The sequence below is a fragment of the Christiangramia lutea genome (assembly GCF_022489035.1).
GTDB classification, from domain to species: Bacteria; Bacteroidota; Bacteroidia; order Flavobacteriales; family Flavobacteriaceae; genus Christiangramia; species Christiangramia lutea.
In genome coordinates, this window is the sequence record NZ_JAKVTV010000001.1 from 288358 (window position 1) to 519043 (window position 230686).

Sequence of the window (230686 nt, forward strand, 5' to 3'; positions counted from 1 at the left end):
CGTATAAATAATCAAGGACTTTATGCCGATTTATTAGCAAGTTGTCCACATGCAGCATCTATATCCTTACCTCTTGAACGCCTTACCGTTACGGTGATCCCGTTGCGCTCCAGCATATTTTGATACATATCTGTAGCCTGTGAAGTTGCCTGTTGAAAATTCCCGTCATCAATAGGATTATACTCAATAAGATTCACCTTGCAAGGAACATATTTACAGAATTTAACAAGAGCCTGGGCATCCTCGCGAGTATCATTAATATCTTTCCAGACGATGTACTCATAGGTAATCCTGCTCTTAGTTTTAGAATACCAGTATTCCAGGGACTCTCTAAGATCTTCTAGTGGAAAGGTCTCATTAAAAGGCATGATAGTAGTCCTAACCTCATTCCTAGCCGAATGCAAGGAAACTGCAAGTTTGATCTTCGCTTCGTCATCTGCCAGCTTTTTGATCATTTTCGGAACACCAGAAGTAGAAATGGTAATTCGTTTCGGAGACATGCCGAGGCCCTCAGGTGAAGTGATCTTATCTACCGCTTTCATTACGTTATTGTAATTCATCAATGGCTCACCCATTCCCATAAAAACGATATTAGAAAGTGGACGATCAAAATAAAGCCGGCTTTCATTATCGATTGCTACAACCTGATCGTAGATCTCGTCTGGATTAAGATTTCTCATCCTTTTTAGCTTCGCAGTGGCGCAGAACTGACAATCAAGACTACATCCAACCTGGGAGGAAACACAGGCCGTAGTTCTCGTTTTCGTAGGTATCAAAACAGATTCAACGGTGAGGGTATCATGGAGTTTTACGGCATTTTTAATCGTTCCGTCACTACTTCGCTGCATTCGATCTACCCTAATATGATTGATCACGAAATTATCTTTCAGCATTTGCCTGGTCTCCTTAGATATATTGGTCATATCGTCAAAAGAATGGGCCGCTTTATTCCATAACCACTCATAGACCTGGGTTCCACGAAAGGATTTATCTCCTTCAGAAACAAAAAAGTCCTGAAGTTGCTGTTTGGTCAATGCCCGTATGTCTTTCTTTTTATCCTTCACGCTGCTAAATTACAAAGTTAAAACCGAATGCTTCAGTCCTTTAAATATGGATAACTTACAAAAAAGGCCATAAACCGAAAATTCAGCTTATGGCCTTTATATATTAAAAATGCTGACTACAAGATCAACATTGCATCTCCATAAGTATAGAATCTGTATTTTTCCTTAACCGCTTCCTCATAGGCCTTCTTCATGAAGTCATGACCCGCGAATGCAGAAACCATCATTAACAAGGTAGATTTTGGTGTATGGAAGTTAGTGATCATACAGTTGGCGATATTGAAATCGTAAGGAGGGAATATGAACTTGTTGGTCCATCCTCCGAATTCATTCAGGGTCTGGTCTGAAGACACCGCACTTTCCAGAACTCTCATAACCGTTGTACCCACAGCACAAACTTTACGTTTTTCCTGCTTTGCCTTATTGATCACATTGGTTGCATTTTTTTCAATAAATGCTTCTTCACTATCCATTTTATGCTTGCTAAGATCCTCAACCTCAACCGGGCTAAAGGTACCTAAGCCAACGTGAAGGGTAACCTCAGCAAAATCTACACCTTTGATCTCAAGTCTCTTCAATAAGTGCTTTGAGAAGTGAAGACCGGCTGTTGGAGCTGCTACAGCACCTTCATTCTTAGCATAAATGGTTTGATATCTATCTTCATCTTCCGGCTCTACATCTCTTTTGATGTATTTTGGAAGTGGAGTCTGACCTAATTCCTTAAGCTTTTTTCTGAAATCGGTATAAGATCCGTCATACAGGAACCTCAAAGTTCTACCTCTGGAAGTTGTATTATCGATCACCTCGGCTACAAGACTTTCATCTTCACCAAAATAAAGCTTATTCCCGATTCTAATTTTTCTAGCAGGATCTACAAGTACATCCCATAATTTGGTTTCAGGGTTCAATTCTCTTAGTAGGAAAACTTCAATCCTCGCACCAGTCTTTTCTTTGTTACCGTATAACCTGGCAGGAAAAACTTTGGTGTTATTAAGAACCATTACATCTTCTGGTTCAAAATAGTCGATTAGATCTTTGAATTTTTTATGTTCAATCGTCTGCTCTTTTCGGTTTAGAACCATTAACCTTGCTTCATCCCTGTTCTCAGACGGATATTCGGCTAAAAGTTCTTTAGGCAGTTCAAAATTGAAGTTTGAAAGTTTCATTCCCATAGTTCCTGTTTTAAAGGCTGCAAATATACAATCTCAACATAGGCGTTGTCAAGTAAATGCCTACTTATTTAAAAATTAAATAATTTCTTTTGATTCGAACCCCAGTTTATTAAGATCTTTCCAAAAATCTGGGTAAGATTTTGATACTACCTCTGCTTCTAAAATCGATAGACTTGTTTTTAGACCCAATGGTGCGAAAGCCATAGCCATTCGGTGATCATTATAGGTTTTTACAGACACTTCAGATTTTAGAGATCCTACCGGCAAAAGCAATAAGCAATCTTCTGTGATCTTTACCTTAGCACCGAATTTCTCCATTTCGTTCTTTAATGCCTGCAGCCTGTCGGTTTCCTTGATCTTTAGAGTATGTAAGCCATCGAGTTTACATTCCATTCCCAAAGCGAGACAAGTAACGGCAATCGTTTGAGCGATATCAGGGGAATTTCTAAGATCTTCATAGATCCTAAAAGAACGTTGCTTTTTTTCCTTCGTTAAAATGATAGTATTATCACCATACTGTGTCTTCACCCCAAAACTTTTATAGATCTCGGCAAGACATGAATCCCCCTGGCGGCTTTCCTTACGGTAATTTGATAATTTTATTTCAGCTTTTTCGGCAATGGCAGCTATACTGTAAAAATAGGAAGCCGAACTCCAGTCTGACTCTACCGCGATCTTAACTGGTTTAACTTCCTTGGTTGGTTCAATAAAGATACGGTCATCTTTAAAGCTACCTTTTATTCCAGCCTGCTTAAGAATTTCCAGGGTCATTAAAATATAGGGCGTTGAAGTGATTTGCCCTTCAAGAATGATCTCAAGACCCTTCGGCAGGGAAGCTCCAATCAACATTAATGCAGAAATATACTGACTGCTGATATTGGCCTTCAGCCTAACTGAGTCTACATGAAGTTTTTTTCCTTTAATGATCAAAGGCGGATAACCTACTTCATTTTTATACTGAATATCGGCTCCCATTCTTTGCAATGCATCTACCAATAGTCTAATTGGCCTTTCCTTCATTCTTTTACTACCTGTAATCTCTACTTCGCAACCTTCTTTAGATGCAAAATATGCCGTTAGAAATCTCATAGCAGTACCGGCGTGATGTATATCAATTAGCCCATTCCCTTTATCAAGAGCCTTTTTCAATACAACCGTATCATCACTATTGGAAAGGTTTTCAATTTCGATATTCTGGTATAAAGCCTGTAGAATAAGCAACCTGTTCGATTCACTTTTAGAACCGGTGATCTTAAGGTTGGCTTTACTTTCTTTCTGAGTGTTTAATAAGGATAGGGTCATCTCGAAAATTAAAGGAATGAACTGCTAAATTAATCTTTCTTTTCCTTTCCCCGAAACTGTCCGAATGCTAAAATAAATCCATATAAAAATGAAGCGAGTAATTGACCAATAATGAATCTTAACAATTTACCATCTCTGGTTCTTTCTGCTATAAACCTGGTGAAGGCAAATTCTCCGTATTCAAAGAAAATAGTGATCACATTGTAAAGAATAAGAAAAGATAGGCCCAGCCAGAATACCGATTTCCAGAAAGACCGTTGTGAGATAATGGCTTTGAATTTCATTATTTCAGCTTTTCGTTATTCTTATGTCTGTCTTTATCTCTCCGGGTCTTGATATCAAGTTTACGATTAAAGGCCTCTTCAAGGTCAACCCCGGTTTGGTTCGCAAGGCAGAGAACCACAAAAATCACATCTGCAAGTTCTTCGCCCAGATCCTTGTTCTTATCGCTTTCTTTTTCACTTTGCTCTCCGTACCTGCGAGCAATGATTCGGGCAACCTCACCAACTTCTTCAGTAAGCTGAGCCATGTTGGTTAACTCATTAAAGTAACGAACCCCATGTTCCTTTATCCAGTTATCTACCGCTTTCTGCGCGTTCGCTATATCCATTGTCGATTGTTTTCTCCAAAACTATAGCTTCGCTGTGTTTTTTTATAATATTAGCATAAAACTTTTTCAGGAAATCATATTCTTCCGCAAGAAAGAAAGGCTTTTTTAAACTGATGGTAGAGGAAACCCTAATAACATTCCCAGCCCCGTTCACGATAAATTTAAACTCACCTGCATCTCCACCAAGCTTAACATGAGTGCTTTCTGGTATAGAAACAATCTGGTATCCTTCAGGTAATAATATATTGATAGAATAATTGTGCAATTCTGGATAATCCAGATATACTGGATAACTTCTTTCGTTCTGTTTGAAAGGGTTTTCGTCCAATCCTTCGAATAGCATAGGTTTAAGGTATACTTTATCACCAATTACCTCTGCCGCAGAATTTATTTCAAAATCAAATTTCTCTGTTATTTCTTCTCCTAGTTCATTCTCATTCTCAATGATATGCTCGCTAATACTGAAATCTGTAAATCTTTTCAACCTGTCTTCCACCTTATAATCTGTTTCAGAATTAGATCTTTTTGCTCTGAAATCTTTCGCAAAAAGCCCTTTATAAGATTTTAAGTTCCAGCCCTGGGCATTGGTTCCATCGAACTTTACGTTCATCCTTGTAAAATTCTCAGACTGGTAATTTGGCATAAGATTAACCCATCCAGATCTTCCCTGCTCCTTGATAATTCTACCCTGCCAGTTCCTGGCTCTTTTCGGAAGCTCCCCTATTCCTGCTTTAGGATCGGAGGCATCCATCAATATTACCTGCCCGTCTAGTTCAAGCCCGGCAATCACATAATTAAACCCGTCCCTGGTAGGGAAAAGTGGAACTCCATTAGACGGAGTACTTAAAAGCACAGGATGTGCTTCCAGATTTGCATACTTAAGCATTGATACCAATAGCAGGTTAATATCACCAATATTTCCTGAACCTTCTTTATAGGCTTCTTTGGTGCCATTATCTGGATAAAATCCAAAATAATCGTTCCACTTTACTTTGCTTTTCACGAAGGCATAAATTTTCCTTGCCTTCATCATTGGATCTGAAAGGCCATGAATTATTTGGTCCAGATCATCATCATAGAAATTATCCCGGTCTATTTCTTTCTCGATTCCAAGGTCATTGTATATAGATTTAGCCACACCTTCCCAGGTTTCAGAATAGTTTTCTACCGTAGAATTAGGAAATTTGGTAAACATCAATTCCCAATCGATAAAGGCAGCATAATTATGAAGATTATCTACATGAGGTTCAATTTTTAAAGCTGGGATATCATCTCTTTCAATTTTATACGTATTCAACATATATTTTATGTCGTTATGAGTGGTTTTACTGGTCACTACATTGCTCCCACTGCGAGTGGTAGTGATGTAATTATAGGTAAAACTATCCTGGCTTTCCTCAAGGTTGAAATCCAGAAGAGATTTTATATTAAAGTATTTACTATAAGTGAAAAACTCAGGAATCTGCACTTCCAGCTCAAGCCTGTCTATCGGTATGTCATATTGAAGTGGAGTTCTTCCTATCGTAGCTGTAAAAGGCGATTTAACTGTATATGAATACTCAATAACGCTCCCCTCTTTCACCGCAGGCATGGTAAATTTGGTTATATTTCGTCGTTTGGTCTTTTCTTCCTCAAATATTTCATCGTTCCTCAATTTTTCTTCTTCCAGTTTCCCATCAACAATATTATAGGTATATCCTTTTATTCTTGACGCCTCTTCTTCATCTGAGCTCCCAACATATAAGCTGATCTCTTTGGTGGCTCGATCGAAACCTTCCTTACTATAAATTTTCACTCGTTCATGGATTTCTGTAACCACGGTAAACCCATTCTGTTTATCAAAATCGTAATAAACTTTCTGGTCCCTGTATAACAAAGCTGCGTTAGCATCTTTCTTTATGGGATGTTCCTTTTGCAGAACTTCATCTTCGGAAACTTTACCGAATTTATAATTCTGCCCGCGAGCTTGGAACAGGCAAAAAATTAGGACCGAAAAAAATAAAATTGATCTATGCATATTAAGCTTTATTTTCAGGAACAATCACAGCTTTTTGATTGCTTAGGTTATGAATTTGGGTTATAAAATTTCTGTAATTTTCAAATTTGTCCGGGCTCCAGTTTCCTTCCTCAATTTTTAGAAACCTCTCTACAACTATCACTTTTCCTTCTTCACCTTCCTCTACATTAACATTGAAAAGCATGTGTCCGAATTCTGTAGTTATCTCATTTCCTTTAGGTAAAGCTTCCACCATAAATCCTTCCGGTAGTTCATACTTAAACGTGTCCCTGAAAGATTTTCCACGGTATATTTTAATGTTATTAACTCTCTTCTTATCTTCTTCAAGGCTGAAATCGAGCGCATCTATAAAATTCAATGGAATCAATAGTCTCTCTCCGGCCTTACTACATAACCTGTCTGCCTTAAAGACAACTTTCTCTGTAAATTCGATCTTTTCTTTATCGTTCTTAAGCTGAATAGAATCGATTTCGACATTGTGAAAGCGTGGCCAATTTTCCCTGTAAAAGTTCTTTTTCACATTTTCGGTTTGTAATTCCAAAGGGTAAATATCGCCATAAGGAACACCGTAACTTTTTCTTTCGAGATCAGCCTGGAATCCGCCAGTTTCAGTAATTGTTATATTGGCGGCAGTAGTTCTTAAATTATCTTCTGCAGAATATTTTTTCGTTCTTACAATTTCTCCGCCTTCAGGTTTTATTTTCAAAGCAAACCTGTCATCTGTAAAATCACCCAGGTAATTGAATGGTGCGTCCTGACTGGTACACTCTAACCAGATATCTTCCTCACCATCCCTGGGAACGCTTAGAATTACATGATTTCCCTGCATTTTCGTAAAGTCAGGATCTATATCTCTTTTGTTTCCGCCATAGATCACGGTATAATCTGAATCGATTCCCTGGCTGGCCAGCAAAGCCCTGGTATAATTGGTAAGACCTTTACAATCACCGTAACCTAACCTATCAACTTCCTGAGCCGTATAGGGTTTCCAGCCTCCTATACCCAACATCACAGCGATATACCTTGTATTTTCCTGTACGTATCTATAAATTATCCTGGCCTTGTCTTCCACTGATGCGGCATCTTTGGTCAATTCTGAAACCCGGCTAACCACCTCTTCCGTCAATTCACCCTGGCCATTTACGAGATTCTCATACTGCCATTTCCCGAAGTCCTGCCAATTATTAGATTCTCCCGATATGCCTTCCAGATGGTATCTATCCAGGGCAACAAGGACACGGGGGGCAGATTCCCGGAAATGAGGACTAAACTGCTCATGGCTTCTTGCCATTATATTCTTCGCAGAGTAGTTCAAATCAAATTCTGAATTTTCTGAGACAACTTCAAGACCATCTAGATTTCTTTCACTGAACCTTATAGGTACTTCTGTTTCATTTAAGATCCTATATGATGAATTTTCCACGCTTACCTTATAACCCTCAACAGGCCACCAGTCCGGTAAAAAAATGGAATTAATGGTTCGAACTCTGGAAGTATATTTAACCGTATATGGATAGTCCCTGGGTGTGTAATTCATATGACTCACCCGGTTATCTGAAAAGAGAACAAAGTTCTGAAAATTACTTTTTGAGGTAAAATCCCGCTTCTTAAACTTCTTTATTTCCTCACCCTTAGAATTAAAAATTATAGCTTCCTGGTCTAGAATTGGATGACCATCATCATAATTTTCATAGGCATTTATAAAGGTTTCCCCTGCTTCATTAAGCACGGTAATCACCCTGGTAGTGGAGATTTCGACATCATCGATGTCCTTTATTTCTATTTCGATATGATGCTCACGCACAACGGCATTAGCGTTGAGAAGCATTTTTAGGTTTATATCTGAAACCTTATAAGTTTCCTGGCTGTGTAGGGTAGAAAAAATGCCAAGGAAACAAACAATAAAAAAATTGCGCATTCCGGGAGGCTGACTTAAATATTTAGCGCAATATATAAAAAATTAACGTTTTTTAACGTTTGTTTTTAGAATCTAGTAAAATTGTAACCGGACCATCATTTAATAGGCTAACTTTCATGTCGGCACCAAATTTTCCAGCACCAACGTCCTTACCTAATTCTTTTTGAAATTTAGCAATGAATTTCAAATACATTGGTTCAGCAATTTCAGGTTTGGCGGCTTTAATATAGCTGGGACGATTTCCTTTTTTGGTACTGGCATGCAAGGTAAACTGACTTACAATAATCGCATCTCCATCAACATCTTTTAAGGAGTTGTTCATTACCTCGTCTTCATCGTTAAAGATCCTCATATTGATGATCTTCCGGCACAGCCAATCCATATCCTCCTCATTGTCCTCTTCCTCGATCCCTAAGAAAATCAACAATCCATGCTGCATAACTGCGCATACCCTGTGGTCTACCATTACTGATGCTTCTGAAACCCTTTGAATAACTGCTCGCATTATTTCTGATATTGATCTATTCTATAATTATCGTCTTCTCCTTCCATCATCTGCAAATAACTCTTATACCTGGACCAGGCGATCTCACCTTCTTCCAGAGCATCTTTTACCGCACACTTTGGTTCATTCAAATGAAGGCAATTATGAAATTTACAATCCTGCTTTCTTTCAAAAAATTCAGGGAAATAATCACCAATTTCTTCTCGATCCATATCTACTACGCCAAAACCTTTGATCCCGGGTGTATCAATTATTCTGCCATCGAAACTAAGATCGAACATTTCAGCAAATGTGGTGGTATGCTGCCCCTGACTGTGTTGCCTTGAAATTTCCGAAGTTTTTAGATCCAGGCTGGGCTCAATCGCATTGATGAGTGTAGATTTCCCGGTACCGCTATGCCCGGAGATCATACTGGTCTTTCCAATCATTTTAGCCTCCACCTTCTCTACATTCTTTCCCTTTTTAGCAGAGATGCCAACACATTCATAACCGGCACTACGATACATTTCGGCCAAATATTTAACTTCTGCCAACTCCTCTGGAGTATAGGTGTCAACCTTATTAAAAAGCAAAACGGCAGTTATATCATAGGCTTCGGCCGTAACCAAAAAACGGTCAATAAAAGTTGTAAGTGTTGGAGGATTATTAAGCGTTATAAGAAGAAATACCTGGTCGATATTTGCCGCAATGATATGTGTCTGCTTAGAGAGGTTTACAGATCTTCGAATGATATAATTATCACGTTCCTGTATCTTTTTGATCACCCCGGTCTTTCCTTCAACACCCTCTTCGAGATCAAAGACAACCCTGTCGCCAACGGCAACAGGGTTCGTACTTTTAATTCCCTGTATCCTGAATTTACCTTTTATTCTGCATTCGTAGAATTCACCGGTTTCTGTCTTTACCTGATACCAGCTCCCTGTGGATTTATAAACCGTCCCCTGCATTTATGATAAATTGTTCATAGTGGCTATTCTGAATTTCATTGCATTGCAAATTTATAGGAATAATTTTATAAGACCACGGTAGAATGAATTTGCTTTTAACTAGCTAATTCCATCCAGGATTTTCTGCTGATGATTAATCGATTCCTGGTGAATAGCCTTAAACATTCTTAAAACGAATTCTTCACTCAGGCCTTTAGATTCACCTTCCAGAACCATTTTTCCAAGGATTTCATTCCAGCGCTTTGTCTGCAAAATCGCCACGTTCTGATCTTTTTTCACTTTTCCAATTTCTTCTGCGATCTTCATTCTCTTTGAAAGGATCTCCAAGATCTGGCTATCGGTGATATCGATCTTTGATCTTAAGGTGCCTAATTTATTCTGAAATTCTTCACTTGCTGAAATTTCCTTTCTCACTTTTAAATCCTGCATGATCTGTATAAGTGTTTCAGGGGTTATTTGTTGCGCAGCATCGCTCCAGGCCTTATCTGGGGTATGGTGAGTTTCTACCATCAATCCGTCGTAATTAAGATCGAGCGCAGTTTGACAAAGGTCGAAAATGATATCCCTTCTTCCCGCAATATGAGAAGGATCAAGTATTAGTGGAAGATCTGGAAATTTGTTCTGAAGCTCGATTGGTATCTGCCATTCCGGGTTGTTCCTGTAACCGGTCTTTTCATAAGCTGAAAATCCACGGTGGATCACTCCTAATTTATTGATATCAGCAGTATAAAGTCTTTCCACAGCACCTAACCATAAAGAAAGATCTGGATTTACAGGATTCTTCACCAAAACGATCTTATTTGTTCCTTTTAAAGCTTCCGCGATCTCCTGAACGATAAATGGAGAAACTGTAGTCCTTGCTCCTATCCAGAGAATATCAACATCATGTTTCAGAGCCAGGTCCACGTGATTTGGATTGGCAACCTCGGTAGTGGTTAGCATTCCGGTTTCCTCTTTCGCTTTCTGAAGCCATTTCAGTCCAAGGGCTCCAACACCTTCAAAATTACCCGGCCTGGTTCTGGGTTTCCAGATCCCGGCTCTTAGAACCGTAGCGTCACTATCTTTTAACTGGTGAGCGATTGTTAATACCTGTTCTTCTGTTTCGGCACTGCAGGGTCCTGCAATTACCAGGGGATGTGACAATCCGAAATCATCCAACCATGTTCTGAGTTCTTTTTTATTTTCCATTTTCCACTATTTTAAATTCGTCGTTTTGATTTATTCCGTTTAGTACTTCTCTAATATGGTTTGTTCTTTCCATTTCACTGAACACTTCTTCAAAATTGTCTTCTTCCATCAGTTTTCTGAAATGCTTCAAATTTGAAATATATTCATCCAGGGTTTCCATCACGTTCTTTTTATTAAGGCTGAAAATTGGAGTCCACATGGCCGGGGAACTTTTTGCCAGTCTTACGGTCGACTCAAATCCACTGCCGGCCAGGTCGAAAATATCCCTTTCGTTCTTCTCCTTTTCCAATACCGTTTTCCCAAGCATGAATGAACTGATATGAGACAAATGAGAAACATATGCGATATGCCGGTCATGGGATACAGGATCCATATACCTAATTCTCATCCCAATTGCCTGAAAAATCTCCAATGCCCTTTCCTGAAGCTTAAATGCTGTTTTTTCTACCTCGCAGATGATATTGGTCTTATTTCTGAATAAGCCATGAATCGCCGCAGTAGGTCCTGAAAACTCTGTTCCCGAAATTGGGTGACCTGCCAGGAAATTTCTTCTTTTCGGATGATCTGCGATCCCTCTACATAAATGCTCTTTAGTAGAACCGGCATCTGTCACCACACAATTATCGTTCACCTGGTCCAGTACCTTTGGTAAAACTTCCAGGGATGAATCCACGGGAATTGCCAGGTAGACCAGGTCTGCTTTATCAAGATCTTCAAAATTCGCTTTATGATCTATCAATCCCAATTCCAGGGCTTTATCAAGATGATCCTCGCTTCTATCGATCCCGAAGACCTCGACCTTTTTCAAAACCGATTTCAGGTCCAGGGCGAAGGAGCCACCTATCAATCCTATACCAATTACAAATACTTTCATTTCTTAATTCTTTTTAAAGCTTCATCTATCACCTCTTCATTTGCGCAAAGAGAAAAGCGAACATAGCCCTCTCCCTGTGATCCAAAAATGAAACCTGGCGCAATAAATACATCTTTATTATAAAGCAAGTCATCCACTATATCTTCTGAAGTTTTCCCTGCAGGGGTCCTGGCCCAAACAAATAGCCCCACCTGATCTTCACTAACCTCACAGTTCAATGCTGAAACCAGTTCCAGAATTTTCTTTTTTCTTTCAGCATATATCTTGTTCTGCTCATTAAACCAGGAACCAGATAATTTAAGTGCTTCCACTGCTCCTGCCTGTACCGGGTAGAACATCCCGGAGTCCATATTCGATTTTACCTTTAAAACAGAATTGATATTCTTCTGACTTCCGGTAAGCATTCCTACTCTCCAGCCGGCCATATTGAAACTCTTGCTAAGGGAATTCAATTCCATAACATAATCACTCAAGCCGTCTTTTTGAAGTATACTTTTTGGATTTTCATTCTGAATAAAACTGTAAGGATTATCATTTACCACCAGGATATTATGCTTTTCAGCAAACTCTGTCAATTCGGCGAAAAAGCTTTCGGGGGCAACCGTTCCGGTAGGCATATGCGGATAATTTACCCACATTAATTTCACTTTGCTAAGGTCTTCAGACGCAAGTTTTTCAAGATCTGGAAGCCAGTTATTTTCTGGCTTGAGTGCATAACTGCGTTCGGTAGCATCCAGCAGTTTACTTACCGAGCTATAAGTAGGATAACCCGGATTTGGTAATAAAACCTGATCTCCCGGGTTTAAAAAGGTCATGGAAATGTGCATGATCCCTTCTTTACTTCCCATTAACGGAAGAATTTCAGATTCCGGGTCCAGTCGCAGCTTATAGAATTTTTTGTAAAACCCGGCAATGGCATGTCTTAATTCAGGAATTCCTTTATAAGGCTGATATTGATGTGCTCCATTAGAAGAAAGAGCTGAATTCAAGGCTTCCACCACTTCTTTTGGCGGAGCAAGATCTGGACTGCCAATTCCCAGATTTATTATAGGTCTTCCTTTTTTTCTCAGCTCAGCAACTTCCCTTAGCTTCTGCGAAAAGTAGTATTCCTGAACGGTATCAAGTCTTTTTGCCGTTATCATACCAGATTATTTTTATAGACACCCAGGACTTTTAATTCCTCGGTCATTAATTTTAAAACGTCAATTGCCTTTTCAAAATCTTCATGCCTTTCGAAGACCACATCAACAAAAAATGAATATTTCCAGGGTTCGTCGATAATAGGAAGCGACTGTATCTTGGTCATATCAAGGTAACAGTCCCTTAAAATATTCAATACTGAAACCAGGCTTCCCCGCTCACTTTTTAGATCGAACTTAAGAGATGCCTTATCCAGTTTTTCTCCGTTCGGTTTCTGCCTTTCAGTTCCCAGGATCAAAAACCTGGTAGCATTACTTTTTATAGTATGAATCTCTTTAGCAAGAATTTCCAGGCCATATAATTCTGCCGCTGCCGGACTCGCCACCGCGGCGACTTTCATCTTTCCTTCTCTGGCTATCCTTTTGGCAGCCTCGGCCGTATCAGCATCTTCAATTAGTTTGATATGAGGATGTTTTTTAAAGAATTCCTTGCACTGCAGCAAGGCCATGGGATGGGAAAAGACCTTCTTAATATCCTCTATCTTCTGCCCTTTCAAAGCCATCAGGTTCATATTCACCGGGGTATAATACTCCCCAACAATGCTCAACCCATATTCATTGATTAACGCATAATTAGGCAGGATGGAACCGGCGATACTATTTTCGATAGCCATAACCGCTACATCGGTTTCTTTCGCGGCAAGCTTCTGGGCCAGTTCATGGAAAGACATATGTTCCATCACATCTATGCCTCTATGGTAGTAATCCATCGCTACCAGATGATGGAAAGAACCTTTAATACCCTGAATTCCGACTTTTTTATTCATATAGCTATCAATAAAAAAAGTCCCGATCTTAGATCGAGACTTTTATATAATTTTATGTTTAGTTAATCATATAGCATTCCCGATCCTATCTCTGGTATAGAAATAAAAATAATAGAATGCGTTCCAGTTGATTAAGCTTGTCATTTCGATAATTAATGAATGACTAAAGTAGTGTTTAAATTTTATTTTCAAAATATTTTATCTTCAAAATTTATATTTTTTTGAAATTCAGAAAATACCAGAGGTTTTAATATTGAATACAATTTATCCTACATCTAATCCGTTGAAATTTTGAATTATTTTCAGTGACCTGCCTGATTAATTATTCCTAATTTTGAAATTGAGCTTATGTCTATATCAGTTAATAACATATCTAAGCACTTCGGAAGCCAGAAAGCACTGGATGAAGTTAGTTTTAAAATTTCTCCGGGTGAGATCGTTGGGTTCCTGGGACCAAACGGTGCAGGTAAATCTACCTTGATGAAAATACTCACCGGTTATCTTCAGCCCGATGAAGGAACTGCTGAAGTTAGTGGGTTTAACCTGACCAATCAGATTGCTGAAATTCAGGCACAGATAGGCTACCTGCCCGAGCATAACCCTCTATATACTGAAATGTTCGTTAGAGAATATCTAAGATTCAATGCTTCGGTATATAAAATGAATAAGTCCAGAGTAGAAGAAGTCATCAAACTTACCGGTCTTAGCCCTGAAGCAAATAAAAAGATAGACCAGCTTTCCAAAGGTTATCGCCAACGCGTTGGACTAGCTGCAGCACTTTTGCATGATCCGGCGGTATTGATCCTTGATGAACCCACCACGGGGCTTGATCCGAATCAACTGGTGGAAATAAGGTCCCTAATCAGGAATATTGGAAAAGATCAACCTGATGGACGACCCGGTAAGACGGTATTTCTTTCTACCCATATTATGCAGGAAGTAGAGGCGATCTGTGACCGTGTTATCATCATAAATAAAGGTAAAATTGTTGCCGATAGAAAGCTTAAAGACCTTCGCGAGGAGAATGAACAGGTGATTTTCGTAGAATTCGATTACCGCATCGAGGAGATCGCCCTTCAGGAAATTCCAAATCTGGTTTCGGCAAAAAATACCGGCGGATTCTCCTATGAACTGGTTTTCGATTCAAAAAAAGATATGCGCCCTGCTGTTTTTGATTTCGCCCACGATAATGGATTGAAAACACTTCAGCTCAATCAGAAAACCAAAAACCTGGAAAGCCTTTTTGCTGAATTGACCTCCACTAGATAAACCTAGGTAAAAAAAGAAAGTCATGCTGAATTTACTTCAGCATCTTTGTAATTAGAAGCTGAACCAAGTTCAGCTTGACGTTGAAGTAAATTTCCAAAACCTAGACTCATTCAAAAATAAGTTTTCCTTTAAAATGTTCCTCGATATCCACCTCAGGCGGCCGGTTCACCGATATGATATCTCCATAACTAAAAATATCTCCCTTTAAACTTTGTTGAGGATTCACGATCAATTTATTGGTTCCTCTGTGAAAAAGATCATAATGTTGAACGATCAAATCTCGTGCTTCCAAACGACTATCCCCTGCGGCAAAAAATCCATTGAAATTCTCAACTTTTCCCGAAAGAAAGAAATGTGAATAATTATCACTGGTAATACGAAGGTTTTGCACATTTAAATCCAACCTAAAATCTCCGTTGGTATGAATCTCGGGATCCCTGGCCTGGTTTTCAGACACCAGCCATAGTTCTTCAAAATTTAAAGTCCCGATACTTTCCAATGGAATATTCCCGGCATGACGCAAATAGGTAAGATCTGGAACAGTTACATATACTTTGGTGATTCCGTATTCCCTGAAAAAATTACAGCGGTTCTCGTTCTGAAGGATTAGCTGCCCATCATTAACTGCAATACTAATTTCATTCAGGAGATTTTCGCCACTTTCTACTAGTATTTTTTGTTCCGGTCCCTGTTCAATAAAAAGCTTAATCTTGTCATTAAGAACGATCCCGGAAAACTCCTCTACTTCTATTTCTTTCTGAATAATGGTTCCGGCAGTCTGAATACAATTACCAGCATCTTCAGAATCACATCCAAAAAACCCTAAAATCGTCACTATAATAATTAGCTTCCTCATAATCTATATCCTAATGAAAATTCAACTGCTTCCGCATTCGCTCCGTGTGACCTTACTGTTACCGAGCCCCACCAGTTTTCACTAATCTTCCTCTGAAGCCCAACCCGGTTATATACCTGCTCTACATATTCGGAGTATGGATAATAAACATAATATCCCAGTTGGGTAATAAGCGACATTTTATTAAATGTAAGCTGATGTCCCACAAAAATACCTACACGTTTGGCATCTTCCTCCCCGGTACCCCCCTGTTGCGGAAATGCTGCCGCTTTATAATCTATAAATTCCTCCAGTGATCTGGAAAAGAATAGCTCTGCACCTCCTTGCAAGGTACTTTTCCTATTCAAAACCTTATCTGCATAGGCAGAGATTGTGAGAAATGGTAGCCTTGGTGAACCTACGACTCCTGAGGTATTGAATCCGCTTCTTACAGAAAAGTTATAATGAAATGGCTCGGTATATTTCTCTTTTTCACCCCGAGGGATATAATCTGGTTGATTATTATGATCCAAAATATAATTTAAACCAAAGTTTAAGGTGAACGTATTGGTGCTATGATTTGGCGAACCCGTATCTGCGTTCGAATAATGAATGATGGTAACCCCAGCATTTACCCCCAGGCCTCCGATTATGTTCTCTTTTTTAATATTGCCCATTAAGTAAGTTGAACTTAAAAGCCGGGTTCCATAGGCATTATTGATAAAATTGGTATCGGGGTCATAAGGATTGGTGGTATAGGCAATTCCCTGCCCTATCCTGAACATCAGTAACCTTTTCAGGGCATAAAAACTGAAATGCCCATAAACAGAATAATTCTCACCCAGATAGGTATTCTTCATATTTTGGTAAATGAAAGAATATCCAAAATCTGGATAATTATACCTGCTTTCCCATTTTTCCAGTCCATACGTCTTCCGGTTGAAGCTTAAAAGGAATCCGTTGGGATGGTCTGTGATCAGGTGAGCTATATCAGGATTGTGTTCCATGATAGTACCATAAAAATAATTCGCATCAAATGAATAATATTTTTCTGGTTTCTCATCCTGACCAAAGGAAATAAAACTGCAAAGAAGCAGCAGGAATGGGGCAATTCTCGTCATAGGCTAGCAAATCTAACATATTTACGAAAATAATGGCTGGAAGTTTTCAGTCTTGAATAAAATTAAAATACCTTCCTGGCGATCTTCTCGATATTGCTGCTTTTCCCCATGGAGTAATAATGAAGTACCGGAGCCCCTCCCTCCATTAATTCTTTAGATTGCTGAATACACCATTCTATTCCTACCTGTCTTACTTCTTTATTGTTTTTACATTTTTCAACTTCGGAAATTAAAGATTCAGGTAGGTCAATCTTAAAAACCTGAGGTAACATTTGTAGGTGTCTGGAAATGGCAATAGGTTTAATTCCCGGTATTATGGGTACATTGATACCAGCCTGGCGAGCTGCTTCAACAAAGGCAAAGTATTTGGAATTATCAAAGAACATTTGTGTAACCACATAGTTTGCCCCGGCCTCTACTTTCTCCTTTAGTCTTTTGAGATCAGACTTTAAAGATGGGGCTTCAATATGTTTTTCTGGATATCCAGCCACACCTACACAAAAATCTGCTTTATCATCGGCTTCGATCACATCATGTAAATATTTACCCTTGTTTAGGTCCTGAATTTGCTTTACCAGGTCACAGGCGTAATGGTGACCACCATTGGAAGGTTCAAAATATTTTTGATGACTCATGGCGTCACCACGCAGAGCCATGACATTTTCAATTCCTAAATAATGACAGTCTACCAGCAGATATTCCGTCTCCTCTTTAGAGAAGCCTCCACAGAGCACGTGCGGAACCGTATCTACATTGTATTTATGCTTAATGGCAGCGCAAATACCTACGGTGCCGGGCCTCATCCTGGTGATCTTTCTATCCAGGAGTCCGTCCCGGTCTACATACACATATTCCTCACGTGAGGTGGTCACATCTATAAACGGAGGATTGAATTCCATCAAAGGATCTATATTATCATAAAGTTCCTGGATATTCTTTCCTTTTTTGGGCGGGATGATCTCGAAGGAAAACAGTGTTCTCCCATTTGCTTTTTCGATGTGCTCTGTAACTTTCATTTTTTAAATTCTATCTTTTTATCTGGGCGTTGCCCTGCGGGCCGGGCTTTCCGCTGTATCCCCGATTTAGATCGGGGGATGCCGCTGCAATCCCTAACGCGGTATTAACAGACCTCACAGGTTTTGAAAACCTGTGAGGTCTCAATTTTTCGATTCTAATCTGCAATATTCGGATTCAGCCATTTCTCAGCCTTCTCCAAACTGATATCCTTTCGTTCCGCATAATCCTTTACCTGGTCTTCCTTTATTTTTCCAAGTCCGAAATACCTGGCTTCCGGATTCGCAAAATAATAACCACTTACACTGGCGGCTGGCCACATGGCCAGGCTTTCGGTAAGCTCTACTCCTATTCTTTCTTTTACTTTAAGAATATCCCAAATGGTCAATTTTTCCAGATGATCTGGACAGGCCGGATAACCTGGAGCCGGACGAATTCCTTTGTAGGCTTCCTTAATCAACTCTTCATTACTCAAACTTTCATCTGAAGCATAACCCCAATGTTGCGTTCTCACCTCCTTATGAAGAAATTCAGCAAAAGCTTCTGCCAGACGATCGGCAAGCGCTTTGATCATAATTGAATTATAATCGTCATGATTTTTCTCAAATTTCGCTGCCAATTCCTGGGTTCCAAATCCGGTAGTCACGCAAAAACAACCTATATGATCCTGGATGCCGGTTTCTTTTGGTGCAATAAAATCTGAAAGGGCAAAATTGGGCTGATCGTCGTGTTTCTTTAGTTGCTGCCTAAGTGTCCTGAAAATCGCTGTTTTCTCCGTAGATTCTACCTGATATTTTACTTCGATATCATCATGATTGATCGTATTTGCTTCGAACAATCCAAAGATCGCTTTCGCCTTCAGTAACTTTTCATCCAGAATTCGCTGAAGTAAAACCTGTGCATCGTCAAATAAGATCTGTGCCTGCTCGCCTACGTTCTCGTCCTTCAGAATATCCGGATATCTGCCATGCAGATCCCAGCTTCTAAAAAACGGACTCCAGTCTATATAATCAACCAGTTTATTCAGGTCAAAATCCTCGATCACCTGGATTCCTAATTCAGCAGGCCTAGTGATCTGTGTATTTTTCCAATCGATCTGAAATTTATTTTTCCGGGCTTCCTCGATACTCAGGAAAGACTTGATCTTACTTCTTTTTCCAAAATTCTTTCGGAATTCGTCATACTGAACCTTTAGCTCGTTCTTATATTTCTCCCTGGTGCTTTCCTTTAAAAGATCACCAACTACGGTTACCGCCCGGGATGCATCATTTACATGCGCCACCGCATGTTTATATTGCGGATCGATCTTCACCGCCGTATGTGCTTTGGAAGTGGTTGCGCCACCAATTAAAAGGGGAACAGAAAAATCCTGACGCTGCATTTCCTTGGCCAGGAAAACCATCTCATCCAATGACGGAGTAATTAGTCCGCTAAGGCCTATCACATCCACATTCTCTTTTTTGGCAGTTTCAATGATCTTTTCCGGCGGCACCATCACCCCAAGGTCAATGATCTCATAATTATTACATCCAAGTACTACGCTCACGATATTTTTACCAATATCATGCACATCACCTTTTACTGTGGCCATCAATACTTTCCCTGCCGATTGTCTTTTATTCGATTTATCAGCTTCGATATATGGTAACAAATGTGCCACGGCCTTTTTCATTACCCTTGCCGACTTCACCACCTGTGGCAGGAACATTTTCCCGCTTCCAAAGAGATCACCAACCACGTTCATTCCTATCATAAGCGGACCTTCGATCACATCCAGCGGTTTTTCAGATTCTATACGGGCCTGCTCGATATCTTCCAGAATATAGGCGTCGATTCCTTTTACAAGTGCATGGGTGATCCTTTCCTGCAACTGATTTTCCCTCCAGGATAGATCAACTTTATTTTCTTTTTTAGTCCCTACAACATTTTCTGCAAAAGCCAGTAAACGCTCGGTAGCGTCATCACGACGATCCAGGATCACATCTTCCACATGCTCCAGCAGATCTTTCGGGATCTCATCATAAACTTCCAGCATGGAAGGATTCACGATCCCAATGTTCATCCCTGCTTTGATGGCATGAAAGAGGAATACGGAATGCATAGCTTCCCGTACCGGATTATTTCCTCTGAAAGAAAAGGAAACATTGCTTACACCACCGCTAATACTACAATGCGGTAGATTCTCTTTTACCCAACGTGTTCCTTCAATAAAATCTATCGCATTTCTCCTATGCTCGTCCATTCCTGTACCAACCGGAAAAATATTAAGGTCAAAAATGATATCCTCAGGAGGGAATTTCACTTGATTGACCAAAATATCATAAGACCTTTTTGCGATCTCAATTCGTCTCTCATAATTATCTGCCTGGCCAACCTCATCAAATGCCATTACGATCACAGCCGCTCCATAACGCCTGATCTTTTTCGCATGACTTATAAATTCTTCTTCCCCTTCCTTTAAACTGATAGAATTCACTACACATTTTCCCTGCACCACTTGCAGACCAGCTTCAATAATTTCCCATTTGGAACTATCTATCATGATAGGAACCCTGGCAATATCAGGTTCTGCCACTACGAGATTCAGGAATTTAACCATGGCTTCCTTGCCTTCAATAAGGCCGTCATCCATATTCACATCAATGATCTGCGCTCCATTTTCTACCTGTTCCCTGGCAACTTCAAGAGCCTCATCATATTTCTCCTCCTTGATCAATCGCAAAAATTTGCGGGAGCCGGCCACGTTGGTTCGTTCCCCAACATTTATGAAATTGCTTTCAGGAGTGATCACCAGAGGTTCCAGTCCAGATAATTTTAAGGGTCTGATCTCCTTTTGCTTATCAACTATATCTGTACTTGCTGTACTCATATTCTATATTTTTCGTCACCTTGTCCCGAAAATTCGGGAGATTCAGAGTCTCCTTTTTATAATTCTTAATTATTGGTTGTTTGAGATGCTGAAACGAGTTCAGCATGACGTTGAAATTTAATTTCACGCGGTTTATACTCTTTGGCAATTTCCGCGATCGCTTGTATGTGAGATGGAGTGGTTCCGCAGCAACCGCCCAGGATATTTACCAGGCCTTTTTCCAGATATTCCTTGATTTGATTGGACATCTCCTGAGCATCCTGATCGTATTCACCAAAGGCATTCGGGAGTCCGGCGTTGGGATAGGCTGAAACACCAAATTCGGTATTTCTGGCTACTGCTTCCAGGTGGGGAGTCAATTGTTTGGCTCCCAAAGCGCAGTTAAAACCAATGCTTAAAAGAGGAATATGAGAAATCGAGATCAAAAAAGCTTCGGCGGTCTGGCCGGAAAGCGTTCTTCCGGAAGCATCGGTAATCGTTCCGCTTACCATTACCGGAATATCAACATTCAATTCTTCCTTCAATTCGTCAATTGCAAAAAGTGCTGCCTTGGCATTCAGGGTATCAAATACCGTTTCTACTAAAAGTACATCTACTCCACCATCTATCAATGCTTTTGCCTGCTGCTTGTAAGCCACTTTCAATTCTTCAAATGAAATGGCACGAAAACCGGGATCATTCACGTCAGGGCTCATACTGGCCGTTTTGTTGGTAGGTCCCATTGCCCCGGCAACGAATCTTGGCTTTTCAGGATCTTCAGCTGTAACTTCTTCAGCAACTTTTTTGGCGATCCTGGCCGACTCATAATTCAACTCATAAACGAGCTCTTCCATTTGATAATCGGCCATAGCAATGGTAGTTCCGGAGAAAGTATTGGTTTCCACAATATCGGCTCCGGCTTCGAAATATTTACGATGAATAGTGGCAATGGCTTCGGGCTGCGTAATAGACAGCAGGTCGTTATTCCCTTTTAGAGAAACCGGCCAGTCGGCAAAACGTTTTCCGCGGAAATCCTCTTCAGAAAATTTATATTCCTGAAGCATGGTCCCCATGGCACCATCTAATATTAATATTTTTTGTGAGAGTAACTCTTCAATTTTTGACATGATCTTGTAAATAAATCGCTATCAAAAAAGGAAGACAAAAATGAAGTCTAATGTTATCTATCCACGCCAGGGCGCAGTAGAATGTAGCACCTTCTCCAAAGGAGGGTTGCTAAGGTTTCACAGGGTCTAATCCCTCAACCTTTCTTGATAACGAAAGTTGTAAACAATGAACTTATTGCGCAAATATAGCTATGCTGCTCCTAAATGCAAGGATTTAAGAAAAATTTCTATAAAACCTTCTCCCCGTTGAGGGTGATAGAATAGCTTATCTCAGCTGCTTTTTCGAGCATTTTAGAAACCGAGCAATACTTATCCATCGATAATTTTACCGCTCTTTCCACTTTGGCTGGCGGAATATCTCCTTTCAGAATAAAGTCTAGGTGAATTTTCTTAAATACATTCGGAATATTGCCATCTTCACGATAACCGTCTACCTCTACCCGAAGATCTTCCAGCTCATGATTCTGTTTTCTAAGAATCATCACGATATCGATGCTACTGCAACCGGCGATCCCCCGAAGCAACATATCCATAGGACTGGCCCCTTTTGGTTCCTCATCGGTTTTATTGTCTAAAAGAACAATATTCCCGCGTTCGTTTATAGTTTCAAAAAGGTAATTATCGTTGATTCTTTTAAGGCTGATCTTCATTTTTTCAAATTTTCATCAAAGATAGAAATTCTCGCATTTCTGGCGGGTAACAAAGGTTACCCATCCGTAAATCTTTTTAAATGGTCATCCTGAACTTGTTTAACTTCGTTGAATCTTCGATTTCAGCTTCTCTACTTGAGATCCTGAACCAAGTTCAGGATGACCTTCTAAACACTGATACTCTGAACGACTTCTCTTTTAGCTTCTTTCTTCGTGCCGTCAAATCCTTCCACTCCGCCAACTGTAGTGTATTTCAATACATATTTCTTATCCGGATAAATTCGTTGATAAGCACTCTGACACATGATCGCCGCCTCATGAAAACCGGAAAGGATCAATTTCAGTTTTCCTTTGTAAGTATTTACGTCGCCAATCGCGTAAACCCCGGGAATGTTAGTTTGATAATCATAAGAATTATCAACTTTAATGGCATTCTTTTCAATTTCAAGCCCCCAGCTTCCAATAGGTCCTAATTTTGGTGATAATCCAAATAGCGGAATAAAATCATCTACCTTCCTGAACTCTTCTCCGCGGGCCTTGTCTTTATGACGGATTACCAAATGCTCAAGCTCATCTTCTCCTCTTAAGCCAACTACTTCGGCATTCGTGATCATTTCAATTTTTCCAAGTTTCGCCAGTTCTGAAACTCTTTCTACGGAATCCAGCGCTCCTCGGAATTCTTCTCTTCTGTGCACCAGGGCAACTTCTGAAGCCACATCAGATAAATAAATAGCCCAGTCTAAAGCGGAATCTCCACCACCGGCAATAACTACTTTTCGACCGCGATACACTTCAGGATCTTTAATAAAATATGAAACCCCTTTATCCTCAAAGTCTGAAATATTGGCAATAGGTGGTTTTCTAGGTTCAAAAGATCCAAGTCCACCGGCAATTGCTACTACAGGTGCATGATGCTGAATTCCTTTGTTGGTGGTCACAATAAAGGTCCCGTCATCAAGTTTTTCCAGAGTTTCCGCACGTTCCCCAAGAGTGAATCCGGGTTCGAAAGGCTTGATCTGTTCCATGAGATTTTTCACCAGATCTCCCGCCAGGATCTCCGGAAAAGCCGGAATATCATAAATGGGTTTTTTTGGATAAATTTCTGAACATTGTCCACCAGGTTGTGGAAGCGCATCTATCAAATGCGTTTTCAGCTTTAATAATCCCGCTTCAAAAACGGTAAACAATCCGGTTGGTCCGGCCCCGATTATCAGGATATCTGTTTTAATCATCACTCTCTTTTTTTACGATTAAGGATTCTGTTATTGTATTCATCTGTTCCACTTTGGCTTCAAAATCACCTTTAATGGACTTTCTATATTCATTTAAATTTTCGATCATCTGGCTCACATTCTCAGGGATCACCTCCTCGAAAAACTGCCGTAACCGCTTTGCCGTGGTTGGCGACTTCCCGTTGGTTGAAATCGCGATTTTTACATGGCCTTTATTCACAATTCCGCCCATGTAGAAATCACAGAGTTCAGGCGTATCAGCGATATTTGCCAGTAAAAAACTCTTTTTGGCGTGGCGGTGAACCCGTTTATTAAGCTTCGCATCGTTGGTTGCGGCGATCACGAAATGTTTTTTTCGCAGATATTTTCTTTTATACCTGCCTTTGATCAATTTCGCGCCGTGTTTCTTTGCCAGTTCCTCCGTTTCCGGTAAAAACCATTTTGCTACGATCTCAACCTGTGCATTCGGGCTCGATTTGAACAGAAAATGAAGTTTTTCGTGTCCCACATTTCCTCCCCCAACCACCAGAATGTTCAGTTTATTGACCTTTAGAAAAACCGGGTATAGTTCGTTTCTTTCTTCCATTTTTTTCTTGTTTCAAACCTGTGAGGTTTTGAAAACCTCACAGGTTTTTTTTAAGCCGCTCCTGCATTAATAAATTTTGATTGCTTAGGAATACTTTTCACATTCTGAAAAACTTTCTGCAAAGCATTCGCTTCTTTTACCACTTCACCAATTACTATAATTGCCGGAGCTCCCAGTTGTTTTTCTGAAACGACCTTTTCAATAGATTTGATCGTTCCAAAACCTGATCTTTCATTTACGGTGGTTCCATTCTGAATAATTCCCACCGGAATATCCTGTTTCCCGAAGCCTTTAAAAACCTCAACAATTTCAGGGAGTTTTCCCATTCCCATTAATATCACAACCGTTGCTGTAGATTGAGCCGCCAGACGAACGTCATTTGATAAATTTTTCTGAGACGTGGTTCCTGTAATTACCCAGAAACTCTCCGAAGTTCCTCTTTGCGTAAGTGGGATGCCAACATTTGCGGGTACCGCGATCGAAGAGGTAATTCCTGAAACTACTGCTGTCTCCAGTCCGTTCTTTCTGGCAAAGTTGATCTCTTCTGATCCTCTCCCGAAAATAAATGGATCACCACCCTTGAGTCTTACTACGTGGCCTCTTTCCAGAGCATATTTTACAATAAGCTCATTGATCTCGTCCTGCGAAAAACGATGCTTGTCCTTTCGTTTTCCGACAAAAATATGTTCCGCTTGTGGCGCATATTCCAGCAGATCCCGATTTATAAGCGCGTCATATAATACCACTTTGGCAGACTTCAAAGTATTCAAAGCCTTTACGGTGATCAATTCCGGATCGCCCGGTCCTGCTCCAACTACGCTTAATTTTGGTGAATTATACATTTTGTACCTCCTTTGTTCTAAATGCATCCACCCTCTTCAGGAACAAATGCGCGTCCTCTAAATATTTATTTGAGAAAGCCTCCGTAGGCTCATTTTCGTTCAGTTGATAAGCGAATTCCTTGAAAGTAGTCGATAACTCGATCTTTCCGGTTTCTACAAAAAGCTCATCAAATTGTGCAATGATACCAGCCTGTGTATTTGTTTTCACATCTTCTGAAAGCAGCAAAGCTTTGGCTGAGTTCACAATTGAAGTATAGGAATGATAAATACTGTCGGCCCAATCCTTTCTCTCCAGTGCAGATCTTGCATTATCGATTTTTTCTTCACTTTCGAATAAGAGCGTCGCAATCAAATCGATCACCACTCCTGCACATTCGCCTACACCAACTGCCTTGATATATGGCGATTCATGGCCCCAGTCCACAAAATCATTCTCTCTAAGATTGGAAGTATCTGCCAGGTCTTTCAGCAAATCATAGAAATAAGTTTTTTCCTTGCGGTCGTAATATTCCGCGAATTTTTCATCTGCTTCTGAATTCGATTCAAAATCGTTCAGTAAGACTCTCAGTGCCTCAGGTCCTCTTTTACTAGGTACTTTCACTACTTTGTCTGCGAATCTTCCCTGTCCGTTTCCTATTGTTCCACCGCCAAGCAATACCTGAAGTGCCGGAGCCACAGTTTTTCCAACTTTGATAGACATTCCCTGGAATCCAATTTCAGCCATATTATGCTGACCGCAGGCATTCATACATCCGCTGATCTTTATAGTAATATCCTTTCCGTTCGTGAATTGCGGGTATTCTTCTTTTAAAACATCTTCCAGAACATCTGCAATTCCGGTGCTGCTGGCGATTCCAAGATTACAGGTATCGGTTCCCGGGCATGCGGTGATATCCACTGTTTTGTTATAACCGGTTTCAGCATAGCCCAGTTTTTTTAATTCCGAATAAAAGAATGGCAGAAAATCTTCCCTTACATGTCGTATCAAAATATCCTGTCTTAGGGTTAACCTTAGTTCATTACCAGCATATTTTTTCACCAGATCTGCCAGCTTCCGGGCGCCACCGGTATAAAAATCACCTAACGGAACCCGGATTCCAATAGCATATAAACCTTCCTGCTTCTGTTCAAATACATTGGTTTGCTTCCAGGTTTCGAAATCTTTCTGATCATCGATTTCTACAGAAGGAACTTCAACGTCCTGTAATGGAGGAGCGGCTTCAAATTTCTCAATTTCGAATTTTGGCTGTTTCTGAGACAAAGCCGTTTTCTGTGCTTCCACCAGTTCCATAAAGGCATCTTTCCCGATATCCTTGATCAGGAACTTCATTCTTGCTTTTAATCGTTTTGCACGTTCGCCATGACGATCAAAAACGCGAAGTACACCTTCAATTAGCGGAATGATCTCTTCGGCTGGAAGAAAATCATAAAGCTCGTCAGCATGTCTTGGCTGGGAACCAAGTCCACCACCAAGCATCACTTTAAAACCGCGTTTGCCATCCTTCAGTTTTGCGATAAAACCAAGATCATGGATATAGCTTAAAGCTGTATCCTCATCTGAAGAGGAAAAAGACATTTTGAATTTCCTTCCCATTTCCTGGCAAATAGGGTTCCGTAGAAAGAATTGAAATGCAGCATGCGCATAAGGCGAAACATCAAACGGTTCGTTTGGATCTATACCCGCGGTTGGAGAAGCGGTAATATTTCTTACCGTATTTCCGCAGGCCTCCCTAAGGGTAACATCATCTTTTTCGAGCTGTGCCCAGAGTTCAGGAGTACGGTCCAGACTCACGTAATGGATCTGTATATCCTGCCTCGTAGTGATATGCAATCGCCCTTTGGAATATTCATCAGATACATCGGCAATTCGATGTAGCTGTTCTGAGGTTACTTTTCCAAACGGCAGTTTTATTCGAACCATTTGAACACCCGATTGTCTTTGTCCGTAAACTCCACGTGCAAGACGCAGGCTCCGGAATTTCTCTTCATCAGCCTTTCCTTCCCGGAACAACCTTATCTTCTTTTCTAAATCCAGAATGTCCTGTTCGACAATGGGATTTTCAATTTCGGTTCTAAAACTTTGCATGATCTTGTTTTTTAAATTCTTCTCCTTTAATATTTAATCTGCTTCTTATGAGATGCTGAAACAAGTTCAGCATGACGGCTTTTCTGGGATTTGTCACCCTGAACTTGTTTCAGGGTCTTTTCAATATTTAAAACATCTTAAATGAAAAAAGTCCTTTTAGGTTTACACTTAAAAGGACTTTTTATAATTCAGTTTATAAAATAGGCTTCTAAGTGTGAGGCGAATAGCACATACACATATAACAAATCGTATTCATCGAAATTCGTAACATCAGTTAATTCCGTTTAAGCGTGTAAACCACATTCCCTGTTGGACAAAACCTTGGTAGGGTCGAAATACTTGAATTCATTGGGCAGATCATATTTCTTCAAATAATCATCTAGTTTCTCATCTGTCCAGTGATAAAATGGACTTACTTTTAGCAATCCATCTTTGCTATAACTCAGGATATCGATACTGTCCCGGAATGCAGTCTGGCCCTTTCTTAAATTAGTAAACCATACATCAGGCTGTTGTTGAGCCATGGCTCTTTGAAAAGGTTCTAATTTCACCTGCCGGGTGAATTCCTCATGTTGAGGACTGTTCACATCCGGAATACCTCCATTGAGCGCATCGCGATAAGCCGCGGTTTGTTTAGGGGTATACAATTTTACGTTTAGACCCAATTGCCTGATAACCGCATCGGCATGTTTGTAAGTTTGAGGAGTATTATATCCCGTATCGCACCATACCACAGTAGTATCTGGTTTCTCACTTACCACCGCATGTAATATCGCCGCTTCATAAGGGCGGAAATTCGTGGTAATCACCGGTTTTTTGCTATTTACCAACACCCATCTTATTACTTCTGAAGGGTCTATCCCCTTTAGCTGGCTGTTTAGAGCTTTTAACTCCTTTGCTGAATACTTTCTCATAATACCTCTATTTTCCAAAGTCGCTTCCATAAAACTATAATCCTATCGGTTTACTAGGTTTTAAGCAAAACTAGACTTCGTGCGTTTAAACACCAATTATTTCTATAATAAAAATCCTATTTTAACACAATTGACTACTGCGTAAAGGCAATATCTTCTAAAGTGTTTTCACCAAGTACATCTAGTGAAGCGTCCCTAACCTGTATCATTAGCTTATGAACTGAACAGGTCTTCTCATCTGGGCAATCATCACATTTTTCATAGTAATTAAGGCTCACACAAGGCACCATCGCAATGGGACCTTCCAGGACCCGAATCACCGCGGTCATCCTTATTTCACCAGGTTCTTTAATAAGATAATAGCCTCCGCCCTTACCTTTTTTTGAACCGAGGAAACCCGATTTTCTCAATTCCAGCATAATGCTTTCAAGAAACTTCTGAGAAATATTCTCACTTTCAGATATTTCTGAAGCCTGGACCGGTTTCCTGTCCTTTTTCCTGGCGATATAGGCCAGTGCCTTAATTCCGTACTTGGTCTTTTTGGAAAGCATGAGACGAATATAAAAATATTTTGCCTTTACCTTCCCTAATTATTCAATGCGTTTTTTAAATCCTTAATTATATCATCAACATATTCCAGTCCTACTGAGATCCTTACCAGTCCGTCACTAATCCCCGCTTCAAGACGCTCGTTCTCGCTCAGCTTACTATGAGTAGTAGAAGCAGGATGCGTCACAATTGTTCGGGTATCTCCCAGGTTGGCCGATCTGGAGCAAAGCTTCAGATTATCGATGAACCTGCGACCCGCTTCTATTCCACCTTTGATCTCAAAAGCAACCACATTACCCCCCAATCTCATTTGTTTTTTCGCCACTTCATATTGTGGATGCGATTTTAGGAAAGGATATTTCACATTCTGGGCCTGTTCAATTCCTTCCAGGTAATCAGCCACTTTCAGCGCATTTACGCAATGTTTTTCCAGGCGAACTGATAAAGTTTCCAGACTTTTCGAAAGTACCCAGGCGTTAAATGGGGAAAGCGCCGGCCCCGTATTTCTACTGAACAAATAAATTTCCCTTACCAGGTCTTCTCTCCCAACCGTAACACCACCAAGCACTCTTCCCTGACCGTCGATCAATTTGGTAGCCGAATGGATTACCAGGTCAGCTCCGAATTTAATTGGATTCTGGATATAGGGTGTGGCAAAACAGTTGTCAATAATCAAAATGAGATTATGCTTTTTTGTAATTTCACCGAGATGTTCAAGGTCAAGGATATCAACTCCCGGGTTTGTTGGAGACTCCGCAAAAAGCACCTTGGTTTCAGGTTTTATATAACTTTCAATGGTTTCCGGTTCATTTACATCAAAATAGGAATGTGAAATATTCCACTTCGGAAAATATTTGGTAAACAAGCCATGCGTAGAACCAAAGACAGATCTTGCCGCGACAATATGATCTCCACTATTTAGCAATGCTGCCAGCGTGGAAAATACCGCTGCCATTCCTGTGGCAAAGGCATACCCGGCTTCAGCACCTTCCATTTTAACGATCTTATCAACGAATTCTGAAGTATTAGGATTGGTGAAACGGCTGTAAATATTACGCTCTTTCTCTTCGGCAAAACTCGCCCTCATATCTTCTGAATCTTCAAATAAATAACTTGAAGTTAGATACAAAGGCACCGAATGCTCCTGAAATTGCGTTCTTTCACTTTGAGTTCTCACTGCTATCGTTTCAAAATTCTCCTGATAATGACCATTACAGTCACTTTTCTCGGTTGCTATGGCTTGTAGGTTTTCCATTTTATTCTAGTTTAATCGTTCCGATATTTTTAAAATATCGCCAAATACTCCTCTGGCGGTTACCTCTGCTCCCGCTCCTGCACCGCGAATCACTAATGGCTGATCTTTATAGGATTCGGTATAGATTTCAAAAATATTATCGGCTCCCTCGATCTGGCCCAGTGCAGAAGCCTTCGGTTCCCTGATCAGTTTTGCCTCCAGGCTGCCCTTTTCCACATCCAGTTCTCCAATATATCTAAGCACTTCATCTTTTAACTGTTTTGATTTATATTTTTCAAAGTGTCCATTTAATTCGGAAATCCTTGAATTGAATTCTTCCAGCGTGGTATCGCCGTTCAACTGATGGGGAATCAGCGATTCGATTTTCACTTCCTCGAATTCCTTTTTCAACTGTATTTCCCTGGCCAGGATGAGCAATTTTCTTCCCACGTCCTTTCCGCTAAGGTCGATACGTGCATCAGGTTCAGTATAGCCAAGAACTCCGGCTTCTTCCAGGACTTTGGAAAATTCCTTTTGTTCGCTTGAAAACGTATTGAAAATATAACTTAGCGAACCAGAGAACACCCCTCTTATCCTGGTGACCTTCTCTCCAGAAAGATGAAGATTCCTTAAGGTTTCTACTATGGGAAGACCCGCCCCCACATTGGTTTCATAAACAAAATTCTTATTGTTCTTCTTCAACACTTTTCTCAACCTCTCATAAAACTCTAAAGACAGTGTATTTGCCACTTTATTTGCCGCGATAATATGGCTCCCGGCATTCACCAGGTCGAAATATTTATGCGGAAAATCGATGCTTGCCGTAGTGTCTATGGAAACGAGGTTTTTAAACTGATGCTTATTGAAATAATCCTCGACTTCGGAAAAAGAATATTTCTTTGAACTGCTTTTAAAATCGCTATCCCAATCAGACTTTATCCCTTTAGGATTCAAAAGCGCATGCGAAGAATCTGCCACCAGGACCAATTTCAGGATGAGGCCGGAAGATTCTTTTAAATGTTCTTCTGAAGAGGCTAGTTGTTCCAGTAATTTGCTGCCTACCTTACCCGGCCCAAACAGTGCGAGATGTATTGTTTTCATTTGCTTGTATAGTTGATTGAAATATTGGTTTTAAAAATCTATTTAACTGGTCTGTCTCGATTAAAAAGGCATCATGCCCGTGAATAGACCTGATCTCATGGATGCTGATATTATTCTTTAATAAGGAAAGTTCCACGTAAGAGTTCCAGTTCTCCTCTGCCAGGAAAAACAGGTCTGAATTAACCGTGACTATATGAATATCTCCTTTGATCCTGCTGGCTGCTTCCAGGTGATTTCCTGTACCATCGCTAATATCAATAGTGGTAAGCAGGTGGTTCATCAGTTTATAAGAAGGAAGTGTGAACCTGTTCTTAAGCTTTTCCCCATGATGTAACAACCAGTTTTCCACTTCAAATGCCTGGTTTTCCCTGTTCCTTTTACCCTCGAATTTCTGTGCAAGCGATTGTGGGGTTCGGTAAAAGGTCATGGCATGCATTCTCGCATCGTGCACCGGGTTGGAGGAATTATTCAGAATATGATCCTGGATCCTGCAATTCGCCACCAGCCAGTCTGTAGATTTATAATCACAGGCGATGGGAATGATATTCTCACCCAGCTCGGGCTTCAAAACTGCCAGTTCCCAGGCCAATGCACCACCAATACTTCCGCCTATGATGGCGAAAAGTTTAGTGATATTCAGCTTTTCCAGGGCCTGTGCCTGAATCTCCGCAATATCTCTCAGTCTGAATTCCTTATAATTTTCAAAGAACTGGTCTTCGTGACCTTTAAATCCGTTACCAGGAATATTAAAAGCCAGCACACAAAAATGGTTGATATCTATACATTTATTTTGACCAATCAGTTCCTTCCACCAGCCTTTGCTGCCAGTTACCAGGGAGTTCCCGGTTAGGGCGTGATTTACCAGGATGATGGGAGCCTCTGTAGGTTCTTTTCCGAAAAACTGGTAGCTCAGGTGAATATCCTGCACCGTTCCCGCGGAATTTTTAAAGTTCTCTATTGTAATCTCTTGAAGCATTTCTTTTTGTTTAATCCGGGAAAAGCATTTTTCAACTTTCCCCGGATCGATTAAAAACCAACATTAAACCAATGATCTCTTTTTAATTTGCGCGAAGGCCTCTTTCAGATCCGACTTCAGATCCTCTACATCTTCCAATCCAACCGATAACCTGATAAGATCTGGAGTAACTCCTGTTGAAGCCTGCTCCTCCTCTGTCAATTGCTGATGGGTCGTACTTGCCGGATGAATAATTAGTGACTTGGTATCGCCGATATTGGCCAGCAATGAGAAAACCTTAGCTTCATCTACCACGGTTTTCGCAGCTTCATAGCCTCCTTTTACTCCGAAGGTTACAAGTCCGCTTTGACCTTCTGGAAGATATTCCTTGGCCAGACCATAATATTTGCTGTTTTCTAGTCCCGGGTAATTCACCCATTCCACTTCTTTCTGTTCCTGAAGCCATTTGGCCAGTGTCAGTGCATTCTTACTATGTTCTTTAATTCTGATCTTTAACGTTTCCAGTCCCTGGATGATCTGGAATGCATTGAACGGACTCAGTGCCGCACCGTGATCTCTCAATCCTTCAATTCTCACCTTGGCGATGAATGCTGCTTCTTCAAGAGCTTCGTGGTAAACCAGTCCGTGATAACCCGGAGAAGGCTCGGTGAATTCAGGGAATTTTCCATTGGCCCAGTCGAATTTACCGGCATCGATGATAGCTCCTCCAAGCGTGGTACCATTACCGTTGATATATTTCGTTAGTGAATGCAGTACGATATCGGCGCCATGTTCAATAGGGTTTAATAGATAAGGAGTAGCAACCGTATTATCTACTATGAACGGAACTTTAAAAGCTTTTGCTTCTTTTGAAATTCCTTTTAGATCCAGTACATCCAGTTTTGGATTTCCCACAGATTCAGCAAAGAATACTCTGGTATTTTCTTTTGCTGCTTTGGTAAAATTTGTTGGATCTGTTGGGTCTACGAAGGTGGTGGTGATTCCGAGGCGAGGTAAGGTATTCTTGAAGAGGTTGTAAGTTCCGCCGTACAGGCTATTTGAAGAAACTATGTGATCACCTGCTTTTAAAAGGGTGAGCAGCGCGGTGCTTGTGGCTGCAGTTCCAGAAGCAGTCACCACGGCTGCGATCCCGCCCTCCAGTGCTGCCAGTCGTTGTTCCAGGATATCCAGGGTTGGATTATTGATCCTGGTATAAATAAATCCTGGCTCGGCCAGCGAGAATAGCGCAGCGGCATGATCGGAATTATTAAATACGTAAGAAGTGGACTGGTAAAGCGGTACTGCCCTGGTTCCACCATTTTGTTTTACATCGTGCCCTGCATGTAATGCTTTTGTTGAAAAATTTTTAGTGCTCATGATTTCTATTTTTTAATGTTCTTTAAACCTCACAGGTTTTGAAAACCTGTGAGGTTTTCTTTTTGAATTTTGATGAAAAAAAAGTCCCCCTGATATGCTATTACCAGGGGGACTTAACGAATTGAACTTTATAACTAATTAAATTCTCCAGTTTTGGCAATAGCGATTCATACGACGCATACACATCATGCACATACACATAGTCATCATTAGGTTGCCAATTGTTTTCATTAGTTCATTTCCTTTTTTGTCATCCTGAACTCGTTTCAGGATCTTTGAAGAAGCTGAAACAAGTTCAGCTTGACGTTTGATTCGGGTTTCCAACTTAAAAATCATGATATAAAAAAAGCCGCTGCGGTTGGCAGCGGCTTTTTGCAATTATATCTTTTCAGTTTTATGCAATAGAGTGCGCTGCGGAAGGCTTCCACATCATACACATCATATTGCAAATTATACTGATCATTTTTTCGTTTTCTGAATTACAAAGATATGCACGGAAATTTTTAATATCCAAGCCTTTAGCAAAAAATAAATTGGAAAAGTTTTAAAAGCTCTTGTTTTACTGGGGTTTTGAAAGCAACATTTTTTTCTTGTCCATTTATCTGAAACTGGAAACCGCGTTAGGGATTGAGCGGTTGTTTGAGCTCTCCCGATTTTTAATCGGGAAGCGAGCCGCGAAAGCCCGGCCCGAGCGAGCTAAGAGCGAAGGGCAACGCCCCCATAAAAATTACCAGAATCGAAATTGGATAAAATGACGTTAAAAGAATTTGGGATGAACTGAATTTTTATACATTTGTAGCCAAGTTATTGAAAGGGATAGATTTGACTGATTGCAACCCTTATACTTCTAAAGTATAGCAAATGCTAAAGCAGAATGTAGACACACCTCTCTTAGCTCTTCACGTCAAGTTTTTCCATTCGTATTAATTAAAAAAGAAATTGAATGGCTTATTTATTTACTTCAGAAAGTGTTTCTGAAGGGCACCCAGATAAGATTGCAGACCAGATTAGTGACACTCTTTTAGACAATTTTCTAGCCTTTGACGAAGAATCGAAGGTAGCCTGCGAAACGCTGGTAACTACCGGACAGGTGGTATTGGCAGGTGAAGTGAGAAGTAATACCTACCTTGACGTTCAGAACATCGCCCGAGACGTGATCAACGATATTGGTTACACCAAAGGCGCCTATAAATTCAGCGGGGATTCCTGCGGGGTGATCTCTCTAATTCACGAGCAGTCCCAGGATATTTACCAGGGGGTGGACCGTGGTAAAAAAGATGAACAGGGAGCTGGCGACCAGGGAATGATGTTTGGCTACGCGACCAATGAGACTGAGAACTACATGCCACTGGCGCTGGATATCTCACACAAGATCCTGATCGAACTCGCGAAACTTCGCCGTGAAGGAAAGGAAATCGATTATTTAAGACCTGATTCCAAGAGTCAGGTAACGATAGAATACAGCGACGATAATGTACCGCAACGTATCGTGGCCATCGTAGTTTCTACACAGCATGATGATTTTGACAAGGACGATGAGGCCATGCTAAAAAAAATAAAAAAGGATATCATCGAGATCCTAATTCCAAGGGTGAAGGAACAACTTCCGGAATATGTTCAGAAACTGTTCAATGACAATATCGTTTACCATATCAATCCAACCGGGAAGTTCGTGATCGGCGGGCCGCATGGTGATGCCGGGTTAACTGGACGAAAGATCATCGTGGATACCTATGGTGGAAAAGGTGCCCACGGAGGTGGTGCTTTCTCGGGGAAAGATCCTTCGAAAGTTGACCGTTCCGCAGCTTATGCTTCAAGGCATATCGCCAAGAACCTGGTAGCAGCTGGGGTAGCTCCGGAAATTCTGGTTCAGGTTTCCTATGCTATTGGAGTGGTTGAACCTACTTCCATTTCGGTTTATACTTATGGAAAGAAAAACGTTGAGCTTACCGATGGACAGATCGCGGAAAAAGTTCGCGAGATCTTCGACATGAGGCCGGCGGCTATTGAAGACAGATTGAAGCTTAGAAATCCTATCTACCGCGAAACTGCGGCTTACGGACATATGGGGAAAGAACCTCGTATTGAAACCAAGGTTTTCGAGAGCCCGTATAACGGAAAGATCACCAAGGAAGTAGAACTATTCACCTGGGAGAAACTGGATTATTTAGATAAGGTGAAAGAAGCGATTACTATCAAAAATTAATCAGAAATCATATTAAAAATTATTAAGCTGCCTCCGGGCAGCTTTTTTTATTCTCCATAATTAATCCTGAGTTTTATCATTTCTTCGGAAAACCTTAACAGCGGGGAGCTCTTTTAATTCCTAATTTTAAAACTCACCAAGAGGGAATCCTATGTCTTTGTTTAAAAAAGTTAGAAACACGATCAACCTATTAAAGTCGGTTGACGTGGATCAATTAGCCCAGATCAACAAAAAAATAGATCTGGCTGAAGCCATGCAAACTTTAGGAAAATTAGACGACCGTCAGCTGGCCGGATTGATGAAAATGTTAAAAACTAAACGAAAAAAAGGCCAGCATGACCTCCCTCCCATCGACGGAGATTTTTACAATTTGGATCTCCGATTAACCGAAGAGCAACGGGAAATTCAGCTAAAGGTTCGCAATTTCATGGAAGATGAGATCAAGCCTTTAGTGAATGAATACTGGAAAAAGGACCAGTTTCCATTCGAGGTGATCGAGAAATTCAGCAAACTGAATATTGTAGGGGTTCCTTATGAAGGATATGGCTGCCCTAACCTTCCATTTTTGATGGAAGGGATCATTGCGCAGGAAATTGCCCGGGTTGATGTTTCCATATCTACATTCTTCGGGGTTCATAGCGGCTTAGCCATGGGCTCTATTTATCTCTGTGGAAGCGAAGAACAGAAACAGGAATGGCTTCCGAAAATGCAGAAAATGGAAAAGATTGGTGCTTTCGGGCTTACCGAACCGAACGTAGGTTCAGGTGTAGCCGGCGGACTCGAAACCACTTGTAAATTCGATGGTGAAAACTGGGTTTTAAATGGTCAGAAAAAATGGATAGGAAACGCCACTTTTTCTGATGTCACGGTGATCTGGGCCAGAGATGTGGATTCCAACCAGGTGAAAGGATTTTTGGTAAGGAAGGAAAATCCGGGCTTCGAAACTGAGAAGATCAGGGATAAAATGGCATTGAGAATCGTTCAGAATGCTATTATCACATTAACCGATTGTAAAGTGCCGGAAAGTGATCGCCTGCAAAATGCCAATTCCTTTAAAGATACAGCCAATGTTTTACGTATGACCCGAGCCGGAGTAGCCTGGCAGGCGGTAGGATGTGCAAGAGGAGCCTACGAAAGCGCTTTGAAGTACACAAAAAAGAGGGAACAGTTCGGCAGGCCAATCGCATCTTTCCAGCTAATACAGAATCACCTGGTAGAAATGCTTTCGAACCTAACTTCGATGCAAACCCTTTGTTTCAGATTATCTGAATTACAGGACCAGGATCTACTTAAAGATGAACATGCCAGTCTTGCCAAGGTCTATTGTAGCATGCGGATGAGAGATGTGGTGAGCCAGGCACGTGAGGTACTTGGTGGAAATGGAATTTTGTTAGAATATGATGTAGCTCGTTTTGTGGCAGATGCCGAAGCCATCTACAGTTACGAAGGAACTAAAGAAATTAATTCATTAATAGTAGGGCGTGCCATAACAGGCTACAGCGCCTTTGTTAGCTAAAAGGAAAAGAAAAATTTATGTCAGTATTGATTGTAAGTCCGGGAAGAGATCCGGAGAAATGGAAAAAAGCACTTGAAAATCAGCATCCAGGAATGAACATTTATGTTTACCCGGAAGACCATGATAGTGAAGAAGTAGAATTTGCCTTAACCTGGAACCATCCTCGTGGATTGTTTAAAAATTACCCAAACCTTAAAGTAATTGCCAGTATGGGCGCGGGAGTAGATCATATTTTAAGCGATAATGCTCTACCAGACGGTGTAAAGGTTACCAAGGTTGTGGATGAAACCCTTACCGAGGACATGGGAGATTTCGTTTTAAGCCAGGTTATGAACCATATTCGAGGATTGCATCATTATGCCAGAACTCAAGACAAAAAGGAATGGGACCAATTTCAATATAAAAGGCCTCAGAATACAAATGTAGGTATCATGGGACTTGGAGTACTTGGTAATGCAGTTGCCGGCAAATTAAATAAAAACTTTTTTAATGTTTATGCCTGGTCTAGAACTGAAAAGAATTGCGAAGATGTTACCTGTTTCCATGGAAAAGAACAGCTGGAAGAATTTCTTCAAAATTCAGAAATTCTGGTATGTCTATTACCTTTAACAGAAGACACTGAAAATATACTGAATGCCGACCTTTTCGACATGCTTCCTGAAGGAGCTTATCTTATAAATGTGGCGCGAGGAGAGCACTTAGTGGAACATGACCTTATGAAAATGATAGATAACGGTCATCTGTCCGGAGCTTCACTGGATGTTTTCAGGGAAGAACCATTGCCAGAAGATCATCCATTCTGGGAACACCCCAAAATCAACATTACGCCCCATATTGCCAGTGTAACCAAACCTGAATCTGTGGTTCCACAGATTGCTGATAATTATGATCATATGAAAGAAGGTGAACCTCTCAAAAATAAAGTAGAGATGGATAAAGGTTATTGATAACTAAAATCTTTTGCAGATGGATACGCTAAAAAATATCATGGTGGCTGTCGATTTTAATGACAGTATAGGTGAGTTAATGGTCTATGCCGATAGCCTGGCACAGAAATTCAATTCAAAAGTATGGATTCTCCATGTAGCTGAACCTGAACCGGATTTCGTAGGTTACGAACCGGGACCTCAATATATACGTGATATCAAAGCTGAGGAGTTTCGTGAGGAACATCGAAATCTTCAGGAAATTTGCAAAAACTTTTTAAGTGAGGACATAGAAGGTGAAGCCTTATTAATTCAAGGTTCCACCGTAGAAACAGTACTAAGTGAAGCTCAAAAATTAAATATTGATCTTCTTATCGTTGGTACCCACAAACATAGTTTTCTGCATAACCTGTTGCAGGAAAGTGTTTCCATGGAACTTATCAAGAAGGCGGAAATTCCCATGCTCACCATCCCAATAGATGACTAAAGATCCATTAAAAAATCCCTGAAATTTCAGGGATTTTTTATTTTCACTCTAAACTTGAAGATTTTGGAAATAGGAAAGACTCAACTAAAGACAGTTTTAGAAAGAATAAAGCCACACATTCATCGCACACCCGTGCTTACCTCCAGTCTTATCAATGAGATCGCAGGTACTAACCTTTACTTCAAATGTGAAAATTTTCAGAAGATGGGTGCCTTTAAAATGAGGGGAGCAACGAATGCGATTTTAAGTCTTCCAGAAGAAAAACGATCTAAAGGCGTAGTTACCCATTCATCCGGAAATTTTGCCCAGGCACTCTCTTTAGCTGCTAAAAGTCTGAAAGTTCCTGCCTATATCGTGATGCCAGAATCTGCTCCTGAAGTTAAAAAAGCAGCGGTAAGGACCTATCAAGGAATAATAACCGAATGTCCCTCCACCCTGAAAGACCGTGAGGAAACGGCTAAAAGAATTCAGGAGGAAACCGGGGCAACTTTCGTTCACCCTTCCAACGATATTGATGTGATCCTTGGCCAGGGAACGGCAGCGATCGAATTACTGGAAGACCATCCAGAATTGGATATTATTGTAAGCCCTGTAGGCGGCGGTGGACTGATTGCAGGTTCTGCCCTTGCCGTAAAGCATTTCGGAAATAATTGCATCTGTATTGGAGGGGAACCCTTAGAAGCCGATGACGCCTGGCGATCCCTGAAGTCAGGAAAAATCGAGAGCAACGAATCGGCTAATACGATCGCCGACGGATTGAAAACCCAGCTTGGCAACCAGAATTTTCCAATAATTCTGAATCATGTTCAGGAAATAATCAGGGTTTCAGAAGATGAGATCAAATCAGCTTTAAGGCTGATCTGGGAACGGATGAAGATCATCGTGGAACCATCCAGTGCCGTGGCCCTGGCCGCTGTGATCAAAGAAAAAAATCGTTTCCAAAATAAAAATATCGGTATCATCATCTCTGGTGGAAACGTGGACCTGAGTAATCTTCCATTCTAGGCAAAACAACAGTGGTTTAACATTTTAGAGAACAGCACCTTTCAGTAAATAGAAAGTTACTGTATATTTAAGAGGTATAAACTACTCAATCATGTATAGATCTCTCAAGGTATTATTCCTTTTACTTTTAATTACAAATTTCAACCTTGTACTTGCCCAGGAAGACGAAAAAAAAGAGGACAAATGGGATGTTTCAGATCCCTACCCAGATGACTGGGGTTTCAAGACCTTAGATCTGGAAACAGACGAAGGAACCTGGATGAACCTTGATGTGAGCCCAGATGGAAAAACCATTGTTTTCGATCTTCTGGGAGACATATATAAAATTCCTGTAAGTGGCGGGAAAGCTACTATTCTAAGGTCAGGTATACCATATGAACTCCAGCCAAGATTCAGCCCAGATGGTTCAAAAATTTCCTTTACCAGTGATGCCGGGGGCGGAGATAATATCTGGGTGATGGACACTAATGGTAAAAATGCTGAACAGATCACGGAAGAAAAATTCAGACTTTTAAATAACGCCGTCTGGACTCCCGACGGGCATTCCATCATTGCCCGAAAGCATTTCACTTCAGGCCGGTCTCTTGGCGCGGGGGAAATGTGGCAGTATCATATTGCAGCTAAAGAAGGCATTCAACTAACGAAACGAAAGAACGATCAGCAGGATGTGAACGAACCCAGTTTATCACCGGATGGAAAATATCTTTTTTATAGTGAGGACATGTATCCCGGTGGTAATTTTCAGTATAACAAAGACCCGAATAAGCAGATATACGTCATAAAAAGGTACAATTTTGAAACAGGTGAAACTATAACCGTTACCGGAGGTCCTGGCGGGGCTGCGAGACCGGAGATCTCACCTGACGGAACCAAGCTTGCTTTTGTAAAGCGCATCAGGACGAAATCTGTACTTTTTATTCATGATCTTGAAACTGGTGAAGAATGGCCGGTTTTCGACAAACTGAGCAAGGACCAGCAGGAAGCCTGGGCAATTTTCGGAGTTTATCCTAATTTCAGCTGGATGCCAAACAATAAGGACCTTGTATTTTGGGCGAATGGAAAGATCAATAAGGTGAATATTGAGAATTACGAAGTTTCCGAAATTCCCTTCCAGGTTTCCAATAAGATCAGGATCGCCGAAACCCTTCAAACCGATCATCAGGTTTTTTCAGAAAAATTCAACCCAAAAGTCATTCGACATGCGGTAACTTCTCCAAACGGAAAAACATTGGTTTTCAACGCAGTTGGCTACTTGTGGAAAAAATCGCTTCCAAATGGCAAACCTCAGCGAATCACAGATTCTGAAGATTTCGAATTTGAACCTTCTTTTTCGCCTAATGGAAACCATATTATCTATGTAAGCTGGGACGATGAGGACCTGGGAGCGATCAGAAAAGTATCACTTTCAGGAGGAAATTCAGAAAAGATCACCACTGAAAAAGGGATCTACCGTAATCCGTCTTATTCCAGCGATGGTAAAATGATCGCATTTTCCAAGGAGAGTGGAAATTCAGACCAGGGTCAAACCTATACCAAGGAACCTGGCATTTATATCATGACCGCTAATGGAGAAAATCTGAAGCGAATCGCAAAGGAAGGAAATTTCCCTGTTTTCAATCTAGACGACACAAGGATTTTCTACCAGGCCGGAGGTTACTTTTTTGGTAATATCACCAAAACTCTGAAATCTGTTGATCTAAATGGAAAAGACGAAAAGACTCATATAAAATCTAAATACGCGAACAGAATCTTACCAAGTCCGGATAATAAATGGATCCTTTTCAGCAATTTACATAAGGCCTATGTTGCTCCTTTTGTAATGACCGGCCAGGAAGTTGAATTAACTCCAGATTCTAAAACGATCCCGGTTACCCAGGTCACAAAAGATGCCGGAATCAATCTGCACTGGTCCAATAATAGTAAAAATATCCACTGGACTTTAGGAGATGAATATTTTACCAATGATATCGAACAGAGATTTACCTTTCTGAAGAATTCTCCAGACTCCATTCCTCCAATAACCGAAAAGGGGACCAAGGTTGGACTTGAAATAGAAACCGATGTTCCGGAAGGAATCATTGCCTTCACAAACGCAAGGATCATTACCATGAACGATGATGTCGTCATTGAAAACGGAAGTATTGTAATCAAGGGAAATAAGATTGAAGCCATTGGTAATACCGAAGAAGTGAATATTCCAAATTCAGCAAAAATTTATGACGTTTCCGGCAAGACCATTATGCCCGGACTCATAGATTCCCACGCGCACATGGGCGCGTTCAGATACGGACTTACGCCAAAGAAACACTGGCCATCCTATGCCAATCTCGCATTCGGGGTTACCACCGCTCATGATCCTTCGGCCCTTAGTGAAACTGTATTTGGTATTTCTGAACTTATTAAAAGTGGTGAAATGGTTGGGCCAAGATTATACTCTACAGGGATCATTCTCTACGGAGCCGATGGAGATTTCAAAGCGGAGATCAATAGTATTGACGATGCCAGGTCGGCCATTAGAAGAACGAAAGCTTTCGGAGCGACTTCTGTTAAAAGTTACAACCAGCCAAGACGTGAACAAAGGCAACAGGTGCTGCTGGCAGCAAAAGAGCTTAATATGAATGTGGTACCTGAAGGAGGATCTACCTTTTTCCATAATATGAATATGATCGTGGATGGGCATACGGGAATTGAACATAATATCCCGGTGGCTCCGGTTTACAAAGACGTGCTCAGCCTTTGGGGAACTTCCAGTACAGGCTACACTCCTACCCTCATCGTAAATTACGGTGGCATCAATGGTGAATATTTTTTCTATGATAAATCAAATGTCTGGGAGAATGAGCGTTTATTGACATTTACACCTAGAGAGTTGGTAGATTCAAGATCCAGGCACAGAACTAAATTACCAGAAGAAGAGTATGAGAATGGTCCCATCCTGGTTTCAGAAACTGCTAAAGCCCTTGCAGATGAAGGTGTAAAAGTAAATATGGGCGCTCATGGCCAGTTACAGGGACTTGGAGCACACTGGGAATTATGGCTACTGCAAATGGGAGGATTATCGAATATGGAGGCTTTAAAAACTGCTACGATCAATGGAGCCCAGTATATTGGAATGGACAAAGAAATAGGATCCTTAGAAAAAGGAAAACTAGCAGATTTGATAGTCCTGGAGGAGAATCCATTAGACGATATTAGAAATACGGAGACCGTTCTTTACACCATGGTTAACGGAAGATTATTTGACGCCAAGACCATGAACCAGATAGGAAATGAACCAAAAGAAAGAACCAATTTCTACTGGGAAAATAATAAATATAACTCGGCCTTTAAATGGCACGAAAGCACCCAAAGTTTTATGAGGCCTAATTGTGTTTGCCATGGCACCAGAAATTAATGTATAGCATGAAATAATACCATATAGTATGGAATTGTATCTTACCGTAGCGATAATCATAATTGGGATCATTCTCTTTGTGCGCGATTATTTTTCCATAGACACCACCTCCATACTTATCATGGCTCTGTTTATAGTTTCTGGGGTATTGAGTCCTGAGGAAGGATTCTCAGGTTTCAATCATCCTGCGACCATTACCCTGGGTTGTATGTTCGTGGTTAGTGCAGCGGTATTCAAATCGGGTATTATAGATGGTCTTAGTGCGAAACTCATAAAAATCGCCCGAATAAATTACTTCCTAGCACTGGTTTCACTGTGCGCAACTTCAGCGGTATTATCTGCATTTATTAATGACTCTGCCGTCGTTGCTATTTTGATCCCGGTAGCTTTACTCGTTTGCAGGGAAGCGAATATTAGTCCGGCCAGGTTGCTAATCCCTATTTCCTTTTCAGCCTTATTCGGAGGCACCTGTACCCTAATTGGAACTTCAACCAATATCCTTGTAAGCAGTTATGCCGAAAAACTTGGATCTGAAGCTTTTGGAATGTTCGAATTTTCCCTGGCGGCTATCTGTCTTCTGGCCATAGGGTTGACTTATATTTTTATTGTAGGGCCAATCGTCTTACCCAAAAGAGACCTCCCCGATACTGCCGGATTAAAAAAAGAGGCAGAAAAATATATGGCCGAAATTGAATTGCACGAAGAAAGCGATGATGTAGACCGGTCTATTTCAGATTCCCAACTGGTCAATGATTATAAAGTCCAGATTTTACGAATTAAAAGAAAACATTACCGGGTCTATGAAATAAACGGGGAAACCGTTCTTAGAGAAAATGACCTTATCAGAATACTGGTGGACCCGGTTAATCTGGCCAGGTTAAAAGTAAAAAAAGGCCTTTCAGTTAGAGGTGACAAAGAGAATGTACAAGTCGCTCAGCCTAATGATAAACTGGCGGTAAAACCGGGAACTCAAAAAGAAGAAAAAAAGATCTACGAGGTTATGATCCCCTACGGATCTGAAATTGCCGGAAGATCCATAAAACACCTCAATTTCAGAAGCACTTATTATGCTTCTGTACTTGCGATTAGACATAGAAAAGAAACCATTACCGAAGATGTTTCTAACGTGGTGCTGAGGGAGGGTGATATGATGCTATTATTTGCTTCCGAGAAAGCGATCTCATTGCTTACTTCCGAAAAACTTATCGTCACTCTTTCAGAATACCAGGGAAGAAGAGTTGATTATAAAAAAGCCATTCCGGCATTGCTTATAGTAATTGGAGTAGTGAGCGCTGCTGCATTCAATATCACTTCTATCTTAATCAGTGCCATGATTGGAAGCTTATTGCTGGTGACTTTAACCATTTTAAAACCGCAGGAGGCTTACGAGGCCATTGAATGGAAGGTGATATTCATGATCGCCGGAGTATTATCTATGGGAAAAGCCCTGGAGAAGACGGGAGGTTCTGAGATCATATCCCAATGGATCTATGAATCCCTGGGTGGATTAGACCCCCGGTGGACCCTAAGCCTTATTTTCCTTTTCACCTTTCTATCTACAAACGTGCTTTCAAGTAAGGCTGCTGCCGCCCTGATGACTCCAATAGTAATTAGCCTGGCAGCCGCCATGCAGGTAAGTGAAAAACCATTTTTGATAGGAGTTATGTTCGCCTGTTCCCTAACTTTTATGACTCCGGTGAGTTATCCGGTGAACACTATGGTCTATGCACCCGGAAATTATAGGTTCAGGGATTTTTTAAAGTTCGGAACTCCTCTTAACTTTATAATCTGGATCGCAGCATCATTTATAATTCCAATATTTTTTCCTTTTTAATATGAGAAGAGTAAAACTCCACAACCCTTTTAAAACAAGAATAATAGATGAAAAACTGGTTCGTGAGCATCTTGCACTGGAAAGAACAAAACTTGCGAACGAAAGGACTCTGCTATCTTATATCAGGGCTTCTATCTATCTTTTGATAAGTGGACTTGCTTTATTACAGATAAAGGAATATCAAGGTATTAGCTTAATGTGGGTGGGCTACCTGTCACTCTTCATTTGTATACTGTTTTTGATAGTTGGGGTTTCTCGGTATATTGCCCTGGAAAGAAAGCTGAACAAACTATTGCAGCCCGATGAAGACGACCAAAATAATAGAGAACTGGACAATAATAACTAAGTCGCCCCTTTGCAACAAATAGTACATTACTCCCTTCACCTTCTGGCCATTGGCGGAATTGCCTACTTTTATGATCGTAAAAACTGGCTTAAATACTGGCTTATCCTGGCTGCCACCATGCTGGTAGACCTGGATCATTTGCTGGCCGTTCCCATGTTCGATCCGGATAGATGCAGTATCGGTTTTCATCCCTTACATTCTGAACTCGCCATAACCGTATACGTTTTGGGAATGATCTTTATCAAACACAAGATCATCAGGTTGATCTTTATAGGGCTTTTCTTCCATATGTTCACAGATTTTATCGATTGTCTCTGGACCTACGCCAAATGTGCTACCTGTTTACAGGATATTTTTTAATTTCCGGTCGCGATATTGGTAAGTTTATCAAGTGCTTCGGAAATTTTTTCTAAAACCTCAGCATTATTTTCAATCGAGTGTCTTTCTGCTATAAAATACGGGTTGTTATATGAAACAAATACATCCCCCTCTGAATTTTCCCAAACCAGGATTTTCTGAGGCAGGTCTATCGCGATACTCTGATTTTCCTGCATCATTGGTGTTCCCATTTTTGGGTTTCCGAATATGATTAATCTGGTAGGCCGTAAATCCAATCCAGATGCCTTAGCATTCTTTTGATGATCTACTTCGGCCATGATACTTATCGCGGGATTCTGAGTTAAGGTATTCTTTAATGTATGATAGGTTTCCTCGAAAGCCATATCACTTTCCTTCATAATGATCCCATTATTCATATTTTTTCCTTCATTCCCGGTCTGGGCTATTGCCATGGATCCGATTAATAGGCAGCAGTAAAAAATTAACTTTTTCATCTTTTCGAATTTTATAAAAAACAACCTTTTAAATATATCATTTTCAGCAATTTAATACTCTTAAATTTAGCGTGCTTCAAAGGCTGAAAAAAAACTCTCTACTCATAAAGCCAGAAGCTTTATATTAATTCAATTATTTTATCTTTACACTCCTTAATTCAGCCTAAGAGATCAAAATATGCATGTAGCCATCGCCGGAAATATTGGTGCAGGAAAAACCACGCTAACCAAATTACTCGCAAAACATTATAATTGGGAACCGCAATTTGAAGATGTCCTTGAAAACCCATATCTGGAAGACTTTTACAACAAAATGGAACGCTGGTCGTTTAATCTTCAGATCTATTTTTTGAATAGCAGGTTCAGACAGATTTTGCAATTCAGGGAAAGTGGAAAGAAGATCATCCAGGACAGAACGATCTATGAAGATGCTCACATTTTTGCTCCTAACCTTCACGCGATGGGCTTAATGACCAACAGGGATTTTGAAAATTATAAATCTCTCTTTGATCTTATGGAAAGTGTAGTGCAGGGGCCGGACTTACTGATCTATCTTAGAAGCAGCATTCCTAATCTGGTGGCACAAATTCATAGTCGAGGAAGGGATTATGAAAATACTATTTCCATAGATTATCTAAGCAGACTGAATGAGCGATATGAAGCATGGGTTCATAATTACGATAAAGGCAACCTATTAATAATTGACGTAGATAATATTAACTTCGTGGAAAATCCTGAGGATCTCGGTGACATCATTAACCGGATAGATGGAGAATTACACGGACTTTTTTAAATGAATGCAAATATGGAATCGACAAAATTAAAAAGACCAAAGCATAAGGGGTCACCTAAGTTATTCAACAATCCTATCCTGGAGAAACTTACGCATACCCATATATCAATTCCCCTGATCATTTTCGCAGTGATCGCTGCGGCTTTGATTTATTACGGAATTATTGAAAAAGGATTTGAAGCTCCGGCAATGGTTGGACTATTCGTGGCAGGACTTTTCTTTTTCACGTTTATAGAATATGTGATGCACAGATATCTTTATCATATTCCTGCAACTTCTCCAAGAAAGCAGAAAATTTCCTATACCATGCACGGTGTTCATCATGATTATCCAAAAGACAAATCCAGGCTGGCGATGCCGCCGGTACTTAGTCTGGTAATCGCAACCGTACTTTTTATTATTTATCGCGCCGTACTTGGAGATTACGTCTTTGGATTTCTGGCAGGTTTCCTAATTGGATATGCCGGTTACCTGGCGGTTCACTATTCTGTGCATGCTTTTAAGGTACCGAATAACTTTTTAAAGATCTTATGGCACCACCATAGTATTCACCATTATCGTGAGCCAGACAGAGCATTTGGAGTATCTTCTCCATTATGGGATCATATTTTTAGAACTATGCCCAGAAAAGCACCTAATAGTCAGCGTGCTGCCGTAGGAACGAGTATCGATCCCAGTTAAGATCTCTGCAATATCAAACAAAAAAGATCCCGGAATTCCGGGATCTTTTTTGTTTAACCTAATTACTTGTTATTGAATAAACCCATTTTCACGAGCATGTTTTTCGGCTTCATTGGAATCTCCTGCCAGAAGAACCGGAACTGTATCAAAATCATCAATAAGGCTTTTCACTTTTTCCATTCTTCTTTTATGGGTAACACTTCTAAGGTAAATTGCCAGGATCCTGTCTGAATACTGCGCAGCGATATCGGTATAAATACTGGCGTCATGTTCACCGCTATCCCCAATTAGAATGAATTTTAGATCTGGGTAGGTTTTCAGGATATTGGTGATCTCTTTTTGTTTATGAGGCTTCTCTGGTTTTAGGGTACTTTCAAACGGAGTTCTTAAGTCTCTAAGCAAGATTGGTCCTTTAGGAAACTTATTGTAGTCCAGGAAAAGTTTCAGGTATTCATACATATTCCACGGACTGTTGCTCAGGTAGAACATCGGATTCTTGTTCTTTCCACTTTTTCCTTTATGAAGTTTCTGGTATAGATCTGGAGCATCTTTAAGTGGAATTCGCTTATAAGCATTGGTAAGCAGTGAATTCTTTAACAATCTCCATTTTAAAAATGAGGTTACCCCGGTATGCAAAATGGTATCGTCTATATCGCTTATCAAGCCAAACTCAGCATCTAACTGCGGTACTAAAAATTCACCTCTTGCCGGGTTGGCGATCATTTCTGTATTTGGCTCAACTTCGTTTCGGTAATAAACCTCATATTCTACCCAGCCTTCTTCTGATGCATGTTCAGATAAGTTCTCTTGAATGGTTTTATCGAAAAGGAAATAGCCTTCATCGTTCGAGGTGGTCCCAAGGTTAATTTTATCTGGAACAATAAGTTCCATTTCGGCATCAGGGATTTCAAAGCTGTCGAATTGTTTCCAGGTATTTTTAATAGTTCTGTATACCGATTGGTCTTTTACTATTTTCAAGGGTTCATTATCCAGCACGCGGCCTTTAACGTATAAATGTGAATAAGTGCCATAACTTCTATAGGGAACTACATACACCTGTTCAAGATTCCGGTATCTTCCAATGAGTTTCTTAAAGCGTTTGATCATTAAAATTGAAGGTTTCTTCCAAGATAGTTTTTCTTGCGGCTATCCTTTGTGATAGCCCTTAGATTTATAAAAGATTTAATACTCAAATTATACTAACCCCGCACTACTACATCAGTTTAATGATTTCTCAAGGCTTCAATCAATTCCTCTTTGGTCATTTCACTTCTTCCCTCAATCCCTATTTCTTTTGCTTTCTCATACAATTCTTCTTTAGTGCGTTCTTCGTATTTTTCAGCTTTTCCACCTTTTTTTCCCGAATCAGGATCGTTTGCGATACGAGCAGCCTTTTCCTTACTCATGCCCTGGTTCAGCAATTCTTCGTATTGTTCATCATTCTTGATACTTGGTCCGTGATCTTTAGCCATATCTTTTAATTTAAAACTGAATTAAAAATATTACTTACAACTTCAAAAACCGATAATCTCCTCCTGATTAACCCGAGTTTAACGTGGCTTTTTAACAAGTCTAAACAATTATTAAGAATATGTTAATATTTTGATTTTCAGAATACCCCGAATTCTCTGCAATTCAATTTTAAAGAATTTCCGGCATCTTCGATTTATGATAACACCAAGTTAATTTGGTTAAAAAACTAGATAAGCTAAGCGCCGAATTTTAAATTTAGGTAACCAATTTAAAAATCAGATTACCTAACAATAATCTTAATCGAGGGAGGATGAATTATGCATTATGCAGAAAAGAAGAAGACGATTGAACTATTGGAGAAACTAAGGATCCTGAATAATAAAAGCGCATATATCTACAATATCATTTCAGGAAGAGAAAGCAGGTTAATATTAAAGAATTTTTACCATAAGCTCTACCGTCAGAAAATTGAATTTTTAGAGGAAATAGAAGGAAAAATCGAACAGATAAAACGAGAGATATCGCCTATAAGGGATAAAAAATTACTTTCCTTCTATAAAAGGAAAAAATGCGCTTTATCTGAGCACTATTTAAGATATAAACTGAAACAAAACCATGCTGACATTAAAAAGAGGGAAGAAAAAAGTTATAAGAAATACGATAAATACCTGTCCAAAACCAGCCATTGTGATGTAAGGGAGGTATTTCTTAAGCATAAACATATTATAAAGGAAAACCTGAAACAAATCAACAGCATGGGTATCATGAAATACGCTATGGTATAAAAAAACTCCACTAGAAAGTGGAGTTTTTAATCTATAGTTGAATTAATTTTTTATTTGATCTCACCTACCTTTTCTCTTACTTCAGCTTCAGTTCCTTCAAATTCGAAAGATTCAACCACTTCTTCACCGTTATCAGATCTAACTACCGTAACATAGGCCGTTACAAAATCAGCATCAGTTTTTTTCTCCATTTTCACCTCCTTAGAAATTATATCATCTGAAGATTGAGCAGTAGAAATAACTGCGGTTTCATCGAGATTAGGAATATCACCTTCGGTATGTCCTCCTAAAATTGGAGCGATCACCAAACCAATTAAACATGTAAGCTTTATCAAGATATTCATCGATGGCCCGGAAGTATCTTTAAAAGGATCACCTACTGTATCACCGGTTACGGCAGCTTTATGCGCGTCAGATCCCTTATAGGTCATCTCACCGTTGATCATAACTCCAGCCTCAAAAGATTTCTTGGCATTGTCCCATGCACCACCGGCATTATTCTGGAATATCGCCCAAAGTACACCACTAACCGTTACCCCGGCCATGTATCCACCAAGCATTTCGGCAATAAGTACGTTTTCATATCCAAATATCATGGGAAGGAACGCGATGAGGATTGGGAACCCGATAGTGATCACCCCGGGTAATAACATTTCTCTTAAAGCAGCTTCCGTCGAGATAGCCACACATTTATCATATTCAGGCTTACCGGTACCTTCCATGATCCCGGGAATGTCCTTGAACTGTCTTCTTACCTCTCTAACCATTTGCATGGCAGCTTTACCTACTGAACTCATTGCAAGTGCAGAGATAACTACTGGCACCATTCCACCAACGAAAAGCATGGCTAGAACGGGAGCCTTGAAAATATTAATTCCGTCAATTCCAGTAAAGGTTACATAAGCTGCAAAAAGCGCTAATGAGGTCAATGCTGCTGAAGCGATGGCAAATCCTTTTCCGGTTGCGGCAGTTGTATTCCCTACGGAATCAAGTATATCTGTTCTTTCGCGCACCTCTGAAGGCAATTCACTCATTTCAGCAATTCCTCCGGCATTATCGGCAATTGGTCCAAAGGCATCAATGGCCAGTTGCATTGCTGTTGTGGCCATCATGGCTGAAGCTGCTAAAGCAACTCCATAGAAACCTGCAAAGGCATAGGATGCCCAGATCGCAACAGCGAATAATAAGATTGAAAAGAATGTCGAGATCATTCCGGTTGAAAGTCCGGCGATTATATTCGTAGCCGCTCCAGTACTGGAATTCTGAACGATTGCCAGAACCGGCTTTTTACCAAGACCGGTATAATATTCAGTCACTGCAGAGATCACTCCACCTACAATGATCCCTACCAGTGAAGCGTAAAAAACATTCAGGGAGCTTATAGATCTCATCTCAAATCCTTCCTGGCCACCCACAAAGAATCCCATCGTTATAGATTCTGAAGGCAACATCCAGGTTACTAAGAAATAACTGGCAATTGCTACAAGTAGAATGGAAACCCAGTTACCGATATTAAGAGCTTTCTGAACCTCAGCTTCTTTTGCATCATTGGATGAAATTCTCACAAGTAAAGTACCAATGATCGAAATAATAATTCCCGCACCAGCGATTGCCATTGGTAAAAGGATTGGCCCAATTCCACCGAACCCTTCAGCAGTGATATCGCCGCCCATATCTTTGATGATATAGTTTCCAAGCACCATTGCCGCAAGAACCGTGGCTACATAACTACCAAAAAGATCGGCACCCATCCCGGCTACATCTCCAACATTATCTCCAACGTTATCTGCGATAGTTGCCGGGTTACGCGGATCATCTTCAGGAATACCAGCTTCTACTTTACCAACAAGATCGGCTCCAACATCGGCAGCTTTAGTATAAATACCTCCACCTACACGAGCGAAAAGTGCGATAGATTCAGCTCCCAAAGAGAACCCGGCCAGAGTTTCAAGAACCACCGTCATTTGTTCGGTATTGGTCCATTCTCCTCCCATGAAATAATGGAAAAAGAGAATAAAGAAACCGGTAAGACCTAAAACAGCCAGACCGGCAACACCAAGTCCCATAACCGTTCCTCCTCCAAATGAAATATTCAGAGCTTTTGGAAGACTGGTTCTTGCGGCCTGAGTAGTTCTCACATTTGTTTGAGTTGCGATCTTCATCCCCATATTACCGGCAAGGGCAGAAAAGAAGGCTCCGAAGATAAAGGCTACAATAATTAAATAATGCGTGGTGGGAACAAAGTAAGCGATAGCCGCCAAAGCTATACTGGCACCTATCACGAAAAGAGTCAATAATTTATATTCTGCTTTTAGGAAGGCGAGGGCGCCTTCATAGATGTGAGATGAAATGTCTTTCATTTTTCCGTCACCGGCATCCTGTTTCATCACCCAGGATCTTTTGACCCACATATACACGAGTCCGATTATCGCCAGCACAGCAGGCATATAAATCATTATTGCTTCCATAAATTAGCTAGGTTAATTTGTTAATTATTTATTAATGCTCGCTAATGTAGTAAATTCAGCAATAATTAAAAAAGCAATAACTTTTTAAGGTTATTGCTTTTAATATCTCAATATAAATGGAAAATATTTGGGATTATATACCGAAGCGTGATTTATCACCTTCATAATTCTCAAATCTTTCTACACATTGCCTAATGATCTCACGTGCTTCTGCAGCATCGCCGAAGTCACCGGTATCAACCTTTTTCTTTTCAAGGTCTTTATATACTTTAAAGAAATGCTCGATCTCCTTTATCATATGACCGTTCAATTCTTTAAGATCATTAAGTCTATTCCAGATAGGATCTGAAACCGGTACACAGATGATCTTCTCATCAGGTCCTTTTTCATCGGCCATATGGAATACACCAATTGGCTTCACTTCCATAACAATTCCAGGGAAAGTAGGCTCAGTAACCAATACAAGCACATCCAGTGGATCCTCATCAAGCGCTAAAGTGTTTGGTATAAAACCGTAATCTGCAGGATACATCATCGATGAGAAGATCATCCTGTCATAACGAACTTTTTTCAGTTCAAAATCATATTCGTATTTGTTTCTACTCCCTTTAGGGATCTCGATCAATACATCAAAAGTATTAGACATTTTTCTTTATTTTCTTCATTAAAATTAAGGGGTGCAAATATAGTTAATTCTGATATTTAAATCATTAACTAAAAGTGAAATCCGAAATCAATTGTAAATGCCATAGATCTGGCATCTGGATTCTCAAAATAATTTCCTCTGAAATGCACATCGAACCTCATCACCTTCAGTATGTTACCTATTCCAAAACTATATTCGTAGAATGGATCGGAATTAGGAGCAATAAGGGGAAGACCTGAGGCATCGATATTTTTACTTTCCTGAGATATATCGCCGTAGACTGCCCTAAAGCCCACAATTTCTCTCAGATTTAATTCTCTAAAAAGCGGAATTCTGGAAAATAATCTACCATTGAAATTATGCTCCAAGTGAATTGCAGAATAAGTATCGGTTACAAATTCATAGAAGTCCAGGGTAGGAAAAGTATTATAAAGCGCGAAATAAGTCTGATTTCCTGGTACCACGCTCAACAACCCTAACGGAACCGCCCCGAAAGTCTTTCCTGTTTCAAAACTAACATTAGAACGTCCCAGCCCGCCGATCAATAATGGCTGATTATAAAAGAACTGTACTTTTTTATAATCGAAGTCACTATTGAAAACATCCTTTACTCCTAAACTATAATTAAGGAACAGGGTTGGAAAGTCTTCTTCGTTAACCACATTTCGTTCCACCCCATAACCTGAGACTTTTCTACCTGGCATCCAGGTGAAAATGGTGGAAAATTCTGTCTGGTTGATCTCTGAATCAATAATTGTTCTATCCTCATCTACATAATAATCTAGGCTGAACCCCGGAGAAGCAGGTTTAAGCTCACGATAATTCGCCCCTACTCTTACGGTGAAATTCTTTAAAGGTTCCATTTCTACCGCAAAAACACTCAAATTTATCGAGCTTAATTTATCATTATCACCAACATTCAATAAAGCCGAAGAAGCAAGACTTCTTCCCAGGACATCGGTAGAATTGGTAAGACTGGCGCCTAACTGTTCAACATCCCTTCGGTTTCCTCCACCTACAATTAGCCTGGATTTAGGATCCAGCAGAAATTTTGCTGCGACACCATACTTGAATTTCTGGTCTTTAAATCCATAGGCTCCATAAGCCTCTATACGCCAGGGGTCATTTTGGCCAAAATAGGTTCGTCCTCCAAATCTTGTCCTTACACCCTCTACATCATTAAATCCAAAAGTAGAATAAACCGGACCGTAGTCCCAACCATCAAATTCAACATAACCAGACTGGGCTATGGTAGCCAGGTCATATAACCTGTTGAAGGCCCTGGTTTTGGTAAGACTATCAAGCATAACATAGATACCCTTCTCGTCTTTATTAAGTTCCTCCAGGCGATTCTGCTCCCAGAATTCATCACTTCTATCATATGCATGAGACTGAGGGTTGTACACCGGTTGGGAATAAAATGAGGCAGGCTTCTTATTATCGAATTCATATTCGTCAAAAAGCAATGTACGTTTTGCATAAACCCCGCGGGAACTTTTCTTCTTATTCAACCCGAAATCAGCCATAAAAAAGTCCCGGGTAATAAGGAAAATCGAATCGTTCAGAACTTTAAAATCCTGCTCTATATATACCTGTTTTATCCAGTTGATATTAACATCCCTGGTTGTTTCCAGGTTAATATTTTTCACCGCCCAGGTAGTATCGTTCACCCAGAAATCACCCTTAAAGGTGAGTTCATTTTCTCGTCTGGGATAATAGACGATATTATAACACCATTTATTATCTATATAGGCACTATCTGACAATACATAATTATAGGTATCTATCCCGGTTGTAGAAATAGGACTAACAAAACTCTTGTCGAAGAACTTGATATAATTCTTATAAATATCGTAGTCGTCATAAACATCCTTTACGAAATCTATCAGGTTCCTGTTCTGGTTAAACCCGGAATTCTTATTTCCAAGTAACACTTCCTTTTCCTCATTCAATACATTATCACCATAAACTTTATTTACAGATTCATTAATGAACATAGGCAGGTAAGTTTTGCCGGTCACGCTGTTGGTATCGGCATAATCAAAAATAAATTCCATTCCATTAAAAATCCTGCTTTCTATAAGGGTACTATCAATGGTATTTATATCGAACTCCAGCTTTTCATATTCTTTATAAGAATACTGTTTAAATGCATTAACCCCATTTGTGCGTCGATTTTCCCATACCTTTCTAAGAATATCGATAGCAGGGTTATTTTTTTTGGAAGTCTTCCCCCTGTAGATGACCACTTCATCCAAACTGGCGGCCTCCTGTTCCAAAGTTATCTCCATATCAAGATTTACAGAGGAATTAAGCGGAACTTTTAGCGTTTTATATCCCAGAAATGAGATCACCAGCGTATCAAAATTTTCCTCTGCCTGAAGATAAAACTCACCTTCCTCATTGGTTGTGGTTCCAGAGGTTGAATTCGCAAAAACTACGTTTGCAAATGGAACTGTTGCTCCGGTTCCATCGTTAACCACACCTCCCACCTTCGTTTGGGATTGAAGAAAGTTGACACCGAAAATTATCAGGAAAAGTAAGTAGGCTTGTTTGTTCATTTCTGGATAAAAAAAAACTCCATCCTAAAGATGAAGTTTCAAATATAGGTTGAATAAGGTTACTTATACATGACCTTTTTCACAGCTTTAACAACATCGTCGCTATTAGGCAACCATTCCTTTAAAAGACCTGGTGAATAAGGCGCCGGTGTATCGGCTGTATTAAGTTTTACAATTGGTGCATCAAGGTAATCGAATGCTTTAGACTGTACCTGGTAAGTAATTTCAGTAGCAACATTTCCAAAAGGCCATGCTTCCTCAAGTATCACTAACCTGTTTGTCTTTTTCACAGACTCAAGAATAGCATCATGATCCATAGGACGAACCGTTCTAAGATCGATGATCTCACAAGAAATATCTTCTTTCTCCAGTTCTTCGGCAGCTTTATAAGCCTCCTTTATTATTTTTCCGAAAGAGACGATGGTAACATCACTTCCTTCCCTTTTAATATCAGCTTTACCAATTTCAATAACGTATTCGTCTTCCGGCACTTCTCCTTTATCACCATACATCTGCTCGCTTTCCATGAAGATCACCGGATCGTCATCCCGAATCGCTGCCTTAAGTAGACCTTTTGCATCATATGGGTTTGAAGGAACGATCACTTTAAGTCCGGGAGTATTTGCATACCAGCTCTCAAAAGCCTGGGAGTGGGTAGCACCCAACTGACCTGCAGATCCTGTTGGCCCACGGAATACGATTGGGATATTGAATTGTCCACCGCTCATCTGTCTCATCTTAGCGGCGTTATTTATGATCTGGTCAATTCCAACAAGAGAAAAGTTGAAGGTCATGAATTCAATGATTGGCCTGTTACCATTCATAGCAGAACCAACACCTATACCAGCAAATCCAAGTTCTGAGATAGGAGTATCGATCACCCTTTCCGGACCAAATTCATCAAGCATTCCTTTGGAAGCCTTATAAGCTCCATTATACTCGGCAACTTCTTCTCCCATTAAATAGATGCTGTCGTCGCGACGCATTTCCTCGCTCATCGCCTCGGCAACGGCTTCTCTAAATTGAATTGTCCTCATTATATAAAATCTTATTTTTTATTCCTGCACAGCAAAAATAGTAATTCATAAAGGTATATACCATATTTGCCGATTAAAATTTTATATGCTTCCTCATTATTAAAAGGCCGCAGTGGTCTTCTATTAAAAATCTCAAATTTTGGCAGGGTATTATGAACTTTTGAAACAATAACACCCAAAACATTAAATATAACTTAAAATGAAGGTAAAATTTTTAGTCAATTTTATTATGCATGCATAGCATTTTTCGAATTAAAATACTTATCTTCGTCAGCGAAAACGTTTTATTAAAAAAAGAACTTTATATATGAAAATCTTAGTATGTATTAGTCATGTACCTGACACTACATCGAAAATCAATTTCACAGAAGGAGATACTAAATTCGACACTAATGGTGTTCAATTTGTAATTAACCCAAATGATGAATTTGGTCTTACCAGAGCGATGTGGTTCAAAGAAAAACAAGGTGCAAGTGTTGATGTTGTAAATGTTGGAGGAGCTGAAACCGAACCTACTCTAAGAAAAGCCCTTGCCATTGGTGCAGATAGCGCCATTCGTGTGAACACACCGGCAACAGACGGTTATCAGGTAGCTAAGGAACTGGCTAAAGTTGTACAGGATGGTGGTTATGATCTTGTGATCGCCGGAAGAGAATCTATTGATTATAATGGTGGAATGGTACCTGGAATGTTAGCACAGTTAATCAAAGCTAATTTCGTAAATAACTGTATTAGTCTTGAAGTTGATGGTGATAATGCTAAGGCTATTCGTGAGATCGACGGTGGTAAGGAGACCTTAACGGCTTCACTTCCATTAGTAATTGGTGGTCAAAAAGGACTTGTAGAGGAAAGCGATCTTCGAATTCCAAATATGAGAGGAATCATGCAGGCTCGTAAAAAGCCTTTAAATGTTGTAGAATCAGCAGACACCAATACCAAGACAGAAGCTGTGAAATTTGAAAAACCAGCTCCAAAAGGAGATGTTAAACTGGTAGATCCTGAAAATCTTGACGAATTGATCGACCTGCTTCACAACGAAGCCAAGGCCATCTAATTTTAAGAGAAACGGATCAGAAAGAATTTCAAAATTTAAAATCAGAAGAAAATGTCAGTTTTAGTATATATAGAATCAGAAGAAGGAAAATTTAAAAAAGCTTCCTATGAGGTTGCTTCTTATGCAAAAGCCATAGCAGAAAAGATGGGAACATCTGTAACTGCTATTGCCTTTAATGCAGGAGAGGTTTCAGAATTAGGAAAGTATGGAGTTGATAAAGTACTTAAAGTAAATAACGACAAGCTAAATAATTTTAATGCCGAAGCATATTCAGATGCGATCAAACAGGCTGCTGAAAAAGAAGGTAGTAAAGTTGTTGTGCTAAGCCAGAGCGCCAACAGTAAATACCTTGCTCCACTTCTAGCCGTTCAGCTTGAAGCAGGATATGCATCAAATGTTGTTGCTCTTCCGGAAAGCACCGATCCTTTTACCGTTAAAAGAACTGCTTTTACAAATAAAGCATTCAACTTCACCAAAATAAGTACAGACGTGAAGGTAATAGGTCTTTCCAAAAATGCTTTCGGACTAAAAGAATCTCAGGCAGATGCTGCTGCTGAAGATTTCAGCCCAAGCCTTTCAGATGAAGATTTTTCAGTAAACGTAGAATCTGTAGATAAAGCCACAGATAAGGTTACTATTGCAGATGCCGAAGTAGTTGTATCTGGAGGTCGAGGATTAAAAGGCCCTGAAAACTGGACAATGATCGAAGAAATGGCTGATATCCTTGGAGCTGCTACAGCTTGTTCAAAACCTGTAAGTGATATGGGATGGAGACCACATAGTGAGCACGTGGGGCAAACTGGGAAACCGGTAGCTTCCAATCTTTACATAGCCGTAGGTATTTCTGGAGCTATCCAGCACCTTGCAGGTATTAACGCAGCAAAAACCAAGGTTGTTATTAACAACGATCCCGAAGCACCATTTTTCAAGGCTGCCGATTATGGAGTGGTTGGAGATGCCTTTGAAGTTGTGCCGAAGCTAAATGAAAAATTGAAGGAATTTAAAGAGAAAAACGCATAATTTTCATAAATTGCGACCCATAAAGGGGCTGTCTAAATATGGTAAATGTCCTTATTTTAGACAGCCTTTTTAATTTTACGGATGTATGAGTTTAGTGCGACTTAATATTAAGGGAATATCTTATAGTCAAACACAAAACGGAGCTTACGCATTAATCCTCAACGAAGTTGGGGGTGAGCGTAAATTGCCTATTGTGATCGGGGCATTTGAAGCCCAGTCAATTGCAATTGCTCTGGAAAAGGAGATTAAACCCCCCAGACCTCTTACCCATGATCTTTTTAAAAACTTTGCAGACAGGTTTGAGATCGTGGTAAAACAGGTAATTATTCATAAATTGGTAGATGGTGTATTTTATTCCAGTCTCATTTGTGAGCGGGATGGAATAGAAGAAATCATCGATGCCCGTACGAGTGATGCCATCGCTTTAGCACTAAGATTCGAAGCACCTATTTTCACCTATAAAAACATTCTGGACAAAGCCGGTATTTATCTTAAAGCCGAGGAAAAACAGCGTGATCAGGAAGAAAAGGAAGAAGAGATCATTGAAGATGAACTTCTAAAGGAGGAGATAGATCTACCATCTGAGGATACTACAGATTATAAGAAAATGTCTCTTGAAGAATTAAAGGAACTTCTTTCCCAGGCTGTTAGCCATGAAGACTATGAAAAAGCGGCCCGCATCAGGGACGAAATTTCCAAAAGAAAATAAACCTGAAATGAACAAAATCTGGTGTTGCCTATTCCTGATTGTAATTTCTATTACGTCAGCCAATGCACAAACCATTTCTAAAAACTGGCAAGTTGATAGCTCTAAAGATCAAAGCAGTCAGGAAAATTTCTTTGGAAATGCTACAGAACTAAATTTTAAAGAAGGCAGGTTTGAATTTATAGACTCTAAAAATAAAGACACCCTGGCTTCAGGTGACTATCTATACCAGAACAAATTACTGGTTTTATTTTATAACACTCCTAAGGATACTATTCAAAATTTAAGGGTAACTGCACTTACCGACTCCACTCTTTCCTTGAATTCGAAAGGATCTTTAATAGATCTAAAAGCCATGGATCAAACCGCGGAAGAAGTTATCCCTGCAGAGACTGCCAAGGAAATGATCCCAAGTGCCGGCATAAGCACTTCCAGCCTTATTCGAGGATTCATCGGGATGATGGTTTTACTCATCATCGCATTTATATTTAGCAGTAACCGAAAGGCAGTTAACTGGCGTACAGTTGGACTTGGCCTGGTTGCTCAATTGGTACTTGCCATTGGAGTTTTGAAGATCACCATTGTACAGAAAGTATTTGAATTCGTAGGGAATATTTTCGTCCTAATTCTTGATTTTACTGCCGCAGGAAGCGAATTCCTTTTAGGCGGAATGATGGATGTAGACAGTTTTGGGTTCATATTTCTATTCCAGGTACTACCTACTATCATTTTCTTTTCGGCCTTAACTTCTGTACTTTTTTACCTTGGAGTTATACAAATCGTAGTAAAAGGATTGGCTTGGGTGCTAACCAAATTACTAGGAATCTCGGGACCTGAAAGTTTAAGTGTTGCCGGAAATATTTTCCTGGGTCAAACCGAAGCCCCATTAATGATCAAAGCTTACCTTGAAAGAATGACCAGGTCTGAAATACTTCTGGTTATGGTTGGAGGTATGGCCACGGTTGCCGGAGGAGTTCTCGCAGCTTATATCGGTTTCCTTGGAGGTGATGACCCAGCCCTTAGATTACAATTCGCCAAACACTTACTGGCAGCATCTGTAATGGCCGCACCTGGTGCGATCGTAGTATCAAAAATATTATTCCCACAGCAGGAATCTGTAAATACAGATGTAGAAGTTTCTTCTGAAAAGATTGGATCGAATATACTTGATGCCATTGCCAATGGTACTACTGAAGGTTTAAAACTAGCAGCGAACGTGGCAGCAATGCTCTTGGTTTTTATCGCTTTTATCGCCATGATCAACTATATCCTGGGATATATTGGCGGTTTAACCAGTCTTAATGCACTCATGGCTGAACATACTCCTTATTCGAAATTCTCACTGGAATCTATTCTGGGAATCATTTTCGCACCGCTCATGTGGGTGATTGGAGTCGCTAAGGAAGATATGATGCTAATGGGACAACTATTAGGTATTAAGCTTGCCGCCAGTGAATTCGTTGGATATGTACAGCTTGCTGATCTTAAAAACCCGGCAAACGCCCTTAGCCTTAATTACGAGAAATCTGTGATCATGGCTACCTACATGCTTTGTGGATTTGCAAATTTCGCTTCGATCGGAATTCAAATTGGAGGAATTGGATCACTCGCTCCCGGCCAGAGAAAGACCCTTTCTGAATTTGGAATGAAAGCACTTATTGGAGGTACACTCGCTTCGTTGCTTTCTGCTACTATCGCCGGAATGATCATTGGTTAATTCAGATTACTTTTAGAAAACTTTCATATTTCATTTTCTTAAAGGTTACAGATAACAAGTAAATTGCCTGTTCCCTCTATCTCGGGAAAACTGAAACAAATGGTCTGTAATTTTTTTGAATGAATCAAAATAAAAAAAGTGAATCGATATACCGTGGTGAAGAAGCTCAATGGCCTCACCAGATCCCACTTAAAGGATGGATAGATATTGGCAAGCGCGTTTGGCATGAGATGAAAATAGACCATGTCCAGATCGTTTCTGCAGGAGTGGGATTTTATTTCTTCCTTTCCATCTTCCCAACGATTGTTGCAGCCATTTCTATTTACAGTTTAGTTCTGGATCCAGAGCAGATCCGGGAGCAAGTGTCAAGGCTGAATCTCTTTATGCCCGACCAGGCATTTGGAATGATCACTGATTTTTTAAGGCCCATCCTGGAACAATCCAAAAATGAAATTGGCTGGAGTCTTTTCATTAGTATTCTAGTAAGTATCTGGAGTGCCAATAAAGGCACCAGCGCTCTATTTCAGGGTATTAATATAGCCTACGATGAGATAGATACCCGTGGCATCATAAAAAAGAATTTACTTACACTTCTTTTTACTCTTGCCGGTCTGGTCATCGGGCTTTTAAGTCTGCTTATCGTGATATTTTTCCCACTTTTGATTGAAAATATTGGATTGCCTTCTCAAATTGAAGATATGTTTACCTGGCTCCGCTGGGTCATACTGGGATTTATCCTGATTTTCACTTTGAGTGTGGTTTACAAGATCGCCCCGAACAGACGTAGCCCCAGGTTTAGATGGGTAAGTTGGGGAGCAATTATTGGAACTGCTCTCTGGCTGGCAGGTTCCATGCTATTTTCATGGTATGTAGGTAATTTTGGAAGCTATGCTGACCTCTACGGAAGTTTCGCTGCGGTAGCCATTTTATTGCTTTGGCTTTTCCTTACCGCCTTTATCATACTTATTGGTGCAGAGATCAATTCTGAAATGGAGCATCAAACCAGGAAGGACACCACTATTGGAGTAGAAATGCCCATGGGGCAACGCAATGCCTGGCATGCCGATCATTGCGCAATAGATGAAGAGGAATAGTTGAAATAAAGTTGATAACTCTTTTCTTTTCAGAAGGATTATAACCGTAATAATCTCCTTGTTTTATTATTTTTATGGGAATTTAATCTGAAGTTTTTCCTTATAAAAGTGCCTGAAAATGAAACAATACCACGACCTGCTTAAACATGTTTTGGAACACGGAGCTGAAAAGGGTGACCGAACCGGTACCGGCACCAAAAGTGTGTTTGGATACCAGATGAGATTTAACCTTAGTGAAGGATTTCCTATGGTCACAACTAAGAAATTACATTTAAAGTCCATCATTCATGAACTTCTATGGTTTCTTAAAGGCGATACCAATATCGAATATCTTAAAGAAAACGGAGTAAGAATTTGGAATGAATGGGCAGATGAAAATGGAGATCTGGGTCCTGTTTACGGCCACCAGTGGAGAAACTGGAATTCTGAAGATATAGACCAGATCAAAGAGATCGTTGATACTTTAAAAACAAGCCCAAATAGTAGAAGGATGCTGGTTTCTGCATGGAATCCTTCTGTTTTACCAGATACCTCAGTTTCATTTTCAGAAAATGTGGCTAATGGAAAGGCTGCGCTTCCACCCTGCCATGCCTTCTTTCAATTTTATGTAGCCGATGGAAAATTATCCTGCCAGCTTTACCAAAGAAGTGCAGATATATTCCTGGGAGTCCCATTTAATATCGCCTCTTATGCTTTATTAACCATGATGATGGCGCAGGTATGTGGCTATGAGGCCGGAGACTTTATTCACACATTTGGAGATGCCCATATTTACAGCAACCATATGGAGCAGGTAGAACTTCAGTTAAGCAGGGAACCAAGAGCCCTACCAACCATGAGATTAAATCCAGAGATCAAAGATATTTTTGATTTTAAGTTTGAAGATTTTATTTTAGAGGATTACGATCCCTATCCGGGCATAAAGGCCAGGGTAGCGATTTAGTTAAACCTTTAAAATTTAAATATCTTATGAAGAAGTTAGTAGTTATTGCATGTTTTTTATTTGGAGGAATTGCTCTCTCAAATGCACAGCAAACCTCTCCGGTATGGCCTGGCTGCGAGAACAGTGAAGACATAAAAAAATGTTTTAATCAGAAACTTTCTCAACATGTGAGTGAGAATTACGAGTATCCTCAGAATGAAGCCGGAGAATATGTGAGAGGAAAAGTTACCATTTCCTTCAACATCAATGAAAAAGGGGAAGTAGTTGTAAATTCTATTGAAGGAGATAAACCTGAAGTAAAAAAGGCGGCCAGGGAAATGATCATGAAGATCCCAGATATGGAACCGGGAACACTTAATGGCGAACCAGATTCAAGAACCTTTACTGTTCCATTCAATTTCTAATAGACCAAAACTGAAATAAACCATGAAAAAATTATTGATTTTCGCACTTATGCTGGCCGGATTCACTTCTATGGCTCAGGATGATGTTGAAGTAAAAGGGAATAAAGTCACTATGAAAGAAACCGCACCAGTATGGAATGGTTGCGAAGACAGTGGTGATAAAAAAGCCTGCTTTAACAAAATGCTTATGCAGCATATCAAGGAGAATATAAAATATACTAAAAACGATAAAGGGGAATGGATTCGCGGTAAAGCTACTGTTTCTATGGAGGTAAATGAAGAGGGAAAGGTTGTAGTTCATTCTGTAGAGAGTAATTCTCCTGAATTAAAAAAGGAAGCAAAAAGACTGATGGAATCTATTCCCACTATGACCCCGGGTAAGCTGGCGGGCAAACCAAAAGCCATTAAATATACTATCCCACTCACCTTTTAGAGCCATATATTTAACTCGACCTTAACGAGTGATTGACCCGGTCGTTTTTAAAAAATTGTAAATTTGAGTGATACCATAAACGTATCACTCTTTTTTATGCTTTCACAGAAGGAATTAATTCAACTTTTTAAAGAAACCAGAGCCGATTCAGAAAAGATATGTTCATTTCTTGAAACTGAAGATTATGTGGTTCAGCCAATCGTGGAGGTATCTCCACCGAAATGGCATCTTGGGCACACCACCTGGTTCTTTGAAGAATTCGTTCTTAAGAAATATGCCGATGCTCATAAATTATATGACGAGAATACGGCCTACGTTTTTAATAGTTATTACGAAAGTGTAGGCGAAAAAGTGATACGTACCAACCGCGGTAATTTATCGAGACCTACCGTGGCCTGGATCTACAAATTCAGAGAATACATTACTAATGAAATGATAGACCTCATGACTAAAAAAGATCTTGACGAAGGAGCTCTTTCGGTTATTGAGATTGGCTGTCATCATGAAAAGCAACACCAGGAATTATTATATACAGACATCAAATATATTCTAGGGAACAACCCTCTCCTGCCGAAGTATAATGATGAGTTCGAAGAAAATAGAATTCAGGATTTTAAAAGAGATTGGATAGACATTAAGGAAGGAGTTTATGAGATTGGGCATACTTCAGATGATTTCTGTTACGACAATGAAAAAGGCGCTCACAAAACCTATCTCTGTGATTTCAGCATATCCAATAAACTGGTAACGAATAAGGAATTCATCGAATTTATTGATGCTGGCGGTTATAAGGATGTATTATTGTGGCATGCAGAAGCCTGGGACTGGATTAACGAAAACCATGTAAATTCACCTGAATACTGGCATAAAATTGATTCCACCTGGCACCAGTACACCCTAAACGGACTAAAGAAGTTAGATCCTGAAGCTCCGGTTACCCATATTTCATATTACGAAGCTTTCGCATTTGCCCAGTGGAAAGGAATGAGATTGCCAACAGAAGAGGAATGGGAAACGGCCCAGGAATATTTCGATTGGGGCAGTAGATGGGAGTGGACAGAAAGCGCCTATTCGCCCTATCCAGATTACAAAAAACCTGAGGGTGCCTTAGGAGAGTATAATGGTAAATTCATGGTAAACCAAAAAGTACTGAGAGGAGGTTCTGTAGCCACTTCCAGAAACCATACAAGACCAACTTACAGAAACTTTTTTCACCCCCAGCTAAGATGGCAGTTTACTGGCTTCAGACTGGTAAAATAAGCAAAGTAATTCATGAAAAATCAACCGGAAATTACATTTAAATCGGCTTTTGCTGAGGATACATATAAGGGCTTAAAAAACTACCCAAAGTTCTTGCTTTCCAAATATATATACGATAAAAAAGGCGATAAGCTCTTCCAGAAGATCATGGAAATGCCTGAATATTATCTTACTTCCTGCGAATTTGATATCCTTAAACTCAATGCCGAAGATATTGCCAACGCATTCAGTAGTAAAAATGGAATCGATCTTATAGAATTGGGTGCCGGCGATGGGAAGAAGACTAAGATTCTACTAAGAGAAATGGTGGATAAAAAATATAAATTCGATTATCTGCCAATCGATATTAGCCAGAATGTACTGGATGAACTGGAAGAATCACTAAAAAATGAAATCCCTGAAGCGAGTGTAAAGGTTCAACAGGGAACTTATTTTAAAACCCTGGAGAAACTTGCTGAATATAACAACAGGAAGAAAGTGATCCTGGTACTGGGAAGTAATATTGGAAATCTGTCCCATAAAGAAGCGGTAGAATTTCTGTCAAATATTGCCAATGCGATGAGAGCGGAGGATATGTTATTTATGGGATTCGACCAGAAAAAAGATCCGCAGAAAATTCTTGATGCTTATAACGATCCGGCTGGCATAACTGAAGAATTCAATAAGAATTTGCTGGTAAGGATAAATTCTGAACTTGGAGGAAATTTCGACCCGGACAGTTTCCTGCATTGGGAAACCTATAATCCCGAAACAGGTACGGCCAGAAGTTTCCTGGTAAGCAAAAAAGCTCAAAAGGTTCATATAGAAAAATTAGATCTTAAAGTAGAATTTGAAGCCTGGGAAAGCATCCACACAGAAATATCCCAAAAATATGATGATTCAGTGGTTAGATGGCTTGCAGATGAAGCCGGGCTTCATGTTGAAAAGATTTTTGGTGACCGGGAAAACTGCTATAAAAATTATATCTTTAGGAGAAAGACAGACCCCGCTAATTAAGAAATGATGAGAGCTATTTGGAAAGACACTGTAATTGCTGAGAGTTCTAATACCCGAATCGTGGAAAACAATCATTATTTCCCACGAGAGGATATAAAGGAGGAATATTTTAAACCCAGTGATTCCCACTCCCGTTGTCCATGGAAAGGCAAGGCTTCATACTTTCATATAGAAGTGGATGGCGAAATCAATGAAGATGCCGCCTGGTACTATCCGGAAGCCAGTTATGCTGCGAAACCTATAGAAAATTTCGTAGCCTTCTGGAATGGCGTGAAAATCACTGAGTAAAAAATTCTGAAACTTTAAGAATGCTAATTATACTGCCAGAACACTATTCTCGGCAGCGGCAAAATCATTCCACTGGTAAGAATCGGCTTCAGTTTCATTTACCCATTCTCCATCCACGATATATCTGAACTGATATTCTTTATCTACAGGCAGATTGAGCTGACCTTTAAAATTTCCGTTTTTATACTTTTTAAGTGAAGAAGATTTCCAGTTATTAAAATCTCCGGCTACTTCTACTTTTTCAGCATCTTTCGCGGGCACTACAAATGTAATCTTACATTCTGGCTTAGACTTTAGGTATTGTTTTTTTATTGGCATGACAATTCTTTTTTAATGATTCATGCTCCAAAATAAATTAATAAAATATTATAAAACAATAACTATCAGAACGTTATGATGATTTTTTCGAATATAGAAAAGAATTGAATATTTTAAAGAGAACTTAAAAATACGAAAACGTTATTCTTTAATTATAATGCAAAAAACTGAGAATATAACCTATCATATAAAATTAAGCATCAAATATTTAAAGCTTTGAAAAGCTTACTTAGGTCTTCTTCAGTATTAAAATAATGCATACTTACCCGAATCCCATCTCCTCTAAGAGAAGTTATAATTCCTTGACCCTTCAGGCGGTTGAATAGGTCTTCGTCACCTTTAATATTAAAAATAGGAGCAAAGTTTTCTCTTTTTAAAGTCCATTCTTCCAGCAAGCCTGCCTTGGCAAACCTATTCCTCGCAATTTCTTTAAGATGGTTGATCTTTTCTGAAATAACCTCAATCCCAATATTATCGATGAGCTCTATAGCAGATTTTAGACTTCCGAAATTAAGCGTATCATAATGCCCCGGTTCAAACTTACCAATAAAGTTTCCTTCTTGTGCCTTATATTTCCCTTGAAGTGATCCAAATCCAAGATGTTTTGGAGCTATCCTGCCCTGTACGCTTTCATTGAAAAGCATAAAACCATTGCCATAACCGGCATTCATCCATTTATATGAGCTTCCAATAGCAATGTCAATACCCGAATCATCAAAATCGAATTTTTCAGTGCCGAAATATTGTGTTCCATCTGCGATAAGAATAAGATCTGGGAATTCAGATTTTATTTTTTTCAGGAAATCTATGCTCAGTTTAACTCCATTGATCCATTGAACTATGCTGAATGCAAAAAATTCAGGTTTCTCTTTTTTGATCTTTTCAATAATATTCTCTTCCAGATCTTCATTGATGTCAGCAAATATTACCTCGAAATTCCTGGATTCCACAGCCCAGTTGATCGAAGGATAATCGTTTTTCAGTAAAAGGACTTTCGCAGGTTTTTCAATACTTTCAAGCACACTGTTAAAGCCATAGGAGAAATTAGGTATTAATGCTACCCTGTTTGACTCGCAATTAAAAAACTCTCCCACACATTCCCTAACGCCGGTAAGCATCTCCCCCATTTTTTCCTTAAGGAGACTGGCTTTAAGAAAGAAATCCATATCGTGATCTTGCCTGAACTCCCATACTTTTTCCGGCAACAACCCTGAAGCCGCAGTATTTAGGTAAGTGTATTGCTCAAGTACGGGGAAGCCTTTTCTTAAATTATCCATAAGCGTTAGGAAGTTCTTTTGATAAAAATGTAAATTTGATACTATACTAATGTAATTGTTATTATGTTTTCTAAAAAGAAAAACACTTCCAAAATAGATTACGAACAGCGCGAACTATATGAGAATGCACGAAAAAGGACCAAGCAGAAAAAGAGGCTTTTTCAGCATTTTGTGGTCTTTCTTGCCGGAGCCATTTTTGTGATCGTTCTTAACGTGATCATCGGTTACCGTGAAGATCTTAAACCACTTGGATATAATTGGTTTGTATGGGTGGTACTATTATGGGCCATAATTTTCCTTGCCCATTTCCTTAATGTGATGGTTGTAAACAGCCTGATGGGGAAAGACTGGGAAGACAAACAGATAGACCGGCTGGTAAAGAAGCAAAAAGAGCGAATAGCAAAATTACAGGAAAAAGTAGAAAGAGAACATCCGGTACCATCATCAACAAAGAACCTGGAAACTGGATCTACAAATAAAAGTATTAGGCCGGAAGACCCGGACTCACCCATAAACAGCTAACATTAATGATTACAATGATTGCCGCCGCGGCAGAAAATAATGCCCTGGGAAAAGACAATGACCTGGTATGGCATTTACCAGATGATTTTAAAAGATTCAAAAGGTTAACCTCCGGACATTATATCATTATGGGAAGAAAGACCTTCGAATCTTTCCCGAAACTATTGCCAGACCGCACCCACGTAATTATCACCCGAAAGGATGATTATAAACCTGAAGGTACCATCGTGGTGAACTCACTTGATGAAGCCTTAAGGGTATCAAAAATTGACGAGCAGCCCTTTATCATAGGTGGTGGTGAGATCTATAAAATGGGAATGGAAAAGGCAGACAGAATTGAACTTACCCGCGTACATGCAGACTTCGATGCTGATACTTTTTTTCCGGAAATTGATACCGACCATTGGGAACTTGTAAAAGAACAGTTTCATGAAAAAGATGAAAAACATGATCACTCTTTTACCTATCTAACTTATGATAGAAAGTAATCTTTCAAATGTACTTCATAGAATAGCAGAAGAATTTGAGATAGAATTGTCGAATGCCTCTACCCTAACCGGCGGAGATATAAATGAGGTTTTCCTGCTTGAAGGCAAAGCCGGTAAATTTGTAGTAAAGCTGAATGATGCTGAACAATACCCCGGCATGTTCGAAGCTGAGAAATCTGGTTTGGAAGAACTTCGTGCTCCTGGAGTTATAGACGTTCCTTCGCCTATGAAAACCGGGCAGGTTGACTCCTACTCCTACCTGATATTAGAACATAAACCATCAGCGCCAAAAAGACCTGACTTCTGGGAGATATTTGGGGAACAATTGGCACATCTGCATAAGCAAAGAGCCGGTTCCTTCGGGTTTGAAACAAACAATTATATTGGAAGCTTACCCCAGTATAATGACCATCGTGATTCTGCTTCCCGTTTTTATTTAGAAATGCGCCTTGAACCCCAGATAAGAATGGCTGAGGAAAAAGGATTTCAACTAAATGTTTCTAATACCTTCTATGAAAATTGTCAGCAGATGATCCCTGATGAACCTCCTGCCCTTATTCATGGAGATCTCTGGAACGGGAATTTCTTAGTGAATTCAGATGGACGTCCTTGCTTGATAGATCCAGCAGTGGCATATGCACCCAGAGAAATGGACCTTGGAATGATGAAACTTTTCGGTGGCTTTCATGAAGATCTATTTAAAATTTACGATCAAACTTTTCCCCTGGAAGCAGGCTGGAAGGATCGGGTAGACCTTTGGCAATTATATTACCTGCTGGTACATTTAAATATCTTCGGGGCAGGATACAGATCTAAGGTCCTTTCGATTATCAATAAATATGGCTAATTTTACAATTCTTAACATCGGCAGGTTCATTTTTAGCAGTTCATTAGCGCAAAAAGCCTAGTCACTAAAGTATCTTCAGCTCAAACAAAAAAAATTGATTATGAGTACGAAGAATTTATATGATGACAAGGCAAGAGCAAAAATTAAAGAACTGGCTGAAGATGTAGATTTCTGCATGCTGGTTACAAATATGGATGAAAAACCATTGAGTGCTGTTCCAATGAGCACCAAACAGGTAGACGACCATGGAGCTGTATGGTTCCTGAGTAAAAAGACCAGCGAGCACAACCGCAACATCGAAAAGGATAGTGACGTACAATTACTGTACAGCGGAACTTCAGATATGGAATTCCTTAGTATGTACGGAGAAGCTTTTATTGAAACCAATAGAGAGGTTATCAAAGAACTTTATTCCAAAGCAGATAATGCCTGGTTTGAAGGAGATGATGACCCAGAGATCACTGCAATTAAAGTTAATCCTAAGGAAGCTTATTACTGGGATAATAAAGACAACAAAATGGTCACGCTGTTTAAATTAGGAATGGCCGCAGTTACTGGGGATGATCAGGATATTGGTGAAAAAGGAAAATTAAACATATAGACAATTTGTATTTGTCGGTGAAGACCTCATGGCGAATCTTCGTTATGAGGTCTTTTTAATTATACCTATTTTTGTGAACCTAAACCAACATTTATGAAAGCATATGTATTTCCAGGTCAGGGAGCCCAGTATTCTGGGATGGGACTTGACCTTTTTGAGAAGTCAGCCGAAGCGCAGGACCTTTTCCATAAAGCCAATGACATACTGGATTTTCCAATAACCGATATAATGTTCGAGGGATCTGCAGAAGACCTAAAACAAACCAAAGTTACTCAGCCTGCAGTTTTTCTTCATTCAGTGATCCTGAGCAAGGTTTTAGGTGAAAGTTTTAAACCAGATATGGTAGCAGGACATTCACTTGGTGAATTATCTGCCCTGGTTGCCAATAAATCCTTAAGTTTTGAAGATGGATTAAAACTGGTTTTTAAAAGAGCACTTGCTATGCAAAAAGCCTGTGAACTAGAACCTTCTACCATGGCTGCTGTTTTAGGCCTGGAAGATGAAATGGTAGAATCTGTTTGTGCAGAAACGGAAGGCGTAGTGGTAGCTGCAAATTATAATTGTCCCGGGCAATTAGTGATCTCCGGAGCATATGATGCTGTGGAAAGAGCCTGTGAGAATTTGAAAGAAAGAGGAGCCAGAAGAGCAATGATCCTTCCGGTTGGAGGTGCATTCCACTCTCCGTTAATGGAACCCGCACGAAAAGATCTCGCCGAAGCAATTGAAAATACACATTTCAGCGATCCCATTTGCCCCATATACCAGAATGTGAGCACTTTCGCGGTTACCGATCCTGAGGAGATCAAGAAAAATCTCGTTTTTCAATTAACTGCTCCGGTAAAATGGACCCAATCTGTTCAGAATATGGTCCAGGATGGAGCTGCAGAATTTATAGAAGTAGGTCCAGGAAAAGTTTTACAGGGATTGGTTAAGAAAATTGATAGAGGAATGCAGACTTCTTCTGCGTTGATCGAATAACAATCATTTTCAATAAAAATCTAAAAGCCTTCGCATATTAGCGAGGGCTTTTTTATAATTCATCTTTATTTCGGTCAATCTGAATTTGATCCAAAATCCTTTATTTGAATTTTGAGAAATAATTAATCATTTTTGTAAACCTCGCCTTCCTTCATAACGAACTTTACTTCTTTAAGTATTTCGATATTTTCTGTTGGGTCTTCATCTACCGCAATGATATCTGCATAGAAACCTTCGGCAAGCTGACCGGTTTCCTTTTCCATCTTCAGAATCTTTGCCGGCTCTATGGTTGCTGATTGAATAGCTACCATTTCAGGCATTCCGGCTTCTACCATATAAACGAACTCCCTTGCGTTTTCACCATGTTTGAAGACACCTGCATCGGTACCAAAAACTATAGGCACTCCCCTTTTATAGGCCTTTGAAAATGTATTCTGGATCTTAGGCCCAATTTCCCTGGCTTTCGGAACCACCAACTCCGGGTAATAATTTTCGATCTCAGCTTTCTCGGTTACTTCTTTTCCGGCAGTGATGGTAGGAACCAGATATGCATTATATTCCTTCATCAAATCCATGGTTTCCTCGCTCATCAAGGTGCCATGTTCTATGGTTTTAACTCCTGCTTTTACTGCTCTTTGCATACCTTCATCTCCATGCGCATGAGCGGCAACATGAAAACCATAATCATTCGCTGTTTTTACGATCTCTTTAATTTCTTCTTCAAAGAATTGCGGATTGGAACTGCTTTTTGCAACGCTTAAAACCCCGCCGGTCGCAGTGATCTTGATTAGATCTGCACCATTTTTATATCGTTGCCTTACCGCTTTCCTGGCATCCTCGAGGCTATTAACGACCCCGTCTTTAGGACCGGGATCACCTACAAGTGAATTCTTCATACCGTTGGTAGGATCGGCATGCCCTCCTGTGGTAGCCAAAGATTTGCCTGCCGTAAAAATCCGCGGCCCGGCAACCTTTCCTTTAGCAATGGCGTCACGAAGAGAAATATTAACTCCCGAACCTCCCAGATCTCTAACAGTAGTAAAACCGGCCATAAGCGTATTTTCAGCAAAGGCTATGGAGTTAAAAGCATCATCTGCAGGATTATTGGTAAACCTTTGCAGGTACTTACTAGGGTTAGTTTCACTTTCAATATGAACATGCATATCTGTAAATCCAGGTAAAACGGTTTTGTCTTTTAAATCGATCAAACTATCCCTTGAAGAGGCAGGATCTATAAAGCCTTTTTCAACACTTTTTATCCTCTTTCCTGAAACGATTATCGTATGCTCTTTAAGAACTTTTCCGTTTTTGGTATCTACCAGTTTTCCGGCGTGAATGTAAATTTCCTGGGCCCATAGATTAGAGCAAATAAATATAGCCGCGAAAATCGTTATCAGTTTTTTCATAAGATAGATTTGAGATTAAATTCGATTTCGAAAGAGGTATTAAAAGATTTTTTTGAGAGTTATCTAGGCATTTACAAAATCGTTGATCGTTTTGGCGATATACTTGATCTGCTCCTCTTCCAGTTCTGTATGCATAGGCAGGGAGATCACTTCTTCCACCAGTTTATTTGTCACTGAAAAGTTCTTTTCCTGGTACCTTTCATCAAGATATGCTTTCTGGCGGTGCAATGGAATGGGATAATAAATTCCGAAAGGGATTCCTTTTTCCTGCAGGTGTTTAGCCAAAGCATCTCTCTTACCATTTTTGATTTTCAGAGTATACTGGTGGTAAACATGAGTATCACAATCACCGCTTCTAACCGGGGTAACGATATGTTCATTTTCTTTAAATGCTTCTGAATAACTTATTGCAGCCTTTTTCCTGGCTTCATTGTAGATATCCAGCCTCTTTAATTTAGCCCTAAGCACTGCTGCCTGAAAACTATCCAGCCTGGAATTCACTCCAACCACATCATGATGATATCTCTCATACATTCCATGGTTTACGATCCCTCTAATGGTATGGGCCAGCTCATCATTATTTGTGAAAATGGCTCCACCATCGCCATAGCAACCAAGGTTTTTGGAAGGGAAAAATGAAGTTGCAGCGACGTCTCCTATAGTCCCGGCCTTTTGAGTTTTCCCGTCTTTAGAATGATAATTGGCTCCGATAGCCTGGGCATTATCCTCGATCACAAAAAGATCGTGTTCCCTGGCAATTTCCATGATCTCGTCCATATTGGAAGTCTGACCGAAAAGATGAACGGGAACGATGGCCTTAGTATTCGGGGTGATAGCCTTTTTTATTTCTTCAGGGTCTATATTGAAGGTTTCAGGATCTACATCAACGAGAACAGGTGTTAATTGTAATAGGGCGATCACCTCTACCGTAGCGGCAAAAGTGAAGTCGGCTGTAATTACCTCATCTCCCGGTTTTAGCCGCAGTCCCATCATGGCGATCTGGAGAGCATCGGTTCCATTGGCACAAGGAATTACATTTCTAACTCCCAGATATTCCTCTAGTTCCTTTTGAAATGCATATACATGAGGACCATTAATAAAAGAGGTTTCCTCTAGAATTTCCTGCATTCCTTGATTTACTTCATTTTTTATACCTTCATATTGACCTTTTAGGTCAACCATTTGAATCTTTTTCATCTACAATATTTTTCAGGTTTACGAAAATACGAAATATAGGTCCTTCTAACAATGCATTTATTGGGAAAGGCCTATTTTAGCAAACTCAAGTTTTAAGTGTGCAGGGAATTTACAACGTACTGGTAAAACTAAGCGGAGTCGTTCTGAAATCGGCGGGTAAATTTAGTCCGAAACTCAAAGATTTTACCGAGGGCAGAAAAGACCTCTTTTCAAATCTGGAAAATAAGATCGACCCTAATTACGATCATTTCTGGATTCATGCTGCTTCCCTTGGTGAATTCGAAATGGCAGTACCGGTCCTTAAAATGCTAAAAGACAAATATCCCGATACAAGGACCGTAGTGAGCTTCTTTTCACCTTCGGGTTTCAAGAATAAAAAAAAGCATGACCTCGTTGATCTATTTACTTACCTACCACTGGACACCACTGAAAATGCAGAGAGGTTCCTGGATATCATCCAGCCGAAAATGGCATTTTTCATTAAATATGATTTCTGGCCTAACCTTCTAAATGAATTAAGAAATAGAGAAATAAGGACTTTTCTGGTTTCCGGAGTTTTTCGGAGAGACCAGGCATTTTTTAAGTCCTATGGCAAATGGATGCGGGAATCATTAAAGGCCTTCGAGCATTTTTTTGTTCAGAATAAGGATTCTAAAGAATTACTGAATAATAATGGATTTAATAACGTAACTGTAAGTGGAGATACCAGGTTCGATCGTGTAGCCGCTCAACTGGAAACGGATAATCGTATTGATTTTATTGAAGAATTCAAAAACGATAAAATGCTTGTGGTATGCGGAAGTACCTGGCCTGAAGACGAATACCTTATCGTTAATTTCATCAATTCATCGGTAAAGATCAAATTCATTATTGCTCCCCACGAGATCAAAGAATCCAAGATTAATAAGCTGGAAGAAAAATTAAACTTACCCACGGTAAAATATTCCGAAAAGGAAGGAAAAGATCTAAGTTCCTCTTCGGTTTTAATACTCGACACTATTGGGTTACTGGGCAGAGCTTACAGTTATGCAGATATTGCCTACGTTGGTGGAGCTGCAGGAACCACTGGATTGCATAATATCCTGGAACCGGCAACTTTTGGAATTCCTATCATCATAGGTGAGAATTTTAGCAAATTTCCCGAGGCTAAAAAATTAAGAAGCCTGGCAGGCCTGTTTTCTGTTAAAAATTCAGAGGAATTTTCTGCAATAATGACCAAATTATACACAAATTCTGATTTCAGGGAAAAGACGGGAATGATCGCAGGACACTTTATAAGTAGCAATACCGGTGCAACAAGAAGCCTGGAGGAATACCTGTAAAAATCAAAATCTTTCACCTTAACATTCTCTGCTAAAAAAACCTAAAATTAAATCCGGGAATAGGTTTTTAGTGTAATTTCGATCTCTATAACCAATAAACTATTTTAAAAATGAAACGTTTATCAATTCTGGCAAGTGCCCTGTTTTTGATCTCATCGGTAACAATTTCCTGTAGAGACACATCAGATAAGGAAACTATTGTGAGAGAGGTTGAAGTAGAAAAAGAAGTAAAAACTCCCGAGGAGGCTGAAGAAAAAGAAGGAATCCTGGAGAGAACCGCTAAAGAAGTGGATAAAGAAATTAATAAGGAGATCGACGAAGAGATCGATAAAATTGGAGATGACAACTAAATATTCGTTTTTTTTACGACCTTGTATATCAGAAACATTATTAAACCACTCCAAAATTTAAAAAGATGAAAAAACCAATTTTAATGCTGGCATTCATACTGTCTTTGGGAGTTCTATTTACTTCCTGCAGGGATACAGCTAAAGAAAAGGAAAGTGAAGAGACAGAAATGTCTGAAGATATGGATGAAGTCGATGAGGTAGAAGACATGGATGATGACCTTAACGACGATATGAATAGCGTTGAAAGTGACATCGAACAGGCTGCCGATGATGCCGGTGATGCTGTTAATAACGCGACAAGAGAGACTGGAGATGCCATCGATAAAGCAGGAAACGAAGTTGAAGGTGCAGCAAAAAAGACAGGTGATGCTATTAGCAAGGCTTATAAGGACACCGAAAGCGGGATTGAAAAAGCCGCTAAAAAGACAGGTGACGCTATTAATAAAACTGCAAATGATGTAGGAGATGCAGTTAACAAGGCCGCCGATGATGTGAAAAACGAGGTTAATAATACTGACGATAATTAACCTCTGATTAAATAATATATTCTAAGCCCTTTTCTTCTGGAGAAGGGTTTTAACTTTTAAAGGATTTCAGTTCTCGCTTTAATTCCTCCATAGATTGTTGTAATTCCTGGAAAAGTCCGCTATTGGAAGGATTATCCAGGTTGAATGTAAGTTTTGAATTTACCTGCCAGATTTCCTGGATATCATGCACATTGATTTCTAGCGGTAAATATTCCTCATTTAAGGAGATCAATAACACCTTGGAAGAATCGGGCATCTTCTGAAGTTTCTTTACCAGGACAGAATCATACATCACGATCACATAAACCCTGTTATTACTCGCCTCCTCAATACTGGAAACTGCCTTACCCATAACCCATTCACCAGGACGGTAATCTGGCAGCATACTATCTCCTTCTATCTGAAACCCACGGTAAGTTGCATTTCTAAATTCGGGAAGGGGAATATCAAAAGCTGGTAGTTGACTATACCATTCCACATCCTGGACGTTATGCGGGTAACCTGCAGCCGCCTTTTGATTTACCAATATTATATTTTCGTTGTCGGCATTATCTACGGTTACTACTTTCGGGCTTACGTCACCTTTGGAGACTTTCAAATATTTCTGCCCACTTTCACCAAATAACCACAGAGGATTAATTGCAAATTGCCGAAGTAGTTCGGCTACAATCTTTCCAGATAGTTTTGTTCGCCCCCTCTCAATATCTGCCGTAGAATTCTTTATACCAAGTAACGCGGCGAATTCCGTCTGAGTGAAATTATTTTCTTCACGTACTTCTTTAAAATGCTTGATTTCAATAGATCCAGGTGTGCCCATAAATTAAATATTAGGAATATTTCCAAAATTTACTCAAAAATATTGGATTTAATCCTATTTAACTAAAAAAGCTGAAAAAATTTTAAAAATTGCTATACCTATCCTTAAAACCTAGCAGCCTCAAGGCATTCAATACTACCACGATCGTGGAACCCTCATGAAATACAACGGCAATTCCAATATTGGCCCAACCAAGAATTGTTGCAGGAAGTAAAAGAGCTACTACTCCTAAACTGATCCACAAATTCTGTTTAACGATTTGCTGGGCTTTACGGCTCAGAGCGATAGCAAAAGGCAGTATTTCCAGTTTGTCTGCCATTAGGGCGATATCAGCGGTTTCCAGGGCAACATCACTTCCTGCCGCGCCCATTGCTATACCAACTGTACTGTTAGCCATAGCGGGCGCATCATTCACCCCATCGCCAACCATCGCGATCTTATTTTCCTCTTTTTTCAGCTGCTGAATACGTTTCACTTTTTCTTCAGGCAATAAACTTCCATAAGCATCAGTAAGTCCAATTTCTGAAGCTACTGCATCGGCAACTTCCTGGTTATCGCCAGTTAGCATGATCATTTTCCGGATGCCTATCTTTTTCAATTTAGCCAGGGTAAATTTGGCAGAACTCCTTGGAGTATCCATCAATCCAAGAATACCACTGAACTGATCATTATGTTGAATAAGCATTACCGTTTTGCCATCCCTTTCTAGTTTTTTAACCTTTTCACGTACATCTGTAGGAACACCGCCTGACTCCTCATATAATTCAAGGTTCCCAATTTTTATGAGATCGCCGTTGACCTTCCCTTGAATTCCCTTTCCCTGTATTGCTTCGGATTGAGTGGCTTCAGGAATACCATTCAACTCCTGCATTTTCTTTTTTCCATCCCTTACCACAGCTTTAGCCAATGGATGATTACTGGAGCTTTCCAGGGCAATCACTTTTCTCAAAAACTCATCATTAGATAACCCATTCAATAGAATTAGATCGGTAAGTTTAGGTTTTCCTTCAGTAAGAGTTCCGGTTTTATCAAAGGCAAGTGCTCGCAAGGTCCCCAGATCTTCCAGAGGTTTTCCTCCTTTAATTAGCACTCCTCCTTTCGCTGCCCGGGCGATACCACTTAATACAGCAGATGGAGTAGAAATAGCGAGAGCACAAGGACTTGCAGCTACAAGTGCAGCCATAGAACGATAAAAACTATCCTGCCAGGATTCATCTATCACCAGAAAAGAAAAATTCAGCAGAACGATCAGGATCAGGACTGCCGGCACGTAATATTTTTCAAATTTATCGGCTAGCAACTGAGTAGGAGATTTTTTCTCCTGAGCCTCCTGTACCATCGTGATCAAACGGTTAAGGGTAGAATCATGAGATTCCTTGATCACCCTCACCTCTATACTATTGTTTCCATTGATAGTTCCTGCATACACCCTGCTTTTCGCTGGAATCTGATCGTCTGAAATATAATCTGTCTTAGGGTCATTTACAGGCACCTTATCTACCGGAATACTCTCCCCGGTAATAGGAGCCTGATTGATACTTGTTTTACCGTGGATTAGAACCCCGTCTGCACTTACCGAAGAATTAGGTTTCACCCTAATGATATCACCAATCTTCAGATCTTTTATATCCACTTCAATATAATCTGCTCCCTCCTTTTTAAGCGCTTTACCAGGTGATAATTTGGTGAGAGATTCAATAGATTTTGTTGCCCTGTCCATGGCTAGATGCTCCAAAGCATGCCCCAGGCTAAAAAGGAACAAAAGTAAGGCTCCTTCCGCCCATTTATCAAGAAATGCGGCACCAATTGCAGCCACAAGCATCAAAAAATCTATTTCAAAACGGCCTTTGGAAATTTCGGTGATCGCCTCTTTTAAAGTGTAATATCCTCCGAAGCCATAGGAGATAAGGAAAGAAATTACCACATACAGGTATGTAAGGCTCGAAAATCGATCTAAAATAAACCCGGTTACGAGAAATATACCGCTGAGAACGGCAAAGATCAATTCTGTTCTCTCCCCGAAAATTCCACCATGATGAGGTTTACAGCAACCGTGATTATGAATAGACATTATCTATATTTTTATATTCCAGAATAATTTTTAGATACATATTTCAGTTCATTGATTTCAATGGAAAAAAACAGTAACCAACGAGAAGAACCTCTACACAATACTTTATTCCGCCAACATTTAATAGCGTCGTGCATATACATATTTATACTTATTTAGATTCCCGACTAAGATATGCTGAAAAACATGCAATTGAAGTGCATTATTCCAGATTGGAACATTTGTCACAAATCCCTTTTATTACAAGATTGATATCCTTGCTTACAAAGCCTGGCGGTAAACTGATATGAGGGATCTTATGATCTGTCAAACAAACGGTCTCCTGACAGGTATCGCAATGGAAGTGCAGATGAAGATCTTGTGGCTGTCCAGATTCAGCGACTTTATCGTCCAAAGCATATTTTGAAACCCCTGTGCCGTCGTCGATCTGGTGCACCAGCCCATTTTTTTCAAAAGTCTTAATGGTGCGATATAAGGTAGTGCGTTCAGACCTGTCGAAATCTGCCTCCAGGTCATTAAGAGTTACGGCAACCTCCCTCTTTCGAAGAAATTTGTAAACAAGGATTCTTATGGCCGTTGGCCTGATTTGATGCTTTTTTAAAACAGATTCTATTTCGCTCATTTTTAAAAGCCTTGAGCAAATTTAGTGCGAAATGAATTAATCAGGTAATAAAAATAGATTGAAAAATAACAGGATTATTTCCTAATTCTCGGAAAATACATTCTGATCAACACAGCAGCTACAGATCTTAGCATTTGTAAGCTGAAACTTCTCCCTTACAGAGGCAAGAGCAAGATTACCATTGGGAAAAATCCCAAGGTAAATTCTTCCCAATACATCGGGAAGATCTTTACAGTTTTCGGCATGAACCTTAACTATCCCCAGGGCATTAGGTTTCTTGCTAGAATAATAATATTGCATCCCGCAATTTATTCTGATTTTAAATTGGGAAATATTCTTTTTAAAGTTTTTTTTAACGTTTTTAATAAAGGAATGTTAAAAAATAAAGCGGAAAAATAGCCTGTTCATTAATCAAAAAAATAAAAAAAAGTTTCGGAAAAAATGACCATAAAACCACTCCAGAATGGGATAAGCGTAAATTAATTAAAATGGACCGCTCATTTCAAGCCAGTTAAAACTATAGCCCTTTTAACTCCAGTACCCAGAACCCGATTATTAGAATAAGAGAAATAAACATTCCCCCAAAAACCATAAAAAGTCCGCGATTTTCTACTTTAATATTCTGGATCTCTTCTTCTAACATCTGTCTTTCAATATTTTCCAGCCTCAAATAATTCTTAACCCCAAGTTTAGAGGCTATCTTCCCTTTTGGGGTAAGCCTGATCTCTCCTCGGCGATTGATAGTAATTAACTCGTTTTGTCGTAGGGTATTAATAAAATTTATGGAAGTATTCTGCCTCAGTTCAGACACCATCATACCCTCACGAAACTCAGCACTTTTCATCTGTGTTCCCATATTAGTATTTCATTAACTTTTGATATTTCTAATTAACGAAAATTAACTTAATATTCAATATTTGCTACCTCTCCTATTATCAACATATTATCAACCAAGGTTATTAACATATAGGTAATTCAGGCAATACTAACGCAGATCATATTCTAAAATCGCTGTCGTTCCTGATTTTACAGGAATCAATTTAAACTGATCATTTCGTTTAACTTAAAACTCTAGGTCATGATCAATATTTTAATAGCAACCGACTTTTCGAGAGAAGCCTATTGCGCTCTTTATTATACGACTCGTTTGTTTAAACATCAGGTTTCAAAATTTCATATCGTCAACTTTTACGGAAATAAAATTCATAATACTATATATAGCCTTATTAACGAGGAGGAGTCCCTCAAAATACCGGAGTTAAAAAAGGAATCTGAGATCGATTCCCGGGAAACCCTCTACCATATCATCAGGGACACCGGAATTGAAAGAGACAGGTTCGAGATAATATGTTCTGAAAAGAAATTACCTAACGGAATCCCTGAACTCGTTAGGACAAAAGAAATAGACCTGGTGGTAATGGGTACGAAAAATCATGGCGGCACCTTAAAAACGATCACAGGAACCAATACCACACGCATCATAGACGGTGCACTACCTGTTCCGTTAATGATCATTCCGAGGGAACTTGATTTCCAGCCCCCGATTCATATTGGATTCGCCAGTGAACTTATTTTTGAATTTAATTTTGAGGCTCTGAAACTGCTAAAGAGCATCGCAAAAACTTTCAAATCAAATATTACTTTGATCCATGATGGTAGAGAAACTGAAATGTCACAGCGACAGTGGAAAAATTACAATGCTTTTAAAAACTTTTTCGAAGATGTGAAAGTAGATCTGAAATTTTCTTCCACCCATTTTGAGGTGTCAAGATCTATTGCCGATTTCGTAAAGAACAATCATATCGAAATGCTATGTATGAGTTATTACAAGCATTCGTTACCCGGAAAAATTTTCAGGGAACCGGTTGTTGAAAATCTTGATCGACATCTTTCATTTCCCTTCCTGATCTTACCAGATAAAGCAGTCAATAATATGAATTAGCATCATACAGATTTTAAACGAAAAGCGGTCGCCTGAAATCATCAAACGACCGCTTCGAAATACTTTATTATTTAATCAGATTTCGTTCAGAGTGGCTGCATCTATTCGAGCCAGCAAGTCATTCCAGTGAAACCTGGTAAGTTGATGATCTACGCGGTTCTTCCTTCGGTTAATGTCAGCTTTCAATTGCTCCATTTCTCCTCTCATTAGTGCCATGATATCAGACTTAAGCACCTCATCATTCTCACGTTCTTTAAGTTCCTTCAGGTAAGCTGAAGCAATATCTACATAGGAGCGCTGGAGATTTCTCCGGTAGGCATCGGTCTTCCTGGAATTATACAATTCACTGAATATTCCTTTACGAACATCCTCCATCATTTCAACGCTGGAATAGGCTTTTTTGGCATTCACTTCCTCATTGGTTATCATTCTCTTTAAACGATCTTTTTTCAGAAGCCTCTCCAAAGTCCAGGTTTGAATAGACTGTATTCTATCTATTGCTTCGGAAGCCTCTATCCTTCCAAGTAAATCCTGGTTCAGCATCCAATTGGGTGTTGTAAATGCTTCTTCATTCAGAAATTTCACGGCATTTTTCTGAATATCTGAAGGCACCGGTTCATAGACAACTCCGGCCTGATCTGAAGTCTTTCTGGTTTCATAGACACCACCAATATTGGTCACAACATGTGAGAGATAGCCTCGCCACATATAACCAAGTTCTCTGTAAACTTCCGCCAGTTCACCATATCCATAACCATCTTTTGAGGTCCAATCTACCAGGTTAGGAACTACCTTCTTTAAGTTGGCGATTCCATATTCACTGGCTTTAATCTGATCGGCACCCAGACTCTCACGCTGTGACTGAGGATCTGCCCCGGAATATCCATTGCCAAATTCATAAACCGGATCTCCAGCCTTCTCCAGGATCCATTTATCTAATGTGGCTTTTTCTTCCTTAGCCGAATCTGCTTCCGGAAGGAAACGATATCCCCAGTTTATAGCATAAAGATCATAAGGACCTAACATTCTAATATATCTCACATCCTCATCTCCCGGCTGAGCGACATAATTTACCCTGGCATAATCCATAATGGAAGGCGTTAGACCATATTTTTGGGTGAATTCTGCAGATCTTAGGGAATCTGTAGGGTAGGCAGAACTAGCTTTCATATTATGCGGCAGACCCAAAGCATGACCAACCTCGTGGGCGATCACCATTCGCATCATTTCTCCTATTTCCTCTTCAGGAGTGTTCAAGGTTCTGGCTTTGGGGTTCTGAGCCCCTGCTTCGATCATAAATCTATTTCGGTAAGATCTAAGATGATTATGATACCAGATAATGTCGCTTTCAATTATCTCTCCCGTGCGAGGATCAGACACAGATGGTCCCATTGCATTCCTGGTGGTACTGGCCACATAACGCACTACAGAATATCGAACATCTTCGGGGCTGAATCCAGGATCTTCCTCCTTACTTGGAGGATCCTTTGCGATAATGGCATTTTTAAATCCGGCCTTTTCGAATGCCACATTCCAGTCTTCGATACCCTGCTTAAAGTACGGCCTCCATTTTTCAGGTGTAGCCGGATCCAGATAATAAACGATAGGCTCAACAGGCTCCACAAGCTCTCCCCTCTTATAAGCTTCAATATCCTTCGGAACCAGTTTCCAGCGACGAATGATCTCATAATCATCAGCCTTCAGCTCCTCAGAATCATAATCATATTTGTCTATGGTGAACCAGCCCACCCTGTCATTGGCAAGTCTTGGCCGCATTTTATCTTCAGGAAGAAGAATCATAGACTGATTCAGCAGCATGGAAATAGTTCCAGCCTGATCACGATCGGGAGGAGTTTCAGCTTCATAGGTCATCACATGCTTAACTTCGATATTTTTCGGGTAGGCATGAGCAGATTCAATATAAGACCTGCTATTGTCCAGTTTCTTAACCTTGTATCTTTTTCGAAGGCTGGAGGAAATTCCGTTAATGGCATCCACCTCTTTCTCAAAAAGTCCGCTAGCATCTATGACCACACTTGTAGAATCATTGTTCCATGTTTCAATTTTCGAACTGAAAAGAATAGGAAAGAAATTATTTGCCTGTACCGACTTGTAAATAGGAGACTCTTCATCACTCTGGTTTTCGAAACTTATCACTTTCATATCCACATTTCCATCGCGCTTTACCCAACGAACTACCTGCTCATTCACTTTGGAACCAGCATTCACGTATCCGCCTCCAAATCTAGAAGGAACTCCCGCGATCCTGCTAACCAACAGCATATCCTTTTCAAAAAGTTCAGTGGGGATCTCGAAATATAATTTATCGTCTACAAAATGCGTTGTAAAAAGGCCTTCATCAGATTTTGCTTTTGCAGTAATCACTTGAGAATACTCCTTTAAATCTGATTCTTTCTTCTCGGATTTTGATGATTCCTGGGTAACCGCTTTTGGCGATTTACAGCCAAGGCCAAGGGTTGCGAACATACCCAGCAATAGTATTTTTTTGATCATGAATAAAATTTTGCTTTCGAAGATAGGGAAAGCTATAAAATCATGGAAAGTTTGGATGGATATATAGAAAATTCAAAATAAAAATAAAATGAAAACCCCCAAAATTTACATCCTGAGGGTTCTGAACAATATTTTTTTTGATTATGGTTTAGCTCCTCCTATACAGCTCATGATTACATCTTTTTCCTCTCCAGTGATAAGACCAGCTTTTTTCCAATCGTTTAGCAATTTTGTAGAATTTCGGGAAAATTCTCCATTACTGGTTGAGTTTTCCCTAATTTCATTTATGAAATCTTTGATCGTACCACCATTGGTAATGATTCTATTTTCAACTCCAGAATCACAATCATCTATAACAAAGGTTTCACTGAGATCAGAATTATCAAAATCATCGTCATCATCTAAAACTCCATCATTATCATCATCTTCGTCACAGGCATCGCCTTCTCCATCCCCATCAAAATCGATTTGATCCGCATTTGGTGCTACTGGACAATTATCATTTTCATTTAAAACATCATCTCCATCGAGGTCATCATCGCAAACATCACCTATCCCGTCTGCATCTAAATCCGCTTGATCTGAGTTTCCATTATAAGGACAGTTATCATCAATATTATTTACACCGTCATCATCTATATCACAAGAACCTCTAAGAGTTATCCTTGACCAGTCAATAGCAAACATATCTCCATTGCCGTAAACTTCAACTTCAATTAGACCATCATTGGCAAATTCAGCATCCTTCCCAAAAAATTCAAATATTTGTTCTTTAGGAGAAATGCCAGATCCTCCATTAGGAATCAAGCTATATTCCTGTCCATCAAAATATATTTTACCTTCAGAGTCAGGTTCAGTACCAATTTCTCGAACTATGATTTCCAAATAAGTTGCCTTGTATCCCTCACATGGATTAATTTTTCCACTTAAATTAAGACGCCAAGATGCATTTTCAATAGTTTTATCAAAAAAGATGGACTCTTCATCTGGCTCTGTCATATCAAACTCTCCATTAGGAACTGGACTATTTCCGAAACCAAAATTATCTTTATCTCCCTTCAAGGTAACAAACCTCTCACTCATCTTTTCTATATCTAATAACATGCTCTCTGAGTAAGAGACAGCATATTTTTCATTTGGTATGTTTAAATAATAATATCCATCAATTATACCTTCATTATTAAAGGTAGGTAAAATTTTACCTTTATTGCTTGACAAAGGAAAAGACTCCTCTGCATTATCGACTAACTGAACTACTTCCATTTCAGGGTCTGACACTTCTTCTTTGGAGCAGCTAACAAAGATTATCAAAAACAACGTTAGTACCCCTGAAAAACTTTTTAGAGTTTTCATAATAATGAATTTTCGTTAATATTTTATTGAAAAAAATCGGATGGGGCACAACGATCAATTAATCAAATATAACAACTAAAAAAAGATTTCCCATACCCGCAAATGGGTATAATTACCTATTGCACAGTTTTTTAGATGAATATCATATTTTTACCGATGAATGAAAGTGATATAACGATTTGAGTTGAAAAAATCCTCAATTAAAGATAATATCAACACCTTTTTTGTACTAATTTATATTAAGCAGAGTCTAGAAGGATATAATCTGATTTAAATTTCTAAGGTGATTATTGTAGCATTGTAAAGACTTGAAAATAAAAAACGAAAACTCCTAAAAAACAAAAAACCCTCAAAATCAAATGATTAAGAGGGCCTTTGGTACTCGGAGCGGGACTTGAACCCGCACGACCGTTGCTGGTCATTGGATTTTAAGTCCAACGTGTCTACCAATTCCACCATCCGAGCGTAAGTTTATAAATGAGCGAAAAACGGGATTCGAACCCGCGACCTCCACCTTGGCAAGGTGGCGCTCTACCAACTGAGCTATTTTCGCGATTTTTAAGAACAACGCAATATCGGCGACGCCTTTATTGCGGAGGCAAATTTAAGACAAATCTTATAATGGCAAAGAATTTTTTTAGAAAAAAGCCCTTCAAAAATGAATAAATTCAAGCAAAGGATTTTACTCCTTCATAATGAGGTAAGAGCAAAAGGAAATTAGTTATTAATGAGATCCTGAAACAAGTTCAGGATGACACTTAACAATGATCAAATAGCAGTGATCAACTATCAATAAATATTGATAATTGCTTATTGTTTATTGTTTATTGATAACATCCTTTTGATTTCGTTCAGCTTCATCAATGCTTCCACCGGAGTAAGCTTATCTATATCTATTCCTAGCAATTCCTGCTTCAAATCTTCTAGTAACGGATCGTCCAGATTAAAGAAGCTCAGTTGCATTTCATCTTCTGCCGATTTCTTCAGGATCTCTCCGGAATCTTCCATGGAGTGAGAGGCTTCCAGTTTTTTGAGGATCTTATTCGCCCGGTGCAAAACCATTTGAGGCATTCCCGCCATCTTAGCCACGTGAATTCCAAAACTATGCTCACTTCCTCCGGGAACAAGTTTTCTTAAGAACAGCACATTGTCCTTTAATTCCTTTACCGAAACATTATAATTCTTAATTCTGCCAAAGGTATCGCACATCTCATTAAGCTCATGATAATGAGTAGCAAAGAGCGTTTTTGGTTTTGCTGGATGTTCATGTAAATATTCACTTATTGCCCAGGCGATGGAAATCCCATCATAAGTACTGGTACCCCGGCCAATTTCATCTAGCAATACCAGGCTTCGGCCTGAAATATTGTTTAGAATGCTCGCCGTTTCGTTCATTTCTACCATAAAGGTCGATTCACCCATAGAAATATTATCACTTGCCCCTACCCTGGTAAAGATCTTGTCTACAAGACCAATCTCAGCCGCCCTGGCCGGAACAAAACTTCCCATCTGAGCCATAAGAACAATTAATGCCGTTTGCCTGAGAATTGCCGATTTACCACTCATGTTTGGCCCGGTGATCATAATGATCTGCTGTTCCTCCCTATCCAAATACAGATCGTTGGTTACATAAACTTCTCCGGATGGAAGTTGTTTCTCGATCACAGGATGTCTTCCTTCTTCTATGTTAAGTGAATGACTATCTGTGATCTCGGGTTTGCTGTAATTTTCAGCTTGCGCCTGCTGGGCAAAGGAGCATAAACAATCAAGTCTCGCAATAAGCCTGGCATTCTGTTGAACCGGGTTTATGTATTCAGCCATCCAGGCCACTAGTTTGCCAAAAAGCTGTTGCTCCAGCTGCAGTATTTTTTCTTCTGCTCCCAGGATCTTCGATTCATATTCTTTCAGCTCTTCAGTTATATAACGCTCGGCATTCACCAGGGTTTGCTTTCTTATCCATCCTTCGGGAACTTTATCTTTATGCGTATTCCTTACTTCTATATAATAGCCATAAACATTGTTATTGCCGATCTTGAGTGATGAGATCCCGGTTGCCTCGGTTTCCCTTTTTATCATATTTTCCAGGTAATCCTTCCCTGAAAAGGCAATATCCCGAAGATCATCCAGCTCCTTAGAAAAACCTTTGGCGATCACATTTCCTTTTTGAACATTTACAGGAGCATCTTCACTGATACTCTCAGAAATTTTTGCCCTTAAAATATCACAGGAATGCAAATTATCTCCAATGATCTTCAGGGCTTCGTTATCGCATTCAAGGGAAAGCTTCTTAACTGGCAGGATCGCATTTAAAGAATGTAACAACTGGTTTACCTCACGCGGACTAATTCTCTGTGTCGCTACCTTAGAAATCAACCTTTCCAGGTCACTTATTTCCCTTATTTGGTCTTGAATATCAGCAAGTATTTCTGGGTGCTTTATTAAAAAATCTACAACTTCCAGTCTTTTCTTGATCTGTTCTGAATTTTTCAAAGGAAGAGCCAACCAGCGTTTTAAAAGCCGGCCGCCCATGGGTGAGATCGTCTTATCGATCACATCCAGCAGGGTAACCGCATTTGCCGCGGTTGACTGGTATAACTCCAGGTTCCTAATAGTAAATCTGTCCATCCACACATATTCCTCTTCAGCGATACGATTTATTGAAGTGATATGCTGAAGTCGGTGATGCCGCGTTTCCGCTAAATAATAAAGTACCGCTCCCGAAGCGATAATACCTTCTTCCAGGTGGTCTACACCAAAACCTTTCAAGGATTTTGTATTAAAATGTCCGTTCAGCGTTTCCCCGGCATAATCGATTTTAAATATCCAGTCGTCAAGATAAAAGCAATGGTGGTCTTTACCGAAACCATCAGCGAATTCCTTTTTGTATTTTTTCTGAATAAGGATCTCGCTTGGACTGAAGTTCTGAAGCAATTTATCTATATATTCCCTATTGCCTCGAGCACACAGGAATTCCCCGGTTGAAACATCCAGAAAGGAAATTCCGAGATTCTTTTTTCCGAAGTGAACCGCACAAAGAAAATTATTCGATTTGCTATGCAGGATATCGTCGTTCATCGCCACCCCGGGAGTCACCAGTTCAGTTACCCCACGTTTTACAATGGTCTTGGTCATTTTAGGATCTTCCAGTTGATCACAGATAGCTACCCGTTGCCCTGCTTTTACCAGTTTTGGCAAATAGGTATTTAAAGAATGATGTGGAAATCCGGCCAACTCGGTACGCTCGCTACCGTTATTACGATTGGTAAGAACAATATTCAATATTCGGGCAGCTTTTACCGCATCTTCTCCAAAGGTTTCATAAAAATCTCCTACTCTAAAGAGCAACATAGCATCTGGGTATTTCTGCTTGATGCTATTATACTGCTTCATTAAGGGGGTTACCTTCGGGGTTTTCTTTGCTGCCAATTTGCCGGAATTTTATTGGTCGCTAAAGTAAATAAACTATGGCATTTTTATAAAATTAGCCCGGTTCAATTTTCCCATAACTTATGAAAATATCCTACCTGAACTATTGATATCCGGCAGCCTGAAGATTGAAAAGTTCGGCATACAATTTATCATTTTTCATCAGCTCCTGGTGAGTTCCAATTTCGAGTACCGCTCCATCCTTTAAAACCATGATGCGGTCTGCGATCCTAACCGTACTGAATCTATGCGAAATGATCACCGCGGTTTTCCCCTGAGTTAGCTGTATAAATCTCTGGAAGGCCTCGGTTTCGGCACGTGCGTCCAGGGCCGATGTTGGTTCATCCAGGATCAATACTTCTGAATCTTTCATATAAGCCCTGGCTATGGCGATCTTTTGCCACTGTCCGCCGGAAAGGTCTTTACCATGTTTAAATCTTTTCCCCAGGGGTTGCTCGTAACCAAGAGGAAGGTCGCTTACTACTTCGCGAGCAAGACTTTTCTCGGCAGCGCCATCGATCCTATCCTGATTTGAAATTTGATCAATTTCTCCCATGGCAATGTTTTCTCTTAGAGTTAATTCAAATTTCACAAAATCCTGGAAGATCACTCCAAAATATTGCTGATAGGCCGTCTGGTCATATTTTTTTATCGGAATTCCATCTAAAAGAATCTCACCTTCGGTTGGTTCATAGAATTGAAGCAGAAGTTTGATCAGCGTAGTTTTTCCGGCACCATTTTCTCCAACAAAAGCAAGCTTCTCCCCAGCCTTTAATTCGAAATTGATATTTCTTACCACCCATTTTTCAGATTTAGGGTATTTAAAACCAACGTTCCGAAATTCAAATCCTGTCTGGATTTCTTCTGGCAGCGGAAGCTTTTCAGAATCACTTTTTTCAGCAAAACTAAGGTCCAGGAACTCGAAATAATCCTGCAGGTAAAGAGCGCTTTCAGTGATAGCAGTGAAACGTGTAAAGAAACCCTGCAATTTCGACCTCAGCCGGTTGAATGAGCCAGATAGAAATGTAAGGTCTCCCAGGCTAAAAATTCCAGCTACAGTTCGAAAAATGATGATCACATAAGCACCGTAATAAGCACCTGTTCCAATTACATTAAAAATAGATCCCCAGCCGGCTCGTTGTTTGGCCAGTCTTTTACTTTGTAAATAATATTTATCGGAAAGGCCTTTAAATCGATCGGCCAGGTAGTTAGATAGACCGAATAATTTTACCTCTTTCGCCGTCACATCACTGGCTCCGGCATAACGAAGGTAATCCAGTTCTCTTCTTTCCTGCGTCCAGCTCCTGGCCAGTGAGTAACTTGTTCCACTAAACTTGATCTCGTTAATAACAGTCGGGATAATGGACACAATGAGCAAAATGATTAACCAGGGCTCAAAACTTACTACCCCTGCCAGCAATGAGAGGATGACAATAACATCTTCTCCCTGAGTGAGAATGTTGGACATTAACCCAACTCTTCCGGTGGTTTGCTGCCTGGCCCTTTCGAGTTTATCGTAGAATTCAGAGTCTTCAAGCTGATCCAAATTTAGCTCTGAAGTCTTTTTTATGATCTTAACCGAAGTATCTATAGAATACTGGTCTCCCAAAAGTGCATCGCTGAGACTTATTCCACGGCTTAGCAGATCTGATAAAATGGCCAGGCCAAATTCTGCTGCCACTAGAACCCAAAGTTGATTCAGATCTTGTGTTTCTGCAGAGATCTGAAGTACCACCTCATCAATGATCAGTTTTCCCAGCCACAGCATTATTACGGGAAGTATAGCATTTAAAATTCTCCCAATCACATTAGAATAGAAAAGAAGAGGATTTACCCTTCTTATTTCTTTGAAAAAACGTGGTACAAATTTCAGAGAGGCAAAACTTTCCCTGAAGTTGATATTATTGGTTTCAAATGATTTTTTAGGTCTTGGCAATCTGGATAAATTTAAACTGGGTACAATTTAGGGCTAAAACTTTCAAATAAATGAGTCGGTAAACCATTACTAAAATTTCAATATAAAAAAATGACACCCGGAAGTGCCATTTTTCTCTCAACATAATTAAACTAAACTATTGAGAACGATTACTAAGGTCATCATTCAATTTATACATATATGCCCAGGAATCTTTAAGTGCCTCTCTGAACTTGGTTCTCATTTTAGTCATTTTATCCTTGCCATGCTTCTCCTCGTAGATATCCCAAGGGCCGTCCCATTCAGCGTCAAGCCCGGCATAATTCTTATAAGGAAGGGAAACCATATAATCTGGCGCATCTGGACCTCCACCTACAAAGTCATACCAATATCCCAAAGGCTCACCTTTTACCTCGCGGTATGTAGAAGACACTTCTTTTACAACCTCATTGAAATCGGTAGAATTTTTTGTGGAAAAGAAAGTAACCCAAACCACCTGATTATCTGTTGAAGGAGCCCGGCTTAATTCTGGCATAGTTGTAGCCATATTACGCTGCATACTTTCTACATAAGGAAATACATCTGTTCGGAAAATCTCCTGGCAGGCAGTATCTGCTTCTTCAGGTCCTTCATCCATTTCAGCGAATTTATCCATATAAAAAGTTACCGCAACCACTCCAGATTCTCCCTGAACGCGGTTCCATACATTCCAGGTATCCACACCCTTATTCTCAATGTAGCAGTCTTTCCATTTTTTCATGCCTTCACTGAATTTCTGGCCCTGATTCATTTTAATTTTTAGTTCGAACATTTGCAGGATCCTGGTCTCCTGCTCCTGACCTACTCCCAAAAATGGGATAAGCAGGAATAATACGAATAATCTTTTCATAATTGGTTGGTTTTTAGCAGTTAACATAATATAATTTACTGAATTTCACTGAACTAAACATTAAGGCATTGATGAAAAGCCTTAAAAAATTGTTCAAAGGCTTAAACCTGTAGGATGAATCCTAAGAATTTGATATGCATGGTGGAGAACAGTTTTAAAATAAGAGTTATTCTATAAGATAAGATATTTGCTTCTCCCAGTTTTTATTTGAAAAAGGCAATTCTCTTTCCTAAAAAACTTGAACACCATACCGGAAGGCTGATCAAACCAGCGAAAAGTTCTGGGAGGAATATCAAAGCCTCCCATAGCATTCCCTTCCGGCCCAACTAATTTGCAATTTACCGTGTCGTTGCTTGCATTATAAACAGGATAATTATCGATCTTCATCATTATCCTTGGTTTAATAAATAACTCAGGATCTACAATACTGGTGTCACAGTCGAATTTGGGAAGGGGCGTATAGGCGAGATCTTTAAATACCCTATCCAGGTTCGCCTCTCCGTTTATAATTTCAATTTCAGCAAGGGTTGTAGCATGCAGACTTTTTAGACTTCTAAAACTGTTGAGTGCATCTCTGTCATTGTTTTGATAGGCTCTTAATCTTGTTCTGAAAAAAGGATCATCTTCATAAGCCTGTCGGAATCCTTAATATCCAGCCCTATCCATTTGTAAGAAACATTCCAGTTGTTAACCTGCAGGGCGATGAGTATTCCAACCACTACCAGGATAATTTCTCCTATGGCATATATTAAGTACTTGGTGAACCTGTTCTTACTAAGTAATCGCCTGCGTATTTTTCGAAAAAAAACTAATCACGCCGATGAATCACTAAGATATTCCAGAAATTGCTCAAATAGACCTAAAATATTTCTGATCAAATCTCTTTGGGCCGAAACAGTTTCCAGTTTAAACGTTATCAGGTTCCAGAGATACATATTATCATCTAAAGCTGTAAAATCAGTCTTAGGACCACCCTCAATCAAATAATTCTTGTGTTGGTCTAAGGCCACATCTGAATAATTTATATGATTGTGAAAATAGGGTTCAATGGAGTTGGCATATTGATCATGTACATATCGATTAGATTCAGCAACTGCATTTAAATAATATCTGGTTCCTATGAGATAGAATCCAAGACTATCGGTACTTTGGTTAAGTAATTCCATTCTACTCATCAGGCTCTCGGAATGGGGCATCTGTAGCTGAATAGTGTAATCTGTACCCAAAGCACCAATTCTAGACTCCAGCATTTTCAGACTATCACCCTGATTACTTTTTAAAATGATCAGACTTTCCTTTAGTTTTTCAATTAAAGTATCATTTACTTTTTCCTGAAATTCGAGAGTCTTGATATTCATTTTCAACTCCCTCTTAATCTTAGATAAATTTGTACTTAACTGATCTCTGGACTTATTTCTTTCATTCATATTATTAACCTCCAGGGCGATCAGGATACCTACTACCACCAGAAAAATTTCTCCCAAAGCATATAGCAAATACCTCGTGAACCTGTTTTCACGAAGGAGCTGCCGTCGTATTTTTCGGAAAAAATGTATCATCAGAAAATCCGATTATAATAAAAATACTACCTGCTTAAATGAAGGTAGCGCTGATATAATAAAGCACGATGATCAGTAAAAAAATGAATTGTATAGCCAGAAATTTCAAGGCCTTCTGGACATTTTGAAACTTCAGATTGGCGATCTTAGCATTGATGAAAATCTGCTGCCCTAACTGATCGAATAACTGGTCTTCATCGATACTTATGGAAAAAAAGGTTTTGGAAAACTCCTTGATATCTCCAAACTTGGTGATCACATCTCCGAAGAAGAAAATATTTCGGTCGTATTTAGATTCTATTCGAGGCATAAAACATCGAATACTGTAATAAATGGAGATCACCGCGCACCCAAACCAGATAGTAAGTAGAATATAGATGATGGTATCATTTTCAAAATGACCCAGGACCAAATTAATATTCTGATAAACAAAGTTTAGAAGGATCCCGTAAAAAGATAAGATAAGACCTGCCTTTATCTCTGAAGCCTTTATAAGACTGGATACATAACTAATACTACCCCAGTAATGGTCAATAAGATCATCGGTATGCTTATTCTTTAAATGAGCTGAAGGTTTAGTTTCAGGTTTCTCCATAATAGATAATTCTGGCAAGGTTAATTTTTCCCATGGCACACAAATGCCCCCTGGAGAAAAATGTTATTCAGATTTATTTTAGTAAAGTATATTATCCAGGATCTTATCCAGCGTATTCTCCATCATACTGAATTTCTTATCTGAAAAGAACACTTCAAACATCTCCCTCCTTAGCTCGGTGAGTTCTTTATGCGAATATTCATGAACGGCCAGGTTATCCTGAATTTTCTCCAGGCTTTCTTCTTCTGTATCGCCAGAAAATTCTTTATACATTTTTTCGAATGTAGCCTTATCGGTCTTGGATTTGATCAAATTAATCTCTTCTTCGGTCTCATTAGAATCTGCATTTGCACACAGCAAAAGAATATAGATCTGCAGTTCGGTTTTGGTCCAGTTTTGCTCTTCGCTACTCATAACTTTATTCTTTTGGTTGGTTTGGTATTTAGCTTCTGCCCTATATGATCTTATCGAATTTGCCCAAAAAGAAGAGGCAGTTTTCAGTAAGGCAAAAGATCACTTCTAATCTACTAAATAATTAGTAAACAAACATTTATAGATATAAGCTAATTTTAATTCAACCAAAAAAAAGACTGCTTTATCCTCAAATTTTTAAAGGATAAGGCAGTCTTAAAAGTTCGAACAAACTAGTTATGCTATTATTCTTGCAGACTATTCTTTATACTTATCGAACCAGGCAAGAATTGAGGCTATTTTCGCGATAAGGTTGCTAGGTTTATTCGCAATTCCATGAGAAGCACCAGGGATTCTTACCATGGCAGACTCCACTCCTTCCAGTTTAAGAGCAGTATAGAATTGTTCAGATTCGGCTATTGGAGTTCGATAATCCTCTTCCCCGGTTAAGAGCATGGTGGGAGTAGTTACATTTCCCACATACGAAAGTGGAGACCTTTTCAGGTAAGGCTCAGGATCTTCCCAGGGTTTGTTCGGAAACCAGTATTTACTGAAAAATGCCGGGTTATCTGCGTAAAGAACAAAACTATACCAGTTGATCACCGGCTTGGCAACCACGGCTGCCTTAAAACGATCGGTTTTTCCAACTATCCAGGCTGTAAGAACTCCGCCACCGCTTCCACCGGTAACGAAAAGGTTATCTTCATCAATGAAACCTTTACCAATAGCAGCATCTACACCAGACATCAAATCCTCATAATCATGATTTGGATAATCGTGATGAATTAGGTTTCCGAAATCTTTCCCATAACCACTACTCCCTCTTGGGTTGGAATAAAGCACTACATATCCCGCAGCAGCGAATGCCTGAATCTCGGCGGAAAAAACACTTCCATAACTGGCAAAGGGTCCACCGTGAATTTCCAGGATAAAAGGATATTTTTTATCAGGATCGAAATCTGGTGGTGTTACCAACCAACCCTGAATTTCCTTTCCGTCAAAAGAGGACTTCCAGGTCAGTTCTTCTACATTTCCTAGCTTTCGATAAGAAAAAAGGTCTTCATTTAAATTGGTGAGGCGCTTAGATTTTCTTCCATCGTGAACGGCAAGGTCAGCCGGATGCATGGTAGTGCCAATAGTATAGGCAAGGTCTCCTGCTTCAGAAACAGAAAAAGAGGCAGAATTATACGGCCTTCCCAAGGATAATCCTCCCAGATCTTCAGCAAGTACTTTCGTATTCCCCTTAATATCCATATATCCTAACTTGGTTTTACCATGATCATCATAATGGAAATAAAGACCACTACCTTTCGAATCCCAATGAATATCCTGGATACTCCTGTCGAAATCACCAGAGATCATCTTTGGTTCATTGCTTTTGGCGTCCATGATATAAAGGTGATTAATATTGTAACCCAGGTATTCATCATCGTAACCCAAGAAAGCGATGGTATTCTCATTTGGCGAAACCTGTGGGTTGGTATCTGGCCCAAACCTTTCGGTTAGTACGTTTACATTTAGGTTTTCCAGATCCAGTTCATAAAGTTCTGAATTTGCAGGTTCCAGGTCTGAATTTTCATGGAGATTCGCGGAAAAGAATAATTTTTTGTCATTGGCAGACCAGACCGGTGCACCATGATCCTTATCACTGAACGTAAGTTGTCTTGGAGATCCTCCATTAGCAGAAATTGTAAATATCTGCCGGTTTCCATCTTTTAGATACCCATTCCCGTCACCACGGTATTTAAGATCATCAATAAATACTGGCCCGTCATTCCATTTTGCACCTTCAGGCTTGGCAGGCATTTTAATGAAAGATTCAGACTTTTGTGGAACAAACATGGTAAAGGCTAGCTTTTTTCCATCATTAGACCAACTGATACCTCCAGGTGTTTGGCTGGTATTCATCAAAGGAAAGCTCTCTTTTGAATCAACCCACATCAGGAAAAGTTTCGTTTTATCATCCTGCATATTTGAAAGAAAAATGATCCTTTTTCCATCCTTAGACCAACGCGGACTGTGGTCGTTCTGGTTACCGGTGGTGAGCGGACGGTTTTGAGACCCGTCGGCATTAACGATCCACAGGTTAGACAGATTTTTATCGGTCATGATATCTTTAAAATTCCGAACATAGATCACCTTTTCTCCATCTGGGGAGATCTGAGGATCTGAAACATATTCATAATCATAAATATCAAGAAGTTCCAGGGCAGAACTTTCCTGACTGAAACTGTGACTTGAGATAATAAAAAGAAAGAAGAATAGGAGTAGTTTTTTCATAAATATGATTTAAAAAAAAGATGGGATTAAAATATCCCATCTAAATTAAACTTTTATATTGAAAATTCTATTCTCTCCTTCCCATCGTATTTTTCCAGTCTTCCACATAAGACATGAACTCCTCCAGCTTGGCCATTGCCTTGTCCTGCCCGCCGGCGATCTTGGCCATGGATTTCATCCATTCAACATCTTCTGGGGTCATTTTATAATTCAGGGTTTCAACACCGTCTTTCATATCCCAGATTACCATCATATCATAATCTGAATATGATAAATGGTAGGTTGTTGGCGCATCTATGCCAGCATCCTGATCTGCCTTAACAAAGTAATTTTCAACAATGCTCATCGCCGGATCTTTTTTCATAGGCTTGAATTTGATGTAAGAGATACTAACCCACTCCGGATTCTCATATTTCTCTGCCTTCATCTCCTGTGCAAAACTGAAATTTGATGCGATTACAAAAATCACTACAACTAAAATTGTCTGAAATCTTTTCATAATGGTTGGTTTTAAAAATTAATATTGAATAAGAGGGTAAGGAATCGATAAAAAGGGGCAAACAGAAGCCTTAATTTAAGAAAATTTTATAAGAATATGAAGGTCAGCGTTTTAAATAATATTTTTTCAAACTTCAAATTTTTATTTTTGCCGCATGGAAAAGAGAAAACTTCGCAACAGTGAACTGGATCGAAAAACGGTAAATGAATTCAAAGAAGCCGAGAAAACTCCCCTTATCGTAATACTGGATAATGTTCGGAGTTTGAACAATATCGGTTCGGTATTTCGCACGGCAGATGCCTTTCTAATTCAAAAGATCTATCTGTGCGGGATCACGGCTAAACCTCCTCATAAAGACATCCAGAAAACTGCTCTGGGAGCTACAGATACGGTAAACTGGGAATATGTGGAAGACAGTCTTAAGCTGGTAGAAAAACTAAAATCTGAAGGAATTAAAGTTTATTCCATTGAACAGGCGGAGGGCGCAAATATGCTGAATGATTTTGAACCGGAAATGGATAAGACAACTGCCGTAGTCTTTGGAAACGAGGTAAAGGGAGTTCAGCAAAAGGTAGTTTCGGCCAGTGACGGAGTCATTGAAATACCTCAACTTGGCAGCAAACATTCCCTGAACATTTCGGTTAGCACAGGTGTGGTTCTGTGGGACCTTTTTTCTAAAATGAAACTCTCAAATTCTTAATTTACCGCCTTATCGATTTCTGAAAGCAACCACAGGTAATCCTTTCGGTTAGAAACAAAGTCAAGACCTGAAATATCGATCACCTGCACTTTCATATTGCTTTGGGATTTGATAAAGTTCAGGTAACTTTTATTGATATTTACTAAATAATCTGGCTGAATATTCTGCTCATAATCCCGGCCACGTTTTTTAATATTCTCGAGCAATCGCTCGGTATTTTGATACAGGTAAATATAAAGTTCCGGCTTAACCAATTCCTTATACATCAGGTGAAAAAGTTTGTGATATAAAGAATATTCATCTTCGTGTAGGGTGATCTTCGCAAAGATCAGGGACTTGAAAACATCATAATCTGAAATCACAAAATCCTTAAAAAGATCATATTGAGCAAGATCATCTGAAAGTTGCTGGTAACGATCGGCAAGAAAAGACATTTCCAGTGGAAAGGCATAGCGCTCCTTATTCTCATAGAATTTAGGTAGAAAAGGATTATCCTTAAAACGTTCCAGGATGAGCTTTGCATTGAAATCTTCGGAAATCATGGTTGAAAAACTGGTCTTTCCCGCTCCAATATTACCCTCTACCGCGATATAACTACAACCCGGGAAATTGTAGGATGTTGACGGCTTCTTCAACTGTTCTGAAGTACAACTGATTTCTGAGGTATCACTGGTTTCATTCAGCAATTCACTTATCCTTTTTCCCAATACCGGGTGTTTTATTGAAGAAGCGATGTCGTTTAGCGGTTGCAGAACAAAACTTCTATTTGGAATCCCGGGATGTGGGATTTTCAAAATTTCTGTATCGGTCACCTCGTCCTCAAATAAAAGAATGTCCAGGTCTATGGTTCTGTTCTGGTAATTTTTTGAATCTTCTCGTTCCCTACCCAGTTCGGTTTCAATAGATAGAAGCTCGGCAAGAACTTCTGCGGCTTCCAGTCTCGTTGAGACCGAAATGCAGGCGTTAAGAAAAGAATTTCCCTCAAACCCCCAGGCCGGTGTTTCATAAATTCTGGAGATCTCCAGGATCCAGCCAATGTTCAGATGTATCTTTTCAAGGGCTTGCTGCATGAAACCAAGGCGGTCACCAAGGTTACTTCCCAGGGCTAATGTTACTGTTTTAGGGGATTTCAAAGCGAATTAAGAAAATTTTAATAGGTAGCGCCAAATAATTTCACAGCAAATTAAGCAAAACAAAAGCACATACTATTAAATTTGACTAAAGACTTAATAACAAAATTTGGCAAAACTCCACCTGAAAGACAAGCTTAGGGCTCATCAAATCTATATGGTCCTTAACGCCTTGTTTATCGCTTCACTTGTTGTTTCCAATCTCATTTTTCAAAAGTTTTTTTACTGGGATTTTTTCGGACTCTACACTTTTGAAATTTCGGTCGGGATTTTACCGTATCCAGTGACTTTTCTTATCACAGATATAATAAGTGAAGTTTATGGGAAGAAAAGGGCAAATCTTGTGGTTACTACCGGAATTTTCGCCTCCTTTTTCTCCCTGCTAATTGTTTACCTGGCAGACGCAGTTCCCGCAACAACCTGGTCGCCAATAGACAATTCGCTATTTGAAAAGGTTTATGGTGCTACGGCCATTGCTGTTTTCGCCTCTATGGTAGCCTATTTGCTCGCACAATATATTGATATCCAACTTTTTCATTTCTGGAAAAGATTGACCAAAGGAAGGCATTTATGGCTGAGGAATAATTTTTCGACTTTCCTCTCTCAATTCGTAGACACCTTTTCGGTCCTGTTTTTGCTCTGTAGTTTTGGAAAGATAGACTGGGAATTATTTGGCGGACTTTTACTTAGTGGATTTTTATTCAAAGTACTGGTCGCAGCATTGGATACACCCTTCCTATATGCCGCCGTGTATGGTTTAAGATCCTATTTCAACTTAGAGCCTGCTGAAGAGCTTAGACTGGAAGAAATATTGAAAGAATCGTAAAAAAAATATAGATCATTACTAACAACCGCTTAAAACCAAAGTTTTAATCAAATGAAAAAAGCTTTAAAAATATTCGGAATTGTACTACTCACCATCATCATCTTATTGGTAATAGCTCCCTTCGTTTTTGAATCACAGTTGAAAGACCTGGTTAGAGATACCATGAATAAAAATCTTAACGCACAGGTAGATTTTGAGGATATAGACCTTAGCATGTTCAGAAGCTTTCCGAAGGCAACCCTGGTAATAGAGGATTTGAGTATTCTGAATAAAGAACCATTTAAGGGAGATACTCTTGCTCTGGGTGAAGAGGTGACCCTGGAAATGTCGGTTAAAGAATTATTCAAAAAAGGTGATGAAGCTAAGAGAATCGATCGTTTAAGCCTGAACAATGCCTACATCAATATAAAAGTTGATTCATTGGGTAATGCGAATTATGATATTGCAGTGGAAGATACAACTTCAGCAAGTGGAGAAAGTCAGCCTTTTAGCCTGGATCTTAAACATTATGAGATCAATAATTCAACGGTTAAATATGACGATAAGACAACCAAGGTTTCCCTGGAAATAAAAAATCTGAATCATGAAGGAAATGGAGATTTCTCATTAGATCAATCTGAACTTGACACTTATTCTGAAGCTTTGGTATCCCTGAATTATGACGGGGTAAATTATTTAAATCAGAACCTCATAAGCCTTGATGCAGTTTTCCAGATGGACCTTGAGAATATGAAATATACTTTCCTTGAAAACGAAGCTAAAGTAAACCAGCTCCCCCTAACTTTTGATGGATATGTACAGGTAAATGAAAATGATACCGAGATGGATATTACTTTTAAAACACCATCCTCAGATTTTAAAAATTTCCTGGCAGTGATCCCCGAGATCTATGCGAAGAATATCGAAAACGTGGATACCAGCGGGGATTTTGTTGTGAATGGAAGGATCTATGGGAAAACTGATGACACTTATATCCCAAAAATGGATATTAGTATAACTTCTAACAACGCCTCTTTTAAATATCCAGACCTGCCGAAAAGCGTTCAGGACATCAACCTGGATCTTAAAATTTTAAATGATACCGGACTTGTTGAAGAAACCTATGTAGATATCAATAAGGCCACCTTTAGAATAGACCAGGACAGGTTTTCAGCAGAAGGACATTTAAGTAATCTTACAGAGAATATGCTTGTTGATCTCGCTTTGAAAGGAACGGTGAATCTGGCGAATATCAGTAAAGCCTATCCATTAGAACTTGAGCAGGATCTTACCGGAGTCCTTACCGCAGATGTACAAACAAGTTTTGACATGAATTCCATTGAAAAGGAACAATATCAGAATGTAAACAGTAGCGGAACTGCATCTATTAAAGATTTCAGGTATTCTTCGCCTGAAATTCCCAATGAAGTTAAGATCGCCAATGCCGATATGAGCTTCAACCAGGGAAATGTAAGAGTACCTGATTTAAAGCTCACCACAGGAAAAACTGATATTTCAGCTTCCGGATCCCTACAAAACCTTATGGGTTTCCTGTTTACAGATCAGCAGTTAAAAGGAAACTTCCAGGTTCAATCCAATACTTTTTCTGTTAATGATTTTATGGTAGCAGAGACAGAAGAAGTTACCACTACCGATGAGAATGGAATAGACCGGACTTCTGAAAAAACCACGGGAGAGGAAGCGGTAAAAGTTCCTTCATTCCTGGATATGGAATTGAAATTCGATGCAAAAACGGTGATCTACGATAACCTGGAATTGAAGAACGCAAAAGGAGTTCTGGTAATAAGAGATGAAACGGCCAGGCTTCAGGACATATCTACCGATATATTTAATGGTTCCATAGGCGCCAATGGAATGGTTTCTACAAAGAATCCAACTCCAACTTTTGAAATGGACCTAAATCTGAATTCTCTTGATATTGCCAGTTCTTTCAATGGGATGGAACTTATGCAGAGTCTTGCTCCGCTGGCCAGTGCGCTGGAAGGTAAATTAAAGTCTACTTTAAATCTAAAAGGAAACCTCAACGACGACCTTACCCCTCAGCTCACCTCTATTGCAGGTAACGCTTTGGCTGAAATTCTAACCGCCGAGATCAATCCTGAAAAAGCAGCGCTATTATCACAATTAGATGGCAAACTCAACTTTATAAATTTCGAAGATCTCGACCTGAGTAATCTCAAAACCAAACTAACATTCAATGACGGGATGGTACAGATAGCTCCCTTCGATTTTAATATAAAGGATATAAATTTCCAGGTATCAGGAAGTCATGGTTTCGATATGAGCATGGACTACGATCTCACCCTGGATATTCCTGCGAAATACCTTGGATCCCAGGTTGGAAATACCCTTGGCAAACTTAGCGGACAAAAACTGGAAAATATGATGGTTGCCCTGCCTGTAGGCATCACGGGAAGTTTCCAAAGTCCGAAGCTTAGTTTGAATATGGAGCAGGCAGTAAACAACCTTACCCAGAAGATTGCCGAGCAGCAAAAGGATGAACTTGAGGATAAGGCAATCGACGCCATCAATGATATTCTTCAGGGAAAAAGAGATCCGAATAAACCATTCAGTAAAAACGATTCTACTTCGGTGAATTCACAAAAAAATGATTCAACATCAACTCGAACTCAAAAGGATTCGGTTTCACAGACTCAGCAGGAACAAGTGAAGGATGTTGCAAAAGATATTCTAGGAGGTATTTTGAATAAATCGAAGAAGAAAACCGATACTACTAAAAATAATTAGTAAGGTTACTTCAGGCTCAAAGATATCAACCTATGGAGACCGTCACCCTGAACTTGTTTCAGGGTTTTAAAAGATGGTGAAAACGAGTTCAGCATGACACAAAGGGAGAGATTTTTTTGCAGCCTGAATAAGAATTAGATTTCTCCATCCTTTCACTCCGTCGAAATGACAATTAATCGAGCTGAAAGATTTCGATAAGCTTAGGAAATCAAACTGATCGTCACCCTGAACTTGTTTCAGGGTCTCAGGCAGATGCTGAAACAAGTTCAGCATGACACAAAGGGAAATTGATCATCTCGACCGGAAGGAAGAGACCTCTATTAAACCAGGACTTTTAATTCTACCACGAGCCCTTCATTTCCTCTAATATTGAAAACGGTACCATCCTCGAAAATGAGGTATTGTCCCTTGATACCTTTTAAAGTTCCTTCATAAAATGGATTTTTTACCAGGTTAAGCGATTTTACCTTTTCCGGAAATTGCCGCACAGGGAACTTGATCCCGGTTTCCTTATTGTTGGCGATATAATACTCCCTGGCTTCCTCCGGAATGAATTCTTTCAGTTTTTCCCGTTCCTCTTCAAGGTTAAGATCAACGATATCGTTCGTTAGCATTTTTCTCCAGTTGGTCTTATCAGAAACATGATCTTTTAATGCCACCTCGGTAATTCCGGCCAGATAACGATTGGGAATTTCCACGATTTCAATTGCTTCGTGCGCTCCCTGGTCTATCCATCTTGTGGGAATCTGACTTTTACGGGTGACTCCTACCTTTACATCACTGGAATTTGCCAGGTAGACCACATGAGGCTGAAGTTGAGCTTTCTTTTCATATTCCAGGTCGCGATCCTCTTCATCCAGATGTGCTTTACTCAATTCTGGATTAATAACCCATTCTCCAGCCTGGGGAATAGAATTAAAACAATCGAAACAGAATCCCTGTCTATATATCTTCTTCTCCAGACCACAGTTAAGGCATTGATAACGAAGAAAATTCAAACTTATCTTTTTATCGATCAACTGGTTGAAATTAATAAAATCGTTTTCCCAGGTTAAATAATACTGAACCTCATCTGTGATCTCGGTTCTCATTTTGGTTAGAACTCCTTCGTATCTCATCTAAAATTTTATTTTAAGTCTGAATGAAATTTTTGCAGGCTTCAAAGTTTCGATTATTTTTAACCAAATAACCGAACGCCCTTGAAATATAAGCGTTAAAGATAAGAAGAATAATGCCAATTCCATTAGTAAACTCAATAGCTTCATGGTTTCTTAAAAAGAGAATTCACCAGATGGAATTGTTCATTAAATACCCTAACGAGGTTCAAAATGAATTGCTTAAGAATCTTTTACACAAGGCAAAAAACACCGAATTTGGTAAGCGCTATAACTTTTCTGAGATCAATTCTTATGAAACTTTCAGACAGCGAGTGCCTATTCAGAATTATGAAGGTTACCAGGAAGAAATTGAGCGCAGCCGCAAGGGCGAAACCAATATTTTCTGGCCAAGTCCCATCAAATGGTTTGCAAAATCCAGTGGTACTACCAGTGCTAAAAGTAAATTTATACCGGTAAGCCAGGATTCTTTAGAAGATTGTCATTATGCAGCTGGAAAGGATCTTTTATGCATTTATCTGAACAACAACCCGCAATCCCAATTATTTACCGGAAAAAGTCTCAGACTTGGAGGTAGCAAGGAACTATACCAGGAAAATGGCACATCTTATGGCGATCTTTCAGCTATCCTGATAGATAATATGCCCTTCTGGGCTGAATTCAGCAGTACTCCCAGCAACGAGGTATCGCTAATGCACGACTGGGAATATAAAATGCAGGCGATCGTTGATGAAACCATCAAGGAAAAAGTGAGTAGCCTGGCTGGAGTTCCCAGCTGGATGCTTGTACTTTTGAATAATGTTCTGGAAACAACTGGAAAAGAAAATCTGTTCGAGGTATGGCCGCAACTTGAAGTCTATTTTCACGGCGGGGTAAGTTTTGAGCCCTATGCCTCACAATACCAGAAAATCTTACCTAAGGAAGACTTCAGATTCTACGAGATCTATAATGCTTCTGAAGGTTTCTTTGCCTGCCAGGATCATAACGATACTAAAGACCTGCTTCTCATGTTAGATTACGGAATCTTCTATGAATTCATTCCTATGAATCAATATGAAACTGAAGAGGAAAAAGCGGTCCCCCTGAGTGAAGTAGAGATTGGAAAGAACTACGCAGTAGTAATCACTACAAACGCGGGTCTTTGGAGATATAAAATTGGGGATACGGTAAGGTTTACAGATACCAATCCATATCGCATAAAAGTTTCAGGCCGAACCAGGCATCATATTAATGTTTTTGGAGAGGAGCTTATTATTGAAAATGCCGAGACCGCTTTAAAAAAGGTCTGCCTGGTTACCAATTGCGAGATCATAGATTATACCGTGGCTCCAATCTTTATGGAAGGAAGAGAAAAGGGTGCTCATGAATGGATCGTGGAATTTAAAACACCCCCTCGGGATTTTGACAATTTCGTAGTACAGTTAGATCAGGCTCTGCAGGAGGTGAATAGCGATTACGAAGCCAAACGCTATAATAATATGACCCTGAACATGCCGAAGATACATCAGGCGAGAAAAGATCTTTTTTACGATTGGTTAAAAAAACATGATAAGGTCGGTGGTCAGCATAAGATTCCAAGGCTTTCTAATTCCCGCACATATATCGAAGAGTTATTAGAAATGGCTTAAAACGTTGAAAATTTGAAGTTATGGCAACCGAAAAAGAAAAAATGCTTTCCCAAAAGCCTTATTTAGCTTCAGACCCCGAACTTTCCCGCGAAAGAATTCATGCCCAAAAAACATGCTTTAAAATAAATTCAATTTCTCCTGAACTGGTTGAAGAGAGAAATGTCCTTTTCCGAGATATCCTTGGAGCATGCCCAAAGAACTTTTATATAGAACCACCATTCCATTGTGACTATGGGTATAATATAAAGTTGGGAGAAAATTTCTATTCTAATTATAACTGTATCATTCTCGATTGTGCAGAGGTGAGAATTGGTAATAATGTAATGCTTGCGCCGAATGTCAGCATTTTCACAGCCGGTCACCCCATAGATGCAGAAAAAAGAAACCAGGGTTGGGAATACGCCATTCCGGTTACTATTGGTGACAATGTATGGATTGGCGGGAATACCGTAGTAAATCCAGGAGTGAATATTGGTAGCAATACGGTTATTGGTTCCGGAAGTGTGTTAACAAAAGATATTCCGGCAAATGTTATCGCTGCCGGGAATCCCTGTAAGATCATCAGGGAGATCACGGAAGATGACAAGCTATATTATTTCAAAAAGAGAAAGTTCTAAAAACAAAAAATCCGGAAAACTCAAGCTTCCCGGATATTTCAATTCTTTATGCAGTATTTTATAAGGTCTTCGCCACCTTATCAACTACTTCAATGGTTTTATCAAGGTCTTCATAGGAAAGTGCATCACTAATAAACCAGGTTTCAAATGCACTTGGTGCGATATAGATCCCGTTTTCCAGCATTCCGTGGAAGAACTTATTGAAAGTTCCCAGAGAAGCCGAATTAGACGATGAATCGAAATTTATAACGGGTTCATTTCCAAAATGCACCGAAATCATTGAACCTAACCTGTTAATGGTGAATTCGATATTGTTATCCTTCAAAACTTTTTCCATTCCTTCATGAAGATATTCTGTCTTTTTATCTATGCTTTCAAAGATATTCCGGTTTTCATTTAGTTCGCTTAACATGGCATAACCTGCGGCCATCGCTAAAGGATTCCCGCTCAAAGTCCCCGCCTGGTAAACCGGTCCTACGGGAGCCAGGTAATTCATGATCTCATTTCTTGCTGCGAATGCTCCAACCGGAAGTCCACCACCAATTACTTTTCCGAAACAAACAATATCGGCATTCACTCCTGCCCTCTCCTGGACTCCTCCGGCAGCAAGTCTGAATCCGGTCATGACCTCATCAAATACCAGGAGGATTCCATTTTCATCACAAAGTTTTTTAAGTCCTTCAAGGAAACCTTCTGCAGGAGGAATACAACCCATATTTCCGGCAACCGGCTCCAATATGATGCAGGCCAGGTCATCTTTATTAGCCTCCACCAGTTCCTTTACATTTTCCAGATCGTTATACTGCGCCAGTAAAGTGTCTTTTGCGGTACCCTGGGTAACTCCCGGACTATTTGGTGTACCAAAGGTCATTGCTCCACTTCCAGCCTGGATAAGGAAGGAATCGCTATGCCCGTGATAACAGCCCGCGAACTTGATGATCTTATCTTTCCCGGTAAAACCGCGTGCTAAACGAACTGCACTCATACAGGCTTCTGTACCGGAGTTCACCATCCTGATTTGATCTATATTAGGCACCATCTTTACGGCTAATTCTGCAATTTTGGTTTCCAATTCGGTTGGTGTCCCAAAAGAGGTTCCTTTTTTCGCTTTTTCGATCACTGCATCTACCACCGGTTTATGCGCATGACCCAAAATTAGCGGACCCCATGAGTTTATATAATCTATAAGTTTATTTCCGTCTTCATCATACATATATGCTCCTTTGGCTTCTTTAACAAAAATAGGATGGCCACCCACCCCTTTAAAAGCCCTTACAGGAGAATTCACCCCACCGGGAATTACTTTTTGTGCTTCTGCAAATAGCTCACTACTTCTCTTATAAATCATAAATTATTTCTTCTCTTTTTATTCTGACCTGAATTCAGAATCAATTTATTTTACATTCAGAACCTGGCCAATGGAAATCGTATTACCATTGAGCCCATTCATTTTCTTTATTTCTTCAACCGAGGTATCATATCTTTTTGAAATTGAATACAAGGTATCTCCTTTTCTTACTACGTGGGTTTCAGAACTTTTTCCCTTATCCGAAACATAATTTGTTACTGGGTCTTTAACCGAACCTGAATCATATCTATACAACTCATATCTTTCAATAAGATCGATTAGCTTATCTGGGTAACGCCGATCTGTGGCATAACCAGCTTTTCTCAAACCTTTTGCCCAGCCTTTGTAGTCATCTGGATCCAAATCGAATAAATCTGAATACCTCCCACGGGTAGAGAGAAATAAAGAATGATCTCTGTATGAATACTTAGCGTGCTTGTATTTACGAAAGCATTCACCACGCCTGTCGTCATCATGATAAACCCTTTCCCCGTTCCAGTCGTGACATTTTATTCCGAAATGATTATTGGCTCTACGGGTAAGATCTCCATTGCCGGCTCCAGATTCCAGGATTCCCTGGGCCAGCGTAATGCTTGCCGGAATTTTATACAATCGCATTTCTTCCTGAGCTATAGGTGCATAATCCCTAATATAATCCTCGATACGATAGTGATAGGAATTACGTGGCATTTCATCCTTCACATCGTCTACAACCTCGGCAGGATTATTTCGGTTTTCGTCCTTTTTTCTGGTAACCACTTTCTTTTTACTTCCGCAGAAAGTCACAAAGGCAGCTATAAGTAAAAGCGCTAAAAAACGGGTGATTTTCATATCAGTATTCAATTTGAGGCAGCTCTTTTTTCCTTAAAACCTGGTTCATTCCCTCAATTCCTTGCAACCCGCCGGTATGAATAGCAAGAATTCTGGAATTTTTCGGAAAGAAACCCTGTTTTACAAGGTCAAAAATACCAAAAACTAATTTCCCTGTGTAAACAGGATCCAGAATGATTTTATGTTTTTTGCTGAATTCGTTCATAAAATTTACCAGTTCGGCATTTACTTTAGCATAACCGCCAAAATGATAGTTTAGTATGATCTCCCAATTTTCAAATGAGACCAGTTCGTTAATTTCATGAACCAAATGAGTAGATTTCAGGGAAGAGAAACCCAGTACTTTTTGATCTTTACAAGATGAATTTATCAATCCGGCCAGGGTTCCACCTGTTCCTACAGAAGAACAGATGTAATTGAATTCACTATCCTTTTCCGAAAGAATTTCTTCACAGCCTTTTATGGCGAGTTCATTTGTACCCCCTTCCGGAACCAGGTAAAAATCTTTGAATTTTGAATTCAATTCCGCTATAAATTCATGAGAACCTTTTTTCCTGTAATCATCCCTGCTTACAAAGTCAAATTTCATCCCACAGGATGCAGCATATTTTAAAGTAGGACTCCATGTGTCCTCTGAACCCTTCAATTCTTCTCCCCTGATAATTCCAATAGTTTTAAAACCCAGCATCTTACCTACTGCTGCCAATGCAGAAATATGATTGGAATGTGCACCGCCAAAAGTGAGGATAGTATTCGAGGACTGTTTTCGTGCCTCGAGAAGATTGTATTTTAGTTTACGGAATTTATTTCCTGAAACTTCAGGATGCAGAAGATCCTCCCGTTTTATCCATAATTGAATTCCGCCTGGAAATTCTGTGATGAATTCATTCGGAATGGGCCTGGAAGAATTACTTTCAAAAAAGCTCTGCATAAGCGCAAAAATACCTCTTGATTTTCAGAAAAAAGAATGAAAATTAAAAAGGTCATCCTGAACTTGTTTCAGGATCCTTTATAAGCTGAAACAAGTTCAGCTTGAAGCCAAAAAATCAACTAAATAAATTTCAGAAATGCCCAGAAAGGTCTCTTTTTTAAATAGGCCAGGTCTAATTCCCGTCGATAGGCCTCTCTTTCAAAACTAATGTTCCGGTAGGCGAGCATACTATCCCGGCAATCCAGGTAACGGATAAAAAACTCTATCGCATACCAGATGTAAAAAAACAGCACCAGCATTTCCAGTTGTTGTTTTAAGTGGATCTTTTCATGATTTACGAAGACCGCATCCTTTTTAAGCTCATCGTTTTCCAGGATCACAAAAGGCCATAGGCTAATACCTTTAAATCTCCCTGAAAACAGCCTTTTGTTGACGATCAAAATCATGTTTTCAAGATAAGAAATTGTATTTTAGCCCCATGAATTTTCAGAGAAAAAGAATTCCGTTAGAAGATGGAGATTATTACTTAACTCCTGAAGGCTATCGCTGTTTTACTGAACAATATCACTTAAAAAGAGGTTATTGCTGCGAAAGCGGCTGCAGGCATTGCCCCTACGGATATAATAAAAAAACGAACTCCCAAGATTAAGCAGATGAATTTTAAGGATCAAATACTTGAAGGAATACCCAATGAATTACCGGCAGCAAAAGCATATGATGAATCTTTAAATCATGCTCCTAAAAGGAAGGAAATCCTGGACCCAGATGAAAAGAAACTGGCGCTGGAGAATGCCCTGAGATATTTTGATAAAAAGCACCATAGAATACTGCTTCCGGAATTCAGGGAAGAACTGGAGAAATACGGCAGAATCTATATGTATAGGTTTAAGCCAGAATATGATTTGTATGCCAGGTCTATAGATGAATATCCCGGGAAAAGTATACAGGCCAAAGGTATTATGTTAATGATCCAGAATAACCTCGATCCAGAGGTTGCTCAGCACCCGGAAGAATTGATCACTTATGGAGGAAATGGGGCGGTTTTCCAAAACTGGGCTCAGTACCTTTTAACCATGCAATACCTGGCTAATATGAATGATAATCAAACGTTGGTTATGTATTCAGGCCACCCTATGGGATTGTTCCCTTCTCATCCCTATGCTCCTAGAGTTGTGGTTACCAATGGCATGATGATCCCTAATTATTCCAAACCAGATGACTGGGAGAAATTCAATGCCCTGGGTGTAACTCAATACGGACAGATGACAGCCGGCAGCTATATGTACATTGGTCCGCAGGGAATCGTGCATGGAACAACTATTACGGTTTTAAATGCCGGAAGAAAGATTTCAAAAGCTGGTGAAGACCTTGGCGGAAAACTATTTGTTACTTCCGGACTTGGCGGAATGAGTGGTGCACAACCAAAGGCAGGGAATATTGCAGGTTGTATAACCATATGTGCAGAAGTGAATCCAAAAGCTACTCAAACCAGGCATAAACAGGGCTGGGTAGATGAGGTGATTGATGATATTGAAGAACTTGCTGAAAGAGTAAAAAAAGCAAAGGCCGGAAAAGAGGTTGTTTCCATTGCCTACCAGGGCAATGTGGTGGAAGTATGGGAATACTTCGCTGAAAATGATATTTACATTGATCTGGGTAGTGATCAGACTTCTCTCCATAACCCATGGGCCGGGGGTTATTACCCTGTGGATCTTAGTTTTGAAGAAGCAAATGAGATGATGGCTTCTCACCCTGAAACATTCAAAGAGAAAGTACAGGAGAGTTTAAGAAGGCAGGCTTCTGCAATTAATAAACACACAGCAAAAGGAACTTATTTCTTCGATTATGGGAATGCATTCCTTCTTGAAGCTTCTAGGGCTGGAGCCGATATTTTAACCGAAAACGGCAAAGGATTCAAGTATCCAAGTTATGTTCAGGATATTATGGGACCCATGTGTTTTGATTATGGATTCGGACCTTTCAGATGGGTTTGTGCTTCAGGAAAAGAGGAAGATCTTCAGAAAACCGATGAGATCGCTACGACCGTACTGAATGAGTTAAGGAAAAACTCGCCAGCTGAAATTCAGCAGCAGATGCAGGATAATATTCAGTGGATCAAAGGAGCACAGGAAAATAAACTGGTAGTAGGTTCGAAAGCCAGAATCCTTTATGCGGATGCTGAAGGTAGGATTGCCATAGCCAAGGCATTCAACGGCGCTATAGGCCGTGGGGAGATTGGCCAGGTAGTTCTGGGACGTGATCACCATGATGTATCAGGAACCGATTCTCCTTATCGTGAGACCTCAAACATTTATGACGGATCACAATTTACAGCAGATATGGCTATTCAGAATGTTATTGGAGATAGCTTCCGTGGAGCGACCTGGGTAAGTATTCATAATGGCGGTGGCGTAGGCTGGGGAGAGGTAATTAATGGTGGATTCGGCATGATTCTTGAAGGTGATAAGGCATCAGAAGATCGACTGAAATCTATGTTGTTCTGGGACGTAAATAACGGAATTGCCCGTAGATCCTGGGCCAGGAACAAGGAAGCCATATTCGCCGCTCAAAGGGCCATGGATATGAATCCGCAATTAAAAGTTACTATTCCTAATCTCGTAGAACCGGGTCTTTTGGATTAAAATTTATATAAATTAAAATCTAACCTATGAAATTTCTAAGAATTACTCCTGTTCTACTGTTATTCACGATTCTGTTATCGTCCTGTAATAGTGTTAGAGTTGCTTCAGATTATGACCGCGAAGCCAATTTCAGTAATTATGGAACCTATGCTTTCTTCAAACCCGGTATAGATAAAGCTGAAATTTCTGATCTTGACAAAAAAAGGATACTTCGAGCTATAGAGACTGAAATGAGCAAAAAAGGTTTTACAAAATCTGATAATCCAGATCTACTAGTTAGCATTTTCACCAAAACCAATGAAAATATAAATATTTATAATAATGCATATCCCTACTGGGGTTATGGATGGGGCTGGAACCCATGGTACTGGGGAAGTGGCTTCAATACAGTTAGTAGCACCAGTGAAGGTACTCTTTATATAGACCTTATTGATTCTGAAGGAAAAGAGCTTGTATGGCAGGGCATGGGAACTGCTGCCCTTGCGGACCAGGTAGATAAAAAACAGGAACGTATTAACGAGATAGTTTCCAAGATCATGGAGAAATACCCTCCTGGATTGGAAAAATAAAATAAAAATTTGAGCCTCTATTTATAGAGGCTTTTTTATACCAGGTCGTTAAGGAATATCTTTCCCTTTCTCTTCCGAATTTTGTACTTTTAACGCAAACGTTTTAGTTAATTACCACCATGTTAGATAACATCCAATCCAACGAGATTCTGGACAGGCTTCCTGCCCATCTTCAGCAATATATAAAACCTCAGAATTATGATGATTACAGTCCTGTAAACCAGGCAGTATGGCGATATGTTATGAGGAAAAACGTTGATTATCTTAGCCAGGTAGCACATGATTCTTACCTGGAAGGATTGAAGAAAACCGGAATTTCAATAGATTGCATTCCTAACATGTACGGAATGAACCGTATACTTGAAGAAATTGGCTGGGCGGCAGTTGCCGTTGATGGTTTTATACCTCCCGCGGCATTTATGGAATTTCAGGCTTACAACGTCCTGGTTATTGCCAGTGATATTAGGCAATTGGAACATATTGAATATACTCCGGCTCCAGACATTATTCATGAAGGTGCAGGCCATGCCCCCATTATCGCTAATCCCGAATATGCTGAATACCTTAGACGTTTTGGAGAAATCGGTTGTAAAGCGATTTCCAGTTCTCATGACTATGAAGTATATGAGGCTATCCGTGAACTTTCAATTTTGAAAGAAGCTGAAGATACTCCGCAGGAACAGATCGAAAAGGTTGAAAAAAGAGTTGATGAACTCCAGAAGGCAGAGGTGAAACCAAGCGAAATGGCCCAAATAAGAAATTTACACTGGTGGACCGTGGAATATGGTTTAATAGGCACTCCCGAAAATCCTAAGATCTACGGTGCGGGGCTGCTATCTTCCATTGGTGAAAGTAAATCCTGTATGACCGATGCTGTAAAGAAAATACCTTACACTATTGAAGCTGCCAAACAGGAATTTGACATTACAAAACCTCAGCCGCAGTTATTTGTGACTCCAGATTTTGCTCATTTAAGTCTTGTTCTGGAAGAATTTGCCAATAAAATGGCCTTAAGAAAAGGCGGACTGGAAGGAATTCAGAAGCTAATAGATTCCAGGAATCTTGGAACTGTTGAATTCAGTACAGGTATACAGATCTCAGGTAATTTTTCAAGGGTGATAGAACATGAAGGCAAGCCTATCTATATTCAAACTGAAGGAAAGACAGCGCTTTCTCACAGGGAAAAGGAGCTGGTGGGCCATGGTATTTCCACGCATCCCGAAGGATTTGGTTCTCCCATTGGAAGCCTGAAAGGGATAAATCTGGCTATCGAAGATATGAGCCCTAGAGACCTCAGGGCTTATGATATTTACGAGGGAGAAAAGATTAGCCTGGAATTTGATGGGGGAATAAAGGTTGAAGGTGAAATTATAACCGGTACAAGAAACCTGCAGGGAAAGGTTATTCTAATAAGTTTAAATAATTGCACGGTCACATACAATGAGGAAATCTTATTCAAACCTGAATGGGGCAGGTATGATATGGCCGTTGGAAAAGAAATTATTTCAGCATTTGCAGGACCTGCAGATCATGAATCTTTTGACCTGATCACTCATACTCCTTCCACCACTACCATTAAAAGTAAAAAGACTCCGGAAAGAGAAGAGCTGGAATCGTTATATGAGTCTGTTAGAAATATAAGAAACGGTGAAAACACAAAATTTTCTCTGAATGCTTCTTTCGACATTGTTAGGAAACATCATCCAAAAGACTGGTTATTATCGGTAGAGGTCTATGAACTGGCCATGGAATCAGATCAGAAACTGGCTGAAGAAGTTAAGCTTCGCCTTCAGGAAATTAAAAAGCAACGACCTGAAGTTGCCCATCTTATCGACGATGGGATTGAAATGGCCGAGACCAATATGGTTACTCCCTAAAGTTTAATCCTTTCGAGACCATCGGAGGTGGTAATAGGATTATTCTGGTATTCCAGGGTCCATCCCATACTATTGGTTAAAATATAGATCTTTTGCAATTCACTTACCAATCGATTTTTGGCATTTGATTTCAAGGTAGATTTTTCAATTTTATCCTTTAAACCCTTTTCAATTCTCTCTTTAATCTTGTTGTAATCCTCAGCCTCAAATTGATTAAGATAATCCTGGGTAACATCATAATATTTGATATTAGGATTAATATTTATCTCCTCCTTGGGTATTTCCTTTATCACAACTCGTTTATCATCCTCATCTATTTCTATCTCCAACTTGCTGAGATCATAGGCAACACTTACGTCTGCGTTCACCACTATTAGTGCCTTTTTTCGGGCAGAAAGAATATCAAAATAGAAACTTTTGGAATTTTTATAGGTAAAAACCTGAGAGAATGTCCCTTCCGTAACCACAAGCTTTCCTACATTTCTTATTTGCTCCTGGATTAAAGCCGTGTTTTCCTCAAGTTGAATCTTCTCTTCATTACGATCTTCATAGTACATAAACCCGAAGATCACTACAGCTACCATTAAAATAGCGATTACAATATTCTTCATAAATGTTGATTAGAAAAGGGAAATTAGGAAAAAATCAAAAGAGAGAAAGATTAAATCAGTTATGAAAACTATAAAGAAAGTGTTAAAAAACTAAAGGACGGCCCCACCCGTCCTTTAGTAAACTCTAAAATCTACCCCAACAAATTTTAGAAAACAAATCATCCATAAATATTTGATTATAAGAGAATTAAATCTCGATAACCAAGGACTATTTATTTCGAATCTGCTTTGTAAAAATAAGAATATTTTAATATATAAGATGAATTTTAAGTTTCTTATATATTAATTTTTTAACAATCTCAATAAGGACGTGGGCTAAGAAAATGTTATTTCAGGGTGTTTTTTTTGAATTTCTTCGATTTTACCTTGTAAATTTGTAAGAAATTTCCTATGCTTTGTCGAATTTTCTGCGCGTGGAGAGTGGGCTAGCGACCTTTGAATTTTATCAATCTCAGAATTGAGAGATATCGAACTTTTTGACAACCAGTTGTTTGAAAATAATTCCCAGATATAATCTACGGCCAATTTACTTGGATGCAACATATCTCCAGCATAAAACCTATAATCCCGTAGTTCATCCATCATAATTTCATAGGAGGGAAAATAATATGAAGATCTTGAGCTTTCTATAAATTGATGTAGTGCCGCGATGAGGTGTGACTTACTAAGCTGATTTTCGGTAAATCCATCTTTTAGGTGTCTCACAGGTGAAATTGTGAATATGATCGAGGCATTTTTGTTCAATTGAGAAACAGAATGGTCTATAACTTCAAGATCGTTTATAATCTCGGTAATAGATGACAGCTCTTTAGTAAATTTTTTCTGCGGAACCTTATGACAGTTGGCCGCAATATTATCCTTTCCTTCATACACATAGCCCCAGGCAGTTCCCAGACTTATGATAACATGAGAAGTATTTTGAATATACTCTCTGCTTTGTTTCAGAGCTGAGTTTAGATCTGAAAGACATTCTTCATGATTGTCCCTACGCATATCTGAATGTGCTTCCAGGGATTGCCAGCCTCCGTTGAACTCAAAGACATCCTCTTCCCTGAATTTTTCTTCATTGGAAAGTCTTTGAAAAAACCTTCGTATAGGTGATGGGTGAAATATGATCCCGGTTGGATTTTGTAGATTCTTAAATTTGAACCACTCTAGCTTCGCTCCGATATTCTCCACAAAGCAGGAGCCAATTAAAAATACTCCGCCTGCGTGCTCTAGTTTATGAGCACCATCCTGAATGGGCACTTTGGTCCTGAAATCCATTTCCTTAAATTAAAAAATCCCAGTCAAAAAACCGGGACTTTTCAGCTTATTTTATAAAACTCTCTCCTTTTTGTAATGCTTCATTCAATCCTTCAGGTTTCTTACCACCTGCAGTTGCAAAGAACGGCTGGCCTCCGCCACCACCCTGGATAAATTTACCTAGTTCGCGAACAATCTGTCCTGCATTTAGGTCTCTTTGCTGAACTAGTTCTTTAGAAATAAAACATGAGAGTAGTGCCTTTCCATTTTGCTCGGTTCCAAACAATAGAAAAAGATCATCCAGTTCTTCTCCTAACTGAAAAGAAAGATCTTTAATCCCAGCAGCATCAAGATCTACTTTCTTCGCCAGGTAATTAACACCATTTATATTTTTGATCTCCTGCCTAAATTCAGATTTAAGATTTTTAGCCTTATCTTTTAATAGACCTTCGACCTGTTTCTTTAAAGCTGCATTTTCCTCCTGAAGTGTATTGATAGCCTTAACAGGATCTTTCGAATTCTTCAATCCGCTCTTGATCTCATCAAGAATTTCTGTTTGGTTTTCAAAGTAATGCATGGCAGCTTCTCCAGTGATCGCCTCGATCCTTCTAATTCCTGAAGCCACCGCAGATTCACCTGTAATCTTGAAGTACCAGATATCTGCGGTATTAGGAACATGGGTTCCACCACAAAGCTCCATAGACTCACCAAAACGAATAGCCCTTACAGAATCTCCATATTTTTCACCAAACAACGCGATAGCACCCTGATCTAAAGCCTCCTGGAAAGAAATATTTCTTTGCTCTTCCAAACCTATTTGTTCACGGATACGTGCGTTTACGAATTTCTCAACCTTCTCGAGTTCTTCCGAAGTCACTTTACTGAAATGTGAAAAATCGAATCTCAGGTAACCACTTTGAACCATAGACCCTTTCTGTTCAACATGATTTCCAAGAATCTCTCTTAGCGCCTGATGCAAGAGATGAGTTGCTGTGTGGTTAGATGCGGTTTTAGCCCTCTCCGTTTTATTTACAATAGCTTTAAAATCTGACGCGGTATTTTTAGGCAATTCCTTAGTGAAATGAACAATTAAATTGTTCTCTTTTCTTGTATCTATTATATCTATTACTTCTCCATCTGAAGACATAATAATGCCCCTGTCGCCTACCTGGCCTCCTCCTTCGGGATAAAACGGAGTTTTATTGAGTACCACCTGGAACATTTCACCTTTTTTCTTTGACTCAACTTTTCTGAATTTCGCGATCTTCACCTCGGCCTCCAGTTGATCATATCCAACAAATGCGTCTGCTTCTACCTGATTTATTTCATTCCAGTCTCCAGCGGTAACCTGTGTAGCCGCACGAGAACGATCCTTTTGCTTTTTCAATTCAGCTTCGAAACCTTTTTCATCAAGTGTAAAGCCTTTTTCCCTAAGGATTAATGCTGTAAGATCTATTGGAAAGCCAAAGGTGTCATACAATTCAAATGCTTTATCTCCTGAAATCTTCCTGTCTTCAGAGGCTTTCATAAGATTTTCCAGTAATACCAATCCCTGATCCAGAGTTCTTAAAAAGGATGCCTCTTCTTCCCTGATCACGTTCTCCATCAGGCTTTGCTGAGACTTCAATTCCTGGAAAGTCGCTCCCATCTGTTTGCTTAGGAGAGCAACAAGCTTATAAATAAAAGGTTCTTTGGTATTCAGAAAGGTAAATCCATACCTAATAGCTCTCCTTAAAATCCTTCTTATAACATATCCCGCACCGGTATTACTTGGCAACTGACCATCGGCAATAGAGAATGCCACAGCCCTAACATGGTCTGCGATCACACGCATAGCCACATTGGAATCTTCAGATCTTCCGTACGCCTGCCCTGTAATTTTTTCAATTTCAGCTATTAATGGGGTAAAAACATCGGTATCGTAATTCGATTTTTTATTCTGAAGAACCATGCAAAGGCGTTCAAATCCCATTCCCGTATCTATATGCTTTGCAGGCAATTCTTCCAGTTCACCATTAGCCTTACGGTTGTATTGCATAAAAACGAGGTTCCAGATCTCCACAACCTGGGGATGGTCCATATTAACCAGGTCTCTTCCCGGCACTTTGGCCTTCTCCTCTTCAGACCTGATATCTATGTGGATCTCTGAACATGGTCCGCAAGGTCCCTGGTCTCCCATTTCCCAGAAATTATCTTTCTTGTTTCCGTAAATAATTCTTTCCTCAGGAACTATCTTTTTCCATAATTGCAGGGCTTCAGTATCAAGCCCCAGTTTATCCCTGTCTTCACTACCTTCAAATACTGAAACGTAAAGGTTATCTGGATCTATTTTATAAACTCCGGTAAGTAATTCCCAGGCCCAGTTGATGGCTTCTTCTTTAAAATAATCCCCAAAACTCCAGTTACCAAGCATCTCGAACATGGTATGGTGATAAGTATCATGCCCAACTTCTTCCAGGTCATTATGCTTTCCGCTTACTCGAAGACACTTTTGAGTATCAGTCACCCGGTTGCTTTTAGGAACCGAATTTCCGAGGAAAAACTCCTTAAACTGGTTCATCCCCGCATTAGTAAACATAAGTGTAGGATCATCTTTAATCACCATTGGCGCAGATGGTACAATGCTGTGTGATTTCGATTTGAAAAATTCTAGAAATTGTTTGCGGATATCCTGTGACTTCATTCAGTTATTTTCTTGCAAAATTCATTAAATTATGAAGACGGCAAAACAATTCATATATTTGTTCGTTTACCGTATAAATTTATACAGTATTCAAGCCGTTTCTGGACGCAAAAATAGCATAAATTTAACTCATGTCGAAGGTTAAATATTATTACGATAGCGAGACCCTTTCCTACAAGAAGATCGAGCATAAGAAAGGCAGGCGTTTAGGCATTGTCCTGCTTAGTATCACCGGTTCATTTTTAGCCGGTTTTATACTTCTTATTGTATACCTGAACATCCCACAGATAGAAACTCCAAAAGAAAAAGCGCTAAAACGTGAATTACAGAACATGAAACTTCAATATGGTCTTCTTAACAAAAAGATGGACCAGATAGAAGATGTAATGGCCAATATCGAAGACCGGGATAATAATATCTACCGACTTTATTTTGAAGCCAATCCAATTCCTGAAGAACAAAGAACAGCTGGTTTTGGCGGAATAAACCGTTACCAGACCCTTGAGGGATTTGATAACAGCAAACTTATTAAGGAAACTTCCAAAAGAATGGATGTCCTCACCAAGCGTCTGGTAGTACAGTCCAAATCTTTAGACGAGATCGCTGAACTAGCCAAGGAGAAAGGTGAATTGCTTTCAGCAATTCCTGCGATACAACCAGTAAACAATGAAGACCTTAGCAGGATCGCCTCAGGATACGGCTGGAGAACCGACCCATTTACGAAAGTTAGGAAATTCCATTACGGGATGGACTTTACCGCACCTCGGGGAACACCGGTATACGCCACGGGAGATGGACGTGTTGTAAGAGCAGACAGCAGATCTACAGGTTATGGAAATCATATTAGGATAGATCACGGATACGGATATACCAGCTTATATGCTCATCTTTATAAGTATAATGTTAGAAGAGGACAAAGAGTAAAACGAGGAGATGTTATTGGTTTTGTGGGAAGTACAGGACGCTCTGAAGCACCTCACCTGCATTACGAGATCTTTAAAGATGAAAAAAGGATAAACCCTATTAATTTCTATTACGGCAATCTATCACCAGAAGAGTTTGGTGAAGTACTGGAAAAAGCCCAACGTGAAAATCAATCGCTGGATTAATGCATATAGATCTTCCAGAAAAACGCTATTATGGTATTGGCGAAGTCGCCGAAGCATTTAAGGTAAATACCTCCCTGATTAGGTTCTGGGAAAAGGAGTTTGATGTAATCAAACCCAAAAAGAACGCGAAAGGAAACAGGAAATTTACCCCGGAGGATATAAAGAATCTGGAACTCATCTTTCACCTGGTAAAAGAAAGAGGTTTTACCCTGGAAGGAGCAAAAACCCATCTTAAAGAAGAAAGACATAAAACCCTCAGCAATTTCGAGATCATTCGAAAACTTGAGAGTGTAAAAGCAGAATTAATCAACCTAAAAAATCAGTTATAACATGAAAAAGTGGCTCATCCCGTTAATTATTATCGTTATTGGTATCATCGTGATCTGGAGATTCACTGCAGGATTTAATAACACGGCCGTAGCGAAGGAAGAAAATGCTAAGTTAGCCTGGTCTAATGTTGAAAGTTCCTATCAGCGAAGAAACGACCTTATTGGAAATCTTGTTAAAACCGTTGAAGGTGCGGCAGATTTCGAAAGAGGGACCTTAACCGAAGTAATAGAGGCAAGAGCCAAAGCTACTTCTGTAACTGTAGATGCAGATAATTTAAGTGCATCTCAAATTCAGCAATACCAGGAAGCACAACAGGGAGTAACTTCTGCCCTATCCCGTTTATTGGTTACGGTAGAACGATATCCAGATTTGAAAGCTAACCAGAACTTTCTTCAGTTACAATCTCAACTGGAAGGGACTGAAAACCGAATAAATGTCGCAAGAGACCGCTTCAATGAAGCAGTAACAGACTATAACACTTATATAAGAGTCTTTCCGAATAACCTTTTTGCCGGCCTTTTCGGTTTTGAAAGAATGGAACGCTTCCAGGCAGATGCTGGAGCTGAAAATGCCCCTGAAGTAGAATTCGACTTTTAAAATATGAGTAGAAAAAGTGAAGCTTTCCTAAGCAAGAAAGAAGAGGAAGAGGTAGTTGAAGCTATTCGACAAGCCGAAAGGACTACCAGTGGTGAAATCAGGGTTCATTTGGAGCCAAGTACAGGTGAAGAAGATATTTTTGAAAGGGCCATGCATGTTTTTCATGCCCTCAAGATGGATAACACCAAGGATGAAAATGGTGTGCTTATCTATGTGGCTGTAGAAGATCATAATTTCGTTATCTATGGAGATAAAGGGATTAATGATGTTGTCGCCGATGATTTCTGGGAAAGCACGAAAGACCTGATTGTATCCCATTTCAAAAAAGGGCATTTTAAGGATGGACTTGTGGAAGGGATCCTTAAGGCCGGTGAACAATTACAGAAGTATTTTCCATGGGATGAAGATGATCCTAATCAATTATCAGATCAAATTTCAAAAGCCTAAGCTTATCAAACGATTTATACTATTACTGATACTTTTAACGGGATTCACCGCATTAGCTCAGCGCGATATCCCACCAAGACCTTCAGAACAAACAAGCGTTTATGATGAGGCAGATATGCTTTCATCTTCAGATGAGACCAGGCTGGAACAAAAACTTATCAATTATGCAGACACCACTTCTACCCAGATAGTGTTGGTCATCATTCCCTCTCTTGAAGGCGAATACGAAGGTACTTATGCGGCTCACTGGGCACACGAGTGGGGAATTGGGCAAAGTGATAAAGACAACGGCCTATTAGTCCTTGTGGCACAGAAAGAGCGTAAGATCTGGATCACTACAGGTTATGGGCTGGAAGAATACCTTACCGATGCCAAGACCAAAGAAATAATAGAATTGATCATTCTTCCGGAATTCAGGAGCGGTAATATTTATGCCGGTCTGGATAAAGGCACCAATGCGATCTTCCAGGTCTTAAACGGAACTTTTGAGGGAGCGCCTGGTGGAGGGCAACCGGTACAAGGAATACCCTTAAAAGGGATCATCATCTTTTTTATTTTCTTGGTTATTCTAATATCGATGTTCAATAAGCGCGGTGGAGGAAGAAATGGCGGAAGAAGATCTGGCAGAAGTGTGCTATGGGACGCGATTATCTTAAGCTCACTTGGGCGCGGGAGTTTTGGCGGCGGAAGTTCCGGAGGAGGCTTTGGTGGCGGTGGAGGCTTTGGAGGAGGCTTCGGCGGCGGAGGCTTTGGCGGTGGAGGTGCCGGAGGAAGCTGGTAGCCCCTTAATTCGAATTTTATTCTTACCGTAATGTACGAACAGTTCTTTGCTGACGAGCAATTTAATAACCGAGATTTTTCAAAAGATGAATTTGAAACTGCCGACTATGAGAATTGCAGTTTTATTAATTGTAATTTTTCAGGTTGTGATCTTAGCGGTTCAAGGTTTACCGAGTGTGACTTTGACGAATGTGACTTAAGCAATTCTAAATTGCAAAAAACGGCTTTACAGGATTGTCATTTCTCAAACTGTAAATTGATAGGTCTTAATTTTGATCACTGTGAGTGCTTTGGTTTTTCCATTTCCGCTGAAGATTCTGTTTTCGATCATTCTATTTTCTACAATATCAATCTCAGCGGGACAAGAATTGTTAATTCAAGGTTCAGAAATACAGATCTGAGCGCTTGTGACCTCAGCAACTCAGATCTTAGTGGCTGCGATTTTCAGGATTCAATTTTTGAAAAGACAAACCTCGAGAAGGCTAATTTAAAGGATGCCAAACATTATAATATAGATCCTGAAAACAATAAAATTAGCGGAGCAAGATTTTCCATACCTGAAGTCACCGGTTTATTATATAAATACAAACTGAGAATAGATTGAGGCCATTATAAAAAGAAAAACGCCATCGAAAAGATGGCGTTTTTTATTACGTATAAATTGAAATAGTTTAAGAAACCGCTTTCAATTTACTCATTGTAGATTTGTTCAGTTTATCATCTGCATATTCGCGGGTTACCGTAAAATAACCTTCTTCGCTTTCTGGAAGTTCGAACATAGCATCGGTCAAAATAGCCTCACACAGAGATCTAAGTCCACGCGCTCCCAGTTTATACTCTACCGCTTTATCAACAATATAGTCAAGCGCATCATCGGTAATATCGAATTCGATATCATCCATTTCAAACAGCTTTTTATACTGTTTTATGATCGCGTTCTTAGGTTCTGTAAGAATTGCTCTAAGAGTTTTTCTATCCAACGGATTCATAAACGTTAGAGCCGGAAGTCGACCAATAATTTCTGGGATCAATCCAAATTCCTTTAGATCCTTCGGAATGATATATTTCAGAAGATTGGTGCGCTCTATAGCATCTTCACTCTTTGAAGCGCTAAATCCAACCGCCTGCATATTCAGCCTTTTACTAATGATCCTTTCTATACCATCAAAAGCTCCACCAGCAATGAAAAGGATATTCTCGGTATTTACCTCGATAAACTTCTGGTCTGGGTGCTTTCGGCCTCCTTTTGGCGGAACGTTTACTGTAGTTCCCTCCAGTAACTTCAATAATGCCTGCTGAACACCTTCACCAGACACATCTCGAGTGATTGAAGGATTATCGCTCTTTCTGGCGATCTTGTCGATCTCATCAATAAATACGATCCCTCTTTGAGCTTTCTCAGTATTATAATCGGCTGCCTGAAGTAACCTGGTTAGTATTCCTTCGACGTCCTCACCAACATAGCCTGCTTCGGTTAAAACCGTTGCATCAACGATAGCTAGTGGCACATTCAGCATTTTTGCGATCGTTCTGGCCATCAGGGTTTTCCCTGTCCCGGTCTCCCCCACCATTACGATATTACTTTTCTGGATCTCTACATCATCATCACTTTCTGGCTGCAATAATCTCTTATAGTGATTATATACTGCCACAGACATCACCTTTTTAGTCTCTTCCTGACCAATAATATATTCATCCAAAAATGATTTGATCGATTTGGGTTTGCTCAACATAAGGTCTGAAGAAAGCTCTCTGGCTTCTCCCTGCTTAGACTCCTCTACTACGATCCCGTGTGCCTGTTCGATACAACGGTCACATATATGAGCATCTAAACCAGCGATCAATAAATTGGTCTCAGGTTTTTTCCTACCACAAAAGGAACATTCTAAATCTTCTTTCGCCATTCTTTAAATTTTCGGTAATTACTATTTCGGGTAGTTAATTACTATTTAATCTTCTCTTTTCAATACTTCATCGATCATACCATACTCCTTAGCTTTTTCAGCCTTCATCCAGTAATCACGATCACTGTCTTCATGTACTTTGTCGTAAGTCTGGCCTGAATGTTTCGCAATGATCTTATAAAGTTCCTCCTTTAAGGTAATGATCTCTCTGGCAGTGATCTCTATATCACTGGCCTGTCCCTGTGCACCACCCATTGGCTGGTGAATCATTACTCTACAATGCGGAAGACCACTTCTTTTTCCGGCCTGTCCTGCACATAATAGTACTGCCCCCATAGAAGCTGCCATCCCAGTACAGATCGTAGCCACATCTGGCTTTATGAACTGCATGGTGTCATAAATACCAAGACCGGCATAAACACTTCCACCCGGAGAATTGATATAAATCTGTATATCTTTTGAAGCATCTGTACTTTCCAGGAATAAAAGCTGAGCCTGCACAATATTCGCAACCTGCTCATTGATCCCTGTACCCAAAAAGATGATCCTGTCCATCATCAATCTTGAAAATACATCCATTGCCACAGCATTCATCTGGCGTTCTTCAATGATATTCGGGGTCATGCCCTGCGGCATCATACTACTAATAATCTTATTATAATAGTTGCTGTTTATGTTATGATCTGAAACAGCATACTTTTGAAATTCTTTTCCGTAATCCATCAATTTTTTTCGTTGTTTTCTAATCTTAATTAAAATTCCGGTCAAAACCAAAAAAGGCGTTACTCGATTGAGATAACGCCTTAAAGATAGGTAATATATCGTAAAAAAGGCTTACTTATAAATCGCTTTCACAAATTCTTCGTAAGTCACTTCTTTTTCGTCAAACTTCATTTTTTCTTTGTAGAACTCAAGAAGTTTCTCGTTCATTAACTGCTCTGAAAGTCTTTTTACTTCGTCCTGGTTTGAAAGAATTCTTGCAGCGATGTCATCAAGTTCCTTTTGAGAAGGATCCATTTGGCCAAATTGTGCCATTTGCTGCTTGATCTTTTCTGAAGCAAAAGCCTTAAGATCGTTAAAGTCTACATTAAGGTTATTATCATTTACAACCTTGCCTTCGATTAACTGATAACGAAGTCCTTTTTCGCTCTTTTCATACTCTTCAGCAGCTTCTTCTTCAGATAAAGGTTTTTCACCAACTGTCTGGATCCACTTCTGAAGAAACTCCTTAGGAAGTTCAAAATCTGTAGTTTCAATAAGCGCTTCAGTGATATCGTTCATCAATTGCTGGTCGCTTTGCTGCTCGAATTGCTTCGCCGCATCTTCCTTGATCTTTTCTTTAAGCTCAGTAACTGTTTTTACGTTATCCTTTCCGAATAGTTTATCAAACAATTCCTGGTCAAGATCTGCAAGTTCTCTTTCATTAATCTCAGAAATAGTGAACTCAACTTCAATATCAAGATCATGAGCTTTATCATGCTCAATTCCTAAATGATTGATCAAAGCGTGATCATCTTCGAAAAGACTCTTTGTTTTCAAAGAAATGGTATCACCCACTTTTGCACCAACAAATTTATTCAGGTTACGTTTTCCTTTGATATTCTCTAACTCAATAGTGGTCTCTTTCTCGATACCCTCTTCTTCATTTTTAAAAGTACCAGCTACAGTATCTCCTTCTTCAACCACATCTTTGGTTTTCAGCTTTCCGTATTGCTTCTGGATACTTTCAATCTGATCGTTCACCATTTTCTCATCGGCAACGATATTGTATTTTGTAACAGGTTTTTTAAGATCAAGATCTACATCAAATTCAGGAGCCAGTCCTAATTCGAATTCGAAGCTATAGTTATCTTTTTCCCAGTCAAAATTCTCTTGCTCTTTAGGAAGAGGATTTCCTAGAACATCCAGTTTCTCTTCTGTAAGATATTTGTTAAGGCTTTCCTGAAGCAATTTATTCACCTCATCTACCAATACAGCCTGGCCGTATTGTTTCTTAACCATCCCCATAGGCACGTGACCTTTTCTGAAACCGGGAATATTGGCATTCTTACGGTAATCTTTTAAAATTTTATCTACTTTACCGGCATAATCTTCTTTAGCGATATCAACTTTCACTACCGCGTTTAATTCATCAATATTCTCTCTGGTAATATTCATTTTGATCTGTTATAAAAATTGGAGTGCAAAATTACGTTTTTTCTTAAAGTCTGCAAAGTTTCAAACTATTGAAATTCAGACTATCTAATCTGTTTTTAAAATTGAAAAAAGCAAAGATTGCACCAAAGATAGTAACAGACTAAAAATTATGGCTATAAACCAGCCATCTACATCGAAACCTCCTACAAATCCGTCAGCCATAAAAATGATTATCGCGTTTATCACCAAAAGGAATAAGCCTAAAGTAAGTATGGTTACAGGTAGTGTAAAAAGTATCAATAACGGCTTCACAATAAAATTCAATAAGGCAAGTACCAGAGCAACGATGATCGCGGTCCAGTAACTATCAACGCTTACTCCCGGAAGTATCTTTGCCAGTATTACAACGGCCAGAGCCGTTAGTAATAATCGAAGTATAAAATTCATAATTTAAAAGGTTGGTTAATTAGTAAAGTTGCAAAAAAAAGGCCGGGAAAGTCCCGACCTTTATAAATTTTATGGCAAATTTAATATTACTGAACGTCCTGACTTAGTGTCACCGTTCCGTAGTCACCAACATTAACATTCGGCACATCGGCACTGTAAGTTGTGTTGATCTCATTCACAATTTCATTTGCTATAACTGCATATCCACGAGGAGTCAAATGAACTCCATCAAGAGAAAAAGCACCTCCTTCAACAAAACGAGAAGAGATAGGAGTTCCCTGGTATAAAAGACCACCATCTGAATCGATTTGCTCTAAAAGTGAATTGGCATCTACAAGTCCAAGAGAATAATTATCTGCAATTCCCTGGATCGCCTGGTTATACATAGCTGTAGCATTGGCAACTAATTCCTGCTCTGCAGCAGTTAACACGTGCTCATCTCCTAAAGGAACAGAAACACCATTAACAAGCATTGGGTTCCCATCAACCGCTGTTCCAACAAAGGAAGCCGAAGTTAAAGGAATAAGATCTGCTGATGTCGCCTGTCTAAGCTGACCCAAAAGACCCGCTGTTTGAGCATCAAGACTAAATGGCGGCTGTTGAAGAATCCCGGTAATATCGGTAAGATCTTCATCTACGATAGTCATAAAGTTCTGGGAACCGGCAGCAAAAGTGATCTTTCTGCTGTTAGCTTCAGCTTCAGTAAGCAATCCTGCCTGTACCAATCCTGGAAGGATCTGAGTGTTATAAGCACCAAACTGGGCATTAAGTGCTCCTGCAGTTGCTTCGTCCAATGGAATTGGATTTGAAGGAACCACTTTAAAGAAAGGTATATTCGAAACATCAGGAATATTGATTAGAACACCTTCAGCCCCAGCTCCTTCTGCGCCTGCCAGTTGCTGTACAATTGAATTATACACAAAAGCAAAGGCGTTAGGATCTGTAATATCATTAGGACCATAAGTAGTAAAATCTGTATTATTCAACTGGAATTCACCTGCTCCACCAGAAGTTGCGAAACTCAAAACATCGTTGTTACCTATCCAAAGTGTAAAGAAAGTTGGGTTTTGAGCTAAAGCATCTCCCAATACGGTAGCATTATCTGCACTGGCAAATCTTGCAAAATAAGGATTAGCTGCACCTGCTGCTACTCCATTCACATTACCATATCCTGGAGCTACCAGGTGATAAGACTTCGCTCCAGGTACTCCCATATTATTGAATGAACCAGAAAGTTTATTCGTTATATCGGTTGTTGGAGCTGCACCTGTATATCTTGCCGGGGCAGGATTCCCTTCAGCATCTACAGCTAAAACAAATCTATTTTGAGCTATCACAGTACCGCCAAGCAAAAGACCACCAGCATTATCATTGACAAGAGGCTGAGTAAATCCATCTGTATCCTGTGCCAGAGCAAATTTCTCTGCGAGGATGTTTGGATATGAATTTTCCTGACCGGTTATATAAAGAGCCCCATCTGCGTAACCAGCGGTTAGCGAGTTACCAAGAGCTACATAGTTTGAAAAATCGGCAGATCCATTTGAATAAAGACCTCCGTCTTCAATAGCATTATCAAGTTCAGGCTCACAGGAAACAATTCCCAAAGCCAATACCGCCATATATTTAAAATAATTCTTCATCGTTCTCATTAAATTTTAATAGTTACACCAAGACCTGGTACAAATGCACTCGACTTATAAGTCCCTCCAAAAGCTTCTCCCTCATAATTAGGGAATTCACTTGGATCTGGATCATAAGATTCATTGACCTCTTCAAATCGGCTATATAGGAAAGAAGCATCAATAGCTATTTTATCTGTTACGTTTACAGAAAGGCCTCCTGTAAAGTTATTCGAGTCGTTTCTTGGAGTTTCAGGAGCGAAATATCCAGACTGAACCGGAGATTCATCGAAGTAATAACCTGCTCTTAAAGTAAATGTTTCGTTAGCCGTGTACTGAAGTCCAAATCTGTATATAGAGGCATCTTTATAGTTTCTTGGATTATTGGAATCTGGAATACCAGGTTGAGCAAAATCTAAATCCAGAGACCTATAAACATCCCAGAAGGTACGATTATAGTCAAAAGCAAAAAGCCACTGATCGTTCAACTGGTAAGAAGCACCAATAGAAAGTTCAGCCGGAAGCGGTAATGTCGCATCGAATTGAGTATCTTCAAACGGCGTTAAAGGAGAATTCGGGATATTCTGAAAATCAGCATCACCATTTTCAGCTTCCACTAGAATTTCTGATCGGTAATTCACACCAATTCTCAAACTATCTACCGGTTCCCACATAGCTCCAGCAGACCATCCCCAGGCACTCACGCCAGACGCATCAATAGTTACATTAGAGCGGTTACCTTCAAGATCTGTAAGTGTTCTGTTAAGATTTCTGTTGAAGTTCACAGAACCATTCACATAAATAGGACCACCACCTACAGAAAGGTTGTCTGTGATCTTATATGAAGCTAACGCCTGCACATAAATTGCAGCCAATTCAATATCATTTACAAGATGAGATCCTGCCCAGTCTTTTTCCCAGGCTACAGAGCTACCATAAGGAGTGTAAGCCGCCAGACCTAAAGTGAATTTCTCACTTAATTTATAAGAAAAATAAGCGTAGAAAGGAGTTCCAGTAGGACTATCGGTTCTTGCCATTTGTCCAAATTCATCATTCTGCCATACCACATCAGAGAATACGGCACTCACACCAACTGCTGCATTAATCTTATTTTCAAGAAATACCAGACCGGCTGGATTAAAGAAGGCCAATTCTGCATTATTCACCACTGCCACTCCAGTGTGCCCCATCGCAAGTCCACGTTGACCCTGTAGACTTACCCGGTAACCACCAGCATAAGTAATGGCCGTGGCCATCATAACCAGGCCAAGTAAAAATAGTCTTTTCATAATTTAATTAGGATTATATTTTATATGTCTTAAAAAGCTGAGGCCAAAAATAGCATAAAATAAATATTACGCAACAATCGACGTAATTTTATTATGCATACATAATAAATTTAGAAAGATTTTAAACAAATCGGATTACAGCCTCGTAGAAGGCTTTCATATTCTCAGCGTGCACCCAGTGCCCGGCATCAGGAATTTGCTGAATTTCCGCAAAAGGAAACTGTCTTTTGATAAGCTCTTCGTCTTCTGCAATAATATAGTTAGACTTCTCACCTTTTATAAAGAGGGTTGGCCCATCATAAGATTTATCTACCGGTAGGGATTCGCCAATATTCTCAACATTGGCCTTTAAGGCATCCAGATTCAGTTTAAGAGAAAGTTGATCTTTTGTCTTCCAGTAAAGGTTTTTCAAAAGGAATAACCGAACCCCTGTCTCCTGAATGTAATCTTCCAGAAAATCTTCGGCATCACCACGAGAAGTTAATTTTGCATCATCTAAAGCTGTCAAGCCCTTTAAGATCTGTTGATGATGTGGTGCATAATATTTAGGAGCAATATCAACAACAATCAACTTTGAAACCAGCCCTTCATTTAAACATGCGGTTAACATGGCAGTTTTACCACCCATGGAATGACCCAACAGAATTATATCATCAAGTTGATGTGCGTCGCAGTATTGCTTTATATCTTCAGCCATTAAAGAATAGGAAAATTCATCGCTGTGTGGGCTTTTCCCATGGTTACGCTGATCTATTAAATGAACCTGAAATCCATCTTTTGCAAATTGTTTCCCCAAAGTTTTCCAGTTATCGCTCATCCCGAGAAAACCGTGAAGAATCAAAAATGGCTTTCCTTCCCCCAGGATCGTTGAATGTAATTTCATTTATTTCAAAAGTTTTAGATATTGCTTAATCGTTTTTTCCAGCCCCAGGTAAAGCGCCTCCGAAATCAAAGCGTGACCAATGGAAACTTCATCAAGATGAGGAACGTTTTGGTTAAAAAATCCAAGATTCTTTAATGAAAGATCATGCCCGGCATTAATTCCTAGGCCCAACTCATGGGCTAATTCAGCACATTCGGCATATGGTTTTACTGCAGCTTCATCACCCTTTGCATAGCCTACCGCAAAAGATTCTGTATATAATTCGATCCTGTCTGTACCTGTCTCGGCTGCACCTTCTATCATTTTGGCTACAGGATCTACGAAAATTGAAGTCCTAATTCCTTTCGATTTAAATTCAGCGATCACCTCTTTCAAAAAATCTTTATGTTTCAAAGTATCCCAACCCGCATTTGAAGTAATGGCATCTTCAGCATCTGGCACTAAAGTAACCTGTGCAGGAACCACATCATAGACCAGGTCATTGAATTGCTTAATAGGTTTGCCTTCGATATTGAATTCAGTTTTCAACACAGGCTTTAATTCTCGTACATCAGAATATCTTATATGTCTTTCATCCGGTCTGGGATGCACAGTAATTCCTTCAGCACCAAAAGATTCAATATTTTTGGCAGCCTCTACAACGTTCGGCACATCTCCTCCCCTGGCATTTCTCAAGGTGGCTATTTTATTGATATTTACACTTAATTTGGTCATTTTCTCTTCATTTTATTAACAAAAATACAAAGAGCAGCCTGCTTCAATGAATTTTATTTTGATTAATTTGCAGAAAAGGAAACGAAAAGATGAGTTTGCAAAAGCACATATTAAATGATGTTGATATTTTGAGTATTTCCTCCAAAATTGGAGATATTCAGGAACTATTTAATCAGCTAACTTTTACTCATTTACCAGTTGAAAATAACGGAGTATATATTGGGTGCATTTCAGAAAATGACATTAGATGTTTTGAAAACGATAAGTCACTGGATGAATACCGTTATGCCCTCGAAGGATTCTATGTAAGAGAAGGCAATTACTGGCTGGATAGCCTGGAGGCATTTGCCCAGAACAACTCCAATATTCTTCCAGTACTGGATGAAAATAACAACTATTTAGGATACGTGGAGTTGAATGAAATAATCTCACTATTCAAAGAAACTCCCTTTTTACATGAGCCGGGAAATATCCTCGTAGTAGAAAAGGCTTTTAAAGACTTCACCTTTGGTGAGGTAAGCCAGATTGTTGAATCGAATAATGCTCATTTACTTGGAGCCTTCGTTTCAAAGATGAACGAAGACATGGCTGAAATAACACTGAAGATTACCCCTTCGGGAATGAACGAGATCCTTCAGGCCTTTAGAAGATATGGCTACATCATAATTTCTGAACACCAGGAAGACACCTTTAATAAAAATCTAAAAGACCGGTCTAAATACCTGGACAAATATTTGAACATATAATTTATGAAAATAGGCATTTACGGTCAGTTCTATCACGCCAATGCTGCTCAATATATAGGCCAGCTTCTTGAACTTCTGGATAAAAAGAATATCGAAGTATTAATAGAAGAGGAATTTCTTAAACTAATAAGAACCAACAATAGCATAGAAAAAGACTACGCTCATTTTACTATTTTTGAGGAACTAGACAATTCTTTCGACCTTTTTTTCTGTATTGGAGGAGACGGTACTATCCTGAAATCGATAAATTATATAAGGAACCTTGATATTCCTATTGTAGGAATCAACACAGGCCGGCTTGGATTTCTCGCTACTATTCAAAAAGAACAAATTGAAAGCACGCTGGATGAGATCCTGGAAAAAAAGTTCAGTCTTTCTCCAAGATCGGTTCTGACCATGGAAACAAATCCTAAAAATTTTGATCCGGTTTTTTCACATATTGCCCTTAATGAGATCGCGGTGAGCAGGAAAAACACCACCTCGATGATCACTGTAGACACCTGGCTAGATGACCAGTACCTCACTTCCTACTGGGCAGACGGATTAATCATCGCCACCCCTACTGGTTCTACCGGTTATTCATTGAGCTGCGGAGGACCGGTGATCACACCCGATGCCGATTCTATCGTAATCACCCCTATTGCGCCACATAATTTAAACGCCCGCCCGCTGGTTATTAAAGATCATACTAAGATCAAATTAAAAGTTTCTGGTAGAGAAGAAACTCACTTGGTATCCATGGATTCACGTATTGCCACTCTCGAAAACGATACTGAAATCATTATTTCAAAAGCACCCTACACTATTAATTTTGTTGAACTTAGAGAAGATAGTTTTTTAAATACTCTTCGAAAAAAACTTCTTTGGGGCGAAGACAAGCGGAATTAAGCAATAAAAACTTATAAAAAGTGTTTATACTAGTGCACAAATCTGCTCAAATTATTGCAGAGCAATCAGAATTGTTATATTTGCAAACTTTTGAAAACCTATGAGGTACCTTATCGCATTTGTAGTGATGGCATTATTTACAACAAGCACATACTCTCAGCAAGTAGAGATTGGAGCTTTTGGTGGAGGTGCAAACTTTATTGGTGACGTTGGAAAAACCAATTACATCCTACCAAATACTCCGGTTGGAGGTCTAATTGCTAAATGGAACAGAAGCGACAGACATGCGTTAAGGTTAACTTTGCTATATGCAGAAATTTCTGCAGACGATGCAAAATCCTCAGACACAAGAAGACAGCAACGTGGATATTCTTTTGATAATACCATAGCTGAAGCTTCCCTGGGAATAGAATTCAATTTCTGGGAATTTGACCTCACAAATCCCTTACCTCAAAGTACTCCATACCTTTACACCGGGATAACTTATTTCAGAGCGGATCATGTATGGTTGAAAAATGGAAGAGCAAGTAACCTGGTTAACGAAGGTACCAACTGGGATTTCGCTATTCCTATGGTCATGGGTTACAAAGAAGCAGTTACAGAACATATTATTGGAGCCTTTGAAATTGGTGCTAGATATACTTTAACAGATAATCTTGATGGTAGCTGGCCTGAAGAATATCTAGGACGTAGAGAGCCCTCTGCAGAATTTGGTAACAGAAATACAAATGACTGGTATGTATTTACCGGAATAACTTTCACATTTACTTTTGGCCGAAAGCCATGTTATTGCTTTTAAATGAATTATAAAGACAATTTAAACCTTGATAAACTGCCACAGCACATTGCCATTATTATGGATGGTAATGGCCGCTGGGCTAAACAAAAAGGTTTCCTCAGGGCTTCGGGCCATAAAGAAGGCACCAAAGCGGTGAGGGATGTTGTTGAAGGCTGCGCTGAGATTGGTATAAAAAATCTAACCCTTTACGCATTTTCTACTGAAAACTGGAACCGCCCAAAATTGGAGGTAGACACCCTTATGAAACTTCTTGTATCATCTTTGAAAAAAGAGATAAAAACCCTTAAGGATAATGACATTAAGTTGAATTCCATTGGAAATATTTCCAGTTTACCAAAGAAAGCCAGAAAAGAACTTGAGGATGTAATTGAAAAGACATCTGAAAACAAAAGGATGACTTTAACACTTGCATTAAGCTACGGCAGCAGGGAGGAAATTACTAAATGTTTCTCCCAGATCGCCAGCAAAATAAAAAGTGGTGAATTATCTGAAGATGCGGTTGATGAATCCGTTATAAATGAGCATCTTTACACCCGAAATTTGCCAGATGTAGATCTATTGATCCGCACTAGTGGCGAACAGCGCATTAGCAATTTCCTGTTGTGGCAAATTGCCTATGCCGAATTGTATTTTACGAAAATCTTATGGCCAGATTATAGAAGAGAAAATCTTTTTGAAGCCATTTACAACTATCAAAACAGAGAACGACGATTTGGAAAAACAAGTGAGCAACTCAGTTAGTGCATTCATGACGAAAAAGATATTTACACTTTTTGCAATTTGTTTCATATTCAGTATAGCTGCCCAAGCACAAGACCTACCCCTTGGAGATTCTAAAAAATATACCATTGGCGAAATTAAAGTTACCGGCACCACTACCTATAATGAGCAAACGGTGATCACTTACACCGGACTAAAGGAAGGCGAGGAGATTTACATTCCGGGTGAAAAGCTACGTAACGTGATCAATAAACTTTGGAAACTGGACCTTTTTAGCGATATCAATTTTTATATCACCAATGTAGAAGGCAACGTTGCCGATCTTGAACTTGAAATAAAAGAAGTTCCGGTTCTAAATCAGGTTTCCTTTCAGGGCATAAAGAAGAAGGGAGAAAGAGAAGAACTCATAGACGAGAATGACCTTAAACCGGGTATAAAAGTTACTGAGAACCTCATCACCACTTCAAAAAATTATATCGAGAATAAATATAAAAAAGAAGGGTATTTCAATGCGAATGTAAATATCCGTACTTCTGAGGTTGCAGACACCACCAATTCCAATAGGGTGAATATGGTAGTTGACGTTAACCAGGGAGATCGTGTTAAGATTTCAGATATTGAATTTGCTGGCAACGAGCAATTATCTGATGCGAAGCTGAAGCGTAACATGAAGAACACCAAACAAAAGAACTTTTTCAGATTCTGGAAACGTTCCAAGTTTGTGAGAAATGATTATCAGGAAGATAAAGAGTCTATCATTAATAAGTACAAAGAAGAAGGATATCGTGATGCGAGGATCACTTCAGATACACTTATAAAGAAGGATGAGGAAAATATAGCTCTCAGGCTGAATATTGAAGAAGGTAACCAGTATTATATTGGAAATATAGAATACCTGGGGAATGCTGCATACTCAGATTCTCAGCTAAGTAGATTCCTGGGAGTTAAAAAAGGAGATGTTTATAATGGTGTTTTACTTGATGAAAGAGTTCAGGGAAGAGAACCTAATAAGGTTTCTATCGCCAATGAATATCAAAATAACGGTTATCTTTTCTCAAATATAGACCTGGTAGAAACCAATGTTTATAATGATACGATCGATTTTGAGATAAGAATTGTTGAAGGTAAAGAAGCTTATTTTGACGAGATAAGAGTTACTGGTAACGACAAAACTAAGGATCACGTGATCTATCGAGAACTTAGAACCAAACCGGGACAAAAATACAGCCAGGAAGCTGTTGTTGCGACGGTAAGAGAACTTGGTGCACTAGGTTTCTTCGACGCTGAACAACTAAATCCTGAATTTGTAGAACCAGATCCAAGAGAAGGAACTTTAAGCCTGGAATACCAGGTTGTGGAAGCCGGAGCCAGTCAGATCGAACTTCAGGGTGGTTACGGTGGAGGTGGTTTCATTGGAACCCTTGGTCTTTCCTTCAATAACTTCTCTATACAGGGATTATTTGACAAAGATGCTTACAGACCTATTCCTATGGGTGACGGACAGACACTTTCCCTGAGAGCACAGGCCAGTACTTTTTATCAAACTTACAGCCTCTCATTCAGAGAGCCATGGCTTGGCGGGAAGAGACCGGTGAGTCTTTCTACATCTTTCAGCTATACCCGGCAGTTCTTATTTGATCCCGTAGAAAGAGAAGCAGATAAGACGAGAAGTTTCGATATCCTTGGAGTAAGCGTGGGACTTGCGAAAAGGCTAAAAGAACCAGACCAGTATGTTACCGTTTCGAACGTAGTTGGTTTCCAAAGATATGATCTGAACAACTATACTACAGGTTTGTTCACCTTCGGAGATGGACATTCAAACAACTTATATTATCAATTAGGTATCACCAGAGACAATACTGCTGTTAACCCTATCTTCCCTACCAGTGGATCTAAATTTGCATTTACCGCAAAGTTAACGCCTCCTTATTCCCTTTGGAATGGAGTTGATTATGGAAACCTTGAAAACCAAGATGAATATCAGTTAAGAGATGAAAACGGAAATCTTGTTGATGAACAGGGAAACAGGGTTACCCCAGAAAACTCAGTACCAGATCAGGAGAAAATAGACCAGAAGAAGTATAACTGGCTGGAATTTTATAAGATCAAATTCGCCGGTACCTGGTATACAAATCTTTTCAGTTTCGGACCAAGCAGCAATTTGGTTTTAAGGACACATGCCGAATTTGGTTTTCTGGGAGCTTATAATAATGAAAGAGGTGTTCCTCCATTCGAACGTTTTTTCCTTGGAGGTGATGGTCTGGGCGCCTTTAGCCTTGATGGAAGAGAGACTATACAGCTAAGAGGATATCCAAATCAATCTGTAAAACCAATAGATAGACCAGTTAGTCAGAATGATGATGGTGCAACTATATACAACAAATATTCCTTAGAATTACGTTTCCCAATTACTCTTAAGCCTGCAGCTTCTATCTATGCATTATCATTTTTAGAAGCAGGTGCTAGTTATGACAATTTCAGAGACTATAACCCATTTCAGTTAAATAGATCTGCAGGTGTTGGTTTAAGGATCTTTATGCCAACCTTCGGTTTATTAGGTATTGATTTTGGATATGGGTTTGATGAAATTCTAGGACAACCAGGTCCAAATGGATGGGAGACCCATTTTATCATAGGTCAGCAATTTTAATTTGGCACGATATTTTCTATATTCGACTTAAATGAAAAAAAGAATATTTTCCATATTTGTAATCGCAGTACTTGGCCTTGGTACGGCCTTGGCTCAAAAGTCCATAAGACTTGGATATATAGACATGGAATATATTCTTGAGAACGTTCCGGAATATCAGGAAGCGTCAAAACAACTGGAAAGCAGGGTTCAGGAATGGAAAACGGAAGCCGAAGCTAAAATGCGCAAGGTGGAAGACATGAAAACAAGACTGGACAATGAAAGAGCCCTTCTAACAAAAGAACTCATTGAAGAACGTGAAGGTGAGATCGCTTATATGGAACAACAAGCTCTGGAATATCAACAAAACAGATTTGGTCCTAATGGCGATTATATGATCCAGAAAAAGCAATTGGTTCGTCCTATTCAGGATCAGGTTTTCACCGCTGTTCAACAGATCGCTGAAAACAGAAATCTGGACTTCGTTTTTGACAGGACAGCAGATATTGGAATGATATATGCAGACAAGCAATACGATGTTAGTGAAACAGTACTTAGAACAATAAAAAGAACTGCTAATCGCGAACAACTGGAAACGAAAGATGAGATAGAGGACCTGGAAAAAGCAGAAAGCAGAACTGTAGAACAGGATGCGGAAATCACCAAAAGAGAAGAGCTTGTAGAGGAGCGTAAATCTGAACGCGAAGCATATATTGAAGAAAAAAAGAGAGAAAGAGATTCGCTGAAAGCTGCAAGACAAAAAGAATTCGAGGAAAGAAGAGCAAAGATCCTCGCCGAAAGAGAAAGAAAAAAAGACTCTATACTTAAAGCAAGAGAGCAAAAGAACGATACAATAAATTAGATTTTTTAAACCTTAAATTAAACTTAACGACGATTACAATGAAACAATTCAGAACACTTTTTATAGCTTTAGCTTTGATGATTGGCGCTACTGCTTTTACAAATGCACAGTCTAAAGTTGCCCATATCGCTACTCAGGAGTTAGTACAGGAACTTCCGGAATATAAAAGCGCCATGGATCAGCTTCAAAAACTGGAAAAGACTTATGATGCAGAGATAAAAGATATGCTATCTGAAGCTCAGAGCACAATGCAACGTTACGAAGCAGAAGCTAATACAAAGTCTGAAGAGGAAAACCAGAAAAGAGCTACCGAACTTCAAGCTGCACAGAGAAGAATTCAGGAACACAGTGCAAAAGCAAGACAGGATCTTCAGAAGAAAGAAACCGATCTTCTTAAGCCAATTCTTGAAAAAGTGCGTACAGCTATCCAAAAAGTAGCAAGAGACAAAGGATATGACTATGTTCTTGATTCTACTACCGGAACGGGAGTTCTTTTAGCAGATGGTTACAACCTTATGCCAGACGTAAAGAAAGAATTAGGAATGTAATAATTTCCTTTTATCAATAATTTTACAAAACTGCGTGCAAATTTGTACGCAGTTTTTATTTTTACACCTATATGAACGACTCCAGGCCTATCGGAATTTTTGATTCGGGCATCGGTGGAACCTCAATTTGGAAAGAAATCCACAGGCTCCTACCCCTCGAAAAGACCATCTATCTATCTGACAGCGAAAATGCCCCTTACGGCATCAAAACTCAGAAGGAGATCATACGCCTTTCTATAAAGAATACCGAAAAGTTACTGGAAATGGATTGTAAGCTTATTGTAGTAGCCTGCAATACGGCAACAACCAATGCTATAAAAATACTTAGGAACACCTATAAAATACCTTTTATAGGCATTGAACCAGCAATAAAGCCTGCGGCTTTACAAAGTGCGAACAAAGCAATAGGAATTCTGGCTACTCGAGGAACATTAACCAGCGAATTATTTGCCCACACTTCTGATTTATACACCCGTGATATAAATGTTATCGAAGTTGAGGGAAATGGGTTAGTAGAACTTATAGAATCCGGGAAGAAAGATTCTGATGAGGCCATGAAACTACTGAAGGAATTATTAAAACCTATGATCGAGGCTGGCATCGATTACCTGGTTCTGGGTTGCAGTCATTACCCCTACTTAATACCAGTCTTAAAAAAGATTCTTCCAGACAGTGTAAAGATCATAGATTCCGGTGAGGCTGTTGCAAATCAAACAAAGGCTGTGCTAACAAAAAATGGCTTGTTGAACCAATCTGGAAATGAAAAAGTAGCTCCCGTATTTTACAGCAATTCTAACCCTAAAGTTCTTTCAGAAATTATAGATGCGAAGAATAATGCTTATAAAGTCTACAGCCTGGATTTTTAATTATTTATTGCAGGACATTTACAATCATATCGCTCCCTGCTTTCTCCAAAATTATAACCAAGTGTTATTTGATGAAAACCACTATTACTTAGCACAAGCGAATTTACCTGATAGCTAAAAGTATAGCCAAAAACAAATTTCTTATAATTAACACCTGCGAAAGGAGTTATATATCTCAATTGTTGCCGTTGTACTTCTTCTCCCTGAGCTGTAAACTCTGAAGCCTCAAAACTATTGCGATAAGACAAACCTGCCCAGAACATTCCGAACTCAAGATCATAATAAGCTTTTAAGTTAGCATCAATAGCCATTTCATTTGTTGCCTCCCTTGCCTGGAATAAGACTGAAGGTTCAAAGCTCCAGGGGTCATTTTGATTAAAACTGAAAACATAGCCCGCTGAAAAGAGATATTTTCTCATATTACTGGGAACGGCATCTGAATAAAAAAGCTCTCTACTAACCGAAAGTATGTTCTTAGCAGCAAAATGAAAATAGAAGTCACGCACATAATAAGAAATTCCAAGATCCATATTCGCGAATATATCTGTATCATTTTCACCAAGAAGAGGATCAAATTGCGAGAATCCGCTGGTATCCAATCTATGCTGAATTAGGCCTCCACTAATACCAAAGGACAATTGATTCAGATCTGCGCTGCTTCTGGAAAACATTAAATGATAAGCAAAGGTTCCGTAAATTCCTGTTTTGGAATAATTACCATTCTCATCCCTAAAAGCAATTCCTCCCAATCCTATTCTATCGGTTACCCGGGAATTATATGTCAGTGTCTGTAAGTTAGGAGCATTGTCCACGTCGAACCACTGGGTTCTCCCGGTGAGCCGGATCTGATCATAATTCGAGGCACCCGCCATAGAGGGGTGAATTAGGTAAAGGTTATCGGTAAGATAATCGGAATATGTTGGAATAACTTCCTGAGCATTTACTGCCTTAAACCCTATAAAAAAAATAAACAGAATTATCCTAAACCTGGAGATGCTTTTGAAAATAGAAGGAATAGAATATTGAAAGCTCATCATAAAGGCTGTAAATATATGTATTACCTTGATTTTCTTTAGTATTTTTGCGAAAAATTTTGAGATGAAAGATTTCAACATAAATATTGTTCCCACAACTACGGCTTCGATTGTAAAATTCGAGGCAGATAAATTCCTTACACGTCACGAAAATTTTGAATTCAAGAATATAGATGAAGCCGCCAGGTCACCATTGGCACAACAGTTATTCTATCTCCCTTTTGTAAAAACGGTTTATATCGCACAAAATTTCATAGCGATTGAAAAATATGATATTGTGGAGTGGAAAGATGTTCAGGAAGAAGTTGCAGAACAGATAGAATCATACCTCAATAAAGGAGGTGAAGTTATATTAGAGGAAAAATCAAAATCAGGCAAGGTTCCCGTAACAGTGTATGCCGAAAGTACTCCGAATCCTGCGGTAACTAAATTCGTAGCTAATAAGAAGCTTGTTTTACAGGCTTCCGAATTTAAGAACATTGATGACGCCAAAAACTCACCACTGGTTCAGAAGTTATTCCATTTTCCTTTTGTAAAAGAGGTTTTTATAGATGAAAACTACGTTTCCATTCAAAAGTATGATATGGCTGAATGGAACGAAATAACCATGGAATTAAGGGAATTTATCAGGAATTTCCTGGAAGAAGGTAATGAAGTTCTCACCCAGGAAAGTGTTGTGTCTGCTGACTCCACTACTCCTTCAGTTGAGGAAAATAAAAATCATGAATTCGAAAATCTTGATGATACCTCACAGCAAATAGTAGCCATCCTGGATGAATATATCAAACCTGCCGTTGCGAGCGATGGCGGAAATATTCTTTTCGATAGTTATAATGAAGACAATAAGACCGTGAAAGTTATTCTCCAGGGAGCCTGCAGTGGCTGCCCTTCTTCTACAATGACCCTTAAAAGCGGTATTGAAACCATGTTAAGAGATATGCTTAGAGGAAAAGTGGAATATGTTGAGGCGGTTAACGGCTAATTCCTGAAAAAATCAAAACTTGAATAAAAAATCCCTTTTTTGAAGGGATTTTTTATTAGTAAGTAGTTGTCCTCGCCTCATTGTAAAACTCCTGGAATAGCTGTAATAAACTCATCGTTGAGCCAATTAGGTCTTTAGTTTCCAGCAGGATTCCAAAATACAATTTGGTGTTTTTAGGGCTTGACTCTGAAGTTCGAATCCTCTGTATCTGCTTTTGAATAAGCTCACTTACATAATCCATAAGGTCCTGTTTTTCATTCAGGAGACTATCGATATTACCGAACTCATGATTATCGAAAGTATGAGTAATCTCATCAAATAGGATCTGCATCTTATCATCCACCTTTTTTAGATCACGAATTTGATTGAATTTCAGGTTTTTGTGATTATTATGAACGTGGTTATAGCTGTTCCTGGTAATAAACCCAATAGACTGTACCATGTCCTGAAGATGATCTAAAGTAAGAATGTAAAACTTACTCGCCTCTACAGAATCTTCATCAAGAGATTTAATAAAATAGAAAATATTATCCTTCAGCTCATCAACTTCAGATTCCAGTTTCTCGATCCGCTTGTAATTTTTCTTCAATTTACTAAGATCATAATACCCGAGCTGATCTACAGTTTTGGAGTACATCTTATTGATGCCCGCTATAACTTTTGAAATATTTTCCGAGGTTTCAGAAGTAATTTCATTAATAGTAACAATATCGCTTTTATTAAACCTTTTCCTGGTTTTTTCCTCTTTTGCCTTCCGTGAATGAATAATTCCACTTCGAACTACAAGCACTAAGGCTATAATGATAAGTACTACCAATGCGATAGTCCCTCCAAAATATATGATCGCTCCAAAGATTGCAGCAGCAGTAAAAGCCACGATCGCAGTAACGAACCAACCACCAACAACATTTAGTACCCCAGCCACTCGATAAACTGCACTTTCACGATCCCATGCTCTATCAGCCAATGAAGTACCCATTGCCACCATAAAGGTCACATAGGTAGTAGACAATGGCAATTTCATGTTCGTACCTATGGAAATAAGCACACTGGCTACTACGAGGTTCACCGAAGCTCTTACCATATCGAAGGCAGGAGCATCAAATCTTTTGCTTCTTAAATGAGATGAAGGTTTATCAAATTTATTTTCGATCTTCCTGGTCATTCTATCTGGAAGTATAGTACTCACAGCATTTCCTATAAGAACAGAATACCTAACTATACCGCGCGAAAGCCAATTTGGCTCAAATCTCTCTACTCCATCACCCTGCCTAGCTAAATTAATTCCAGTATCTACCACAGATCTAGCTTTACTGGAAAACCAAAGAGTTACTACCATAACTGCACCAGCTCCAACCAAAAGGATCTCTGGTGTAGGCACACTACCCGAAAGCCCTGTCATAGCAAATTCTGAAGGCAATACCCCAGTAGCTGAATGTGCGGTTTGCCATAGATCGAAGGACTGCCAGGCGGCAATAGGCACACCAATAAAATTAACAAGGTCGTTCCCGGCAAAAGCAAGTGCAAGCGCAAATGTTCCAATTATAATAATGGTTCTTAGGATATTCAGCTTCAATACGCTCATCAAAAACTGAGAGATCCCTGTGAAGATCACAAACCCTATGAGCACGATGATCACGGTATGCGTATTCACATAATCCATAGTCGCCTCTGAAATGTAGGGCACACTCTTCATACCCTTAATCAGGATGAAATATAGGATCGCGGTAAGTGATAAACCACCAAAAACAGCTCCCACATATTTGATCTTTTTCTCGAACTGGAATGAAAAAACCAATCGTGAAATATACTGAACAATGGCTCCTATGAGGAAAGCTATCACCACAGCCATGAGAATACCAACAATAATTTCGGTAGCTTTTGCAGTATTGATATACTCGGTTAGTGCTGATAGGTCTCCATCGCTTTGGGTGTAGATCTTTATTGCTGCCATACAAACGGCCGCACCTAGTAATTCGAAAACAATAGATACTGTAGTAGATGTTGGGAGACCAAGCGAATTAAAAAAATCGAGAAGAAGAACATCGGTAATCATCACTGCCATAAAGATGATCATGATCTCATTGAAATAAAATTGCCCGGGCAGGAATATACCTTTTCTGGCCACTTCCATTAATCCGCTGGAGAATATAGCTCCAACCGCAACCCCAACACTGGCAACGATCATTATGGTGCGCATCGACACCGCTTTGGAACCAATTGCAGAATTTAGAAAATTGATTGCATCATTACTTACTCCAACAACCAAATCTGTAATCGCAAGGGCGAAAAGTGCCACGAGCATTACTATGTAAATTTCTTCCATAAAGAGATCAATTTTCAACCAGTAAAATTGTCCTTTTTTTAGCTATCTGGCTGATATTTAAAGTTATTAAAAGATTAATAATACAAAATGCAGTTCAGTTTACTTCGATATTATAGTAAATTTAGGGTTTTCCACTGGTTTTTAGCTTTCCTGCGGCATACCTTTAAAATCTAAATTTTTGACTATGGCAGCAAACCATCCCGAACATACAAATGACCTAATTAATGAAAGTAGTCCCTACCTGCTTCAGCATGCCCACAACCCGGTAAACTGGAAACCTTGGAACAATGAAGTACTGGACCTGGCGAAGAAGGAAAACAAACTATTGCTTATAAGCGTGGGGTATTCTGCATGTCACTGGTGCCACGTCATGGAAAACGAAAGCTTCGAAGATGACGCTGTAGCCGAATTAATGAATACTAATTATATCAATATAAAGGTAGACCGTGAGGAAAGACCAGATATAGATCATGTTTATATGAATGCAGTTCAGGTGATGACCGGTATGGGAGGATGGCCTATGAATGTTGTGGCCCTTCCAGATGGTCGCCCGGTTTGGGGTGGAACCTACTTCAGAAAAGAGCAGTGGATGGATGCGCTGAAGCAAATTTCTCATTTGCATGAAACCCAACCCGAAAAACTTACGGAATACGCAGCAAAACTGGAAAAAGGACTAAAGCAAATTCAGATAATTGAACCGGTTGAGAGTTCAGAAGGATTGAAAAGGGAATTTTTTGGACCGATAATAGACAAATGGAAGGCTTCTTTCGACCATAAAAATGGAGGATATAACAGGTCTCCAAAGTTTATGATGCCAAACAATTTCGAGTTTTTATTGCGTTTCGCTTTTCAAAATTCTGATGAAGAATTAATGGACCACTGCATTCTTACCCTGGATAAAATGTCCTGGGGAGGTGTTTACGACCCTATAGAAGGTGGTTTCTCAAGATATTCTGTAGATGAACGATGGCATGTACCACATTTTGAAAAGATGTTGTATGACAATGCCCAGCTTGTTCAGTTATACTCTAAAGCCTACAAGATCACCAAAAACGAATGGTATCGTGAGGTGGTGGAAAAAACGCTAGAATTCGTTTCCCTGGAAATGACCGACTCCTCCGGTGCTTTTTACTCGGCCCTCGATGCCGACAGTGAAAATCAAAAAGGTATTAAAGAAGAAGGGGCTTATTATGTATGGAAGGAAGAAGAATTAAAGGAAATACTCGGTGAAGAATTCAAATTATTTTCAGAACTCTATAATATCAATAATTACGGAAAGTGGGAAGAAGGAAAATATGTATTGATTAGGACCGATACAACCCAAAGAATAGCCGAAAAATTTGAAATATCTGAAAAAGAATTAAAAAAGATTCTTGCTACTGCTCATGCGAAGTTGAAAAAGGAAAGACGAAAAAGGCCTAAACCTGGCTTAGACGACAAATCTCTTACCTCCTGGAATGCCATGATGATAAGCGGATACCTGGAAGCTTACAAGGCTTTTGAAAAAGAAGAGTATTTGAACCAGGCGAGGAATAATGCAGATTTTATTATCAAAAATCAGATACAGGATGATGGCAGGTTATTGCATACTTATAAGAACGGTAAAAGTTCAATTAACGCATACCTGGAAGATTATGCTTTTTGTATTGATGCATTTTTAAATTTATATGAAGCTACTTTTGAAACAGGCTATTTGAACTATGCAGAAAATCTAACTGAAATTGCCGATAAGGATTTTCATGACCTTAAATCTAATCTGTATTTTTTTACCTCAGCGAAAGACCGGCCACTTGTTACAAATACCATCGAGGTAAGTGATAATGTGATTCCTGCTTCAAATTCAGTGATGGCTAAAAACTTGTTCCGCTTAGGCAAGCTCACCGGAGAAATGGTAAATATCAGGCAGTCTGAAAAAATGCTTCAGAACATCGTCGATAAAATTCAGGATTATCCCCAATCCTATTCTAACTGGCTGGATCTTTTAATGAATTTCACCTATCCATACTACGAGATTGCGCTTACGGGCAATAACTTTCAAAGTTTTGGGACTTTTTTCAGAAAAAAATATTTACCAAATATCGTACTGGCGGGATCAGATTCTCAATCTAAACTCCCAGTATTGAAAGACCGATTGGTAGAAAATAAAGATCTCATTTATATTTGCGAAGGAGGCTCCTGTCAACTTCCATTAGAATCCAAAACCGATGCTATACAGCTGATATCGCAAGTTTAACATAAATTAAACAGGAAATAAAGTCTATTTTTTTACAATTAAACCTAATTAACAACGAAAAAACATATGGAAAAGCTTAACAATTGGGGAGAAATCGCTAAAGAGTACTCCGAAAAATTTATCGATTACCTTCCTACTTTAATTGGTGCAATAGTCCTTCTTGTAGTAGGACTGTGGGTAATTAATGTAATTGTTGGATACCTTAGAAGGTTATTCGACAAAAAAGATTATGATCCCACTTTGGAAAAATTTACATTAAGTGCTACCAGATGGGGACTTAGAATCTTACTTTTTGTACTGGTGATCACCCAGCTTGGTGTAGAAAGCGCTTCATTAGTAGCCGCCATTGGTGCGGCAGGACTTGCTGTTGGTCTTGCTTTACAGGGTTCTTTAGCAAACCTGGCAGGTGGAGTTCTAATAATTGTTCTTAAACCATTCAAGGTTGGAGACTGGGTTGAGGCACAGGGAGTTTCAGGTAGTGTGGATGAGATATCTCTATTTTATACCAAAATAAATACTTTCGGAAATCAGCGTGCCGTGATTCCTAATGGGAAAATGAGTAACGATAATATTATTAATTATAGCTACAACGGTACCCGTCGTGAGAATCTATCTTTCGGTATTTCTTATGATGATGATATTAAGAAAGCCAAGGAGGTTCTTATGAGCCTGGTAAAGGAACAGGACGGAATACTTGAAGATCCTGCACCTCAAGTATTGGTAGCAGAACTTGGAGACAGCTCAGTAAACTTTTCAGTGAGATATTTTGCACCTAACGACAAATTCTGGGATATACACTGGAATATGATCGAAGAAGGTAAAATAAGACTTGAAGAGGCAGGAATGACGATTCCTTACCCACAAAGAGACGTTTACCTTTATGATCAGACCAAAATGAAAGGGACGGTTAGGGAAAAACAAGCTGAATAAGGGATTATCCGGCAATAAAATCCTTTAAATAATAAGGTTCAAAATAAGCGACATCTTCGGTGTCGCTTTTTTTGTATTTAAAAGCGGCTAATTCGGCCATCTCTTTGGCGGAAGGAAATTGCTGTTTATGAAAAACTGCGTTTTCATGTTTGCAGATATCTTCAAATTTAGCCACTCCGTTACCTATAAAATGAACTTTGGATTCTGCTAAATATTCAGAAAAAGATGAATCGTCGAGTACCTGTGCCTTTGTTTCCCTTATCTGTTTTAGATCAGAATTAAATACTGCAGAATAAACTTCCATCCTGCGGGCATCCAGCATCGATACAAAAACACCTTCTTCATCATTTAATTTAGTAGCCAGGAGATCTAAAGTAGGTATAGATATTAGTGGAATACCGAGTGAATAGCAGAGCCCTTTTGCTGCTGAAACACCAATTCTTAAACCCGTGTACGACCCTGGGCCTTTACTAATGGCAACAGCATCAAGATTGGTAGTTGAAATTCCCACTTCATCTAATGCCTGGTCTATAAAAACATGAAGTTTTTCGGCATGAGAATAGTTCTTGCTATTATCTTCCTTTAAAGAAATTAGCTTTCCATCTTTAGCTATCCCTACTGAACAGTTGGTAGTAGCCGTCTCCAGACATAAAATAAGTGACAAATCTCTAGAATTTACTCGGTTTCTTTTTCTTCTTCCTCTTTTTTCACCTCGATCTCATCTCCCGGATCAAGAGTTTTGGTAACCGTACTATAAGGACCAGTGATCACTACATCACCATCATTCAAGCCTTTTACGATCTCGATATGAGAGTCATCCTGTATGCCGGTTTCCACCACGCGAAGTTTAGCTTTTGCGCCGTCTTTTACAAATACACATTCAAATTTTTCTTCATCCTCACTAACCTTTGGAGGCACGAAGCCTTTTTTAGTTGCAGTAGTGTCATTTTTGATCACAATCGAGCTAATTGGCACTCCTATAACTTTAAGCCTCTTATTGGTGATAATATCCACCGTAGCGGTCATTCCCGGCCTGAATGGAGAGTAATTTTCTGGTTTTCCTTCAATAAGGTCCTCATAGGAACCTTTTAAAATTCTAACCTTCACTTTAAAGTTCGTAACCTGGTCTGTAGTTAAAGAATTATCCGCAGTATTTGAAATCTCGGTTACGATCCCTTTGAATTCTTTTCCTAAATAAGCATCTACCTCGACAATCGTAGAATCACCAACAGAAACCTTTACAATATCATTTTCATTTACATCTACCTCTACCTCCATATTGTCAAGATTGGCTACACGAAGAATTTCAGTACCAGCCATCTGTTGGGTTCCTACCACTCTTTCACCAAGCTCTGCATCCAGTTTGGAAATAGTTCCGGTCATTGGTGCATATATATTGGTTCGACCAAGATTATCCTGAGCTTCAGTAACCGTAGCTGCGCTACTTTGCATGCTGAAATAAGCCGATTCCTTATTGGCCTGTGACATTTCATAATTAGAAACTATCCCATCCCATTCAGCTTTAGAGATCACTCCCTTTTCAAAAAGGGTTTTATTTCGCTGATAATCTGCTTCAGCCTGCTTCAAACTTGCCTGAGTTTGAGCATAATTTGCTTTAGAGTTTTGGTAACTCGCTCTTGCTCTTTGAACACTGGATTGATAAATATCAGGATTGATTCTAACTAAAAGATCCCCTTTCTCTACAGCCTGGCCCTCTACTATCGGCAATTCTATGATTTCCCCGGATACTTCAGAAGATAACTTCACCTCAACTTCAGGTTGTATCTTACCGGTTGCTGAAACAGTTTCAGTAATATCTATTGGCTCTACCTGGGTGATCTCTACCTCTTTTACATTTGCTGAACCGCCGAACCAACCAGCTTTTTTACCTACTACCAATAAAATGATCAAGGCGATAACCACCCCAAGGATGATGAAAAGTGTCTTTTTCTTCATTTAATTAAAATTTTAAATCCCTTACCGGAATTCCAAAATAAAGTTCTACAACTTTTAGTTTAAAAATATAATCGTATTTAGCTCTAAGAGCTTCTCTTTGAGTATTTTCAAAACGAATCTTCGCCTGGCTAAAATCGAAGGCATTGGTTAAACCAACATCATATCTTTCCGTAGCATATTCAAAGGCTTTCTCCTGCGCTTCAGAAGCAACAAGGGCCGCTTCGTATGCTTCAAAAGCTCCTTTAGCGTCGGTATAAGCCTGGTAAACGTTCGATTCAAGATCAAGTTCAGCCTGCTCCAACTGATATTCAGCCCGCTTTACGGCAACTTCATTTCTTCTAACCCTATTCCTGGTAGCAAAACCATTTAAAATTGGAACATCTATTCTTAAACCGTAGGTAATACCATCATTGATATAAAGTTGTTCGAAAAATGGTAATGGAGAGCCGAGAACCGGAATACTATTTCCTGTAAGCACCTGCTGATTCGTACCTTCGACAAAACCTATGGTACGAGTAGGCTCATTTGGATCTATCTCTGTACCAATTATCCTGTTCTGACCCGTTTCCCTGGTATTATAGTTGAAAAATGCCGATAAAGTAGGAAGATAAGCTCCTTTTGCAAGCTCTACATCCATTTCTGCCAGTTCCATATTAGATTCTGCGATCTTAATTTCAGATCTTTCTTCCTTGGCTGTATCAATTACATCATAAACAGAATTTTCAAGAATTTCGTTTCCGAAAATATCATAATCCCTGTCTACAATATCAAAATTCTGATAGTCTCTGAAACCAAGTGTCTGCGCTAAGCTTATTAATGAAATTTGTATCTGGTTTTCAGCAAGGATCATTCTTTGCTGCTCATCGGCATCTGTAGCTTTGATCTCTAAAAGATCTCCTTCAGGAAGAACACCTGCTTCAACAAGGTCCTGGGTTCTGCCAAGCTGTTCTTTGGTCACCTCGTTCTGGGCTTTAAGCACTTCCAGATTTTGCTTATTGAAAAGCACCTGTAAGTAAGCATCAGCCACAAAAAGTGCAATATCGTCCTGCATTTTATCAAGAGAATATTCATTCGCAATTCTTGACATTTTTGCTCGTTGTAAGGATTTGAAATTCCTCAATCCATCAAAAAGTGTGAGCCCGGCGGTAACTCCCGCAGAAAAGTTTCTAACGGTTTGATTTACCAGGATTCCGGTAGTGGCATTCTGGGTTAAACCAGTATTCCAGGCATTAGCTGCCTGTGCATTGATGTTCGGAATAAGATTCCCAATCGCATCGCGTTTTTCGATATCTGAAAGCTCCACATCAAGTTCGGTTAGCTTCACCTGGATGTTGTTTTCCAATGCATAATTCACGCATTCTTCAAGTGTCCATTCTTTTTTTTGAGCAGTTAGTATGCTGGAAAAAAGCAAAAGAGTGACTATTAAGCTATAATTCTTCATAATAATATTCTGTAAGATATGTCTGTAAAATGTGCAGGTTGTTACACAAGGGATAAAAAATTAGTTTTGAGCGATATTCATGGCCGGTTTAATCTGGTTCCAAACCTTGATCTTATCTCCTTTCTTCACTCCACTAATCACTTCTACGTTGATACCATCACTCACCCCAAGCTCTATATTTTGCTTGGTGAACTCCTGGTCTCCGGTCATGACCTCTACAAAAGGTTCTTTTGTCTCAGGATCGAATTGAACCAAAGCTTCTTTAATGGCAAGAACATCTTCAGCTTTGGCAAGAATAATAGAGGCATTCGCACTAAGACCGGCTCTAATAAACGTGGTATCGGCCTTGTTTAAAGTTCCTTTAATTTCGAACTGAATAGCCCCGTTATCTTCAACTCCTTTAGGTGCAATATAATCCAGAACCGCATCGAAAGATTTATTTTCGATGGCTCCAACAGTCACTTCCAAAGGAAGGTCTTCCTTGATCTTACCAACTTCACTTTCGTCAACCTTTCCTTCAAAGATCATTTCATTTACATCAGCTAAAGTGGCGATGGTGGTACCATCATTGAAATTATTACTTTCAATAACCTGATTCCCGGTTTTTACCGGAACATCCAGCACCATGCCTTCAACCGTAGAACGTATAAGTGTATTTGCCGCACTCCCAATTCCGCTGGTAGTACCGGTTCTTACGATCTCATAATTCTGTTGTGCCGATTTATAGTTCTGTTCAGACCTTTTAAATGAAACCTCTGCAGCATCATAGTCATTAGCAGAGATCACCCCTTTATCATAAAGTTCTTTTTGTCTTTCATAAACTTTTCTCTCATTGTCCAGGTTGATCTTGGCAGTGGCAACCGCATCTTTTGCACTTTGTAAAGAAGAAACGTTTGGAATCACCCTGATCTTAGCGATCAGGTCACCGGCTTTGATTCGGTCTCCCGCTTCAATATATATTTCATCAATAATTCCTGAAATATTAGGTTTGATGAGAACCTCTTCTTTAGGTACTATTTTACCGGTAGCAACTGTTTTCTTTACGATGGTTTGTTCTGAAGGTTCCTCGGTTTCATAAACTACGGGGTCCTCCTGATTCTTTTGATAGAGATAGTACAATGCCCCTACAAAGGTCACGGCAATTAGCACTAGAATTCCGATGGTTACAAATTTCTTCATTTTTTGATTGTATTAGTGTTTATGTATTATTCAGTTCTTAAGGCGTCAACAGGTTTTATTCTTATGGCCTGTTGTGCCGGAATTAGACCGGCCAGTAAACCGGAAATTATTAAAATTGCCAGAGCTACAGAGACTACTCCCAGGTTTACAGAAGGATTCAGAAACATCATTTCTGAAGTATCCATATTGCTCAATTGAAAGTTAACCAGCCATATTACTCCTGTGGCAAGTATGATTCCTGCCATTCCGGAAATTATAGTTAGAAATATGGACTCCATAAGTATCTGTCCTCTTATAGACCAAGGTGTTGCTCCCAGAGCACGGCGCACGCCTATCTCATTAGTACGTTCTTTTACCACGATAAGCATAATATTGCTAATTCCGATAATTCCTGATAGCAATACCAGAACTCCCACGAAATAAGCAACAGCTCTCAAAGCCACGAAAAGTCCGTTAACCTTTGAATATTCCTGAAAAAGATCAAAATTACCTACGGCCCTGTCATCTTCTGGATGAATGGTATGCCGGCTTTTTACGATCTCGATAATATCATTCTTTAGATTCGTGATTGAATTTCCATCACGGGCAGTAATTGCCATCCACCCAACCTTATTGCCCCGATTAAAGGCTTGAGAAAATGCTGTAAACGGAACGTAGATCTCTTTCTGACCTCTCTCTGGATCGCCTCCCTGACTTTTCTTTTTATAGGTCCCGATTACCATGAAATTCACTCCATTGATTTTAATATAAGTTCCCAATGGATCTTCACCCTTATCATATAGCGCTGAAACTACTCCACCACCAATAATGGCGACCTTTCGTTTTTCATTAATATCAGAATAGTTTAAAAATCTTCCGGAGGTTATATCCATTGGTTCCTGCTGAATAATTTCAGGATAGTCACCATAGACGTTAAATGCACCGGTGTTCAGCCCACGAACCACATTATTCTCACCTCCAAAACCACCTAATTGATTTCTTGGTGAAACAAATCTTAATCCCGGCACCTGTTCTTTAATAGCCGCCACATCTTCTATTTCGAAACTGTAACGCCTTCCTTTAGGCATTCCCTTGTATGGTTTTGAAGCTACTTGGGTCCACATGAACATAGTATTGGTAGCAATTCCACTAAACCCCTGTTTCACCCCATTTTCCAGGCCTTTCCCGGCAGCAAGCAGAATTACAAGAATAAATATTCCCCATAATACTCCAAAAGCTGTAAGTACTGTTCTAAACCAATTTGAGGTAAGTGCCTCTATTATTTCACTCCAACGATCTCTACTAAACATATTATTCGTCTCTTAAAGCTATTATTGGTTTAATTCTCGCTGCTCGCCATGCCGGGAAAAATCCAGCAATGGCTCCTGCAATAACCAGTATTACAACGGTATTGATCGCCACCGTAAAGTTCACAGTTGGGTTATAGATATACTGGGTCTCTATCATAGGACCTATAAACTCCAACAAGGTAAGACTGAAAATCAATCCTAAGAATCCGGCAATAGCAGTTACAAAGATCGACTCGTGAAGTATCATCCCGATGATGGATAAAGGCTGTGCGCCCAGAGCTTTTCTCACGCCTATCTCACGGGTTCTTTCCTTTACAATAATGAGCATAATATTACTTACTCCAACCACCCCGGCTATGATCGTACAGATTCCTACGCCCCAAAAGAAGTATTTTATCATATCCATAAGCGTGTAGAATCTCTTGGCATTCTCGAGGCTGTTATTTATATGAATGGCACTATTATCATCTGGCGCTACGGTATGTCTTGACTTTAAAAACTCGTCCAGTTCTGCAGAAAACTGGGTGGAAGCGGCTACGGCTTTATCAAAATCCTCTTCGGGATCCAAGGTAAGGTATAAGCGATCTACATTATTACTTCCGCCAAAAGCTCTCTGTGCGGTGGTCATTGGGATTACAGCCCTTGTCTCTTCTCTTTCCCCACCTTTGTCTGTATAAACACCTACTACTTTGAAATTAACTCCTGAAACCTGGACAATTTTCCCGATAGGGTCTTCATCTTTAAAAAGATCAAGCTTTATCCTATGGCCAATGACCATATTCTTTTCAGAATTATTGAGATCATTGAGGTCAAGGAATCTACCTGCGGTAAGTGAAATACTCTCCAATACCTGGTAGGCAGGAAAAGTACCACGAACATCATAGGAACCTGATTCTTTGCCATAATTCAACACCATTCCCCAATTCTGGAAAGTAGCGGCTGTTTTGTCCAGCTTATCACCGTATAACAGAAGAATCTGGTTATAATCCTCATTTTTCATTTGAATTCTTCTGCCCGGATTCAATCCTTTATACTCTTTGGAGGTTACACCTGGCCAGACGTAGATAAGGTTGGAAGCATCCTCTTCAAATTCTCTCGAAATCCCATTCCGCATACCCTCTCCAATACCCAACAGTACTACAAGAATGAATATACCTGAAGCTACAGAAAGACCCGTTAAAAAAGTGCGCAGTTTGTTTTTGCGTATAGTTTCAAAGATCTCATCCCATCTATCTAGATCAAACATTTTCCATGGCTCTTACTTGTGAAACTACGGTATCCTCTATTATAAGACCGTCTTTTAAATTCACGATCCTTTTGGTCATTTGCGCTATATCGTGCTCATGGGTAACCACCAGAATGGTACGTCCCTCGTCATTGATCTCCTGAATAAGATCCATCACTTCATATGATGTCTTTGTATCCAGTGCTCCAGTAGGTTCATCTGCAAGCAACACCTTGGGATCACTCGCCAATGCCCTGGCAATAGCCACTCTTTGCTTCTGTCCTCCTGAAAGTTCATTAGGCAAATGACCTGCCCAATTCGCCAGCCCCACCTTTTCAAGATAGCTCATAGCCCGATCAATCCTTTCACCTCTGGAAAGCCCCTGGTAATATAAAGGCAAAGCCACATTGTCTAAAGCCGACTTATAACCTATCAGGTTAAATGACTGGAAAATGAAACCAAGAAATTTGTTCCGATATTTAGCCGCCTGCTTTTCGCTAAGGTTCTTTATTGGCACTCCATCGAGTACGTATGAGCCTTCATCTGCTTCATCCAGCATACCCAAAATGTTGAGCAATGTAGACTTCCCAGATCCAGAAGATCCCATAATTGACAATAATTCGCCTTCGGCGACTGAAAAATTAATACCCTTTAAAACGTGCAATGAGTTAGCACCCATTTTATAGGATTTGTGAAGATTTGATATTTCAATCATGATTGATGGTTATTAAAAAGGGAAAATGACTCCCTATTTAATAAGACTGAAGAAAAAATAAAATGTTACAGTTTTATGATAAAAACTGCATATTCTTAACCTTAACTTTACAAAAAAGGCTTCAACCTTCCGCGTTTTTCGGTTTATTTTTCCTGGACCTGTAAATAAAGTAGCCTACTCCACCAATTAGTAAATAAGGAAAAATCATAAGATAAAGGATCCCTTCATTGATCCCTTCAGCAGTGCTCTGATCTGCTTCACTCTCAAGCACAGCACGACACATAGAACATTGTGCATTAGCCAAATCTGGCAAACACATTAAAACCAAAAGGATAAAAATCGGTAATCTAAAATTCTTCATCTTCATTTCCCGCTCAACTTAATCATTTCAAAATTAATGATTTATGACCGAAATTAATAGTAAGGCATCATAAATAAAAAGACAAGAACGCCTGTTACTGCCACATACAACCAAATTGGAAAGGTCCACCTGGCAATTTTCGAATGTTTATTGTATTCTCCACTAAGCCCTCTATACATTGTAAAAAGCACAAGAGGTACTATGATTCCAGATAATACGATATGGGTAATTAGAATAAAGAAATAAATATATCGCAAGCTGCCTTCGCCACCGTAAGGAACAGGCTCATTGCTTATTTTTGAAAGCACGTAACTCACAAGAAAGATTGCAGAAAGACCGAATGCCGCGATCATGGTATTCCTATGCTCAATAAATTTCTGGGCTTTCATGAAATAATAACCTATAATCAGAAGAATGGCGGTTAGAAAATTTAAAATCCCATGAAATAAAGGAAAAGTAATTGCGTCTGTTCCGAATATATTATATCGTTCCGGCAGCAACATCAATATTAGAACAATTACAGGTACCGCAATGGAAAGGGCTATGATCACCGGTACAGCTACCTTATCTGAACTTTTTAGAGTTGTCTTCAAAGTAAATTATTTATATCCTCAATTAATATATCGATCTGTGGCTGCTCTTCACCACGAGCCACGCTTTTATTTCTTTCAACAGAACCGCGGTAATAAATAATAGGATTCCCAAACTGGTCTTTTCTTGACCTAATATAACCGTCCTGATCTACAAGGGCAAACATCCCTTGATGGGCGAAGCCTCCGGCAGCATCAGAATCTTCACCGGCATAAAGACCAAATCCCTGGTTCGCTAAAGCATAGATCTTCTCTCTCTCCCCTGTCATCAAATTCCAGTTGGGATTAGTGATTCCGTAATTCTTAGCATATTCCGAGAGAACCTGAGGAGTATCGTGAGCAGGATCTATAGAGAAGGAAGCTATTCCAAAATCTTCTTCATCCTTAAATTCATCCTGAATTTCAACCAGGTTTTTATTCATAATAGGGCAAATGGTAGGACAGGTAGTAAAGAAAAATTCCACCAGGTAAACCTTACCTTTATAATCTTCATTTGAAATGGTATCTCCCTCCTGGTTAACTAATTCGAATTCCGGAGCCTTTTTCTTTTCACCGTCAATTACGATATAAGATAATTCCACATCCGTTTTCTTAAGAGGCTTTTTCCTTTCCTTATTCAAACGGTTGGAGGAAACAACTTCATTATCGCTAACCCTATCGATAATTTTTGGGATAAATATGATTCCAAAGATCAGAATTACCAGTGAGATCCCTATGTATGAGTAATTTTTCATTATAATTATTTCTTTGAATCAGGATTATTCCTTTTCAATGCTAAGCGATATTCTGCCAGGATCACTTTTACATCGTCGTTCATCTTATTGCTTAATTCTGCCACATCCCTGGAATCGTAACCGTATAATTTCCCATAGTCCTCATCGTCATCACGTCCCCTTAGTTTTAATTCCTTATCCACAATAAAAACATAAGGAGTATGAACGTTTTTATCAAGCTTGTGCGGAGTATCAAAACTATCAAAAACTTCCTGAATTTCTTCCTGGGAAGCGTAAACTATCTTCCAGAAAGAGGTTTCACTAATTTTTTTGAATTCATCAACAAAGGCAGTGGTTTCCTCCCTGGCCTCTTCGGGTAGAAGGATCACAAATTGAAAATCATCAAATTCGTAATATTTTTCAAGGATCTTTTTATCAAGGTTGAAGGTATTCCCTTTTATATCCTCGAGATTAGATCCGAAAAAAGCAACTACACTTATATGATCTTTAAAGGAAATTTGTTCTTTAGAATTGGTCTGGAATTCTGAAACATCTTTAACATTCTCTGTAAGCACAGGCAATTTTGCGAAATTGTTTTTTCCAGAGGCAAAAAACAGGTAAGCCGTAATGGGGAGGGCAAATAAAATTCCGAGTACCAGAAACTTTTTCATAAGTAGAAACTCCAGTTTTACAAAGGGATACAAAAATAAAAAGACGGTTTAACAAAACCGCCTTTTCAAATGCTTTTAACTTTTCTTAGAAGTCCCAGGCAACATGCCCGCTCTTGTAAACATCGTAGATATAACCACCTTCGGTTAGAAGAATAAATATCAGGTAACAAATAAGGAAGATAGAAGTCCATACAATCGATCTTCTAAGTCCTTTTGTTTCATGCTCAAGGTGCATAAAAGCCCAGGCAATATAATATGCTTTATATATCGTAAGGATGATAAAGATCCAGTTTAACAACCTCATCCCTAACAAGTAGGTTTGTGTTAGGAATTCAGGCTTGATGATCCCAAGAATAACCTCTACAATGGTTACTACTGAAAGTATTGCGAATACTGTCCAGATTCTTTTGGTTGCCGATCCGTGATGTTGCGTAGTATCGTGAGCCATAATCGTTTATTTCTAAATTATACCAGGTAAAAGAATGTAAATACAAATACCCAAACAAGGTCTACAAAGTGCCAGTATAGTCCAACCTTCTCAACCATTTCATAACTTCCACGTCTCTCATAGGTACCTATGATCACGTTAAAGAATATAATAATGTTTATAACCACTCCAGACAACACGTGAAACCCGTGGAATCCTGTGATAAAGAAGAAGAAGTCAGCAAAAAGAGGGGAACCGTATTCATTCTGAACAAGGTTTGCGCCTTCAACTGTTCCAACAGCCTCGTTATTTAGTTTCATTAAGGATTCTTCCCTGGATAAAATGATTTTTGAACCGTTTTCATCCAGCTGCTGAGTCCTGATAAGTAGATCTTCGTTCTGAATAAACCCTGCTTTTACCTCTTCTAGAGTATAAGAAGGAAGGTCTTTACCGGAATCGAACCAGATCCCGTTGTTACTTTCATGCTCTACTCTTTCTCCAGCGATTGGAACTGCGATCTCTGAAAGACTTACACGCTCACCTTCAGTATTTAAAAACTGAAGCACGTTTCCACCTTTCGTAGTAACCGCACCATAATCACCTTTAATAAAAGTGTTCCATTCCCAAGCCTGAGATCCTACGAATACAAGACCTCCAAGAATGGTCAGAAACATATAAGTAGTAACCTTACCTTTCTTCATATGGTGACCGGCATCAACCGCTAGCACCATAGTTACCGACGAAAAAATAAGGATAAAGGTCATCAAAGCCACATAATACATAGGAGCTTCTACTCCATGTAAAAACGGGAAGTGAGTGAACACCTCATCTGCAATTGGCCATGAATCGATGAATTTAAATCTTGAAAAACCGTAAGCGGCAAGGAATCCCGAAAAGGTCAAAGCATCAGAAAGAATGAAGAACCACATCATCATTTTTCCGTAACTCGCTTTTAGTGGCTCATTACCACCACCCCAGGTTTTCCCTTCTGTGCCTGTTCTAACAACAGTAGCCTCCATAGAAGTATTTTAATGTTAAAGGATGCGCAAAAATACGCAATTTAATTATCTAAAGAAATAGAAAAACAAAATCAAAAATATCCACAGGGCATCTACAAAATGCCAAAAGGTCTCACCCAGCTCAAAACCAAGCATTTGCCCAACTTTATAACGTTGTTTAAAATGGTTATAAATTAAGACTAAAAGCACTATAACACCTGCCAGTAAGTGCGCTAAGTGCACACATACAAGGATATAAATAAAGGATGTGGTCACTGTACTCTCGGCTCCAGTAAACCAATATCCCTGACTTAAAATTTCACTAAAACCATAAAATTGAAATACAATGAACAGAATTGCCAGAATAAGCGTACCAATTAAAAAAGCACTTGCATTTCTTCGATTACCAGCAAGAATCATCTTTTTACTCAAAAACAAGGTTACACTACTTGCAATGATCACGATGGTACTCCACAGAAAGGCCATAGGCAGCTGGAAATCTGTAAGCCAGTCTGGTCTGTTCTTACTAACCACATAAGCACTGGTAAGTCCGGCAAATGTCATGGACATACTTACAATACCAAACCAGAGCATCATTTTCTTTGCCCGGCCATGTTTTTTTTCATCAGATCCCTGAGTTAAATCCATTGTCTAATAAATTTATCTAGTACATATACTATTTGCAGCAGTGTGATATAAGAAACACTGGCAAACATTAATTTTTTAGCAGCTTCAGCTGTTTTCTCCTTGAATAATCTTATCGCGTAATACAACATTCCCAGACCCAAAATCAAAATAATAACCCCGGAAACAGGTGTGAGGTAAAGTTTACCTGTAACTCCAAATACAGGGATTAATGAAACCAATATGGTCCAACAGGTATATAGAATAATTTGTACCGCCGTCCCCTTATCACGCTTTCCTGTTGGCAGCATAAAGAAGCCACCCTTCTTATAATCATCGAACAGCCACCAGCCTATAGCCCAAAAATGGGGAAACTGCCAGAAGAATTGAATCATAAACAAAGTTCCCGGCTCTATACTGAAACTACCTGTTGCTGCAACCCATCCTAACATAAAAGGAATTGCTCCTGGAAAGGCACCAACAAAAACCGAAAGTGGCGTTTTAGTCTTTAAGGGAGTATAGATACTAACATACAGGAAAATACTTATCGCCCCGAACATTGCAGTTTTAGGATTGATCACATACAAAACAACCAACCCAAGTACTGTAAAGATGCTAGCTATGCTAAAAGCCGTCGTGTTTGACATTCTTCCAGCCGGCAACGGACGATTCTTTGTCCTATCCATCAAGGCATCCAGATTCTTTTCGATGATCTGGTTATAAGCATTTGAAGCCCCCACCATAAGATAACCACCAATTGCCAGTAAGGTCACCACAACAAAATCGATATTATCGGCACCGAGAAAATACCCGGCTACAGATGAAAAGACTACGCTAATAGCCAGTCTCATCTTGGTTATTTCCTTAAAATCTGACAGAATGGAAGCGCTGGAATTATGTACGCGAGTGTTGCTCAAAAAAAGCTTTTTTTTAACTGGCGCAAAGATACTTCTTAATTAGGTTTTAGCAAGAAAGGCAACATGTTAATTTTCAGAGCTGAAAATGACTAATAATCATAATACCAGTTAAAAATATCTGTTCTTAACCCAAAATTGATCCAAGTAGTTGAATTATCGAAATTAGCTGTAGTATTGGTTTGTACATCAAAATCACGATAAATGAAACTGGCGAACAACTTTAAATTAGTGGTTGGATTTACGATATAACCGGCCTCAAATTCAGAATAAAATGAGGTCGTTGTATTTCCCTGCCCTATTTTCACACCAGTCTCCAAAGCACGATCTTCTTCGGTTCTGTAAATATCCTGACCATAATTAGATTTGGAACCAAATTCGTTAAAATCAAATCCTCTTTTTCCGTAAATCAGTTTGGCAGATCCATATAATCTGTCCTTTTTATAACGAGCGATGCCAATATATTCTCTGAAGTTAGCACCCCATAAATGCGCCATAGACTGATTATTATGTCCATAGTTCAGTGTTATAGAATTATGAGAATAGGTATATGGCCTCACCTGATTATATTCAGCTTGAAGATACAGGTTGTCAACTTTAAAGGCATCAAAATATTTGAGACCTATCTGGAAACCAAGTTTATTTTTCCAGCTTCCTTCTCCACCAAAAATATCTCCAGAAGAGAATTCATCAATAAGCCATTGACCATAAGTATACATCTGGTCAGAAATCTTATATTTTCCGGTAAGGCCTATGATCGCATTTCCTCCATCGGCACCGGTAGCAAATTCAATAGCTCTATAAAAAATGACCGGGTTTAGATAGTTGATATCAAATCCACGATCATTGTCGTTTTCCCACATTACCGATTCGAAGAATCCAAGATTCAAACGTTTGGTAACATTCAAACTTAAATAATGATTGGCAATATATTTTGTTCTGTAGGAACCACTGTTCACTACTGCCGGCCTTACATCCCGCAGGGACATCCAGGTGTTGGTGTACTTTAATTTCCAGAAGTTGGTATTCAGCTTTAAATAAGGATATGGCGAAGCATTATCACTTAACACCAGAGATCTATACCCGTCTCCAATAAAATTCTTTCCATGCCCAAATTGAATATTTATGAATTCGGCAGGGGTAAATGACAAATAACCTTCAGCTACAGGATAATCATAACCTTCATCCATAAAAGTTTTTGCCACTCCTCTTCCAGGAACTATTGCCGGATCTCCGCCGGCTGGACGAATAGACTCGGCATAACGATTATAATATTCTGCAAACCTGGCCTGGCTTTCATAAACTACTGAATAGAAATTGAAATTCTTACCCAATCCTCCCTGAACTATGAACTGACGCCCGTTATTATAAGTAAAATCATGAGAGGTCTGTTCAAAATCCTTCCCTATTTGTAAATCGAATCCGGGATCTATGGTAAACCAATAGTTATCTGTTTGAAACCTTACCAAATGCTCGTTCCAAAGCTTTCTACCTGCCCAGGTAGACCTGTTCTGCAATAATTCATCACGGTTGGACTCAAAATTATAATACCTATTCACCTCACTGAATAGCAAAGGTTTAGAAGCTGAATGACTATTTGTTCCTATTTGATTGAATTCCTTATCAAACCTACTGTAAAACTCATGAGATAAGGGAATATTTATCTCACTGCGATATCTTGGACTTTTAAATTCATCAGATTTAATCCTATCATACTCCTCCAGAACATTTTCAGATTGAACCGCTTCTTCATTTGAATCCCTTAAAATTATTTCATCGCTTTCAGCCATTTGCTTTACTTCAGGATTATTTTGAAGCGGAATCCTTAAAGGCATTTTAAACTGCATATGAACCGGCCTCCCGTTATACTGGGCTGGCTTAATTGAAGGAATGGACCCAAAGACACGAGTTATCTCCGCCTTTAACTCATCATAAGCTGCATCCAGATAGATCAATTGAAAGTCACCCTCCTCATCCACCTCGAAGATTATGGTCATCTGTCCTTTATAATTCTCGGCCTGAACAACCTCGGGCACTTTAAAATTAGAAACGACGAAATTCACCAGGGTACGATTGAAACAAGATTCCTGGTTTTGGTAATCAATATTTTCACATTCCGGGAATTCAGGATAGATCTCTGAAGAAAGATTAACATCCTGGGCGGTGATTTGAAAACTTAAAATTAAAAAAGGAAGAAGTAAAATATACTTCATACACTAATGGGGCTAAGGTTTTATGGGTGTAATATACAGTTTTTCAGAAAGTGAATTTACATAAAATAAAAAATCCCCCGCTAGATGCGGAGGATTAATATATCATTTCAGGAATATTTAGTCCTGCACTTTAAAGGCAATAGGAAGAGAATACATAACCCCAACCGGCTTACCACGCTGCTTACCTGGTTTCATCTTAGGCAAGCTGTTGATCACTCTTGCAGCTTCCTGCTCAAGTCTTGGGTGTGGAGCACGCGCTCTTACCTGACCAATATTTCCTTTTTCATCAATTCTAAACTGAACGATCACACGGTTAATACCGCTAAGCCCAAGTTCTGCTCCAAGATCTGTATCGAACTCTTTGTTCACATACTTAGAGATCTTTTCACTCATACACTTTTTACGCTGATCATTGTTACTTAAGTTTTCGCAACCTGGAAAGATTGGCACATCTTCAATGACCGCAAAAGGAACATCTTCAACTTCCTCCTCTACAGGAGCCTCAACAACTTCTTCCACTTCTACGATCTCATCAAGATTGGTTTCAGTAGACTGGATCTCATCCTCTTCTACTTCTTCCTCATCTTCAACAACCTCGATCACTTCCGGTGCCGGAGGTGGCGGTGGTGGCGGTGGAGGAGTATTTTGCATTTCAGTAATTGGCACATCCTCTTCTTCTAGAGCGTCCATATTCACCTGTCCTATATCTATATTTTCAGGGTCATAAGTTTTCCACTCAATCGCCCTCCAGGTTATAAATAGAACTACAACAAGACCAAGTTGCAGAAACAAAGTTCTGTTTCTGTTCAAATTAGCCTTTGGATTTTTCTTAGGTTCCATAATGCGTTATATTGTTAAGGGTTGCTAAAATAAAGATTTTTTCTAAAAAACTAAATTTATCGGGAATAATAAGTAATTAAAACTACGGTAAATTTCTAAACCTCTCACTATCATTCCTGAACTTTAAATCTTATAGGTATAGTATAAGATACAGGTACAGGCTTTCCTCGTTGTTTTCCAGGTTGCATTTCAGGCAATTCACCTATTACTCTTCGTGCTTCCTTTTCCAGGGCTGTATGTGGAGCTCGTGTTTGAATCTTCTCAACCAAGCCGTCCTTATTCACTACGAACATTACAACCACAAGATTCGTACCAGTGAGACCAAGCTCTTCGCCTAATCCTGTATCAAAGTTCCTATTCACAAAGTTACTGATTTTTGAACTCATACATTTTTTGCGTTCGCTGTTAGCCTCTAGTTTTTCACAACCTGGGAAAACTGGCACCTCTTCTATAAAATCGAAGGGAATATCAACAGGCTCATCTGGTTCATCAGGTTCAACAATATCATCGGGCTCTGGTATATCTTCAAGATCAAGGTCTGTAGGCTTTACCTCATCCTCCTTTTCATTAGAGTCATCTTCAATAACATCTATGATCTCAACAATCTGCTTAGGAGGCGGTGGTGGCGTTTCCTGCGGAACAATGGTAACGGGAACTTCTTCCTCTTCAGGCAGATCAAGGATCACTAATGGATCACTGGTTTTTTTCTCATCATAGGTTTTCCATTGGAAAGCTTGCAAGGTTAAAAATAGTACTAGAATTAGTCCAATTTGGAGAAAGAGGATCCATCTCCTTCGAAGGTCGGCCTTCGGGTTTTTCTTAGGTTTCATCTGGTAAAGTTTAATTGCGATTAACTGTCAGATGTAATTCACCTCTCAGGAATTTATTTGGAAACAATAAAATCCTGATGGCTCATTTCATAAAAGATTAGTTAATACAGGTTAATAATTTAGTCCGGTAACTTTTTGTTTCAGTTTTTTAATGGTCGGCGCCATGACAATAAAAAGCAAAACAGCAAGTAATACCCCAGTTGAATTCGCCAGAACATCCCACCAATCGGGAGTTCTGTAACTGGTTAAGGTTCCCTGTAAAACCTCAATTAACATACCAAATAGAAAAGCAGCGGTGGCCACCCAAAGCAAATTGGAGTTATACCTCTGAAAATCAGAATCTTTAAAAAGAAAATATAGCTTCCACAAGAGAGCTAAAAACAAATATGCTCCGGCATGGAGCATTTTGTCTGTAGGATCAAAACCGGCTACACTTACTTTAAAGTCCATTACTATTAGAGAGAAATAGGTAATGACACTCGTGTAGACCAGTGCAATAATTAGTAATAATTTAGCTACCAACTACTTCCTTATATTCGTCTGCAGATAACAGGTCTTCAGCTTCAGAAGCGTCAGTCATCTTAATTTTAATCATCCATCCTTCTCCGTAAGGATCTTCATTTACCTTTTCCGGCTCATCTTCAAGACTATCGTTAAATTCAACGATCTCACCAGATAGAGGCATAAAAAGATCTGAAACGGTTTTCACTGCTTCAACAGTTCCAAAAACTTCCTCTTTTTCAAGAGTTTCATCAAGGGTTTCAACCTCAACATACACGATATCCCCAAGCTCGCCCTGGGCAAAATCTGTAACTCCAATAGTTGCGGTATCGCCTTCAATCTTAACCCACTCGTGGTCTTTAGTGTACTTTAATTCTTGTGGAATATTCATAATATTGGTTTAATAGGATCGCAAAGTTAGCTTTTTAGCCGAATTGTTCAAACAAGGCTTTCGTTAATTTCCGAAATTATATATCAAAGTAAATCCAGACCTGATGGTGGTTTGTGGAAATGCAGTAGAAACAGCGTATTCAGAGAAGGTATGATCATAATAGAACCTTGCGGTAAGGTTCCTTGTAAACGCATAATCTGCTTTGAAATTTATAGACCAGATATCCTGACCAGAAATGGTTTGAGCATTCGCCAGATCCAAATATCTCACGATGGTCCTGTTCTTTCTATAAGAAACATCTGCACGAAAATTAAGGTCACTGCTCAATACTCTTCTTCTTCCGCCAAGAGCAGTAGCGATCTTAAGGTCCTGAATTCGATAACCAGTTCCAAGAATATATTCGTTTCCGCTGTATTCTGTTAGCAGGTTATTGTCAAAACTAAAGGCCAGGGATCGATCTTTAGCAACTTCTGCCAGGATTTGAATATTTCCCTTAGTTTCAAAATCCACTCTTAAAAGCGGTGTGAATAGTTCAGTTAATACCAGGTTCGAATAAAGAATAGGATTTTTAAAGTCTCCTGCCTGGTTGAGTTCCTCAGGATTCGCCGCATCATAATCCAGGTTCGTCTGGAACTGATTAAGCGTATAATCTGATCTATACCCGTGATTCAAAGAAATCCGTCTGAAATTCTCCCTAAACCATCCAATTCTCATTAGTCCGGTGTATTTAATATTCCAGTTAGGTAGCGGGAAATCTGTAAAAGGCCCCAATCTCACTTTTCCGGCATCCTTTCCGGAGTAAGCAGCCAGGAATGCAGGCAACAGAACTGCCTGGTTGGTTTTCCCAATTCCGCGAGGATAACCCTCTTCATCAATATCTGTAGGATCCAGGCCTCTTTCAGAAGCTAAACGCCTGGCGATCTCAAGCCTGTTCTGCCTGAAAGTCTCAAAGGTCGCAGAACTTGCTTCCGATGAATTATTGAATGATGTTCTGATTAGGATAGTGGAAATATTAAAATTCCCGTAGGTATATGGGGTTAGAGATTGATACTCCAGGTCTACAGGATCCACTTTATAATTTTCAGAATAATTCTCAGAGAAATTCTTCCTTCCGGTTAATTCTATCGTAAGGTCTGGCAGGAAATCAAAACCGGCCTGGTAATCCAGCTGCTCATTTTTAAGGGCAGTGTATTGTTGGTTAAAATTCTGGAACAAAGTCAGCCAGCCTCTTTCTGCCGCCATTTGCCTTATATCATCCTGAAAACCGAAGGTAAACCCAGCAGTTGGCTTAAAAGTCCCCATAAAACCAATGCTTTCGGTATATCCAGGCATAAAAATTCCACGACCATTCCGGTAGTTTAACTGGAATGTCTTCATTCCGGTGACAATATTCACAAAAGTATTATATCCCTTGTTACCTTTATTCTGAGGTCTCACCTGTTTCTCCTGCTCTTCTTCTTGTGGACCCAGGGTTGGAACCCCACGACTTCTTTCCTGAATTGTCTTGCTGGCACTTTGAGGCTTCTTTTCTACCAGACCAACATAATCATAAAGATCCTGCATATTCAAATTAGCATTGATCTGGTGCGTGCTAGAGTTTTGAACGCTGTTCCCTATTTCCGGTATACCATCAAGTTGCTGGAAGACCCTGGATCCCCTTTGCCACTGAAAATCCCCGGTATAGGAATAGGTTGCATTTATAAATCTAAGAGCTGGAATTTTATCTAACGGCAACTGATAATTCACCTGCAGACTCTGAAAATGTAAATTTGGATCTCCAACGTTAAAGAAATCATCCCATAGACCAATACTATTATCCGCGAAGCCTTCTTCATCGATATAATTCCGAATTATCCTGTTATTGCTGGCATTAAATGAGAAATTCAAGGAACGAGTCAAATTATGGTTAATCCCATACTGCCAGTCAAATAAATAATTTCTCTGGTACAATGTTGGTATTCCTATATCATCTTTTGTCAATTCAAGGGACCTGAACTTCTGTTCGTTATATTGCCTGAATATATTCGAGCTGGCATTAATGTTTGAAGGCAGGTAATTAAAATTGAAATCCCTTAGGACTGCAAAATAATCACTGCTATCCAAAGCCGGTACATTCTTAAGAGGTTCAAGAGTTTTGTCAGGGAAATTGAATTCATATGTCCCACCCATTCTTACACTCTGGTCAATGCTTTCTTCAATTTCAAAATCACGATGATCTATCTGGTTATAAGAGGAAGAAAAGGCAAAATTCTCAATATCGTAAGGCATCGGCGTTTTCTCTCCCACCCGTTCTTTACGCAGCCCGATCACATTCACGCTTTGTCTTTTGGTATACGACTGTGATTGTTTTTCAACCCTATCCCTTTCTTCGGAATCCTGAATATTTTCTAATCTTGTATCCAGTTCTACATCTAGGAATTCCTGGTCATATTTTGGAGTGATTAATTCTTCACCTCTGCTGTAATTCACCGGAACCTTAACTCCCCATTTCTTCGGAAGAAGTTGACCCATATTCAGATTTGTTACAAAATCATATTGCTCCAGGTCTTCCAGGTTACGCTGGTTAGGCCCCTGACCTATCGCACCAAAACCAACGGTACTTTTTCTTCCCGTTGCTGAAAGGTTTGCGAAATCGGCAAGATTACTATCCATGCTCAGCACTCCGGCCCATCCACCTTCATTCTTAAGATCGGACAAACGAAGTTCGTTGAACCACACCTCTCCACAAAGGTCGGTAACACCATCTACCCTGGTTCCATTTTTAACACCTACCATCAATAACCTGATATTCCCAAAACTTGGATTTCCTTTTACCCCAAGCCTCAACCTTCCCATTTCATATGTGGCTTCGGCATCTACAGATTGCAGCTCTTCAGTAAAGAAATTAAGTTCCGTAGAATTAAGTGAAGGGTCTCCCAGAACTGCAGTTTTTATTCTCTGAAGAAGATCCAAGTCAAGATTCAGGCGGTTTACTTCCGGCCAGATCTCTTCGGGAGTTGTTGCACCAAATAAGGTAGGTGATAGCGGTATCTCGATCTGGTAAAAGTTATCGCTAAAATCTGTCCCCATTCTAACAAAAGCCACGAGCTGACCATCTTTTAGAGGTGGTTTGTTCACGAAAGATTCGGCATGAAGAAACATTTCCAGGTTTTTGTACTGGCGCATGTCTATCTGGAAATTCTTATACACGGCACGAGCATCTTGTGGTTCCAGTTCGCAGACCCTCAAAGACAAAGACTGCTCATTTTGCCTGATATTGGAATTAGTTTGGAACAGTTCTTCCCTCTGCACGCCTGGAGGCAGCACATAAGGTATTGGCTGGCGGTTCTCATTTTCCTCGATATTCACCGCATTTACCTCGAATAAGGTATTTGGGTTCTCTATCTGGCTTTCATCTTCAAAAAGACTTTGGTTATACCTTCTATAATCACCTCTAACCAGATCCATAGTTCCAAACCTTAGGATAGTTGGGTCCTGAAACCCGGTAAGAAACATTCTTATAAACCTGATAGAACGAAAATCGGCAATTCCACCCACGGCATTGGTAGGTTCAAATATTGGTATTTTAAACTGTAACCAGCGCACCGGTAATTCCTGCCCGTTCCTTAAAGTGGTGGTTAACTCCTTAACATCTGTGATATACTGGTTATTGTCAATATTCATCCCCTGGAAAAAAGGGATCTCATATTCAAAATAACTGTTTATGGTATTCATCGTGTTATCACGGTTCATATCTTCTGCAGTAGGCAAAGTAGTATTCCCGCGATTGGTATCGGTCACCTGGGTTGGAGAGTTACCATCAGTTCCGTTATAGTTTTGGTACCTTTCAACAATACTCCCATCGGTATTTAGGAAATATTCGTAGTTATCTGCCGATGGATCCGGCAGACCGGCAAAATCAGGAAATTTAATTCCTTCATCCGCATCCTGCAACCCGTCAAAACCAACATCTTGTAGATCCCTGGCCGCTCCTTCAGAATCGAAAGCATAAACTAGAGAATTATCTGCAGGAACCCGCCCATAGGCAGTATTGATAATATTTGCGTCTCCCTCTCCTTCAGGAAGACCATTTTCATATTGTTTTCTACCATCCTTTAATACATCTTCTGAAACGTTACCAAGGTTGAAGTTGATAGTCCCGCCAGTTCTCCCCGAATTCTCCGGATATATATACGGATCCATCACCCAGAATTGAATGTATTCTACATTGGATTGTTCAAAATTGGTTGTATTGATGGCCCTCATTATACCTCCAAAATTGCCTGAAGGATTCGGCAACTGGTTTCCTCCTGTCGCCGCCGGATTATAATTATATGGCCCTCTTCTTGCTGGATCGTAGGCGATATCCATGGTATAGACTACCTGAGGTTGTCCCTGAACAACATCTACATTCGGAAATATCTCACTTAATGCAACCCTACGAGCAGCATAGGTTGAAATATCAGAATCACTAATTCCGTCTGGCCTGTTGTTACTGTAAAATATTGGATCTACCGTATACCAGGACATTTTAGCCCTTTTATATCCTACACCCAGATCACCATTAGCCAGTTCTCCACCAAAACCAATAGGCACACTGGAAAGCTCCCAGCTAAGCGGATTATTAATATCTATAGAAGTCTGTGCTGCTTCAAAATCATCGATATAGGTTGTTGCCTTTCCATCGAAATCATCAGACGCCGGTGTTCCCGGGATGAGATAAGCAAATTCACCCCGAACCGAAACATTGGATTTCACATCGGTATCGATATTGGGTAATTTATTTACGAGCCTTGTAAGGAAAGGGACTTCGGTACTGTAATTGAAATTGAAACCAAGGATAGTATTATTTATAGGCTCGTAACCATAATTCGCCTTCTGGGTCAGTGGCCGTTCCTTCAGGTTAATAAAAGTACCTCCAATAAGGAAGTTCTCATTGAACTGATGCTCCACATTTAACCCAGTAAATCTTTTGGTCTGCTGACCGAAAAGAGCATTATTTTCAGTATCTACCTGGATTGGAATATCTGAAGCAAGTAAAGCTTCATCCAGGATCTGCACCCTGCCCAGTTCATAATTCACCACATAATCTACCCCTTCCTGGAGTATTCTACCTCCTGCCGTAACCGTAACCGATCCCGGTGGAAGATTGAATCCAATTGGGATTCCTTCAACCTCAGCAGATTTATACCTGCCTTTTAACTGGAACTTATTCTTATCTGCCTCTTCCTGTTCAGCCTGTATCTTAGTGGTTCGATACATCGCACGGAATACATATTTCTGCTGATTCTCATTCCAGGTTTCAGGAATGTCATAATCTTCGGTTCCACTGGAAGGATTTTCATCCAGTTTTTCAAAAAGGTGACTACCAAAAGGCTCTACCGTGGTAAAGATCACATTACCGTTTTGAGCATCTATGGTTATCTGTGGAACATAATCGAAAAATCCGTCTCCCCCATTTATGGGGTCATTATTATTATTAAGCTGGTCTAATTTTAAAACCCGAAGCAATGGAATTTCATCCACATCATCTGGCAAAGTGGTTCCTTCAACCGGCCTAATATAGTTTAAGGGTTGCGGATCTGTATAAAGTATGTTCAATCTGAAATCTTCCCGTTCCAACTGATAAGCCCCAAGGCTATAAATATTCTTCATCATCAGGTCCCAAATAGGCTCGTTCACATTGATGATGGTACTCTTGAGCATTTTTACAACAAGGTTCTGGCTGGCCCTTGGATTCGTTCCTGTATTAGGATTCTCTTCAGGCTCATCACCTGTAGCGTTTACACCATCATTTGCGAATTCACCAACCTGGTACACCTCACCATTGATGGTATATTGAAAAGCAACCCCAAGAACTTCATCATTACTTAGCCTCTGATTAAGGGAAATATAACCCAACTGTGTATTTACGGTATATTCCGTAGGCTTCAATTGCCTGGCATTTTCAAGAATTCCGTAATCTGTTCCTTCAGATACAACTACTCCTCCAAAGCCCTGGTCTACTGTAGCAATATCACGAATGGCCGGAGTAAGCACAGATTCTTCCGGACCTGTGATCCCAAAAGGATTAAAATCGTTTACCGTATTATCTGGAAAAGCGCCTGGCGGTTGGTTGAAAAATCCTCCTGGAGGAGCATCTAAACCAATATTACCTGGAACATTGGTCTCTCCCAGATCCTGGATAGCCACAATATTCCTCGTATCCTGTATATTCTGAATATTATTGGTCCTGTTCGTTACCCAAACCTGGATACGTTTAATCTGTATATTCGTATTAATAAAAGGATAATCCTCCAGTGCTTCATCATAATTATCCCTGAAATAATGTGCCAGGAAAAAGTGCCTGTCCTGGTCATAATCCAGGGCAAATCTTTCAAAATCTTCAACCGTTGCACCACCTTCAACATTTACCGTCCTTCTTTCTGATTGTTGCTCTGAAAAAACTCCGGTTACTCTTGTTTTCCCGAATTGAAGTTCGGTTTTAAAACCAAAAAGGCTTTGCGCTCCCTGAATAAGAGCATTATTAAGCGGCATATTCACGTTACCAACCTCAATTTTTTGCACAATATCGTCCTCATTGGGAGTGTACTCGAGCTTTAACTGATTCTGAAAATCGAAGGTAGATTCTGTGTCGTAATTCGCAGTGATCTGAAGTCGTTCACCCACCTGCCCTAAAAGGCTAAGACTAATTCTCTGATCAAAATCAAAGGAAAGGTTCCTTCTGTTCCTGGGCGAAAATGCCGGATTATCCTGCTTTGTATAAAGAATTCCCAGGTCCAATTCCACCGATCCCTGCGGAACTATATTGATCTCTGAACCCCCGAAAATAGTTTCAAAGAAATTGCTATTCACATAAAAATCCGGAAGCAAGTCTCTCTGGATATCCTCTGCTCCTTCTTTTCTTCCGGAAAGCGCATCGTTCTTCAGTTTAAAATAATTGCGCATTTCTTCCTGCAATACCAGTTCTTCAAACTCCTCTGGAGTTAGAACAAGTGGTAATCCCAGATTTATCTCACCAAGGTTCTCTTTATAGAAATAACGATCCAGAATTGGATCATATTCATATTTTGAAACAATACTTTCTGGGTCGGGAAGGCTTATTTCGCCAAGGTCAAACCCAGTAGCGGTAGTGTCCTGTGGTGTTTCCTGGGCAAATGATTCAACAGATAGCACCAGTATCAACAGGAAGGTTAGGTATACCGATAAAGACAATTTAGAGTAATTGTTCCTCAATTTACTTACAGCTTTTTAAGAGCCAGTTTTATAATAGATTCAACGGTGGATTCGGGTTCAGTTTTGACGATCTTGTCTACAACCTTACCGGCCTGACGCCTGTTATAGCCCAAGATCTCTAATGCTGATAACGCTTCTTCCTTATTGGTATTGTTCTGAGAGACAAAAACTTCTTCTTCTCCCATTACTTTCAGCACCTTATCCTTAAGATCTAATATAACGCGTTGCGCAGTTTTTGCACCTATTCCTTTTACACTTTGAATAGTTGGAACATCACCGCTGGCAATAGCTTCGGTAACTTCTCCAGGCTGCAACGAAGAAAGCATTACCCTCGCAGTACTGGTTCCCACGCCAGAAACAGAAATTAATAATTTAAATATTTCGCGCTCAGATTTTTCAACAAATCCATATAAAGTATGTGAATCTTCCTTTACCTGCAGGTAAGTATATAAACTGATAGCCTCAGAATCTGGAATTAATGAAAATGTATGTAGTGAAATATTTACGGTATATCCAATTCCATTGCATTCAATTACAACGTAGGTTGGATTTTTTTCAATTAGTTGCCCCTTAAGATGATGGATCATGAAAAAAACTTGTATTCGGGCTCAAATGTAGTAAAATAAACCAAAGGCAGAAATTGAGTTTCTGCCTTTTAATTTGAGTTTCAGATATTTTTATTTTTTGTTTCTCTTCTCTTTCTCCTGAGCGTCCACTACGGCCACGGCTGCCATATTCACCATTTCTTCTACACTGGCTCCAAGTTGTAAAATATGCACCGGTTTTTTCATCCCCATCATGATGGGTCCAATAGAATCTACATTATTCAATTCCTTAATAAGCTTGTAAGTACTGTTCGCTGAATCGAGATCTGGATAGATTAAAGTATTCACCTTCTTCCCGGCTAGTTTTGAAAACGGAAATTTCCCCTGTAACATTTCCCTGTTCAAGGCGAAGTCTGCCTGTAGTTCTCCGTCAACATTCAAATCAGGATGAAATCTATGTAGGTAAGAAACTGCCTCTTTAACCTTTTTCGCACGAGGATCCTTGGATGAACCGAAATTAGCATATGAGATCATAGCCACTACCGGTTCCATTCCAAATAGCTGTACAGTCCTGGCGGTCATTTGCGCTATTTTGGCAAGATCTTTTGCCGGAGGATCAATATTTATTGAGGTATCACTAATAAAAAGCGGACCTCTAGAAGTATTCATTACATTGGTAGCTGCCACCCTGGTAACACCTTTTGCCATACCAATAACTTCAAGCATAGGTTTTACTACGGTTGGATAGGCCCTGGAGTAACCCGACAGCAATGCATCGGCATCACCTTCATTCACCATCATGGCCGCGAAATAATTTCGCTCACGCATCAGCTTTTCAGCATCATATTTGGTTACACCATTCCTGTGTCTTGTTTCCCAGTATTTATAAGCGTAATTTTTGCGGTGATCTTCCTCCTCATCAGACTTTGAATCGATGATAAGCACATCATCCTCTTCAAAATCGATCTCCAGCATCAGCTCTTTAATCACTTCTCTTCTTCCCAGAAGAATCGGGTAACCAATTCCTTCATCTCTTACGATCTGGGCAGCTTTTAAAACATCAAGATGATCGGCCTCTGCGAATACAATTCTCTTCGGATTGGTTTTAGCCCTGTTTATTAACAATCGGGTAATCTTGTTCTCGTTCCCCATTCTTTCAAGCAACTCTTCCTCATACTTTTGCCAGTCCTGAATATCCTGGCGTGCAACTCCGCTTTCCATAGCTGCCTTGGCCACTGCCGGGGGAACTTTTGCGATCAATCTAGGGTCGAATGGTTTTGGAATAATATAATCTGGACCAAAGTTAAGCCTTGTTTCACCATAGGCGATATTCACCTGTTCCGGAACGGCTTCTTTAGCAAGTTCGGCAAGGGCTTTTACCGCAGCCTTCTTCATCTCTTCATTGATCTTGGTCGCTCTCACATCTAATGCTCCACGGAAAATAAATGGGAATCCTAGAACGTTGTTCACCTGGTTAGGATGATCACTCCTACCTGTGGCCATAATAATATCCTTTCTGGTCTTCATGGCTAGTTCATAATCTATCTCCGGATTTGGGTTGGCCATAGCGAAAACGATTGGCCTTTTAGACATGCTTTTCAACATTTCAGGAGAAACGATATCGGCAATGGAAAGGCCAACAAAAACATCAGCATTTTTCATGGCATCTTCCAGGGTGTCTATTTTCCTGGCCGTAGCAAATTCGGCTTTTTCCTCTGAAAGGTTATTGCGATCTTTTCTAATAACCCCTTTACTATCCAGCATCACGATATTTTCAGCTTTGGCTCCAAAGGCTTTATAAAGCTTGGTGCAAGAAACAGCTGCCGCTCCTGCTCCACTTATCACGATTTTAACTTTTTCGATCTTCTTTTTAGCAAGTTCCAGTGCATTCAGCAAAGCCGCTGCAGAAATGATGGCTGTACCATGCTGATCATCGTGCATCACCGGTATATCCAGTTCGGCTTTCAACCGCTGTTCTATCTCAAAGGCTTCCGGAGCTTTAATATCTTCTAGGTTGATCCCTCCAAAAGTCGGAGCTATATTCTTAACAGTCTCAATGAACTTGTCTACATCTTTGGTATCTACTTCAATATCAAAAACATCGATATCGGCAAATATCTTAAAGAGCAGACCTTTTCCTTCCATTACTGGTTTTGAAGCTTCCGGCCCAATATCTCCAAGACCTAATACCGCAGTTCCATTTGAAATTACCGCAACCAGGTTCCCCTTGGTAGTATATTTATAAGCGTTTTCTTTATCTTTTTCGATCTCCAGACATGGCTCGGCCACTCCCGGCGAATATGCGAGGGAGAGATCACGTTGGGTTGCATATTTTTTGGTTGGTACTATCTGAATTTTTCCCGGCTTCGGTTTTGCATGATAAACCAGTGCCTCTCTTCTCTTTCTGGAAGCGTTGCTCATAATTCATTTTTTTTAGCTGAAAGCAAAGGTAGTAAGGCTGAAGTTAAATAGAAATCTATTCCTTTAAAAAGCTAATATTTCTTTTAAGCCCTTCATATTTAGTCCTTTTCACAGCCGATTTCCTGAATATCTCATTAAAGGTTTCCCGGGTGATCTCTTCCCAGTCCTTTTTACTGTTTTCAAGTAAATCTGGATGCGGATTGAAAAGAGGTTCATTATGCGGTTTCGAGAACCGGTTCCATGGGCATACATCCTGGCATACATCACAACCAAACATCCAGTCATCGAACTGATCTTTGTATGAGTTTGGTAATTCATCCTTTAATTCTATGGTAAAATAGGAGATACATTTACTTCCATCTACCTTGTAAGGTTCAACGATCGCATTGGTGGGACAGGCATCGATACAGGCGGTACAACTTCCGCAATGATCGGTTACCGGGGTATCATATTCGAGGTCGAGGTCTACGATAAGTTCAGCAATAAAATAAAAGGACCCGGTTTGTTTAGAGAGAAGATTAGAATGCTTCCCTATCCAGCCTAGTCCGCTTTTTGCCGCCCAGGCTTTATCCAGCACCGGTGCGGAATCTACAAAAGCACGGCCATGAAAATCACCAATTTCATCCTGAAGCGTTGAAAGCATTTCCTTCAGTTTATCCTTAATTACAAAATGATAATCCCGGCCATAAGCGTATTTACTGATCTTATAAGAATCTTTATTCTGAAAATCTGATGGATAATAATTCAGGAGAAGGGAAATTACACTTTTAGACCCCGGGACCAGCTTTGTGGGATCAAGGCGTTTATCAAAATAATTTTCCATATAGCGCATCTCCCCATGCATATTACTTTCAAGCCAATTCTCCAGACGTGGAGCTTCCTCTTCGAGAAATTCAGCTTTAGAAATTCCGCAGGAAAGAAAACCTAGGCGTTTAGCTTCGGCTTTAATAAGTTGAGTATTTTCCTCCCTATTTTGAAGCATTATTTTCTTGATTCAAACTTTAAATGAGCATTTTTTGGTTTTAGCGTGATAAGTGGTTTAATGTCTATCTCGTCCTGAATAGGGATCAGTTTATACCTACCAACAAGTTCAGTTACAGCGATGATCATCTCGAACATGGCAAAATTATTCCCAATACATTTTCTTGGGCCCGCACCAAAAGGAAAGTACTGTGAAGAATATTTTCTTCCTCCTTCGGCAAATCTTTCCGGTTTAAAATCATCTGGATCCTTCCATAGATCTGGATGTCTATGAACTTCATGAAGAGAGAACAAAAGATTTGATCCCGGCTCAAAATATTTTCCCTCGAATTCGTCTTCCTCCAGGTTTACGCGATCTATAAAATATGCCGGCGGGTATAACCTCATGGATTCTTCGATCACCTGTTGCGTATAATTGCATTGAGCAACGAAACTCATTTGATCAAGGTTCTGCACCTTTAATTCCGCAACTTCCTTATAGATCTTTTCCTGCCATTCAGGATTCAAAGCCAGCAATTGAGCTGTAAAAGTTAAAGAATTAGACGTGGTCTCATGCCCGGCAGTAAAAAGGATCAAAATTTCATCAATTAACTGCTTTTCATCCATAAAATTTCCATCGTCATATTTTGCTTCAAGCAACATATCCAGAAGGTCATCATGCCGTTCGTTGGAATCTCTTCTCTCCTGAACCATCGTTTTCAGAATGCTCCTGGCTTCAGCCGTAAGTTCCAGATATTCATCTATTTTTCCACTGGCTTTGAACCACCAGCCCAGGTATGGCTGCCTGAGTTCCTTCACAAGCATTTTCTGGGTTTCCTCGGTGATATATTGAAGTCTGTTGATCTCCTCCTGATTGGCCGCACTACTGAATAAAGATTTCACAACCGTTTGAAATGCAAGATCATTGAAAATCGGGAAAATATCGATTTCGTTACCAGTACTAATTCTTTTATATTCCGACAGAATTGCCTCTCTAATAGAATTCAGTAAATTCTCCAGCTGTTTTTTATGAAACGCAGGCTGAATCAATTTTCGTTGCTTTTTCCAGTGTTCCCCTTCAGAAGTTAGCAAGCCTTCGCCTACATATTTCACCAAGTCTTTAGTTTGGATCTCAGATTTTACAAAATTTCTCTGATTCTTCTGAAGGACATACTCCACCAGACCTGCATCCCGGGAAAAGATCACCGATTTATTAAATCCTATATTCAGCCTAAAGGTATCTCCTTTCTCCTCGAAGTTCTTATGATGAAAAGGAAGTGGATTTTTTAAAATATTGGCAGAATGCTTCAGGAATTTCAAGAGTGAAACTTCGGGAATTTTATTTTCTTTATTCTTCAAAACTTGTGATTTAAGTCATGCTGAGTGCAGTCGAAGCATCTATGATTCAAAGGCATAAATCTATTCAGGCTTATATTTATGATGAGTTGCATTTCTGCATTCAGCCAGGATTTTTAAACGATCAAAATCTCCATCTACTAGTGATTGCTTTTTTAATCTCGACCAGCCTTTTAATTTCTTCTCATATACTATTGCTTGTATTACATCTTCAAATTTCTGAATGAATAGTAATTCAAGGGGTCTTCTTTTAAATGTATAGCAATTAAAATTGGCTCCAATATTATGTTCATTAAGTCTTCGCTCCAGGTCGTTCGTAAATCCTGTGTAAAAGGAACCGTCGTGGCATCTTAAAATATATACTAAGTACTGATCCATATTAATAAAGATATAGATTCTATTGCCTTCGACTGCGCTCAGGCTGACACTTTAATTTTAAAATAAACCGCCTTGTGTGCTCCCCTTTATCCGGCCAAGATGTTTATAAGCATGTTCAGTCACCTCTCGACCACGCGGAGTTCTGTAAATAAAACCCTGCTGGATCAGAAATGGTTCGTAGACCTCTTCTATAGTTTCAGCGCTTTCACTAACTGCAGTAGCCAGGGTAGTGATTCCTACGGGGCCACCTTTAAATTTATCAATGATAGTTTCCAGAATCTTATTATCCATTTCATCAAGGCCATGCGCATCTACGTTAAGCGCCTTAAGTCCGAATTTGGCAATTTCGATATCGATCTTTCCATTACCCTTTATCTGAGCAAAATCCCGAACCCTTCTTAACAAGGCATTAGCGATCCTGGGAGTTCCCCGGCTTCTTCCTGCAATTTCTATAGCTGCGTTCTGGTTAATGGGCACGTTCAATATACCTGCACTACGTTCTACAATACCCGAAAGTAATTCTGTTGAGTAATACTGAAGCCTGCTGGAAATACCAAATCTTGCCCGCATAGGAGCCGTAAGCAATCCTGAACGCGTTGTAGCACCTATAAGGGTAAAAGGATTCAAATTGATCTGTACGGTCCTGGCATTAGGCCCAGTTTCAATCATAATATCGATTCGGTAGTCTTCCATTGCAGAATACAAGTATTCCTCAACAATTGGACTCAATCTATGAATCTCATCAATAAAAAGGATATCCCTTTCTTCAAGATTGGTTAGAAGTCCTGCCAAGTCCCCGGGTTTATCCAAAACAGGACCAGAAGTGATCTTAATTCCAACATTGAGTTCGTTGGCCAGGATATGCGCCAGGGTGGTTTTACCCAATCCCGGAGGACCATGAAATAATGTATGATCCAGGGCTTCACCTCTAAGGTTTGCCGCCTGAACAAAGACCAGAAGATTTTCCAGCACCTGCTCCTGACCCGCAAAATCGTCAAAGCTAAGCGGTCTTAAGGCTCTTTCAATATCAAATTCTTCGGCGGAAAAATTTTCACCGCTGGCATCGAGGTTCTCGTTCATCATGAAATTTGTTATCTGGATTAATATAAAAAATATTGCAGAGCATCCCTGCTAAAATCCTAAAACCAAAGATAATTAAAAAAGCCTCTTCCGGTTTGGAAAAGGCTTTTCAAAAAATCTTATCAAATAAGGTTCAGCTTAGTGATTAAGCTCCTCTTCTCCTTCCTGCAACGGAACTGTTTGAGGCACGAAATCCTGACCTTTAATTACGTAATCTCCATCATCACCGGTCTTAGAGTAATCGTAAGCCCAACGGTAAACTGAAGGAATCTTACCTGGCCAGTTTCCGTGGATATGCTCTACCGGAGTAGTCCATTCCATAGTATTCGATTTCCATGGGTTCTGAACAGCTTTCTTTCCGAAGAAAATAGAGCTGAAGAAGTTGTAAAGGAATACCAACTGTACCAATGCAGTGATAATTGCAGCTACAGTGATGATAACATTCACATCTGCATAATCATCGAAATATGGGAACTCAGTATTTGTGTAATAACGTCTTGGAAGCCCGGCGATACCAATAAAGTGCATAGGGAAGAATACCCCGTAAGCACCTACGGCAGTCACCCAAAAGTGAACATAACCAAGGTTCTTGTTCATCATTCTTCCAAACATCTTAGGGAACCAGTGATACACTCCGGCGAAAAGACCGTAAAGTGCCGATATACCCATTACAAGGTGGAAGTGAGCAACCACGAAGTAAGTATCGTGAACGTTAATATCCAGTGTAGAATCACCAAGGATAATACCTGTAAGACCACCCGTAATGAAGGTAGAAACAAGACCTATCGAGAATAACATTCCCGGGTTCATTTGCAGGTTACCTTTCCATAAAGTGGTGATATAATTAAATGCTTTTACTGCGGAAGGAATCGCGATCAATAAAGTTGTGAAGGTAAATACCGATCCAAGGAAAGGGTTCATACCAGATACGAACATGTGGTGACCCCATACGATCGTCGATAAAAATGCGATCGCTAGAATAGAGGCAACCATCGCACGGTAACCGAAAATTGGTTTACGTGAGTTAGTCGCAATAACTTCAGAAGTGATCCCTAGTGCCGGCAGAAGTACGATATATACCTCAGGGTGACCAAGGAACCAGAATAAGTGTTCAAATAATACCGGGGAACCTCCCTGGTGACTTAAAACTTCTCCCTGGATAAAAATATCACTTAAGAAGAATGAAGTGCCAAAACTACGGTCCATAATCAGAAGCAAGGCAGCTGATAATAATACCGGGAATGAAACAACACCGATAATAGCAGTTACAAAAAACGCCCAGATCGTAAGTGGCAGTCTGGTCATAGACATCCCTTCAGTTCTCAGGTTGATCACGGTAACTATATAGTTAAGTGAACCTAATAATGAAGATGCGATAAAGATAGCCATTGATACCAACCAAAGCGTCATCCCTGTTCCTGAACCACTAATAGCCTGCGGCAATGCACTTAATGGAGGATAGATGGTCCAACCAGCCATTGCAGGTCCAGATTCCACGAACAAAGAAGAAAGCATGATCACAGAAGAAAGGAAGAACAACCAGTAAGAAACCATATTCAGGAATCCTGAGGCCATATCTCTTGCTCCAATCTGCAATGGAATCAATAAGTTCGAAAAAGTACCACTCAACCCTGCCGTAAGTACAAAGAATACCATGATAGTACCATGAATGGTCACTAATGCCAGGTACATACTAGGTGTCATTACACCGTCTGGAGCCCATTTGTCTCCAAGCAGAACCTCAAAGACCCAAAAAGATTGTTCTGGCCAGGCAAGCTGGATACGGAAAAGGATCGACATCGCGATACCGATAACTCCCATTATAAGCCCGGTAATAAGATATTGCTTGGCAATCATCTTATGATCCTGACTAAAAATATACTTTGTTATAAAAGTCTCCTTGTGATGATGTACGTGGTCATCATGGTGATCGTGTGCCGGTGCGTTTGCAATTGCTGACATATCTCTAATTCTTTTTCTTAATAATTTTTCTTAGTCTACTACAGCCACTTCTTCACCTTCCTGTGGCGCATTTTCCATCTCTTGCCCTTCTTCAGAACCATCTTCCTGCATGGATTCTGGTGTATCATCTCCGGCAGTATCTTCAGGTCTGTCTACATTCTCACTGCTATCTTCCATAGTACTACCAAAAGTTGGCTGTTCTTCTAACCAGGCATTGAAATCTTCTTCAGACTCTACAATGATCTTCATCTGCATATTATAGTGGGCCTGCCCACATATCTTGTTACAAAGCAGGAAATAATCGAATTCATAAGAATCAAGTGTTGGCTCTCCCTGAGCTACAAGTTCTTTATTTCTTTCATTCCTTTCCTCATTTACACTCTTTACTTTATCCACCATATATTCGCTCTGACGCATTTCTTCAGTAGTAATGGTTGGAGTAAATCCAAACTGCGTGATCATTCCAGGAACTACGTTCATTTGAGCTCTATGGAAAGGAAAATATGCCGAGTGTAATACATCCTGAGATCTGAATTTGAATAATACCGGCTTACCTACTGGCAAGTGTAATTCGGTTACGATCTTATCGTCCTTACCGTATGAATCTGATTCATCAACCCCTAATTGGTTTACTCCTTCAATAAAACGAACGTTGGCTTTACCAAGAGTGTTATCTTCACCTGAATATCTTGCTCTCCAGTCGAACTGGTATGCGTAAAGTTCGATAACCATAGGATCTTCATCTTCGTTGATATTCATAATATCACTCCAGGTGAATAATCCGTAAATAATAAGACCTGCTAAAACGATCACCGGGATAATGGTCCAGATGAATTCAAGTTTATCATTATCTGCATAGAACAATGCTCTCTGGGTTTTCTTCCCTTTATATTTATAAGCGAAGAAATGTAGCAGAAACTGGGTGATAATTTGAACAACCATGATAAGTCCAATAGAAATGAACATCAAGTTATCATATTCAGATCCGTGTTCAGCAGCAGCTTCAGGAAGGTAGAATCTTCCATATTCCCAGAAGCAATAGATTGTAATTACATAAAGGAAAATCACGAATCCTAACATCAGGATCCCATTCAGGCGGTTATCCTTATCGTTTGCAACCTGGGAAGTATCGGCATCGGGTCTCTGGGATAATTGAAATATCTTCGAGATCTGCCAACCAGTTACGGCCAGAAGCGCTAGTACTATGATTACTAAAAATACGGTCATTTTATAAATTCTTCTTTAAACAATCAATCTTTATTAATAATGGTAATGCTTACTTTCCTTTATAAATGGATTTCCTTTTACCAGCAGCGGAGCCTTTGTAAGGGCATTGAATACAATGAATGTAAACAATCCTCCAAAGAACAAAATCGCGCTAAATTCAGGGATACCAATAAACCAGGATTCTCCCACAGTTGCCGGCATCACAAGTACAAAGATATTGATGTAATGTCCACAAAGGATTACAATACCTGTCATGATCACGAACCAGTTAACTCTCTTATAGTCACTATTCATTAATAACAATACAGGGAATAAAAAGTTAGTCACCAGCATACCCCAGAAAAGGACGGGATAATCATTCATTCTCTGAATAAAATACACTACCTCTTCAGGAATGTTTGAATACCAGATAAGCATGAACTGAGAGAACCATAGATAGGTCCAGAAAATACTGATCCCAAACATGAACTTCGCAAGGTCATGAATATGACTGTCGTTCACAAACTCCAGGTAACCACGTTTCTTAAGGTAAATGCTAATAATTGCGATAGTTGTAATTCCAGACACAAACATACTGGCAAATACGAACCATCCAAATAAGGTACTAAACCAGTGCGGATCTAAACTCATAATCCAGTCCCATGACATCATAGACTCGGTCACGATAAAGAATACCAAGAATCCCGCAGCCAGTTTAAAGTTCTTTTTAAAGTAAGTAAGATCTGTAGCATCGTCCATCTTAATGGAGTTCTTTCTTAACAGATGTCTGAAGAATGCCCAACCCCCTAAATAGATAGCTGCTCTAATAAGGAAGAATGGAACATTTAAATATGCTGTCTTGTTCTGAATGATCTCATCATGTGCTACCACTTCTGGATCCATCCAGATAAACAAATGGTTCAAATGAAGTCCCGAAAGCACTAATAATACAAAAACAATGATTCCTCCTGGTAGCAAGTAAGCCGTGATCGCTTCCATTACTCTGAAAAGTACTGGTGACCATCCTGCCTGTGCAGCGTACTGGATCGCATAAAATGCAAGTACTCCAAGTGATATCATGAAGAAAAAGAAGGCAGCTACATAAAGCGCAGCCCATGGTTTGTTCTGAAGCTGATGTAGAATATGCTCATAATGTTCATCTCCATGAGATGCTTCCTCACCATGACCAGCCTCCTCTGCGTGGGATTCTCCTGCATGTTCTGTTTCACTTTCGTAACCGGTAACATCTGCAGTTTCTACATTATCTCCTCCTGGAAGTTGTTCTACATTAATTCCGGTAGTATTTTCCGCATGTCCTTCACCATGATGATCTGAAGCCATCATCTCCTTAACTTCCTCTACGGTATCTGGTGCCGCGATGAATCCATAAATGAGACCTATTGCGCCAACAATCATAAAAATGATTGCTGTTAATTTTAATTTACTGGATAGCGTATACATATCGTTATAGATCTAAATCTTTATTCTTGACTTTCGGTTTGGTTATTCTCATTAGAAGACTCAGAGTTTACATCTCCGGCATCCTCATATAGATTTGCATCTGCTCTGGATGGCAAAAGATTTTTCTGAACATCACCTTCCTCAACATATTCCCTTTCAGGCTTTCCTTCTAACTGACCTTTAAGGCTCATCACATAGTGATCTATTTGCCAACGTTCCTTTATAGAAGTCTGCGCAGCATAAGATCCCATGTTATTAATTCCGTAATACATTACATGGTAAACGCTACCTTCAGTAATGGCACGACCGGCATCATCGTATGAAGGAACACCAAGGATCTTTTCTCTTTCTACAAGAATCCCTTTACCAGCACCTTTATCTCCATGACAAACTGCACAATAAATAGTGTAAAGAGCCCTTCCTTCTGCCAGGTTATCCTGGGTATAAGGAAGTGGATTGGTTAGATTTGCTTTAGCATCAGCATAACCCTGTGGATTATTCTCATAATCGTAAGGCAACCAACCTCTTGCTACAGATCCTTCCACAGGCAGCTTAGCTTCCTGACCTTTTTCGAATACCTTGTACTCTCCATAGGTTTCATACCCTACAGATTCATACATATCTGGCATATATTGATAGTTTGGATCGTCTTTGTCCTGGCAGGAAACAACTGCAAGGCCTAGCAGACAAAATCCTATAGTTTTATGGAACAAACTTCTCATTATCACTATTATTATTCTATTAGTTTAATTTCAGATGCACCTGTTTTGTATAAAAAGTCGGTGAGGTCATCGATATTATGATTTGCCGCATCCACTTCCATAAGGAAAACATCATCTGTTGTTCTTACATCAGGGTTCTCAGCACTTTTGAATGGCCACAATCTACTTCTCATATAGAAAGTGATTACCATAAGGTGAGCCGCAAAGAATACAGTTAATTCGAACATAATTGGCACAAAAGCCGGCATGTTCTGGAAGAAACTGAAACTTGGCTTACCACCAATATCCTGTGGCCAGTCTTCTATCATGATAAAATTCATCATAGCAACAGCTACAGATAGACCAACCAGTCCATATAGGAATGATGTGATGGCTAATCTTGTAGGAGCAAGTCCCATTGCCTTATCTAGTCCGTGAACGGGAAATGGACAATAGATCTCCCCTATGTGATAGCGTGCTTCACGAATCTGTTTTACGGCTTGTAAAAGCAGATCGTCATCTTTGTAAATAGCGTGTAAAACTTTAGATGCCATCCTGATTATTTATTTTTTAGTTTGTTTGCCTGAGCAACCCATCCTTCTCTATTTTCTTCAATAGGGAAGTTCTCGATCACTTCATCCAGCAAATCAAAATCTTTTTCTGTTAACTTACTTACCTGGTCGAACAGATAAATACCTACCTGGTGCAAATGCTGCTGAAGTAGCGGCCCTACATTCTTAAGTTTTGTAAGATCATCTGCCTCCTGAGTTTTCGGATCGTAAGTTCCAATTCTTGAAAGCATCTCATCAATTCGATCTTTCGTTACTTCAGAAATCACCATTCCGTCGGCATTCACAGTTTCTTCGTGAGGATGATCTGCCTCTTTTTTCCTGGTATGCTCGGTATCTTCTATCTTCTTATGAATACCTGTCTCGTCATTCATTTTAGGATCTCTACCTACTGCCTGAGGATCGTAATGCTTTACATCATCACCATGCTCGGCTCTTAATTTCTTATACTTTTCTCCTGAAGCCTTAAGGATCGTCTTCACCTCTGCCTGAGCGATCACTGGGAACGAACGGGCATAAAGAAGGAACAATACAAAGAAGAATCCAATAGTTCCGATGAAAATTCCAATATCTACAAATGTTGGAGAGAACATCGTCCATGAAGATGGCAGGTAATCACGGTGAAGTGAAGTCACAATAATTACGAAACGTTCAAACCACATCCCGATGTTTACCACGATCGAAATAAAGAAAGAGAACATGATACTGGTTCGTAGTTTCTTAAACCACATGAACTGTGGAGAAAATACGTTACAGGTCATCATACTCCAGTATGCCCACCAGTAAGGTCCGGTAGCCCTGTTAAGGAATGCATACTGTTCGTATTCAACACCTGAATACCATGCGATCACCAACTCGGTTATATAGGCAGTACCAACGATAGAACCTGTGATCATGATCACGATGTTCATCAATTCGATATGCTGAATAGTAATATAGTCTTCAAGATTAGAAACCTTTCTCATAATGATAAGCAAGGTGTTCACCATAGCAAATCCGGAGAAGATCGCACCCGCAACGAAGTAAGGAGGGAAAATGGTGGTATGCCATCCCGGGATTACCGAAGTTGCGAAGTCAAAAGATACGATGGTATGAACAGAAAGTACAAGTGGTGTTGCAAGACCTGCAAGTACCAGAGATACTTCTTCAAAGCGCTGCCAGTCTTTGGCACGTCCACTCCATCCAAAAGATAGTATTCCGTAAACTCTTTTTGTAAAAGGCGTTATCGCTCTATCACGGATCATCGCGAAATCTGGTAATAACCCGGTCCACCAGAATACCAGTGAAACCGAAAGATACGTCGAGATCGCAAATACATCCCATAGAAGCGGTGAGTTAAAGTTCACCCATAGGGATCCAAACTGGTTTGGGATTGGAAGTACCCAGTATGCCAGCCATGGACGCCCCATGTGAATTAATGGGAAAAGACCCGCCTGCATTACAGAGAAAATTGTCATCGCCTCTGCAGAACGGTTAATCGCCATTCTCCACTTCTGGCGGAATAAAAGTAACACGGCAGAGATTAGCGTACCGGCGTGACCGATACCTACCCACCATACGAAGTTGGTAATATCCCAGGCCCAACCTACTGTTTTATTTAATCCCCAGGTACCTATACCTGTAGAAATTGTGTAAACTATACATCCAACACCCCAAAGAAAGGCAACAAGGGAAATAGCAAAAACTATCCACCAGGTTTTATTAGCCCTTCCTTCAACCGGTGCAGCAACATCAACTGTCACATCGTGATAGCTTTTGTTCCCGGTAACTAGAGGCTTTCGTATAGGTGCTTCGTAATGAGACATATCCTTATCTGATTGATTCTTAGTTATTCGTTATATTAAGCTTCGGTTGTATTTCTAACTTTTGTCTGGTACATCACGTTTGGTTTTGTACCTAAATACTCAAGCAGATGATACATCCTGTCATCATTTTTCTTTTCAAGAATTTTCGAGTCCTCGCTATTCACATCTCCAAAGACCATCGCTCCTTTATCACAGGCAGCAGAACATGCAGTCTGGAATTCGCCATCTTCAATGGTTCTTCCTTCACGCTTCGCATCAAGAATGGTCTTCTGAGTTTTTTGAATACACATAGAACATTTTTCCATAACCCCTCTTGAACGTACAGTAACATCTGGGTTAAGTACCATTCTACCAAGGTCGTTGTTCATGTGGTAATCGAATTCATCGTTCTTCGCATAGTTGAACCAGTTGAAACGACGAACTTTGTAAGGACAGTTGTTGGCACAGTATCTTGTACCCACACATCTATTATAGATCATTTGGTTCTGACCCTGTCTACCGTGTGAAGTTGCCGCAACAGGACAAACAGTTTCACAAGGCGCATGGTTACAGTGCTGACACATTACAGGCTGGAAAATAACCTGAGGATTGTCTGCCGCCTGCTCCAGCTCTCCAAATTCTGAAAGAGAACTTCCAAGACCACCAATATTTTCTTTCTTTTCAAGATCTTCTGTAAAGCTATCTTCAGAAGAGAAGTATCTATCAATACGCAACCAGTGCATATCTCTTGATTTTCTAACTTCTTCTCTTCCAACAACAGGAACGTTGTTTTCTGAATGACATGCGATCACACAAGCTCCACAACCGGTACAGGCATTAAGATCTATACTTAAGTTGAAGTGAGGCCCTGTAGACCTGTCGAAACTTTCCCAGATATCAACTTCAGGAGAAGTCACCGGAGTTTCCTGGTGATCTAAAGATACTTCAGGAACATGGTTCCAAACATGAGCATCTTTGGTATTAAATATCTCAAGGCTTGTTTCCTTGATAATATCACCTCTACCCATTAAGGTATTATGCAACTGCACACAAGCGAATTCATGAATTCCGGCAGCTTTTTCAATCTTAACCTTTTGAACAGAACTAAAGTTCTTATAAAGCGGGTAAGCATTCACTCCGGTTTGCATTTCAGACTGAACACCAGCTTTTCTACCGTAACCAAGCGCAAGACCAACCGATCCCTTCGCTTGACCAGGCATGATATAAACAGGCACATTCTGAACAACCGAATCACCAACGCTAAGATTCACATAACTTCCGTTAAGCCCACCGTTAGCTACATTTTCATTTACAAGACCAAGGGCATCAGCATCAGCCTTAGAAACAGTCACATAGTTGTCCCAGCTCGCTCTGGAAAGAGGATCTGGTAATTCCTGCAACCAAGGGTTATTAGCCTGCTGACCATCACCTATCGCGGTATTTGTATATAAAGTAAGCTCAAATCCGTCACCTTCCATTTCATTCATATTATATGAAATGTTTGATGAAGTTGAACCTTCTGAATCTGCAATAGCCACTGGCGAAGAAGCTTCAAAAACTCCATCATGAAGTACTTCGCTCCAGTTTCTGTCACCTAGCCCAGCAGACCAGGTTTCTTTAATATAATCGTAATAAGACTTATTATTACCAGACCATCTAAGAATTACATCCTGAAATTGTCTGGTATCAAATAAAGGTCTTATCGTAGGCTGCATCAGGCTGAAGGACTTCTCACTGAATTGGATATCTCCCCAGCTCTCCAGGTAATGTGGAGTAGCAGCTACGTATTTACTTAATTTTGAAGTCTCATCGGTTCTGGTAGTAAAATCTACTACAGTTTCAACCTGCTTAAGACCTTCAGTGAATTCTTTTCCGTTAGGCAATGTATGAACTGGGTTAAGGCCGGCGATCAAAAGAGCACCAACACTACCATTATTCATATCTTCAACCAACTTAGCAACATCACCTCCGTTACCCTGACGGATCAACCTCGCATTCGAAGCATCCATCACTCGGCTACCCAAAGCCTCATTGATCTCCAACGCCCATTTTTGAGCTTCATCATCTGGAAGACCACAAACAACCACAGCACCGCTACCAGCTCCCCTTAATTGTCTTGCCGCCTTTACCACAGCATCATCAATTTCTGCAGGCAGATCGCTCGTTGAAGAACCACCAGCAACATAACCTCTTAAAGCTGAAATAACAGCTTTTTGCTGGGATGGCGTTACAGGCACACGCTTATCTGCATTTGCCCCGGTAAGAGACATATTGGATTCAAACTGAATATGGCGGGACATATCTCCATTTTCTGGAATTCTTGTCTTCGCATAGGCAGCATCAAATCCACCTCCCTGCCAGTCTGCAAGGAAATCTGCACCAACACCAACCACAGTCTTCATTTTCGTGAAGTCGTAATTTGGAAGTGCACGTTTACCATATTTAGCTTCAAAAGCATTCAGAGCTGCATCTTCAGAAACTGTATCATACACTACGTGACGAACGTTCCCATATTTTGAAGAAAACTCCTGAATTAATTTTGTAGTTGAAGGACTTGCAAATGTCTGGGTAAGAAGAACAATTTCTCCACTGGCATTATCCAGCGCAGTAGAAACCTCACGGTCAAATTCCTCCCAGGAAACATTTCTCCCTTCAATCATTGGGCGCTTCACCCTTTTTGTATCATACAATGAAAGTACCGAAGCATTCACACGAGCATTAACGCCGCCTTTAAACTTCGAAAGATCATTATTTTCAATTTTAATAGGACGACCCTCTCTAGTTTTTACCAAAACGCTTGCGAAGTCGAAACCATCAGCGATCGTAGATGCGTAATAGTTTGCAACTCCTGGCACAATCCTCTCAGGTTGCACCACGTAAGGAATAGACTTGGTCACTGGGCCTTCGCAGGCAGCCAGTGATGCCGCTGCTGTACTGAATCCAACATACTTAAGGAAATCTCTTCTTGAAGTTTTAGAGTCTCCAAGATTCTCTTTATCCCCAAGGAAGTCCTCTACCGGGATCTCCTCAGCAAATTCCTTTTGTTGGAGCGTCTCAACAACAGAGCTGTTTTCATTTAGCTCTTCAACACTTTTCCAGTATTTCTTGTTTGATGACATATTATATCTAGATATTAGCTTCTTAATTTATACCTGAAATCCAGGATTTTAATAGTGACACTTACCACATTCCAATCCGCCCATTTGAGCAGCAGTAAGTTCTTCTACACCATATTTTTTAGATAACTCCTCGTGGATCTTTTCGTAATATTCGTTACCCTCGATCCTGATATTGGTTTCACGGTGACAGTTAATACACCACCCCATAGTTAAAGGAGCATTTTGATATACAATTTCCATCTCCTCGATAGGACCGTGACATTTCTGACATTCGATCCCCGCCACAGTTACGTGCTGAGAGTGGTTAAAGTAAGCAAAGTCTGGAAGATTATGAATACGAACCCATTTCACAGGTTTCTCTTCACCTGAGTAAGTCCTTGTCGCAGGATCCCACCCGGTTGCATCATATAGCTTCGCAATTTCGTTATCGTAAAATTCTTTGGAATACTCTTCAGTTGCAGTTTCTGGAGCCACTTCAGCAATTGCCTTGTGACAGTTCATACAAACATTTAATGAAGGAATTCCTGAATGTTTAGATGTTCTAGCAGATGAGTGACAATACTTACACTCAATCTGGTTGTCGCCTGCGTGAATCCTGTGAGAATAATGAATTGGCTGAATTGGCTGATAACCTTTATCTACACCTACCTGCATCATCCACCCGTAAGCAAAATAACCAACAGCCAGCAGAACAATAATTGAACTTACAAGAACAAGGAATTGATTTTCAACAAAAGCTTTATGAATTGGCTTTCTTTTCGGCTTTTCAGGAATCACAATTCCGGAAGCATCAGCAAAATTCCTTAAGGTCTTATTAACCAGGAACAATACTAACAACAGCATTGCCAGAACAAATACCAGTATTCCAAGGATTACATCTGTAGAAACCCCTCCAGAACCACCGGAAGCTCCAGCCTCACCGGCAGCACCACCAGCAGCCGCTTGCGGCTCAGGTTTTGGTTGCTCTACATATGCAAGAATATTATTAATATCACCATCGCTTAACTGGGGAAAAGCAGGCATCGCCGTCTGGTTCCACTCTTCGTAGATCGCGTTAGCCTCAGCATCACCACTAGCAATTAAGGCAGCAGAATTTTTAATCCATTCATGGATCCAGTCCATGTCACGTCTATCTGTCACCCCATGAAGAGCAGGACCAATAGAATTCGAGTACGGCTTATGACATGCCGCACACAGAGAATTAAACAATTCCTTACCTGCAGCAGGATCACCTAAACTCGAAGCACTGGCTTCTGCCGAAGCTTCGGTTTCCTGGCCAGATTCAGCCTGAGCAGTAGTATCCTGCGCCGCCTGATCTTGCGAAAACCCAGATAGGGTGAAAGTAAATAAAAATGCTACGCTTAATAGTAGTTGTCGCGAAGTTGAATGGCGGAAAATCACCTTTTTCATATTATAAGTTCGATTAACGTCTAAACTTTGGTACGGTTTTTACACTCAGTATTTTAGGGCTAAAAACCTAAAAAGGTACCTTTAAATTCAGGCACAAAAGTAATACTTATAGACGATTTTAGGAATCTTACAGAAGTGTTAATGGTTAATTTATATTAGTTCTAAATAATAAATTATAACCTGTTTAAGTTATTTAATTTTACATTTGTCAAAAAGCCAAAATACTATGAGAAAACCAAAATCCCTGCTTCTATTTACTTTCGGCGCTTTTCTATTTTTTTCTCAACAGGAAATGATAGCCCAGCAAGGAAATGTGAACATTCAACAAAATGAGAAGATCGAGAAGTTGATGGATGTGAAAACCGAATTGAACAAAAACAACCAGATTCGCGACCGGTATGTGATTCAATTATTCTATGGCGATAACGGTGAGGCCAATGAGGTGATCCAAAAATACCGGGACCTGTATTCTTACACTTCGCAGATCACCTACGAAGCTCCAAATTACAAGGTATGGGTAGGCAACTTCAGAAACCGACTGGAAGCAGACAGGGCTTTACTAAGAATCAAGGAGAATTTCCCAGCTGCCTTTATTCCCAAGCCTCAGAGAAAATAAAAAATCTAAATATTACAAATAAAAAAATCCCGCTTTCGGCGGGATTTTCTTTTATATACAATCTGATAATTATTTCAGAGTTTTCTTAACCTCCACCTCTCTAAAGGCTTCAATCACATCTCCCTCTTTAATATCATTATAATTCTTGACCTGGATACCACAGTCATAACCTTTCTTCACTTCTTTAACATCGTCCTTGAAACGTTTCAGCGAAGCAAGTTCACCAGTGTAAACAACCACGCCGTCTCTAATTAAACGAACTCCGGCACTTCTGTAAATAGTTCCTGAAGTCACCATACAACCTGCAATGGTTCCGATCTTAGAGATCTTAAATGTCTCTCTGATCTCAGCGGTACCAGTAATCTCCTCTTTAAGCTCTGGAGACAACATACCTTCCATCGCATCTTTCAGATCATTGATTGCATCATAAATGATAGAGTAAGTTCTAATATCAATCTCTTCCTTATCAGCCACCATTCTGGCATTTCCGGCAGGACGAACGTTAAATCCGATAATTACCGCATCTGAAGCCGAAGCAAGTAACACATCACTTTCGGTGATCGCACCAACTCCTTTGTGGATGATGTTCACCTGTATCTCTTCCGTAGATAGTTTCTGGAAGGAATCTGTAAGAGCTTCCACAGAACCATCCACATCACCTTTAAGGATAATATTAAGCTCTTTAAAGTCACCTAGAGCGATACGTCTACCAATTTCATCAAGAGTAATGTGACGCTGAGTTCTAACATTCTGCTCACGTTGTAACTGAGTACGTCTAGCTGCGATATCTTTAGCTTCACGCTCATCTTCCATCACCTTGAAAGTATCCCCGGCCTGTGGCGCACCATCAAGACCTAAGATCGACACCGGTGTAGATGGACCAGCTTCCTTCACCTCATTTCCACGCTCATCGTGCATAGCTTTTACCTTACCACTATGGCGACCTGCAAGTACATAATCACCAACTTTAAGTGTACCAGCCTGTACAAGTATTGTCGCAACGTATCCACGCCCTTTATCAAGGAACGCCTCCACTACAGTACCTTTTGCCAGTTTATTAGGATTTGCCTGCAATTCCAGGATCTCAGCCTCAAGAAGTACTTTTTCAAGTAATTCTTTAACACCAGCTCCAGTTTTAGCTGAAATATCATGAGATTGAATTTTACCACCCCAGTCTTCAACAAGAAGATCCATAGAAGCAAGTTTCTCTTTAATCTTTTCAGGATTCGCTGTAGGAAGATCAGATTTGTTGATCGCAAAGATGATCGGAACTCCTGCCGCCTGGGCGTGAGAGATCGCCTCTTTTGTTTGAGGCATTACATCATCGTCTGCTGCAATCACGATAATCGCGATATCTGTAACCTGAGCACCACGAGCACGCATCGCCGTAAAGGCTTCGTGACCCGGTGTATCCAGGAAGGCAATTTTTTGCCCGCCTTCAAGCTTCACTCCGTAAGCACCAATATGCTGTGTAATTCCACCACTTTCACCTGCGATCACATTCTCTTTACGAACATAATCCAGCAAGGAAGTTTTACCATGGTCTACGTGACCCATCACGGTAACAATTGGAGCTCTTGTTTCAAGATCTTCCGGATTTTCCTCTACTTCTTCTACCGTTTCTTCAACATCTGCCGTAGTGAATTCTACTTCGTAACCAAACTCTTCTGCAACGATGCTTAAAGTTTCAGCATCCAGACGCTGGTTCATGGTCACCATCATTCCAAGAGACATACATGCCGAGATCACCTGAGTTACAGATACGTCCATCATAGTAGCCACTTCACTTACCGTAACGAATTCTGTTACCTTTAAGATCTTTTCGTCAGACTCCTGCTGTGCAAGATCCTGCTCAGATCTTTGACGGTGTTGATCTCTTTTCTCTCTTCTATATTTCGCACCCTTACCTTTAGAAGATTTCCCCTGAAGTTTTTCAAGTGTTTCACGCACTTGCTTTTGTACTTCTTCTTCGGTAGGTTCCTCCTTAGTAATAGGTTTACTTCTTCTTTTACCACCTTTCTGGCCTCCACGCTGGTTTCCACCTCCACCTTTCACATCTTTACTAATGCGGCGGCGACGTTTTTTGCGCTTGTCTTTATCATCTTTCTTATCGTCTTTCTTCTCATCCTTTTTCTTAACAGGCTTTTTGAATTGCGAAAGATCGATCTTCTTACCAGTAAAATTAGGTCCACTAAGCTTAGTATACTTAGTTTCGATAGTACTTGATTCTTCCTTAACTTCTTCTTCAGAAGCAGCCTCTTCTTTCTTCGGCTCTTCCTTCTTGGTATCAGGCTTACTATCTTCTTTCTTAGGTGATTCTTTATTTTCCTCAGCTTTCGCCGCAGATTTTTCTTCCTTGACCTCCTCAGCTTTTTCGACAGGTTTTTCAGCTGGAGCTTCTTTAGCTTCTTCCTTAGGGGCGGCTTCTTCCTTTTTAGGCTTTTCTCCTGGTTTACTATCCAGATCTATTTTACCAACGGTTTTAGGACCTTCAAGCTTAGCACGGGCAGAAACAGACTCTTCTTCCTTCTCCTTCTTCTCCTCTTCTTCAGCCTTGCGCTTCTCTTCGATCTCTTTGCGCAGCTCTTCCTTCTCTTTCTTACGCTCTTCACCAACTTCTTTAGAAGCTCTCTTTTTACTTTTGTCGGTTTCAAACTCGTCAGAAAGCACCTCGTAGATTTCTCCCGAGATCTTGGTAGTTGGACGTGCGTCTATCTCGTAGCCTTTGGAATTAAGATATTCCACAGCCCTGTCTAACGAGATATTGAACTCACGTAGAACTTTATTTAATCGCGTTGTTTTCGCTTCTGCCATAAATTGCCCTCTAAATTAACCTCTTTTAATGTATTCTGTATTCTATAAATCTATTATTCTTCAAATTCTGAACGAAGCACGGCCATTACATCTTTAATGGTTTCTTCCTCCAGATCTGTACGACGAACAAGATCATCTACATCCTGCTCTAAAACAGCTTTCGCTGTATCCAGACCTATTTTTGAAAATTCGGCGATCACCCAATCTTCAATTTCGTCTGTAAATTCTTTTAATTCAACATCTTCCTCTACACCTTCACGATAAACATCAATCTCATAACCCGTCAGCTGACCAGCTAATCTAATATTATGCCCTCCACGACCAATCGCTTTAGAAACTTCTTCAGGCTTCAGCATAACCTCAGCAGTTTTAGCCTCTTCGTCCATTTTAATGGAAGTTATTTTCGCAGGACTTAGCGCCCGCGTGATAAATAACTGCTCATTATTGGTGAAATTGATCACATCTATATTTTCGTTCCCCAATTCACGTACAATACTGTGAATCCTGGAACCTTTCATACCAACACATGCTCCAACCGGGTCTATCCTATCGTCGTAAGAATCTACCGCAACTTTCGCTTTTTCTCCAGGAACTCGCACTACTTTTTTGATCGTAATTAAACCATCAAAAACCTCTGGAATCTCCTGTTCGAATAACTTCTCAAGGAAACCGGGAGCGGTTCTGGACATTATAATAGTTGGTTTGTTACCTTTTAATTCGACGCTTTCTATAATTCCCCTTACATTTTCTCCTTTTCGGAAGAAATCTGAAGGAATCTGGCGGTCTTTTGGAAGCACGATCTCATTACCTTCATCATCAAGAAGAATAATAGCTCTATGCCTTATATGATGAACTTCAGCAGTATAAATCTCTCCTTCAAGATCTTTAAACTGCTTGTAAATATTCGTATTGTCATGCTCATGGATCTTAGAGATAAGATTTTGGCGTAGTGCCAAAATCGCTCTCCTACCAAGGTCTACAAGCTTCACTTCTTCTGAAACATCTTCCCCAACCTCAAAATCGGGCTCGATCTTTCTGGCCTGAGTAAGAGATATCTCTCTGTTAGAATCCTCCACTTCGCCATCGGCCACCACAATTCGGTTTCTCCAGATCTCGAGATCCCCTTTATCAGGGTTTACAATAATATCAAAATTATCGTCTTCTCCATACTTTTTCTTTAAAGCATTTCTAAAAACATCCTCCAGGATCGCCATCAAGGTTACACGATCTATAAGTTTATCGTCTTTAAACTCTGAGAATGACTCAATCAACGCGATATTTTCCATATCAATTTGTGATTAAAATGTTATTTTAACTTTTGCTTCCACAATTTCAGTATAAGGCAAAACCGCCTCTTTCTGAACTGTCACCTTCCCCTTACCTACAGGTTTTGGCTCTCTCGCTTTCCATGAAAGCTTTATTTCATTATCATCTGCAGATATTAGCTCACCTTCGAACTTTTCATTCTCTGTCTTCACCTTTAACCTGCGACCTATATTCTTTTTGAATTGTCTCGGCATTAAGAGAGGTTCAGAAACCCCGGCCGAAGTGACCTCCAGGGAAAAATCCTCTTCATCCCTATCCAGATTGTGCTCAATGGCACGACTCACTGTTATACAGTCATTTACTGAAACTCCCTTGTCTCCGTCCAAAACAATTTTGATATGATTGGCGGAGTTCACGTCAAGGCTGATTAAAAATAATGAATTATTTTCTTCAAATGCCTTCTCTGCTAACTTTTCTACCTTCTCCTTCAGCATATGTTTATAAAAAGAGGGGACTCCTGTCCCCTCGCTGTACTTTTTTTAGTTTCAACGCTGCAAATATAGCAATATTTTCCAAGTATAAAAACGTGATTTTAAATGAAATGACTTATTCTATATTCACTTCCAAGATAGAGTCACTTATTAGACATCTATAAAGACCATAAAAAAGGAATTAATTAAGACCAGATTAAATATTCTTTGTAATTTTAGTAAAGCATTAGTTTTTAAGCTTTTAACTTCAGTCATGAAAAATATTCTCGTTCCAACCGATTTCAGCGATCAGGCTGAAAAGGCTTTGAAAGTAGCCGCGCAACTTGCAAGAAAATTTAATGGTGAGATCTACCTGCTTCACATGCTGGAATTGCCACTTCAGTTAATTGATCCGGTAGGCGGTAGCAGCCAGAACATGCCTGAGGCAATTTTCTTTATGAAACTTGCTCATCAGCGCTTTGCCAAGATCATGAAAGAGCCATATCTGCAAGGTATTAAAGTATATGAAACCGTAGAATTTCATCGTGCTTTTGACGGGATCATGGAGATAGGCAAAGAAAAAAAATGTGACCTTATAGTTATGGGCTCTCATGGCGCCAGTGGTTTTAGGGAAATGTTCATTGGTTCTAATACAGAAAAAGTAGTTAGGTATTCCAATATTCCTGTGCTAGTGATCAAGAACGAAATCCCAGAATTTCAGATCGATAATTTCATCTTTGCCACAGATGCCAGTGAATCACAAATAGACATTCTTGCGAAAGCAGATACCTTTGCACACTCCCTAAAAGCCACCCTTCATATTCTTTTCGTGAATACTCCAAATGACTTTCTCACGACCGAGGAAGCCCATAAAAGGCTGAAGGTTTATACCAAAGATCTTAAAACGAACAATTACAAGGTTCATATATATAATGACATAAGCGTGGAACAGGGAATTCTGAATTTTGCCAAGATAATGAATGCAGGCTTAATTGGTATTGGAACACATGGCAGGAAAGGCCTGGCCCATTTCTTTAATGGGAGTATAAGTGAGGACCTGGTGAATCATTCTAATCGGCCGGTTATCACCTTCAAGATCTAAAGAAAGGATTTCAAAGCTCCATTTTTAATTAAGTTCCATAGATAATTCCAGAAAGACCTGGTTTCATCTCTGGTATATTTTATCTCTTTATAATGAACTTTCCTGTTTTCGGTATCATTGCGAACGATAAGATTTGCCAGTGCTGAGATTATCTTATTTTTCTTTTCCCTATCCTTCCTCAACACTTCAACTTTGAAATCGTTGTAATCTAACCTCATTTCTCCCTGGGCCTGGTTGGCGTTCCCGTAAAAATTGAAATACATACTAGAGATCTCCCCACTGGCTTCAACATTCATACCTGCCTTCAAGAATCTATTCATCTCGCTGGCAGCCAGAGCACCTAAACTTCCGGTAATTTGAAATCTGTCTTCCCGGTTGCTAATATCAAATTCCCAGTCTATTTCCAGGGGTGAAGTTTTCATAAAATCGGTGTTGGCCTTCACCCGGGTTTTAGGAAAATCATTTCGATCAAGACCAATATTGGTAAGATTAGACATACTTATATTGAGGTTTGAAAATTCCACCATGCCAGGAACGCGATCTGCCTGAACCTGCTCTTCATACTTTATATAGGAATTTGAGATTTGTATACTGTCCAGCTCCAATAGAATAGGCATTTTTCTAATCATTTCACTATACATGGGTTTGAACCCAGTATCATCTGGAGGCAGTTTACTTCGATAAATCCTGAAATCTGCATTTTTGATCCGGGTCACAGGATTTTCAAATTTCAAAGAATCATTTTGTACGCCCCAGTTCAAATCGTTCATTAAAATAGAATCTATCGCTAATTCATAACGATCCTTTTCTACTTTAATGGTCTCCTGGTGACCTGCGCGCGAATATTTAGGAATGATCTGGAATTCAGTAATTTTCACCTTATTATTATCGATTTCAAGATCACCAACGGCAAGCTCGTGCTGCTTATCCAGATCGTAAAAAAGACTGTCTGCCTTTAATAGGATAAGCTCATAATTAAATGGAATAGATTCCTTTAAAGTTTCAGAATTAATCCGAACCTGTTCGAGGTTGATAGAATTGATCTTTGTAAACAACCGGTGTTCTGAACTATCGTTCTCAAAGATCTGGAAACTACCCTGTTCTACACTAACCCTCTTCACAAGTACTTTATTCTGGAATTTCGAAGATTTCTTATTTTCAGACGATTTTAAAGTATCCTTAGAATTTCTATCGGAATTATAGAACTTGACCACAGGATTGGAGATCTTAAGTTCCCCGATTACGATATCTTTATTACTTATATAATCCCAGAGATGTATATCGTTCAAACTTATAGCATCTACCTTTAAGGTCTTATCTTTTATTTCAACGAAAGGCTTAATTATTTCTGCCTTTCGACTAAGGAGATTTACATCTACCTTATCGTAAACTGCATTTGTCCCTTTCAGATTATCTTCCAGTGCTTTGGTGATCCTATTTTCGAGATAATTATTTAGAATGATCAAGGCTATTGCCGCAACTGCCAGTGCAGACAGGATTCCAATGGTTAGCTTAGTAGTTTTATTCAAGTTTGAAATAGATTTATAATGTTCAATTTACAATTTCGTAAAGTTCTCCAACGGCCGTTTAAGATTTTTTAACTTAAAAGATTGTAAGAGAGAAGTTCACATAGTTAAATTTCTGTCAAACCAGCTTAAGCAGCATTATGGTCCGGTATTTGGATGTTATATTTGAACAGTTCAAAAAGAAAAAATGATTTTAAAAGTAGGAATAAAAGTTTTGTTTGTAATCGCTGAGATATTTCTTGGTTTTTACAGTTTGGTGGTAAGTGAAAGTTTATTGATCAAATTCCTATTTTTCGCCTTCACCGCGGCGATCATCGCTTTTGGAATGCTAAAAACTATCAATAGAATATTACCTACAGACAGGGTTTTGATGGAAATTCAGGCCGACGAAAAAGAAGAATAGATTTTTTAAAATAGTTATACCACAATCCGTTGACGTCATCAACGGATTTTTTTATTTATTTTACCATCCATTTCAACCAGAAACCTATGAGGCTAATCTGCCTTGCTGATACGCATAATGAACATCAAAATATACCCATTCCGGAAGGAGACATCGTAATACATGCTGGCGACTGCACAGACGGCGGTACTATTAATGAGACTAAAAAATTCCTCGAGTGGTTTTCCACCCTTCCTCATAAAACTAAGATCCTCGTTCCCGGCAATCATGATTTCTATTTCGAAAAACCAGAGAATTTGGGAAACATCCCAGAAAACATTCACCTGCTTGTTGACCAGGAAATTATTATTAACGGAATTAAATTCTGGGGCTCTCCGGTAACTCCGGGAATGGAAAACTGGGCCTTTAACCGTGAAAGGGGAAAAAAGATTAGGGAGCACTGGAATTTAATTCCAGATGATACAGATATCTTAATAACGCATACTCCCCCCTATGGAATTCTGGACGAAATAGACAGCGGACTTAGTTTAGGTTGTGAAGAATTAACTCAAGTATTACCACTTGTTCAGCCTAAATTACATTTGTTTGGACATGTTCATAATGCATCAGGCTCTACAAAACAGAATGGGATAAAGTATTTTAACCTGTCTATCCTAGATGAACGTATGCGTATCATGCATTCTCCAGTCATTATCGATTTTTGATTTCACGTAATCTTTAGAAAAATCAGCATGAAGTTAAATCTTTATTAAGGATGAAAGTATTACAATTTCTTTAACAGCTTTTATACTGTCTGATAGTAACTTAGCGGCTCAGTAATGATGAAAAAGAAAACTATGAAAAGAATTACTTCACCTGAGATCCTTGACGAAGTCAAAAATCTTATATCCTACAGTATTTCTAATAAAGACTTGGAAAATTCAAATTTCCAGATGATGCACCGCGCCATCATTAAGAAGTATTTCGAAGCTAAGCATGTTACTATTAATTATACTGAACAAACAATAGATCTTAAGCTTCCGGTAGGTCAGAAAAAATACACTAATATCACTTTTGAATGTCAGGATATAGAACGCTTTTTAAAGTCCTGTCTTAAAAATGACGAAAAAAGTCTGTTCTTTTACCAAAGTCTACTGATTCATTATAATGTAATTTCAGCAGCCTAAAGAATTTTAAATTCTTGATACTAACTACTAATCTAAGCCTGGTCCCTACACCGGGTTTTCTTATTTACAGCCTCTGCTATTTCTGTAATAACTTCTACAGAAACAGGCTTCGATAGAAAATTGGAAATTTCAGGATACTTCTTTGCTCTTTCCTTATCTGAATAGGCGATAGAAGAAGAGACAATATAAATATTACATTTTGCAGAAAGATCTGGACATAGCTCCCTCAACCTTTCTATAAATTGCCAGCCGTCCATCTGCGGCATATTTATATCCAGAAAAATAACGTCTGGCAATTGGAAATCTGGACTCTCCAGGTCTTTAAATACATCGAGCACGCATTTATAGTAATGTTCTTCGTCAAAAGCTTGAGATCTGCCTATCAGTTTTTTAATAATCATCTGATAAATCTCATCATCATCTATAACCCAAACACTTTTTATCATTTGAATAAAACTTTAAAGGTTGATCCAATTCCGGGTTCACTTTCTACAGCCACCTTTCCTCCCATGGCATTTATCTGATTCTTGGTAATAAATAGACCAACTCCCCTTGAATCCTTTCGATCTGTGAAGGTTTTATAAAGCCCGAATACTTTATCTCCATGCTTTTTCAGGTCTATTCCAATCCCATTATCAGAAATCTCCAAAACCCAGGATGAATTTTGCATATAGCCCTTAACAGATATCTCGGGATCACGATCTGGATGGCTGTACCTGATAGCATTCGTTAGAAAATTCAGCAAGATACTTTCCAAATAGGAGGCATTAAAAATGATCTTCATATCCTGAGGCACCTGCGATTTTATTCTTACGTTTTTCCTTTTGATCTGCAATTGCAGCACCTCCAATGTCTTTTCAAGATAATCTGAGACCTGCAGGGTTTCCACATTGATATCAAGATTATTATTTATGGACACCACTTCATTAAGATCATGCAGAGATTCATCTAAATTCCTGGAAACATTATGCAGGAGAGAAATATAATTCTTCCTTTCCTTTTCACATTCTTCAATGCCATATAATTCAAGAATGGACTCCAGGTTACTGGAGTGTGACCTGAGATTATGAGAAACGATATAAGCAAAATTCAATAATCTTTTGTTCTGCTCCATCACAAAATCATAAGATCTTACCAGATTTAATTCTGCTTCCTGCTTTCCAGTAATATCCCTGAAATTAACCACATAACCACCAATACTTTTATCGAGGGTAAGATTGGTTATGGTAGCTTCCACCCAGATATATTTCACGCATTTTGTTTGAAGCCTCATTTTAATACCTGGAAATGCAACTCCGGGATTATCCCGGCACTCTTTGAATTTCTCAATAAGGATGGAAGAATCTGCCGGATGAATAAGAGAAAAGATCTCGTTTTCGGCAACAAGCAGCTCCTTATATCCCGTGATTCTTTCAAGAGATGGTGAAGAATATCTTGTAAAACCATTGGAGTCGATAATTAGAATTACTTCACTCGAATTCTCAACTAGTGATCGAAAACGTCTTTCATTTTCGGCTCGTTCTTTCTGTGCCTTAACCCGGGCCGAAATATCCTCTACCAGAGCAATATGCGAGGTGGCTTTTTCCCCTTCAGACCATAACGCAGAAACATTCAATTTTATCCAGATGATCTCTCCGTCTTTCCTAACCAGCCTTTTTTTGAGATTATATTCTCTTATTTCAGTGTTTCTCAACTTATTCATAAGCTGAATATTCTCGTCTTTATCTTCAGAATATGAAATATTGGTATGTTCCATATACACCAGTTCAGAATTTGAATATCCCAGTAATTGCTGAAACTTTTTATTGGTTTCAAGGATAAGTCCGGAATTGGAGTCTACTCTGGCCATTCCAATAGCCGCCTGGTTAAAGATAGCCCTGAACTGAAGTTCACTTTTTGCAAGCTCTCCAGCCTGTTTCCTGACTTTTGCCGCTAGAATTGCTGGTTGCTTCATGGTATTATAAATAATCCATCCCAGGGCAGCCGACATTAAGAGAATTAGAAAAGCTACGGGAATTACAGCATTTAAAGGCTGATGGGGCTCTGTGGGAATTATGTAGATCCTCCAGTCACCATCTGGCATTAATATCTCTTCTGAATAGGATTTATCCAGGTTCTTGGAATCACCCAGAAAGAATTCTTCTTTTCCACCCACGGGATCAATCTTAGAAAACTGGAATCGATATTTATCTGTAGCTAGCTGTTCAACCCCCGATTGATCTATAAGATTTTTAAATTTTATAAGCACTGCAGAAAAGCCCCAAAATTCATTTTCAATAAAAACGGGAAGTCGTCCCACGATCGCCAAACCGCCCTGTCTTAATTCAAGCGGTCCTGCAAAGAACATTTTTCGACTATCAATAGCTATATAAGCTTCCTGATTTCGGGTTGGATCTTTTAAAATATTATATCCAATCACATCCTTGTTTTCCTCGTAGGGATAAACCTGGGAGATCACCCCGGCCGGAACCATTTGCACCGCATCAATATTTGGATTTTCATCTACCAGTTCTGAAGCGATCCTTTCAAAATCCTTGATCTTACCATCCCGGTCTATCTGAAGAGCAAGCGAAAGAGCTGCGGAATAACTGTATTTTAAAGACTGGTCTATATTCTTTTCTACCACATTTATAATTCCGGTCATTTCTCTATCCCTGGTTTCGAGAAGGATCTGGTAGCGCTGCCAAAGCATGAAGAATCCCAGCGCAAAGAAGAAAATTGCTGCCAGCAGACCAACCAATTTTGGTTTCCTGGAAGAAGTAGGGCTCATATCAGGGTCATTCACTTTAATTCACCATTTTTTCAAATGGCAACTAGATTTAGGGATGGTAAATATAGTTTAAATAATTTCGAACAGCCAACCTATTGGTTTCAGTATTAACACTAAACACATAAAAAAAGCCCGGTTTCAACCGGGCTTAAATTTACATTCTGACTTAATCGAAACTAAAAAGCCTTGGAAAGACTCAAACCAGTTCCAATCACATTCTGACTTTTTGAAAAATCACCTCCTAAAATCAAACTTAGATTTGCAAAATCAAAAGGAATATCTATATCTAATCTGGTTGAAAATACATTCTTGTCTAATTTCACTAAGCCCCTGGGATCATCTGCAGGAAAATAATCGTAACCTTCATATCCCTTATTTCGATAGTGACCATAATTTTTACGATAGGTCATTAGTAGCTTATATGGAAACTTCTTTAAAAACTTTCCTGCAAGACCTAAGTGGTGCGCAATTATTGAATTATTACCAACCCTAATATTTTGTATACCTGGAGGATAATCTTCGTAATAATTGGTGGTAAGTAAGGGTAATCCAACAACTCTGTTTTGATAGGTCCATCCTGAAGCGTAAACACCATTCATAAAATAGTAGTCAAATAAGTATGGAGCTGTTTGGCTTTGGTTTTTTGTATAAAAAAATTCATACATTATAGATTTCAGTATCGAACCATCATCTTCAGAAGAATAAAAAACGCCATATCGACCATCGGGAAAATTTTCAAATCTGCTACCGGAACCATCTTCAAAAAAGTGATTATAAATTATTTTAAGTTCGCCTTTTCTAAAATTCTTATTTAGATAGAGTTCATATGTCCCCAAATGACTTCCAATAACATTTATTTGATCACCTGGTGTTGACTCCGCCCCGCCTTCTCTTCCAGCAACAATTTTTAAGTAATCTTTAAAACCTGTAGGTTGTTTACCCCATCTGGGAGATGTTCCACCCCATTGAGCAAAATGCCTGATTCCCAATTTTAGCTGCCAGCCTTTCTTTAAATTTGAAATAAAGTACAAACGCTTTGTATGTAAACGTGTTCCTTTCACGTACCTGTCGGCACCCATCGAGTATTCTTCCCATGAAAATTCTATTCCCAGGCTTTGCTTTTTATTTAAATAAACTGGTCTTAAACTATGAAACCGAACTCCTGGCAATGGTCTTGCATTAAGCGACCAGGCCATATTCTCGTTCGTGGCACTTAAACCACCGTATAATTCTTTTTGTTGTTTTCTACCAGCAATAACCTGAATCCAGGAATTTTGGAAATCCAGATATAGTTCATCGATATAATCATTATTCAAATAGCCATTCTGATAAATAAATCCGACCCCCATTTCCAAACTGGTTTCACTGGAAATTTCATAATTCATCCTACCTGTAATCCAACCGGAAAAATCTGTATCTTTAGAGACCCTTCCCCGCTGGTTTGTGTACATCCAAAACGGCAAGTTATCTTCACTGGAGTAAAAACCAGTTAAATGGATATCTCCAGAAAATTCAATTTGAGAAAATGATTTCAACGATAAAAAAGCAAATATTAAAAAAGAGAAATATTTGAGTTTCAAATTTTGATGAATTAAAAATGAAAAAGCTTAAAACCCGTGAAAAGATTTTAAGCTTTTAAATTATGATTTAAATAATCTTAAAAATTTAAAATACCTATATTAAAAAATTGCTGCCCTATTCAGGATTCTTTTCAGAAATGATTTCTTCTCCTCTCCATATGCATATCCATACTTGTTTCCGTATCCAAAATTAGCCAGCTTTACATCGTTCAATACAAAACTTAAATTATGGAATTTGCCATTATCATTAGAGTCGATCGCAAACTGAAGCAGTTTTTTCTCGGTATAATCAGCCCGCACTACATATAGAGTAAGATCTGCAAACTTATTGATTAGGAACGTATCGGTAACCAGTAATGATGGAGCGGTATCTACGATCACATAATCGTACATAGCTTCAAGCTCTTCAAACATTTCTTTAGTTTTTGGCCTTCTCCATAACTCTGAAGGGTTAGGAGGAATAGTACCAGAAGGCAATAATTGAAGATTTGGATTTTCTGTTTTAGACTCTCTTATAAGATCTTTCAATTTTAAATTATTATTAGCTAGATAATCGCTCACACCAATATGCTCCCGTGCATCCTTTTCAAATCGTTGTAATTGAGGATTTCTAAGATCTGCTCCTACCAGCAAAACTTTCTTTCCAGTATTGGCTAAAGTAGCAGCAATGTTAAACGAAACCAGCGTTTTTCCTTCACCCTTTACTGTAGAAGTAATAAAAATTGAATTTCCACCTACCTTGTTTGTAGAATTTCCCATAAGATATTGAAGGTTCGTATGTAATATTCTGAACGATTCAGCCAGAACACTGCGATCATTTTTCAGAACCATCTCACTATCTTTTTTACTTACGTTCGGAATTTCACCGACTACTGGTATTTCCCTGGTTTGTTTCTCGATGTCATCTCTGCTTTTAACCTTATTACTAAATAAAGTCTTTACATAAATAAAAAGAAAAGGAAATATAACTCCTAAAATCAAGGCGACAAGAAAAACGATCGCTGGTTTAGGGGATACCGGGGTGATCGAGCTGTAAGCCCTGTCCACGATTTTAGCCTTCGGAGCCGTTACTGCCAAGCTTAATGAATTCTCTTCTCTTTTTCGAAGCAGAAATAAATACAAAGATTCCTTTATATTCTGCTGCCTTTCAATTCCTCTAAACTGTCTTTCTTTACCAGGAACTGCAGATATTTTTGAATTAATCACCGATCCCTGTCTTTGAAGTTCCTGTTGAGCTACTTTTAAATTAGACTCTAACCGCTCAAAACTTGATAGCACATTTCCCCGAATTTGTTCGATTTGATTATTCAATCTAACTACGATCGGGTTTTTCTTAGTAGAAGCGCTAAGAATACGATTTCTCTGTAGTACCAGATTATTGTATTCTTGAATGCTTGAGTTTACAGATTCTTCTTCAATTCCTAGATTTGCTGGTAATAGATCTGAACCTGAATCGCTTTCCAAGTAATCGATCATGGTATTGGCCAACTCTAATTGAGTTCCTACTTCCTGCTGACGCTTATTAAATTCACTTACATTCTCAATGAACATTTCAGATTCTGCTTCAATATCTGTGAGGCGATTTTCTTCTTTAAAATCTTCCTTACCAATTTCGACAGAATCCAGTTCATGATTTATAATTTGAAGCCGCTCATCTATAAAATTTGCGGTATTTCTGGCTACCAGGTTTTTGTCTTCTATAGCTTCACGATTGTATTCATAAACCAATTGATCGAGAATATTCTGAGCTTTTTCCTTTACGGCATCATCCAAACTCAATTGAATTAAACTTGAGTTTTTATCATTTTGATCGATTTGCAGTTTCTCCCGATAGTTCATCACTACGGTTTCTAGATTAGAAAACTGGATCTTTACCGTAGGGAGTTCATTCTCTTCATAAGTAATATAATCTTCATTTTTATTGACAATAATATCAGCAAAAGGAATTCCCAGTGGCTGCCCAAATTTTCCTTTAAAAACCTCTTCAGTTTCCGCATTAATAAGCTCAAATTGTTCTTCAGAAATTTTTCGAACTATAAACTGATTTGCACCGTCGTTAGAAAACATGGCTAGTTTTCGGTCGTTTAGCTGCAGAATCTGGGCTAAATATGGGGAGTTTAAATATAGTTCCGGACTCTGAATAGCATCTTCATTAAAATAGGTGACATTAAGATTAAGCTCCTTTACCACATTGCTCATGATTCGCTTAGAACTTAAAATACCTATCTCGTTCTCGATAGAATTAGCTCCCATTCCACTAAAAAAGCCCATATCGGCAAAAGCAGCCATTTCTGAAGATGGTCCTTTTCTTTCCTGGTCTTTAATGATTATGCTGGTGACAGTATGATATGTTGGAGAGGCTACTTTTAGATATATGAAAGCTAGACAAAGGCATACGATTACACCAACCAAAAACCAGGGCCAGCGCTTGATGTACTTTTCAAGTTCTTCTCTCATATCAATCTCATCTTCCAACGGAGGGATTGTTTGATTCTGTTGTGACATATTAGTTTGTAATTAAAACGGCTAATGAAATTAAAACTGAAGCGATAGAGATATAAACTCCTGCATTACGGTTATAGCTAGCAGATTGTATTTGAGCGCCATTGGGCTCTACATAAACAACATCATTCTGCTGCAAATAATAAAATGGTGAATTCACTACTCCCGGGTCTGTGAGATCAAGGTACTCATGAACCTTTTTACCATTTTCTTCTCTCATCACTAGCACATTATCTCTTTTACCGTAAATCGTAAGATCTCCAGCAAATCCCAAGGCTTTCGGAAGACTTAGGTATTCATCCCGTATATCGAAGGTTCCAGGCATGTTTACTTCACCTAAAACACTAACCTGGAAGTTTACCAGGCGTACATTTACGATAGGGTTTTGAACATATTCGGTTATTTCACCTTTCAATTTAGCAGAAAGCGCCTGACGTGTAAGTCCGGCTACCTCAACAGTTCCCAGGACCGGGAATTCGATGTTTCCATCAGAATCTACGAGATAGGTCTGCAACTGCTGCCTTCCATTTACAGAAAGTCCACCGAGCTCGGCACCACCCTGTGGTACTCCAACCACTGGAAGATTAAAAGGCAGGGCAGCCTCCTGTTCTGTAGCAGAAACGCTTATGGTTAAAAGATCGTTAGGTTTGATATTCAGACTTGAGTTGACATTTTTATCTAAATGATTTTCTGCTTCATCAAGCCCCTGGAAGTAAACAATTTCCTTGCGAGATACGCAGGAAGTTAAAATAATTGATGCCAGAAATGTTAGAAACATCGGCATGGAGAATCTGGGGTATTTCATTTTTTAATTATTGTTCTTTTGGGGTTTTACTTACTTCTTGCTCCTTTGAATGCAATAGATTTGAAGGCCAGCCAGAAGTATTTTACATCTGTTCTTAGAGGGGCTTTACTATATTCTTCTAAATATTTTAATTCTGAATCTATAATTTCTTCGAGTGTTTCCGGCATGTCTGCATAGAACGGTGGCAAAAGCCCTGGTTTCGTTCTTGTTCTTTTATCCTGAAGTTCTTTGGTATAAAGATTGAAATAATGCTTACTTAAAGGCCTTACACCAACAAGCTTTATATCTCCTCTAATAAGATTTATGAACATTGGAAATTCATCTAACCAGAACTTTCTAAAGATTTTACCCTCCTTCGAAATCCTGAAATCATTATTGAATTTCCCTCCATTCTGCAGGTCATTTTTTTGATATACATAATCCTGTAAATATTCAGAATAAGGATGCATGGTTCTAAGCTTGTAAACTTTAATAGGCTTCCCATTTTTACCAACTCGCTTCAGAATAATAAGAGGTCCAAAATTAGGACGAACATTGACAAGAGGCTCTTTTACTTTTTTTGCAATAAAATAGGTCTCCTCTCCTATTTCATATTCCTTGGTAATTTCAAAACCACAGGAATACAATCTTCCGAAAGCTTCGGCTTTGGAGAGAACTCTTCCTTTTGCCTTGGTAACACTGTAATAAACATTTTTGGAAAGAGGTAATTTTGGAAGAACCCTGTTTACAAGGATATCTCCGCCATGAATTAAATAGGTGAAAGGTTTGATTCTATTATTTAGCAGTCTAGATTTCCTTGAATTATATTCTTCAAACTTCCCGATAAGACTTCCGCCAGGCTCAAGTTTAGAATTGATTGTAGAAAGAAATTTATTCAGGTAGCGAACGTTGTTCAGTCGCTCTTCAAATATAATTTCATCATAGGTCCCATCTAATTTCTCTAATTCAGAAATAGAAGTATCCTCAACTACTTTGCAATTATTCTGCAGTTCGGTTTTTACTTCACGGGTATATGAGCTATCTCGAAATTGAAACTCTGGATACCTTGGAGAAATAAATTCAGGGTTAGACACAAAACTATTTATCATATATTCTGAATGAATTTTATGGAAACTTTTAAAAAGTGGCATTATCTTCAGACCACTTAGGAAGAGTGGTTAGAGATTAATCGTTCACAGATAAAGTTTGCAGCCTTTCCATTACCAAAGATTTGAGGAAAATCGATCTCAGCTTTATAAAATTTGCTGAAGGATTTCTTCATCAATTCTTTTTCTGAATCTATCAAAACACCTGCACCTGCTTCAATGATCTCTACCCATTCGGTCTCCTTTCTCATTACCAGGGCCGGTTTTTTAAAAAAATAGGCCTCCTTTTGAACACCTCCCGAATCTGTGATTATTAACTCAGCTCTCTTTTCCAGTTGAATCATGTCTAAAAAGGAAACAGGATCAACAATTTTAAAATGCTCATTATTTTGAATGAACTCTAAAACTTCTTCAGTAAGGCTTTTAAGTTTTTCCCTGGTTCTTGGATGAAGAGGCAAAACAATATTTATTTTGAATTCTTTCACAATATCAATGAGCCCATCGAAAATCTGAGACAACCTTTGAGGATCATCTGTATTATTGTTTCTATGCACGGTAACCAGTACGTATTCTTTATTCTCAAGTTCCAGATCTTTGATGATATCAGATTTCTCATCTGAGATCCTGGAAAAATAAAGTGAGTTATCATACATCACATCACCACAATGGAAAACAGCCGGATTATCAATGTTAGCGTCATTGATATTTTCTTTAAAGCCTTCCTTTAATAAATTCTGATATCCGGTTTTTGTAGGACTGAACAAATAAGTAGAAACATGATCGCACATGATACGATTGATCTCCTCCGGCATAGCTTTATTGAAAGACCTCAAGCCAGCTTCAATATGAACCACCGGAACATGAATTTTTGAGGCAGCTATTGCTCCGGCCAGGGTTGAGTTAGTGTCTCCATATAAGATTATACAGTCGGGATTTTCATCATTCAAAACATTTTCAATTCCCTGGATCATTGCTGCTGTTTGGGCGCCATGTAACCCTGAACCTACGTTTAGGTTATAATTTGGTTCCGGTATCTGTAGTTCTTCGAAAAAGATTTTAGACATATTCTCGTCATAATGCTGCCCGGTATGAACGATCACCTCTTCAATAGTTTCTGAATAATCTTCACGGATAGCCCTGCTTAAAGCTGCTGCTTTTATAATTTGCGGTCGGGCACCTACTATTGTAAGTATTTTTAACATATAAAACGATTTTGATAATCAGGTTTGGTCTTGATCATTTCCGCACTTTTTGGATAATCAGATATGAACCATTCTAAAAATGAAGTGACGTCTATTTTTTCACTAAGCATTTTTCTCCTTTTCTCCTGATATAGCTCAGTCATATTTTCTAAACTGAGAACCTCTGAAATTTTATTTATGATCGATTTTTCATCTCCAACCCGGAATCCATAGGTTAGTTCGTATTTATGTTCAAGCTCTTCGAGCACCGATATTCTTCCGGCAAAATCACTATATCTTATGGATGGCACTCCCAGCATTGCAGCTTCAACACTCATACTCTGACTATCACAGATCAATAATGATGAGAAAGCCAGTATGTGATGCATATCTTGTGGTGCGATATTGAGCTTGTACACTTCTAAATCCTTGTGAAGATCACCTTCCGCAGAAATATAAGGTTGTGAACCACTTTCTTCGATCATTTTCAACAACTGACCCAACAAGGTTTTATTTATTCCTTTGATTCCAAAATCATGGTGGGCAGTTAACTTAGCTAGCCTTATGATAACATACTTGCCTGCTAGCTTGTATTTTTCCTTAACAGATTCTTCTGGAGTAAATACATTTGGATGCAAATACCCTAACTTCATATAACCGCTATAGCCTACCTTTTTATTTTTCCATTTTCCCACATCACATACCTCTGGGCATAAAATATGTTTAGTAAATGGATAGGTTAGATCTCCAAGCGTCTTTACCACCTCGTAATCATCTTCTGTAATACTAATACAATTAATATGGAGCATATTGCCTAACTGTGCGATCGAGGCATCGGTACTGATCATTAGATCAGGACGATTTTTTATAATCTTTGGAAGAATCTTGAAATTTCTCTTAATTAGGCTTAATCCAATCTGTAGTTTCGAGCTACCTCTTTCCTGAGGTAAAATATTGATATATGAAAGCTGGTCGGCCTTTAAAAGATCTTCCAGCACATCCTTTGTCTTGATTAAAATTTGGACTTCAAAACCAGGCTTCTTCAACAGGCGCTTTATGGTAGCCCGTGCAAAAAGATACTGGGCCGGATGCCCGAAGTAAAACAGTATTCTCATCAATTTTTAATAGCCTTATATAGGTTTAGAAGCTTTTGTGCTATCACAGAAGATTCCAAATAAGCAATATCCTCTCTTCCGGAAGTCTTGTTTTTCTGAAACGCCTTTTCGATTTTCAGGGCGACATCTTTCCCATTGAAATCTGCTATAAAACAGCCAGTAGTTCCTCCTACTACATCTTTAACGTCTCCCACATCGGTTGATACAATTGGGCGGCAACAGGCCATAGCTTCTTTTATAACATTGGGAGATCCTTCCCATAGACTGGTTAATAAAACAACATCGGCCGAATTCAAATAAAATGGCACTTCTTCATTGGAAATATCATTCAGGTAATGCATTTCTAATGATCCATTTTCGAGTAAACCATATGACTCTTTTGCAAGGCTGAAATTTTTTTCAGGTCGGGCCGGATCGGCAGCAAACAGAATATGTGATTTTGTATTATCCCATTTGGTTTTTTCCAGGCATATTTTCCGGTCATACACTTTGAACCGGTCAAAATCAACCCCATTTGGAATAATACTTATCGGGATGTTCTTAAAATCCAATGATTCTTTCATATCATGAGATTTCACTATTACTGAATCCCAGAAAAACCTGGCAAAAAGATATATCCCCTTTTTTGAATTGCCTTTAGTCTTTACATCACTTCCCATTAGCGAAACTATCAAGGGTTTCGCTCCTGCCAGTGCTGCTACCATCCCACTTAAAGAATAATGCGCATGAACGATATCGTAATTATTATTTTTTAAATGTTTTCGGAGTTTACGAATTGAAGCAATATAGCCTGAAACTCCCTTACCTTTAATAAGAAAGTATTCCACAATACTCCCCTCCTTTTTCAGAGATACCCCCTGATTGAAGGTGATTGGTGAAATCCCATTGGACGAATTACCACTACTAACAAAAAGGATATTCATTAGGACTTAATGAAGTTTGCGATGGAAGAAGCGTATTCTTCTTCCAGATTACTCTTGCTATTTACCAGTTCAAATCCATTTTCTTTTTCAAGCCAATAATGATCAGATCGCATTAGGGTATAGGTGCCAAAGTGAACTGCCTGGAATTCGATTAAAAAGAAATCGCTTCCGTTAAAAGCAATATCCATGCTGATAATAGGCAGATTAACTTTTTTAAAAATCTCACTGGCATATTCTAATAGACCGTCTGGCAGTTCTCTTTCAAAAACTTTGATCCCGCTTCCGCTAGCCCTGAAATCATCCTTTTTTAACCCCCTTTTTAGAACATAGTATTTAGTGCCAAAGATCAACACCTTAAAATCACCGTCCAGTCCAGGAACGAAGTCCTGTAAAATAAATTTATTTCGGTACTTACTTTCTAATTGATATCCTGGATGTTTTATTGCTCTTAACCTGTCTTTGAGATCCAGAATAAAATTCTTAGTCCCTGAAATCTGCTTTATACTGGAAGATAATTCCGTTTTATCTGAGGATACTCCCACTCCTTTGCTCATAGCTCCTGCAGCTTTTTTAAAGACTACCGGATATTGCAAATCTTCAAACTGAGACTGAACCTCCTCATAGCAACCAAAGATTTTATTTTTAAGGATCTGCCTAGTTTGAGGAACTATCGATTTGATTAAAAGTTCCATAAAGACCTTATTATTATTTGCCTTTAGGTACCTGAATTCTGGAATTAGCCTTGCGCCATTCAATTCTAAATAATAAACTATATCCTCGATGTAGCTTTTATAAGACAGATTATGATCTTCACTGGATGTATAAAGCACATATTGGCCCATCCAGAAAGAAGCATCGAAATTCTGCACTTCTGAAAAGAACAGGAACTCAATTTCGACACCAATCTCCTGAAAATATTCCTTCAGCGCAGCTTTATCCATCCCAGACCGGTAAACTTCAGAATCGTATCGAGATAAAAAATTGCCTTTATAATCTTTTAAGCAGTAAATTTTCATTTAGAAGACTTAATTCTCCAGGTTTTTAATAAGATAGGACTTAGCATCTGGCATTTTGAGTATCGAATAATATAAGCCAAGAACAGAACCCAGAAAACTATACCTCAAAACATTGAATATTACACCGTTTATTCCACCGGATAGTGAAATAACGAAAGACAATAAAAATACGGCATAAAATGTGGCATTCAGGTAATCAAGTTTCTTTGAATATCCATTGAGTCCTAAAATCTTTCTTTTATAACGTATGAAAGTCATTAAAATAACTCCCTGAACTAAAAAGTATAAGGTTATTCCTAATAGCCCAGAACCATGTAACAACACATTATAGTCGGAATGCAATTGGCGACCGTTCCAATCACTTGCTGTACCGTATGTTCCCGGTGAATTGAATAATTCCTTTCCGAAAATACTATAAGGCACATCTTTAAATGAGAATATCTGATCAAATACAATAATTGTTTCCCTGTACCTTCCTTCCTTCTCAATAGAATTCGCCTGGAATCTATTGCTCCTGTTTTCAATTTGCTCGCTGAGTGTTTCAGAATAAAGTGGAAATGAAAATATTAGCAGAGCAAGAATTGCGACACCGCCCTTTATTAACTTCTTTTTCTTCTTCAGGGAGAAGAAAAGAATCATATATCCTGTTAATACCGCTAAGATGGATATTCTCTTTAAGGATACAACCAAGGTCACAAATACAACAATCCCTAAAAGAATGATCCACCACTTTCTTTTATTGAAAAAGAATAAAATCACGGGCAAAATTATCAGGGCGTATGCCATTGCGTTTAATCCTTCACTAAATATGTTTCCTGTGGTAATATCATCCCCATACCCTTTAAAGGAAATCCCAAGCGAGTTCATGACGATAAAATTGATCAGATACAGGATCATCAAAAGAATAAATGTGAGATTCATTCTTTTAAATAATTGAAAATTCCTTACTATCTGAAATGACACAGGAAGTATCATAAAGGTCATGGTTACCTTTAAAAAGGTTTTAAATGAAGCAAATACATCTGACGAGAAGAGAATTAATAAGCCTAGGAATGCTATATAACTGTATATCCACAGTGAAAATTTGTAGAAATCACTTTTAAATATCATTCTAAGTATAAACAGCAGGGCGAGACCAGGAACCACTACGGAAACCGCTCCTTGCTTAGGGAATACAATTCCAGCCAGACCTATATAGATAAAATAGATCAGGATAAAATTGAAAAAAAAGAACTTATCTAACTTCGCAGCTTTCAATTTTCTAAACCTTAATTGATTTTAACGGATTTAGTTTTCTAAAGTGATATTTGTAATAAATCCCACCTCCCAGAAGAATTCGGGCAAGGCTTAAATTTATAGCCGCTCCTAAAATCCCGAAATAATAGACCAATGGAAAGGCCAATAAAAATCCAGCAAATGAGACTTTTAGGGTATTGCTCATCACCAGTTTATCCTCTCGACGTACTATAAAATAATTTAAGCCGTAGATGTCGTATACAGAATAGCCAATAATTCCAATCACTAAAACGAGAAGAACATACACAGCATTCGAATAATCGATATTCAGGTACCAGAATATTAATTTACTACTCAAAAGAATGAGCAGGCACAGAGCAATCGAAACCGATAAAACCAATTGGCGATAACGCACAAATGCATCGCGATTCCTATTAAGTAATGGAAAAAACACCCTGGACACTATACTTAAGAGTCTCACCGCTAGATCTACGATTCTTTTAATTGCCGCATAATTTCCTACCATAATCGAAGTTCCAAATATTCCTAAAAGGAAAGTTGTGGAATTATTATAAAGGGTTGGCACAAACTGGTTGACAAACACTGGATAATTATCAAGAAGTACATTTTTTATCCTGGCCTGCTTTAGCCAAATAAATCTTAAATTAAAGTTTCTTACAAGAATTAGCTGTCCTATAAACCCAGCCATGATATAGCTTCCGCTGTACAGCAGAGGATAGATCCAGAAATCACCTGGCTTTTTTACGAATATAAAAATGCAGCAAGTAAAGAATAGCTTTATTCCTATATCCAGAAAGGATATATACTTCATTTTTTCTATACCCTGAAAAAACCAGTCGGGGAACAAGGCATGTCCCAACAATAATGGCATAGAAAGGAAAAATATCAGTCTATCATCCCAGAACGGAGCATACAGGAAAACTACAGTGGTTATAATTGAAAAAGAAAATAAGAGAAGAATCAATTTTACCGTAAGAACCCTGCTGTAGATCAGGTTTAGTTTTCTAGGATTCCCCCTGAATTTCGCCACATCTCTGGTAGCCGTGATCTTGAAACTGAAGTCAGTTACCGACTGAAAATATGCAACTAATGAAGAAGCCAGAACAATTATCCCATATTTTTCAAATCCTAGGACCCTCAAAATATAAGGCAATGTAACCAGTGGCAACAGCATCCCTACTAATTGCATGGAAGAGAGAGAAAAGAAATTATTTATCAATGTTCTCGCACTCCTATTACTAAATATTTCCCTTATTCTTTTGATCAATCCTGCTTTAATTTAAACAGCAACCTTTATGATTGATAAAACTCATCAAGCTTTTTTTCGAAAGGATGCACCGCCTTTTCTTTAGCCGCAAAAGGATGGTAATCTCCTTTTAATCCTATCACTTCAGCATTCCTAATGTCATGGACAATTTCAATGGCCTGCCTTGAATCTTCCAGACCATAGCCTCCTCCGTTTAAAATATCCTCGTAAACCTTAGTATGCAGATCGGTAAACCCCCCACTAAATTCAAGCTCCTCATCTTCAACCGTAATAGAACGAAAAGTCCTTTGACCTCTGATCTTGATTTCTTCAGGAAGTACATCATAATTGATAGATAAAAACCATCTAACCCTGGCCCTTTCAAATTCCAGATATCCCGCTGCTCTATCATGGGTATGAACATGGACATCATTCCTTTTTAATTTCCCAAAAATATATCCCAGCATATCATAGAAATGCACTCCTATATTTGTAGCAATTCCTCCTGACTTTGTTTTATCTCCCTTCCATGAAGTGTAATACCAGTTGCCACGTGAAGTAAGATATGTAAGGTCAACATCAAAAATCTTATCTTTTGGAGTAGCTTCAACCTTCTTTTTTAATTCAATGATACTTTCGTGCAACCTTAATTGAAGGATATTCCATATTCTCCCACCAGTCTGGCGTTCCATACGCCCAAGCGCATCCAGGTTCCAGGGATTTAACACTAAGGGTTTCTCACAGATGGCATCTGCCCCTCTCCTAAGCGCCATTCTTATATGAGAATCATGAAGATAATTTGGTGTACAGATACTAAAATAATCCGGGGATATATTTTGCTCATGCTTTAGCATTTCGATATGCCTGTCGAATCTTTCGGTTTCAACAAAAAATTCTGCATCTGGAAAATAACTATCCATGACCCCTACGCTATCAAACTTATCCAGTGCTGCAAGTAAAAGATTGTTGGTGTCTTTTATTGCCTTTAGATGTCTAGGAGCTATATAGCCTGAGGCTCCAATAAGGGCAAAATTTTTCATACTTGTGGGTGGTTAAGTTGTTGGAAATTAGATTATGGAATATTGAATAATTGCTCGGAAGAAGGTATCTATTTCTAGATTAGAAACTTTCTCTCTATGCTTCTATCCTGGTGATTTTCGAATCTTTAAGCTGGTACTTTTGTTTTGTTTCGGGACAAATTGCAAAGCCTTTTTCATCAAATTCAAGCCTATGGCCGTATTCGCTTACCCATCCGATTTGTTTTGCAGGGTTACCTACTACTAGCGCGTAGGCTGGAACTGCTTTAGTAATTACAGCCCCTGCACCAATAAACGCGTATTCTCCAATCTCATTCCCACAAACTATAGTGGCATTTGCACCAATGGAAGCGCCTTTTCTAACGATAGTTTTAGCGTATTCGGCCTTGCGATTTACAGCGCTTCTGGGGTTTATTACATTAGTAAAAACCATAGAGGGTCCAAGGAACACATCATCTTCACAAATAACCCCGGTGTAAATGGATACATTATTCTGCACCTTAACATTAGTACCAAGAACTACTTCTGGCGAGACCACAACATTCTGACCAATATTACATCGAGCGCCGATTTTACAATTAGGCATAATGTGAGAGAAATGCCAGATCTTCACACCTTTCCCTATGGTACAACCTTCGTCAATTACTGTCGAAGAATGGGCAAAATAATTTTCCATTTGATCTTTCATTATTTTTCTGAATTTTGGGAATAAAACAGGGCTTCGCCGCCGTGAGTCACATATGGTAACTCTCGTAAAAATTTTTGATAAAACCTGAGTGGATAATCCTAATCAAGGGCATGAATAGGATAAATGATAAGTAGGGTTAAGTTCAGGTTGTTTCTTTCAGCCGGCAAAGTTAATCTGAAATTTAAGTTAACACCAAACAGCAGATGTTAAAATTTTAACTTAAAATTCAAACTATTTAGCGAAAGTGTTTCGCTTGGCTAAAATCATTGAAGAATACTCACCAAATTAAGCTAATAACTGTGTTTTTTAAGTTAATTAAAACCTAACAAAATAACTTAACTCTCTAGCGTACAAATAGAAAGAAATAAAGAGCCATATGCCCTGAGGATTTAAAAAAAATGAAAAATTACCTGCTTGAGCAGCCTATTTAAAATTAGTTAAATACCATTTCAGAGTTTTTTCAATTCCGGTTTCAAAATCTTCTTCCGGCTTCCAGCCCAGTTCAGTTTTTATTTTGGAGGCATCTATGGCATACCTTCGGTCGTGTCCTGGTCGGTCTTTTACGAATTCTATTTGTTCCTTATAGCTACCGGAAGTTTTAGGTTTTTTCGCATCCAGGTGTTCACAGATAATGTTAGCAATACCAATATTATTCTTTTCGCCATCCCCACCAACATTATATACTTCACCGGACAGTCCCTTTTTAAAGGCCAGGTTGATCGCACGGCAATGATCCTGAACAAACAACCAGTCTCTTACGTTTTTACCATCCCCATAAATGGGAATTTTTTCTCCACTTAATGCTTTCCTGATTATGGTAGGGATCAGTTTCTCGTCATGCTGTTTAGGCCCGTAATTATTGGAACAATTAGTAATGAGCGTATCTAAGCCATATGTATGATGATAACTTCTCACCAACATGTCTGCACTGGCTTTACTTGCAGAGTAAGGCGAATTCGGCGCATATGGGGTAGTTTCCGTAAAAAGCCCTGTCTCCCCCAGGCTACCATATACCTCATCGGTAGAGATCTGGTGAAAACGACTACCTTCAAATTCCTTTTTATACCTAAAAGGTTCTTCCATCCAGGACTTATAGGCGATATCAAGAAGATTGAAAGTCCCGTTCACATTAGTTCTAATGAAAACCTCAGGATCGTGAATAGAGTTATCTACATGAGATTCGGCTGCAAAGTTGATCACTGCATTTATCTTAAAATCCTTGAAAATCTTTGAAACAAGATCTCGATTACAAATATCACCTTTAATAAAAGTATACTTCGGGTGCTCTTCTACAACTCTAAGGTTTTCAAGATTCCCTGCATAAGTAAGAAGATCAAGGTTAATAATCCTGGAATCAGGATATATAGCCAGATAATATTCGATAAAGTTGGAGCCTATAAATCCAGCTCCTCCGGTAACAAGAATAATCTCTTCTTTCTCCTTCATTTTACCACCTTATTTATTAGATATTGGCCATAAGAGCTTTTTTTCAAAGGCTCTGCAAGTTTCAATAAATCTTCTTTTGAAATATACCCCATGTTATATGCGATTTCTTCAAGACATGCCACCTTTAAACCCTGTCTTTTTTCAATTGTATGTACAAAATTGGAAGCTTCCAGCATAGATTCATGGGTGCCTGTATCCAGCCAGGCATATCCCCTGCTCAGAATTTCCATTTTCAATTTTAATTTTTTCAAATAAGCATCGATCACCGAAGTTATTTCCAATTCCCCTCGCTCACTCGGCTTGACTTTTTTCGCAATTTCCACTACTGAAGATGGAAAAAAATAAAGTCCCACAATCGCAAAATTATTCTTTGGTTTTTCCGGCTTCTCTTCAATACTTAAGACATTGCCGAAATTATCAAATTCGGCTACACCATACCTTTCAGGCTCATTAACATAATATCCAAAAATTGATGCTTTTCCTTCTTCCTGAACATTTTTAACGGAATTCTTTAGCAGACCTGTAAAACCATGACCATAAAAAATATTATCACCAAGCACCAGGGCTACATCATCATCGCCTATAAAATCAGCTCCAATGATAAAAGCCTGCGCAAGTCCTTCTGGTTTTTCCTGAATGGCATAATTGAATTGCATCCCTAAATCTGAACCATCCCCTAGCAACTTTTCAAAATTGGAAAGGTCATTGGGAGTTGAAATGATCAAGATCTCCCTGATCCCAGCCAGCATCAATACCGACAAAGGATAATAGATCATGGGTTTATCATAGATACTCAGCAACTGTTTGGAAACCCCCTTGGTAATAGGATATAACCTGGTGCCCGAACCTCCGGCAAGAATAATTCCTTTCATGAGCTAAAAGTAAGAAATAAAATAGTGAAGAAACAACCTACAATACATCCTGAATCCGGGCCGTTAAGGTCCAGCCAATATCAGGGAAGATCAGTTTAAGTTTTTTATTCCCAACCTCCTTAATGATCGCCTCCTTTTTAGTAAAACGTCCTGCTTTAATTTCCACTTTATCCCCGGCGTTCAAATCCCGTACTTCAAAGCCATCAAGCTTATCATTGTTCATCCAGGATCGTATCGCCTCAATTTCCTCATTTTTAGCTACTGCAGGTTCACCCAACCAGTTCAAAAATCCAAGCACTCCCGGAGCTTCGAAAACCTTATTCCTGTTTTTATCGTCTAGATTTGCAAATAAATAGGTTCTAAATAACGGAGTAGAAATCTTCCTCTTACGATCGCTCCATTGTCTTAGCTCGGTTATAACTGGACAATACACCTTTAATCCAATATTTTCTAGAATTTTAGCCGATTTGATCTCGTGCTGAGGTTTTGTACGAATTACATACCAGGGCATATACTGTTTTTAATTGTACTACAAAGAAACAAAATCTTAATACAAATGTTAAGGGGAAAAACAACCTCTTATACTATGAATATTTAATTAATTATTGTTAGTTAAATAAGATCATTTCAATTTTCAAAATTACTATAGGGCAGGAAATTTAGAATAAGAAAAGGGTAGTTTATAAAAGCGGCAAGGCTAGATGAATTTTTCTAAACTAAATCTATAAATAAAAAAAGCCCAAATCTTTCGATTTGGGTTTTTGTTGGCCTACTAGGGCTCGAACCTAGACTCTTCTGGACCAAAACCAGACGTGTTGCCAGTTACACCATAGGCCAATGCTTAAATGCGGATGCAAATTTAAAACAATCTTTAATCTACACAAACTTTTTACTGAAATTTTCCTGAAAAAATTTTCCTTTGTTCACCCCGATCCGTCTCCATCTTCATTTTCAGTTATTTCCAAAATAAAAGCATTTATCTGTCGTTTGTAAAGCATTCAGCATTTTATTATTAAATTCGCCACTTTAGTACAACTACGCTAATATTTATGACAGATCTTAACTTTGGCAAGTGGAACAAAATCCTCGGATGGCTGGTTTTTGTTATTGCTCTAATTACTTACACGCTAACTCTGGAACCTACGGCAAGTTTTTGGGATGCCGGTGAATATATTGCCACTTCGGCGAACCTTGAAGTGGGGCACCCACCAGGAGCTCCCTTTTATCAAATGATGGGAGCCTTTTTCTCAACCTTTGCTCCAGATGAAAGCCAGGTTGCCCTGATGGTGAATTTCATGTCTGGATTTGCCAGTGCTGTAGCGATCATGTTCATGTTCTGGTCTATTAGCATGCTGGTATTAAAAGTTGCCGGACCTGTCTCGAAACTTACCAATGGCAAAAAAATGGCCGTTCTGGGAAGTGCCCTGGTAGGCTCCTTGGCCTTCGCCTTTACCGATAGTTTCTGGTTTAATGCCGTGGAAGCGGAAGTTTATGCAATGGCCGCCTGCTTTATGTCGGTGATGTTTTATTTAGGACTTAAATGGGAACGTGACATGTTCACCCCACGTGGCAACCGCTGGATCATTTTGATCTCGTTGGTTATAGGACTTTCCTTCGGGGTTCACTTTATGGGACTACTTACCCTTCCGGCAATTGGGTTCCTATATTTCTTTAAGAATTATAAAAAGGTTACCGTAAAGAATTTTATCATCGCTAATATTGTGGTTGTAGCGGTACTAATGTTCATTTTTAAACTGCTTCTACCTTATACACTTACTTTTTTCTCGGCTTCTGAACTATTCTTCACCAACAGCCTGGGAATGCCTTTCAATACAGGAACCATTATCGCGTTGCTCGTAATAATTGCTGCCTTCTATTTCGGGATAAATTATACCAGGAAGAAAAATCTTTATAAATACAACACCCTTTTACTTTGTATTCTTTTTGTTTTAATAGGATTCTCAAGCTGGGTGATGCTCCCAATTAGAAGTAATGCCCCTACAGTGATCAACGAGAACAGTCCTGATAACGCTCGTGAACTTTTAGCATACTATAACCGTGAACAATACGGCGAAACTCATCTTTTTTATGGACCACAATGGTCTGAAATGTATTCAGGGCTGGATGCTGAAAACCCATATGAAGATGCCAAACCTAAATATGAAAAGGACGAAGAACTGGGTAAATATGTGATCGTTAACGATTATAAAAATGCCAAGCAGAATCTGGACGACGATCATAAAGCCATACTTCCGAGAATGTGGAGTACCGAGCATGCTGTAAATTACATGGAGTTTACTGGTCCCCTGGATTTCAAGATCAAACCTGAATACCAGGGAGAGGAAAGATTACAACAGGCCGTGAATGAGTTCAGGAACCAGTTCTCCAGAGGAGAAAGGGATATGGAAGATTACCATAGTTTCCTGCAGCAGTTCAGCGAATATATAATCGTTGAAAAACCGAGTTTTGCTTCTAATATTGGCTACCTCTTAGAGTACCAGATAGGCTATATGTACTGGAGGTATTTTATGTGGAACTTCACCGGTAGACAGGATGATATTCAGGGTAAATACACCGATCTTCATGGAAACTGGATAAGCGGAATTGATTTTATAGATGAGATGCATATTGGCAGCCAGGACGAATTGCCTTCTGACGCTAAAAATAATAAGGCCAGGAATACTTATTTCTTCCTGCCATTCATTCTTGGATTAATTGGACTTGTCTTCCATTTAAAAAGGGACAAGAAGAATTTCTGGGTTTTGATGGTATTTTTCCTGTTTACTGGAATTGCTTTAAAAATATACCTGAATGAACGCCCATTCGAACCACGGGAAAGAGATTACGCCCTTGTAGGCTCATTCTATGTTTTTGCCATCTGGATTGGATTCGGTGTTTATGCTCTTTTTGATAAACTTCGAGCAGCTATAAGTCCGAAGATCGCAGCTCCTGTTGTGATCGCGGCTAGTTTACTTTGCGTTCCTGTTCTTCTGGCTTCTGAAAACTGGGATGATCATGACCGTTCTGGAAGAGACACTGCTTTAACCATGGCTAAAATGTACCTGGATTCGGTAGATGAAAATGCTATTCTCTTCACTATTGGTGATAATGACACCTTTGCTCTCTGGTACGTACAACAAGTTGAGAAGTACCGAACCGATGTAAGGATAGTGAACACAAGCTTATTGGCAACAGACTGGTATATAGACCAGATGAAACGCAAGGCATTCGAAAGTGATGCCTTACCATCTCAGCTGGAAAATGAGTTCTATAATGGTAAAAATGATGCTATTTTCTTAAGAGAAGTTACCCAGGATACAATTCCTATAAGCACCTGGATGAATTATGTTGAAAATGACGATCCTCGTACTCAGGCAGAATTACAGAGCGGAACTTTCATCAATACCTTCCCTTCTCGATATGTTCGAATTCCGGTGAATAAGCAAACCGTTCTTGAAAACAATATCGTGGATGAATCTGAAGCTGATGAGATCGTAGATCATATCGATATTGCGATTGGCGACCAGGTTCTCTATAAGAATAGAATACTTATGCTGGATATCCTGGCGAATAACAACTGGGAGAGACCTATCTACTTCACCGGTGGAAGTTTTGGTGATGACGATTATCTGTGGATGAAGGATTACCTTCAGCTGGAAGGTGTCACCTACAAATTAGTACCGATTCGCACACCTCTTAATCCTAGAAATCCATTCGATATGGGTAGGGTGAATACTGAAAAGATGTACAACATCGTGAAGAACTGGGATTGGGGTAATATGGGATCTGACGATATCTACCACGATCCGGAGACCCGAAAAAATTCAATTACCTACAGAAGCAACCTGGCCAGGCTTACTGAAAACCTCCTGAATGAAGGTGATACCATTCATGCCAGAGAGATCCTGGATCTTGGGATGAAACATATGCCAGTTGAGCATTTTGAATATTACACTTTACTGGAACCTTTCATTACAGGTTATTATGAAGTTAACCAGCCTCAAAAAGCACGTGAGATCTGGGAAAAAGTTGCCTCAAAATATCAGGAGAACCTAAAATTCTACAGCAATTGGGAGGTTGACCGACAGTACAGATATGCCGATGACATCATTACAGATATGGAACGTTATCGTGGCCTGGTTGATATGATGATGGCTTACGGAGACCGTGAAACAGCAAGAAAAAAAGCTGAAGAATTCAACCAGTACCTGAAATTGTTCAGGCATTTTTACAGAGAAGATGAAGAAATGGATGCCGATGTCATGTCTCCTGAAGAGGAGATCATGGAGGCTCTGGATGGGGCAACCCCGGTTGAAACTAATCTGGACTCTACTGCTTTAGATTCAGTAGAGGAAGAATAACTGAAAATCAATTGATTATAAAAGTCGGTTTACTATCTTTAGGTGAACCGACTTTTTTATTTATTAAATTCTCGCAATTCAATTCAGACATGAAGTATATCCGGGCGAAATATCCTCTCATCCTTAAAATGCTTTATCCGGGAAGGATCTCTAAGGTAAAACATACAAATGCCATTTATCTTACTTTCGATGACGGGCCCATTCCAGAAGTCACTCCCTGGGTCCTGGATACTCTTGCTAAATATGATGCTAAAGCAACCTTCTTTTGCATTGGTGAGAATGTGAAAAACCATCCGGAAATTTTTCAAAGGATACAGGAAGAAGACCATTGTATTGGCAATCATACCTATAATCATTTTAATGGCTGGAAAACCCCCACTTCAACCTACATCGAAAATACTTTTCTGGCTGAAGAAACCATGAAAGATCATACCTCCAATCCCGACTCTGAAGACAACCAAAAGGATAAGCCCTCTTTTAGATTTTTCCGCCCTCCATACGGGAAAATAAAAAATTCACAGGCGAAAGCGTTAAAAAAGCAGGGATATGAGATCGTTATTTGGGATGTGATTAGTGGAGATTATAACCCGGAATTTTCAGCAGAAAGCTGTTTTAAGAATGTAATTGATAATACGGTTCCTGGAAGCACCATAGTTCTCCATGACAGTATTAAAGCAATGAAGAACCTGAAGATCATTCTTCCGCAGATCTTAGAACATTATAAAGAAAAGGGGTTCGAGTTCAGGAGTCTTAAAGATGCTCTTTAAGCAGACCTATAAGAGTATTGGCGTCCTGCTCACCACTGTGCCTCCATTTCATTTCCCCGGATTTGTAGATCATTAGGGTTGGAAGACCTTTAACTCGGAGCGCTTCAGCCAACTGGGAATTCTTATCCACATCAATTTTAATAACTTTCGCCTTGTCACCCAAAGCCGCAGCAACATCCCTCAACACTGGATGCATGGCTACCGAGGCTTCGTTCCATTCAGTATAAAAATCCAAAAGAACGGGTATATTTAAGTCTACTAATTCACCAAATTTTGACATAATTCAGGATTTAATTTTAGCTTATGGTTTTCACCACTTATGCCGGTGTTAATCAAATATAGGAAATTCTTGTAATTAAGCGGGTTTACTGCCCTTTTTCAGTTCAATGACACTAATCTCCGGCCATATTCCCACGCGACCGGGATACGCAAGAAAACCAAATCCACGGTTCACATTAATGTATCTTCCGGCTTCCTCGTAGATTCCGGCCCAGTGTTTATACCTGTATTGAACGGGACTCCATTTGAACCAACCCGGAATTTCGATCCCGAACTGCATCCCATGGGTATGACCACTCATGGTTAAATGATACTTTTTAGGATGGTTCTTCACTTCCTCTTCCCAGTGAGACGGATCATGACTGAGAAGGATCTTAAAATCATCATCATTTACACCTGCACCTGCTTTATCCAGATCACCAGCTTTCTTAAATCCTCCAGCACCCCAGTTTTCCACTCCAACCAGAGCAATTCGCTGACCATTCTTTTCTATAAACCTGTTTTCGTTTAACATCAGGTTCCAGCCCATCTCGGAATGGGTATTTTTAAGATTTTCGAGATTCTGCTCTTTCGCCGCCTGGCTTTCCCAATTATGATAATCGCCATAATCATGGTTCCCCAAAATTGAATAAACTCCATCGGGAGCCTTTATCTCTGAAAATAGCTCTTTCCAGCCATCCATTTCCGAAGCCTTATTATTTACCAGGTCACCGGTAAAGACCACCATATCACTGGCCTGTTCTTTCAGCAGCTCAACGCCATATCTAATTTTATTCTTATTAGCGAAACTACCGCTATGCACATCACTGATCTGGCTGATTCGATAACCGTCAAAAGCATCGGGAAGATCTTCAAAATAAAGGGTGTACCTCAACACCCGAAAATTATATTTTCCCTTATACATTCCGTAGAGAAGTCCGGCGAAAGGAATTGCCGCCAGTCCAAGAGCTATGGTACTAATGAATTTTCGGCGAGAGGGGATCTCGAAACTTTCAGAAGAGCCGAATAGTTTTTGAATTCCCGCCACAGGTAACCTAACCACATCCTCTCCAAGCAAGATCAGGGAAAGCACTATTTTACCAACAAAGAACGCCAGAAAAAAGCCAATCGCATAACCACGGCCTCCCCCAAAACCATCATTTGGTGCAGGCTGATTAAACTGGTAGAAAAGATTAAAAATTACAATAGCCGAGCAGATGAAATAGATCACTGCCACCCATATATTTTTGGAAAAGACTCTAATAGACTGATAGGCATAAAGATCTACAAGCAGGTAGATTGCGGCAAGTATAAACCAACGCATTAAAACAATTTTTTACGAAGATAAGTCTAATCAATAACCAAACTGGATCATTAACGATAATTTAATCTAATCGTTTAGAAGCCTTTCTCGATATTATTCCCGCATTTGTTCTGTTTAGTTTCTGGGGCTATATTTATAAAATCATTATTAATACAAAATGAAAAGAAGAAATTTTATCAGGAAAACTGGAATAGCCGGTGCTGCTTTAAGTACTGTTCCTTCTCTTTTTTCTAAACCAATAATTAATGAAATGAGTATTACCAATAAATATCCGGTTGCGGTTGCAACCTGGAACTTTCAAAACGCCACAAAAATGGCGGGAAGTATTTTAGAACAAGGGGGCTCTGCCCTGGACGCTGTTGAAAAAGGCGTCATGGTAGAGGAAGCTAATCTAAAAAATACCACCGTTGGAAATGGTGGTGCTCCAGACCGAGACGGAAATGTAACCCTGGATGCCTGCATTATGTCTCCCGATGGAAACGCCGGCTCTGTTGTATATCTTAAAGAAATCGAACACCCGGTATCTGTGGCCAGGAAGGTCATGGAAGAAACCCCGCATGTGATGCTGGCCGGTGAAGGAGCTCTGCAATTCGCCATTCAGCAGGGATTTAAAAAGAAAAACCTATTGACTAAAGAATCTGAAAGAGCCTGGAAAGAATGGCTGGAACATAAAGAATATAAACCAATCATAAATATCGAAAATCACGATACTATTGGCATGCTATGCCTTGACGAAAAGGGTGATATTGCAGGAGCCTGTACCACCTCTGGGCTTTCTTATAAAATTAATGGTCGTGTTGGAGACTCCCCTATTATTGGAGCAGGTTTATTCCTGGACAATAAAGTTGGAGGCGCTGTAGGAACTGGCATGGGCGAGGCGATCATGAAAAGCGTAGGAAGTTTTTTGATCGTAGAATTAATGCGACAGGGAAAAACCCCACAGGAAGCTTGCGAAGAAGCTGTTGATAGATGCGTCAACCAAAATCAGAATTACAAAGATTTTCAGGTGGCGTATATAGCTATGAACAAACAAGGTGAAATTGGCTCTTACTGCATTCATAAAGGATTTAGTTACGCAAGGTTTCACGATGGGGAAAGCACCAACAACCAGAGTGATTCCTATTTAGATTCATAATTCAGGGATTTATCCCTGCTTACTTGAGCGGGAGTGATTTTATCTTTGTAGTTTTGAAATATTCTCAATTGTATATTTAAATAATTCCAATGGCCGATCAAAAACGCCTTTTTCTACTAGACGCATACGCTTTAATTTTCCGTGGATATTACGCATTTATAAAGAATCCAAGGATCAATTCAAAGGGATTCAACACCTCTGCGATCATGGGTTTTACCAATTCTCTATTCGATGTGATAAGAAGGGAAAAACCAGATCACCTGGCCGTATGTTTCGATAAGGACGGAAGTAAGGAAAGGACCGAAATGTTTGCTGAATATAAGGCAAACAGAGATGAAACTCCAGAACCTATTCGCGAGGCCATCCCAATTATTCAGGACATCCTGAAGGCCATGCACATCCCGGTAATTGAGTCTCCGGGGATGGAAGCCGACGATATCATAGGAACCCTTGCAAAACAGGCTGAAAAGGAGAACTATAAAGTATACATGGTCACTCCAGATAAAGACTTTGCCCAGCTGGTTTCTGAGAATATTTTTATGTATCGCCCTGCGAGAATGGGTAATGGTATCGAGATCTGGGGAATTCCGGAAGTTCAGAAGAAGTTTGAAGTGGAAAGACCGGAACAGGTAATCGATTTCCTGGGGATGATGGGAGATTCTGTAGACAATATTCCTGGCCTTCCCGGAGTTGGTGAAAAAACTGCTAAGAAATTCCTGAAGAAATATGGCAGCATGGAAGGTCTTCTCGAAAATACAGACGACCTGAAAGGAAAGATGAAAGAAAAGGTGATCGATAATGCTGAATTGGGCCGCTTATCTAAAAAACTAGCTACTATTTTCACCGATTGTGATGTAAAATTTCATGCTGATGATTATGAACTTTCTAAGCCAGATGCTGAAAAAGTTCAGGAAATCTTCGAAGAACTTGAATTCAGGAGACTTAAGGACCAGTTTATAAAACTGTTCAGCGGAAACGAAGAAACAACCCAAACCCAGGTGACGAACTCACCTTCAGCTAAAAAGAATGCCCAGGCCACTGCCGGGGCTGGACAATTTTCTTTGTTTGGCGGCGACGGAGAAGAAATAGAAAGAACTTCTTCCAGAACCAATCTTTCAGACACTCCTCATTTTTACCAGTCTCTGAATACTGAAATGGCCAGAAAGCTATTTATTGACCGACTTTTAAAACAGAAAAGCGTTTGTTTCGATACTGAGACTACCAGTTTGAATCCGTTGGAGGCTCAATTGGTTGGGATCGCTTTCTCCTGGGAAGCCGGAAAAGGATTTTACCTCCCTTTCCCTGAAGACAAGGAAGAAGCTCAGAAACTCATCGAGGAGTTAAGAGAATTCTTCGAAAATGATAAAATTGAAAAAATAGGTCAGAACCTAAAATATGACATCGAGGTTCTGGATAAATATAACCTGGACGTAAAAGGGCCGCTTTTCGACACCATGATCGCCCATTACCTAATCAATCCAGATATGCGCCATAATATGGATGTTCTGGCTGAGACTTATCTGAATTATACTCCCCAACCCATTACAGAGTTAATAGGCAAAAAAGGAAAGAATCAAGGCAACATGAGGGATGTTGCGCTAGATAAGCAAACTGAATATGCCTCAGAAGATGCCGACATCACTTTTCAACTGAAGAACTTTTTTGAAAAAGAACTGGACGAAGCCGAAACCAGGAAATTATTCAACGAGATCGAAATTCCACTGCTAAAGGTCCTGGCCGATATGGAACTGGAAGGTATCAGATTGGATGAGAAATATTTAAAATCTCTTTCCGAAGCACTGGCATCAGACATAAAAGACCTGGAAGCTAAGATTTATGAAGCTGCCGGCGAAGAATTTCTTATAAGCTCACCTAAGCAACTAGGGGTCATATTATTTGAAAAAATGGCACTGGTAAAAAAACCGAAAAAGACCAAAACTGGACAGTATTCCACCAGTGAAGATGTGCTTTCCGGCCTGGCTGATGAGCATGATATTGTTAGACATGTGCTGGATTTCCGAGGTTTGGTTAAACTTCAGAACACCTATGTAGATGCACTGCCAAACCAGGTTGAGAAAACCACCGGCAGAGTTCATACAGATTATGTACAAACCACGGCCGCAACGGGAAGACTGAGCTCTAACAACCCAAACCTTCAGAATATTCCTATAAGAACTGAAAGGGGAAGACAGGTTAGAAAAGCATTTGTTCCGCGTGATGAAAACTATGTTTTACTAGCTGCCGATTATTCTCAAATAGAACTCAGGATCATTGCCGCTTTAAGTGAGGAGGAAAATATGATCCAGGCCTTTCAAAACGGAGAGGATATTCATGCTTCCACGGCCGCCAAGGTATTCAATGTACCACTAAAAGATGTTACCCGTGAACAAAGGAGTAATGCGAAAACTGTTAATTTCGGGATCATCTATGGAGTTTCTGCCTTTGGATTAAGCAACCAAACTTCGCTTTCCAGAAGTGAAGCCAAGGAATTGATTGACACTTATTATAAGACCTACCCAAAACTGAGCAATTTCATTGCAGACCAGGTAGAATTTGCCAGGGAACATGGTTATGTTTCTACGGTTCTTGGCCGAAGAAGATATTTAAAAGATATTAACTCGAGAAACCAGGTAGTTCGTGGTGCTGCAGAACGTAATGCCGTGAACGCTCCTATTCAGGGCAGCGCTGCCGACATTATAAAACTGGCGATGATCAACATTCATAGAAAACTGAAGGAAGAGAATTACAAAACCAAAATGTTGCTTCAGGTGCATGATGAATTGGTATTCGATGCTCATAAAGATGAACTGGAAAAAGTTCAGAAGATGATCAAGTCTGAAATGGAGAATGCCTATAAGCTTGAAGTTCCACTGGATGTAGACCTTGGAACCGGGCAAAACTGGCTGGAAGCGCATTAATATTTACAATATGAAAAAAGGAATTTTCATTTTTTGTTTTGTTTCAGTTTTACTTTCCTGCGAGGAAAACAAAAAGATCAGCTCTTACGATCCGGTAAACTGGTACGAAAGAAGCGCTGCAATTTCCCATTTTGATTCTCTTGAAAAAGGAAGTTCATACCTGTCTGTTTATTCGGAAATTTACAGCCAGACAGAACACAGGACTCATAATCTTACCGCCACGGTAAGCATGAGAAATATAGATACCAAGGATACCCTTTATGTGGAGAAAGCGGAATATTTCAACACTCACGGAGAACCAATTAGAATATACTTTGAAAATCCTATTTACGTAGCGCCCTTGGAAACTGTGGAGATCGTTGTCGATGAAACAGACATGGAAGGCGGAACTGGAGCAAATTTCGTTTTTGAATGGGCGAAAAAAAGTAATGCTCCCGACCCACTTTTCGAAGGGGTGATGATTTCAACTTCGGGTCAGCAAGGGCTGTCATTTACCAGCCAGGGAGTACGTATAAAATAGATTGGAAAAATTTTACAAACAAACCAAAGATCGATATTTCAGCAACTAATCCTCTCTACTATATTCCAGTTCAATGATCTGTATATCAGAAACCAGGGTGTTTCCAGGATCATTCACATACATATCAGACTCTTCTTCTGTGACGTCAAAAGTAAACCTATTGCCGGTTAATCTTATCCTTTTTGTTTCTTGGTAAATCACATTTTCAATAATCACTG

205 protein-coding genes, 3 tRNA genes and 1 riboswitch (1 of these 209 cut by a window edge) are annotated in these 230686 nt (G+C 39.4%); of the genes, 69 read left to right on the plus strand and 139 right to left on the minus strand.

Annotated elements, in window-relative coordinates; all coding sequences use genetic code 11:
- Positions 1-20 precede the first annotated feature (20 nt).
- From rlmN to ML462_RS01345, 13 genes are all read right to left on the minus strand, one after another.
- Positions 21-1064, minus strand: a complete 1044-nt coding sequence (gene rlmN / locus ML462_RS01285; protein ID WP_240711921.1) for a dual-specificity RNA methyltransferase RlmN — start codon at positions 1062-1064, stop codon at positions 21-23.
- A 116-nt stretch (positions 1065-1180) separates the two neighbouring features.
- Positions 1181-2230 carry a tRNA preQ1(34) S-adenosylmethionine ribosyltransferase-isomerase QueA gene (gene queA / locus ML462_RS01290; protein ID WP_240712903.1) on the minus strand — a complete coding sequence of 350 codons (1050 nt, stop codon included), beginning with the start codon at positions 2228-2230 and terminating at the stop codon, positions 1181-1183.
- An 81-nt stretch (positions 2231-2311) separates the two neighbouring features.
- Positions 2312-3538 carry a 3-phosphoshikimate 1-carboxyvinyltransferase gene (aroA, locus tag ML462_RS01295; protein ID WP_240711922.1) on the minus strand — a complete coding sequence of 409 codons (1227 nt, stop codon included), beginning with the start codon at positions 3536-3538 and terminating at the stop codon, positions 2312-2314.
- A gap of 29 nt (positions 3539-3567) precedes the next feature.
- A complete protein-coding gene (locus ML462_RS01300; protein WP_240711923.1) occupies positions 3568-3822 on the minus strand; it encodes a hypothetical protein in 255 nt (84 codons plus the stop codon).
- Positions 3822-4148, minus strand: coding sequence for a nucleotide pyrophosphohydrolase (locus ML462_RS01305; RefSeq protein ID WP_240711924.1), 327 nt, complete (start codon positions 4146-4148; stop codon positions 3822-3824). Before ML462_RS01305 ends, ML462_RS01300 begins: the two co-directional genes overlap by 1 nt.
- Positions 4114-6165 carry a transglutaminase family protein gene (locus ML462_RS01310; protein WP_240711925.1) on the minus strand — a complete coding sequence of 684 codons (2052 nt, stop codon included), beginning with the start codon at positions 6163-6165 and terminating at the stop codon, positions 4114-4116. The genes ML462_RS01305 and ML462_RS01310 overlap by 35 nt, the downstream gene beginning before the upstream one ends.
- A gap of 1 nt (position 6166) precedes the next feature.
- Positions 6167-8083 carry a DUF3857 domain-containing protein gene (locus ML462_RS01315; protein ID WP_240711926.1) on the minus strand — a complete coding sequence of 639 codons (1917 nt, stop codon included), beginning with the start codon at positions 8081-8083 and terminating at the stop codon, positions 6167-6169.
- A gap of 52 nt (positions 8084-8135) precedes the next feature.
- On the minus strand, positions 8136-8588 hold the full coding sequence (dtd, locus tag ML462_RS01320; RefSeq protein ID WP_240711927.1) for a D-aminoacyl-tRNA deacylase: 453 nt from the start codon (positions 8586-8588) through the stop codon (positions 8136-8138).
- On the minus strand, positions 8588-9535 hold the full coding sequence (gene rsgA, locus ML462_RS01325; RefSeq protein ID WP_240711928.1) for a ribosome small subunit-dependent GTPase A: 948 nt from the start codon (positions 9533-9535) through the stop codon (positions 8588-8590). Before rsgA ends, dtd begins: the two co-directional genes overlap by 1 nt.
- Before the next feature lie 99 nt (positions 9536-9634).
- Entirely contained in the window at positions 9635-10723 is a 1089-nt protein-coding gene (locus tag ML462_RS01330; RefSeq protein WP_240711929.1) for a bifunctional 3-deoxy-7-phosphoheptulonate synthase/chorismate mutase type II, read from the minus strand.
- Entirely contained in the window at positions 10713-11597 is an 885-nt protein-coding gene (locus ML462_RS01335; protein WP_240711930.1) for a prephenate dehydrogenase, read from the minus strand. Before ML462_RS01335 ends, ML462_RS01330 begins: the two co-directional genes overlap by 11 nt.
- Positions 11594-12739: a pyridoxal phosphate-dependent aminotransferase gene (locus ML462_RS01340; RefSeq protein ID WP_240711931.1), complete on the minus strand. Its 1146-nt coding sequence runs from the start codon at positions 12737-12739 to the stop codon at positions 11594-11596. The genes ML462_RS01335 and ML462_RS01340 overlap by 4 nt, the downstream gene beginning before the upstream one ends.
- The gene (locus tag ML462_RS01345) at positions 12736-13563 is read right to left on the minus strand and encodes a prephenate dehydratase (protein WP_240711932.1); all 828 of its coding nucleotides are present in this window, start codon (positions 13561-13563) and stop codon (positions 12736-12738) included. Before ML462_RS01345 ends, ML462_RS01340 begins: the two co-directional genes overlap by 4 nt.
- 348 nt (positions 13564-13911) lie before the next feature.
- Between ML462_RS01345 and gldA the strand changes: the two genes are divergently transcribed.
- Entirely contained in the window at positions 13912-14832 is a 921-nt protein-coding gene (gene gldA / locus ML462_RS01350) for a gliding motility-associated ABC transporter ATP-binding subunit GldA (protein WP_240711933.1), read from the plus strand.
- Between the two features lie 106 nt (positions 14833-14938).
- Here the strand turns inward: gldA and ML462_RS01355 are convergent, their stop codons facing one another.
- The 16 genes from ML462_RS01355 to ML462_RS01430 form a co-directional block, all read right to left on the minus strand.
- Entirely contained in the window at positions 14939-15688 is a 750-nt protein-coding gene (locus ML462_RS01355; protein WP_240711934.1) for a head GIN domain-containing protein, read from the minus strand.
- Positions 15685-16788: an acyloxyacyl hydrolase gene (locus ML462_RS01360; protein ID WP_240711935.1), complete on the minus strand. Its 1104-nt coding sequence runs from the start codon at positions 16786-16788 to the stop codon at positions 15685-15687. The genes ML462_RS01355 and ML462_RS01360 overlap by 4 nt, the downstream gene beginning before the upstream one ends.
- Before the next feature lie 62 nt (positions 16789-16850).
- Positions 16851-17804, minus strand: a complete 954-nt coding sequence (metF, locus tag ML462_RS01365; RefSeq protein ID WP_240711936.1) for a methylenetetrahydrofolate reductase [NAD(P)H] — start codon at positions 17802-17804, stop codon at positions 16851-16853.
- 155 nt (positions 17805-17959) lie between these two features.
- Entirely contained in the window at positions 17960-20671 is a 2712-nt protein-coding gene (gene metH / locus ML462_RS01370; RefSeq protein ID WP_240711937.1) for a methionine synthase, read from the minus strand.
- A 65-nt stretch (positions 20672-20736) separates the two neighbouring features.
- Entirely contained in the window at positions 20737-21777 is a 1041-nt protein-coding gene (locus ML462_RS01375; RefSeq protein WP_240711938.1) for a homocysteine S-methyltransferase family protein, read from the minus strand.
- A gap of 50 nt (positions 21778-21827) precedes the next feature.
- A riboswitch (SAM riboswitch) is annotated at positions 21828-21931 on the minus strand.
- A gap of 73 nt (positions 21932-22004) precedes the next feature.
- A complete protein-coding gene (locus ML462_RS01380; RefSeq protein ID WP_240711939.1) occupies positions 22005-22427 on the minus strand; it encodes an OsmC family protein in 423 nt (140 codons plus the stop codon).
- Between the two features lie 167 nt (positions 22428-22594).
- The gene (locus ML462_RS01385) at positions 22595-23659 is read right to left on the minus strand and encodes an NAD(P)/FAD-dependent oxidoreductase (protein WP_240711940.1); all 1065 of its coding nucleotides are present in this window, start codon (positions 23657-23659) and stop codon (positions 22595-22597) included.
- Positions 23652-24245 (minus strand): precorrin-2 dehydrogenase/sirohydrochlorin ferrochelatase family protein, encoded by a 594-nt coding sequence (locus ML462_RS01390; RefSeq protein WP_240711941.1) that lies wholly within the window; start codon positions 24243-24245, stop codon positions 23652-23654. The genes ML462_RS01385 and ML462_RS01390 overlap by 8 nt, the downstream gene beginning before the upstream one ends.
- Before the next feature lie 50 nt (positions 24246-24295).
- Positions 24296-25087: a uroporphyrinogen-III C-methyltransferase gene (gene cobA / locus ML462_RS01395; protein WP_240711942.1), complete on the minus strand. Its 792-nt coding sequence runs from the start codon at positions 25085-25087 to the stop codon at positions 24296-24298.
- Complete coding sequence (locus ML462_RS01400; protein ID WP_240711943.1) at positions 25080-27173, minus strand: HEPN domain-containing protein; 2094 nt, start codon at positions 27171-27173, stop codon at positions 25080-25082. Before ML462_RS01400 ends, cobA begins: the two co-directional genes overlap by 8 nt.
- Positions 27174-27457: 284 nt before the next feature.
- Complete coding sequence (locus ML462_RS01405) at positions 27458-28087, minus strand: phosphoadenosine phosphosulfate reductase domain-containing protein (protein WP_240711944.1); 630 nt, start codon at positions 28085-28087, stop codon at positions 27458-27460.
- Between the two features lie 134 nt (positions 28088-28221).
- On the minus strand, positions 28222-28638 hold the full coding sequence (locus ML462_RS01410) for an RrF2 family transcriptional regulator (RefSeq protein ID WP_240711945.1): 417 nt from the start codon (positions 28636-28638) through the stop codon (positions 28222-28224).
- A 35-nt stretch (positions 28639-28673) separates the two neighbouring features.
- Positions 28674-29891 (minus strand): trans-sulfuration enzyme family protein, encoded by a 1218-nt coding sequence (locus tag ML462_RS01415; RefSeq protein WP_240711946.1) that lies wholly within the window; start codon positions 29889-29891, stop codon positions 28674-28676.
- A gap of 6 nt (positions 29892-29897) precedes the next feature.
- Positions 29898-30971, minus strand: coding sequence for a homoserine dehydrogenase family protein (locus tag ML462_RS01420; RefSeq protein ID WP_240711947.1), 1074 nt, complete (start codon positions 30969-30971; stop codon positions 29898-29900).
- A complete protein-coding gene (locus ML462_RS01425; RefSeq protein ID WP_240711948.1) occupies positions 30934-31947 on the minus strand; it encodes an alpha/beta fold hydrolase in 1014 nt (337 codons plus the stop codon). Before ML462_RS01425 ends, ML462_RS01420 begins: the two co-directional genes overlap by 38 nt.
- 63 nt (positions 31948-32010) lie before the next feature.
- Complete coding sequence (locus ML462_RS01430) at positions 32011-33303, minus strand: O-acetylhomoserine aminocarboxypropyltransferase/cysteine synthase family protein (protein ID WP_240711949.1); 1293 nt, start codon at positions 33301-33303, stop codon at positions 32011-32013.
- Positions 33304-34246: 943 nt separating this feature from the next.
- Between ML462_RS01430 and metK the strand changes: the two genes are divergently transcribed.
- The 9 genes from metK to ML462_RS01475 all read left to right on the plus strand — a co-directional run bounded on the left by metK (position 34247) and on the right by ML462_RS01475 (position 45377).
- Positions 34247-35509 (plus strand): methionine adenosyltransferase, encoded by a 1263-nt coding sequence (metK, locus tag ML462_RS01435; RefSeq protein ID WP_240711950.1) that lies wholly within the window; start codon positions 34247-34249, stop codon positions 35507-35509.
- 151 nt (positions 35510-35660) lie between these two features.
- Positions 35661-37025: an acyl-CoA dehydrogenase family protein gene (locus ML462_RS01440; protein ID WP_240711951.1), complete on the plus strand. Its 1365-nt coding sequence runs from the start codon at positions 35661-35663 to the stop codon at positions 37023-37025.
- A 17-nt stretch (positions 37026-37042) separates the two neighbouring features.
- Positions 37043-37972: a 2-hydroxyacid dehydrogenase gene (locus ML462_RS01445; RefSeq protein WP_240711952.1), complete on the plus strand. Its 930-nt coding sequence runs from the start codon at positions 37043-37045 to the stop codon at positions 37970-37972.
- A 19-nt stretch (positions 37973-37991) separates the two neighbouring features.
- The gene (locus ML462_RS01450; protein WP_240711953.1) at positions 37992-38438 is read left to right on the plus strand and encodes a universal stress protein; all 447 of its coding nucleotides are present in this window, start codon (positions 37992-37994) and stop codon (positions 38436-38438) included.
- Between the two features lie 69 nt (positions 38439-38507).
- Entirely contained in the window at positions 38508-39443 is a 936-nt protein-coding gene (locus ML462_RS01455; RefSeq protein WP_423738467.1) for a threonine ammonia-lyase, read from the plus strand.
- Between the two features lie 91 nt (positions 39444-39534).
- Positions 39535-42837 carry an amidohydrolase family protein gene (locus ML462_RS01460; protein ID WP_240711955.1) on the plus strand — a complete coding sequence of 1101 codons (3303 nt, stop codon included), beginning with the start codon at positions 39535-39537 and terminating at the stop codon, positions 42835-42837.
- A 28-nt stretch (positions 42838-42865) separates the two neighbouring features.
- The gene (locus ML462_RS01465) at positions 42866-44671 is read left to right on the plus strand and encodes an SLC13 family permease (RefSeq protein WP_240711956.1); all 1806 of its coding nucleotides are present in this window, start codon (positions 42866-42868) and stop codon (positions 44669-44671) included.
- Position 44672: 1 nt separating this feature from the next.
- Positions 44673-45017, plus strand: a complete 345-nt coding sequence (locus tag ML462_RS01470) for a DUF202 domain-containing protein (RefSeq protein WP_240711957.1) — start codon at positions 44673-44675, stop codon at positions 45015-45017.
- A gap of 9 nt (positions 45018-45026) precedes the next feature.
- On the plus strand, positions 45027-45377 hold the full coding sequence (locus ML462_RS01475) for a DUF6122 family protein (RefSeq protein WP_240711958.1): 351 nt from the start codon (positions 45027-45029) through the stop codon (positions 45375-45377).
- Here the strand turns inward: ML462_RS01475 and ML462_RS01480 are convergent.
- The gene (locus ML462_RS01480; protein WP_240711959.1) at positions 45374-45808 is read right to left on the minus strand and encodes a DUF302 domain-containing protein; all 435 of its coding nucleotides are present in this window, start codon (positions 45806-45808) and stop codon (positions 45374-45376) included. The genes ML462_RS01475 and ML462_RS01480 overlap by 4 nt on opposite strands.
- 220 nt (positions 45809-46028) lie before the next feature.
- On the opposite strand from ML462_RS01480, the gene ML462_RS01485 reads away from it, so the two are divergent.
- On the plus strand, positions 46029-46643 hold the full coding sequence (locus tag ML462_RS01485; protein ID WP_240711960.1) for a deoxynucleoside kinase: 615 nt from the start codon (positions 46029-46031) through the stop codon (positions 46641-46643).
- Between the two features lie 12 nt (positions 46644-46655).
- The gene (locus tag ML462_RS01490; RefSeq protein ID WP_240711961.1) at positions 46656-47324 is read left to right on the plus strand and encodes a sterol desaturase family protein; all 669 of its coding nucleotides are present in this window, start codon (positions 46656-46658) and stop codon (positions 47322-47324) included.
- Positions 47325-47393: 69 nt separating this feature from the next.
- Here the strand turns inward: ML462_RS01490 and ML462_RS01495 are convergent, their stop codons facing one another.
- Positions 47394-48431 carry an App1 family protein gene (locus ML462_RS01495; protein ID WP_240711962.1) on the minus strand — a complete coding sequence of 346 codons (1038 nt, stop codon included), beginning with the start codon at positions 48429-48431 and terminating at the stop codon, positions 47394-47396.
- A gap of 116 nt (positions 48432-48547) precedes the next feature.
- Positions 48548-48796: a DUF7218 family protein gene (locus ML462_RS01500; RefSeq protein ID WP_240711963.1), complete on the minus strand. Its 249-nt coding sequence runs from the start codon at positions 48794-48796 to the stop codon at positions 48548-48550.
- Positions 48797-49114: 318 nt separating this feature from the next.
- Between ML462_RS01500 and ML462_RS01505 the strand changes: the two genes are divergently transcribed.
- On the plus strand, positions 49115-49582 hold the full coding sequence (locus ML462_RS01505; RefSeq protein ID WP_240711964.1) for a hypothetical protein: 468 nt from the start codon (positions 49115-49117) through the stop codon (positions 49580-49582).
- Between the two features lie 50 nt (positions 49583-49632).
- Here the strand turns inward: ML462_RS01505 and ML462_RS01510 are convergent, their stop codons facing one another.
- The 4 genes from ML462_RS01510 to ML462_RS01525 all read right to left on the minus strand — a co-directional run bounded on the left by ML462_RS01510 (position 49633) and on the right by ML462_RS01525 (position 56294).
- Entirely contained in the window at positions 49633-52050 is a 2418-nt protein-coding gene (locus ML462_RS01510; protein ID WP_240711965.1) for a sodium-translocating pyrophosphatase, read from the minus strand.
- A 133-nt stretch (positions 52051-52183) separates the two neighbouring features.
- Positions 52184-52696, minus strand: a complete 513-nt coding sequence (locus ML462_RS01515) for an inorganic diphosphatase (RefSeq protein ID WP_240711966.1) — start codon at positions 52694-52696, stop codon at positions 52184-52186.
- A gap of 68 nt (positions 52697-52764) precedes the next feature.
- Positions 52765-55257 carry a DUF5686 and carboxypeptidase-like regulatory domain-containing protein gene (locus tag ML462_RS01520; protein ID WP_240711967.1) on the minus strand — a complete coding sequence of 831 codons (2493 nt, stop codon included), beginning with the start codon at positions 55255-55257 and terminating at the stop codon, positions 52765-52767.
- A gap of 59 nt (positions 55258-55316) precedes the next feature.
- Positions 55317-56294 carry a pyruvate dehydrogenase complex E1 component subunit beta gene (locus tag ML462_RS01525; RefSeq protein ID WP_240711968.1) on the minus strand — a complete coding sequence of 326 codons (978 nt, stop codon included), beginning with the start codon at positions 56292-56294 and terminating at the stop codon, positions 55317-55319.
- 307 nt (positions 56295-56601) lie between these two features.
- Here ML462_RS01525 and ML462_RS01530 point away from each other — a divergent pair, with 307 nt between their 5' ends.
- The 11 genes from ML462_RS01530 to ML462_RS01580 all read left to right on the plus strand — a co-directional run bounded on the left by ML462_RS01530 (position 56602) and on the right by ML462_RS01580 (position 66209).
- A complete protein-coding gene (locus ML462_RS01530) occupies positions 56602-57348 on the plus strand; it encodes an electron transfer flavoprotein subunit beta/FixA family protein (protein WP_240711969.1) in 747 nt (248 codons plus the stop codon).
- A 51-nt stretch (positions 57349-57399) separates the two neighbouring features.
- Positions 57400-58368: an electron transfer flavoprotein subunit alpha/FixB family protein gene (locus tag ML462_RS01535; RefSeq protein ID WP_240711970.1), complete on the plus strand. Its 969-nt coding sequence runs from the start codon at positions 57400-57402 to the stop codon at positions 58366-58368.
- Positions 58369-58453: 85 nt separating this feature from the next.
- Positions 58454-59077: a bifunctional nuclease family protein gene (locus ML462_RS01540; RefSeq protein WP_240711971.1), complete on the plus strand. Its 624-nt coding sequence runs from the start codon at positions 58454-58456 to the stop codon at positions 59075-59077.
- A gap of 7 nt (positions 59078-59084) precedes the next feature.
- Positions 59085-60791, plus strand: coding sequence for a NupC/NupG family nucleoside CNT transporter (locus tag ML462_RS01545; RefSeq protein ID WP_240711972.1), 1707 nt, complete (start codon positions 59085-59087; stop codon positions 60789-60791).
- 119 nt (positions 60792-60910) lie between these two features.
- Complete coding sequence (locus ML462_RS01550) at positions 60911-61885, plus strand: YihY/virulence factor BrkB family protein (RefSeq protein WP_240711973.1); 975 nt, start codon at positions 60911-60913, stop codon at positions 61883-61885.
- A 118-nt stretch (positions 61886-62003) separates the two neighbouring features.
- Positions 62004-62828, plus strand: a complete 825-nt coding sequence (locus ML462_RS01555) for a thymidylate synthase (RefSeq protein WP_240711974.1) — start codon at positions 62004-62006, stop codon at positions 62826-62828.
- A 26-nt stretch (positions 62829-62854) separates the two neighbouring features.
- Positions 62855-63232 (plus strand): energy transducer TonB, encoded by a 378-nt coding sequence (locus tag ML462_RS01560; protein ID WP_240711975.1) that lies wholly within the window; start codon positions 62855-62857, stop codon positions 63230-63232.
- A gap of 22 nt (positions 63233-63254) precedes the next feature.
- Positions 63255-63665: an energy transducer TonB gene (locus tag ML462_RS01565; RefSeq protein ID WP_240711976.1), complete on the plus strand. Its 411-nt coding sequence runs from the start codon at positions 63255-63257 to the stop codon at positions 63663-63665.
- Positions 63666-63761: 96 nt separating this feature from the next.
- Complete coding sequence (gene egtB / locus ML462_RS01570; protein WP_240712904.1) at positions 63762-64925, plus strand: ergothioneine biosynthesis protein EgtB; 1164 nt, start codon at positions 63762-63764, stop codon at positions 64923-64925.
- Between the two features lie 12 nt (positions 64926-64937).
- Entirely contained in the window at positions 64938-65921 is a 984-nt protein-coding gene (locus ML462_RS01575; protein WP_240711977.1) for an L-histidine N(alpha)-methyltransferase, read from the plus strand.
- Between the two features lie 6 nt (positions 65922-65927).
- Complete coding sequence (locus ML462_RS01580) at positions 65928-66209, plus strand: DUF427 domain-containing protein (protein WP_240712905.1); 282 nt, start codon at positions 65928-65930, stop codon at positions 66207-66209.
- 27 nt (positions 66210-66236) lie between these two features.
- On the opposite strand, the gene ML462_RS01585 is transcribed toward ML462_RS01580, so the two are convergent.
- A complete protein-coding gene (locus tag ML462_RS01585) occupies positions 66237-66527 on the minus strand; it encodes an isoamylase early set domain-containing protein (RefSeq protein ID WP_240711978.1) in 291 nt (96 codons plus the stop codon).
- A 200-nt stretch (positions 66528-66727) separates the two neighbouring features.
- Complete coding sequence (locus ML462_RS01590; protein ID WP_240711979.1) at positions 66728-67804, minus strand: aminotransferase class V-fold PLP-dependent enzyme; 1077 nt, start codon at positions 67802-67804, stop codon at positions 66728-66730.
- A gap of 63 nt (positions 67805-67867) precedes the next feature.
- On the opposite strand from ML462_RS01590, the gene ML462_RS01595 reads away from it, so the two are divergent.
- The 5 genes from ML462_RS01595 (at position 67868) to fabD (ending at position 71240) form a co-directional block, all read left to right on the plus strand.
- Complete coding sequence (locus tag ML462_RS01595) at positions 67868-68326, plus strand: 2TM domain-containing protein (RefSeq protein ID WP_240711980.1); 459 nt, start codon at positions 67868-67870, stop codon at positions 68324-68326.
- A gap of 5 nt (positions 68327-68331) precedes the next feature.
- Complete coding sequence (locus ML462_RS01600) at positions 68332-68814, plus strand: dihydrofolate reductase (protein WP_240711981.1); 483 nt, start codon at positions 68332-68334, stop codon at positions 68812-68814.
- Positions 68801-69661 carry a fructosamine kinase family protein gene (locus ML462_RS01605; RefSeq protein WP_240711982.1) on the plus strand — a complete coding sequence of 287 codons (861 nt, stop codon included), beginning with the start codon at positions 68801-68803 and terminating at the stop codon, positions 69659-69661. The genes ML462_RS01600 and ML462_RS01605 overlap by 14 nt, the downstream gene beginning before the upstream one ends.
- 100 nt (positions 69662-69761) lie before the next feature.
- The gene (locus ML462_RS01610; protein WP_240711983.1) at positions 69762-70262 is read left to right on the plus strand and encodes a pyridoxamine 5'-phosphate oxidase family protein; all 501 of its coding nucleotides are present in this window, start codon (positions 69762-69764) and stop codon (positions 70260-70262) included.
- A gap of 93 nt (positions 70263-70355) precedes the next feature.
- Entirely contained in the window at positions 70356-71240 is an 885-nt protein-coding gene (gene fabD / locus ML462_RS01615; RefSeq protein ID WP_240711984.1) for an ACP S-malonyltransferase, read from the plus strand.
- A 122-nt stretch (positions 71241-71362) separates the two neighbouring features.
- Here the strand turns inward: fabD and ML462_RS01620 are convergent, their stop codons facing one another.
- Positions 71363-72646, minus strand: coding sequence for a metal-dependent hydrolase family protein (locus ML462_RS01620; RefSeq protein WP_240711985.1), 1284 nt, complete (start codon positions 72644-72646; stop codon positions 71363-71365).
- Between the two features lie 63 nt (positions 72647-72709).
- Positions 72710-73843 (minus strand): DegT/DnrJ/EryC1/StrS family aminotransferase, encoded by a 1134-nt coding sequence (locus tag ML462_RS01625; protein ID WP_240711986.1) that lies wholly within the window; start codon positions 73841-73843, stop codon positions 72710-72712.
- A 98-nt stretch (positions 73844-73941) separates the two neighbouring features.
- Here ML462_RS01625 and ML462_RS01630 point away from each other — a divergent pair, with 98 nt between their 5' ends.
- The 3 genes from ML462_RS01630 (at position 73942) to ML462_RS01640 (ending at position 76042) form a co-directional block, all read left to right on the plus strand.
- Positions 73942-75165 carry a 3-deoxy-D-manno-octulosonic acid transferase gene (locus tag ML462_RS01630; RefSeq protein WP_240711987.1) on the plus strand — a complete coding sequence of 408 codons (1224 nt, stop codon included), beginning with the start codon at positions 73942-73944 and terminating at the stop codon, positions 75163-75165.
- A 110-nt stretch (positions 75166-75275) separates the two neighbouring features.
- The gene (locus ML462_RS01635; RefSeq protein ID WP_240711988.1) at positions 75276-75515 is read left to right on the plus strand and encodes a hypothetical protein; all 240 of its coding nucleotides are present in this window, start codon (positions 75276-75278) and stop codon (positions 75513-75515) included.
- A gap of 65 nt (positions 75516-75580) precedes the next feature.
- Positions 75581-76042 carry a hypothetical protein gene (locus tag ML462_RS01640; RefSeq protein ID WP_240711989.1) on the plus strand — a complete coding sequence of 154 codons (462 nt, stop codon included), beginning with the start codon at positions 75581-75583 and terminating at the stop codon, positions 76040-76042.
- A gap of 49 nt (positions 76043-76091) precedes the next feature.
- Here the strand turns inward: ML462_RS01640 and ML462_RS01645 are convergent, their stop codons facing one another.
- The 5 genes from ML462_RS01645 to ML462_RS01665 all read right to left on the minus strand — a co-directional run bounded on the left by ML462_RS01645 (position 76092) and on the right by ML462_RS01665 (position 80408).
- Entirely contained in the window at positions 76092-76859 is a 768-nt protein-coding gene (locus ML462_RS01645) for an XRE family transcriptional regulator (protein ID WP_240711990.1), read from the minus strand.
- An 82-nt stretch (positions 76860-76941) separates the two neighbouring features.
- Positions 76942-78930, minus strand: a complete 1989-nt coding sequence (locus ML462_RS01650; RefSeq protein ID WP_240711991.1) for a heavy metal translocating P-type ATPase — start codon at positions 78928-78930, stop codon at positions 76942-76944.
- 202 nt (positions 78931-79132) lie between these two features.
- The gene (locus ML462_RS01655) at positions 79133-79552 is read right to left on the minus strand and encodes a Fur family transcriptional regulator (protein WP_240711992.1); all 420 of its coding nucleotides are present in this window, start codon (positions 79550-79552) and stop codon (positions 79133-79135) included.
- Between the two features lie 81 nt (positions 79553-79633).
- Positions 79634-79852 carry a hypothetical protein gene (locus tag ML462_RS01660; RefSeq protein ID WP_240711993.1) on the minus strand — a complete coding sequence of 73 codons (219 nt, stop codon included), beginning with the start codon at positions 79850-79852 and terminating at the stop codon, positions 79634-79636.
- Between the two features lie 217 nt (positions 79853-80069).
- Positions 80070-80408, minus strand: a complete 339-nt coding sequence (locus tag ML462_RS01665; RefSeq protein ID WP_240711994.1) for a hypothetical protein — start codon at positions 80406-80408, stop codon at positions 80070-80072.
- A gap of 222 nt (positions 80409-80630) precedes the next feature.
- Here ML462_RS01665 and ML462_RS01670 point away from each other — a divergent pair, with 222 nt between their 5' ends.
- Positions 80631-81494, plus strand: coding sequence for a universal stress protein (locus ML462_RS01670; protein WP_240711995.1), 864 nt, complete (start codon positions 80631-80633; stop codon positions 81492-81494).
- A gap of 75 nt (positions 81495-81569) precedes the next feature.
- Here the strand turns inward: ML462_RS01670 and ML462_RS01675 are convergent, their stop codons facing one another.
- The 14 genes from ML462_RS01675 to ML462_RS01735 form a co-directional block, all read right to left on the minus strand.
- On the minus strand, positions 81570-84008 hold the full coding sequence (locus tag ML462_RS01675) for a zinc-dependent metalloprotease (protein WP_240711996.1): 2439 nt from the start codon (positions 84006-84008) through the stop codon (positions 81570-81572).
- Between the two features lie 141 nt (positions 84009-84149).
- Positions 84150-85361, minus strand: coding sequence for a thrombospondin type 3 repeat-containing protein (locus ML462_RS01680; protein WP_240711997.1), 1212 nt, complete (start codon positions 85359-85361; stop codon positions 84150-84152).
- A gap of 376 nt (positions 85362-85737) precedes the next feature.
- Positions 85738-85826, minus strand: a tRNA-Leu gene (locus ML462_RS01685).
- A 15-nt stretch (positions 85827-85841) separates the two neighbouring features.
- A tRNA-Gly gene (locus tag ML462_RS01690) sits at positions 85842-85914 on the minus strand.
- A 257-nt stretch (positions 85915-86171) separates the two neighbouring features.
- Positions 86172-88751, minus strand: coding sequence for a DNA mismatch repair protein MutS (gene mutS, locus ML462_RS01695; protein ID WP_240712906.1), 2580 nt, complete (start codon positions 88749-88751; stop codon positions 86172-86174).
- Between the two features lie 139 nt (positions 88752-88890).
- Positions 88891-90723, minus strand: a complete 1833-nt coding sequence (locus ML462_RS01700) for an ABC transporter ATP-binding protein (protein WP_240711998.1) — start codon at positions 90721-90723, stop codon at positions 88891-88893.
- A 136-nt stretch (positions 90724-90859) separates the two neighbouring features.
- Positions 90860-91591, minus strand: a complete 732-nt coding sequence (locus tag ML462_RS01705) for a hypothetical protein (protein ID WP_240711999.1) — start codon at positions 91589-91591, stop codon at positions 90860-90862.
- 171 nt (positions 91592-91762) lie between these two features.
- On the minus strand, positions 91763-91981 hold the full coding sequence (locus ML462_RS01710; RefSeq protein ID WP_240712000.1) for a hypothetical protein: 219 nt from the start codon (positions 91979-91981) through the stop codon (positions 91763-91765).
- A 206-nt stretch (positions 91982-92187) separates the two neighbouring features.
- Entirely contained in the window at positions 92188-92310 is a 123-nt protein-coding gene (locus tag ML462_RS16045) for a hypothetical protein (protein WP_262914719.1), read from the minus strand.
- Positions 92311-92403: 93 nt separating this feature from the next.
- The gene (locus ML462_RS01715) at positions 92404-93150 is read right to left on the minus strand and encodes a DUF6090 family protein (protein ID WP_240712001.1); all 747 of its coding nucleotides are present in this window, start codon (positions 93148-93150) and stop codon (positions 92404-92406) included.
- 34 nt (positions 93151-93184) lie between these two features.
- A complete protein-coding gene (locus ML462_RS01720; RefSeq protein ID WP_240712002.1) occupies positions 93185-93745 on the minus strand; it encodes a Pycsar system effector family protein in 561 nt (186 codons plus the stop codon).
- Between the two features lie 78 nt (positions 93746-93823).
- The gene (locus ML462_RS01725) at positions 93824-94159 is read right to left on the minus strand and encodes a hypothetical protein (RefSeq protein WP_240712003.1); all 336 of its coding nucleotides are present in this window, start codon (positions 94157-94159) and stop codon (positions 93824-93826) included.
- Positions 94160-94414: 255 nt separating this feature from the next.
- Positions 94415-96436, minus strand: coding sequence for a S9 family peptidase (locus ML462_RS01730; RefSeq protein WP_240712004.1), 2022 nt, complete (start codon positions 96434-96436; stop codon positions 94415-94417).
- Between the two features lie 67 nt (positions 96437-96503).
- Entirely contained in the window at positions 96504-96935 is a 432-nt protein-coding gene (locus tag ML462_RS01735) for a hypothetical protein (protein WP_240712005.1), read from the minus strand.
- Between the two features lie 154 nt (positions 96936-97089).
- On the opposite strand from ML462_RS01735, the gene ML462_RS01740 reads away from it, so the two are divergent.
- Positions 97090-97635, plus strand: coding sequence for an RNA methyltransferase (locus tag ML462_RS01740; RefSeq protein ID WP_240712006.1), 546 nt, complete (start codon positions 97090-97092; stop codon positions 97633-97635).
- Here the strand turns inward: ML462_RS01740 and folK are convergent.
- The gene (gene folK, locus ML462_RS01745; protein ID WP_240712007.1) at positions 97632-98768 is read right to left on the minus strand and encodes a 2-amino-4-hydroxy-6-hydroxymethyldihydropteridine diphosphokinase; all 1137 of its coding nucleotides are present in this window, start codon (positions 98766-98768) and stop codon (positions 97632-97634) included. The two genes, ML462_RS01740 and folK, sit on opposite strands and share 4 nt — an antisense overlap.
- A 154-nt stretch (positions 98769-98922) precedes the next feature.
- Between folK and ML462_RS01750 the strand changes: the two genes are divergently transcribed.
- The gene (locus ML462_RS01750) at positions 98923-99591 is read left to right on the plus strand and encodes a queuosine precursor transporter (RefSeq protein ID WP_423738468.1); all 669 of its coding nucleotides are present in this window, start codon (positions 98923-98925) and stop codon (positions 99589-99591) included.
- Positions 99592-99642: 51 nt separating this feature from the next.
- Positions 99643-102339 carry an AsmA family protein gene (locus ML462_RS01755; protein WP_240712009.1) on the plus strand — a complete coding sequence of 899 codons (2697 nt, stop codon included), beginning with the start codon at positions 99643-99645 and terminating at the stop codon, positions 102337-102339.
- Between the two features lie 66 nt (positions 102340-102405).
- On the opposite strand, the gene ML462_RS01760 is transcribed toward ML462_RS01755, so the two are convergent.
- Entirely contained in the window at positions 102406-102612 is a 207-nt protein-coding gene (locus ML462_RS01760; RefSeq protein WP_240712010.1) for a hypothetical protein, read from the minus strand.
- A 47-nt stretch (positions 102613-102659) separates the two neighbouring features.
- Positions 102660-103457 carry a DUF2797 domain-containing protein gene (locus ML462_RS01765; protein ID WP_240712011.1) on the minus strand — a complete coding sequence of 266 codons (798 nt, stop codon included), beginning with the start codon at positions 103455-103457 and terminating at the stop codon, positions 102660-102662.
- A 113-nt stretch (positions 103458-103570) separates the two neighbouring features.
- On the opposite strand from ML462_RS01765, the gene ML462_RS01770 reads away from it, so the two are divergent.
- The gene (locus ML462_RS01770) at positions 103571-105082 is read left to right on the plus strand and encodes a GH3 auxin-responsive promoter family protein (RefSeq protein ID WP_240712012.1); all 1512 of its coding nucleotides are present in this window, start codon (positions 103571-103573) and stop codon (positions 105080-105082) included.
- Between the two features lie 20 nt (positions 105083-105102).
- Complete coding sequence (locus ML462_RS01775; protein ID WP_240712013.1) at positions 105103-105699, plus strand: sugar O-acetyltransferase; 597 nt, start codon at positions 105103-105105, stop codon at positions 105697-105699.
- Positions 105700-105757: 58 nt separating this feature from the next.
- Here ML462_RS01775 and hemL read toward each other — a convergent pair whose 3' ends face one another.
- The 4 genes from hemL to ML462_RS01795 all read right to left on the minus strand — a co-directional run bounded on the left by hemL (position 105758) and on the right by ML462_RS01795 (position 109255).
- Positions 105758-107047, minus strand: a complete 1290-nt coding sequence (gene hemL / locus ML462_RS01780) for a glutamate-1-semialdehyde 2,1-aminomutase (RefSeq protein WP_240712014.1) — start codon at positions 107045-107047, stop codon at positions 105758-105760.
- 45 nt (positions 107048-107092) lie between these two features.
- Positions 107093-107878, minus strand: coding sequence for a glucosaminidase domain-containing protein (locus ML462_RS01785; protein ID WP_240712015.1), 786 nt, complete (start codon positions 107876-107878; stop codon positions 107093-107095).
- Position 107879: 1 nt separating this feature from the next.
- The gene (locus ML462_RS01790; RefSeq protein WP_240712016.1) at positions 107880-108809 is read right to left on the minus strand and encodes a 1-aminocyclopropane-1-carboxylate deaminase/D-cysteine desulfhydrase; all 930 of its coding nucleotides are present in this window, start codon (positions 108807-108809) and stop codon (positions 107880-107882) included.
- A 119-nt stretch (positions 108810-108928) separates the two neighbouring features.
- On the minus strand, positions 108929-109255 hold the full coding sequence (locus tag ML462_RS01795) for a hypothetical protein (protein WP_240712017.1): 327 nt from the start codon (positions 109253-109255) through the stop codon (positions 108929-108931).
- Positions 109256-109287: 32 nt separating this feature from the next.
- On the opposite strand from ML462_RS01795, the gene ML462_RS01800 reads away from it, so the two are divergent.
- The 4 genes from ML462_RS01800 to ML462_RS01815 all read left to right on the plus strand — a co-directional run bounded on the left by ML462_RS01800 (position 109288) and on the right by ML462_RS01815 (position 113897).
- Complete coding sequence (locus ML462_RS01800) at positions 109288-109458, plus strand: C1orf53 family protein (RefSeq protein ID WP_240712018.1); 171 nt, start codon at positions 109288-109290, stop codon at positions 109456-109458.
- A 4-nt stretch (positions 109459-109462) separates the two neighbouring features.
- Positions 109463-111451, plus strand: coding sequence for a urocanate hydratase (locus ML462_RS01805; protein ID WP_240712019.1), 1989 nt, complete (start codon positions 109463-109465; stop codon positions 111449-111451).
- A 26-nt stretch (positions 111452-111477) separates the two neighbouring features.
- Positions 111478-112020 carry a DUF4136 domain-containing protein gene (locus ML462_RS01810; protein ID WP_240712020.1) on the plus strand — a complete coding sequence of 181 codons (543 nt, stop codon included), beginning with the start codon at positions 111478-111480 and terminating at the stop codon, positions 112018-112020.
- A gap of 119 nt (positions 112021-112139) precedes the next feature.
- On the plus strand, positions 112140-113897 hold the full coding sequence (locus ML462_RS01815) for an aromatic amino acid hydroxylase (protein WP_240712021.1): 1758 nt from the start codon (positions 112140-112142) through the stop codon (positions 113895-113897).
- On the opposite strand, the gene ML462_RS01820 is transcribed toward ML462_RS01815, so the two are convergent.
- From ML462_RS01820 to alaS, 3 genes are all read right to left on the minus strand, one after another.
- Positions 113894-114508: a DUF4230 domain-containing protein gene (locus tag ML462_RS01820; protein ID WP_240712022.1), complete on the minus strand. Its 615-nt coding sequence runs from the start codon at positions 114506-114508 to the stop codon at positions 113894-113896. The genes ML462_RS01815 and ML462_RS01820 overlap by 4 nt on opposite strands.
- Before the next feature lie 315 nt (positions 114509-114823).
- Complete coding sequence (locus ML462_RS01825) at positions 114824-115774, minus strand: GSCFA domain-containing protein (RefSeq protein WP_240712023.1); 951 nt, start codon at positions 115772-115774, stop codon at positions 114824-114826.
- A 46-nt stretch (positions 115775-115820) separates the two neighbouring features.
- Positions 115821-118436: an alanine--tRNA ligase gene (gene alaS / locus ML462_RS01830; RefSeq protein ID WP_240712024.1), complete on the minus strand. Its 2616-nt coding sequence runs from the start codon at positions 118434-118436 to the stop codon at positions 115821-115823.
- Between the two features lie 131 nt (positions 118437-118567).
- Between alaS and ML462_RS01835 the strand changes: the two genes are divergently transcribed.
- The 6 genes from ML462_RS01835 to ML462_RS01860 are packed head-to-tail and all read left to right on the plus strand — an operon-like array spanning position 118568 to position 122303.
- Complete coding sequence (locus tag ML462_RS01835; protein ID WP_240712025.1) at positions 118568-119545, plus strand: M23 family metallopeptidase; 978 nt, start codon at positions 118568-118570, stop codon at positions 119543-119545.
- Positions 119545-119874, plus strand: a complete 330-nt coding sequence (locus tag ML462_RS01840) for a MerR family transcriptional regulator (protein ID WP_240712026.1) — start codon at positions 119545-119547, stop codon at positions 119872-119874. The genes ML462_RS01835 and ML462_RS01840 overlap by 1 nt, the downstream gene beginning before the upstream one ends.
- A gap of 1 nt (position 119875) precedes the next feature.
- Positions 119876-120472: a LemA family protein gene (locus ML462_RS01845; protein WP_240712027.1), complete on the plus strand. Its 597-nt coding sequence runs from the start codon at positions 119876-119878 to the stop codon at positions 120470-120472.
- 3 nt (positions 120473-120475) lie between these two features.
- Entirely contained in the window at positions 120476-120919 is a 444-nt protein-coding gene (locus ML462_RS01850; protein ID WP_240712028.1) for a TPM domain-containing protein, read from the plus strand.
- Positions 120879-121700 (plus strand): TPM domain-containing protein, encoded by an 822-nt coding sequence (locus ML462_RS01855; RefSeq protein ID WP_240712907.1) that lies wholly within the window; start codon positions 120879-120881, stop codon positions 121698-121700. Before ML462_RS01850 ends, ML462_RS01855 begins: the two co-directional genes overlap by 41 nt.
- A 30-nt stretch (positions 121701-121730) precedes the next feature.
- Positions 121731-122303: a pentapeptide repeat-containing protein gene (locus ML462_RS01860; RefSeq protein WP_240712029.1), complete on the plus strand. Its 573-nt coding sequence runs from the start codon at positions 121731-121733 to the stop codon at positions 122301-122303.
- Between the two features lie 67 nt (positions 122304-122370).
- Here the strand turns inward: ML462_RS01860 and clpX are convergent, their stop codons facing one another.
- The 8 genes from clpX to ML462_RS01900 all read right to left on the minus strand — a co-directional run bounded on the left by clpX (position 122371) and on the right by ML462_RS01900 (position 130691).
- Positions 122371-123603, minus strand: coding sequence for an ATP-dependent Clp protease ATP-binding subunit ClpX (clpX, locus tag ML462_RS01865; RefSeq protein ID WP_240712030.1), 1233 nt, complete (start codon positions 123601-123603; stop codon positions 122371-122373).
- Between the two features lie 45 nt (positions 123604-123648).
- Positions 123649-124326, minus strand: coding sequence for a ClpP family protease (locus ML462_RS01870; protein WP_279324116.1), 678 nt, complete (start codon positions 124324-124326; stop codon positions 123649-123651).
- Between the two features lie 111 nt (positions 124327-124437).
- Positions 124438-125760 carry a trigger factor gene (gene tig / locus ML462_RS01875; RefSeq protein ID WP_240712031.1) on the minus strand — a complete coding sequence of 441 codons (1323 nt, stop codon included), beginning with the start codon at positions 125758-125760 and terminating at the stop codon, positions 124438-124440.
- Between the two features lie 84 nt (positions 125761-125844).
- Positions 125845-126186, minus strand: coding sequence for a phage holin family protein (locus ML462_RS01880; protein WP_240712032.1), 342 nt, complete (start codon positions 126184-126186; stop codon positions 125845-125847).
- 86 nt (positions 126187-126272) lie between these two features.
- On the minus strand, positions 126273-127826 hold the full coding sequence (locus ML462_RS01885) for a G-D-S-L family lipolytic protein (protein ID WP_240712033.1): 1554 nt from the start codon (positions 127824-127826) through the stop codon (positions 126273-126275).
- An 8-nt stretch (positions 127827-127834) separates the two neighbouring features.
- A complete protein-coding gene (locus ML462_RS01890; RefSeq protein WP_240712034.1) occupies positions 127835-129094 on the minus strand; it encodes an OmpP1/FadL family transporter in 1260 nt (419 codons plus the stop codon).
- Positions 129095-129215: 121 nt separating this feature from the next.
- Positions 129216-129977 carry an alpha/beta fold hydrolase gene (locus ML462_RS01895; protein WP_240712035.1) on the minus strand — a complete coding sequence of 254 codons (762 nt, stop codon included), beginning with the start codon at positions 129975-129977 and terminating at the stop codon, positions 129216-129218.
- On the minus strand, positions 129978-130691 hold the full coding sequence (locus ML462_RS01900; protein ID WP_240712036.1) for a pyridoxine 5'-phosphate synthase: 714 nt from the start codon (positions 130689-130691) through the stop codon (positions 129978-129980). It lies immediately after the preceding gene.
- Between the two features lie 89 nt (positions 130692-130780).
- Between ML462_RS01900 and ML462_RS01905 the strand changes: the two genes are divergently transcribed.
- From ML462_RS01905 to murI, 8 genes are all read left to right on the plus strand, one after another.
- Positions 130781-131437: a CBS domain-containing protein gene (locus tag ML462_RS01905; protein ID WP_240712037.1), complete on the plus strand. Its 657-nt coding sequence runs from the start codon at positions 130781-130783 to the stop codon at positions 131435-131437.
- A 3-nt stretch (positions 131438-131440) separates the two neighbouring features.
- Positions 131441-132325 (plus strand): NAD kinase, encoded by an 885-nt coding sequence (locus tag ML462_RS01910; protein WP_240712038.1) that lies wholly within the window; start codon positions 131441-131443, stop codon positions 132323-132325.
- Positions 132326-132425: 100 nt separating this feature from the next.
- On the plus strand, positions 132426-133124 hold the full coding sequence (porG, locus tag ML462_RS01915; protein ID WP_240712039.1) for a type IX secretion system protein PorG: 699 nt from the start codon (positions 132426-132428) through the stop codon (positions 133122-133124).
- Positions 133125-133865, plus strand: a complete 741-nt coding sequence (locus ML462_RS01920) for an isoprenyl transferase (RefSeq protein WP_240712040.1) — start codon at positions 133125-133127, stop codon at positions 133863-133865.
- 7 nt (positions 133866-133872) lie between these two features.
- The gene (gene bamA / locus ML462_RS01925; protein WP_240712041.1) at positions 133873-136494 is read left to right on the plus strand and encodes an outer membrane protein assembly factor BamA; all 2622 of its coding nucleotides are present in this window, start codon (positions 133873-133875) and stop codon (positions 136492-136494) included.
- Positions 136495-136525: 31 nt separating this feature from the next.
- Positions 136526-137335, plus strand: a complete 810-nt coding sequence (locus tag ML462_RS01930; protein ID WP_240712042.1) for an OmpH/Skp family outer membrane protein — start codon at positions 136526-136528, stop codon at positions 137333-137335.
- Positions 137336-137373: 38 nt separating this feature from the next.
- Entirely contained in the window at positions 137374-137883 is a 510-nt protein-coding gene (locus tag ML462_RS01935) for an OmpH/Skp family outer membrane protein (protein ID WP_240712043.1), read from the plus strand.
- A gap of 71 nt (positions 137884-137954) precedes the next feature.
- Positions 137955-138749, plus strand: coding sequence for a glutamate racemase (murI, locus tag ML462_RS01940; protein WP_240712044.1), 795 nt, complete (start codon positions 137955-137957; stop codon positions 138747-138749).
- On the opposite strand, the gene ML462_RS01945 is transcribed toward murI, so the two are convergent.
- On the minus strand, positions 138746-139786 hold the full coding sequence (locus tag ML462_RS01945) for a PorP/SprF family type IX secretion system membrane protein (RefSeq protein WP_240712045.1): 1041 nt from the start codon (positions 139784-139786) through the stop codon (positions 138746-138748). The two genes, murI and ML462_RS01945, sit on opposite strands and share 4 nt — an antisense overlap.
- 61 nt (positions 139787-139847) lie before the next feature.
- Here ML462_RS01945 and ML462_RS01950 point away from each other — a divergent pair, with 61 nt between their 5' ends.
- The gene (locus tag ML462_RS01950; RefSeq protein WP_240712046.1) at positions 139848-140765 is read left to right on the plus strand and encodes a NifU family protein; all 918 of its coding nucleotides are present in this window, start codon (positions 139848-139850) and stop codon (positions 140763-140765) included.
- Between the two features lie 55 nt (positions 140766-140820).
- On the opposite strand, the gene ML462_RS01955 is transcribed toward ML462_RS01950, so the two are convergent.
- Positions 140821-143091 carry an inorganic phosphate transporter gene (locus ML462_RS01955; protein WP_240712047.1) on the minus strand — a complete coding sequence of 757 codons (2271 nt, stop codon included), beginning with the start codon at positions 143089-143091 and terminating at the stop codon, positions 140821-140823.
- Positions 143092-143275: 184 nt separating this feature from the next.
- Here ML462_RS01955 and ML462_RS01960 point away from each other — a divergent pair, with 184 nt between their 5' ends.
- Together ML462_RS01960 and ML462_RS01965 are read left to right on the plus strand one after the other, a co-directional pair.
- Entirely contained in the window at positions 143276-145324 is a 2049-nt protein-coding gene (locus ML462_RS01960; RefSeq protein ID WP_240712048.1) for a thioredoxin domain-containing protein, read from the plus strand.
- A 66-nt stretch (positions 145325-145390) separates the two neighbouring features.
- Positions 145391-146254, plus strand: a complete 864-nt coding sequence (locus tag ML462_RS01965; protein ID WP_240712049.1) for a mechanosensitive ion channel family protein — start codon at positions 145391-145393, stop codon at positions 146252-146254.
- Between the two features lie 4 nt (positions 146255-146258).
- Here ML462_RS01965 and tsaB read toward each other — a convergent pair whose 3' ends face one another.
- The 35 genes from tsaB to ML462_RS02140 form a co-directional block, all read right to left on the minus strand.
- Entirely contained in the window at positions 146259-146918 is a 660-nt protein-coding gene (gene tsaB, locus ML462_RS01970) for a tRNA (adenosine(37)-N6)-threonylcarbamoyltransferase complex dimerization subunit type 1 TsaB (RefSeq protein ID WP_240712050.1), read from the minus strand.
- A gap of 11 nt (positions 146919-146929) precedes the next feature.
- Entirely contained in the window at positions 146930-148210 is a 1281-nt protein-coding gene (locus tag ML462_RS01975) for an efflux RND transporter periplasmic adaptor subunit (protein ID WP_240712051.1), read from the minus strand.
- A gap of 4 nt (positions 148211-148214) precedes the next feature.
- The gene (locus tag ML462_RS01980) at positions 148215-149651 is read right to left on the minus strand and encodes a TolC family protein (RefSeq protein WP_240712052.1); all 1437 of its coding nucleotides are present in this window, start codon (positions 149649-149651) and stop codon (positions 148215-148217) included.
- Between the two features lie 60 nt (positions 149652-149711).
- Positions 149712-150830: an efflux RND transporter periplasmic adaptor subunit gene (locus ML462_RS01985; RefSeq protein WP_240712053.1), complete on the minus strand. Its 1119-nt coding sequence runs from the start codon at positions 150828-150830 to the stop codon at positions 149712-149714.
- A 26-nt stretch (positions 150831-150856) separates the two neighbouring features.
- Positions 150857-152119: an ABC transporter permease gene (locus tag ML462_RS01990; protein ID WP_240712054.1), complete on the minus strand. Its 1263-nt coding sequence runs from the start codon at positions 152117-152119 to the stop codon at positions 150857-150859.
- 1 nt (position 152120) lies between these two features.
- The gene (locus ML462_RS01995) at positions 152121-153365 is read right to left on the minus strand and encodes an ABC transporter permease (RefSeq protein WP_240712055.1); all 1245 of its coding nucleotides are present in this window, start codon (positions 153363-153365) and stop codon (positions 152121-152123) included.
- Positions 153358-154059, minus strand: coding sequence for an ABC transporter ATP-binding protein (locus ML462_RS02000; RefSeq protein ID WP_240712056.1), 702 nt, complete (start codon positions 154057-154059; stop codon positions 153358-153360). The genes ML462_RS01995 and ML462_RS02000 overlap by 8 nt, the downstream gene beginning before the upstream one ends.
- 121 nt (positions 154060-154180) lie before the next feature.
- Positions 154181-154420, minus strand: a complete 240-nt coding sequence (locus ML462_RS02005) for a hypothetical protein (RefSeq protein WP_423738469.1) — start codon at positions 154418-154420, stop codon at positions 154181-154183.
- Between the two features lie 53 nt (positions 154421-154473).
- Positions 154474-155013, minus strand: coding sequence for a DUF420 domain-containing protein (locus tag ML462_RS02010; protein WP_240712058.1), 540 nt, complete (start codon positions 155011-155013; stop codon positions 154474-154476).
- Entirely contained in the window at positions 155010-155744 is a 735-nt protein-coding gene (locus ML462_RS02015) for an SCO family protein (RefSeq protein WP_240712059.1), read from the minus strand. Before ML462_RS02015 ends, ML462_RS02010 begins: the two co-directional genes overlap by 4 nt.
- Before the next feature lie 5 nt (positions 155745-155749).
- Positions 155750-156394, minus strand: a complete 645-nt coding sequence (locus ML462_RS02020; RefSeq protein WP_240712060.1) for a hypothetical protein — start codon at positions 156392-156394, stop codon at positions 155750-155752.
- Positions 156395-156479: 85 nt separating this feature from the next.
- Positions 156480-156842, minus strand: a complete 363-nt coding sequence (locus ML462_RS02025) for a cytochrome C oxidase subunit IV family protein (RefSeq protein ID WP_240712061.1) — start codon at positions 156840-156842, stop codon at positions 156480-156482.
- Between the two features lie 17 nt (positions 156843-156859).
- Positions 156860-157840, minus strand: a complete 981-nt coding sequence (locus ML462_RS02030; RefSeq protein ID WP_240712062.1) for a cytochrome c oxidase subunit 3 — start codon at positions 157838-157840, stop codon at positions 156860-156862.
- 45 nt (positions 157841-157885) lie between these two features.
- Positions 157886-158467: a cytochrome c oxidase subunit 3 gene (locus ML462_RS02035; RefSeq protein ID WP_240712063.1), complete on the minus strand. Its 582-nt coding sequence runs from the start codon at positions 158465-158467 to the stop codon at positions 157886-157888.
- Positions 158458-159360, minus strand: coding sequence for a heme o synthase (cyoE, locus tag ML462_RS02040; RefSeq protein ID WP_240712064.1), 903 nt, complete (start codon positions 159358-159360; stop codon positions 158458-158460). The genes ML462_RS02035 and cyoE overlap by 10 nt, the downstream gene beginning before the upstream one ends.
- 89 nt (positions 159361-159449) lie before the next feature.
- Positions 159450-161570, minus strand: coding sequence for a gliding motility protein RemB (locus ML462_RS02045; RefSeq protein WP_240712065.1), 2121 nt, complete (start codon positions 161568-161570; stop codon positions 159450-159452).
- Between the two features lie 117 nt (positions 161571-161687).
- Positions 161688-162410, minus strand: coding sequence for an energy transducer TonB (locus tag ML462_RS02050; RefSeq protein WP_240712066.1), 723 nt, complete (start codon positions 162408-162410; stop codon positions 161688-161690).
- Positions 162411-162520: 110 nt separating this feature from the next.
- Positions 162521-163240: an energy transducer TonB gene (locus ML462_RS02055; protein WP_240712067.1), complete on the minus strand. Its 720-nt coding sequence runs from the start codon at positions 163238-163240 to the stop codon at positions 162521-162523.
- Between the two features lie 111 nt (positions 163241-163351).
- Complete coding sequence (locus tag ML462_RS02060) at positions 163352-163690, minus strand: VanZ family protein (protein ID WP_240712068.1); 339 nt, start codon at positions 163688-163690, stop codon at positions 163352-163354.
- Positions 163691-163751: 61 nt separating this feature from the next.
- The gene (gene gcvH / locus ML462_RS02065) at positions 163752-164132 is read right to left on the minus strand and encodes a glycine cleavage system protein GcvH (protein WP_240712069.1); all 381 of its coding nucleotides are present in this window, start codon (positions 164130-164132) and stop codon (positions 163752-163754) included.
- Between the two features lie 63 nt (positions 164133-164195).
- On the minus strand, positions 164196-171347 hold the full coding sequence (sov, locus tag ML462_RS02070; protein WP_479875915.1) for a T9SS outer membrane translocon Sov/SprA: 7152 nt from the start codon (positions 171345-171347) through the stop codon (positions 164196-164198).
- A gap of 5 nt (positions 171348-171352) precedes the next feature.
- Positions 171353-171934: a Holliday junction branch migration protein RuvA gene (gene ruvA / locus ML462_RS02075; protein WP_240712071.1), complete on the minus strand. Its 582-nt coding sequence runs from the start codon at positions 171932-171934 to the stop codon at positions 171353-171355.
- 90 nt (positions 171935-172024) lie between these two features.
- On the minus strand, positions 172025-174313 hold the full coding sequence (locus ML462_RS02080; RefSeq protein ID WP_240712072.1) for an NADP-dependent malic enzyme: 2289 nt from the start codon (positions 174311-174313) through the stop codon (positions 172025-172027).
- Positions 174314-174368: 55 nt separating this feature from the next.
- Entirely contained in the window at positions 174369-175295 is a 927-nt protein-coding gene (queG, locus tag ML462_RS02085) for a tRNA epoxyqueuosine(34) reductase QueG (protein ID WP_240712073.1), read from the minus strand.
- Complete coding sequence (locus tag ML462_RS02090; RefSeq protein WP_240712074.1) at positions 175295-176632, minus strand: cytochrome P450; 1338 nt, start codon at positions 176630-176632, stop codon at positions 175295-175297. The genes queG and ML462_RS02090 overlap by 1 nt, the downstream gene beginning before the upstream one ends.
- Positions 176633-176692: 60 nt before the next feature.
- On the minus strand, positions 176693-177007 hold the full coding sequence (locus tag ML462_RS02095; RefSeq protein ID WP_240712075.1) for a GIY-YIG nuclease family protein: 315 nt from the start codon (positions 177005-177007) through the stop codon (positions 176693-176695).
- Positions 177008-177064: 57 nt separating this feature from the next.
- The gene (ruvB, locus tag ML462_RS02100) at positions 177065-178087 is read right to left on the minus strand and encodes a Holliday junction branch migration DNA helicase RuvB (RefSeq protein ID WP_240712909.1); all 1023 of its coding nucleotides are present in this window, start codon (positions 178085-178087) and stop codon (positions 177065-177067) included.
- 138 nt (positions 178088-178225) lie between these two features.
- Positions 178226-180049, minus strand: coding sequence for a cytochrome c oxidase subunit I (locus ML462_RS02105; RefSeq protein WP_240712076.1), 1824 nt, complete (start codon positions 180047-180049; stop codon positions 178226-178228).
- 30 nt (positions 180050-180079) lie between these two features.
- The gene (locus tag ML462_RS02110; RefSeq protein WP_240712077.1) at positions 180080-181276 is read right to left on the minus strand and encodes a cytochrome c oxidase subunit II; all 1197 of its coding nucleotides are present in this window, start codon (positions 181274-181276) and stop codon (positions 180080-180082) included.
- Between the two features lie 33 nt (positions 181277-181309).
- Positions 181310-182716, minus strand: a complete 1407-nt coding sequence (locus ML462_RS02115; RefSeq protein ID WP_240712078.1) for a quinol:cytochrome C oxidoreductase — start codon at positions 182714-182716, stop codon at positions 181310-181312.
- Positions 182717-182736: 20 nt separating this feature from the next.
- A complete protein-coding gene (locus ML462_RS02120) occupies positions 182737-183438 on the minus strand; it encodes a c-type cytochrome (RefSeq protein WP_240712079.1) in 702 nt (233 codons plus the stop codon).
- Between the two features lie 11 nt (positions 183439-183449).
- Complete coding sequence (locus ML462_RS02125) at positions 183450-183971, minus strand: DUF3341 domain-containing protein (protein WP_240712080.1); 522 nt, start codon at positions 183969-183971, stop codon at positions 183450-183452.
- Positions 183972-183976: 5 nt separating this feature from the next.
- On the minus strand, positions 183977-185791 hold the full coding sequence (nrfD, locus tag ML462_RS02130) for an NrfD/PsrC family molybdoenzyme membrane anchor subunit (protein ID WP_240712081.1): 1815 nt from the start codon (positions 185789-185791) through the stop codon (positions 183977-183979).
- A 35-nt stretch (positions 185792-185826) separates the two neighbouring features.
- On the minus strand, positions 185827-188889 hold the full coding sequence (locus tag ML462_RS02135) for a TAT-variant-translocated molybdopterin oxidoreductase (protein ID WP_240712082.1): 3063 nt from the start codon (positions 188887-188889) through the stop codon (positions 185827-185829).
- A 48-nt stretch (positions 188890-188937) separates the two neighbouring features.
- A complete protein-coding gene (locus tag ML462_RS02140; RefSeq protein WP_240712083.1) occupies positions 188938-190299 on the minus strand; it encodes a c-type cytochrome in 1362 nt (453 codons plus the stop codon).
- A 226-nt stretch (positions 190300-190525) separates the two neighbouring features.
- On the opposite strand from ML462_RS02140, the gene ML462_RS02145 reads away from it, so the two are divergent.
- The gene (locus ML462_RS02145) at positions 190526-190915 is read left to right on the plus strand and encodes an SPOR domain-containing protein (protein ID WP_240712084.1); all 390 of its coding nucleotides are present in this window, start codon (positions 190526-190528) and stop codon (positions 190913-190915) included.
- Positions 190916-190984: 69 nt separating this feature from the next.
- On the opposite strand, the gene infB is transcribed toward ML462_RS02145, so the two are convergent.
- From infB to rimP, 3 genes are read right to left on the minus strand one after another with little or no spacing between them, the layout of a single operon-like run.
- On the minus strand, positions 190985-193729 hold the full coding sequence (infB, locus tag ML462_RS02150) for a translation initiation factor IF-2 (RefSeq protein ID WP_240712085.1): 2745 nt from the start codon (positions 193727-193729) through the stop codon (positions 190985-190987).
- A 53-nt stretch (positions 193730-193782) separates the two neighbouring features.
- Positions 193783-195015: a transcription termination factor NusA gene (nusA, locus tag ML462_RS02155; protein WP_240712086.1), complete on the minus strand. Its 1233-nt coding sequence runs from the start codon at positions 195013-195015 to the stop codon at positions 193783-193785.
- Between the two features lie 12 nt (positions 195016-195027).
- Positions 195028-195489 carry a ribosome assembly cofactor RimP gene (rimP, locus tag ML462_RS02160; RefSeq protein WP_240712087.1) on the minus strand — a complete coding sequence of 154 codons (462 nt, stop codon included), beginning with the start codon at positions 195487-195489 and terminating at the stop codon, positions 195028-195030.
- A 250-nt stretch (positions 195490-195739) separates the two neighbouring features.
- On the opposite strand from rimP, the gene ML462_RS02165 reads away from it, so the two are divergent.
- Positions 195740-196567: a universal stress protein gene (locus ML462_RS02165; protein WP_240712088.1), complete on the plus strand. Its 828-nt coding sequence runs from the start codon at positions 195740-195742 to the stop codon at positions 196565-196567.
- On the opposite strand, the gene ML462_RS02170 is transcribed toward ML462_RS02165, so the two are convergent.
- Positions 196564-198096, minus strand: coding sequence for a hypothetical protein (locus ML462_RS02170; RefSeq protein WP_240712089.1), 1533 nt, complete (start codon positions 198094-198096; stop codon positions 196564-196566). The two genes, ML462_RS02165 and ML462_RS02170, sit on opposite strands and share 4 nt — an antisense overlap.
- Positions 198097-198280: 184 nt before the next feature.
- Between ML462_RS02170 and ML462_RS02175 the strand changes: the two genes are divergently transcribed.
- The 3 genes from ML462_RS02175 to ML462_RS02185 all read left to right on the plus strand — a co-directional run bounded on the left by ML462_RS02175 (position 198281) and on the right by ML462_RS02185 (position 199662).
- Entirely contained in the window at positions 198281-198496 is a 216-nt protein-coding gene (locus ML462_RS02175; RefSeq protein WP_240712090.1) for a hypothetical protein, read from the plus strand.
- A gap of 86 nt (positions 198497-198582) precedes the next feature.
- On the plus strand, positions 198583-199200 hold the full coding sequence (locus tag ML462_RS02180) for a metallophosphatase domain-containing protein (protein WP_240712091.1): 618 nt from the start codon (positions 198583-198585) through the stop codon (positions 199198-199200).
- A gap of 132 nt (positions 199201-199332) precedes the next feature.
- Positions 199333-199662 carry a hypothetical protein gene (locus tag ML462_RS02185; protein WP_240712092.1) on the plus strand — a complete coding sequence of 110 codons (330 nt, stop codon included), beginning with the start codon at positions 199333-199335 and terminating at the stop codon, positions 199660-199662.
- A 32-nt stretch (positions 199663-199694) separates the two neighbouring features.
- Here the strand turns inward: ML462_RS02185 and ML462_RS02190 are convergent, their stop codons facing one another.
- The 18 genes from ML462_RS02190 to ML462_RS02275 all read right to left on the minus strand — a co-directional run bounded on the left by ML462_RS02190 (position 199695) and on the right by ML462_RS02275 (position 220022).
- Positions 199695-200108, minus strand: coding sequence for a response regulator (locus ML462_RS02190; protein ID WP_240712093.1), 414 nt, complete (start codon positions 200106-200108; stop codon positions 199695-199697).
- Positions 200105-202447: a PAS domain S-box protein gene (locus ML462_RS02195; RefSeq protein ID WP_240712094.1), complete on the minus strand. Its 2343-nt coding sequence runs from the start codon at positions 202445-202447 to the stop codon at positions 200105-200107. Before ML462_RS02195 ends, ML462_RS02190 begins: the two co-directional genes overlap by 4 nt.
- 161 nt (positions 202448-202608) lie before the next feature.
- On the minus strand, positions 202609-203883 hold the full coding sequence (locus ML462_RS02200) for a capsule assembly Wzi family protein (RefSeq protein ID WP_240712095.1): 1275 nt from the start codon (positions 203881-203883) through the stop codon (positions 202609-202611).
- 228 nt (positions 203884-204111) lie between these two features.
- Positions 204112-206517 carry a GumC family protein gene (locus ML462_RS02205; protein WP_240712096.1) on the minus strand — a complete coding sequence of 802 codons (2406 nt, stop codon included), beginning with the start codon at positions 206515-206517 and terminating at the stop codon, positions 204112-204114.
- A gap of 1 nt (position 206518) precedes the next feature.
- Positions 206519-207319 (minus strand): polysaccharide biosynthesis/export family protein, encoded by an 801-nt coding sequence (locus tag ML462_RS02210; protein ID WP_240712097.1) that lies wholly within the window; start codon positions 207317-207319, stop codon positions 206519-206521.
- 26 nt (positions 207320-207345) lie between these two features.
- Positions 207346-208407, minus strand: a complete 1062-nt coding sequence (locus ML462_RS02215; RefSeq protein WP_240712098.1) for a sugar transferase — start codon at positions 208405-208407, stop codon at positions 207346-207348.
- Positions 208408-208463: 56 nt separating this feature from the next.
- Complete coding sequence (gene wecB, locus ML462_RS02220) at positions 208464-209606, minus strand: non-hydrolyzing UDP-N-acetylglucosamine 2-epimerase (protein WP_240712099.1); 1143 nt, start codon at positions 209604-209606, stop codon at positions 208464-208466.
- Positions 209600-210703, minus strand: a complete 1104-nt coding sequence (locus ML462_RS02225; protein WP_240712100.1) for a hypothetical protein — start codon at positions 210701-210703, stop codon at positions 209600-209602. The genes wecB and ML462_RS02225 overlap by 7 nt, the downstream gene beginning before the upstream one ends.
- Complete coding sequence (locus ML462_RS02230) at positions 210700-211623, minus strand: glycosyltransferase (RefSeq protein WP_240712101.1); 924 nt, start codon at positions 211621-211623, stop codon at positions 210700-210702. Before ML462_RS02230 ends, ML462_RS02225 begins: the two co-directional genes overlap by 4 nt.
- Complete coding sequence (locus tag ML462_RS02235) at positions 211623-212639, minus strand: ATP-grasp domain-containing protein (RefSeq protein WP_240712102.1); 1017 nt, start codon at positions 212637-212639, stop codon at positions 211623-211625. Before ML462_RS02235 ends, ML462_RS02230 begins: the two co-directional genes overlap by 1 nt.
- Before the next feature lie 9 nt (positions 212640-212648).
- On the minus strand, positions 212649-213506 hold the full coding sequence (locus ML462_RS02240) for a hypothetical protein (protein WP_240712103.1): 858 nt from the start codon (positions 213504-213506) through the stop codon (positions 212649-212651).
- A 394-nt stretch (positions 213507-213900) separates the two neighbouring features.
- Positions 213901-215163: an oligosaccharide flippase family protein gene (locus ML462_RS02245; RefSeq protein ID WP_240712104.1), complete on the minus strand. Its 1263-nt coding sequence runs from the start codon at positions 215161-215163 to the stop codon at positions 213901-213903.
- 26 nt (positions 215164-215189) lie between these two features.
- Positions 215190-216182 (minus strand): Gfo/Idh/MocA family protein, encoded by a 993-nt coding sequence (locus ML462_RS02250; protein WP_240712105.1) that lies wholly within the window; start codon positions 216180-216182, stop codon positions 215190-215192.
- A 94-nt stretch (positions 216183-216276) separates the two neighbouring features.
- Positions 216277-216855, minus strand: coding sequence for an acyltransferase (locus tag ML462_RS02255; protein ID WP_240712910.1), 579 nt, complete (start codon positions 216853-216855; stop codon positions 216277-216279).
- Between the two features lie 435 nt (positions 216856-217290).
- Entirely contained in the window at positions 217291-218313 is a 1023-nt protein-coding gene (gene rfbB, locus ML462_RS02260; RefSeq protein WP_240712106.1) for a dTDP-glucose 4,6-dehydratase, read from the minus strand.
- Positions 218310-219185, minus strand: coding sequence for a glucose-1-phosphate thymidylyltransferase RfbA (rfbA, locus tag ML462_RS02265; RefSeq protein ID WP_240712107.1), 876 nt, complete (start codon positions 219183-219185; stop codon positions 218310-218312). The genes rfbB and rfbA overlap by 4 nt, the downstream gene beginning before the upstream one ends.
- A gap of 37 nt (positions 219186-219222) precedes the next feature.
- The gene (locus ML462_RS02270; protein ID WP_240712108.1) at positions 219223-219696 is read right to left on the minus strand and encodes a UpxY family transcription antiterminator; all 474 of its coding nucleotides are present in this window, start codon (positions 219694-219696) and stop codon (positions 219223-219225) included.
- 253 nt (positions 219697-219949) lie between these two features.
- Positions 219950-220022 (minus strand) — tRNA-Gln (locus tag ML462_RS02275).
- Between the two features lie 212 nt (positions 220023-220234).
- Between ML462_RS02275 and ML462_RS02280 the strand changes: the two genes are divergently transcribed.
- On the plus strand, positions 220235-223546 hold the full coding sequence (locus ML462_RS02280) for a DUF2723 domain-containing protein (RefSeq protein WP_240712109.1): 3312 nt from the start codon (positions 220235-220237) through the stop codon (positions 223544-223546).
- An 89-nt stretch (positions 223547-223635) separates the two neighbouring features.
- Complete coding sequence (locus ML462_RS02285; protein WP_240712110.1) at positions 223636-224313, plus strand: polysaccharide deacetylase family protein; 678 nt, start codon at positions 223636-223638, stop codon at positions 224311-224313.
- Here the strand turns inward: ML462_RS02285 and ML462_RS02290 are convergent.
- Both ML462_RS02290 and ML462_RS02295 read right to left on the minus strand, forming a co-directional pair.
- Entirely contained in the window at positions 224297-224593 is a 297-nt protein-coding gene (locus ML462_RS02290; RefSeq protein WP_240712111.1) for a thioredoxin family protein, read from the minus strand. The genes ML462_RS02285 and ML462_RS02290 overlap by 17 nt on opposite strands.
- Positions 224594-224668: 75 nt before the next feature.
- Positions 224669-225895 carry a metallophosphoesterase gene (locus ML462_RS02295; protein ID WP_240712112.1) on the minus strand — a complete coding sequence of 409 codons (1227 nt, stop codon included), beginning with the start codon at positions 225893-225895 and terminating at the stop codon, positions 224669-224671.
- Positions 225896-226052: 157 nt separating this feature from the next.
- On the opposite strand from ML462_RS02295, the gene ML462_RS02300 reads away from it, so the two are divergent.
- The 3 genes from ML462_RS02300 to ML462_RS02310 all read left to right on the plus strand — a co-directional run bounded on the left by ML462_RS02300 (position 226053) and on the right by ML462_RS02310 (position 230468).
- Positions 226053-227030 (plus strand): isoaspartyl peptidase/L-asparaginase family protein, encoded by a 978-nt coding sequence (locus ML462_RS02300; RefSeq protein WP_240712113.1) that lies wholly within the window; start codon positions 226053-226055, stop codon positions 227028-227030.
- A gap of 89 nt (positions 227031-227119) precedes the next feature.
- The gene (gene polA / locus ML462_RS02305; RefSeq protein WP_240712114.1) at positions 227120-229948 is read left to right on the plus strand and encodes a DNA polymerase I; all 2829 of its coding nucleotides are present in this window, start codon (positions 227120-227122) and stop codon (positions 229946-229948) included.
- A 10-nt stretch (positions 229949-229958) separates the two neighbouring features.
- Positions 229959-230468 carry a DUF3124 domain-containing protein gene (locus tag ML462_RS02310; protein WP_240712115.1) on the plus strand — a complete coding sequence of 170 codons (510 nt, stop codon included), beginning with the start codon at positions 229959-229961 and terminating at the stop codon, positions 230466-230468.
- Positions 230469-230513: 45 nt separating this feature from the next.
- On the opposite strand, the gene ML462_RS02315 is transcribed toward ML462_RS02310, so the two are convergent.
- Positions 230514-230686 carry the final stretch of a lipocalin-like domain-containing protein gene (locus ML462_RS02315; RefSeq protein WP_240712116.1) on the minus strand. Its footprint extends 400 nt past the window's final position, so only the last 173 of its 573 coding nucleotides appear in the window; the start codon falls outside the window, past its right edge; it ends in the stop codon at positions 230514-230516.

Bases quoted from the DNA above. Each gene is read 5' to 3' on its own strand.
- ML462_RS02310 (WP_240712115.1), top strand. From the start codon at position 229,959: ATGAAAAAAGGAATTTTCATTTTTTGTTTTGTTTCAGTTTTACTTTCC.
- ML462_RS01340 (WP_240711931.1), bottom strand. From the start codon at position 12,739: ATGATAACGGCAAAAAGACTTGATACCGTTCAGGAATACTACTTTTCG.
- ML462_RS01910 (WP_240712038.1), top strand. From the start codon at position 131,441: ATGAAAATAGGCATTTACGGTCAGTTCTATCACGCCAATGCTGCTCAA.
- ML462_RS02110 (WP_240712077.1), bottom strand. From the start codon at position 181,276: ATGACCGTATTTTTAGTAATCATAGTACTAGCGCTTCTGGCCGTAACT.
- ML462_RS01400 (WP_240711943.1), bottom strand. From the start codon at position 27,173: ATGCAAAGTTTTAGAACCGAAATTGAAAATCCCATTGTCGAACAGGAC.
- hemL (WP_240712014.1), bottom strand. From the start codon at position 107,047: ATGATTTATAAGAGAAGTAGTGAGCTATTTGCAGAAGCACAAAAAGTA.
- ML462_RS01555 (WP_240711974.1), top strand. From the start codon at position 62,004: ATGAAACAATACCACGACCTGCTTAAACATGTTTTGGAACACGGAGCT.
- ML462_RS02290 (WP_240712111.1), bottom strand. From the start codon at position 224,593: ATGTCAAAATTTGGTGAATTAGTAGACTTAAATATACCCGTTCTTTTG.
- ML462_RS01860 (WP_240712029.1), top strand. From the start codon at position 121,731: ATGTACGAACAGTTCTTTGCTGACGAGCAATTTAATAACCGAGATTTT.
- ML462_RS01850 (WP_240712028.1), top strand. From the start codon at position 120,476: ATGAGTAGAAAAAGTGAAGCTTTCCTAAGCAAGAAAGAAGAGGAAGAG.
- ML462_RS01980 (WP_240712052.1), bottom strand. From the start codon at position 149,651: ATGAAGAATTATAGCTTAATAGTCACTCTTTTGCTTTTTTCCAGCATA.
- ML462_RS01800 (WP_240712018.1), top strand. From the start codon at position 109,288: ATGAATTTTCAGAGAAAAAGAATTCCGTTAGAAGATGGAGATTATTAC.
- fabD (WP_240711984.1), top strand. From the start codon at position 70,356: ATGAAAGCATATGTATTTCCAGGTCAGGGAGCCCAGTATTCTGGGATG.
- ML462_RS01315 (WP_240711926.1), bottom strand. From the start codon at position 8,083: ATGCGCAATTTTTTTATTGTTTGTTTCCTTGGCATTTTTTCTACCCTA.
- ML462_RS01500 (WP_240711963.1), bottom strand. From the start codon at position 48,796: ATGGCTAAAGATCACGGACCAAGTATCAAGAATGATGAACAATACGAA.
- ML462_RS01790 (WP_240712016.1), bottom strand. From the start codon at position 108,809: ATGCAGAGCTTTTTTGAAAGTAATTCTTCCAGGCCCATTCCGAATGAA.
- metH (WP_240711937.1), bottom strand. From the start codon at position 20,671: ATGAGTACAGCAAGTACAGATATAGTTGATAAGCAAAAGGAGATCAGA.
- gcvH (WP_240712069.1), bottom strand. From the start codon at position 164,132: ATGAATATTCCACAAGAATTAAAGTACACTAAAGACCACGAGTGGGTT.
- ML462_RS01505 (WP_240711964.1), top strand. From the start codon at position 49,115: ATGCATTATGCAGAAAAGAAGAAGACGATTGAACTATTGGAGAAACTA.
- ML462_RS01310 (WP_240711925.1), bottom strand. From the start codon at position 6,165: ATGCATAGATCAATTTTATTTTTTTCGGTCCTAATTTTTTGCCTGTTC.
- ML462_RS01510 (WP_240711965.1), bottom strand. From the start codon at position 52,050: ATGGAAGCAATAATGATTTATATGCCTGCTGTGCTGGCGATAATCGGA.
- ML462_RS02015 (WP_240712059.1), bottom strand. From the start codon at position 155,744: ATGAAAAATTACTCATACATAGGGATCTCACTGGTAATTCTGATCTTT.
- ML462_RS01675 (WP_240711996.1), bottom strand. From the start codon at position 84,008: ATGATCAAAAAAATACTATTGCTGGGTATGTTCGCAACCCTTGGCCTT.
- ML462_RS01535 (WP_240711970.1), top strand. From the start codon at position 57,400: ATGTCAGTTTTAGTATATATAGAATCAGAAGAAGGAAAATTTAAAAAA.
- ML462_RS02005 (WP_423738469.1), bottom strand. From the start codon at position 154,420: ATGAAGAATTTTAGATTACCGATTTTTATCCTTTTGGTTTTAATGTGT.
- ML462_RS02285 (WP_240712110.1), top strand. From the start codon at position 223,636: ATGAAGTATATCCGGGCGAAATATCCTCTCATCCTTAAAATGCTTTAT.
- ML462_RS01445 (WP_240711952.1), top strand. From the start codon at position 37,043: ATGTCAGTATTGATTGTAAGTCCGGGAAGAGATCCGGAGAAATGGAAA.
- ML462_RS02215 (WP_240712098.1), bottom strand. From the start codon at position 208,407: ATGATAAATAGTTTTGTGTCTAACCCTGAATTTATTTCTCCAAGGTAT.
- ML462_RS02235 (WP_240712102.1), bottom strand. From the start codon at position 212,639: ATGAAAATTTACTGCTTAAAAGATTATAAAGGCAATTTTTTATCTCGA.
- polA (WP_240712114.1), top strand. From the start codon at position 227,120: ATGGCCGATCAAAAACGCCTTTTTCTACTAGACGCATACGCTTTAATT.
- dtd (WP_240711927.1), bottom strand. From the start codon at position 8,588: ATGCGAGCAGTTATTCAAAGGGTTTCAGAAGCATCAGTAATGGTAGAC.
- ML462_RS02025 (WP_240712061.1), bottom strand. From the start codon at position 156,842: ATGGCTCACGATACTACGCAACATCACGGATCGGCAACCAAAAGAATC.
- ML462_RS01755 (WP_240712009.1), top strand. From the start codon at position 99,643: ATGAAAAAAGCTTTAAAAATATTCGGAATTGTACTACTCACCATCATC.
- ML462_RS01670 (WP_240711995.1), top strand. From the start codon at position 80,631: ATGATCAATATTTTAATAGCAACCGACTTTTCGAGAGAAGCCTATTGC.
- ML462_RS01920 (WP_240712040.1), top strand. From the start codon at position 133,125: ATGAATTATAAAGACAATTTAAACCTTGATAAACTGCCACAGCACATT.
- ML462_RS01775 (WP_240712013.1), top strand. From the start codon at position 105,103: ATGGCAACCGAAAAAGAAAAAATGCTTTCCCAAAAGCCTTATTTAGCT.
- ML462_RS02300 (WP_240712113.1), top strand. From the start codon at position 226,053: ATGAAAAGAAGAAATTTTATCAGGAAAACTGGAATAGCCGGTGCTGCT.
- nrfD (WP_240712081.1), bottom strand. From the start codon at position 185,791: ATGTCTCATTACGAAGCACCTATACGAAAGCCTCTAGTTACCGGGAAC.
- infB (WP_240712085.1), bottom strand. From the start codon at position 193,729: ATGGCAGAAGCGAAAACAACGCGATTAAATAAAGTTCTACGTGAGTTC.
- ML462_RS01985 (WP_240712053.1), bottom strand. From the start codon at position 150,830: ATGAAGAAATTTGTAACCATCGGAATTCTAGTGCTAATTGCCGTGACC.
- ML462_RS02180 (WP_240712091.1), top strand. From the start codon at position 198,583: ATGAGGCTAATCTGCCTTGCTGATACGCATAATGAACATCAAAATATA.
- ML462_RS01305 (WP_240711924.1), bottom strand. From the start codon at position 4,148: ATGGATATAGCGAACGCGCAGAAAGCGGTAGATAACTGGATAAAGGAA.
- ML462_RS01425 (WP_240711948.1), bottom strand. From the start codon at position 31,947: ATGCTTCAAGAGATTACAATAGAGAACTTTAAAAATTCCGCGGGAACG.
- ML462_RS01795 (WP_240712017.1), bottom strand. From the start codon at position 109,255: ATGATTTTGATCGTCAACAAAAGGCTGTTTTCAGGGAGATTTAAAGGT.
- nusA (WP_240712086.1), bottom strand. From the start codon at position 195,015: ATGGAAAATATCGCGTTGATTGAGTCATTCTCAGAGTTTAAAGACGAT.
- ML462_RS01600 (WP_240711981.1), top strand. From the start codon at position 68,332: ATGATTACAATGATTGCCGCCGCGGCAGAAAATAATGCCCTGGGAAAA.
- ML462_RS01575 (WP_240711977.1), top strand. From the start codon at position 64,938: ATGAAAAATCAACCGGAAATTACATTTAAATCGGCTTTTGCTGAGGAT.
- ML462_RS01645 (WP_240711990.1), bottom strand. From the start codon at position 76,859: ATGGGCACACCTGGATCTATTGAAATCAAGCATTTTAAAGAAGTACGT.
- ML462_RS02120 (WP_240712079.1), bottom strand. From the start codon at position 183,438: ATGAGAAGTTTGTTCCATAAAACTATAGGATTTTGTCTGCTAGGCCTT.
- ruvA (WP_240712071.1), bottom strand. From the start codon at position 171,934: ATGATCCATCATCTTAAGGGGCAACTAATTGAAAAAAATCCAACCTAC.
- ML462_RS01545 (WP_240711972.1), top strand. From the start codon at position 59,085: ATGAACAAAATCTGGTGTTGCCTATTCCTGATTGTAATTTCTATTACG.
- ruvB (WP_240712909.1), bottom strand. From the start codon at position 178,087: ATGAACGAGAACCTCGATGCCAGCGGTGAAAATTTTTCCGCCGAAGAA.
- queG (WP_240712073.1), bottom strand. From the start codon at position 175,295: ATGCTTCAAAATAGGGAGGAAAATACTCAACTTATTAAAGCCGAAGCT.
- ML462_RS01665 (WP_240711994.1), bottom strand. From the start codon at position 80,408: ATGGGAACACAGATGAAAAGTGCTGAGTTTCGTGAGGGTATGATGGTG.
- ML462_RS02200 (WP_240712095.1), bottom strand. From the start codon at position 203,883: ATGTACACAAACCAGCGGGGAAGGGTCTCTAAAGATACAGATTTTTCC.
- ML462_RS01580 (WP_240712905.1), top strand. From the start codon at position 65,928: ATGAGAGCTATTTGGAAAGACACTGTAATTGCTGAGAGTTCTAATACC.
- ML462_RS02000 (WP_240712056.1), bottom strand. From the start codon at position 154,059: ATGATTGAAATATCAAATCTTCACAAATCCTATAAAATGGGTGCTAAC.
- ML462_RS01975 (WP_240712051.1), bottom strand. From the start codon at position 148,210: ATGAAGAAAAAGACACTTTTCATCATCCTTGGGGTGGTTATCGCCTTG.
- rimP (WP_240712087.1), bottom strand. From the start codon at position 195,489: ATGCTGAAGGAGAAGGTAGAAAAGTTAGCAGAGAAGGCATTTGAAGAA.
- egtB (WP_240712904.1), top strand. From the start codon at position 63,762: ATGCTTTCACAGAAGGAATTAATTCAACTTTTTAAAGAAACCAGAGCC.
- ML462_RS01520 (WP_240711967.1), bottom strand. From the start codon at position 55,257: ATGAACAAACAAGCCTACTTACTTTTCCTGATAATTTTCGGTGTCAAC.
- ML462_RS01540 (WP_240711971.1), top strand. From the start codon at position 58,454: ATGAGTTTAGTGCGACTTAATATTAAGGGAATATCTTATAGTCAAACA.
- ML462_RS01835 (WP_240712025.1), top strand. From the start codon at position 118,568: ATGTCGAAGGTTAAATATTATTACGATAGCGAGACCCTTTCCTACAAG.
- ML462_RS02060 (WP_240712068.1), bottom strand. From the start codon at position 163,690: ATGGACTTTAAAGTAAGTGTAGCCGGTTTTGATCCTACAGACAAAATG.
- ML462_RS02135 (WP_240712082.1), bottom strand. From the start codon at position 188,889: ATGTCATCAAACAAGAAATACTGGAAAAGTGTTGAAGAGCTAAATGAA.
- ML462_RS02105 (WP_240712076.1), bottom strand. From the start codon at position 180,049: ATGTCAGCAATTGCAAACGCACCGGCACACGATCACCATGATGACCAC.
- ML462_RS02045 (WP_240712065.1), bottom strand. From the start codon at position 161,570: ATGAAGTATATTTTACTTCTTCCTTTTTTAATTTTAAGTTTTCAAATC.
- ML462_RS01390 (WP_240711941.1), bottom strand. From the start codon at position 24,245: ATGGAAGAAAGAAACGAACTATACCCGGTTTTTCTAAAGGTCAATAAA.
- ML462_RS01530 (WP_240711969.1), top strand. From the start codon at position 56,602: ATGAAAATCTTAGTATGTATTAGTCATGTACCTGACACTACATCGAAA.
- ML462_RS01895 (WP_240712035.1), bottom strand. From the start codon at position 129,977: ATGAAATTACATTCAACGATCCTGGGGGAAGGAAAGCCATTTTTGATT.
- ML462_RS01440 (WP_240711951.1), top strand. From the start codon at position 35,661: ATGTCTTTGTTTAAAAAAGTTAGAAACACGATCAACCTATTAAAGTCG.
- ML462_RS01515 (WP_240711966.1), bottom strand. From the start codon at position 52,696: ATGTCTAATACTTTTGATGTATTGATCGAGATCCCTAAAGGGAGTAGA.
- ML462_RS02295 (WP_240712112.1), bottom strand. From the start codon at position 225,895: ATGCGTTGGTTTATACTTGCCGCAATCTACCTGCTTGTAGATCTTTAT.
- ML462_RS01805 (WP_240712019.1), top strand. From the start codon at position 109,463: ATGAATTTTAAGGATCAAATACTTGAAGGAATACCCAATGAATTACCG.
- queA (WP_240712903.1), bottom strand. From the start codon at position 2,230: ATGAAACTTTCAAACTTCAATTTTGAACTGCCTAAAGAACTTTTAGCC.
- ML462_RS01740 (WP_240712006.1), top strand. From the start codon at position 97,090: ATGGAAAAGAGAAAACTTCGCAACAGTGAACTGGATCGAAAAACGGTA.
- alaS (WP_240712024.1), bottom strand. From the start codon at position 118,436: ATGAAGTCACAGGATATCCGCAAACAATTTCTAGAATTTTTCAAATCG.
- ML462_RS01585 (WP_240711978.1), bottom strand. From the start codon at position 66,527: ATGCCAATAAAAAAACAATACCTAAAGTCTAAGCCAGAATGTAAGATT.
- ML462_RS02115 (WP_240712078.1), bottom strand. From the start codon at position 182,716: ATGTATACGCTATCCAGTAAATTAAAATTAACAGCAATCATTTTTATG.
- rfbB (WP_240712106.1), bottom strand. From the start codon at position 218,313: ATGAAGGAGAAAGAAGAGATTATTCTTGTTACCGGAGGAGCTGGATTT.
- ML462_RS02255 (WP_240712910.1), bottom strand. From the start codon at position 216,855: ATGGAAAATTATTTTGCCCATTCTTCGACAGTAATTGACGAAGGTTGT.
- bamA (WP_240712041.1), top strand. From the start codon at position 133,873: ATGACGAAAAAGATATTTACACTTTTTGCAATTTGTTTCATATTCAGT.
- ML462_RS01720 (WP_240712002.1), bottom strand. From the start codon at position 93,745: ATGGAGAAACCTGAAACTAAACCTTCAGCTCATTTAAAGAATAAGCAT.
- ML462_RS01810 (WP_240712020.1), top strand. From the start codon at position 111,478: ATGAAATTTCTAAGAATTACTCCTGTTCTACTGTTATTCACGATTCTG.
- ML462_RS02165 (WP_240712088.1), top strand. From the start codon at position 195,740: ATGAAAAATATTCTCGTTCCAACCGATTTCAGCGATCAGGCTGAAAAG.
- ML462_RS01330 (WP_240711929.1), bottom strand. From the start codon at position 10,723: ATGGAAAATAAAAAAGAACTCAGAACATGGTTGGATGATTTCGGATTG.
- ML462_RS02145 (WP_240712084.1), top strand. From the start codon at position 190,526: ATGAGAAAACCAAAATCCCTGCTTCTATTTACTTTCGGCGCTTTTCTA.
- ML462_RS01450 (WP_240711953.1), top strand. From the start codon at position 37,992: ATGGATACGCTAAAAAATATCATGGTGGCTGTCGATTTTAATGACAGT.
- ML462_RS01465 (WP_240711956.1), top strand. From the start codon at position 42,866: ATGGAATTGTATCTTACCGTAGCGATAATCATAATTGGGATCATTCTC.
- ML462_RS02270 (WP_240712108.1), bottom strand. From the start codon at position 219,696: ATGCCCTGGTATGTAATTCGTACAAAACCTCAGCACGAGATCAAATCG.
- ML462_RS01725 (WP_240712003.1), bottom strand. From the start codon at position 94,159: ATGAGTAGCGAAGAGCAAAACTGGACCAAAACCGAACTGCAGATCTAT.
- ML462_RS01955 (WP_240712047.1), bottom strand. From the start codon at position 143,091: ATGGAAGAAATTTACATAGTAATGCTCGTGGCACTTTTCGCCCTTGCG.
- ML462_RS01335 (WP_240711930.1), bottom strand. From the start codon at position 11,597: ATGAAAGTATTTGTAATTGGTATAGGATTGATAGGTGGCTCCTTCGCC.
- ML462_RS02190 (WP_240712093.1), bottom strand. From the start codon at position 200,108: ATGATAAAAAGTGTTTGGGTTATAGATGATGATGAGATTTATCAGATG.
- ML462_RS02185 (WP_240712092.1), top strand. From the start codon at position 199,333: ATGAAAAGAATTACTTCACCTGAGATCCTTGACGAAGTCAAAAATCTT.
- ML462_RS01620 (WP_240711985.1), bottom strand. From the start codon at position 72,646: ATGAAAAAACTGATAACGATTTTCGCGGCTATATTTATTTGCTCTAAT.
- ML462_RS01840 (WP_240712026.1), top strand. From the start codon at position 119,545: ATGCATATAGATCTTCCAGAAAAACGCTATTATGGTATTGGCGAAGTC.
- ML462_RS01375 (WP_240711938.1), bottom strand. From the start codon at position 21,777: ATGTCAAAAATTGAAGAGTTACTCTCACAAAAAATATTAATATTAGAT.
- ML462_RS01845 (WP_240712027.1), top strand. From the start codon at position 119,876: ATGAAAAAGTGGCTCATCCCGTTAATTATTATCGTTATTGGTATCATC.
- ML462_RS01590 (WP_240711979.1), bottom strand. From the start codon at position 67,804: ATGGATAATTTAAGAAAAGGCTTCCCCGTACTTGAGCAATACACTTAC.
- wecB (WP_240712099.1), bottom strand. From the start codon at position 209,606: ATGTTAAAAATACTTACAATAGTAGGTGCCCGACCGCAAATTATAAAA.
- ML462_RS01950 (WP_240712046.1), top strand. From the start codon at position 139,848: ATGAAAGATTTCAACATAAATATTGTTCCCACAACTACGGCTTCGATT.
- ML462_RS01495 (WP_240711962.1), bottom strand. From the start codon at position 48,431: ATGATCAAACGCTTTAAGAAACTCATTGGAAGATACCGGAATCTTGAA.
- ML462_RS01430 (WP_240711949.1), bottom strand. From the start codon at position 33,303: ATGAGCACTAAAAATTTTTCAACAAAAGCATTACATGCAGGGCACGAT.
- porG (WP_240712039.1), top strand. From the start codon at position 132,426: ATGAGGTACCTTATCGCATTTGTAGTGATGGCATTATTTACAACAAGC.
- tig (WP_240712031.1), bottom strand. From the start codon at position 125,760: ATGAATATTACCAGAGAGAATATTGATGAATTAAACGCGGTAGTGAAA.
- ML462_RS01635 (WP_240711988.1), top strand. From the start codon at position 75,276: ATGAAACGTTTATCAATTCTGGCAAGTGCCCTGTTTTTGATCTCATCG.
- ML462_RS01760 (WP_240712010.1), bottom strand. From the start codon at position 102,612: ATGCTGAACTTGTTTCAGCATCTGCCTGAGACCCTGAAACAAGTTCAG.
- ML462_RS02210 (WP_240712097.1), bottom strand. From the start codon at position 207,319: ATGAAATACCCCAGATTCTCCATGCCGATGTTTCTAACATTTCTGGCA.
- cobA (WP_240711942.1), bottom strand. From the start codon at position 25,087: ATGTATAATTCACCAAAATTAAGCGTAGTTGGAGCAGGACCGGGCGAT.
- ML462_RS01660 (WP_240711993.1), bottom strand. From the start codon at position 79,852: ATGCAATATTATTATTCTAGCAAGAAACCTAATGCCCTGGGGATAGTT.
- ML462_RS01605 (WP_240711982.1), top strand. From the start codon at position 68,801: ATGATAGAAAGTAATCTTTCAAATGTACTTCATAGAATAGCAGAAGAA.
- ML462_RS01710 (WP_240712000.1), bottom strand. From the start codon at position 91,981: ATGATGAAGATCGATAATTATCCTGTTTATAATGCAAGCAACGACACG.
- ML462_RS02240 (WP_240712103.1), bottom strand. From the start codon at position 213,506: ATGAACTCGCTTGGGATTTCCTTTAAAGGGTATGGGGATGATATTACC.
- ML462_RS01730 (WP_240712004.1), bottom strand. From the start codon at position 96,436: ATGAAAAAACTACTCCTATTCTTCTTTCTTTTTATTATCTCAAGTCAC.
- ML462_RS01930 (WP_240712042.1), top strand. From the start codon at position 136,526: ATGAAAAAAAGAATATTTTCCATATTTGTAATCGCAGTACTTGGCCTT.
- ML462_RS01900 (WP_240712036.1), bottom strand. From the start codon at position 130,691: ATGACCAAATTAAGTGTAAATATCAATAAAATAGCCACCTTGAGAAAT.
- ML462_RS01410 (WP_240711945.1), bottom strand. From the start codon at position 28,638: ATGCTTTCCAAAAAGACCAAGTACGGAATTAAGGCACTGGCCTATATC.
- rfbA (WP_240712107.1), bottom strand. From the start codon at position 219,185: ATGAAAGGAATTATTCTTGCCGGAGGTTCGGGCACCAGGTTATATCCT.
- ML462_RS02035 (WP_240712063.1), bottom strand. From the start codon at position 158,467: ATGGATTTAACTCAGGGATCTGATGAAAAAAAACATGGCCGGGCAAAG.
- mutS (WP_240712906.1), bottom strand. From the start codon at position 88,751: ATGAAGCAGTATAATAGCATCAAGCAGAAATACCCAGATGCTATGTTG.
- ML462_RS02050 (WP_240712066.1), bottom strand. From the start codon at position 162,410: ATGGAACCTAAGAAAAATCCAAAGGCTAATTTGAACAGAAACAGAACT.
- ML462_RS01770 (WP_240712012.1), top strand. From the start codon at position 103,571: ATGCCAATTCCATTAGTAAACTCAATAGCTTCATGGTTTCTTAAAAAG.
- ML462_RS01935 (WP_240712043.1), top strand. From the start codon at position 137,374: ATGAAACAATTCAGAACACTTTTTATAGCTTTAGCTTTGATGATTGGC.
- ML462_RS01595 (WP_240711980.1), top strand. From the start codon at position 67,868: ATGTTTTCTAAAAAGAAAAACACTTCCAAAATAGATTACGAACAGCGC.
- ML462_RS01345 (WP_240711932.1), bottom strand. From the start codon at position 13,563: ATGAATAAAAAAGTCGGAATTCAGGGTATTAAAGGTTCTTTCCATCAT.
- ML462_RS01715 (WP_240712001.1), bottom strand. From the start codon at position 93,150: ATGATACATTTTTTCCGAAAAATACGACGGCAGCTCCTTCGTGAAAAC.
- metK (WP_240711950.1), top strand. From the start codon at position 34,247: ATGGCTTATTTATTTACTTCAGAAAGTGTTTCTGAAGGGCACCCAGAT.
- ML462_RS02125 (WP_240712080.1), bottom strand. From the start codon at position 183,971: ATGGCATCTAAAGTTTTACACGCTATTTACAAAGATGACGATCTGCTT.
- ML462_RS01470 (WP_240711957.1), top strand. From the start codon at position 44,673: ATGAGAAGAGTAAAACTCCACAACCCTTTTAAAACAAGAATAATAGAT.
- ML462_RS02055 (WP_240712067.1), bottom strand. From the start codon at position 163,240: ATGAAACCTAAGAAAAACCCGAAGGCCGACCTTCGAAGGAGATGGATC.
- ML462_RS02280 (WP_240712109.1), top strand. From the start codon at position 220,235: ATGACAGATCTTAACTTTGGCAAGTGGAACAAAATCCTCGGATGGCTG.
- ML462_RS01765 (WP_240712011.1), bottom strand. From the start codon at position 103,457: ATGAGATACGAAGGAGTTCTAACCAAAATGAGAACCGAGATCACAGAT.
- ML462_RS01785 (WP_240712015.1), bottom strand. From the start codon at position 107,878: ATGAAAATCACCCGTTTTTTAGCGCTTTTACTTATAGCTGCCTTTGTG.
- aroA (WP_240711922.1), bottom strand. From the start codon at position 3,538: ATGACCCTATCCTTATTAAACACTCAGAAAGAAAGTAAAGCCAACCTT.
- ML462_RS01750 (WP_423738468.1), top strand. From the start codon at position 98,923: ATGGTCCTTAACGCCTTGTTTATCGCTTCACTTGTTGTTTCCAATCTC.
- ML462_RS01825 (WP_240712023.1), bottom strand. From the start codon at position 115,774: ATGGATTTCAGGACCAAAGTGCCCATTCAGGATGGTGCTCATAAACTA.
- ML462_RS02080 (WP_240712072.1), bottom strand. From the start codon at position 174,313: ATGAGCAACGCTTCCAGAAAGAGAAGAGAGGCACTGGTTTATCATGCA.
- ML462_RS01405 (WP_240711944.1), bottom strand. From the start codon at position 28,087: ATGAGAAAGTATTCAGCAAAGGAGTTAAAAGCTCTAAACAGCCAGCTA.
- ML462_RS01815 (WP_240712021.1), top strand. From the start codon at position 112,140: ATGTTAGATAACATCCAATCCAACGAGATTCTGGACAGGCTTCCTGCC.
- ML462_RS01355 (WP_240711934.1), bottom strand. From the start codon at position 15,688: ATGAGGAAGCTAATTATTATAGTGACGATTTTAGGGTTTTTTGGATGT.
- ML462_RS01890 (WP_240712034.1), bottom strand. From the start codon at position 129,094: ATGAAAAGACTATTTTTACTTGGCCTGGTTATGATGGCCACGGCCATT.
- ML462_RS02140 (WP_240712083.1), bottom strand. From the start codon at position 190,299: ATGAAAAAGGTGATTTTCCGCCATTCAACTTCGCGACAACTACTATTA.
- ML462_RS01565 (WP_240711976.1), top strand. From the start codon at position 63,255: ATGAAAAAATTATTGATTTTCGCACTTATGCTGGCCGGATTCACTTCT.
- ML462_RS01550 (WP_240711973.1), top strand. From the start codon at position 60,911: ATGAATCAAAATAAAAAAAGTGAATCGATATACCGTGGTGAAGAAGCT.
- ML462_RS01870 (WP_279324116.1), bottom strand. From the start codon at position 124,326: ATGGATTACGGAAAAGAATTTCAAAAGTATGCTGTTTCAGATCATAAC.
- murI (WP_240712044.1), top strand. From the start codon at position 137,955: ATGAACGACTCCAGGCCTATCGGAATTTTTGATTCGGGCATCGGTGGA.
- clpX (WP_240712030.1), bottom strand. From the start codon at position 123,603: ATGGCGAAAGAAGATTTAGAATGTTCCTTTTGTGGTAGGAAAAAACCT.
- ML462_RS01855 (WP_240712907.1), top strand. From the start codon at position 120,879: ATGATCCTAATCAATTATCAGATCAAATTTCAAAAGCCTAAGCTTATC.
- rsgA (WP_240711928.1), bottom strand. From the start codon at position 9,535: ATGCAGGGGACGGTTTATAAATCCACAGGGAGCTGGTATCAGGTAAAG.
- ML462_RS02175 (WP_240712090.1), top strand. From the start codon at position 198,281: ATGATTTTAAAAGTAGGAATAAAAGTTTTGTTTGTAATCGCTGAGATA.
- ML462_RS01300 (WP_240711923.1), bottom strand. From the start codon at position 3,822: ATGAAATTCAAAGCCATTATCTCACAACGGTCTTTCTGGAAATCGGTA.
- ML462_RS01560 (WP_240711975.1), top strand. From the start codon at position 62,855: ATGAAGAAGTTAGTAGTTATTGCATGTTTTTTATTTGGAGGAATTGCT.
- ML462_RS01480 (WP_240711959.1), bottom strand. From the start codon at position 45,808: ATGGCAATAGCCCAGACCGGGAATGAAGGAAAAAATATGAATAATGGG.
- ML462_RS01490 (WP_240711961.1), top strand. From the start codon at position 46,656: ATGGAATCGACAAAATTAAAAAGACCAAAGCATAAGGGGTCACCTAAG.
- ML462_RS02205 (WP_240712096.1), bottom strand. From the start codon at position 206,517: ATGTCACAACAGAATCAAACAATCCCTCCGTTGGAAGATGAGATTGAT.
- ML462_RS02095 (WP_240712075.1), bottom strand. From the start codon at position 177,007: ATGGATCAGTACTTAGTATATATTTTAAGATGCCACGACGGTTCCTTT.
- ML462_RS01625 (WP_240711986.1), bottom strand. From the start codon at position 73,843: ATGAAAAAGATTCAAATGGTTGACCTAAAAGGTCAATATGAAGGTATA.
- ML462_RS01945 (WP_240712045.1), bottom strand. From the start codon at position 139,786: ATGATGAGCTTTCAATATTCTATTCCTTCTATTTTCAAAAGCATCTCC.
- ML462_RS01960 (WP_240712048.1), top strand. From the start codon at position 143,276: ATGGCAGCAAACCATCCCGAACATACAAATGACCTAATTAATGAAAGT.
- ML462_RS01525 (WP_240711968.1), bottom strand. From the start codon at position 56,294: ATGAGGACAATTCAATTTAGAGAAGCCGTTGCCGAGGCGATGAGCGAG.
- ML462_RS01705 (WP_240711999.1), bottom strand. From the start codon at position 91,591: ATGAAAAGATTATTCGTATTATTCCTGCTTATCCCATTTTTGGGAGTA.
- ML462_RS01880 (WP_240712032.1), bottom strand. From the start codon at position 126,186: ATGAATTTTATACTTCGATTATTACTAACGGCTCTGGCCGTTGTAATA.
- ML462_RS01650 (WP_240711991.1), bottom strand. From the start codon at position 78,930: ATGTCTATTCATAATCACGGTTGCTGTAAACCTCATCATGGTGGAATT.
- ML462_RS02250 (WP_240712105.1), bottom strand. From the start codon at position 216,182: ATGAAAAATTTTGCCCTTATTGGAGCCTCAGGCTATATAGCTCCTAGA.
- ML462_RS01460 (WP_240711955.1), top strand. From the start codon at position 39,535: ATGTATAGATCTCTCAAGGTATTATTCCTTTTACTTTTAATTACAAAT.
- ML462_RS01820 (WP_240712022.1), bottom strand. From the start codon at position 114,508: ATGAAGAATATTGTAATCGCTATTTTAATGGTAGCTGTAGTGATCTTC.
- metF (WP_240711936.1), bottom strand. From the start codon at position 17,804: ATGAAAGTTACAGAGCACATCGAAAAAGCAAATGGGAGAACACTGTTT.
- ML462_RS01995 (WP_240712055.1), bottom strand. From the start codon at position 153,365: ATGTTTGATCTAGATAGATGGGATGAGATCTTTGAAACTATACGCAAA.
- ML462_RS01655 (WP_240711992.1), bottom strand. From the start codon at position 79,552: ATGAGCGAAATAGAATCTGTTTTAAAAAAGCATCAAATCAGGCCAACG.
- gldA (WP_240711933.1), top strand. From the start codon at position 13,912: ATGTCTATATCAGTTAATAACATATCTAAGCACTTCGGAAGCCAGAAA.
- ML462_RS01415 (WP_240711946.1), bottom strand. From the start codon at position 29,891: ATGGAAAACCTACAAGCCATAGCAACCGAGAAAAGTGACTGTAATGGT.
- ML462_RS01380 (WP_240711939.1), bottom strand. From the start codon at position 22,427: ATGAAGATCAGCCTTAAAAGAATCAACGATAATTACCTTTTTGAAACT.
- ML462_RS02020 (WP_240712060.1), bottom strand. From the start codon at position 156,394: ATGAAAAAGTTTCTGGTACTCGGAATTTTATTTGCCCTCCCCATTACG.
- ML462_RS02030 (WP_240712062.1), bottom strand. From the start codon at position 157,840: ATGGAGGCTACTGTTGTTAGAACAGGCACAGAAGGGAAAACCTGGGGT.
- ML462_RS01385 (WP_240711940.1), bottom strand. From the start codon at position 23,659: ATGATTAAAACAGATATCCTGATAATCGGGGCCGGACCAACCGGATTG.
- ML462_RS02230 (WP_240712101.1), bottom strand. From the start codon at position 211,623: ATGAATATCCTTTTTGTTAGTAGTGGTAATTCGTCCAATGGGATTTCA.
- ML462_RS01360 (WP_240711935.1), bottom strand. From the start codon at position 16,788: ATGACGAGAATTGCCCCATTCCTGCTGCTTCTTTGCAGTTTTATTTCC.
- ML462_RS01420 (WP_240711947.1), bottom strand. From the start codon at position 30,971: ATGAAAACAATACATCTCGCACTGTTTGGGCCGGGTAAGGTAGGCAGC.
- ML462_RS01680 (WP_240711997.1), bottom strand. From the start codon at position 85,361: ATGAAAACTCTAAAAAGTTTTTCAGGGGTACTAACGTTGTTTTTGATA.
- ML462_RS01610 (WP_240711983.1), top strand. From the start codon at position 69,762: ATGAGTACGAAGAATTTATATGATGACAAGGCAAGAGCAAAAATTAAA.
- ML462_RS01965 (WP_240712049.1), top strand. From the start codon at position 145,391: ATGGAAAAGCTTAACAATTGGGGAGAAATCGCTAAAGAGTACTCCGAA.
- ML462_RS01640 (WP_240711989.1), top strand. From the start codon at position 75,581: ATGAAAAAACCAATTTTAATGCTGGCATTCATACTGTCTTTGGGAGTT.
- ML462_RS01735 (WP_240712005.1), bottom strand. From the start codon at position 96,935: ATGAAAAGATTTCAGACAATTTTAGTTGTAGTGATTTTTGTAATCGCA.
- ML462_RS01905 (WP_240712037.1), top strand. From the start codon at position 130,781: ATGAGTTTGCAAAAGCACATATTAAATGATGTTGATATTTTGAGTATT.
- ML462_RS01990 (WP_240712054.1), bottom strand. From the start codon at position 152,119: ATGTTTAGTAGAGATCGTTGGAGTGAAATAATAGAGGCACTTACCTCA.
- ML462_RS01485 (WP_240711960.1), top strand. From the start codon at position 46,029: ATGCATGTAGCCATCGCCGGAAATATTGGTGCAGGAAAAACCACGCTA.
- ML462_RS01885 (WP_240712033.1), bottom strand. From the start codon at position 127,826: ATGAAGAATTATTTTAAATATATGGCGGTATTGGCTTTGGGAATTGTT.